The organism is Cupriavidus sp. USMAA2-4 (assembly GCF_001854305.1).
GTDB lineage: Bacteria > Pseudomonadota > Gammaproteobacteria > Burkholderiales > Burkholderiaceae > Cupriavidus > Cupriavidus malaysiensis.
In genome coordinates this window covers 1,185,456-1,410,906 of record NZ_CP017749.1, presented here as the reverse complement: position 1 = coordinate 1,410,906, position 225,451 = coordinate 1,185,456, and the positions used below count along the sequence as shown (strand labels likewise).

Here is a 225,451-nt window from a genome sequence, read left to right as displayed (position 1 = left end):
ACCGGCACCTTGGGATTGACCACCACCACATTGGGCACCATGGCCACGCGGGTGATCGGCGCGAAGTCCTTGACCGGGTCGTACGGCAGCTTGGCGTACAGCGACTGGTTGATCGCGTGGGTGCCGATGGTGCCCATGAACAGGGTATAGCCATCGCCCGGCGCCTTGGCAGCCAGCGCCGCGCCGATATTGCCGCCGGCGCCCGGCCGGTTGTCGATCACCACCGGCTGGCCGAGCACCTTGCTCAGTTGCAGGCCGACGATGCGGGCCAGGATGTCGGTGGTGCCGCCCGCCGAGAACGGCACGATCATGGTGATCGGCTTGGTCGGATAGCCGCCCTGCGCGAAGGCCGAGCCGGCCACGCCGGCGAATCCGGCAAAGCCGGCCGCGAGCGCCACGCCGGCAGCCAGCAGGCGGCGGCGCGCCGACGAAGTGTGAGAGGCGAAACTCATGAAAATGCTCCTGAAATATCGTTATACCGGCCCGCCCTCTCATGAAAGGCTGGCCTTCGTGGCGGCGTGGCGGTCTTCTTCAGACGGGCGCCACGCCCAGCGTGGTTCCGCCGCAGACATAGAGAACCTGTCCGGTGACGAAGCCGTTTTCTGGCGACAGGAAGAACATGGCGGCGCGCGCCACGTCTTCCGGCGTTCCCATGCGCTTGACCGCGATGCTGGCGAGAATGCGCCGGGTGCGCTCGCTGCCCTCCGGGTTGCTGCGGCGGAACAGCTCGGTGGCGATCGGGCCCGGCGCCACGGAGTTGACGGTGATGCCGTCGCCGCCGAGTTCCATGGCCAGGGTGCGCGCCATGCCGATCATGCCGGCCTTGGTGGCCGAGTAGACCACGCGCTCGGTCTTACCCAGCGCCGCGCGCGAGGCCATCTGCACGATGCGGCCGAAACCTGCCGCGCGCATGGCCGGCAGGCAGGCCTGGATCAGCAGCATGCTGGCCTGCAGGTGCAGGCCCACCACGTAGTCGAGGTCGTCCAGCGTGGCGCTGTCGATGGTGCCGGGGCGGGTCGCGCCCGCGTTGTTGACCAGGCGGGTCACGGCAAAGCGCTGCGTGACCTGCTCGCCAACCGCGCGCGTGGCCGCGGCGTCGGTCAGGTCCGCCTGGAAGAAGGTCATGTTCGGGTGCGACCAGCCGGGCTCGGCATAGTCGACATTGACCACTTGCGTCACGCCGTCGGCGAGCAGCATCTCGCAGATGGCGCGGCCGATTCCGGAACTGCCGCCGGTGACCAGCGTGGCAACGGGAAGGGACATCATGGACTCCACACCGGCGTGCGTGCCGGGCAATGCTGAAAAACGCGACCGGCCCGGCCGCATGGCTTCACGCTCCGCAGGAGGCGAAGGCGACCGGAAGGAACGCCGGCGGCCGGCGGGCGGCCGGCCGTGCTCCGATCAGGTCCTCACTGGCTAACGGCAGCCTGCAATGTGATCTGTAGACTGCCCGGACGCCGGCTGCGCGCCCGGGGCAGCCGCAGCACGCCTCAGACGCGCTCGATCACCATGGCGATGCCCTGGCCCACGCCGATGCACATGGTGCACAGCGCGAAGCGGCCACCGGTGCGGTGCAGCTGGTACATGGCGGTGGTCACCAGGCGCGCGCCGCTCATGCCGAGCGGGTGGCCCAGCGCGATCGCGCCGCCGTTGGGGTTGACGCGGGGATCGTCATCGCGCACGCCGAGTTCGCGCAGCACGGCCAGGCCCTGCGCGGCGAACGCTTCGTTCAGCTCGATCACGTCGATCTGGTCCAGCGTCATGCCGAGCTGCTTCATCAGCTTCTGCGTGGCCGGCGCCGGGCCGATGCCCATCACGCGCGGCGCCACGCCGGCGGTGGCCATGCCGACGATGCGTGCCTTCGGCGTCAGGCCATGCTGCCTGGCGGCGGCTTCGCTGGCCAGCAGCAGCGCGCAGGCGCCGTCGTTGACGCCGGAGGCGTTGCCGGCGGTCACGGTGCCGTCCGCGCGCACCACGCCCTTGAGCCTGGCCAGCGCTTCCATGCTGGTGGCGCGCGGATGCTCGTCGCGCTCGACCACGATCGGATCGCCCTTCTTCTGCGCGATCGTCACGGCGGTGATTTCCTGGGCCAGCGTGCCGTCGGCCTGCGCGCGCGAGGCCTTTTCCTGGCTGCGCAGCGCCATCAGGTCCTGGTCTTCACGGCTGATCTTGTAGTCGGTGGCGACGTTCTCGGCGGTCTCGGGCATCGAGTCCACGCCGTAGGCCGCGCGCATGGCCGGGTTGACGAAGCGCCAGCCGATGGTGGTGTCGAAGATCTGCGCATCGCGCGAGAAGGCGCTGGTGGCCTTGCCCATCACGAAGGGCGCGCGGCTCATGCTTTCCACGCCGCCGGCGATCATCAGGCCGGCCTCGCCCGCCTTGATGGCGCGCGCGGCGGTGCCGGTGGCGTCCATGCCGGAGCCGCACAGGCGGTTGATGGTGGCACCCGGCACATCCTGCGGCAGGCCGGCCAGCAGCAGCGACATGCGCGCCACGTTGCGGTTGTCCTCGCCGGCCTGGTTGGCGTTGCCGTAGATCACGTCGTCGATCGCGCGCCAGTCCAGGTTCGGGTTGCGTGCCATCAGCGCCTTCAGCGGCACCGCGCCCAGGTCATCCGCGCGCACCGCGGACAGGCTGCCGCCGTAGCGGCCGATGGGGGTGCGGATGGCGTCGCAGATAAAGGCTTCGGTCATGTCTCGTCTCTCGTTCGGTTGTCGTGTATGCCGAGGCGCCCCGCTCAGGCGGCGCCCTGCGTCAGGGGCACGCCGGTCAGGCGCTGCAGTTCTTCGAAGGACAGCCCTTCGACCAGGTCGCGCGCGACCAGTCCGTCCGGCGTCACGTCAATGGTAGCGAGGTCCGTGTAGATACGGGTGACGCAGCCGATGCCGGTCAGCGGATAGGTGCACTGCGGCACGATCTTGCTTTCGCCCTTCTTGGTCTGGTGCTCCATCATGACGAAGACCTGCTTGGCGCCGATCGCCAGGTCCATGGCGCCGCCCACGGCCGGAATCGCGCCCGGGGCGCCGGTATGCCAGTTGGCCAGGTCGCCCTTCTCGGACACCTGGAAGGCGCCCAGCACGCAGAAGTCGAGGTGGCCGCCGCGCATCATCGCGAAAGAATCCGCGTGGTGGAAATACGAGCCGCCCGGCTTGACCGTGACCGGCTGCTTGCCGGCATTGATCAGGTCGCCGTCGATCTGGTCCTCGGCCGGTGCCGGGCCCATGCCGAGCAGGCCGTTTTCGCTGTGCAGCAGGATCTCGCGGTCGGCCGGCAGGTGGTTGCCGACCAGGGTGGGCAGGCCGATGCCGAGGTTGACCACGGCACCGTCGGGAATGTCCTTGGCCACGCGTGCGGCCATCTGATCGCGGGTGAGGCGTTGCATATCGGTTCTCCTTTCGCTCTCAGACTGGTCAGGAAATGCGGGTCGGACCGCAGTCCACCTTGACGACGCGCTTGACGAACAGGCCCGGCGTGACGATGTGCTCGGGATCCAGCTCGCCGAGTTCCACCACCCTGTTGACCTGCGCGATGGCGCACTTGGCGGCCATGGCCATGACCGGGCCGAAGTTGCGCGCGGTCTTGCGGTAGACCAGGTTGCCCCAGCGGTCGGCGGCATCGGCCTTGATCAGCGCGAAGTCGGCGTGGATGGGCTTCTCGAACACATAGCCCTGGCCGTCGATGATGCGGGTTTCCTTGCCCTCGGCCAGCGGCGTGCCGTAGGCGGTCCGGGTGAAGAAGCCGCCGATGCCGGCGCCGGCGGCGCGGATGCGCTCGGCGAGGTTGCCCTGGGGCACCAGCTCGAGCTCGATCTCGCCCGCGTGGAAGAGCGCGTCGAAGACGTAGGAATCGGACTGGCGCGGGAAGGAGCAGATGATCTTGCGCACGCGCTTGGCTTTCAGCAGCGCGGCCAGGCCGGTGTCGCCGTTGCCGGCGTTGTTGTTGACGATGGTCAGGTCGCGCGCGCCCTGCGCGATCAGCGCGTCGATCAGCTCGGCGGGCATGCCGGCCAGGCCGAAACCGCCGATCAGGATGGTGGCGCCGTCGTGGATGCCGGCGACCGCCGCCTCCACCGAGTCATATATCTTGTTGATCACTTGCGTTCCTGTTTGGAAAACTCCGGACGTCCAGCCGGAACCCGCCGCAGTGCAGCGCGCAAAGAAGTCTCCGGATGTCGTGCCGGGCGATTCGTCTCACCGATGCCGCCCGAGCGGGCGTGGCGGCTGCCCTGCCAGCCAGTCTTTCCGACTTTGTTCTAATTGCGAACTTGAATTCGCTAAATGAACATGTTACGCCCGCCCGCACCAAGGGTCAAGCGCAGCAGGCGGCACCGGACAGGCCGCCCGCCCGCCCGCCCGAGCGGACACCGCAGTGTGCCCGCCCGGGCCCGCTCGTGTCCGCTCTCCGCGCGGCCTGCCGGCCGGGCGATGGCTCAAGGCAGTTGCAGAACCGCGCGGCTGCCCTGGGCTCCCGGCCGGATCTCCAGCCGCACATCGACGCGCTCGCGCAATTCGCTGACGTGCGACACCACGCCGACCAGCCGCCCCGCCTGCTGCAGGTCCAGCAGCGTGCGGATGGCGAAGTCGAGGCTCTCCGGATCGAGCGTGCCGAAACCCTCATCCACGAATAGCGTATCGAGCTGGATTCCGCCAGCGCGCGACTGCACCACGTCGGCCAGGCCCAGCGCCAGCGACAGCGAGGCCAGGAAGCCTTCCCCGCCGGACAGCGTGCTGGCCGGCCGCGGCAGGCCGGTATCGTGGTCGAAGACTTCGAGGTCCAGGCCGCCGGCCGCGCGCTTGTCGCCCTGTTCGCGCACGCGCTGCAGCTCGTAGCGGCCGCGGCTCATGCGCACCAGCCGCAGCGAAGCCGCTTCCAGCACTTCGTCCAGCAGCGTCGCCAGCACGAAGCGCTGGAAGCTCATGCGGCGCGGGTTGTTGCCGGCGGCAACTTCCGACAGGCGGCCGAGAACGGCAAAGCGCGCCTCGATGCCACCCGCCTCGGCCGTCAACTCGTGCAAGCGTTGCCGGCAAGCCTGCAGTCCCTGCTGCGCGCGCGCCAGCGCGGCCTGCTCGGCGACCAGGGCTTCGAGTTCGCGCTGCGTGCGCGCCTGCGCCTCCCGCAGCGCGGCCAGGTCGGGCGGCTGCAGCGCCGCCGCCACGGTGGCGGCGCGCGCCTGCCGGTCGGCGGCGGCGGCCAGCGCCAGGTCGAACTCGCGCAGCGCCGCCTCCAGTCTTTCCAGGGCGGCCGCCTCCATGCCCGCCGCCTCCAGGGCCGGCGCGTCGGCGAAGCCGGCCCGCGCCAGGGCCTGCGCGAAAGCCTCGCGCGCCTGTGCCACCTGGGCCGCCTGGCGCGCCGCCTCCGCTTGGGCCGCGCCGTGCGCGGCGCCCGCCGCCGCCAGGGCGCTGGTGGCCTCGCGCTCAGCGGCCTGCGCGGCCTGCAGCGCGGCCTCGGCCGCGGCAAGTCCGGCCCGCGCCGCCTGCAGGGCCTGTTCCACGGCCTCCGGCTCGCGCAATGCTTCCGGCACGTGCTCGCTGGCGGCACGCCATTCGCCCTGCCGCTGCGCCAGTTGATCGGCTGACTGGCGCAGCGCCGTGTCCGCCGCCGCCAGGCGCTCCTGCGCCGCGGCGAGCGCGGCGCGCTGCGTGGCGGCCTGCCCCTCCAGCGTGCCGGCCTGCGCGGCCGCGGCACGCGCACCGGCCAGCCCTTGCTCCAGCGCCTCGACCTGCTGCGCCAGCCGCGCGGCCGCTTCGGCGCCGGCGTCACCCGCCGCGCCCACCGCACGCTCCAGCTCGGCCAGGCGCGCCTGGGCCGCCAGCAACTCGGCCTGGGCTGCCTGCGCGGCACTGGCGGCTGCGCCGGCCTCGCCTTCCGCCTGCTCCACCCGCGCGCGTGCGGCCTCGAGCGCCGCATCCTCGATCCCGGCCTCCAGCGGCAGGGACGGTGATGGATGCTCCAGGCTGCCGCACACCGGGCAGGGATCGCCGGCGCGCAGTGACGCGGCCAGGCGCCCGGCCTGCCCGGCCAGCCACGCCGCCTCCATGGCACGCAGCGCGCTGCGTGCCTCGCGCAGCGCCGCCGCGCTGCTGCGCTCGCGCCCGGCCTGTGCGTGCTGGTGGGCCAGCGCCCGTTGGCAGGCTCGGCCGGCTTCGCCGTGCTGCGCCAGCACGGCAGTGCGCTGGCGGGCGGCTTCGAGCTTGAGCGCGGCAGCCTCGGCGCCGGCCGCGGTCGCCCGCGCCGTCTCCAGCGCCGTCTCGATCTGCCGCAACCGCGCCTCCTGCTGCTCGCGCTGGGCCTGCGCCTGTTCATGCGCCGTGGCGGCCCGCGCCTGCGCCGCCTGCGCGGCGGCCAGCGCATCGCGCACCTGGCCCAGGCGGCGCGCATGCGTCAGCGCACCCTCCAGCTGGACCACCTGCTGCTGCGCCTGCTGGCGCAGCGGATCGCGCTCCCGCTGCGCCGCCAGCGCCGCTGCCGCCGCGCGCGCCGCCTCCTGCCGCCGTGCCAGCACCAGCGCGGCGGCCTCGACCGCCTGCGCCGCGCGCTCGCCCTGTACCACGGCGTCGCGCTGGCGCTGCAGCCAGGGCAACGCCGCCTGGGCCTGGTGCGCGGCGCGCACGCGCCCCCGCTGCGCGTCGACCTCGGCGCTGCGCGCCTGCAGGGCGGCGTGGGCGGCATGGGCCTGGGCCGCCTCGGCCAGCTGCGCGGCCGCCTGCTCGCCTTGCTGCAGGCCAAGCGTCGCCAGCGACAGCGCGGTGCGTGCCGCGCCCTCGCGCTCGTGCAGGGCGGTACCCTGCACGAGCGCCTCGGCCAGCCGCGCATCGAGCGCCTCGGTGCTTTCCAGCCCATGCTGCTGCAGCAGTTCCGCGCGCCGGATCTCGATGCGCTCGGCATCGCGGCGCAGTTCGCCTGCCTGGGTCTTGAGCAGGTCCTCCACGCGCCGGTAGAGCTCCGTATGGAACAGGCGCTCGAGGATGGCCTGGCGCGACTTCGAATCCGCCGTCAGCAGTTCGCGGAAGCGGCCCTGCGGCAGCACGATGACCTGGCGGAACTGCGTGCTGTCGAAGCCCAGCAGGCCTCGCACGAACTCGTCGACACGGCCCGGCTGGCTGGCCTTGCTGACCCACTCGCCGCCCTCCAGGGCATCGAGCTGGGCGCGCGCCGCCTCCTTGACCGTGCCCTCGCCGCGCAGCTTGGGCCGCTCCTGCGCCGGCGAGCGCACGATGCGGTAGCGCTGCGCCCCCAGGGCGAATTCCAGCTCGACTTCGCTGCGCAGCCCCGCCGCGGCATTGGCGCTGCGCATGTCCTGGGCACTGCGCTCGCCGCCGGAGGTGTCGCCGTACAGCGCGAAGCAGATCGCGTCGAGCACCGTGGTCTTGCCCGCGCCGGTCGGACCGTGGATCAGGAAGAAGGCATGCTCTCCCAACTGCGTGAAATCGATCACCTCGCGCGCGGCGAAGGGGCCGAAGGCCTGCATGGCCAGCCACAGCGGCTTCATGCGCTACCCTCCGCGCCACGGACATCGCGGTCCAGGCCGCCAAGGGCCTGCTGCAGCGCCGCGCGCTGCGGCTCGTCCAGTTCGCCGTCGGTCACCTCGCGGAAGAAATCGGCAAACAGGGTGGCCGTGTCCAGCTCGCGCAGCCGCCTGCCCGCGGCACCGGCCGTACCGCTGCGCGCCAGCACCGCGCGTTCCAGCGCCAGCGTGTTCGGGTAGCCCTGGCGCAGGCGCGCCATGGGGTCGAGCAGGGCGCCGGTATCGGTCAGCACGGCATGGATGTAGTCGTCCCGCCCCGGATCGGCCGCCGCCCCGGCCACCAGCTCGGCCAGCGTGCCCTGCAGCACGCGCAGGTCGCGCCGCGGCCGCAGCGCGATCGGTTCGATGCGCACGCCGCCGCGCGCATCCAGTTCGATCAGCGATACCGACTTGGCGTGTCCGGCCTCCGACACCGAGTACTTCAGCAGCGAGCCGGCATAGTGGATGCGCTCGCCGAGGGTCTGCGGCCGATGCAGGTGGCCGAGCGCCACCAGGTCGAAACCGTCGAACACGCTGGCCGCAACCGCGCCGCTGCCACCGACCGACAGCGGCCGCTCCGACTCGCTGGCGCTGCCGCCGACCACGAAGGCATGGCCCACCACCACCGAGCGCACGCCCGCCGGATGGACGGCACGGATCGCATCGAGCTGGGTAGCCAACGCCGCTTCGTGTCCGGCCGGCTCCACGCCGTAGGCATCGCGCACCAGCGCGGGCTCGGCATAGGGCAGCGCATAGAGCCGCACCTCGCCGTCGGCATCGCGCAGGCGCACACAGAGCGGGTCCTTGCTGACCAGCCCCGCCACGTGCAGGCCCTGGTCCTGCATCAGGCGGGCGCCGAAGGCGAGCCGCTGCGCATTGTCGTGGTTGCCGGCGATCATCACCACCGGCACGCGCAGGCCGGCGACGATGCGGGCCAGCACGTCGTCGAGCAGGGCCACGGCTTCCGGCGGCGGCACCGCCCGGTCATAGACATCGCCGGCCAGCAGCACGGCATCGGGACGCTGCTCGCGCACCAGGTCGACGAACTGGTCGAGCACGTAGGCCTGGTCGTCGACCAGGCTGCGCGCGTGGAAGAGCCGGCCGAGATGCCAGTCGGCCGTGTGGAGGAAACGCAAAGTGACTCCCTGAAGCGGATGGATGCGGCGCGGCGGCGGAAACGCCGCGCCAATGCCGCATCATAGCCTCGCGCGCGCGGCCGGGCCGTGTTCAGCCTCGGTTCAGGCCCGGCCGGACATCATGCATGGCATCGGCGCCCCTCACGGGCGCCGTCCCGAAGCCACCGCCCACCTCCTGGAGAATGCCAGCATGCAACGCCGCCTGTCCGCCACCTGCCTCGCCCTCGCCACTTTCGCGGCCATCGCCGCCGCCCCCGCCCGCGCTTACTACGTCGGCCCGTCGGTCATCCCTGCCAGCACGGTCAAGGCCCTGGCCGACACCGGCCGCGACGACCAGGCCGCGCGCCTGCGCGGCCGTCTGGTCGGCAGCCTGAGCGGCAACACCTACCGCTTCCGCGACGCCAGCGGCGAGATGGTGGTCAAGATCAAGCCGGCGCTGTGGCCGGCCGGCGTCAACATCGGCGAGACCACCGAAGTCGAGCTCGTGGGCGTCTACGACAAGGAGCTGCTGCGCGAGGGCCGCTTCAAGGTCAAGCAGCTGCGCCCGCTCTGAACGCCATGCCCGCCACGCCGGCGGGCATGGCTTACGCCGGCTCGGCCTCGTTGTCGGCGATCTGGAACTTGCGCATCTTCTCCCACAGCACCTTGCGGCTGATGCCGAGGCAGGCCGCCGTGTCCTGGCGGCGCCAGCCATTGGCGTCAAGCGCGGCGATGATACGGCGCCGCTCCTCGGCATCGCCGCGCCAGTCGGCGGCGCGCTCGTTGCCCTCGAAGGCACCCGGGCGCAGCGAGCGGAACAGCGGCCGGATGCGGCCCTCGTCCCAGGCGCGGCATTGCCGCAGCACGATGCCGACGCGCTCGGCCAGGTTGCGCAGCTCGCGCACATTGCCGTTGAAGTAGGCCGTGCCCACCGCCCCGCGCAGCCAGTCCGGCGCCGGCGGCAGCGCGTCATGCTCGGCACGCCCCATCATCTGGCGCAGGAAGGACTGCAGCAGCAGCACCTTGTCGCCGGGCCCCCGTTCTTCGAGGCTGGGCACGCGCAGCTCGATCACCGACAGGCGGAAATAGAGATCCGCGCGGAAGCGCCCCTGGCCCACCGCCTCGCGCAGGTCCTTGTTGGTCGCCGCCACCAGGCGGAAGTCCAGCCGCACCGGCAGCGTCGAGCCCAGCCGCGTCACTGCCTTTTCCTCCAGCACGCGCAGCAGCTTGACCTGCTGGAACATCGGCAGGTCGCCGATCTCGTCGAGGAACAGCGTGCCGCCGTTGGCCTGCTCGAAATAGCCCTGGTGCGCATACATGGCGCCGGTGAAGGCGCCCTTGGCATGGCCGAAGAACTGCGACTCGAACAGGCCGTCGGGAATGGCGCCGCAGTTGACCGCCACGAACGGCCCCTTGCCATAGCTGCGGTTGCGCTCGTGGAACAGGCGCGCGATGCGCTCCTTGCCGGCCCCGGTATCGCCGTACAGCATCACATTGCTGGGGAAGTCGGCGAAGGTATCGACCTGCTCGAGCAGCTGGCGCATCGCCGGCGACTCGGCCACCAGGTCGGCCACCTCGGTCTCCGGCTCGCTCGCCGCCAGCAGTTGCGGCAGCAGCTTGCCGATCTGGCCGCGCAGGTCCGCGCCGGAGAAGTCGGCCGACAGGATGTGCGCATACTCGGGCGGGAAGCGCCCCGGGTCGCCCTCACGCCCGGGCGCGGCCACCCACACCACCGGCATGCCATGCGCTGCCTCCCAGTCCAGCGCGGTGAACTTGGCATTGCCGATCACCGACACGCTGATCACCGCGATAGCAGGCTTCAGCCGCGGCTCGGCCGGCGGCGCCTCCAGCGCCCCCGCGCGGATCACCTCCACGCCCAGCGGCGCCAGGAAGCGCGTGATGCGATCGGCGATCTCCTGCTTGCCTTCCCATACGTAGACTTCGAGATTCTCGTAGGCCCAGCGATCTGTTTTCATAAGCGACCCGCCATCCATGCTGTCGTTAGGCGCAACGTTGATGCCATGTTCAGTAAACCAAATCGGAGTTCTTGCAGCTGATGTCGTTCAGCCAGACGTCGGCGGTGCCGAGTTGAAGACCGAGACCGTTCAGCAGCGGGGTGAGCAGGCCGTCGAGGGGAGCGGCCAGGGGCTGCAGCAGGGGGGCCAACGCGATCGGAAGGCCTAGTATTGGAATCTTCGCTACCGATAGTGTTACGGTGGGCACGATGTTCCCCACCACATCGGTGAGAAGGCCAGCGATCACTTGCGATGTCCCAACGTGTGCCGTACCACCAGGCGCCAGGGTCACTAGCGTTTGATTGGCGGAACCAATCTTGCTAGGCGTGCCCGTTGCCGTGATCGTAACTTGCACGAGGCCACCAAGCACCGGCGCATCGACCAGGGTTGCCTGCGTGCCGCAGCCCGGCGTGCCATCCCCCTTCCCAAGACAGGCGGTCACAATACTTGTACTTACGCCCAATGTCGCGCGTCGACTGCTCAAGTCGGAAGTGCATTGCAAGCCTTGCAGCGATGCTTGAGCCGCAGCGACTTCGACATACAGTGGCACGTTGATAGTGACGCTTACCAACTGGTTCACAAGGGCCACAAGAAGACCCAGCGGTCCCAGATCGACGTTGGTGCTGCCCTGCACATTCAACGTAACTCCAACCTGTGCCGTATGCGCCGTCGTCGCCCAAGTCGGCGGAGCCCCGCTCAGTTGCAGCACCGGCCCCGCCGCCATCACAGGCGGCTGCGTCACGTAAAGCTGCGCCTGCACGCTCGCCACATTGGTCGGCAGCTTCAGACCCAACGTCGGCACCGACACCGCCGATCCGCCATTGGCCACCTGCGCCGCCAGTGTCAGCAGGCTGGACACGCTCAAGCCCACATTCGCCGCCGCCGACTGCGCCGGCGCGAGCACGCCGAGGTTCAGCAGCTGCGCCAGGCTGACCGTCGCCTGCGCCGCGTTGACACCGACCACCGGCACGCCGCCGAGCAGGGTACTGAGCAGGCTGCTCTGCCCGGCCGCCCCCAACACCAGCGCATAGAAATCGCTGATCGACAGCGAGGTGTTCAGCAGTTGCTGGATCGATCCCACCTTCGCCTGCAACTGCAGCTGCGCCAGCGAGACCTTGGCATTGACCAGCCCGTTCCAGTCCGCCACCGACAATTGCACCGTGCGTCCCAGCAGCAGCGACAACAGGCTGTTCGCCGTGCCGACATCGAGCAGGCCGCTTCCGATGGAGAACGAGGCGGTCGGCGGACTGCCGATCGCGACCGCCTGCGCGCGCAGCTGGCGCGAAGAGGAGCCCGGGATCACGAACAGCACCGGCACCGTCTGCGTGGCGGTGACGCGCACGGCGTTGGCCGTGGTGGCGCTGGTGTTGTAGCTCGCATTGAAATGGGACGCATCGCCCGCCACGCTATAGCTCGGATCCCACACCCCCAGGCAGACCTTCATGCCATCGGCCCCGCCCGCACCCGGCAAGCTGCAGTCGGTGCTGGCCGCCCCCGGATAACCGTTGCCACGCCCAATCGCCTGCGCCGAGGCGAGGGTGCTGGCCGTCTGCGCGGCCGTGGTCCCCGCCTGCTTCAACTGCTGCGCCGCGCTCAGCGCCGCCAGGTCGACCATGCTCTGCAGCTGGCGCTGGCGGTAGAAGACGTTGCCGAGGTCGATCGACACCAGCGCCGCCATGGCGATGGTGGCGATCAGCAGCACCGCCAGCACGCTGACGGCGCCGCGCTGCCCGGAACGCGGCCTGCGGATCATTGCGCCGTCGCCGGGAGCGTGCCGCTCGAATTGGCGGCCGAGCCGCGCAGGCCGCTCGACGAGGTCTGGCCGCTATAGAACTCGGGGATCTGGTAGCGGAAGCTCTGCATATAGCGCAGGTAGCCAAGCGCGGCCTGCTCGCCGCGCATGGGCAGCAGCGGGCCGGCTTCCGCGCCGCTGCGCTGGACCTCGAGCACGTAGCGCGTGTTCTCACCGATGGGGCGCAGCGCCGGGCGGCCGGTCAGTTCCGGCGGCGCGGCCTCGCCGCCGCCGGCGGGCGCCTGCGCCCAGGCCAGCGCGCCGGGCAGGCCCAGCGCCAGCAGCAGGGCGATGCGGATGCCGCGCGGGCGGCTGGCATGGCGTTGGTTGCGTGTCATCTCGCTCTCTTCCTGTTCGAATCTTGCTGTGGGGGACGCCGGCTCACTGGCCGCTGCCGCCCGGATCTGCCGGCGCGGCGGCACCGGCCGCCACCGCGGCGGGCGCCGGCTGCGCCAGCCGCGCCAGCGCCGAGGCGCCCGGCCAGACCACGGCCGCGCGCTCGCGCGTACTGCTTGCCCGCGCGATGCGTTCGGCCTCGCGCCGGATGGCGCTGCGCGATGCTTCCGGCAGCGCGGCCTTCTGCATCAGCGCGGTCGCCTGGCCTCGCTTGCCGTCCGCGATCAGCCACACCGCGGCATTGCCCACCACCTTCGGGTTGCTGCCGTCCAGCTGCAGCGCCTGCATCACCGGCACGCGCGCTTCCTGCAGCGCGCCGGTGCGCATCAGCGCGTAGCCGAGGTCGCTGGCGATGCGCGGATTGGTCGGGTCCGCCGCACTGGCCTGGCGCAGTTCCTGCACGGCCTTGCCGAAGTCGCCCTGGCGCCCGGCGATCAGGCCCAGGCCATGGTGGGCGCGCGCGGCCCCGCCCTGCCTGGCGAGCGCCTGGTAGGCCTCGGTGGCGGCCGCGTCCTGCCCGGTCTCGCGCAGGGCCTCGGCGCGCAGCGCCAGGATCTCCGGGCCTGCGCCGAAGCGCTGCTGGAAAGCATCGATATGCGCGAGCGAGGCGAAGTAGAGGTCCTGCTGCTGCATCTTCTCGATCAGCGCGAGATAAAGCGCCTTGTCGTTGTACTCGGCGCGCGCTTCCTTGTTCTGCGCCTTGATCAGCTCGGACTGCGCCTGTGCCTGCTGCTCCAGCATGGCCGCCGAGTTGCTGTTGGCGAGGGCGGAGCAGCCCGCCAGCGCCACCGGCAACAGGCCGGTCCACCAGCGCCGCTGCATACCCTGGATCCAGGTTTTCATCATCATGTTCCGCCCACCTTCGACATCATCCGTATCACGCCCAGGAAGCCGGGCCCGGCGGTCAGGATCAGCAGCACCGGCAGCAGCGTGACCACCATCACCGCGGTCATCTTCACCGTCAGCCGGCCGATCTTGTCCTTCAGGTTGGCCTTGCGCGTCTCCTGCAATCTCAGCCCGAACAAGCGCAGCGGTTCCTGCACCGCGCCGCCGAAGCGGTCGACCTGGCTGAGCAGCATGATCAGGTTGCGCAGGTCCTCGCTGTCGAACAGCCGGCCGATGCGCTGCAGGGTCTGCTCGCGCGAGCGGCCCGAGGCGAACTGCTGGTTGGCGCGGTTCAGTTCGGGCCCGAGCACGTGCAGCATGCTGCCGAACTCGCTGACGATCACCTGCAGGCTCTGGTCGATCGACAGCCCCACGCCTTGCAGCAGGCGCAGGATGTCGACCAGCACAGGCAGCTCTTCTTCGAGCTGGACCAGGCGCTGCGCGGCGCGCCGCCGCAAGGCGGCCTTGCTGCCCAGATAGAGTGCGGCAAACGCCGCGAAGGCCCAGACCACGGCTGACAGTCCATCCTGCGGCAGGCGCCAGAGGAAAGCCAGCACCGCGGCCACGGTCGGCAGCAGCAGGCGCAGCGCGCCGAACACCGCGCGCGCGCGCACGCCATAGAAGCCGCACTGTTCGAGCAGCGCCTGTTCCTCCGCGGTCACCACGGCGCGGCCCAGCGGTGATTCCAGCCAGCGCTGGTTGAAGCGTTCGAGCAGCCGGTTGCCGACTCGCGCGCCCAGCTTGGCGCTCAGCGCGGCGCCGTCCTTGCGTCCGGCATCGGCCTGGACGCCCGGGGCCGATGCCGACGCCGATGCTGCCGATGCTGCTGCGCCATGGGCTTCCGCCCGCTGGCGCGCCAGCGCCGAATCGAGCGTGCGCGCTGCGCCCCGTTGCAAGCGCCAGCGCTTCAGCAATGGCAGCGCCAGCGCAAGCACTCCGCAGGCCGCGATGACCAGGCTCAGCACGATCAGCGTGTTGGCATCCATGTGCGCTCCTAGATCGCCTTGGCGAGGCGGTACAGAATGACCGCGCCGGCCACTTCCAGCCCCGCGGCCGACAGCAGCATCGCCTTGCCGGCCGAGTCATGCCACATCATCAGGATGTAGCCGGCATTCAGCGTGAACAGCCCGCCGGCCACCACCAGCGGCAGCAGTCCGAGAATCCAGGCCGACAAGCGTGTCTCCGACGACAGTGCGCGCAGCTCGCGCTGCGCCGACTCGCGATCCCGCATGAACGCCGCGGTACGCTCCATCACGATGTCGGCGCGGCCGCCGTAGCGCACCGACAGGCGCAGCACCGAGGCCACCATCACCAGCTCGTCGAGCCGGTAGATGCGGCCGATCAGCTGCACCGCCTGCTCGAGTTCCTTGCCCGCGCGCTGCAGGTGCACCGCCTGTACCAGGCATTGGCGCAGCGGCGCCTCGGTGTTCAGGATGGCGTTCTGGAAGGCCGCCGGCACGCTGCTGCCGATGCTCATCAAGCGCACCACGCCATCCAGGAAACCGGGCAGCTGCATCAGCAGCTTCATGCGGATGCGCTGCACGCGGTTCCAGACCAGGAAGGCCGCCACGGCCACGCAGACCACCGCGGCCGCCACGCCGGCCAGCAGGCCGCCCGTGGCCATCGCCGCCACGATGGCCAGCAAGCCCGGCCCGCCCCACAACAGGTAGGTACGGCGCGTCGGCGCCAGGTCGGCACGCCGCAGCAACTCCTTCCAGTGATGGCTCAGCTTGCGGTTGCCGGCCTGCACGTCGAGTTCCACCACGCTCGCGTAGCGCGCGCGCACCTGCTCGGTCTGCGCCTGCAGGTGGGCGCTGGCCTGTTCGTGCCGCGCGCGGCCACGGCTGCCGGCCAGCAGCAGCAGGCCCAGGCCCAGCAGCAGCAGGGCCAGCGCGGCGATGAACAGGGCCGGGCTAGACATCGAAGCGGTCGTCCATCAGGAAGTTGGCCGGGCGCATGCGCGCCAGCTTGGGCGAATGCGGCAGGATGCCCAGCGACACCCAGCGCTCGTTCTCGGTGCCGTCCGGCCCGGGCGTGACCTCGTGGCGGTACAGCTCCTGCGTCGAGATGATGTTGTCGCCCAGGCCGGTCACCTCGGTGATCGACAGGATGCGCCGCTTGCCGTTGGACAGGCGGCCGATCTGCACGATGAAGTCGATGGCGTTGGCGATCTGCCGGCGCAGGCTGACCTCGCTGCCCTGGAAGCCGGCGAAGCCGGCCAGCATCTCCAGGCGGTACAGGCACTCGCGCGGGCTGCTGGCGTGGATGGTGCCCATCGAGCCATCGTGGCCGGTGCTCATGGCCTGCAGCATCTCCAGCACTTCGCCGCCGCGCACTTCGCCCACGATGATGCGGTCGGGACGCATGCGCAGGCTGTTGCGCAGCAGGTCGCGGATGGACACCACGCCGGTACCCTCGAAGCCGCCGGGGCGGCTCTCCAGCCGCACCACGTGCGGATGGTTGAGCGCCAGCTCGGCCGTGTCTTCGATGGTGATGACGCGCTCCGTGAGCGGCACGAAGGTGGCCAGCGCATTGAGCAGCGAGGTCTTGCCGGAACTGGTGCCGCCGCTGACCAGGATATTGCAGCGGGCCTTGACCGCGGCCTCCAGCAGCTCGCAGATCTCGGGGCTCATGCTGCCGAGCTGCTGCAGGTCGGCCGGCGTCAGCGGATCCTTGCGGAACTTGCGGATCGAGACCACCGGCCCCTCCAGGGCCAGCGGCGGGATCACCACGTTGATGCGGCCGCCGTCGGGCAGGCGCGCGTCGACCATCGGGTTCGACTCGTCCAGCCGGCGCCCGATCGGCGCCAGGATGCGGCGCACGATGCGCAGCAGGTGGCCCGCGTCGGCGAAGCGCACCGGGATGCGTTCGAGCACGCCGTGGCGCGACACATAGACATCCATGTGGCCGTTGATCAGGATGTCTTCCACCGCGGGATCGTTGAGCAGGTCCTCGATCGGGCCGAAGCCGGCCAGCTCCTTGGTCAAGGCCTCGGCGATCTGGCGCAGCTCGGATTCGTTGATGGGGATGCGGCGCAGCCGCGTGAAGCCCTCCAGCTCCAGGTCGACGAAGCGCTGGATGGCCGTGCGCGACCAGCGGCCGAACTCGGCGCCCAGCTCCTCGATGCGCGTCAGCAGGTGTTCGTGCGCCGCCTCCTTGATGTTGTGGAACTCCTGGGAGACGGGAAAGGGCGCTGCGGCGTTATCCGAGAATTCGATCGGTTGCGTCATTTCAGTTTCCGGTTCTTGCCACGCGCACCGCACGCAGCGCGTCTGGCAGCCTGTCCTTCAGTTTGTGCAACAGGCTGGCCTGGGACGCGCGCGGAGCGCGGAATCCGAGCTGCTCCGTCAAGCCGCCGAGAGCCAGCATGTAGGGATCCCCCGGCTTGTCATCCGCCAGCAGCGCGCCACGGTTCATCGCCAGCACCAGGGCCTCGCGCCGGTCGGGCAGTTCGACAGCGCCGGACATGCCGACCCGCTGCGCGATCTCCCCGGCCTCCAGCCCCAGGCGTGCATCGAAGCGCGATACCACCAGCTCTATGTCTTCGCGCTCTACGTCGCGTTTCTTCAGTTCCTGCACCAGCTCGGCGGCGGACACGATGGCGCCGACGCTCTGTTCGGTGACCATCATCACCGTGTCGGCCGCCTTGACGATCTGCGCCATGAAGTCGGCGTTGCTGAAGCCGCCGAGATCGATCACCTGCAGATCGAAGAAGCCGCGCAGGCGCTCCAGCAGCGCCAGCGCCTCCGAATAGGAGATGTCGCGCAGCTCGGCCAGCGTGGTCGGCAGCGGCAGCACCGAGACGCCGTTGGCATGGCGCGCCAGCGCCGTCTGCACGAAGACCTGGTCGAAGCGGCGCAGGTTGCGCACGGCCTCGACGAAGTGGAAGCCTGGGCTGATGTTCATGTAGAGCGCGCCATCGCGCGCCGGCAGCCCGAGATCCAGCAGCAGCACCTCCGCTCCGGAGCCGCGCCGCACGGCGGTGGCCAGGTTGACCGCCAGCGTGGAGGTGCCCACGCCGGCGCGCGCGCCCAGCACGGCCAGCACCTTGCCGCGCCGGGACGGCTCCGCGACCAGCGCCGGTACCTGCACCTGCAGCCGCGCGGCCAGCAGGCGCCGGATCACCTCCATCGCCTCCTGCGCCGGCGCGCCGATATCGACGAAATCCCTCATGCCGGCGCGCAGCGCGGCCAGCGGCGCCGCAGGCTCCGCGGCATTGCCCACGGCCACCAGCGGCACGGTGGGAAACAGGCGGCCGAGCTGCGCGGCCAGGCGTGCCGAGTCCGCAGCCTGCGCCGGCGAGAAATCGAGGAACACCAGCGCCGGATTCGCCGTCGTGATCTTGTCGACGAAGGACTCCTGCGCGCCGTCGTCCAGCAGCAGCGTGCCGGCACCGTGCAGCACGCCGCCCAGCCATTGCGCCAGCCCGCCCTGCGGGGAGTTCAACAGGAAATAGTCCATCTACCGTTACCGCTGTCTTCTCTGTGGTGCCGCCATTCCGTCATTCCGCACGTGTCCCCCGCCTGCTACTTCGAAAAGCCCGGCAGCGTCGGATCGGCATACTCGCCGAGCATGTACCAGCCCCAGACATTGGGATCGGCGCTGGTACGGCCATCGTTGCCCACCGCTGCCGCCGCCGCCGAGCCCTTGGCCAGCGGCTTGACCAGGCGCGGTGAGACCATGATCACCAGCTCGCGCTCGTCCTGGGTGTAGTTCAGGTTCTTGAAGAAGGCGCCGATGATGGGCAGGTCGCCGAGCACGGGCACCTTGCTGACACTGCTCACGGTGTTGCGGTTGACCAGGCCGCCGATGACGAAGCTTTCGCCGTCGCCCAGTTCGATGGTGGTATCGGCGCGGCGCGTGATGATGGCCGGCACCGAAGCGCCGTTGATCGACACGCTGCGCGTGAAGTCGAGATCGCTCGCCTCCGGCGCAACCTTGAGCGCGATGCGGTTCGCGGCCAGCACCGTCGGCGTCACGGTCAGGCCGATGCCGAAGGGCTTGAACTGGATGGTGGTGGTGCCGAGCGCCTGCGGCACCGGGATCGGGATCTCGCCGCCGGCCAGGAAGCTCGCGCTCTGGCCCGACAGCGCCACCAGGCTGGGCTCGGCCAGCACGCGCGCCAGGCCGTTGCTTTCCAGCACGCTGATATTGGCGAAGATGCCGTGCGAGACCGAGGCCGCCACCAGGTTGAAGGCGTTGCCGATCGGCAGGCCGCTGTCCACGCTGGCGGAACCGCTGCCGGAGCTGCTGGAGCCCGAACTGAAGGAACCCGCCGTGAACTTGTTCAGCGAAGACGGCGAGAAGGTGCCGAAGGAGAAGCCGCCATTGGCGCGGAAGAAGTTCAGCCCGACCTCCTTGAGCACCGACTTGCTGACCTCGACCACCTTGACGTCGACCTGCACGGTGGCGCTCAGGGGCACCACGGAGCGGTCAACGACGACGCCGCCGCCCTTGCCATCCTTGCCTTCCCTGCCGCCCTGCGTGGCGCGTGCCGCGGCCTGCGCGCGCGCAGCCACGAGCGCGTCCGGCGACTGCCCATCGATCGAGACGCCCGCCGCCGACGACGTGACCGACGGGGCGTCGGCATCGGGCGCCACCGCGGCCACCTCGACGGCGTAGCGCACCGGCGCGCCGCCGCGCGGCCAGATCATCAGGTCCGTCACGCCGGGACTGCGTGCCACCACCAGCACGCTGGCGGGGCCCGTGCCGTTCTTCAGCAGCAAGGCATCGGCCACCGGCGGATTGCCCACCGCCACGCGCTCGAGCGGCTGGCCCAGGCGCACTTCCTGCTGCGCGCCGGCCAGCAGCTTGATGGCGCGCGCGGGCAGGCGGGCTTCCTGCACGGTGGCGGCCAGCACGGGCCAGGCGCAGGCCGCCGCGGCGGCGGCGGCGATGGCGATAGAGACGGCGGCGCAGGCGGCGCCGACCGATCCGGTGTCCCGTCGTGTCTTGGGCTGGAGCATCTGTATCCCGCGCTGGGCGGCGTAACGTGAATCGTGTGGTGCGTGGATGGCGTGGCGGCCCGCGTATGTCATGGCAAGGCCGCCTTCATTCGATATCGCGCTTGCCGGCGCGGATCACCTCCACGCCCGACGGCGCGGCGGCGGAACGCGGCGGGCGCGGCACGGCGGCCGGCAGCGGGCGCGCGGCCGCATGCGGTGCGGAAGCGCCGACCAGCCCGCTCAGCGCAAGCCCGGCGGCGGCGCGGTCCGCAGGCGCGAGGCCGTCCTCGCCGGCCTTGCCCTTCGCCTTCAGCACCGGCGGCGGCTCGGCGAACAGGCCCGCATCGGGCGTGGTCTCGTCCTTCGGATTGCGCAGCGCCAGCAGCAGGCGCCCGGCCTGCTGCCCGATCGCCAGCTTGTTGACCTGCTCCACCGGCACCGCCAGCACGGCGGTCTTGGCGCCTTCCTGGCGCACCATCATCTGTTCCTGCGGCTGGGCCGTCTGCGTCACCGTGCTGGCGCCATAGGCCAGCACGCGCAGGCGCGACAGCAGCAGGCGCGCCTGGCTGCCGTCCACCTCCTGGTTGTCGCGCCGCAGCACCAGGAAGACATCGACGAAATCGCCCGGCTGGACCTGGTTGCCGACGCCGACCATCTCGTCCACGTTGATCGCCACCGCGCGCTCACCCTGCAGCACCTGCGCGGCCAGGCCGCGCAGCAGATGGGAAGCGAGCACGGGCACGTTCGCGCCCAGCGCGACCAGCGGCACCTTGCCGGCCACCTTGCCGACCTCGGCGTAGGAGTCCGCCGGCTCGATCGGCAACATCTCCACCTTGAGGGCGTCGGCCGGCACCGGCTTGCCGGCCTCGATCGCCTTGGCGGTCACCACCACCGGATGCCGTGCCGCCACCGCCTGCACCGGCGCCGCAGGCTCATGCGGCTTGCGTCCCACCTGCCAGGCCATCAGCGCGAGCAACGCGGCAAGCGCGAGCAGCACGATGGCCATGATCTTGATCTGTTTGCTGGTCATGCTGGAATCCGGTTCGGGGAGCAGGTTCGTGGCGGCAGGCCAGGCGCCGCCGCGGCAGGTGTCTTCGTCATGTGTCCGGCCATCATGTGTCTGGCGACAGTTGCACCACGGCCGTTCCGGTCAGCGCGGCCGGCACCGGCATCAGCGGAATGGTGGGCAGGATGCTGCTGGTCGGCAGGTTCAGCGTAACGTTGACGCAGACCGCGCCGGCCGGCGCCGTGCAGTTGGCGGCCTGGGCCACGTTGCTGCTCGACAGCAGCGAAGCCAGCGAGGTGGGCAGCGCGGCGACCGCGGTGGCCGAGGCGGCGCTGACCCGCAGCGCCTGCGTGGCTGCCGCCGTGTTGGCGCTGGCCCCGCTGGGGTAGCGCAGCGCGGCACGCGCGCCCTCTTCGGCCGCCAGCGTCAGCACCTGCTGCAAGGCCATCACCACGCCGTAGTAGACGATGCCGACGATGATGGTCAGCATCAATGGCAGGATGAGGGCGAATTCCAGCGCCGCCACGCCCGAGGTGCGTGCGCGCGTGATTGACGATCCCCGCAAAGGCATACGCTATCCGGTTGATGAGTCTTGCCGCGCCGAACCGGCGGCGCCGATCCTGCTGCAGATATCGGCCTGGATCGTTCAGGCTTTACCGCGTTCCGTGGTGTGTCGCTTCATCGTGCCGCGTCATCGCGCATCAGGCGCCGCGCGGTGCCGCGCCTTGCTGCAGCGCGCACCTCGCGGCATGTGCTGCAGCACGCGCTACTGCGCGCGCAGCAGCCACGCGAGCAGTCCCATGGCGAGATAGGCCGCGTAGGGAATGCCGCGCCGGGCGTCGAACGGTTGAGGAAGGCGGACCTGATGCTGCGCGTTGCCGTGCGTGCGGCTGCGCCATTGCGAAGCGCGCGCAACCACCAGCGCGACCCGGTCGGATCGCGCCAGCAGCGCATGCACCAGCGCAAGCAGGCTGCCCACGATCCAGACGGCAGGCAGGCCGGCGGCACCGCTGAACAGACCCGCCACCGCAAGGAACTTCACATCACCCGCGCCCATGCGCCCGAGGGCGTAGACCGGCAAGGTGACGACGAAGCCCAGCCCCATCCCCAGCAGGCGCGATGACAGCGCCGGCTGCGACGAAGGGCCGAACACCAGCGCCATGCAGGCGGCGGCAAGCGCCGCGGCCAGCACGGTGTTGGGAACTCTACGGTGTAAGAAGTCGGTCCAGACGATTGCCGCGCAGAACAGCACGGCAACGAACAGCATCAGGGCGACAGTGGCGTGGCCTCAGCCTGCGCTGGTGGCGCCTGATGCCCAGGCCGAAACCTTGCCGGCCAGTCCGTTGAAGAATGTCGTGAGGTTGGTGCCGAGGCCGCTGACTGCGGTGGCGATCGCGATCGCGATCAGACCGGCGATCAGACCATACTCGATGGCCGTTGCGCCGCGCTCGTCCCGAAGGAAACGCTGAATGGAATTTTTCATGAGGTCACACTCCCAAAAATAAGCACTGCATCATCCAGCGTCCGCTTATCTGTTCGCTGTCGCCTGGCTCTTATGGCCAGGCTGTCACAGCGAGCGATACCACTGGTGCCATCTTTATATGTCACGCCGCCTGCCTTATACACCCCCTAGTCGAGGGGGCGGGGAACAGCTTAGAAGAGGACACCTAGGAGGACACCCGTTTGAAATCAGAGTTTGAATGATGTGCGAACGGATCCCTGCCACAGTACCGGCCCGCGAAGACCGGCACTGCATGCATGGGAGGGAAGAAAAGGATGCGCCGCCGCGGGGTAAAGACGTCAACGCACCATGAAGTCGTCGGGGTCTACCGCATTCGGGTGATGCGGTAGCGCTCAGTGGCTGAGGCCGCCCAGCAGGCTCGACACGAGGGGCAAGCCGGTGGTGCCGGTCGTGCCCGTAGTGGCGCTGCCTGCCGCACCGGTGGCGCTGCCGAGCAGGCCGGTGACCGGCGTGAGCACGGTCTTCACCGGCAGTGCTCCGCTGCCGCCACCGGCGGCACCGGCGGCACCGCCGAGGCCGCTGGTCAGGCTCGACACGAGGTTGGTCACGGGCGCCAGCGGGTTCGAGCTGCTGGAGCTTCCGCCGAGGCCGCCCAGCAGGCTGGTGACGGGAGACAGAGGATTGCCGCCCGTGCTGCCGCCGGTGAGTCCGCCGAGCAGGCCGGTCACCGGCGCCAGCGGATTGCTGCTGGCGCCGCTGCCCGTCAGGCCGCTGAGCGGCAGCGAGCCGAGCAGGCCGCCGAGCGGATTGGTGGTGCTGCCGTCGCCATGCAGCAGGACGCCCGCGCCGGCCACGGTCCTGCCCGCTTCGGTGACGACGCCGCCCAGGCTCGACACCAGCGGCGCATTGCTGTTGGTGACCAGGCTGCCCACGCTGGCCAGGTTGTTGCCCACGGTGCCCAGCAGGCTGTTGACCGGCTGGCCGAGGCCGGTGGCGGCGCCGATGCCCTGGGTGGCATTGGTAAGCTGCGTGGTCAGCGGTACGATGGCCTTGCTGGCCGTGCTGGTGAGCTGCGCCACCGGCCCGGTGGACAGCACGCTGCCGAGCTTGCCGCCGCCATCGGCGACGACCGCCCCGACCTGGCTCACCAGGCTGCCGACCGGCGTGGTCACCGGCGCCAGCGGCGACAGCGTCTCGGTGCCCAGGCCGGTCACCACATTGCCTGCGCTCGACACCGTGTTGCCCAGCTTGGTCACGACGTTGCCGGTGCTGGCTACCGTCACGCCAAGCGGATCGCTGACCGAGCCCATCTTGCCCAGGCCATCGCGCACCCCGGCGCCGAGCGCGCCCACCGCGCCGCCGGCATTGGCCACGGTATCGCCCAGCGCATTGCGCGCGGCGGTCGGCACCACCGGCAGCGCGGTGTTCTGCAACTGCTTGCCGATATCGGTGACGGCATTGCCGGCGGCGATGACGGTATTGCCGGCGCCGCTGGACACCTGGCCGAGCGGCGTGCTCTGCGTCGTCACGTTCGGCGGATTGACGGGCGTGGTCGGCGTGGTCTGGGAATCCTGCGTCGCGCCGCTGCCGGAGCCGCCGGAAGAGCAGCCCGCCAGCATGGCGAGGGCCGCGGCACAGGCAAGTGCCAGCACGCGCTGCGCGGGTTGCGTGGAAATGGGTCGGATCGATGCGTTCATGGTTTTCTCCTTTGTCTCCCCCGCCACGTCTTTGCCAAGGGGGCGCTGTCTGATCGGTGCGGCTGGTCCGCGGGCGAGTTCGCCGCCCCCTGCGCGATCGCCCTGGTCAGGCGGGTTTCGCATCCGAATCACCCCGGGGTGCAGACTCGTCGGAGTCCACAGCCGCAAGCAGCGTGCCAACCACGCCGAGCGCATCGGCGGCGGCCCGGCCCGCTACCCGCGCGGCCTTGCGCCATGCGGCTTCCCCGACGTTAAGGGGGGTTCTCACGGGCATGCAAAGAGCGGTGCCCGACAGCTCGGCGGACGTTACGTGCTACGTAACATGTTCCCCTCGCCACGAAACACACCAGCGCATGGCGATGCGGCAGCCCCGCCATGCCGTCGCCGTGTGCAGCAGACCTGCGAGCACGCCGATGTTTCGGAGATTGGCCGCGACGTTACGTAACACGTAACGGCGGAACAACCGCTCGCGACCGTTTCAAACCACCCTCAACGATGCTTGCCTGCCAGCCGTAAACCCTTGCAGCACAAGGCATTGCGGCCAACCGCCCGGCGTCGCCGCCCGGCCCGGCCAGCCGCCGCGCACGCGCTGGCACAGCGTTTGCGCTCTACCCCGCCACACGCGCCGCAAACAGGGCGCGCACACGTCAAGAGATTCACATCCATTTCGAGGGGTAGAACATCATGCGCAAACAACACATCGTCCTGGCATCGCTGCTGACCACGCTGCTGGCACTGGGCGGCTGCGCCAGCGGCAGCGGCTCCACCTCCCTCGGCACAGACTCCGGCGGTAGTTCGAGCACGGGCAGCAACGGCACGGGCAGCAACGGTAGCGGCAGCAACGGAACGGGTGGCAGCGGCAGCAACAACGGTGGCAACAATGGCGGCAACAACGGCGGCAACAACGGCGGCTCCACCACTTCGCTGACGCCCACCAGCTCCATCGTCAACAGCACCGGCTCGGTCGTGAACGCGGCCGGCAGCACGGTCGGCCAGCTCGGCCAGGCGATCTCCGGCGCCAGCCTGCCGGTGGTGTCGTCGCAGACCCAGACGGGCCTGGGCAACGCGGTCAGCTCGCTTGGCGCCGCCGTCAACGCGCTGGGGACCGGCCTGCAGAACGGCCTGGGCAACATGCCCAACGCGGCCAACCCGCTCGGCACGACGCTGGCGAGCACCGGTAATGTGGTGAACCAGGTCGGCAACGCCGTCAGCAACGTCGGCAGCGCGGTCAGCGGCCTGGGCAGCGGCCCGCTCTCGCCGCTGGCGCCGGTGACCACGCCGGTCGGCTCGCTGGTGACGCAGCTGGGCGGCACGGTGGGCAACGTGGGCACCCAGCTCGGCACCGTGCTGTCGACCGGCCCGGTCGAACAGCTCACCAGCGGTGTCAGCAAGGCCATCGTGCCGCTGACCTCGCAACTGACCAGCACCACCCAGACGCTGGGCGCCGCGACCGGCCTCGGCCAGCCGGTCAACGGCCTGCTGGCCACGGTCGGCGGCGCGCTCGCCGTCGCCGGCACTTCGCTCAAGCAGACCAATACGCCGGTGGTATCGGGCGTGGGCGGCATCGTGACCGGCACCGGCACCACGGTCGCGTCGCTGGGCGGCGTGCTCTACAACGCCAACGGCAGCAGCTCGGGCAGCAGCCCGCTGGCACCGGTGACCAGCCTGCTGGGCGGCCTCGGCGGCCTCGGCGGCCTGGCCGGCGGCTCGGGCAGCAGCTCGGGCCCGCTGGCCCCTGTCACCGGCCTCGTCTCGGGCCTGACCGGCAGCCTCGGCAGCGCTACCGGCGGCAGCGCCGGCAGCGGCCCCCTGGCGCCGGTCACCAGCCTGGTCTCGAGCCTGACCGGCGCCCTCGGCAGCGCCACCGGCGGCAATACCGGCAGCGGCGCGCTCGCGCCGGTCACCAGCCTGGTCGGCAACGTGGTCGGCACGGTCACCGGCGCGGTCGGAGCGGTGGGGTCGGTCGGCAGCACCGCCGGCGCCGGCGGCGGTGCACTGGCGCCGGTGACCAACCTGGTCTCCAGCCTCACGAGCGGCGTCGGCGCCGCCACGTCGGGCAGCACCGGCAGCACCGGCAGCACCGGCGGTTCGTCCGGCACGTCGGGCAGCGGCGGCGCGCTGGCGCCCGTCACCAACCTGCTCGGCGGCCTGCTGGGCGGCCTGGGCGGCAGCAAGCACTAGGCGGCACGCCGGCGCCGCGGGCGCCGGCGGTCACCGGCAAGGCAATCAGGAAAGCAGTCGATCCGTAGAACAGCGCGATGGCCGCAAGGAGAAGGCGGGGACAGCGGCACCCCCGTCTTCAGCGGCACATCGCGTCATAGCCGCGACACTTTAGAAACAGGGGTATCACCATGCGAGCACGTACTCGTGTCGCCACGCTTTTGATCGGCCTCGGCGTCTGCCAGGCCTCTTATTCCGATCCGCGCAGCCCGGTCCAGGGCGACCCGACCCAGACCCTGCCGAAGATCGAGCCGAGCCGGCCCGCCGGCAGCAACGTCACGATCCAGGTGGAACGTCCCGATGCCGCGCTGCAGCACCTGCTGCAAAGCCGGCTGACGCCGCAGAAGTTCCAGATCGAAGGGGTCAAGACCATCCCCTTCGCCGAGATCGCCGCGAAGTTCGCGCCGCTGGCCGGCCACGAGATCACCGTCGCACAACTGCTGGAAGCCGCCAACGAAGTCACGCAGATGTACCAGCAGCGCGGCTACCCGCTTTCGTTCGCCTTCGTGCCGGCGCAGACTTTCGAGAACGGCAACGTCCTGGTCACGGTGGTCGAAGGCTATGTCAAGACCATCACCATCCGCGGCAAGGCCGGCGCGGCCGAGGACCGCCTGCGCGCGATCGGCGAACGGCTGATGCAGGACAAGCCGCTGCGCCGCGAGACCTTCGAACACTATGCCAACGTGCTCGGCCTGCAGCCGGGCATGCAGGTGGCGGCCACCGTGCAGCCGCCGCAGACCACCGATGGCGCCTGCGAGCTGGTGCTCGACATCAAGCGCAAGCCCGTCACCTTCGGCACCGGCATCGAGTACATGTCGCCGGGGCTGCGCGCGATCTCCACGCTCACCGCCAACAGCCTGTCGCCGCTGGGTGAACAGGTCTCGGTGTCAGCCCTGTTTCCCAAGGGCCCGAACAAGGAAGAGTACTACGCGGCCAACTACGCGCAGCCGATCGGCACCGAGGGCATGGTGGCGCGCGTGACCGCCTCGCACTACCGCGGCGTGCCCGAGAACGCGACGCTGGCGCCGCTCGGCATCGATCCGCGCTATGTCAACGACAACAAGCGCATCGGCGCCAGCCTCGCCTACCCGCTGCTGCTCAGCAACGCGCAGACACTGATCGCCACCGGCGGCATCTACGGCGTCGACCAGTTCGAACGCTATACCGGCACGGCCACCGGGCAGCAGGTGACACTGGGCACGCGCGTGCGCGTGGTCAGCGCCGAGGCCAACTACGTGCAGCGCAGCCAGGGCCAGACGCGCACCCTGATGCTGGGCCTGTACCAGGGCATCGCCGGGCTCGGCGCCTCGCGCGAGAACACTACCAACGACCTCAGCTTCTTCCGCACCCGGCTGCAGGCCTCGCAGTCGAACGACCTGCCGGCCGGCTTCGGCATGACCGTGTCGGCGGCGGGCCAGTTCAGCGCGCAGCGGCTGGCCTCGAGCGAACAGATCAGCTTCGGCGGCCGCATGTTCGGCCTGGGCTATCCGGCCGGCGAAGTGGCGGGCGACAAGGGCTGGGGCGCCTCGCTCGAATTCAATCGTCTGTTCACGCTCGACATGGCCTACCTGAAGACGGTCCAGCCCTACGTCATCGGCGACATGGCGCGCGTGCTCTCCAACAGCGTTGTGCTGACGCACCGCTCGCTGGCCTCGGTAGGACTCGGCGTGCGCTTCTCCGACCGCCGCTACTACACGCTGGACCTGTCGATCGCACAACCGGTCGGCGACAAGCCCATCAACGCGTCGCACCGCTCGCCGCGGCTGAACGCGATCTACTCCTACCAGTTCGACTGAGGCCCGCCGGGGCCGCGCGCCGGCTGCCTCGGCCGGCGGCCCCGCCTCGCGGCATGCGCATGACGTGGTGGCGGCAGGTGATGGCACAGGCCGGCGCAGGATGCCCGCACGTGCTTCCACCACCACGTCAAGTGCAGGCCTTGTCATCCATTCTCGATACATAGACGACACATCGGCCCTGGATGTATCACTTGACTTACATCCAGGCAGCAAATGATAATCCTTCTCATTCTTAATATGATTCACAAAACTAAAGAGGGAAGGATCGTGTCGACTGCAGTGGTTGTCAGCAGAAGCAAGAGGAAGCACGCCGTTCCGCGCCTGACCGGCGCCGTCGGCATGGCGGTGGCGGCAACACCGGTGGCCGCGCAGTCGGCCGGCAGCGCCACGGTGGCCGCGGCTGAACTGCCGGCGGTGACGGTCAGCGGCACGGGCGACAGCAACTTCAAGGTCGACTCCACCTCTTCGATCAAGAACCCGGACAAGTTGCTCGACACGCCGCGCTCGATCACCGTGATTCCGCAGGAAGTGATCCAGAGCACCGCCTCGGCCAGCCTCACCGACGTGCTGCGCACCGTGCCCGGCATCGCCTTCGGCGCCGGCGAGGGCGGCAACCCGGTCGGCGACCGCCCCTTCATCCGCGGCTACGACGCGCAGGCCAGCACCTTCCTCGACGGCTTCCGCGACATCGGCTCGCAATCGCGCGAGATCTTCAACGTCGAGACGGTGGAAGTGACCAAGGGTCCGGCCGGCGCCTACGACGGCCGCGGCTCCGCCGGCGGCAGCATCAACATCACCAGCAAGGCGCCGCGCCTGGAGAACTTCGCCGAGGGCAATGTCAGTCTCGGCAACGCCGACTACAAGCGCGCCACCGCCGACGGCAACTGGAAGTTCTCCGACCACGGGGCCTTCCGCCTCAACGCCATGGTGCATGACCAGGACGTGCCGGGCCGCGACGTGGCCAACCAGTCGCGCTGGGGCATCGCGCCGACCGTCGCCTTCGGCCTGGGCACCGACACGCGCCTGACGCTGGCGTACTACCACATGCAGTCCAACGACATCCCGGACACCGGGATCCCGTACAACAACCCGACCTTCAACCGGCGCAGCGACAGCATCGCCCGTACCAGCTTTGCCGGCGACGGCTCGCCGATCAGCGTGCCGCGCAACACCTACTACGGCCTGGCCAACCGCGATTTCCGCAAGGACCAGACCGACATGGGCACGATCCGCTTCGAGCACGATTTCAGCCCGGCGCTCAAGTTCCGCAACCAGACGCGCGTGGCCCGCACCCACCAGGACTTCATCTGGACCCAGCCCGACGACAGCCAGGGCAACATCTACTACGGCATGGTCTGGCGCCGCGCCAACACGCGCGTCTCCACGGTCAACACCATCGCCAACCAGACCGACCTGTCCGGCACCGTGCAGACCGGCTTCGCCAAGCACAAGTACGCCTTCGGCATCGAGTTCGCGCAGGAGAAGAGCGAGAACGACAGCTACAACGTGGCCACCGGCAGCAACCGCTGCCCCAGCGGCCCGGGCGCCGCCGGCAGCTACAACTGCACCACGCTGCTCAACCCGAATCCCTTCGATCCGTGGTCCGGCGCCATCTCGCGCGCCAACAACCCGACCAACTCGAAGACCAACACGGCGGCGGTCTACCTGTTCGACTCGGTCGAGCTGGGCAAGCACTGGCTGGTCAACGGCGGCATCCGCTACGACCGCTACGACGCCAACTTCACCTCCGCCGCGGACAGCAAGGGCGTGCGCACCGACTTCGGCCGCACCGACAATCTGTTCAACTACCAGTTGGGCATCGTCTTCAAGCCGGTCGAGACGGTCAGCCTGTACGCCTCCTTCGGCACCTCGTCGACCCCGGCAGGCTCCTTCCTGACCCAGGGCAGCGACGGCAATGCGCTGGGCCCGGACCGCAGCGGCAACATTGGCGCCATGCTGGCGCCCGAGAAGAACCGCGCCTACGAAGTGGGCGCCAAGTGGGAGCCGCTGCAGCGGCGCCTGGCCCTGACCGCCGCGCTGTTCCGCATCGACACCACCAATGCCCGCATCACCTTGCAGGACGGCACCGCGGCCATGGCCGGCGACAAGCGCGTGCAGGGCTTCGAGCTGGGCTTCTCCGGCAACGTCACCAACGACTGGGCGGTGTTCGGCGGCTACACCCACCTGAAGAGTGAACTGCGCAACGCGGGCGGCGCCGGCGCGGCATTCGGCCTCGCCAACGGCACCTCCTTCCCCAACACGCCGGACGACAGCTTCAGCCTGTGGACCACCTACCAGGTGCTGCCCAAGTTCACGCTGGGCGGCGGCGCCTACTACGTATCCAAGATCTGGGGCAACGAGTCGACCAACAAATGGGTGCCGTCGTACTGGCGCTTCGACGCCATGGCCAGCTATCGGGTCAACAAGAACCTGGCGCTGCAGCTCAACGTGCAGAACCTGACCGACAAGGTCTACTACAGCCAGGCCTACGCTAGCCACTACGCCACCATGGCGCCCGGCCGCGCCTTCATCTTCAGCGCCAACGTGCGCTTCTGAACGCCCGACCGGCCCGACCGCCTGCGGCACGCGCCGCGTGTCCGGTGCCCCGGTCCTGCCTTGCGGCGGGGCCGGGGCGCTTGCCTTCTCCGCCATGCTCGACCTGCCCTTCCGCCCCGCCACCCCCGGTGAACTCGAACAGCTCGGCCCCGCCGCCCTGCGCGACAAGCTGTGCGGTCCCGCCGCCCAGGCACTGCCCTGGCTCGGCGCCGCCGCGCTGGCCGGCCATCTCGACGCGCAGGCCCTGCTGGGCCAGTGGTTCCTCGCCGGGCGCGGACTGGCGCGCGACGAAGCGCGCGCCTTCGCCTGGTTCAAGCATGCCGCGCACGCCGGCCACGCCGGCGCCGCCAACCTGGCGGGACGCTGCTACGAGAATGGCTGGGGCACGCCGCAGGACGCGCACGCCGCTGCGCGCTGGTACCAGCTGGCGGCGGAGCGCGGTTCGGACTGGGGCATGTACAACCTGGCCACCGCGCTGACGCTGGGCCGCGGCGTCGCACCCGAGCGCGCGCAGGCGCTGGACTGGTACCGGCGCGCGGCGGCACTCGGCCATACCAAGTCGCTCAATATCATCGGCGGCTTCTACGAAGACGGCTGGGAAGTCGAGCGCGACCTGGCCCAGGCGGCCGAGCACTACCGCCGCGCCGCCGAGGGCGGCGACTTCCGCGGGCAGTTCAACCACGCGCGCCTGCTCGCGCTGCAAGGCCGCGAGGCCGAGGCCGGCAGGTGGATCCGGCGCGTGCCGGACAGCGCCACGCCCGCCTTCCTCGAGAAGACGCTGGCCTACCTGCGCGAGGCGCCACAGCCGGCGCTACGCCGCCTCTACGGCCCGCTGCACGACGCCTTGCCGCACGCCGCGCGCGGCTGAGCGCCGCGCCGCTCCCGCCGCGCTCGCTCAGTCGACGCGGAAGCCGATCTTCAGCGTCACCTGGAAGTGCGCCACCGTACCGTCGACGATGTGGCCGCGCATCTCCACCATCTCGAACCAGTCGATATGCTTGATGGTTTCGCTCGCCTTGGCGATGGCATTCTGGATGGCCTTGTCCGTGCCCTCCGGCGAGGAACCGACGATCTCCACCAGCTTGTAGGTATGGTTTGACATGGCGCCCTCGTCTTGGCTGCAATGCGGTGACGGCACACGGCCGCGCACCACAGCAATGGGGCCGCGCGCGCCGCGCCGTCTCCATCATAGGCAGCGTCGCGGACAATGCCCAGCCGCAGCGTGCCGTGCCGGCCGTGCTCAGGCCGCCGCCGGATCGCCGCGCTGGCGGAAATAGGCCTCGAAGAACTCCACGCAGACGCGGATCTTGGCCGAGGTGGTCAGCCGCGACGGATAGACCGCCCAGATATTGGCGTCCTGCCGGTAGTCCGGCAGCACCTGCACCAGCGCGCCGCTGGCCAGCTGCGGCCCGACGTCCCAGGTGGAGCGCAGCGCGATGCCGTGGCCGTCCACCGCCCAGCGCACCACGATCTCGCCGTTGTTGGACGACAACGGCCCGGTCACCTTGACGGTCTGCTCCTGCTGTCCGTCGCGCAGCTTCCAGACCCCGAAGGGGTGGTCGCGCTCCTTGATCACCAGGCAGTCGTGGCTGGCCAGTTCGGCCAGCGTGCGCGGCTGCCCGCGCCGGGCCAGGTAGGCCGGCGCCGCGCACAGCACGCGATGGTTGGAGCCCAGGCGCCGCGCGATATGGTGCGGGGCGATCTCGTCGCCCACGCGGATGTCGAGGTCGAAGCCGTCGGTGGCCACGTCGACCAGGCGGTCGAACACCTCGAAGCGCACCTGCAGCGCCGGATACTGCCGCACCAGCTGCGAGATGGCCGGTGCCACCACGTTGCGGCCGAAGCCGAAGCTGGAGCACACCCGCAGCAGGCCGCGCGGGTTGCGCCGCGTGCTCGACACTTCCTCGTAGAGGTGGTCGATATCGTCCAGGATGCGCTGCGCCAGCGCGTAGACGCGTTCGCCGTCCTCGCTGACTACCACGCGGCGCGTGGTGCGGTGGAAAAGGCGCACGGAAAGCGCCGCCTCCAGCATATGGATGCGCTTGCTGATGTAGGCCGGCGACACGCCCAGCGCCTCCGCGGCCGCGGAAAAGCTGGACCGGCGCGCCACCTCGATGAAGACACGGAGGTCTTCGTTGAGCAGTTCATTCTTCACGGATCGTGTTTTATCGCTTCACGATCCGGCTGATTATATTCCGCCGGGCCGGCTTTACCATGGCTGCCGATCCCCCTACTGCGAACCGGATTCCTCCATGACCTCATCCCCCAAGGCCCCGCTGCGCATCGCCGTCATCCCCGGAGACGGCATCGGCAAGGAAGTGATGCCGGAAGGCCTGCGCGTGCTCGAGGCCGCCGCGGCGCGCTTCTCGCTCGACCTGGAATTCGTCCACTTCGACTGGGCCCACTGCGATTACTACCTGCAGACCGGCGCGATGATGCCGGCCGACTGGCGCGCGCAGCTGGAAGGCTGCGACGCGCTGTACTTCGGCGCGGTCGGCTGGCCCGACAAGGTGCCCGACCATGTCTCGCTGTGGGGCTCGCTGCTCAAGTTCCGCCGCGAGTTCGACCAGTACGTGAACCTGCGCCCGGTGCGCCTGTTCGAAGGCGTGCCTTGCCCGCTGGCCAACCGCAAGCCCGGCGACATCGACTTCCTGGTGGTGCGCGAGAACACCGAGGGCGAATACACCTCGCTGGGCGGCCGCATGTTCGAAGGCACCGAGCGCGAGGTGGTGCTGCAGGAATCCGTGTTCAGCCGGCACGGCACCGACCGCGTGCTGCGCTACGCCTTCGAGCTGGCCCGCGCGCGCCAGCGCCGCCATTTGACCGTGGCCACCAAATCCAACGGCATCGCGGTCAGCATGCCCTACTGGGACGAACGCACCGATGCGATGGCGGTGCAGTATCCCGACGTCGCCGTCGATCGCCAGCACATCGACATCCTGACCGCGCGCTTCGTGCTGCAGCCCACGCGCTTCGACGTGGTGGTGGCCTCCAACCTGTTCGGCGACATCCTGTCCGACCTGGGCCCGGCCTGCGCCGGCACCATCGGCCTGGCGCCCTCGGCCAACCTGAACCCCGAGCGCCGCTTTCCCTCGCTGTTCGAGCCGGTGCATGGCTCCGCGCCCGACATCTACGGCAAGAACATCGCCAACCCGGTCGCCATGATCTGGTCGGGCGCGCTGATGCTCGATTTCCTCGGCGGCGCGCGCGCGGGGGACGGCGCGCCTGATGCGCGTTTCCGCCAGGCGCACGACGCCATCCTGGGCGCCATCGAGACCGTGCTGGCGCAGGGCCCGCGCACGCCCGACCTGGGCGGCGGCGCCAGCACCACCGAGGTCGGCGAAGCCATCGCCCGGCTGGTCGGCGCGGGCACCGCGGCCGACGCGCTGGCCGCCTGACCCCTCCCCCATGCGCCGCCGAGGGCGGCCACGGCGCATGGCACCTGCTTGCCCCATCAAGGCCCCCCACAGGAGACAGACATGCAAGACAGCGCATTCAAGCCGGGGCGCCGGCAACTGCTGCTCGGTGCCGCCGGCACCCTTGCCGGCATGCTCCCCGCCGCGTCCGCGCTGGCGGCCGAGAGCGACTATCCTTCGCGTCCGATCACCTTCATCTGCCCGTGGCCGGCCGGCGGCACCGCCGACGTGACCATGCGCGTGCTGATGCAGTTGGCGGGGCGCGAGCTGGGCCAGTCCATCGTGGTGGACAACCGTGCCGGCGCTTCCGGCATGATCGGCACCAAGGCACTCGCCAACGCCCGCCCGGACGGCTACACCATCGGCCAGATCCCGCTCTCGGTGACCCGCTTCTCGCAGCTCGGCGTGGTGCAGATGGACCCGCTCAAGGACCTGACCTACCTGGCGCGCGCCTCGGGCCAGACCTTCGGCATGGTGGTGCGCAGCGACGCGCGCTTCAAGACGCTGGCCGACCTCGTGGCCTACGCCCGCGCCAACCCCGGCAAGGTCAACTACGCCACCGCCGGCGTCGCCGGCCAGACCCACGTCGGCATGGAAGAGTTCGCGCTCAATGCCGGCATCAAGCTCAACCACATCCCCTACAAGGGCGGCGCGCCGGCCCTGTCCGACCTGCTCGGCGGCCAGGTCGACCTGCTGGCCGACTCCAGCTCCTGGGCGCCCTATGTGGAACAAGGCAAGCTGCGCCTGCTCGCCACCTGGGGCGCGCAGCGCCTGCCGCGCTTCGGCAGCACGCCCACGCTCAAGGAACTCGGCTACCACGTGGTGATGGATGCGCCCAACGGCATCGGCGCGCCGCGCGGACTCGACCCGAAGATCGCGCTGAAGCTGCGCGAGGCGCTGCGCCGCGCCATCCTCAGCACGGAATTCAAGGCGGCCTGCGAGAAGATCGATGCCATCGTCATGTACCAGGACGCCGACGAGTACCGCAAGTTCGTCGCCGACAACTACGAACACGAGAAGAAGCTGATCGAACGGCTCAACCTCAAGCAGATGCTGGGCTGATCACCAGCGCCACACGAAGAAAGCCCGATGACCACCGCCACCCAGGACACCACCAAGGACCTCTCGCGCGCGCTGATCCGTCTGCACGCGCGGGACAATATCGTGATCGCGCGCGCGCCGCTGGCGCTCGGCCAGAACGTCGAGGTCGACGGCCGCGTGCTGCGCCTGCGCGCCCAGGTGCCGGCGGGCCACAAGGTGGCCGCCGAAGCCATCGCCGCCGGCACGCCGGTGCGCAAGTACGACACCGTGATCGGCCTGGCCGCGCGCGCTATCGCGCCGGGCGAGCACGTCCATGCGCACAACCTGCGCTTCGTCGAGTTCGAGCGCGAGCCGGCCTTCTGCACCGACGTGCGCCCGGTCGACTACGTGCCCGAGCACGCGCGCGCCACCTTCCAGGGCATCGTGCGCGCCGATGGCCGCGTGGGCACGCGCAACTACATCGGCATCCTGTCCTCGGTGAACTGCTCGGCCACCGTGATCCGCAAGATCGCCGAGTGGTTCACGCCGGAGCGCCTGGCCGGCTTCCCCAACGTCGACGGCGTGGTGGCCTTCCAGCACAGCAGCGGCTGCGGCATGTCCTCGCCGAGCCTGCACTTCGACGTGCTGCGCCGCACGCTGGCCGGCTACGCGCGCCACCCCAACCTGGCCGGTGTGCTGGTCGTCGGGCTGGGCTGCGAGCGCAACCAGGTCGCGGACCTGGTCGATTCGCAGGCGCTGCGCGACGGCGAGGGCGGCACCCTGCTGCGCACGCTGGTGATGCAGGAGACCGGCGGCACGCGCGCCACCATCGAGGCCGGCGTGGCAGCCGTGCGCGAGATGCTGCCGCGCGCCGACGCGGCGGTACGCCAGACGGTGCCGGCCAGCCATATCAAGGTCGGCCTCGAATGCGGCGGCTCGGATGGCTTCTCCGGCATCACCGCCAATCCGGCGCTGGGCGCGGCCATGGACATCCTGGTGCGCCACGGGGGCACCGCCATCCTGTCCGAGACGCCCGAGATCTATGGCGTCGAGCATATGCTGACCCGGCGCGCGGTGACGCCCGAGGTCGGGCAGAAGCTGCTCGACCGCATCGCCTGGTGGAAGGAGTACACGCGCGGCCACAACGGCCAGTTCAACGGCGTGGTGGGCCCCGGCAACCAGCAGGGCGGCCTGGCCAACATCTTCGAGAAATCGCTCGGCTCCGCCATGAAGGGCGGCACCACGCCGCTGCAGGGAGTCTACGAGTACGCCGAGCCGATCGACCGCGCCGGCTTCGTCTTCATGGATTCGCCGGGCTACGATCCCTGCGCCGTCACCGGCCAGATCGCCAGCGGCGCCAACATGATCCTGTTCACCACCGGGCGCGGCTCCATGTTCGGTTCCAAGCCCGCGCCGACGCTGAAGCTGTCCAGCAACACGCCGATGTTCGAGCGGCTGCGCGACGACATGGACATCAACTGCGGCCGCGTGCTCGACGGCGAGCTGACGGTGCAGCAGATGGGCGAAGAGATCTTCGCCCATCTGCTGCGCGCCGCCTCCGGCGAGACCACGCGCAGCGAGGCGCTCGGCCTGGGCGACGGCGAGTTCGTGCCCTGGCACCTCGGCATCGTCAGCTGAGCGGGCCCGCGCCGCGCAGCCGCCCCCCCTGCTTGCACCACCACCGCGCGGCCCTGCCGCGCGGCACCCTTTCCCTTCTTTCCTGCCGATCGCCCTCATGTCTTCGACCCCTGCTCCCACGCTGCCCGCCACCCTGGCCCTCGCCCGCCCTGAACTGCTGGTCTCGCGCTGCCTGATCGACGGCGCCTGGTGCGACGCCGCCGACGGCCGCCGCTTCGCCGTGACCGATCCTGCCAGCGGCGCGCTGCTGGCGGAAGTGCCCGACTGCGGCGCGGCCGACGCCGCCGCCGCCGTCGACGCCGCGCAGCGCGCCTTCGCCGCGTGGCGGCGCGCCACCTCGCGCGAACGCGCCGCGCTGCTCAAGCGCTGGCACGCCGCCATCCTCGCCAACCAGGAAGACCTGGCCCGCCTGATCTCGCTGGAACAGGGCAAGCCGCTGGCGGAAAGCCGCGGCGAAGTGCTGTACGGCGCCTCGTACGTGGAGTGGTTCGCCGAAGAGGCGCAGCGCATCCATGGCGACATCCTGCCGCAGGCGCAGGCCGGCAAGCAGCTGTTCGTGCTCAAGGAGCCGGTCGGCGTGGTGGCCGCCATCACGCCGTGGAACTTCCCGCTGGCGATGCTGGCACGCAAGATCGCGCCCGCGCTGGCCGCCGGCTGCGCGGTGGTGGCCAAGCCGGCCGAAGACACGCCGCTGACGGCGCTGGCGCTGGCCCGGCTGCTGCAGGAAGCCGGCGCGCCGGCGGGCCTGGTCAACGTGCTGCCCGCTTCGCGCGCGCAGACGCCGGCGGTGGCCGATGCCTGGCTGGCCGATGCGCGCGTGCGCAAGATCTCCTTCACCGGCTCCACCGCGGTGGGCAAGCACCTGGCACGCGCCAGCGCCGATACGCTGAAGAAGGTCTCGCTGGAGCTGGGCGGCAATGCCCCCTTCATCGTCTTCGACGATGCCGACGTCGATGCCGCCGTGGCCGGCCTGATGGCGGCCAAGTTCCGCAATGCCGGCCAGACCTGCGTGTGCCCGAACCGGGTGCTGGTGCAGGACGGCATCCACGACACCTTCGTCGCCGCGCTGGTGCGCGCCGTCGCGGCGCTGCGCGTGGGACCGGCAGACGGCGGCAGCGCCGAGATCGGCCCGCTGATCAACCAGCGCGCGCTGGCCAAGGTGCAGCACCATGTCGAGGACGCCCTGGCCAAGGGCGCCCGGCTGGTCACCGGCGGCGCCCGCCACGATTGCGCCGAGGCGCCGCACGGCCACTTCTTCACGCCCACGGTGCTGGCCGGCGCCACCGCGGATATGCGCTTCAACCACGAAGAGACCTTCGGCCCGATGGTGCCGGTGTTCCGCTTCGCCACCGAGGCCGAGGCCATCGCCCTGGCCAATGCGACACCCTACGGGCTTGCCGCCTACTTCTACTCGCGCGACATCGCCCGCGTCTGGGACGTGGCCCAGGCGCTCGAGGCCGGCATGGTGGGCGTGAACGAAGGCGCGCTGTCGAGCGAGGCGGCGCCCTTCGGCGGCATCAAGGAGTCGGGCTACGGGCGCGAGGGTTCGCGCTACGGCCTGGACGACTACCTGCACACCAAGTATGTTTGCCAGGGCAACCTGGCACGGCACGCGCGCGCCTGAGGCGCGATGCGCCGTGCCGCCAGCCCGTCTCCGGAGACCATGCCACCATGACCTACGACAACGCCTTCAAGGCCGCCATCGCGGCCGGCCGCCAGCAGATCGGCCTGTGGATCTCGCTGCCCGATCCTTACAGCACCGAGCTGTGCGCCACCGCCGGCTTCGACTGGCTGCTGCTCGACGGCGAGCACGCGCCCAATGATGTGCGCAACGTGCTGGCCCAGTTGCAGGCCGCCGCGCCCTACCGGTCGCATCCCATCGTACGGCCGCCGCACGGCGACCCGGCGCTGATCAAGCAATTGCTCGACATCGGCGCGCAGACGCTGCTGGTACCGATGGTGGACACGCCCGAGCAGGCACGGAGGCTGGTCTCGGCCATGCGCTATCCGCCCGCCGGCATGCGCGGCGTGGGCAGCGGCGTGGCGCGCGTCTCGCGCTGGGACCTGCGCCGCGACTACCTCGACCGCGCCGATGCCGAGGCCTGCCTGCTGGTGCAGGCCGAGACCCGCCAGGCACTCGACAACCTGGAGGCGATCTGCGCCGTCGATGGCGTGGACGGCGTCTTCATCGGCCCGGCCGACCTGAGCGCCTCGCTCGGGCACCGCGGCAACCCGGGCCACCCCGAGGTGCAGGCCGCCATCGAGGACGCCATCCGCCGCATCGTCGCCAGCGGCAAGGCCGCCGGCACGCTGACGCCGGACCCGGTGCTGGCGCGCCGCTATCTCGCGCTGGGCTGCACCTTCGTCGCGGTCGGGCTCGACGTGCGCCTGCTCGCCAGCGCCACGCGCGCGCTCGCCCGCGACTTCCTGCCGGACGCGGCTGCGGCCGCGCCCACCGGCGCCACCCCCGCCGGCCCCTACTGAGCCGGCCCGGCCAGGCACCCACCGCAGCGCCTGGCCGCCCCCGCCCCTCCCGCCTTCCCTCCCCCCTGGCTGCGGCCGAGACGCTCCCCCTTATGCCTGCCTGACCCCGATCGCGTGGAGACCTGCCCCTGCGCGTCGCCGGCATCACCGCAAACCCCGCCGATGTGCCGGTCCCGCCATGACCGACGGCTTCCGCGCGCTTTTGCTTGACGACGTTCTCCCATCTGAATAGTATTTTTATGAACATTACGTTCATTTTTGAACATATCACATATCCGCCGTGCAACGCCAAGCGTGGCGGGCAGGCAAACGCAAGGAAGGCAGGAAGACATGGCAAGGCAACGAATCGGCATCAACGGCGCCGGCATCGGTGGACTGGCGGCGGCCATCGCACTGCGCCAGCTCGGCCACGAGGTGGTCGTGTACGAACAGGCGGTACGCTTCGCGCGCGTGGGCGCCGACATCAACCTGACGCCCAACGCGGTGCGTGCGCTCGACGGACTGGGCGTCGGCGCGGCGCTGCGCGAGACGGCGGCACGACCGAGCCATCGCATCAGCCGCACCTGGGACAGCGGCGAGGAAACCTCGCGCCTGCCGATGTCGGAGGCGGCCGAAGCCCGCTACGGCGCGCCGCAGCTCACCATGCACCGCGCCGACCTGATGCACGCGCTGGAGCAGGCGGTGCCCGCGCCATGCGTGCAGCTCGGCCGCAAGGCCACCGCCGTGGTGCCGCGCGAGCAGGGCGCCACGCTGCGCTTCGCCGATGGCAGCAGCGACGACGTCGATGTGCTGATCGGCGCGGACGGCATCCACTCGGTGGTGCGCACCGCGCTGTTCGGCCAGGAGAGCCCGGTCTTCACCGGCCAGGTCGCCTACCGTGCCGTGGTGCCTGCCGAGCGCCTGGCCGGCGTGCCCAACCTCGACGCCTTCACCAAGTGGTGGGGACCGCAGCCGACCTCGCAGATCGTCACCTTCCCGCTCAACCGCGGCCGCGACATCTTTGTCTTCGCCACCGTCGCGCAGGAAAGCTGGCGCCACGAATCGTGGACCACGCCGGGGCAGGTCGCCGACGTGCGAGCGGCCTACGCCGGCTTCCATGCGGAAGCGCGCGCGCTGCTCGACGCCTGCGACGAGGTGCTGATCTCCGCGCTGTACGTGCGCGACCCGCTGCCGCGCTGGTCAGTGGGCCGCTGCACGCTGCTGGGCGACGCCTGCCACCCGATGATGCCCTTCATGGCACAAGGGGCGGGCCAGGCGGTCGAGGACGCGGTGGTACTGGCACGCTGCCTCGACACCTGGCGCGATGACGTGCCCGCCGCGCTGCAGCGTTACCAGGCCGCGCGCCTCGAGCGCACCGCGCGCATCCAGATCGGTTCGCGCGGCAACCACTGGCTCAAGGAGGGGAGCAATGCCGACTGGGTGTACGATTACGACGCCTGGCGCGCGCCCCTGGCCTGATGACGCAAGCGCGCCGGTCCCAACGCAGAACCATGCAGACACCAGCCAAGCCGACCGGCGCACGGGCGCGCAAGCCCGCATCCGCCTCTCCCCTCCCTCATGCCGCCGAGCCGGCCGACGCCGATGGCGATGCCGAAGAGAAAACGCAACTGGTCTCGCCCGTGGTACGGGCGCTGCGCCTGCTGCGCTTCATTGCCGAAGGCGGCTCCACCGCCAACCTGAGCGAGGTCGGCCGCCGCATCGAGGTGAACCGCGTCACCGTGATGCGCCTGCTCGCCACGCTGGAGCACGAAGGCATGCTCGACGCCCTGCCGCAGGGCGGCCACCAGGCCGGGCTGGAACTGCTCAAGCTGTCGTCGCGGGTACTGGCCGGCAGCGACCTGGTGGGCTTCGCCCGCCAGGTGCTGCCGCGCCTGGCCGACAGCCTGCAGCTCTCCGCCTACCTGGTGGTGCTGGACGGCGGCCATGCACTCTACCTGCTGCGCCACATGCCGGCCGCCTCGCTGGTCAGCAACATCCAGGTCGGCAGCCGCGTGCCCGCCCACCTGACCACTCCCGGGCGCATGCTGCTGGCCGGACTCTCCGAGGACGAGCAGCGCGAGCGCCTGGGCGCCGAGCCGCTGGTCACGGCGACACCGCAAAGCCCTGCCAGCTACGCGCGGCTGGGCGAGATCCTCGCGGCCGACCACGAGCGCGGCTGCGCCTGGAGCTTTTCGGCCTACGAACCGGGCATCGATTCGTGCGCGGCCCCGGTGCGCGATGCCACCGGCAAGACCGTGGCCGCCATCAGCGTGGCCGGCCCGGCCCAGCGCTTCGAGCAGGACGGCACGCTGCGCGAGCGCGCGGAGCGGGAAGTCAAGCGGGCGGCGCGCGATGTGTCGGCCTGGCTGGGCGACCCGGGTCGGCTGCGGCGATAGCAGGGGTTTCGCTCGCGGTAGATCAACTGGATTCGCTACGCGCCAGCGCCTGCCCTCTCCCCCGGCCCCTCTCCCGCAAGCGGGAGAGGGGAGCCAAACAGCGCGGTGCGGAACCCGACGCGCTGGACGAAGCCGGCAGGATGCGCCAACACCAATCGCCAAGCACAAGGTCTTGGCTCCCTCTCCCCTCATGGGGCGAGGGCGGGGGAGAGGGGTGGTTTAGCAAGGCGCAACATCCAGCGAAGCCAACGGTGTGATCCAGCACGCGAGCGCCCAAGCGAAGCCAACGGTGTGATCCAGCACGCAAGCCCCGGATGAAACCAACGGTGTAGTCCAAGCTGCAAGCACCGGATGAAGCCACCGACGTGACCCGGCACACAAACCCAAGCCTCCCCGCCAGCGCAAGATCCCCGCCCCGCGCCCCACCTCACTCCGCCTGGATCCCGTGCTTGCGAATCAGCGCAGCCCACGCCGCCGTCTCGGCGCGGATGCGCGCGTCCAGCGCGCGCGGGGCACCGTCCGCCTCGTCGGCCGGCTCCATGCCCTGGTGCTGCAAGGCCTCGCGCACCGTGGGCAAGGCCAGCACCGCGCGCACCTCGCGGCTGAGCGCGTCGACCACCGGCGCCGGCGTTCCCGCCGGTGCCATCAATGCATACCAGGAGCTCACTTCCACGCCGGTGATGCCTTGCTCGGCCAGCGACGGGATCTGCGGTGCGGCCGGCGAGCGGCGCGCCTGGGTGACGGCCAGCGCGCGCAGCGCGCCGGACTGCAGGAAGGGCGCGAGCGTGGGCAGGGTGCCGAACAGGATCGGCACCTGGCCGCCCACCACGTCGTTGAGCGCCTGCGTGGTGCCCTTGTAGGGCACGTGCAGCAAGGTGACGCCCGCCTTCTGCGCGAACAGCACGCCCGCCAGGTGCAGGCCGCTGCCGACGCCGGGGCTGGCGAAGCCGAGCGGCGGACCGGCGCGCCGCGCCAGCTGCACCAGTTCGGCCACGCTGCGCGCCTTGACGGCGGGATGCACGGCCAGCACGTTGGGCGAGCCGGCCAGCAGCGCGACCGGGCGATAGTCGCGTGCCACCTGGTAGGGCAGCGCCGGCATCAGCGTGGGATTGATGGTCAGGTTGCCGGCCGGGACCACCGCCAGGGTGCAGCCGTCGCCGGCGGCGCGGCGCACCGCATCCATGCCGATGTTGCCGTTGGCCCCCGGCTTGTTGTCGACCAGTACCGCCATGCCATGGCGCTCCTGCATGGCGTGGCCGAGCGCGCGCGCCAGCAGGTCGGCGGGCCCGCCCGCGGGGAACGGCACCACCAGCCGCAACGGCTTGCACGCTGGCAGCGCACCGTCCGCCCGCGCCGGGCCGGCGGCCAGCGCAGCGGCCAGGGTGAGGCCATACGCGGTGCGCATGACCAGGACCGCGGCCTTCATGTCGTCGAGACCGCCGCGCGCGGCAGGTAGTGGAGCAGCCTGCGCTCGGCCCACACCACGGCCGCGTAGGCCACCACGCCGATCAAGGTCAGCGCCGCGATCGAGACGAACACGGCGGCGGTATTGCCCTGCCCTTCGCCGTCGACCAGCAGGAAGCCCAGGCCCTGGTTGCCGCCGACCAGTTCTCCCACCGTCACGCCGATCACCGCCAGCGTGGAAGCGATGCGCAGGCCGGAGAACAGCGCCGGCAGCGCCGACGGAAACTCCACCAGGCGGAAGATCTGCCAGCGCCCCGCGTTCAGCGTGCGCACCAGGTTGACCATGTCGGGATCGACTGTGCGCACCGCGGACAGCACATTGATCATCACCGGGAAAAAGACGATCAGGATGGCCACCAGGATCTTCGGGTAGATGGTATAGCCGAGCCACATCACGAAGAGCGGGGCGAAGGCTACCTTGGGTGCGATCTGCAGGGCCAGGATGTAGGGCGACAGCACCGATTCGGTGGTGGGCGACAGCCCCAGCACCACGCCGACCGCCAGGCCCAGCAGCGAGCCCAGGGCAAACCCGACGATGACTTCGAAGGCGGTGATGCCGAAATGCCGCAACAGGCTTTCCTGCTCCCACATGCGCAGCGACTCGGCCACCACGCGCGAGAACCTGGGCAGGATGAACTCCGGCATGCCGAGCCATCCCGGTCCCCACTGCCAGGCGGCGAGGAAGGCCAGCAGCAGCACGACGCTGCCGAGGCCGGCGCGCACGCGCGCGCTGCGCAGCAGCCGTGCGCGCGGCTCCGGCGGCGCAGCCGCGGACGTGGCGGAAGTGGCCGTGGTGGCGCCGTCCATCACCGGCCTCCGACGAACTGGTTGGTGTAGAGCTCGTTCACCGGCGTGGCGCGCGCCACGATGCCTTCGCTGACGTAGAACTTCTGCACCGCTTCCAGGCGCGCGCCGTCGATGATCCCCAGCGGCTTCTGTCCGGCATAGACGTTCTGGCGATACAGCGCGAAGATGCGCTCCACGGTGGCTTCCTTGCCCTTGAAGGTCGGCACCGCCTGTGCGTAGACCTGCGCCGCGGCCTTCGGGTCCTTGACGATGTCGTCCATGCCGCGCAGGGTGGCGCGCACCAGCTTGCGCACCAGTTCGGGCCTGGTGCGGATGGCCTCGTCGGACGCGAGGATGGCCTGCGCCATGCTCTTGAAGCTGTCCTGCGCGGGCAGCAGTTCGATCTTGGCGCCCGCCTCGGCGGCATTGACGACCCACTCGGGCGCGCCGGCCATGGCGCTGGCCTTCTTCGCCGCGAACAGCTGCCACACGCCGGCCGGCCCGGCCGCCTGCACCGGCACGTCCTCCTTGCCCAGGCCCGCCTTGCGCAGCGTGCCCAGCAGCGCGTAGTAGGTGGTGTCGGCATAGGCCATCACGGTGACCGTCTTGCCCTTCAGGTCCTTGACCGACCTGATGCCTTCGTCCTGGTGCACGGCGAGCTGGGTCAGCGCACCGGCGCCGAGCACCGCCACCGCCTTCACCGGCACGCCGTTGGCGCGCACGATGATCGGCGTATCGCCGATCGCGCCGCCGATGATGGCGTTGCCGGCACCGATCTGCTTGGCCACGTCGACGCCGCCCCTGGCGGCAACGAAGGTGACCTTGATGTTCTCGTCAGCGTAGTAGCCCTTCTGCTGGGCGATCATCCAGGGCGCGAAGGCGGGCAGGTTGGGCGGCGCAGGCAGCAGGTAGGTGACTTCCTCGGGCGCGGCCTGGACGCCGCCGGCGACGGTGGCGAGCAGCGCGGCGACGCAGGCGAGCGATGCGGTCAGTGGCTTGGACATGCGGGGGATCCTTGTCGTGGTGTCTGGCAGCTTGGCTTGTCGTGGGTCGTGCATCGGACGAGCGCGCGGCTAGTGCAGCGCGGCGCTCTCCCTGCCGACCTTGAGCAGTTCCATCAGGCGGCCCTGCAGCGGCCCGATCTGCGGCAGCTTGCGGCGCTCGAGCGGGTTCTCGCGCAGCGGCAGGTCGATCACGATCTCCTCGATGATGGTGCCGGGCCGTTCGCTCATCACCAGCAGCCGGTCCGACAGCGCGATCGCCTCGACCAGGTCGTGCGTGATGAACAGCGCCGTCTTGCGGCCTTGGTGCAGCATGCGCGCCAGGTCCTGCTGCAGCACCATCTTGGTCTGCGCATCGAGCGCGGAGAACGGCTCGTCGAGCAACAGCACCTGGGGGTCGACGGCCAGCGTGCGGGCCAGCGCCGCGCGCTGGCGCATGCCACCCGAAAGCTGGTACGGGTAGTGCTGCTCGAAACCCTTGAGGTGGCAACGCGCCAGCAGTTCGTCGGCCACGCGGCGGCGCTCGGCGGCCGGCACGCCGTCGATCTCCATGCCCAGCTCGACGTTGGCGCGGATCGTGCGCCATGGCATCAGCAGGTCCTTCTGCAGCATGAAGGCGACCTTCTTGACGGGTCGCGTGACACGTTCGCCACCGACATAGACCTCGCCTTCGCTGGGCAGGTAAAGCCCGGCGCCCATATTGAGCAGCGTGCTCTTGCCGCAGCCCGACGGTCCGATGATGGACACCACCTCGCCGCTGCGGATGCGGATGTCCAGGTGGCTGACGGCGCTGCGCAGCGCGCCGCTCTGGCGGTCGACGAAACGCTTGCCGACCTTGCGGAACTCGATCTCGATCATGGTTGCTGTCTTCCCTCCGCCTTCGGCGCACGCTCCTGTGCCCGGCAGTTGCCGCTTCTTGCTGCTGCCGGCCGTTTGTTTTGTTTCATATATGAAACTATGATCCACAAATGGAACGAAAACAAAATATAGCGCCTCTGAAGGAGAAGCGAGACTAGGGTTGTCCCTTAGCCAGGAAAAGAAAGAAAAGGTGGGCAAGACCCCGGCGCGCGGGCCACCGTCCGTGCCGGCGGATGAGTGCCGCCTCGCGCCGCCTCGCGCCGACAGCGGGCCGCGCCGCACGGGGCGCGGAGTTGGCGGAGCCACCTGCCCGACAATCGCGGCGATGCAGAGGCACCGCATCTTTTGCATCCATCACTCATTTCCTGCACATCCCGCACACATGCACATTGGATGCGCATGAGGCATGCCTTTGATGTGCATCGCTGCGGTCACCCTTGCCGCTGCCACCGCCGCTGGCACGCGCGATGTCAGCCGGACACCGACAGCCTTTGTGGCGGCGGCAGGGCACCAGCGCAGGCCAAGGTGGCGCGCGGACACCACGCGGAACGATGGCACCTGGCCTTACTCCAATTTGAGTCAGTAGGAACTTCAGGAGCGATCATGCAAGGCAAGCACACTTCCATGCGCAGCGTCGCTACCGGTGCCGCCCTGTCCGGCGGCCTCGCACTTTGTGCGCTGCTGCTGCCCGCCACGGGCGTCGCCGCGCCGATGGTGCCGGCCACGTCGGGCTCTATCACCTATGTCTGCGGCGGCGTCGGTGCCGACGAGCAGCAGGCGCTGCAGGCCGACGCGCCGCATTACGGCATGAGCCTGCTGTTCACGGAGGGACGCCGCGGCGAGTACCTGTCCGACGTGGCGGTGAAGGTCCGCCGCAACGGCAAGGACGTGGCAGAGTTCCAGGCGGAAGGGCCGCGCTGCCTGATGAAGGGGCCGCAGGGCAGCTACCAGGTCAGCGCCGTCTACGACGGTGTGGAAAAGCACACCGTGCTGGCCCCGGGCGTAAGCCGGCAGCTCAACTGGTAAGCAGCCGGCATGCGCATCGGGTAACCAACCGGTAACGCTGGTAGCGCTTTGCGCCAGGCAGCGACGCCGGCAGCACGGCCGGCGCCGTGCCCGGCACGAAGCGGGCAGCGGTGGCACACTTGCGCCCTGAACCAAACTCCATGGAGCGAGCCACCATGCCCCAAAGCCGCTGGATCCGCATCGAAGCCGACACGGGCAGCTTCGACGCCTACCTGAGCCTGCCGCCCGCAGCCAAGCTGGACGGTGCGCCCGGCATCGTCCTGCTGCAGGAAATCTTCGGTGTCAACGAACACATCCGCGCGGTGGCCGACCAGTATGCCGCCGACGGCTATGTGGTGCTGGCGCCTGACGTGTTCTGGCGCCTCGCGCCGCGCGTCGAACTGGGCTACGCCGGCGCCGACATGGAGCGCGCGCTGTCGCTGCGCAAGCAGGTCGACGTCGGCCTCGCGCTGCAGGACATCGGCGCGACCGTGCGCGCGCTGCGCCAGCACAGCGGCGGCGGCAAGGTCGCCGCGCTGGGCTACTGCTTCGGCGGCCTGCTGTCCTACCTGTCCGCGGCGCGCGGCCTGGTCGATGCGGCCGTGCCCTTCTACGGCGGCGGCATCCAGAACAACCTGCAGGAGGCCGCGGCCATCGAGGTCCCGGTGCAGTTCCACTACGGCGCGCTCGATGCCCACATCCCGCCCGAAGCGGTACGGCAGGTGCGCGAGGCGGTGGCGGGCAAGCGCGCCGAGGTCTTCGTCTACGAGCAGGCGGACCACGGCTTCAACTGCTGGGCACGCGCCTCCTACCACCAGCATTCGGCGGCCCTGTCGCACGGCCGGGCGCTGACCTTCCTCGCCGACGCGCTCTGACGCGTCGCGGGTGCCGCCGGCGCGTACCGGCGGTGCCTTGCCTTCCTCACCGGACGCCCTTATGCTGGGCGCCAAACCCGCTTTCAGGCTTGCTGGCACCCAGGTACCCATGACAGGGTGAGGAGGGCTTGGCCTTCGTCGTCCCGCCATGGGACCTCACGATAACGACGGAGACCACCATGCAGTCAGAGCAGCAGCGCGCCCGGCGCAACACCATCCCCGATGCCATCGCGCGCGCCGTACGGCGCGACCCCGAGCGCATCGCCATCCGTTTCCAGGAGCGCAGCTGGTCCTTCCGCGCGCTCGAGCAGGCGAGCGCGCGCGTGGCGGGTGCCCTCGCCGCCTGGGGGCTGCAGCCGGGCGATCGCGTGGCCGCCTTCGGCAAGAACTCGGATGCCTACCTGCTGCTGTGGCTGGGCTGCCTGCGCGCCGGCCTGGTCCACGTGCCGGTCAACTACGCGATGACGCGCAAGGAGGCCGAATACATCATCGGCCAGTCGGGCGCCAGCGCGGTGTTCGCCGATCCGGCGCTGGCCGAGCGCGTCGACGGCCTGCCGTGCCGGCTGCATGGCACGCTGCACGGCGGTACGGCGCACGATGTACTGCAGGCCGCCGCCCAGGGTCCGCTGGCGGAGCTCTCCCCCGCGCTCGACGACGAGATGCCGGCGCAGATCCTGTACACCTCCGGCACCACCTCGGCGCCCAAGGGCGCGGTGATGACACATCGCGCGCTGCTGGCCGAATACGCCAGCGCCATCGCCTGCTGCGATATCCGCGCCGAGGATCGCGCGCTGGCCGCGCTGCCGCTCTACCATTCGGCGCAGATGCATGTGTTCCTGATGCCGCTGCTGCTGATGGGCGGCACCTCGCTGATCGCCGAGAGCCCGGAGGCAGGCTTCTGCCTGCGCACGATCGAAGCGGAAGGACTCAACAGCTTCTTCGCGCCGCCCACGGTCTGGATCGCGCTGCTGCGCCACCCCGGCTTCGACCCGGCGCGCCTCGGCACGCTGGCCAAGGCCTACTACGGAGCCTCGATCATGCCGGTGCCGGTGCTGCTGGAACTGCAGCAGCGCCTGCCCGCGCTCGGCTTCTACAACTGCTACGGGCAAAGCGAGATCGGTCCGCTCGCCACCGTGCTGGGCCCGCGCGAACATCGCGACCGCCCGGCCTCGGCGGGAAGGCCGGTGCTCAATGTGGAGACGCGCATCGTCGACGAGACCCTGCGCGACGTGGCGCCGGGCGAGATGGGCGAGATCGTGCATCGCTCGCCGCAACTGCTCACCGGCTACTGGGACAAGCCGGAGCAGACTGCCGAAGCCTTTACCGGCGGCTGGTTCCATTCGGGCGACCTGGGCTATATGGACGAGGCCGGCTACCTCTATGTGGTCGACCGCATCAAGGACGTGATCAACTCCGGCGGCGTGCTGGTGTCCAGCCGCGAGGTCGAGGAGTGCCTGTACACGCATGCGTCGGTCGGAGAGGTGGCGGTGATCGCGCTGTCGCACCCCAGGTGGGTCGAGGCGGTGGTGGCGTGCGTGGTGCGCAAGCCGGGCGGCGGCGTCAGCGAGGACGCGCTGCTGGAACACGCCCGCGCCAGCCTGGCCGCCTACAAGGTTCCCAAGCGCATCGTCTTCGTCGACGACCTGCCGCGCAATACGGCCGGCAAGCTGCTCAAGCGCCAGTTGCGCGACGACTACGCCGCCTTGTTCGACGACTGAGCGTGCAGCAGCCAGGCGGCGTGCGCCGGGTCCGGACACGCGCGCCATGCGCGCGTCCGGCAGGGATCGCCCGGATCAATACGGGACGGCGACGCCGTTCTCGATCCTGACGCGGTCACCGTTGCGCAGGCGGTAGGCATCGGACTGGGTCAGCGTCAGGTAGGCGTTGTCGCTGGTGCGCACGCGCACGCGGAACGCCTGCGGCGCGGTACTGGCGCGCTTCTCGACTTCGTTGCCGGCCAGCGCGCCGACCACCGCGCCGCCGATGGTCGCCACGGTGTTGCCGCGGCCGCCGCCGACCTGGTGACCGAGCAGGCCGCCGACCAGGCCGCCCACCACGGCACCCGCACCACTGGTGCCGGCCGGCTGCGGCGGCAGTTGCTCGATGGATTCGACCCAGCCGTAGCGCACGCCGTAAGCCACCGGTGCCGCCGGTGCTCCCTGCGCATAGCCCGGCGCGCCGTAGGACCCTTGCTGGCCAGACTGGCCATAGGCGGGCGGCTGGCCGGCCGCCCCGGGATAGGTGGCCGGGGGATAAGCGGCCGGAGGATAGGCCGGAGCCGGCTCGGCCGGCGCATAGGCAGGCGCCGGCGCCTGCGGGCCGGGGTAGGCCGGCGGCGCATAGGCGCCGGCCTGCGCCCCGTCGGCAGAGGCATAGCCGTCCTGGCTCACATAGGTGCCACCGGCGGTGCTGCCGCCATAGCCATTGGCGTACGCCGTGGCGCCTGCACTGCCATAGGGGGCGTACCCGCCGTAGCCTCCCGGGCCGCCGTAGCCATACGGCGCGGCACAGGCGCCAAGCCCCAGCGCGGCAAGCGCTGCAAGGGTGACGGACAGCAGGGAACGGACAGGCACGGACATGGGAATGCGACTCCAGCGCAAGGTGGTGGGAATGCGCGCGAGTCTAGGGCCGCGGCCGCTGCACGGGTGTCACGGAGAACACGGATTCGTAACGCGCTGTAACCAAACGCCATGGGGCCGCAGCAGCGGCCGGCCTCAGCCCCGTTCGGCGCCGTCGTCGTTGAACGCGGTGATACGCGCCACGCGGAAGGTACCCTGCAGCGACTCGAGTTCGACCCGGTGGAGCATGGCCAGCCGCGCCAGCGAGCGCTCTCCGGCAGGCAACAGGTGTACCTCGACGATGCGGCGGTCGCCGGCATTGACCTGGCGCCGCACCAGCCCGGCTTCCTCGCAGCGGTTGACCAGGGCCACCACGCCATGCGGCTTGGCCTGCAGGCGCTCCGCCAGCTCACCGATCGAGGCCCAGTCCTTGCCAGGACAGCCGCGCACATGGAGCAGCAGCAGGTACTGCTGCACCGTCAGCCCCTCCTCGCGCGCGGCATCCTCCGAAAAGCGGAGGAAACGCCGCAGCTGGTAGCGGAAATCGGACAGGGCTTCGAAATCCCGCTTGTCGAGCGGGATCGGGGCTGCGGTGGTTCGGCGCGTCATCTGGGCTGGGAGAAAGACGGGCGGCACCGATGCGGCGGCCTGCGTCGTTGCCCGGCATTATAGGGAGAGGCACGCCACACCCCGCGCGGAATGCCGTCGGGGGCGAGGGCTGTGGCAGAATCTGTGCGGTTGCAGACCCTTTGCGGCTCCTTATCCACGCCCACGGAACTCCCCCGATGTTCACGGAAATTGCACTCTTCCTGCTCGATACCGTCTTCTCCCTGTTCGGCATGGCGCTGCTGCTGCGGCTGTGGATGCAGTTGACACGGCTGCCCACCCGCAATCCCGTGTCGCAGGGCGTGTTCCAGGTGACCGACTGGCTGGTGCGTCCCTTGCGCCGCATCATTCCCGGCCTGGGCGGCTTCGACTGGGCCACGCTGGTCGGTGCCTGGCTGGCGGCGGTGGTCTACCTGACGCTGGCGCTGATGGTGTCGGGCGGCAATCCGCTCGACTTCCTGCCGTTCTCGCTGCTGATGGCGATTCCGAGCGTGCTGAAGTGGGGCGTCAGCCTGGTGATGTGGGTGACCTTGCTGATGGCCCTGCTGTCCTGGGTCAACCCGCACTCCCCGATCACCCCCATCATCCACCACCTGACGGCCCCGCTGCTGCGGCCGATCCAGCGCGTGGTGCCGCGCCTGGGCGGCTTCGACATCTCGCCGCTGGTACTGTTCGTGATCGCGCAGATCCTGCTGATGATGATCGCGCGCCTGGGCGCCGGCCTGACCGGCACGCGCTTCCTGCTGTAAAGGCTGGGCCTGGCGGCCCAGGCCGCCGGGGCAAGCATTGTCCACGAGCCTGGACAGTGTGTTGAGAATTGATGCTTTTTCTCGAATTCTGCAGCGACTACAGTACGGTCAACGTGGCCCGAACCACGCACACTGCCAAGACAAGAGAAGAAAACATCATGAAGACTCCCTCCCAAACCCGCAGCCTCGTCCTCTCCCTGCTCTGCGCCGTCGGCCTCTCGCTGGGTGCCGCCGCCGGCGCGCACGCAGCGGCACTGGATTCCGACCTGACCCGCCTGGACGGCGGCGTCGGCCACGCGGGTGCGCGCGATCCGTACTCGGAAGGCGCACGCGCCGGCAATCGCGACCCGTACTCGGATGGCGCACGCATCGGCGCCCGTGACCCGTATGCGGAAGGCGCGAACCTGGGCCGCCGCGACCCGTACTCGGAAGGCGCCAACCTCGGCCGCCGCGACAGCTTCAGCGAAGGCGCCTGAGACATCGGGCACGTCCGGCACGTCGGGCACGCCTGACGGCGCCGCGCCCTTGCCGGGACCGCTGCCGCCGGTACCGGTGGCGCAGGGACTCCCCGCCCTGCGCTGCCTCAGCAGATCGCGATGCCGGCCTGCTCGTGGGCAGCCAGCATCGACTCCACCTCTTCCATGAAGGCCCGCACCTTGCGCGGCTGCAGGCGCCGGTCCGGCAACAGGGCGAAGACCCGCAAGGGCGGCGGCGTGAATTCCGGCAAGACGCGCACCAGCCTGCCCTGGGCCACCTCGGCCTCGCAGTAGTGCAGCGCCAGCCGCACGATGCCCAGCCCGGCGAGCGCCCCTTGCAGGCGCAGTTCCGCGTTGAACGTCTGCATGCGCGGGTGGATCGGCACCGATACGCGCTCGCCGGCGTAGGTGAACTCCCAGACCGTATCGCCCGGCGTGGTCAGCACCGGCAGGTTGGCCAGCTGCTCGGGCACGGCCGCCTGCGGCAGCGTGGCGGCCAGCGCGGGCGCGGCGAACAGGCCGCGCTCGACATGGTAGATGCGGCGCGCGACCGTGCCGGAGTCCGGCAGATCGGCATCGACCGCGACGAAGGCGATATCGAAGCCGTCACGGATCGGATCGACCAGGCCTTGTGCCGTTTCCACCGACACGTCCAGCTCCGGGTACGCGGCCAGGGTACGGCAGATCACGCCCCCGAGCTGCTGGGCGCCGAACTCGTAGGGGGTGGCAATGCGCAGCACGCCCTGCACGCGCTCCTCGCGCGCCAGGGTTTCCTGCCGGATCTCGCGCAGCCGCGCGAACAAGGGCGCCACATCCCGGTAGACGGCGCTGCCCGCGTCCGTCAGGCGCATGCGGCGCGTGGTGCGCTCCAGCAGCTTGGCACCGATGGCGTCCTCGAGCCGGGCCACCGCCGCCGAAACGCGGGACTTCGGGCACTCGAGCTGCTCGGCGGCAGCGGTGAAGGTGCCGTACTCCACTACGCTGCAGAATGCCTCCCAATCGTTCCACTGAATCGTTTCGTTCGCTGACGACACTTTCCTCTGCGGCACAGTCGGTGCGCCGCGCCTCCTAATCGGCCGAATTCGCGCGACATTATGCGGCACGCGGCGGACAGCGTCTGCACAAGCCGGCGGGCGCGGCACCGAAAACCGGCCTGCCGGCGCCGGCTTGCGCACTCCGGCGCCATACAGCGCGCCGCCGCGGCTGCCGCCAGCGGTAGGATGCGGCGGGTGCGCCACTGGCGCCGAACGCGCATTTCCTCTACCCTTTCGGCCTTTCCGTGCTATTCGGCGCCAAGCCGATTCCACCGATGGCCACCCCAGCCACCTCCCATCCGACGGCCGAAGCCGGCGCCGGTCCGGCGGCCGAGAAGCCGAGCGACAGCTACGTGCAGTCCTTCGCGCGCGGCCTGTCCGTGATTCGCGCCTTCAACGCCGAGCACCCGGCCCAGACCCTGACCGAGATCGCGCAGGCCAGCGGGCTGACGCGGGCCGGCGCGCGCCGCATCCTGCTGACGCTGGTCGGTCTCGGCTACGTGCAGGCGGACGGCCGGCTGTTCCGCCTGACCCCCAAGATCCTGGACCTGGGCTTCGCCTACCTGACCTCGATGCCGTTCTGGAACCTGGCCGAGCCGATCATGGAGACGCTGTCGCAGCAGGTGCACGAGAGCTGTTCCATCTCGGTGCTGGACGGCACGGAGATCGTCTACGTGCTGCGGGTGCCGGCGCGCAAGATCATGACCATCAACCTGTCGATCGGCAGCCGCCTGCCCGCCTACTGCTCGTCGATGGGGCGCGTGCTGCTGGCCGGCCTGCCGGAAGCCGAACTGGACCGCGTGCTGCGGGCCTCGGATCTGCGCGCGCGCACGCGCAACACCGTCACCGATATCGACGCGCTCAAGCAGGTGATCGCCGATATCCGCGCGCGCGGCTGGGCGGAGAACGACCAGGAACTGGAGGAAGGGCTGGTGTCGCTGGCGGCGCCCATCCGCAACCGTGCGGGACAGGTGCTCGCCGCCATCAATATCAGCGGCCAGGCCAACCGCACCAGCGCCGCCGAAATGATCCAGAACTTCCTGCCGCCGCTGCTGGCGGCCTCGGAGAAGATCTCCAACCTGGTCGGCCTGCGCACCTGAGGCGCTGGCGGGGGCGTCGCGCGGGGGCCAGCCCCGCGCCGCTCAGGCCGGAGGCAGCGCGATGCTGCCGAACTCGGCCGAACGCGTGCCCGGCAGCGGTTGGTTGCCGGCGCCGTGGTAGGCGAAGGCCACCGACAGCTTGACCGCTTCCGAGGCATTGCGCCCGGCACTGTGGAACAGGCGGCTGTCGAAGAACAGCACGTCGCCACGATGCAGCGACAAGGGCACCACGCCCTGCAGCAGCGCCTGGCTGGCCGGATGCGCCTCCACCAGGAATTCCAGCGCGTCGAGCTGTCCGGGTTCGAGCGCCGCCCGGTGCGAGCCGGGAATCACGCGCAGCACGCCGTTACGCTCGTCCTCGTCGCCCAACGCCAGCCACACCGTCACCAACTCGGGGCTGGTAAACGACCAGTAGCGCGTATCGCGGTGCCAGCCGGTCTGGCTGCCGAAATGCGGGTGCTTGGTCATCACGCAATTGTGGTGCGCCAGCGTCAGCCGGGCCGGTTCGCCCAGCAGGCCTTCGACCACCCGCACCAGCGCCGGATCGCCGGCCCAGCGGCGGAACACCTCGTCCCGGCCATAAGCCTGGCGCAGCCGCCGCACGGTGCCGCCGCCGGCGGCATCGCGGCTGGCCGGCGCGCCGGGATAGCCCAGCTCGGCTTCGTACTCCACCGGCGGCACAGCGCCGGCCAGATGCGCGCGGGCCACCTGCTCCAGCGCCGCGCAGACGGCCTCGGGCGCGAAGCTGCGCAAGACCAGGTAGCCATCCTGGTGGAAATCCACGGCCAGTTTGTCCAGTTCGGCCGGGGACGGGGAAATCCCGCCGGCCGCCGCTGGCGCCGTCGGGTGGGGTTGCTGCGGGGAAGTCATCGCGTGTGACCGGTTGATCGGCAATAGCTTCGATGATGCCAGAAGCGGGGCGCCCCGGTGTACCCGCCCGGAGGGTGCGGCAGCGGACAGTCCGCGCGGTGGCGCGCACCGCTACAATGGCGCGTCAGCCCCACCCGGAGACGGCCACCGTGACCGCCCGCCCGAGAATCACCGACGCCCTCGGCGAAGCGCAGACCCAGCTGGGCCGCATCGTGCTGGGCAAGCCGCGCCAGGTGCGGCTGGCGCTGGCCTGCATGCTGGCGCGCGGCCACCTGCTGCTGGAGGACCTGCCGGGCGTGGGCAAGACCACCCTGGCCCATGCGCTGGCGCGTACGCTGGGGCTGCAGTACCGGCGCGTGCAGTTCACCAGCGACCTGCTGCCGGCCGACCTGATCGGCGTCTCAGTGTTCCTGCGCGATGCCGGCGAATTCCGCTTCCATCCCGGGCCGGTGTTCGCCCAGGTGGTGCTGGCCGACGAGATCAACCGGGCCCCCCCGAAGACCCAGAGCGCGCTGCTGGAAGCCATGGCGGAAGGACAGGTGACCCATGACGGCACCACGCATGCGCTGCCCTCCCCTTTCTTCGTGATCGCCACGCAGAACCCGCTGGAGCAGCTCGGCACCCACGCCCTGCCCGAATCGCAGCTCGACCGTTTCACCATGCGGCTGTCGCTCGGCTATCCGGACCCCGCCTTCGAACGCGTGCTCTACCTGGGGGGCGCCGACGAAGCGGCGGCGCCGGCCATCCTGGACGCCACCCAGGTGCGCGGCCTGCAGGCCGCGGCGGCGCAGGTCTACGCCAGCCCGGCGCTGGTCGACTATGTGCTGGCGCTGGTGCAGGCCACGCGCGGCCGGCGCGAGTTCGCCGCGGGCCTGTCGCCGCGCGCCGGCCTGGCGCTGCTGGCGTGCGCGCGCGCCTGGGCACTGCTCGACCATCGCGAGCTGGTACTGCCCGAGGATGTGCAGGCCGTGTTCACCGCGGTGGCCGGCCACCGCTTGCTGCCCGGCGCGGCACGCAGCGGGCAGGACGACGTGGCGCGGCTGCTGGCCGAGGTCGCCATCCCCTGACACCATGGCGCGCACCCGCGCAGATGCCGCCACGGCGCCGCGCGCCCGGCCCACCGGGCCCGCACCGGCGGCGCTGCGCCGCTGGACCGCCATGCGGCTGCGGCGCCGGCGCGCGCCGCTGGACGGCGTCGTCACACTCGACCGCCGCCATCTCTACATCCTGCCCACGCGCAGCGGCGCCGGCTTCGCGGTGCTGCTGGCGGCCATGCTGCTGACCGCGCTGAACTACAACATCAGCCTGGGCTTCGCCCTGACCTTCGTGCTGGGCGGCATCGCCATGGGCAGCATGTGGCAGGCCTACCGCAACCTGCTCGACCTCGCGGTCGGGGCCGTAGCCGCCGAGCCTGCCTTTGCCGGCGACGCCGCCACCTTCCGCGTCCGGCTGCGCAATGCCGGGACCATGCCCCGCTACAGCGTGGCGCTGCAGGCAGCTCGCGGTCCCGTGCTCGCGGACGGCGGCGAGTTCCTGGCAGCAGAGGCCGATGCCGTGCTGGCGCTGCGCCTCGACGCGCCGCAGCGGGGCTGGCTGGCCTTGCCGCGCCTGACTGTATCCAGCCGCTTCCCGCTGGCGCTGTTCCGCGTCTGGAGCCACGCCGACCTGCCGCTCGCGGCCCTGGTCTACCCCGCGCCGGAAACCGGCGCGCCGCCCCCGCCCTGGACCGCGCCGGACACCGGGGACGAGTCTGCGGCGCGCAGCGGCGACGACGGCATCGACCAGTTGCGCCGCTACCGCAATGGCGACCCCCTGCACCGTATCGCGTGGAAGCACAGCGCCCGCACCGGCAGCTGGCTGACACGCACCGGCGGCAATGAGGACCGGCCGGCCTGCTGGCTGGCGTGGCAAGACATGCCGGCTTCGCTCGACGAGGAGGCACGCTTGTCGCGGCTGTGTGCCTGGGTGCTGGCGGCGGACGAGTCCGTGCGCTTCGGCCTGCGCCTGCCGGGCGTGGAGATCCCGCCCGGCAGCGGCGCCGCGCAGCGACGCGCCTGCCTGGAGGCGCTTGCGCTCTGGCCGGATGGGCGAGGCGCAGGGGGCGCGGCGGCGGCGGAAGCCGTCCCATGAAGACTGCCGCGCACCCGCTCGGGCACGATGAGCAGGGCCTGCTGCTGGGCCAGCTCGCCCTGGTGCTGGCGCCGCAGGCCCGTACCCTCCCGCTCGCGGTCAGCCTGCTGCTGATGCTGCTGATGTTGTGGCGCTGGCTGCTCTGGCAGCAGCGCGCCCCGCTGCCATCGCGGCTGGCGCTCGGCACGGTGGCCGGCCTGGTGGTGCTGACCGGCGCGGCCCTGGCCTGGCAGGACGGCGGCAGCGTCGGCCGCGAGCTGGCGGTCGCGCTGCTCGGCGCCTTTGTCGTGCTCAAGTTGCTGGAGTGCCGCGCGCTCGCCGATGCCACCTTCGTGACCCAGCTCTGCTTCTACCTGCTGCTGAGCCTGTACCTGTTCGAGCAGCCCTTCTGGCTGGCCGTGTATGGCACCGGGGTGGCGGCCTGGATGTTGCGCAACTGGCTGTGGCTGCAGCATCCGGAAGCCCGCGCGCGACTGGCCCCCTGGCCGATGCTGGCGCGCATGGCGCTGCTCGGCCTGCCCTGGGCACTGCTGCTGTTCCTGTTGTTTCCGCGCCTGGAGCAGCCTCTATGGCGGCTGCCGCAAGCCGCGCGGACGGCCACCACCGGATTGAGCGACACCATGCGGCCGGGCAGCGTGGGCGAACTGATCCGCTCGGCGGAACCGGCCTTCCATGCGACCCTCCGTGGCGCGCCGCTGCCCAATGCCGCCCTCTACTGGCGCGCCATGGTGCTGTGGCACTACGACGGCACGGCCTGGCTGCCCGATGCCGCGCGGCGCCGCACGCTCCAGCCGCCTCCGCCGCTGTCCGCCGCCGCGGCGGGTGACGCCGTCGATTACGACATCGCGCTCGAGCCCAGCGGGCAGCGCTGGCTGCTGCTGCTCGACCGCGGCCGGTCGCTCGAACAGGCGGGCTCGGCCGCGGTCACCGTCGACGGCGAATTCCTCGCCGGCGCTCCGGCCGACCACCGTCTGCAATACCGTGCGCGCTCGGCACCGCCGCCGGCCGCCGAGATACTGGACGAGCGCACCGCGCGGCTGGCGCTGGAGCTGCCGCCCGGCAATGCGCGCAGCCGCGCCCTGGCGCGGCAATGGCAGACAGACCTTGCCGCCCCCTGGCAGCGCGTGCAGGCGGCACTGCAGCTGTTCGCCGGCGCGCCCTTCCGCTACACCCTGTCGCCGCCCCCGCTCGGACAACAGCAGGTGGACAGCTTCCTGTTCGGCACGCGCAGCGGCTTCTGCGAGCACTACGCCGGCAGCTTCGTCTTCCTGATGCGCGCCGCCGGAGTGCCGGCGCGCGTGGTGACCGGCTACCAGGGCGGCGAATACAACCCGATCGGCGGCCACTACCTCGTGCGGCAGTCCGATGCCCACGCCTGGGCCGAGGTCTGGCTGGCCGGGCGTGGCTGGGTCCGGGTCGATCCGACCGCGGCCGTCGCGCCGGACCGCATCGACCTGGGCGCAGCGGATGTCCTGGGCGACGGAGCCGCCGGCCTGGGGGGGTGGCAGCGCGGCCCGGCCTGGCTGCGGCGCCTGCACTGGGGCCTGGACGGCATGGTCTACGCCTGGCAGCGCTGGGTACTGCAGTACGATCGCCGGCAGCAGGCCCGCCTGCTCGGACATCTCGAGCGGCTCGGCATCGGCGCCAGCCTGACGCAACTGCTGCTGGCCGGCATGGCCGTGCTGGCGCTGCTGCTGCCTCTGCCCTGGTGGCTGCGGCGCCGCGGCACCGATCCGGTCACGGCCCTGTACGCACGTTTCTGTGCCAGGCTGGGGCGCCTCGGCTGCGTGCGCCGCACCGGCGAAGGGCCGCGCGACTTCGCCACGCGCGCCGCGGCGCTGCTGCCGGCCGTGGCGCCGCACGCACAGGCCTTCATCGACGCCTACATCGCGCTGCGCTACGGTACCGCTACCGCGCAGCAGCGCGCCGCCGCACTCGCCATCATGCGCCGCACCCTCGGCAAGCTGGCGCGGCTGCGGCGCCGCTGAGGCGGCCGGCCTGGCGGACAAGGGACCCAGGTACACCGCCCTCGGCCGCGTCATTCGTTGCGAATGATATAATTTCATTCGTAACTAACACACCGAATGGCACGGCAGCCTCCCACGCCTTGTCCGCCCTCCATGTCATCTTTCGAAGCGCGTATCGACCGCATCTGCACCACCTACGCCGATGCCCCGCGCGAGCTGATCCTCGCCTCGCGCCTGCTGCTGCGAACCAGCCGCCTGCTGCGCGCGCATATCGAGCGCGCGCTGGCCCCGTTCGGGCTCGACCTGTCGCAGTATCTGGTCATCAGCATGCTGGCCGCCGATGCCGGCGAGCCCACCATGCCCTCCGAACTCGGCGTCGCCATCGACGCCACCCGCACGCAGATGACGCGGCTGGTGGACGGGCTGGAAACGCGCGGGCTGGTCCAGCGCCACGCGTCCACGCAGGACCGGCGCAGCCTCGACCTGGTGCTGACGCCCGCCGGGCGCCGGCTGCTGGAACAGGCGATGCCCGCCGTGCACGCGGCCTATGGCGAAGCGTGGGAACCCCTCGGAAGCGGCGGCCTGGACAAGGCCACGCGCGCACTGGCCCGCCTGCACGCCAACCTGGAGGCCCTCGAGCCATGAGAGCGAATCCGGCCTTGCAGCCGCTGCGCATCGGCTGGCGCTGGCTGCGGCTGCTGAGCCACCGGCAGCGCCAGACCCTGGTGATGATGCTGCTGGCCCTGGCCACCGCCGTCGAGTTTCTCGAGAACATCATGTTCGTGTTCGCCTCGAGCCACATCGTGGGCGGCGTCGACGCCGATCCGCGCGGCTTCGCCCTGGTGCAGGGCGGCTACGCCGTGGGCGGCATGCTGATGATCCTCAAGCAGCAATGGCTGGCGCGGCGCTTCGGCTATCGCTACTACATGACCGGTGCGCTGCTGCTGTTCATCGCCGGCACGCTGGCCGCCGCCACCAGCCACAACCTCGCCCAGCTCGTCGCCGCGCGCTTCGTGCAGGGCGTGGGCGGCGGCTCGCTCTTCACCAGTTGCCGCATCCTGATCGTGGCGATGTTCGGCGCCGCGGACCGGCCGCGCGCCACGCGCATCTTCATGATCGGCATCTTTGGCGCCTCGGCGCTGGCACCCGCGCTGGCCGCGGAGCTGATCGACCGCGGCGTGTGGCAGGACGTGTTCTACGGCGTGCTGCCGTTCGCGGTGCTGGCGGCGATCGGCGCCTGGCTGCTGCTGCCGGACGCCGAGCAGCGTGCGCCGGACGAAGGCCCGGCGCTGGGGCCGCTGTTGCTGTTCGGTACCGCGGTGGTGGCGCTGCAGGCCGCCATGACCGAGGCGCGCTTCGATATCTTCTCGCACCCGCTGCGCCTGCTGCTGGTGTGCCTGCTCGGGCTGGCGCTGCTGGCCTCCTTCCTGTGGCAGCAATGGCACCATGCGGCACCGGTGCTGCGCCTGCGCCCGTTGCGCAACCCGGTCTACCTGACCGGCCTGGCGCTGTACTTCCTCTACTACGTGGTCAGCAACCTGAGCGCCTATCTCTTCCCCGTCTATGCGGAGCAGGCCCTGAAGATCCCGCTGGCCACCACGGGCTGGCTCAACAGCTTCGCCGCGCTGGTGAGCTTTGGCGGCATCCTGGTCTACCTGCGCGTGGCGCCGCGCCTGCCGGACAAGAAGCCGCTGATCGTCTGCGGGCTGCTGGTGATGGCCGGCGCCGCCTGGTGGTTCTCGGTGATGCCGCCCGACGCGGGGCCATCGGCCCTGGCCTGGGGCCTGGTCGGCAAGGGACTGTTCGGCGTGATGGTGGTGATCCCGGTCGCCGGGCTGACCTTCCGCTCACTGGCTGACGACGACTTCGCGCACGGCTATCGCAGCAAGAACCTGATCCGGCAGATCGCCGGCACCTTTGCCTCTGCACTCGGGGCGGTGTTGCTGCAGAACCGGCAGTTCGCCGTCCATACCAGCCTGACCGATGCACTGGGGCAGCGTCCGGAGCAGGTATCGCAATGGCTTGCCCAGGTCCAGGAAACACTGGTGGCGCGAGGCATGGATGCCGCACACGGCCATCAAGGCGCGGTGGCACAACTGGGATTGCTGGTCGAGCAGCAGGCAAGGCTGATCGCCTGCGAGGATCTGTACCGACTGGTGGTCGTACTGGCACTGGCCACTGCGGCCTTCGTGCTGATACAGCGCCGGCTCAACTGAGACGGCCGGGTGGCCGTGAGGCGCGGCTGGGTGAAGCGCGGCTGGGAGTGGATGGCGCAAGCCACCCTGGGAAAAGCGTGTTCCCGGGGCTCAGAACAGGGGAAGCTGGCGCATGCCGAAACCGACGGTCTCTTCGACGCGCATGCGGGCGTGGGCGAGCGAGCCTTCTGCGCCGGAATAGTTGCCGGCGGCCCAATGGTAGACCACGGGCAGATCGCCGCGCTCGGACAGCCGGACCTCGCCCAGCTTGTCGCCGCGCTCATTGCGGTAGTAGTGCGATCGGTATCCGCGCTCCCAGTGAGGCGGGGTAGCGGCCTTCTTGCGGCGGCGGGGCGCCGACGGCGTGGAGTGAGGCGCGCGGCGCGCTCTCTCTGTACCCGCACCGGCCGGGGCCCGGGTGAAATCCAACTGCATAGACTTCCTTGTTCAATCGCTCCGGCTTGCGTCGGAAATACCGGTCGCGGGGACGGAGCATGATTTGATGCGTCGCAGGCGTGATGATACCTGTAAAGGCGCCCGTTGAAAGCCCTTTGTGAGCCGGAATGCCGCGATCTGCAAGGCTTCGCGGGAGGTATACCCGCTTCGTATACCCCGCGTATACGGTGCCGTTTACGCGGGGTATACCTGCCGCCGACCCGCCCCGGTAAACGAAATCGGCGGCGCGCCGGTCCACCCGGTGCGCCGCCGTCGCTCAGCGGATCGTGGCGGGATCAGCCAAGGTCGAGCGGAATGAAGATGCGTGCATCGTCCCGCTGCACCAGCAGTGCCACCTGCTTGCCGGACTTGGCCACCAGCGAGCGCAGCTGGTCGGCGGAGGTGATGGGCGTACCGTTGAGCGACAGGATCACGTCACCGGGCTGGATGCCGACGCGCGCAGCCGGGCCGCTGACGTCCTCGACCACCAGGCCTGCATCGATGCCGCTGTCGCGCTTCTCCTCGGCCGTCAGCTGGCGTACCGCCAGCCCGAGCCGGCCGCCGGCATCGCTGTTGCCGCCTTTTTGCGCCACGTTCTGTTCGCGTGCCGCGCCCACCTTGACCGTGAGCATCATCGGCTGGCCCTTGCGGATGATCTTCACGGTGCTGTCGGTGCCCGGCTTGATGTCGGCCACGCGTTCCGGCAGGTCGCCCGAATGGTCGATGACGTCATTGTTGAACTGCACGATCACATCGCCGGCCTTCAGTCCCGCCTTGGAGGCCGGGCTGTCCGGTTCGACCGACGTCACCAGCGCGCCCGACGGCTTCGGCAGGCCGAAGGAATTGGCCAGCGCCTGGTTGACCTCCTGGACCGCAAGGCCCAGGCGGCCGCGGGTCACCTTGCCATGCTCGACCAGCTGCTGCTCGACCTTGGTCGCCACGTTGATCGGGATGGCGAAGGACAGGCCCTGGTAACCGCCGGTCTGGCTGTAGATCTGCGAATTGATACCGATCACCTCGCCACGCTGGTTGAACAGCGGGCCGCCCGAGTTGCCGGGATTGACCGCGACATCGGTCTGGATGAAGGGCACGTAGGTGTCGTCGGGCAGCGAGCGCGACTTGGCGCTGACGATGCCGGCGGTCGCCGTGTTCTCGAAACCATAGGGCGAGCCGATCGCGAGCACCGGTTCGCCGACGCGTACCACGGAAGCATCGCCGAGCTTGACGGTCGGCAGGTCCTTGGCATCGATACGGATGACCGCGATGTCGGACTGCGCGTCGGAACCCAGGACCTTGGCCTTGAACTCGCGCCGGTCGGTCAGCTTGACCGTCACTTCCTGTGCATTGTCGACCACGTGAGCGTTGGTCAGGATCAGTCCGTCATGGCTGATGATGAAGCCCGAGCCGAGGCCTCGCACCAGTTGCGGCTGGTTGTTCTGCGGCATCTGGAACTGCGGGCCGAAGCGCTTGAAGAACTGGAACAGCGGATCTTCCGGATCCATGCCTTGCGTCTGGGCCGAGGTCCGCTGCGCGCGCGCGGTCACACTGATATTGACCACGGCCGGGCCGTACTGCTGCACGATGCCGGAAAAGTCGGTCGGTGTCGCCACGGCGACGGATTGCGCGGCAGCGATGGCAGGCGTGGTGGCCGCGTAGCTGGGCGTGATGACTTCCTTCTGCAGGTAGGCATAACCACCGCCGATGGCGGCCAGCGCGGCGATGCCGAGAGCCGAGCGAGCAAGAGTCTGGCGAATCATGGAGTGTCCCTTTCTTTGAAGTTCCAGCGCCTTGGCCTTCCCTGGCGCGACGGAACCATGCTATCCAACGATCCTTAACGCAGACTTAAGCGGGCGCACGCATCCTGGCCCTGGTCCCGCTGGCTGGCCTCCGGCTTTGTCAGCACATGCTCACTCTCGCGCAATCTCAAGTTCGGTGGAATATGATGACCCAACCGACCAGCAGATCCTCCGGTGGGTGGCCCTCGTTGTCCGCCATCTCTCCGCCATTTTTTCCGCCACGGGTCTGCGCAGGCACTAAGCTGGAAGGCCGCTCGCCGGATTCCCGAGTCGAGCCGGGCTCAGGTAAGCCTTCACTTCCACTTTCCCACGAAAACATGATGGGAGCCGATATGACACTCGAAAAAGTGCTGTACACAGCCCACGCAACCGCCACCGGCGGCCGCGATGGGCGCGCTGTGACCTCGGATGGCCAACTCGACATCAAACTCGCCGTTCCCAAGGAAATGGGCGGGGCCGGCAATGGCTTGAATCCCGAGCAGCTGTTCGCCGCAGGCTATTCGGCCTGCTTCATCGGAGCGATGCGTTACGTTGCCGGCCAGCAGAAGGCCGCCTTGCCGGCCGATACTTCGATCGAAGGTGCCGTCAGCATCGGACCGGCCGGACAGGGCTTCGGCCTGCAGGTGGAGTTGAAGATCTCGATTCCCGGCTATGACAAGGCACAGGCCCAGAAGCTGGTCGAACAGGCCCATCAGGTCTGCCCGTACTCCAATGCGACGCGGGGCAATATCGATGTGGTGCTGACGGTGGTGTGAGCAGTTGCGTGAGGGGCCGGCCTGTCCGGCGGCCTCAGCCGGCGCCGGGCGCGGCTTGCGTCGATGCCAGAGTGGCGCAATAAGCACGCTTCTGCTCGGGACTGAGGCGCTTGACCGCTGCCTCGGCGCGCGAGGCTTCCGAGCGGTTGGGAAAGGGGTGACTGCCGAGGACGCGGATCGGCTTGCGCGAACGCGTGTACTTCGCCCCGGTACCCGCCAGGTGCTGGGCGAAGCGCCGTGCTACATCGGTGGTAATACCGGTGTAGATGGCATTGCCCTCGCATTCGAGCAGGTAGAGGTACCAGGTGGCCGGATTCGGCATGAGGTGAGTGGTGCGATAGAGACGTTCGGCGCGAATCGCCGCCGACCCGGCGCGGCTGCACGTGGGTAACGCAGCACGATTATCGCCTTGGATTGCGCCGCGATGTGCGAAAGACAGGTACGACGGCGCGCCGCAAAGACAAAACCCCTCGCAGCGTTTGCTGTCGAGGGGTTTTGCGGGAGGGAGAGCCTGGCGATGACCTACTTTCACACGGGTAGTCCGCACTATCATCGGCGCAAAGTCGTTTCACGGTCCTGTTCGGGATGGGAAGGGGTGGTTCCGACTCGCTATGGTCACCAGGCATAAGGGGTTGCTGCGCCGGGGTTGAGCCGTCGCAGCGAATAGGGATGTAGTCTTGGTTGTGAGGTATCGGCACCATCTGGGCACACGCGATACGTCAGCCAGTGAAACACACTGGTTATAGGATCAAGCCTTACGGGCAATTAGTACTGGTTAGCTTAACGCATTACTGCGCTTCCACACCCAGCCTATCAACGTCCTGGTCTCGAACGACCCTTCAAGGAGGTCAAGCCTCCAGGGAATCCTCATCTTCAGGCGAGTTTCCCGCTTAGATGCTTTCAGCGGTTATCTCTTCCGTACATAGCTACCCTGCGATGCCTCTGGCGAGACAACAGGTACACCAGCGGTACGTCCACTCCGGTCCTCTCGTACTAGGAGCAGCCCCCGTCAAGATTCCAACGCCCACGGCAGATAGGGACCAAACTGTCTCACGACGTTTTAAACCCAGCTCACGTACCTCTTTAAATGGCGAACAGCCATACCCTTGGGACCGGCTACAGCCCCAGGATGAGATGAGCCGACATCGAGGTGCCAAACACCGCCGTCGATATGAACTCTTGGGCGGTATCAGCCTGTTATCCCCAGAGTACCTTTTATCCGTTGAGCGATGGCCCTTCCATACAGAACCACCGGATCACTATGTCCTGCTTTCGCACCTGCTCGACTTGTCGGTCTCGCAGTTAAGCACGCTTTTGCCATTGCACTTTAGGTACGATGTCCGACCGTACCAAGCGTACCTTCGAACTCCTCCGTTACACTTTGGGAGGAGACCGCCCCAGTCAAACTGCCTACCATGCACTGTCCCCGACCCGGATTCACGGGCCAAGGTTAGAACCTCAAACAAACCAGGGTGGTATTTCAAGGACGGCTCCACCGGAACTAGCGTCCCGGTTTCAAAGCCTCCCACCTATCCTACACAGATCGGTTCAAAGTCCAATGCAAAGCTACAGTAAAGGTTCATGGGGTCTTTCCGTCTAGCCGCGGGGAGATTGCATCATCACAAACACTTCAACTTCGCTGAGTCTCGGGAGGAGACAGTGTGGCCATCGTTACGCCATTCGTGCAGGTCGGAACTTACCCGACAAGGAATTTCGCTACCTTAGGACCGTTATAGTTACGGCCGCCGTTTACCGGGACTTCAATCAAGAGCTTGCACCCCATCATTTAATCTTCCGGCACCGGGCAGGCGTCACACCCTATACGTCCACTTTCGTGTTTGCAGAGTGCTGTGTTTTTATTAAACAGTCGCAGCCACCAGTTTATTGCAACCCCTTCACCCTTCTGGCGCAGGCCAGTCAAGCTACCAGGGCGTACCTTATCCCGAAGTTACGGTACCAATTTGCCGAGTTCCTTCTCCCGAGTTCTCTCAAGCGCCTTAGAATACTCATCTCGCCCACCTGTGTCGGTTTGCGGTACGGTCTCGTATGACTGAAGCTTAGAGGCTTTTCTTGGAACCACTTCCGATTGCTTCGCGACGCATGGTCGCTCGCCCCACAGCCTTGAATCCCGCGCCCGGATTTGCCTAAGCGCCTTCTCCACTGCAGGGACCGGGACTTCCAACACCCGGACAACCTTCCGCGATCCGTCCCCCCATCGCATCATACGACGGTGCAGGAATATTAACCTGCTTCCCATCAGCTACGCATCTCTGCCTCGCCTTAGGGGCCGACTCACCCTACGCCGATGAACGTTGCGTAGGAAACCTTGGGCTTACGGCGAGGGGGCCTTTCACCCCCTTTATCGCTACTCATGTCAGCATTCGCACTTCTGATACCTCCAGCATCCTTTACAAGACACCTTCACAGGCTTACAGAACGCTCTCCTACCACGCACTTGCGTGCGTCCGCAGCTTCGGTGACTGGCTTAGCCCCGTTACATCTTCCGCGCAGGACGACTCGATCAGTGAGCTATTACGCTTTCTTTAAAGGGTGGCTGCTTCTAAGCCAACCTCCTGACTGTTTTAGCCTTCCCACTTCGTTTCCCACTTAGCCAATCTTTGGGACCTTAGCTGGCGGTCTGGGTTGTTTCCCTCTTGACACCGGACGTTAGCACCCGATGTCTGTCTCCCGTGATTGCACTCTTCGGTATTCGGAGTTTGCTATGGCGGGGTAATCAGCAATAGACCCCCCAACCATGACAGTGCTCTACCCCCGAAGGTGAGACACGAGGCACTACCTAAATAGTTTTCGGAGAGAACCAGCTATTTCCAGATTTGTTTAGCCTTTCACCCCTATCCACAGCTCATCCCCTAGTTTTTCAACACTAGTGGGTTCGGTCCTCCAGTACGTGTTACCGCACCTTCAACCTGGCCATGGATAGATCATCTGGTTTCGGGTCTACACCCAGCGACTGAACGCCCTGTTCGGACTCGCTTTCGCTACGCCTGCCCTAATCGGTTAAGCTTGCCACTGAATGTAAGTCGCTGACCCATTATACAAAAGGTACGCCGTCACCCGTTTCCAGGCTCCGACTGTTTGTATGCATGCGGTTTCAGGATCTATTTCACTCCCCTCCCGGGGTTCTTTTCGCCTTTCCCTCACGGTACTGGTTCACTATCGGTCGATCACGAGTATTTAGCCTTGGAGGATGGTCCCCCCATCTTCAGACAGGATTTCACGTGTCCCGCCCTACTTGTCGTACACCTAGTTCCACAACGCTGTTTTCGCATACAGGGCTATCACCTGCTATGGCCGGGCTTTCCATCCCGTTCTGCTAACAATGCTGCTAAAGAGTACAAGGCTGTTCCCATTTCGTTCGCCACTACTCTGGGAATCTCGGTTGATTTCTGTTCCTGCAGCTACTTAGATGTTTCAGTTCGCCGCGTTCGCTTCCCTTGCCTATGTATTCAGCAAGGGATGACCCATACGGGCCGGGTTTCCCCATTCGGACATCTCCGGATCAAAGCTCGTTTGCCAGCTCCCCGAAGCTTTTCGCAGGCTACCGCGTCCTTCATCGCCTGTGATCGCCAAGGCATCCACCACATGCACTTGTTCGCTTGACCCTATAACGAGTGTGTCTCAAGCTCGCGCTTGAAACGCTCATTACAGGTTGAGTTCTCGCATTTGTGCCGTATTCCAAGTCATCTTTCGATCACTTAAATACTTTGGTTGATACAATCACAACCCGGTATCGTGTTGGTTACTTCAGCCTCTCATCAAGGCTTCACGACACCTTTACTACATCCCATATTGTTAAAGAACAGCCGATGCTTTCACATCGCTTGGCCAACGCCAAATGCAAGCGCTCAACGCTAAGCGCTTGCATTTGGCTTGTCCAACCCAAGGTCGATGGTGGAGGATGACGGGATCGAACCGACGACCCCCTGCTTGCAAAGCAGGTGCTCTCCCAGCTGAGCTAATCCCCCTCGGATAACTTGGTGGGTCTGGTAGGACTTGAACCTACGACCCCCGCCTTATCAAGACGGTGCTCTAACCACCTGAGCTACAGACCCTTGGCTGTAACAGCAAACAGACCGATAAGTGTGAACGCTTCACTTGGGAAGCACGCTCTGGAAAGGAGGTGATCCAGCCGCACCTTCCGGTACGGCTACCTTGTTACGACTTCACCCCAGTCATGAACCCTGCCGTGGTAATCGCCCTCCTTGCGGTTAGGCTAACTACTTCTGGCAAAACCCACTCCCATGGTGTGACGGGCGGTGTGTACAAGACCCGGGAACGTATTCACCGCGGCATGCTGATCCGCGATTACTAGCGATTCCAGCTTCACGTAGTCGAGTTGCAGACTACGATCCGGACTACGATGCGTTTTCTGGGATTAGCTCCCCCTCGCGGGTTGGCAACCCTCTGTACGCACCATTGTATGACGTGTGAAGCCCTACCCATAAGGGCCATGAGGACTTGACGTCATCCCCACCTTCCTCCGGTTTGTCACCGGCAGTCTCTCTAGAGTGCCCTTTCGTAGCAACTAGAGACAAGGGTTGCGCTCGTTGCGGGACTTAACCCAACATCTCACGACACGAGCTGACGACAGCCATGCAGCACCTGTGTCCACTTTCCCTTTCGGGCACCTAATGCATCTCTGCTTCGTTAGTGGCATGTCAAGGGTAGGTAAGGTTTTTCGCGTTGCATCGAATTAATCCACATCATCCACCGCTTGTGCGGGTCCCCGTCAATTCCTTTGAGTTTTAATCTTGCGACCGTACTCCCCAGGCGGTCAACTTCACGCGTTAGCTTCGTTACTGAAGAAATGAATCCCCAACAACTAGTTGACATCGTTTAGGGCGTGGACTACCAGGGTATCTAATCCTGTTTGCTCCCCACGCTTTCGTGCATGAGCGTCAGTCACGTCCCAGGGGGCTGCCTTCGCCATCGGTATTCCTCCACATCTCTACGCATTTCACTGCTACACGTGGAATTCTACCCCCCTCTGACGCACTCTAGCCTTGCAGTCACAAGCGCCATTCCCAGGTTGAGCCCGGGGATTTCACGCCTGTCTTACAAAACCGCCTGCGCACGCTTTACGCCCAGTAATTCCGATTAACGCTCGCACCCTACGTATTACCGCGGCTGCTGGCACGTAGTTAGCCGGTGCTTATTCTTCCGGTACCGTCATCCCTCCGGGGTATTAGCCCAAAGGATTTCTTTCCGGACAAAAGTGCTTTACAACCCGAAGGCCTTCTTCACACACGCGGCATTGCTGGATCAGGGTTGCCCCCATTGTCCAAAATTCCCCACTGCTGCCTCCCGTAGGAGTCTGGGCCGTGTCTCAGTCCCAGTGTGGCTGATCGTCCTCTCAGACCAGCTACTGATCGTCGCCTTGGTGAGCCTTTACCTCACCAACTAGCTAATCAGACATCGGCCGCTCCTATTGCGCGAGGCCTTACGGTCCCCCGCTTTCACCCTCAGGTCGTATGCGGTATTAGCTAATCTTTCGACTAGTTATCCCCCACAACAGGGCACGTTCCGATGTATTACTCACCCGTTCGCCACTCGCCGCCAGACCGAAGTCCGCGCTGCCGTTCGACTTGCATGTGTAAGGCATGCCGCCAGCGTTCAATCTGAGCCAGGATCAAACTCTTCAGTTCAATCTCTGTGTGGTTCCGCGCAGTTGCCTGCGCAAACCTCGCTCTTTCGAGCGGTCGCTCACTCTCAGAAAACTGACTGGCTCCGTCCGAAGACGAAACCAAACATGTTTACTGTGCGAGCACTGATAACTTGTAAGCTAGAAGACCGAGGTCTTCCGCTTCCCGCATCAAGCGCCCACACTTATCGGCTGTTTGTTTGTTAAAGAACTCACGCGATTCGCTTTGCTTACCGCGTCGCTGCGTTGTCAGCAGCAGAGAAACGAGATTATGAACAACTTTCTGCGTTTCGTCAACAGGTTCGAAGCATCTTTTTCGCTCCGGTCAGTCGCGCTTCGCAGCACCACCCACCATCCTGCCAATCCCGCAACCCGCGTCGCTGCTAGCTTTGCCGCTGCGCTTCGTGTTGCGAGGGGGCGAATAGTAGGCCAGTCCGGCCGCCTTGGCAAGCCTTTTTGACAAGAAGAAGAAAAAGCCGAAAAAACACAGCATAGGTGGCGCAAGCGCCACCTATGCTGCCCGACGGGCCAGGGGGCCGTCCCGCCAGTCCTCTCCACTCTCTATATATAGAATCGACATATCCCAGATGGCCGGGATGACGGGGCGGCCACGCCACCTCGTCCAGTCTCTCCCCCTCACCACACTGTACAAGGACACCCCATGACGATTCACGCAAGCTGGAAAGCCGACCAGGGCTCGAGTGCCTGCGCACTGGACAATGGCACCGCCCATTGGGCAGCCGACCTCGATACCTCGGCCGGCGGCGACCCGAGCCTGCCCAATCCGCACGATCTGCTGGATTCGGCACTGGCCGCCTGCACCACGCTGACGATCCAGCTTTATGCCAAGCGCAAGGCCTACCCGATCCGATCGGTCGCCGTCTCGGTCGCTCACGTAGAAGAAGCCGGCAAGTACCAGCTCAAGCGGACCATCAAGATCGAGGGCGAACTGGAACAGCCGGTGCTCGACGATCTCCTGCGCGTGGCCAATCGCTGCCCGGTCCACAAGAGCCTGTCGGCCCAGATCAGTATCGAGACCTCGCTGGCCTGAGCGACGCGCCGCCTCGCTTGCCGGCAAGGCCCAGGCGCAGGCGGGCGCACCCCGGCATGTTCGAGACGTCCTTGCCGACATCTCTTCTGCCATCAAACCCTCGGGCGGAAAGAGCTGGCATGACGCACTGCAGTATGCCAGGCCGCGGAGCGTGAACCGGGTGGGCTTCGGCGCGGACAGAAGCACAATGTTCGATATGTCCTGGTCTTGGTTCGCTCCGTCCCTTCCCGACGGCCCGCAGCCGCGGCTATCGTTACCTCCACACATAACATCCGCCCCTGGAGACAACGATGCGCACCCAAGTCGCCATCATCGGCGCGGGCCCCGCAGGCCTGCTGCTCGGACAATTGCTGGCCCGCGCCGGCATCGACGCCGTCATCCTCGAACAGCGCAGTCCCGACTATGTGCTCGGCCGGATCCGAGCGGGCATCCTGGAGAGTGTCACGGTCGATGCCCTCGAGCGCGCCGGCGTCGCAGCACGGCTGCACCGGGAAGGACTGGTCCACCATGGCATCGAGCTGGCATTCGACGGTACGCGCCACCGCATCGACCTGCACGCGCTGATCGGCCGTTCGGTCACGGTCTACGGGCAGACCGAGGTCACCCACGACCTGATGGACGCCCGCGCCGCCGCAGGCGCGCTCACCATCTATGAAGCGGAGCAGGTCAGTCTGCACGACTTCGACGCGGACACGCCGCGCGTGCGCTACACGAAGGACGGCCGACAGCATGAACTGCAGTGCGATTTCATCGCCGGCTGCGACGGCTTCCACGGCGTCAGCCGGCAGAGCGTCCCCGAGCGCTCGCGCCAGATCTTCGAACGCGTCTATCCGTTCGGCTGGCTCGGCGTGCTGAGCGAGACGCCGCCGGTTGCCGACGAACTGATCTACGCCAGCCACGAGCGCGGCTTCGCGCTATGCAGCATGCGCTCGCTGACGCGCAGCCGCTACTACATCCAGGTACCCGCAGACGAGCAGGCGAAGGACTGGAGCGATGCACGCTTCTGGGACGAACTGCGCCGCCGCCTCGATCCGGCCGCCGCCGAGGCATTGGTCACCGGCCCCAGCATCGAAAAGAGCATCGCGCCACTGCGCAGCTTCGTCTGCGAGCCCATACGCTTCGGCCGGCTGTTCCTCGCCGGGGATGCCGCGCACATCGTGCCACCCACCGGCGCCAAAGGCCTGAACCTGGCGGCGAGCGACGTGCTCTACCTGGCCGACGGACTGATCCAGTACTACCAGGAGCGCGACGGCGGCGGCCTCGACGGCTACTCGCACAAATGCCTGGCACGCATCTGGAAGGCGGAGCGCTTCTCCTGGTGGATGACCTCCCTGCTGCACCGCTTTCCCGATGCGGACGCCTTCGCCAGGCGCTTGCAGCAGGCCGAACTGGACTATGTGGTCGGCTCGGCTGCGGCCTCGGCCGCGCTGGCCGAGAACTACGTGGGCCTGCCGTACTGAGTACCGAGCCACTGCCGGCGTGAAGCCGGCGGTGGCCGGCAAGCTTGCCGCCTCAAATGATAATGGTTATCATTTGAATCTCAGGTCATTCGACACCGCCTGAGTCAGCAAATGGGTTGCCGGACACCTCGTGTCCGGCGTTTTTTCCCACGTCCGCCAATACCTCGGCACGCGCCCCGCGGCGCCATGCCCGCACCCAGGTCATGCCTCGCCGCCCGGACTGTTCCCGCATTGCCCTGCCCGGCATGCGCGGCAGACCCAGGGCGGACGCACCCGACTCTGTTCGCTGCACCACCAAGCACGCGCCCCCGGCTGCCGCAAACAGCACAGCGGTTTTTGCCGCCGCCCGGCCCCGCTCGTACGATCAAGGGACAAAGACAAGAGCTTTGTTGCTAGGCATTTCGACGGGTAGGGATGCGGAGGGGGTCTCCATCTTGGCAAGTTATTTCGAAGAGTATTGCGCCCGCATCCTGCGCGGCGGGGCGGTGGGCGTGATCGCGTCGCCGGTCCTGGTCCAGCACGATGCCATCCATAGCGCGAGCTATGTGCCGTTCGAGCACCGGAATCCCGGCGCCAGGCTGGCGCTGGTCAGCCTGACGCCAGGCCACACGCACGTCAGGCTCGCGGCGGAGCTGACCGCGCGCCTGCTGGCGACACAGCGGCCCGGACGCGCGATCCAGCGCGAGAACAAGCGGGAAGTGGAATTGGGTGGAGCGCTGATCCGCCCCAACCTGATCCGCATGCTTGACCATTTCCAACTACCCAGGCTGCTCGGGATAGCGGCGGCGGCCTCGCTGTGGGGCGAGGCCTTCGACCTCCTGCAGCCGCTCGCGCTGCTGCCCCATGCCACGACCCGGCGCGGACAGGTCTTCGACGGCGCGCTGGCGGCCCTGCTCGACGTGCCCATGCTGCGCGCCATCTATGACGAACATTTCCTCGGCCTGTTGCCGCGCCTGCCGGTAGACATGCTCTATCTCGGCCTGGGCCGCACGGCCTGGGCCGGCCTGCTGCACGCTGCGGCGCTGGGCCTGCTGCCCCGGCGCCAGCTGCTGGGCATGCTGCCGGTGCCAGCCAGGGCCGGCAATATGGTGCGTTACTTCCTGCGCGAGATCCACGCCCACGAATTGTCCGGCAACGATCCGGTACGCCACCGCCTGCCCTGGCTGGACGCGGCCCGGGCGGAACTGGAGGCTGCCATCAGCGCACGCCTGGCCGGGCAAGCGGCGCCACGCGGAACCCTGGCCACCGCCGGCTAGCCCGCTCCCCGTATGTCCAGCCACATGCTCGCCTCCACCTGCCCCCCGGGAAGTAGGGTGAAAAGCACTGCGCAATCGCCCGTTATCGCTCATGAGGGATTCGACCCCCCTCAAGTTCCCGATTTCGCGGCCCCCGTGGCCGCGATTTTTTTGCCTGGCCCGGGCCGTCGCTGCCGGCCTCCCGCCGGCGCCGCACCCTACAATCGTGGTTGACTTCACCACACGACCGGCCCCATGCCCATCGACCGGCACGCCGCCACCAGCCGCCCCGTCCTCCATCGCCCGTGGCGCCCAGCGGCCCGCCTGCGGCTCCGGTTCGGTTTCGCCTGGCGCTGCGCGCTGCTGATGCCCGCGCTGGCGCTGGCGCAACCGGCGCACGACACCACCCCGGCCGCGACGGCAGCGGCATCGGTCCAGCCGGGCGCAGCCGCTTCGGCGGTGCCAGCCCCGCGGGGACCGGCCGGCGGCGCCTTCTCCTCCGCCCATCCGGCCGGCCCCCTGCCACCCGGCTGGCATAACCTGCCGGTCGTCAAGGGCAAGCGCCTGACCCATTACACGCTGGTGGACGATGGCGGCAACACCGTGATCCAGGCCGATGCCGACGGCTCCGCCTCGGCGCTGCTGCGCCACGGCGACATCGACCTGGCGCAGACGCCCGCCGTCAGCTGGCGCTGGAAGGTCGCCGCGCCGATCACCGGTGCCGACAACCACGTGTCCGCACAGGAAGACGCGCCCGCGCGCCTGGTGTTCTTCTTCGACGGCGACCGCAGCAAGCTGACCTTTGGCCAGCGGGTACAGATGCACCTCGCCCAGGGCCTGGCCGGCATGGAACTGCCCTACGCCACCTTGATGTACATCTGGTCGGAATCCGCACCGCCGGGCGCCGTGATCGCCAATCCCCTCACCTCACGGGTGCAGATGATCGTGGTCAGCGGCGGCAGCGCCGAGGCCGGCCGCTGGCTGCAGTTCCAGCGCGACATCGTGCGCGACTACGAGCAGGTCTTCCATGAGAAACCGGGCAAGCTGATCGCCTACGGCCTGTTGACCGACACCGACAATACCGGCACCACGGCACGCGCCTGGTACGGTGACCTGCATTTCCAGCCCGAGCATTGAGCCCCCGTGGCGCGCCCGCCCGGAAGCAGCCCGCCCACCTCCGCGCTGCTTAGCGGGGCGGCGGCCGCTGCGCCAGCGCGGCGCGCAGCCGCTCGCCGACGCGTGCGGCAAGCGCGCCGCCCGCACTCGCCCCGCCCGCCTCGATCGCCTGCCGCACGCTGACCACGGCGGCCGGGTCGTAATGGCGGCCGCTGCCAAGCCGCGCCTCGAATCCGTTGGCGCGCCGGTGGATCTCGTCCAGGTCGGCATCGACCACCAGCACCGCATGGGCCAGCACCACATGCCCCGGGGTGGCTCCGGCCTGCGCCGCCGGCACGCGGCGCCAGTATTGCGCCGTGCCCGCGATCTTGCGCGCGGCACCGGCCGGCCCCCAGGCGAGATTGAAGCGGCCGTCGCAGAACGACCCGTCGACCGCCTGCCAGTGCGTCGCCACGCCGAGCGCGTCCAGGGCCGCCCGCAGCACGTCGCACAGATGCAGGTAGACCGCCTCGGCCAGGTCGCCCGGAGCGCCGCCCACGCGGTAGGCCAAGGTCAGGTTCAGGATGCCCGGTCCCTGCGGCACCAGCCCGCCGCCGGACTGGCGCAGCCACACCGGACAGCCGCGCGCGGCGAAGTCCGTCCGCGCCGCCTCGAAGGCAGCGAAGCGCAGGTAGCTGCGCGGCACCACCAGCGAGGCGGGCGCCTGCCACAGCTGCGCCAGCGGCGCGCCCTCCTCCGCCCTGGCGAGCAACGCCAGCTCGGCGTGCAGCGGGTCGTCCGCGGAGACTTCCGGCTCGACGAGTTCGAATGGCATCGTTGTGGTGATCGGAAAGGGAAGGACGGGCCGCGACCGGCGGCAGGCGACCGCGTGCCATTGGACCGCATGCCATTGTCCATCGCAGCGGACCGTGGCGCCAGCCGCCGCCCGGACCGCGACGCCGCTGTGCGACGGGCCCGGGAGCAGCGTGCGGCGGCGCGCCGCAGCACGCCGTGTCAGCCTGCCACGTGCTGCCTGAGCAAGGCGTTGACTTCGGCCGCCTTCTCCATCTGGCTCATATGGCCGGCGTCGGCAAACACCTTCACCGTGGCACCGGCCGGCGCATTGCCGGCGTGCTCGGCGGGGATGATGCGATCCTGCGCGCCCCAGATCACCAGCACGCGCGCCGGCCCTGCCCCGGCCAGGCGCAGGCCGGGACGCTCCTGCTGTCGCCCGCCGGCGAACAGGCCGGCGTCCAGGGCCGCCAGCGCCTCGCCCACACCGTCCAGGCGCTTGTAGCGGAGCAGGTCATCCAGCATCTGCCGGCTGACCAGTGCCGGATCGGCGAAGAGCTGCTCCACCACCGGCTTCAGTTCGCGCCGCGACTGTGCCGCGACGAAGCCGGCCGTATAGCCCTGGTTGACCTCCTCGCCCAGGCCCGCGGGCGATATCAGCGCCAGCGACAGCACCCGCCCCGGCGCATCGAGCGCGAGCTGTGCCGCGACCCCGCCGCCCATCGAGTGGCCGACCACATGCGCGGCCTCGAGTCCGGCCGCATCCATGAAGCGCGCCACGAAGGCCGCCAGTGCGGCCAGCGTGGTGCCGGGCAGCCGTGGCGTGGACTGTCCGTGCGCGGGGAGGTCGAGCGCATAGACGGCGTGGCCCTCGGCCAGGGCATCGAGATTGAACAGCCAGTTGTCGAGGTCGCCGCCGAAGCCGTGCAGGAACAGCACCGGCGCACCGCCCACGCCCTTCTTCGCATAGCGCACGCGGATGCCGTCGACGTCCGCATACTGGTAGGCGGAAGCGGCTTCGTCCGCTTCGTCCTCGTCGGTCGACGGCGTCTCGTAGCCCGCCACGTAAGCGTCGATCTCGGCGTCGCTGACCTCGGGCGACGCCAGCACGCCGAGCAGCGCCTTGACCGGCAGCACGTCACCCACGGCGGCCACCTTGCGCCGCAGGATGCCGGCGTCGGACGCCTCCACCGCATTGGCGATCTTGTCGGTCTCGACGTCGAGAATCGGCATGCCGACCGCAATCGCATCGCCTTCGGCGACCAGCCAGTCGTTGATCGTCCCTTCCTTCATCGACAGGCCCCATTTGGGCATCACGATGGGCGTGATGCCCTTGTCTTGCGTGGTCGCGCCCATCAGTGTTTCCCTCCCTTCATGGTCTTGCGCGCGGCATCGGCGATCTGCGCCGCGCTGGGGATGTAGAGATCCTCCAGCACGGGCGAGAACGGCACCGGCGTATGCGGCGGGCATACCATCTCGATACCGGCCTTGAGCGCGCCGAACGCCTGCGAGGCGACCTGCGCGGCGATGTCGGTGGCGATGTTGCAGCGCGGGCTGGCCTCGTCGACCACCACCAGGCGGCCGGTATTCTCCACTGTCTCCAGCACCGTATCGAGATCCAGCGGCGACAGCGTGCGCAGGTCCACCACTTCGGCCTCGATGCCTTCCTTGGCCAGCGTCGCGGCCGCTTCCAGCGCGCGGTGCACCATCAGGCCATAGGTGACGATGGACACGTCCTTGCCGTCGCGCACCACATTGGCTTCGCCGAAGGGAATCGCATAGGAGTTCTCCGGTACTTCGCCCTCCAGGCCATAGAGGTTCTTGTGCTCGCAGAAGATGACCGGATCGTTGTCGCGGATCGCCTGGATCAGCAGGCCCTTGGTGTCGTAGGGCGTGGACGGGCACACCACCTTGAGCCCGGGCACGTGGGTGAAGATCGGCGTCAGCATCTGGCTGTGCTGCGCGGCCGCACGGAAGCCCGCGCCCACCATGGCGCGGATCACCACCGGCGTCTCGGCCTTGCCGCCGAACATGTAGCGGAACTTGGCCGCCTGATTGAAGATCTGGTCGAAGCACACGCCCATGAAGTCGATGAACATCAGTTCGGCGATGGGGCGCATGCCGCAGGCGGCGGCGCCGATGGCGGCGCCGACGTAGGCGGACTCCGACAGCGGCGTGTCGAGCAGCCGGTCGCCATGCTTGGCGTACAAGCCCTTGGTGACGCCGAGGACCCCGCCCCAGGCGTCCTTCTCGCCGTCCGCGCCGGCGCCGCCGACGATATCCTCGCCGAGCATGATCACGCTCGGGTCACGGGTCATTTCCTGGTCGATCGCTTCGTTGATCGCCAGCTTCATGCTGAGTCTGCGCGACATGTCTTGTCTCCTGTCGATGCTGGTGGTGTTTTCTCGGCGCTTGCCGCTGCGTATCGAACGTATCGAACGTATCGAATCCGCCGGTGGCGCGATATCGGTCTGCCCGCGCTCAGTAGCGCACGTAGACGTCGGTGAGCAGGTCTGCCGGACCGGGCTGCGGCGCGGCCTTCGCCTCCTGCACCGCGTGCTCGATCAGCGCGGCCACCTCGCGGTCGATCGCTTCGAGTTCCGCGGCGGACAGCGCCTCCGCCTGCGTGACCGTGCGTGCGAAGCGCTTCAGGCAGTCCTTGTTGGCGCGGATGTCGTCCAGCTCGCCGGCGGCACGGTAGGTCTGCGCATCGCCCTCGAAGTGGCCGTAGAAGCGAACCATCTTGCACTCGAGCAACGAAGGGCCGCCGCCTTCGCGCGCGCGCCGGATCACCTCGCCGGCCGCTTCGTGCACAGCGAAGAAATCGGTGCCGTCCACGGTCACGCCGGGTACGCCGAAGCCGGCGGCGCGGTCCACGTAGCTGTCGACCGCGGTGCCGTACTCGCGCGCGGTCGACTCGGCGTAGCCGTTGTTCTCGATGACGAAGATCACCGGCAGGTTCCACACCGCGGCCAGGTTGAGGCTTTCGAGGAAAGTGCCCTGGTTGGAGGCGCCATCGCCGACGAAGGTCACGCCGACCTCGCCCTTGCCGCGGAACTTCGCTGCCAGCGCGGCACCGCAGATCAGCGGCGCGCCCGCGCCCAGGATGCCGTTGGCGCCCATCATGCCCTTGGACAGGTCGGCGATATGCATGGAGCCGCCCTTGCCATTGCAGGATCCGCCCTTGCGTCCGTAGATCTCCTTCATCATCGCCACCGGGTCCACGCCCTTGGCGATGCAGTGGCCGTGCCCGCGATGGGTACTGGCGATGCGGTCGCCGTCATGCAGGTGGTGCAGGATGCCGACGCCCGCGGCTTCCTCGCCGGCATACAGGTGGACGAAGCCGGGAATGTCGCCGCGCGAGAAATCCACGTGCAGGCGTTCCTCGAACTCGCGGATCGTGCGCATCCTGCGGTAGACGTCCAGCAGCATCTGCTTGTCGAGCGGTAGCGGCGCCGCCGCGCCGCGCGAAGAGGAAGTGGCCATCGCTGTCTCCTTTGTCATGGCTTTGGGGGGGAAAACTGGGTCATGCCTGCACGGTGCCGCGCATCAGTCCGGCATCGGCCGCATACCGCATGCAGGCCGACACGTCGAGGCTGCGGAAGGCCTGCTCGTGCAGCGTGATGGTGACCTCGTCGTGCGCGCCGAAGGCGAGCTCGCGTTCGCCGTCCAGCGCCACGATGCCGCTGCGCTGTCGCACCGGGGCCGGATGGCCGTGCTCCAGCCGGCGCCAGCCCGCCACCGGCACCGGGCACAGCAGGCCGGGCGCGATCGGCGCCTGCAGCACGAAGGCGCAATCGTCGTGCGTGCCGAGCTCGATCGCCAACCCGCCCGCCTCGCGGCGGCCGATGGGCTGCAGCAGGCCGGCGATGGACGACAGGCCGATCGCCTCCGGATCGGCATAGGCGGCATAGATCGCGGCCAGCGTGTCGGGCTTCCACAAGGCGCGCGCGCCGATGAAGTGTTCATGCGAGATGACCGCGTCGACCAGCGCGATATCGCGCCGCAGGCCGCCGTCCCCGTCGCGAATGGCGATGTCGAGCCGCTTGTTCCACAGCAGCGCCCGCGCGGCGGGCACGCGCCCGCTGGCGAACAGGCCGGCGGCGAGGCCGGTCACGGTCGGCTCGCGCATCTCGGGAAAGGCGTTATTGGTGCCGGTCGACAGGCCGGCGATCGGCACCGCGCCGCATTCGCGCACCACGGCGCGATGGGTGCCGTCGCCGCCCAGCACGATGATGGCCGCCACGCCGGCCTCGGCCATGCGGCGCGCGGCCAGCAGCGTGTCGTCGACGCTGGCCGTGACCGGCATGTCGAGGTAGTCGACGGCCGGCAGCGCGGCATCGGGGCCATGCCGGCGCGACAGATGGCGCGCCAGCATCACGCGCAACCCTTCGCGGTCCGGCATCATCAGGACGCGGCCGACGCCGCAGGCCGCCAGCGCGGCCAGCAGGCGCAGCACGATATTGACGCGGTCAGCCAGTTGCAGGCTGTTGGCGTTGGCGATCACGCGGCGGATGTCGCGCGCCGACACCGGGTTGGCGATGATGCCCACCAGCGGCGCTGCGGCGCGGGTCGGCTGGCCCATGCCTGTCTCCTGTGTTTTTGGATGTCTGCACAGGTATCTGCAACGGGCGTGCCAGCCTTCGGGCGGGCGGCCGCGGCAGCGGCGGAAACGCCACCGCCGCCCGCACAGGCGCGCCGCGGCTGGGCCCGGCCCGCGCGCACGGGCGGCACCGTCCCTCGCTACGCGGCGGCTTGCTGCAATGCGGGCGTGACAGGTGTCACGGGGCGGGTGTCACATCACGTGAACAGGTGACACGTGCGGTGACGCGCGCGCCGGAACGCGCGGCGCCCCGCCGCCGGCGGAGACGCCCACCGCGTGCCGAAGGTGAACGCAGAGGGTGAGCGGAGAGAGTGTGAGCGGAGACGGATGGGCGGAGACACGCGTACCGGGACGCGCAATGGCGGGGGAGAGGAGCAATGCAGGGCAGCGAGCGCCGGCGCGGCCGGCCCTTGCCTACCCTGCCGCGTCGCGATGGTTCGGCGACTGGATGCCGAGGCGCGCCATGCGCCGGTAGAGCGTCATACGGCTGACACCGATCTGGCGCGCCACCGCGCTCAGGTTCCAGTTGGCCGCGCGCAGGTACTGCATCAGCAGCAGGCCGTCCGCTGACAGGGTCGTCTGCGCCGTCTGTGGCAAGGGCATGGAACCCTCCTGCGCGCGCGCTACCGCGGCCGCGCCAGCGTTACCGTGCAAGGCCTCCGGCAGGTCCGCCGATTCGATGCAGGCACCCGCGCAGACCGCGCGCGCATACTCCAGCGCATTGCGCAGTTCGCGCAGGTTGCCCGGCCAGCGGTGCCGGTGCAGGCACGCCCGCGCCTCGGCCGACAGCAGCACCGGCCCGGCGGCGGCGGCCGGCTCGCCTTCGGCCAGCAGCTTGTCGACCAGCCAGTCGAGGTCGGCGCGCGCGCGCAGCGGCGGCAAAGTGAAGCGGGCGCCGTTGAGGCGGTAGTAGAGGTCCTCGCGGAAGCGTCCCTGCCGCACGAGCGCCTCCAGGTCCTGGTGGGTGGCGCAGACCACGCGCAGGCGCACCGGCACCGGCCGGGCCGCACCGACCGGCATCACCTCTCCCTCGGCCAGCACGCGCAGCAGGCGCGACTGCAAGCCGAGCGGCATGTCCCCGATCTCGTCGAGGAACAGCGTACCGCCATCGGCTTCCTGGATCAGGCCGCGCTTGCCGCGCGCGCCGGCGCCGGAGAAGCTGTTGGGCAGGTGGCCGAACAGCTCGCTTTCGATCAGCGTCTCGGGAATCGCCGCGCAATTGACGGCGACGAAAGGCCCGGCACGCCGCGCACTGGCGGCGTGCAGCGCCTTGGCGAAGTACTCCTTGCCGCTGCCGGTCTCGCCGTGGACCAGCAAGTGGATGGGCGAATCCACCAGCCTGGCCGCGCGTTCCAGTTGCTGCTGCAGCGCCGCATCGCCCCCGCACAGCGCGGCCAGCGGCGCCGGCAGCGCGACGCGGCGCGGCGCCTCGGCCGCCACCGCGGGCCGCGCCGGCGGCGTCGCGCTCAGGTAGAGCAGGCCGCCGCTGCGCGCCAGCGCCAGCACGCGCTGCTCGCTGGGCGTGGAGTGCACGAAGCGCCCGAGTTCGTCCAGGCGCGCCTCGAACACCTCGTCGAAGGCCAGCCCGAGCAGCGGACGCGCCGGGCCAGCCGGCCCCCACTCCGCCTCGAGCATGCGCTGGGCCCGCCGGTTGTGGCCGACGATGCGCCCCGCCGCATCGAGCGCGATCAGGTATTCGGGATTGACATCGAGGAACTCGGGCGCGGCGTTCAGCCGAAGGATCCAGTCGCGCCGGTGCACGCGCAGGAAGTTGGCGTTCTCGATATGGGCCGCGTAGATCTTCACCAGCTGCAGCGCCAGCGCCTGGCTGGCCTTGGCCGATGGCGAGACCAGCGCGGAAATGTCGAGCACGGCGTTGAGGCTGCCGCGCGTGTCGAACAGCGGTGCGGCGGTGCAGGTCAGCGGAATATGGGTGGCGTCGAAGTGATCGGCCTGGTGGACGGTCAGCGCCTCGCCGGTCGCCAGCGCGGTGCCCACCGCGCAGGTGCCGGCACCGCGCTCGCTCCACTCGGCGCCGAGATAGAGTCCGGCGCGGCGCAGCGGCGCGTCGGCGCCGGCGTCGCCGAGGTAATCAACGGTGACGCCCTGCGCGTCGGTCAGCAGCACCACGTAGCCCATGCCGGCCACCTGGCCGTAGAGCGTCTGCAGACCGTGGCGCGCGATCCGCACGAAGTCGTCCAGGCGCTGCTGGTGCTCGCGCAGCCGCGCCTGCGGCAGGATGCGTGCCTCCTGCATGCGTGACGGATCGAGCCCGTACTGGTGCACGCAGCGGCGCCAGGAATTGTGGATGACAGCATCGTCCGCGGCCTCGGGCCGCAGCGCCAGGCCGCGTGCCGTCGCCTGGACTACCGTCTCGATGTGCTCGCGCTGGCGCAGGTCCATCGTCGTCTCCTAGTCGTCCGGTGCCCCGGCGGCCACCGCGCGCTGGCGGGCGGCCGTCGGGCGACCGGCGGGCGGGCGCATGGATGCGCTTTCTCTGCCTGTGGAATGGAACGCCTGAATTCGGACTTCTACTGTATCCGAGAGGCTCCGGCTTGAGCAAACACGGCGACCGGGCCGGCTCCGGGGGCACGGCGGGGGCCGGGTGGCCTGCCGGGGGCGCCGGTGCTGGTGGCGCCACTTGGCGCGGGCCGGAAGCGGAGCGGGTTCCTTGACGATGTTGCGCCGCGGCAGCTGATGCTGACAGCCGCCGATGGCAGGCGGGCACGCGGCGCGGACGCGCCGGCGCGTCCCAGGCTCAGCGCGCCAGTTCGCCGAGCGCCTGCGCCGCCAGTTCGAAGGAGCGGCGCCGTGCGCCGTGATCGAAGACCTGGGCCGTCAGCATCAGCTCGTCCGGACGCAGGTCCTCGATGAAGCGTTGCAGGCCGTCCCGCACGCCCGCCGCGTCGCCCACCACCGAACAGGCCAGCGAGCGGCGGATGTGGTCGGCCTCGCTCTCCGTCCACAGCGACGCGATGTCATCGACCGGCGCGCGCAGGCGGCCGGGCGTGCCGCGCACCAGTGCCAGGAACTGCTGCTGCAGCGAGCTGAACAGCCGCCTGGCCTCGGCGTCGGAGTCGGCGGCGAACACGTTCAGGCCGAGCATCACATAGGGCTGCGCCAGCTCCGCCGAAGGCCGGAAGGTGCGGCGGTACAGATCGACCGCCTGGCGCATGAACCCCGGCGCGAAGTGCGAAGCGAAGGCGAAGGGCAGGCCCAGCGCCGCCGCCAGCTGCGCGCTGAACAGGCTCGATCCCAGCAGCCACACCGGCACCTTGAGGCCCGCGCCGGGCACCGCGCGCACGCGCTGCCCCGGCCGGGGCTCGTCGAAATAGGCCAGCAGTTCCTCGACATCCTGCGGGAAGCTATCCGCCGAATCCTGGCCGAGATGGCGCCGCAGGGCGCGCGCCGTGGCCTGGTCGGTGCCCGGCGCGCGGCCCAGGCCCAGTTCGATGCGGCCGGGGTACAGCGAGGCCAGTGTGCCGAACTGCTCCGCCACCACCAGCGGCGCATGGTTGGGCAGCATCACGCCGCCCGATCCCACCAGGATGGTGGACGTGCCGCCGGCCACGTAGCCCATCAGCACGGCGGTGGCCGCGCTGGCGATGCCCGGCATGTTGTGGTGCTCGGCCAGCCAGAAGCGGCGATAGCCCAGCGCTTCGGCATGGCGTGCCAGGTCGAGCGAATTGCGCATGGCCTGGCCAGGATCGGACCCTTCGGCGACCGGCGCCAGGTCCAGCAGGGAGTAGGGGATCATCGGCGTTGCCTGGTTCCGGCGGCCGCGGCAACGGGAACGCAGCCGCGCGGCCGGAACGCTGTCCTGATTTATAGAGCGATCGCTATAGTAATCAGCGCTGGCGGCGCTGGCAACGGAAAAATATAATGACCACTATGGAAAAGCGTGTATCGCCCGGCCGCGGCCGCCCCCGCCAGTTCGACCGCGACGCGGCCCTCGGCACCGCCATGGCGCTGTTCTGGCGCCATGGCTATGACGCCACCTCGATCGCGGCCCTCACCGACGCCATGTCGATCACGGCGCCCAGCCTGTATGCCGCCTTCGGCAGCAAGGAACAGCTCTTCTACGAGGCCGTCGACCGTTATGCGCAGACACACGGCATGGAGTTGTACGCGCCGCTGGCCCGCCCCGGCGCCGCGCGCGATGCCATCCACGCGCTGCTGCGCGGCGCGGCGGCGCAGTTCAGTACGCGGGGCCACCCGTCCGGCTGCTTCCTGCTGTCCGGGGCCAGCCACTCGGTCGACTGCGCGTATATCGACGACACCCTGAAGGCGCGCCGCCGCGAGCGGCAAGCGGCGCTGCAGGCGCGCATCCAGCAGGGCATCGACGGCGGCGAACTGCCGGCGCAGGCCGACGCGGCCGCCCTGGCGCGCTTCTTCAACACCGTGCTGCAGGGCATGTCGATGCAGGCGCGCGACGGTGCCACGCGCGCGGCGCTGGAGTCCGTGGCCGAAACGGCCATGCTGGCGTGGCCGCAGAAACGGGTACGCCGCTGAACCGGCGAGGCAGTGGGCGGCACTGACCGCCGCCTTGGCCGCGCCGGCAGCGGCTCCGCATATCCATCGGCGGAATGCTTCGTTGGCGCCGGTGCCGGCCGGGCTTATGGTGGGAGTCCCGCGGCGGCCGCCGCGCCGACGGCAGGCGGTCGACCCGCCTGCCGTCGCACCGGCCGGCGCACCCATCGCCCTTCCCCGGAGCCAACGATGACCCAGACCGTGCTGGAAACCCAGGATCAAGATACCCAGGCAGCCGCCGGGTCAGCGGCAGGTGCCGTGACCGTGCGGCCGCTGTCCGCCCATATCGGCGCGCTGATCGGCGGCGTCGACCTGCGCGCGCCGCTGCACCCGGCCGAGATCGGCGCGATCCGCGCCGCGCTGCTGAAATGGAAGGTGGTGTTCTTCCGCGACCAGCACCTCAGCCATGCGCAGCACATCGCCTTCGCCCGCCAGTTCGGCGAACTGACGGTGGGGCATCCGGTGTTCGGCCACGTCGACGGGCATCCCGAGCTGTACTCGGTCAGCAAGCACCGCAAGGCCAACCGCTTCGAGGGCCGGGCGCTGCTGCGTCCCTGGAGCGGCTGGCACACCGACGTCACCGCGGCGGTGAACCCGCCCGCGGCTTCCATCCTGCGCGGCGTGGTGATCCCGCCCTACGGCGGCGACACCCAGTGGACCAATCTCGCGGCCGCCTACCAGGCGCTGTCCGCGCCGCTGCGCGCCATCGTCGACGGCCTGCGCGGCGTGCACCGCTTCACCGCGCCCGTCGGCGCCAGCGCCACCGCCGCCTTCGACCAGGCCGTCAAGGCGCACACCCTGGTCAGCGAGCATCCGCTGGTGCGCGTGCATCCCGAGACCGGCGAGCGCGTGCTCTACATCAGCCCGTCCTTCCTGCAGCACCTGAGCGGCTTCCACCCGCGCGAGAGCCAGCAACTGCTGGAACTGCTGTGGGAACATGCGGTCCGTCCGGAATTCACCGTGCGCTTCCAGTGGGAGCCCGGCAGCCTCGCCTTCTGGGACAACCGCGCCACCGCGCACCTGGCGCCCGCCGACATCTTCGACCTCGACTTCGACCGCCAGCTCTATCGCACCACGCTGGTCGGCGACGTGCCGGTCGGCGTGGACGGCAGGCCCTCGGTGGCGCTGGAAGGCGACCCGGTGCTGGCGGCACACGGTGCCGCCGCGTAGTCGGCCTGCGCGGTACGCTGCCAGCGGGGGGCAGCCCTGCGAGGTGACGCCGGTCGTTGACTCGGATCGTTGACTCCCAGCGTTGATCGCCGGCAGCCTGCCTCAGCCCCAGCGCAGGCCCAGCAGCAGCACGACCGCCAGCGCCAGCAGCAGCGACAAGCCCTGCCAGAAGCGCACCGGATTGCGCTCGATCAGCGCCGGCGCGTCGCGCAACCGCTGCTGCCGGGGAGAAGCGCGCAGGTCTTCGAGAAACTCCGACAAGGCCTCATGACGCTTGTGCGGCAGGGGATGCAGGGCCTTGCGCAGCGCCTGGTCGATCCACGGCGGCAGGTCGGGCCGCCGCTCGCGCACGCTGACATAGCGCAGGCCGCGCAGTTCGCCGGCCTGGCGCAGGCGGGTCACCTGCAGGCCGTACGGCAGCTGCCCGGCCAGCATCTGGTAGGTCACCACCGCCAGCGCAAACAGGTCCGAGGCCGTCGTGCCGGGCTGGCCCAGGAAGTACTCGGGCGCGACATACTGCAGCGCGCCGAGCGGCGCGCGCGCATGCGGGTCGACCATGCCTTCTTCCAGGCCGGCCACGTGCACCGCGGCGAAGTCGATGATGCGGGCCGTGCCGGTGCGGTCGATCATCACGTTGTCCGGGCGCAGGTCCTGGTGCAGCATCTCACGCCGGTGGAAAGCCTGCAGGCCGCGCGCGACCTGCTCGACCAGCTGGCGCACGTCCGCCAGCGCGGGGCGCGGATGGTCGCGCATCCATTGCGCCAGGGTCTGCCCGTCGATGAACTCCATGGCGGTATAGAGGTAGCGGCGCGCGCGCGTCACGGCATGCGGCCTGAGCACGTGCGCATTGTCGATGCGCCGGGCCACCCACTCCTCGAGCAGGAAGCGGTCGAGATAAGCCGGATCTTCACGCAGGTCGACCGAGGGCGTCTTCAGCGCAATGCACGCGCCATCCTCCAGGTCGCGCGCCAGGTGCACGTGGCAGCGCGCGCTGGCGTACAGCTCGCGCTCGATGCGATAGCCTTCGAATTCCATGCGCGGCTGCAGCGGCGGCGGCAGCGCCAGTTCCGCGCGCTGCCGCCACAGACCCGCGGCGTCGCTGTCGGGCAACGCCTCCACTCGCACCAGTTGCACCGTGGCATTGTCCTGGCTGCCGCGCGCCAGCGCGATGGCGACCAGCTTCGCGGCGGCGGCATCGAGGTCGCCCGGGTGCTCGGCCAGCGCCTGCCGCGCATCCGCGTGGTCGAGGTATTCATAGGCACCGTCGCTGGCCAGCAGGTAAACCTCGCCCGCCTCGGCGGGCCAGCAGCGATAGTCCGCCTCGACCGTCGGCCCCACACCGAGCGCGCGCCCCAGGTAGGACTCGCGCGAGGACAGGCGCACGCGGTGATCGTCGCTGAGCTGCTCCCAGGCCTGTGCATGCAGGCGGTAGACGCGCGCGTCGCCCACGTGCAGCAGATGGACGTCGCGGCCCTTGAAGATCAGCGCGCTGAAGGTGCAGACGTAGCCACGCTCTTTGTCGAAGCGCGCATCGCCGCGCTGGTTCTGCGCGTGCAGCCAGGAATTGGTCGCGGCGAGCACGCACTGCGCCGCGCGGCGCACGCTCCAGGCCTCGCTCGTGCCATAGTAGTCTTCGAGAAAGCCGCGCACCGCCGCGGCGCTCGCCACCTGGCTGACGGCGCTGCTGCCGATGCCGTCGGCCAGCGCCACGGCGATGCCCTTGGCGCTGCGCTGCGGCTCGGCGGGCAGCGCGGCGCCGTGGAAATCCTGGTTGACGCGCTTGCACCCGGCTTGCGAATGCTGGCCGACCGCCACGCGCAGCGCGTCCATCGCACGGCCTCAGACGGCGGCGCGCTTGGCCGGGGCAGCCGGAACGCGCTTGGGCGCGGTCTTGTAGTGCGTGCTGTACAGCGTCGCGCCGACGAAGGTCAGGCCGCCGACGACATTGCCCACCACGGTGGGAATCTCGTTCCACAGCAGATAGTCCATCAGGGTGAAATGGCCACCCAGCATCAGGCCCGAGGGAAACAGGAACATGTTGACCACCGAGTGCTCGAAGCCCATGTAGAAGAACACCAGGATGGGCATCCACATGGCGATGACCTTGCCCGACACCGAGGTCGACATCATCGCAGCGACCACGCCGGTCGACACCATCCAGTTGCACATCACGCCGCGGATGAACAGCGTCAGCATGCCGGCCGCGCCGTGGGCCGCGTAGCCCAGCGTGCGGCTCTCGCCGATGCTGCCGATCTTCTGGCCGATCAGGTTGGGCGCTTCGGAAAAGCCATAGGTGAAGATGATGGCCATGAAGACCGCCACGGTCAGCGCGCCGGCAAAGTTGCCGGCGAAGACCAGGGTCCAGTTGCGCATGACGCCGCCCCAGGTGGCGCCCGGGCGCTGGTCGAGCACGGCCAGCGGCGCCAGGGTGAAGACGCCGGTCAGCAGGTCGAAGCCCAGCAGGTAGAGCATGCAGAAGCCCACCGGGAACAGCAGCGAGCCGACCAGCGGATTGCCCGTGTTGACGGTGACGCTGACCGCGAAGGCCGCGGACAGCGCGAGGATGGCGCCGGCCATATAGGCGCGGATCAAGGTATCCCGGGTCGACATGAGCAACTTGGACTCACCGGCATCGACCATCTTGGAGACGAACTCGGCAGGGGCTAGGTAGGCCATCGGAATTTCCTCTGAGCGGTAGGACAAAGAAAAAAAAGCGTCCGCGTCCACGCACCGGCCGCAGCCGATGCGTGGACGGGACGCCGTTATCCACGTATTCCTGTCGCCCGCGCCGCACGATTCGCGATGCCTCGCCTCGCCGCGCACGGGGGCAACCTCACCAAGCCATCATTAGCCTGATGCCCTGCCCTTACGCACGTTCCGTGCCCGACCCGCAGGGCCGGCGCCGCCCGCCCCATCGCGCCGCACGGGCGCAGGCGTGCCGCCGCCGCACACATACGGTGCAGGGGCACGGTAAGCGCACACCGGCACGCTCAACTCCGGTGCGGCGGCCGGGCGCGCCCGCTTGCCGGCGCTGCCAGTTCCGGCATGGCAAGCGTCGCCTCGGCGACATCGACCAGCCTGCGGTTATGGTCCATCGACGCCTTCTGCAAGGCGCGGAAGGCATCCTCCTCGCTCATGCCCAGGCGCGACATCAGCGCGCGCTTGGCACGCTCGATGACCTTGCGCTCGTGCAAGGCGCGCCGCGCCGTATCCAGTTCCACCTCGACACGCGCCAGCCGCGAGGACTGCGCCTGCAGCAGGGTCTTGAGCGCCGCCACCGTGGGCTGGTCGGCGCCGCCCGGCACCGCCGAGGCAGGTCCATCCGCCACGCCCGGCAGCACCGGCACCGCCTCGACCTGCGCGGCTTCTTCGAAGAAACAGGCCACGGCGTGGGTATGGGGCGGCGGGTTGTCGCGCAATTGGCGCAGCAAGCCCTCGGAATCCTGCAGCTCTTGCTCCGATGCCTGGATCTGCGCCTCGCAGGCCTGGCGCAGCGCTTGCGCCAGGCCGACCTCCACCTGCCACAGGCCGGCGATGCGCTCGCTGCTCGCCTCGAACCAGTTCTCGCTGAGCTGGCCGTCGAGCGCGGCTCCCGGCTTTGCCGTGCACAGCGCGCGGCGCAGGCGTTCCAGCGCCGCCACGTGCGGCTGCAGTTGATGCCGCTGCCACCAGGCGAGCTGGCTCGGCTCGGCGAAATCCTCGAACACCTGCAGGCTGCGTTCCTGCGCGTCGATCAAATGGAGGATGCGCTGCTGCGGATCGGCGCTGCACTGTCCCGATGCGAACAGCTGGGCCCCGACCGCGCGCTCCTGCCCCGCCAGTTCCTTGCCCTGCACCACGTGCACCAGCGCGACCAGCAGGCGCGAGATACCCGGCTGCAGGGCCACGTCGGCCAGGTGGAAGATCAGCTCGACCATGCCCGCGATCACGCGGCTGAATGCCGCCACCGCGTCATGCGCCGAGATGCCGCGCTGGCCGATGCGCTGGCGCAGCCCGGCCAGCGTGTCCAGGTCGAGCAGCACCCAGGCGATCAACGACAGCATGCGCGCAGAGCTGCCCTGGGCGGGATCGAGCTGTTCCATGAAGCGCTGGCGCAGCGTCGCCTCGAGCGGCTCGGCCTGAGCCGTCGCGTCTTGCCGTTCCTGGCCGAAGCGCATGCCGCCGGAAGCCACATAGAGGCTGCTGGCGCCACGCTCGCGCTGCAACGCGTCGATCAGGCGGCCGATCAGGTCCACCAGCTCGATGCGCGCAGCCATCCGCTGCAGGCCCTCGATCTCGAGTTGCTTGGCGCGCAGGACGAATTGGAAGACGGGCAATGGCATCGGCGAAAGCGGGTGTCGCGTTGCGGGAAGCAGGTTGGCGCACCTGCCCTGCCTGCCACATCGGCAGGCAGGCGTACGCCGACTCGACTGGCATCAAGCAAGCTCCATGCCCATGGCCGGCACGCGACGCTCCGGACGACGACGGCCATCTGTGCCGAGTGCGGCACCGGCGCGCCCGGCCTCCCGCCCGCGACCGGAAGCCATGCGGGCCATGCCGCAGAGAAGCCGCGACGGCACGCATGGCATCGGTATACTGGCGGCCTCGATCCGTACAGCAACGCGGCGTCACGCCGCTGACATATGAGCACCCCGACCGCAAGAAAGAGCGCGGCAGCCGGAACCCGGGCCCGGCAGGCACAGGACACCCGTGCCAAGATCCTCAAGGCAGCCATCAAGGTCTTCGCCCAGCGCGGCTACGAAGGCGGCCGCGTGGAACGCATCTCGTCGCTGGCCAAGACCTACGACCGGATGATCTATTACTACTTCGGCAGCAAGGAGAAACTCTTCGTCGAAGTGCTCGAGACCATCTATGCCCAGCTCAACGAAGCCGAGCAGAAGCTGGAACTCGATACCGAGGACCCGGTGCGGGCACTGTCCCAGCTGATCGACTTCGTCTGGCACTACTACCTCGAGCATCCTGAATTCGTCGCCATCCTGTCCAGCGAGAACATGAGCCAGGGCAAGCATGCGAAGAAGTCGGAACGGCTGCGCGACATCTCGCGCTATGCGCTGTCGGTGCTGGACGGCATCCTCGCGCGTGGCAAGGCCGCTGGCACCTTCCGTGCAGATTCACAGGCGCGCGACATCTACCTGGTGATCGCCTCGCTCGGCTACTTCTACAACTCGAACCACCACACGCTGAGCGCCTTCCTTGGCGAGGCGATGATGAGCCAGCCGGCGCTCGCCCATTGGCGCGAGGTGATCCAGGCGACCGTGATGCGCACGGTGTGCGTGGTGGCGCCGGACAGCAGCGCGCCGGCGGCACCCGGCGGCGCGAAGGCCGCCCGCGCCCGCAGCGCGCGCAAGGCTTAGGCCTGCGGCCATCGCTACAGCGCGAACAGGGTCCGCGCCACCGCGTCGCCGTGCGGGCCGCCACCGAATACGCGCGCGCCGATGGCCAGGCCCAGCGCACGGTAACTCTCCCACTGCGCCTCGTCGAAGAACTGGTCGGCGGTCGGCTCCTGCGGGAAGGCCGGGCGGGTGGCGGCATACTCGGCGACATCGAGCGGCGCGCAGGCCGTCAGGCGCGGCTTGAGCAGCACGATGCGGCACACGGGCTGGCGCGGCTGCGCATCGGCGGCACGGAAGACCTGCAGCAGCAGCGCGCATTTGCCGGCGCCGGCCGGCCCCGGCTCCGGCTGCGCGGCTGCGCGGAAATCCTCCGGCACGCCGAACACCTGCCCCAGCACGGGATCCGCCGCGGCGCCGGCGTCGACGGCGATCTCCAGGCCGTGGTCGATGCGCGCCAGCCGCACCAGGTTGGCCAGGTCGCCGAAGCGGTAGTCCGGATCGCAGCCGCAATCGCACAGCACGATCAGGCTGACGGTGCGCTCGGGACGCAGCAGTTCGTAGACGGCGGTGTTCTCGAAGTGGCCGCCATCCGACAGGTACTGCCAGCCGCGCTGCGTGCCGTGGAAGCGCGCGGCCAGTTCGCAGCCGAGGTAGTACTGCGTGCGGAACAAGGCGATCAGGCGCCCCAGCCAGGGATGCGTGGCGCGGTCGGCCTGGCGCCGCACCGCGTGCGCGCCATGCCCGGCATCGAGCGGGTAGGAGGGCCACCACACGCCCAGGCGCAGGTTGGCCAGCCCGAGCAGCAGCGACGTCCCCAGCGTGGTGGCGCGGCCCAGCCCGGTCGAGATCGCCGCGCCGGAGATGGCCACCCAGTCGCCCACCCCCTGTGCCTGCGTCAGCTCGCTCGCCAAGGCCTTGCCGCTGGCGGGATGATAGGGCTGCCCGTCGACCGTGAAGCGCACATAGTTGTCCGTCGGCAGAAAGGCCGAGCCGTGCGGCACGCTGCCGGCGCCGGGCGCCACGCAAAGGGGCTTGCCCTTGCGATCGCGCTGCACCAATTGCTCGGCCGGGTCGACGGTGAGGTTGAGCGTCACATTGATCAGGTGCAGCGGCGCCAGCACCTTGGGGTCATAGTAGGCATTGAGGCTGATGCCATCGCCCGCCACCGGCTCCGCCACGCTCAGCGCGCTGCGCCGGAGCGGCGCCAGCATCTCGGCGGCGCCGAAGCGCTGGCCGTTCGAAGCGCCCAGGTAGGCGCGCGTGAGCCGCGCCGCATAGAAGGGCTGCAGCGTCGACAGGTTGAGGAAGCCGGCGAAGCGGCCGGCCAGCAGCGCGAGGCCGAGCGCGGCCGCCAGCAGCAGCGCCAGCACCGGCGTGGTCCAGGCGTTGCCGAACACCAGCCAGTCGAACGGCTCGCGGCCGTTCCAGCGCACCCACAGCACCAGCCACGACCACAACAGGAAGACGAGCAGGGCCAGCACCGCCGCCGCCGCGCCAGCCAGCAGCGAGACCGGCAGCCGGCCGCGCCAGCCCGCCTGCGCCGCGCCGCCGGCGCGGCTGCGTTCGTCCAGCTGCGTGCTGCCGTAGCGCACCAGCCAGACCAGGGCCGCCAGCAGTCCGCCGGGCAGCAGCGTCCCCCAGCGCTGTGTCGCCATATAGCCGTAGAGGAAGGTGGTGCGCGCCAAGGTGTCGGCCAACCCCAGCGCGGCCAGCCAGAGCGTGAGCGCGAGGCCGAAGCGCAGTGCGCGGGTGGCGCGCACGCGGTAGGCGCTGACCGTGGCCGGCTGCAGCAGCATGGCGGCGCACCAGGCCAGGCCCAGCAGGAGCCAGGCGCCGAGGAAGAGGAACAGGCACGCCAGCGACCAGCCCAGCGACATGGCCGGCGGCTGCAACCGGAACCACACTGCGGCCAGCAGGAAGCCCGCCGCGGCGAGCGCTGCCAGCACCGTGGCGGCATTGAGCAGGCGCGCGCGCTGCGGCTCGGCCTGCGACGGATAGACGAACCAGTAGGCCAGCCCGGGTGGCAGCACCAGCAGCAGCAGGCTCGCCGGCGGCAGCCACATCAGTTCGCTCCACCACAGCGGCAGGCCACCCTGGTTGAAGGCCTGGCGGGCGTCGTGCAGCAGATCCATCTGGTAATTGCCGAGCGCGAGCCAGCTGCCGCCCAGCAGTTGGCGGCCGAGCGCCAGCGCGGCCAGCAGTACCACCAGCGCGCTGCCCAGCACGCAGTGCATGGCAAACCAGTTGCGCACCACGGTGGCCGCCGCGTAGAAGGCATCGCCGGCCCCGGTCGGGGTCAGGTAGCGTCCGTTCTCGCGCAGCCAGGCCACGGCGTCGCGCGTCGGCTCCTCGCCGTGGCTGGTATGGATGCGCCCGGGCGGCTCGTTCTGCAGCGTGCGGTAGGCGTCGGCGGCCGCCTGGACCGGGTTGCTGCCGCGGCGCAGGCGGCCGGGCAAGAACAGGCTGGCGAAGAAGGCACCCAGGTAGCCGCCGCCGCTGACGGTGGAGAGGTAGTCGAACTGCGCCAGCAGGTTCGGCGGCAGCGGCGGGGCCGTGGTGGCGGTGGCGGGATTGGCCGGGGCCGTACCCGGCTCGGGTTCGGCCTGGGCCGCCACCGGCGGTGGCGGCGCCTTGGCCAGGGCCTGCAGTACACCCAGGCAGAAGGTGGCGCTGCGGATGCCGCCACCCGACAGCGCCAGCGCCCAGTTGCGCGCCGCGTCGCGCTGACGCGGGGGAATGCCGAGCAGCTTGCGCCGGCGCGCGATGCGGGCCGCCTCGTCACTGCCTGGGTGGGCGTCGTCTCGCATCCGATCCTCCGTCTCGAAGGGTTCAGCCCGGCGAAGTGTTCAGCCCAGTATAGGTAGCCGGAGCGTCGTGCAAAGCACTGCTTGCAAGGTCCCCAGGTTTACCCGGGTGCGGAGGCGGCCAGCCGGCGTGGCGAACCGGTGGCGCTCAGGACTTGCCGGACGCGGGCGACGATAGCTCGTCCCGGGCGGCCGGCGGCTCGATGCCCACCTCGCCCTGCAGGCGCTTCCATTCGTCGAAGCCGCCGGCCAGCGCCCAGGTGCTGGCATAGCCCGCCGCGATCAGCCGTTCCGCCAGGATGGCGGCCGACACCTCGTTCGGGCAGGCGCAGTAGGTCACGATCTCGGCCGTGGCGGGATGGGACGCCAGCATCTGCAGGGCGCTATCCAGGTCGACCACCTGCGCGCCCGGGATGCGCTCGATCTCCGCTGGCGCTGAGCGCACGTCCAGCACCAGCGGCAGCACGCCGTTGCGGCGGCGCCTCTCCAGTTCGTCCACGGTCATGCGCGGGATGCGCCGGGTGCGGCGCAGCAGATGCACGCGCCGCCACCAGCGCCAGGCGAGGAAGAGCGCGAAGAGCGCCAGCGCGGCCAGCACCGCGAGGTGGCCGTAGGTGCTGAAGGCATGCAGGATGGCATCGACGAAGTCGCTGAAGACCACGCCGACCAGCAGCGCGCCGCCGGCCCAGACCAGCGAGCCGAGAGCGTCGTAGAAAAGGAAAAGCGGATAGGGCGTGCCGGTCATGCCGGCCATGGCCGTGGACAGCGCGCCGGCGCCGGGCAGCAGCTTGGCGAACAGCAGCGAGCGCGGCCCCAGCTTGAGATAGACCGACTGGGTCTGGCGGATACAGCTGTCGGGCGAGATCGACACGCGGCAGACGGTACGCAGCATCGGTTGCCCGAGGCGCTGGCCAGCCAGGTACCAGGCCGTGTCGGCGATCAGGCAGGCCGCGATCACCGCCGCCAGCACGGCGCCGATGGACGGGCCGCCGTCCTGCATGCCGAGCGCGCCGGCCACGAACAGCATCGGATAGGCGGGCACCGGCAGGCCGGCCTGCTCGGCCAGCACGTTGAGGAATACCAGCATCAGCCCATGGCTTTCCAGCAAGCCCTGCAAATCACCCACGACACTCTCCCGCGCAGCACGCCCCGGCCGCGCCGGGAACGAGGCCTCAGTGTGCCAGCGGCGCGTGGCGCTTGCACGCTTGCGCCTTGCACGAGGAGATCAAATTCCCTGAATGTGTCTCCGCTGCCGCCCGCACCGCCGCGCCGGCATCAGGCGGTGATCTTGCAGCGCCGCGCGAAGTCGACCAGCTCGACCAGGGAGGTGGCCTGCAGCTTGACCATGATGCGCGCCTTGTGGCTGCTGACCGTCTTGTTGCTGATGAAGAGTGCCTCGCCGATGGACTTGTTGGTCAGGCCCTTGGCCAGCATCTGCAGGATCACCACTTCCTTGTCGGACAGGCGGCGCAGGCGCTCGTCGTCCGGCGTGGCGCCGCGCACCGCGGCGCCGGTGCGGCTCAGGTCGGGGAAGACCATGTATCCGGCCATCACGGCCTCGACGCAACGGACGATCTCCTTGATGTCCTGCGTCTTGCTGACGAAGCCTTGCGCCCCCGCCTGCATGGCCCGCGTGGCGAAAGCCGACTGGTCCTGGCCGGACACCACCAGCACGCGGATTTCCGGCTGCATGACCTTGAGGCGGGGCACCACGTCCAGCCCGTTGATCTTGGGGATGTCCAGGTCCAGCACCACCAGGTCCGGCGCATACTGGCGCACCGCCTCCACGGTCGCCTGGCCGTTGTCGGCCTCCAGGATGTTGCCGACGCCCAGTATCTGCTCCAATTGCGCCTTCATCACCATCCGCAGGGCGGGATGGTCGTCCACGATCAGGATCGTCGTCATAGAATCGTCACCTTTGAAATGCCCGAAAGGTCGAGCGGGTCGGTCGGAAATACCTGCATTGGTATGCAAGGCCCGAGTTTAAAAAGGCGCTATTGCACGATCTACGAGACCTTTCTTCTTCTCTAGTCAGATTTTTCTTCCGCTCGTTCGAATGACGAACCACGAGATGGGCCGGTCATGGCGACGGGGGAGGAAGCGCACCAAGGACCACAGCCCCGATGACACCGAAACCACCCGTGCCCGTCATCCCGGAACTGATCGCACGCTTCGCGCTGCAGCCGCACCCCGAGGGCGGCTATTACCGCGAGACCCACCGCGATCCGCGCCGCGTGCGGCGCGAGGGCGCCGTGGAGGAAGGCCTGCGCCACGCCTCGACCGCCATCTACTACCTGTTGTGCGGCACGGCCCACTCGGCCTGGCACCGCATCCGTTCCGACGAGGTCTGGCATTTCTACGCCGGCGGCCCGCTCGACGTGCATGTGCTCGACCCGGACGGTGGCGTGCACACCCTGCACCTGGGCAACGCTCTGGCACATCCCGGCACGGTGTTCCAGGCAGTGGTGCCGGCGTGCAGCTGGTTCGCCGCCGAGCGCGCCGATGCCGGCGCCGATCCGGACGGCTTCGCGCTGGCCGGATGCACGGTGGCGCCCGGCTTCGAGTTCGCCGAGTTCGAGCTGGCCGACATGCCGGCGTTGCTGGCCGCCTACCCGGACCATGCCGCCCTGCTGGCCCGGCTGGCGCCGCGTGCGCCGGCGGACCGCTGATCGGCCGCTTGCTGATCGACCGCCGATGACGCGCTGATGCCGCGGCACGGCACGGCGGCGGAGAGCCGCCTCAGCCGGCCGCGGTACCGCCGCGCAGCGGGGCCGGCCGGCGCAGGCGGGCGGCGATCGCGACGCCCAGCAGCAACACCCCCGCCATGCCCCAGAAGGCCCGCTCGATGCCATGCGCCTGCGCCTGGCGCAGCGCCTCGCCATCCAGCCCCGCGCTGCCGGCATTCGCCACCGCCACCAGCACGGCCAGTGCCAGGGCCCCGCCGACCTGCTGGCTCATCGAGGCCATGCCGGAGGCCACGCCCTGTTCGTGTACGGCGACGCCGCTGCCGGCCGTCACCCACATCGCGGTCCAGGTCATCCCCTGGCCCACGCTCAGCAGCATGATCGGCGCCAGCAGGCGCCAGTAGCCGGCACCGCCCGGCAGCGCCAGGCACAGCCAGGCCGTGCCGGCCGCGCCGGCCAGCAAGCCGGCGAGCAGGGTGGCGCGTTCGCCCGCGCGCAGCAGCATGCGCTCGGCGCAATGGATGCCGGCCGTGCACAGCACCGTCGGCGGCAGGAAGGCCAGGCCGGCCTGCAGCACGCTGTAGCGATAGACCTCCTGGTAGTACAGCGCGAGGAAGTAGTACTGCGCACCGAAGCTCGCCATGAAGACGCAGGTCAGCAGCATGGCCAGGCGCAGCTTGCGGTGGCCGAACATGCGCAGCGGCACCAGGGGATCGGGGCTGTGCCGCTCGATGGCGACGAAGGCTGCCAGCAGGGCGCAGGCCAGCACGATGCTGCCGATGATGCCCGGCGCATCCCAGCCCGTTTCGGGGCCCTGCACCAGGGCCAGGACCAGCAGGGTGCCGCCGGCGGTCACGGTGAGCCCACCGGCCACGTCGAAGCGGCGCCCGCGCAGCGGCGGGCCGTCGGCCGGCAGGCAGCGCAGCGCGGCCAGCGCGCAGCCGCCGGCCAACGGCACGTTGACCAGGAAGATGGCCTGCCAGCCCAGCCACTCGGTCAGCACGCCGCCCAGCAGCGAGCCGAGCGCCAGCCCGACCGCCGAGGCCGCGCTCCAGACCGCGAATGCGCGCGTGCGGGCGGGCCCTTCGGCGAAGCAGGCATGGATCAGCGCCAGCGTGGCGGGAAACAGCATGGCACCGCCGATGCCCTGCAGCGCGCGCGCGGCGATCAGCAGGGCCTGGTCGGTGGCCACGCCCCCGGCCAGTGATGCCAGCGCGTAAAGCGCCTGGCCCAGCACATAGATGCGGCGCCGCCCGAGCAGGTCGGTGGCGCGCCCGCCCAGCAGCAGGAAGCCGCCGAAGGCAACCGTGTAGGCGCTCACCACCCACTGCAGCTGCTGTGCCGAGAAGCGCAGGGCGCCGCCGATTTCGGGCAGGGCAACGAAGACGATGGTGGCATCCAGCGCAATGATGAGCTGGGCCATGGCAAGCACGGTCAGCGCGCCCGCCGGCAGGCTGGCGGCGGCCGGCGCAGGTCGGGTAGCCGGGACGGTCATGGTGGGTCGATCCGAAAAAGTGACGGATGCAGAGTCTGTCCCATGCCTCTAGAATGATAAATACGTTATCTTTGCTTTCACCTATGCTTTGATGCATGAATCCGTGCATCGAACCAGGGGTCGGCATGCCGCCCGCGCCTGGGCGGCTCCGGCGCCTTCCGCGATGACCCAGACATGGACCTGAATGCCGTCAAGATGCTGATCCGCGTGGCCGAGGCCAGGAGCTTCACGCTGGCGGCGGCATCGCTGCAGATGACCCAGCCCGGCCTGTCACGCGCCATCAGCCGCCTCGAGGCCGAGCTGGGGGTGCGCCTGCTGCACCGGACCACGCGCAGCGTCGGCCTGACGCCCGACGGCCAGTTCTTCTACGAACGCTGCGCGCCGCTGCTGGCGGAACTCGAGCAGGCGGAAAAGCTGCTGGTGGACCGCCGTTGCGCCCCGTCCGGGCCGTTCAAGCTCAGCATGCCGGCCGGCCTCGGCCGCGTCGTGCTGCTGCCGCTGATCGCCCGGCTGGCCGAACAGCACCCTGCGCTGCGCATCGAGTCGGTGATGACCGACCGCATGGTCGACCTCAGCGAGGAGGGCTTCGATGCGGCGGTGCGCATGGGCCCCGTTCCCGAGGGCCGCATCGTGGTGCGCACGCTCGGCATGGCGCGCCGCGTCACCGTGGCGGCGCCGTCCTACCTCGCCGCGCACGGTACGCCGGCGCAACCCGAAGACCTGGCGCGGCACAACTGCCTGACGGTGCGCTGCGCGCGCACCGGCCGGCTGGAGGACTGGCTGTTCGCGCGCGCCGACGGGGCCTTCAGCGTGCCGGTCGAAGGCAAGCTCACCTTCGATGCGCCCGATGCACTGGTCGATGCAGCAGTGCTCGGCCATGGCGTGGTGCAGGTGCTGGCCTTCATGGCGCGCGACGCCATTGCCGCGGGACGGCTGGTGCCCGTGCTCGAAGCCTTCGAAGGTCCGGGCCGGCAGGTCTCGCTGGTCTATCCGCCTTCGCGCCAGTGTTCCCTGAAGATCGGCGCACTGGTGGAGGCGCTGGCGCAGGCCGAGTGGTAGACCGGCGCGCCCCGGCGTGCAAGGGCAGGCGGCATGACATGCGGCGATCATGGGAATGTGCCCAGCCTTGCACCGGAAAACTCCGAAAGTGCTACGCTATCTCAGCAGTCCGAGCCGCTACCCCAGGAGCCAAACGTGCCTCGCAAAACACCGATCGAACGCTACCGCAACATCGGCATCAGCGCCCATATCGATGCCGGCAAGACCACCACGACCGAACGCATCCTGTTCTACACCGGCGTGAACCACAAGATCGGTGAAGTGCACGACGGCGCGGCCACGATGGACTGGATGGAGCAGGAGCAGGAGCGCGGGATCACCATCACCTCGGCCGCCACCACGGCATTCTGGCGTGGCATGGCGGGCAACTATCCCGAGCATCGCATCAACATCATCGACACCCCGGGCCACGTCGACTTCACCATCGAGGTCGAGCGCTCGATGCGCGTGCTCGACGGCGCCTGCATGGTCTACGACGCCGTCGGCGGCGTGCAGCCGCAGTCCGAGACCGTCTGGCGCCAGGCCAACAAGTACAAGGTGCCGCGCCTGGCCTTCGTCAACAAGATGGATCGCGTCGGCGCGGACTTCTTCCGCGTGCACGGCCAGATCGTCGAGCGCCTGAAGGGCAATGTGGTACCGATTCAGGTGCCGATCGGCGCCGAGGACCAGTTCCGCGGCGTGATCGACCTGGTCAAGATGAAGGGCATCGTCTGGGATGACGAAAGCCAGGGCGTGCGCTTCGAGTACGTCGAGATCCCGCCCGAGCTGCTGGAGACCGCGCAGCATTGGCGCGAGAAGATGATCGAGGCCGCCGCCGAGGCCAGCGAGGAACTGCTCGAGCAGTACCTGTCCGGCGAGTCCCTGAGCGAAGCGCAGATCAAGGCCGGCCTGCGCAAGCGCACCGTCGCCAACGAGATCGTGCCCATGCTGTGCGGCAGCGCGTTCAAGAACAAGGGCGTGCAGAGCATGCTCGACGCGGTGATCGATTACCTGCCGTCGCCGGTGGACGTGCCCGCCATCCTCGGGCACACCGAGGACGACCGGGAGGCGGAGCGCCATCCGAGCGACGACGAGCCGTTCTCCGCGCTCGCCTTCAAGATCATGACCGATCCCTTCGTCGGCCAGTTGATCTTCTTCCGCGTCTACTCGGGCGTGGTCAACTCGGGCGATACCGTCTACAACCCGGGCAAGGGCAAGCGCGAGCGCATCGGGCGCATCCTGCAGATGCACGCCAACGTGCGCAACGAGATCAAGGAAGTACGCGCGGGCGACATCGCCGCGGCGGTGGGCCTGAAGGAGGCCACCACCGGCGACACGCTGTGCGACCCGCACAAGATCATCATCCTCGAGCGCATGAGCTTCCCCGATCCGGTGATCTCGCAGGCGGTCGAGCCGAAGACCAAGGCCGACCAGGAGAAGATGGGGCTGGCGCTGAACCGCCTGGCGCAGGAAGACCCGTCCTTCCGCGTCAAGACCGACGAGGAATCGGGGCAGACCATCATCTCCGGCATGGGCGAACTGCACCTGGAGATCATCGTCGACCGCATGCGGCGCGAGTTCGGCGTGGAGGCCTCGGTCGGCAAGCCGCAGGTGGCCTACCGCGAGACCATCAAGCAAGCGGTCAAGGACGTCGAAGGCAAGTTCGTCAAGCAGTCAGGCGGGCGCGGCCAGTATGGCCATGTGGTGATCGACGTGGCGCCGCAACCGCACGGCAAAGGCTATGAGTTCGTCGATGCCATCAAGGGCGGCGTGGTGCCGCGCGAGTTCATCCCGGCGGTGGACAAGGGCATCCAGGACACGCTCAATTCCGGCGTGCTGGCGGGCTACCCGGTGGTGGACGTCAAGGTGACGCTGGTGTTCGGCTCCTACCACGACGTCGACTCCAACGAGAACGCCTTCCGCACGGCAGGCTCGATGGCTTTCAAGGAAGGCATGCGCCGCGCCCGGCCGATCCTGCTCGAACCGATGATGGCGGTGGAAGTGGAGACGCCCGAGGAATTCACCGGCAATGTGATGGGCGACCTCACCTCGCGGCGCGGCATGGTGCTGGGCATGGAAGATATCGCCGGTGGCGGCGGCAAGATCGTGCGCGCCGAAGTGCCGCTGGCGACCATGTTCGGCTACTCCACCTCGCTGCGCTCGCTGACGCAGGGCCGCGCCACCTACACGATGGAGTTCAAGCACTACGCGGAAGCGCCGGCCAGCGTGGCCGAAGCGGTCATCAACGCGAAAAAGGCGGCCTAGGCTTCCGGCTTCGCCTGCCGGCTGCTTCGGTCGCCTTGGGTGCATCCTGGCGGCTCCTTCCAGCACGATCGGATCCGCGCGGCGCCGGTTCGCTTCCCTCTTCCGCCTGCGGGAGAGGGGCCGGGGGTGAGGGCAGGCGCTGGCGCGACGGCACCGTGCCGCTCGCCAACCCTCCTCACTCGCGCGGACACCGCAGCAATGCGCGCTCCGTGCCCGTGCTGCCCGCCATCGCCGTGAGCTGCGGCGCAAGCGAGCGCAGCAGGTGCACGGCGAGGGCGCTGGTGAAGTTGTAGTGCGATGCGTCCTGTCCCTTGACGAACAGCGTGACGGTGCCGAAGTAGCGCTCGCCGAGCACGAAGACGAAGGTCGCCGACCGGCTCACCGCATACGAGGCCACCACCCGCCCGCCAGGGCCGCCGACCTGGTAGCGCTGGTCGCCGGTGCCGGTCTTGCCGCCCACCGCCAGCTGCGCGGACGGCGGCTGGCCGGCCACGGTGAAGGCATCCCGGATGGAGCTGGCGGTGCCGCCCTGCACCACCTCGGTCATCGAGCGGCGCACCAGCGCTGCCACCTCGGGCGGCAGCAGGCGTTGAGGTGTGGGCGCCTGCAGCGCGAACTGCGTGGCGTAGGGAGTCCCCTCGGCAAAATCCAGCCGAGTCAGCGCCGCGGTGCGCACCGCCAGCCCGCCGCCGAGCAGGATGCCGGCCAGTTCCGCCAGCGCGGCCGGGCGGTCGCCCGAGGCGCCGATGGCGGTGGCATAGGACGGCGTCAGCGCATCGAAGGGATAGCCCAGGCGGTGCCAGCGCTGCGCGATGCGCACGAAGGCATCCTGTTCCAGCAGCGTGCGGATGCGATTGTCCTGGCCGAACTTGCTGTGCGTGCGGAACAGCCAGCGGTAGACCTCCTGGCGCTGCGCGCGGCTGTCGCGTAATACCTGTTCCAGCGTGGCGTCCGGATGCCCGGCCAGGTACTCGACCAGCCACAGTTCCAGAGGATGGATGCGCGACAGGTAGCCGCGGTCATTGAGGTTGAACTTGTCGTGGCCGTATTTCTGGTACAGCTTGTCGATGTCTTCATCGGAAAGCTTCAGCGCCGGCAGGCGCGCGCGCAGGACGCGGGCAAAACCGGCCTCGTCGAGCGACGGCTCGACGCTGAGCAGGGCTACGGCCAGGTGCACCGCACCGAGATGCGATGGCGGCGTGCGCACGCGATCCAGCAGCGCGCTGATGCGGTGCGGCTGGTCCAGGTGACGGTAGCGCCGGTAGAAGCCCGCCATATAGGCACTGCCTTCGATATCGGCGAAGCGCTCGAGGTAGCCGCGCCGCTCCGGCGCGGCACGGTCTTCCATCAGGCGGTCGACATCGGGATGGGCCTGCGCCACTTCGTAGCGCACGATATCGCGCATCAGGCGGATGAAGACGAGGTTGACCGAATGCTGGAAACCCTGGCGCACGGTCATGATGCGCTCGCCTTCCCAGCGCTCGAAATTGGAGAAGCTCTGCATGCCGCCGCCGGTAAAGAACGCCTCACCCGGATTGCCCGAATACTTGCGCTCGAGCGCGGCTTCCAGCATCGGTTCGAGCGCGCGCTCATCGACCTCGCGCGTCTTCAGCATGTAGTCGACCGCCCAGCGGCTCAGCACGTCGTTGCGCGCCAGCCTGGCCGCCTGCAGTTCGGCGCGGCTCATGTCGGCATAGCGCGCCTGCAGTTCGGTGACGATCTCCAGGTAGGTGACCAGCGTGCGCAGCTTGGCGGTGGAGCCGAGGTTGAGCCGCGCACCGCTGTTGAGGTCGAACGGCTGGTCGACGTTGTCGGCCTGCACGCGCAGCAGGCTGGCGTTGCCAACCCGCTCGTACAGCGTGAAGCTCGCCACCAGCTTGCCCGGATCGTCGCCGGGACGCAGCATGTTGTAGCCGTACAGCCCCATCTCGCGCGCGCCGGCGGGATCGTGCAGGCGCTGCAGCACCGCGCTGATGTCGCGCTGCGCCTCGCGGTTGACGCTGCTGGTGGCGCGCAGGTCGAGCCGGTCGAGTTCATAGCGGCTCGGTATCCCGGTCAGGTGCGAGAGGTCGGCGCGCAACTGGTTCTCCGCCTTGCGTGTGACATAGGGCGGCTGCGGCGGCCGCGGCGGCGGTGCCGCCTTGTCCAGGGGCTGGGCCAGCGCGGCGTCGCGCAGCGCGGGCGTGATGCTGCCGTTGGCGGCCAGCAGGCGCAGATAGCTGCCGGTCAGCGCATCCAGGTTGGTGTCGTCGCGGCGCAGATGGAAGGTGGGACGGCGCTGCGCGATGATCAGCGACAGCGCGCGCTTGAACACCTGCGCCTCGCGCGGCGTGGGATGGACCGGGTCCATGCCGGTCAGCAGGCGGTTCGCCTCGGCGAAATCCTCGCCGTACCAGACCCACAGGCCGTCACCGATGCCGTTGACCTCGCCGAAGCCGGCCCGCGCCGCCAGCGGCACCGTGTTCAGGTAGTCCACCACCACGCGCTCGCGCGCGGCCTGCGTGTCGGGGCCTTCCAGGTAGGCGCGCAGCGAGGCGGACGCCATCTGCCGGAACTTCTCCCTGACAGAGACCGTGCGGCCCTCTGGCGAGTGCCGGTATTTCTCGATCTGCGTAGCCAGCGTGCTGCCGCCGGGCGAGTCATGGTGGCGCAGTGCCAGGCGCAGGCCCTGGTCGGCGATCGCATGCGAGAAGCGTACCCAGTCCAGCGCCGGATTGCGCTCCGGGAATTCGGGATTGAGCAGGCCCTGGTTCTCGACGAACAGCAGGGCGTTGACCATCACCGTCGGCACGGCTGCGAAGCCGGCGTACTGGCGTTGCGGATAGTGCTGTGCGGCCAAGGTCAGGCCGTTGCAGTCCAGCAGGGACAGCCCGGCCTGGTCCTTCTCGGGGTAGGGCGCGAACAGGCCGTAGTCGATGGCCCGCAGCATGTCGTCCGACATGCGCGCCTGCGCCACCGGCGCGTAGCCACGGGCCGCCAGGCGCTTGCTGATGCCGGGCAGCAGCGCGTAGCCCAGGCGGGTGTCATAAGGCGAGGGGTCGGGAAAGCGGATGCTGTCACTGGCCCCCGGCTGCACCTCGAAGCGGATGTCGCGCCCCAGGCGGGACAGGTAGCGGGCCTGCAGGCGCGAGGTGCGCAATTCGTCGGCGATGCCGTGGCCGATGACGTAGACGCCACCCAGGGTGGTGGCCAGCACCACCAGGCGCAGCCAGCCTCGCCGTGGCGGGCGGCGAGCGGCCTCGCGCTTCGCGCTGCGCGCGGAGGCGGAAGACCGGTTCAGGACCCTTGGCAGCACGGCGATAATCCAGCGGCAGCGTTGCGACGGACATCGATGATGCTACTAGTATCGTCGCTGGCGCGAGGAATGCGCGTGCTTTCGCGCACGGAAGCACACCGAAGCGCGCGGCCGCGCAACAGGTGGAGGCCGTGCCACCCGGGGTGCCGGGGGCGGCACCGGGGTGGTCGACCCGGCGCCGCACGGACTGCGCGGACTAGTTCGCGGCCACCGGCACGGGGCGGCCGGTAAAGGGATAGCTGGGGTCGCTGTAGCCGGGCGTGGAGGCATGGCCGGGACGCACCAGCGCATCGACCATCGCCTCTTCCTGCGGCGATAGCGCCACGCCCAGCGCACCGAAGTAGTCCTCGAACTGGGCCAGCGTGCGCGGCCCGGCAATGACTGCGCTGACCAGCGGATTGGCCAGCACCCAGGCCGTGGCGAACTGCCCCAGCGTCAGTCCGCGTGCCTCGGCATGCGCCTTGAGCTGCTGGGCGATGAGGAGCGACTCCTGGCGGAACTCGGTCTCCATGATGCGACGGTCGGCACGCCCTGCGCGGGTGCCTTCCGGCGGCTGCTGGCCCGGCAGGTACTTGCCGGTCAGCACGCCGCGCGCGATCGGGCTGTAGGGCACCACGCCCAGGCCGTAGTGGCCGCAGGCCGGCAGGATCTCCACCTCCGGCATGCGGTTGAGCAGGTTGTAGTAGGGCTGGCAGCAGACCGGGCGCGGCACGCCGAGCTGCTCGCACAGGCGCGCCACCTCGGCGATGCGCCAGCCGCGGAAGTTGGACAAGGCCCAGTAGCGGATCTTGCCGGCGCGCACCAGGTCGCCCATGGCACGCACCGCTTCCTCGAGGTTCTCGCCCTCGTAGTCGCGGTGCAGGTAGAGGATGTCGAGGTAATCGGTGGCGAGGCGGCGCAGGCTGTCCTCTACCGCACGCAGGATCCAGCTGCGCGAATAGTGCGAAAGATTGGGGCCGGCGCCCATGGCGTTGCCCAGCTTGCTGGCCAGCACCCAGCGCTCGCGGTCGCCGGTGAGCAGGCGGCCCACCATCTGTTCCGAGGCGCCGCGGCTGTACACGTCGGCGGTGTCGATGAAGTTGACACCATGTTCGCGCGCGCTGGCCACGATGCGCGAGGCTTCGCTCTCGTCGGTCTGGTCGGCGAACATCATGGTGCCGAGGCACAGGGCCGACACCTTCAGGTTGCTGGCGCCCAGGCGCCGGTATGGCATGTTCGATTCGGGCATGGCAGGTTCGTGCTGGAGAGGGGTTCGGGAATGCGCGGCGTGCACGACAGGCAGACGGCCGCCGCGACTGGCATTGTGCCGCGAGCCGGGCGCGCCTGCAGGAGGCGCGGGCGGGGCGATCCGCCGCGCCGCCGCCACGGCGGCATTGCCGGCGCCGCAGGAGCGGGCTATCTTGGGAAGCACGCCCGCGCTGCGTGCCGACCATCTCCCGAGCCGAGGTCTTCCATGTCTGCTGCCGACCGTCCCGTCGCCGCTCCCGCCCCCCTTGGCCAGGCAGTTCGCCAGTCCCGCCCGCTGCACGCGGCCGCCCTCGCCTGGCTGGCCCGCCTCGCCTGGCTGGCCGGACTGGCCTGCGCCAGTGCCGGCGCGGCGCGCGCGCAGGTACCCGAGCAGGTGGTGGACATCCTCACCCGCCCCGGCGTGACCCAGCGCTTCCTCTACCTCGCACCGGCGGCGCCGAAGGCGGCCGTGGTGCTCTACGCGGGCGGCCACGGCGGCCTGCGCATCTTCCCCAACGGCTCGATGGGCTGGGGCGCCGGCAACTTCGTGGTGCGTACGCGCCAGGACTTCGCCGCGGCCGGCCTGGCGGTGGCGGTGGTCGACGCCCCCAGCGACCGGCTGTCCCCGCCCTACCTGAACGGCTTCCGGCAGGGTGCGGAACACGCGGCCGACGCGCGCGCGGTGATCGCCTGGGTGCGCGAGCATGCCAAGGTGCCGGTATGGCTGGTCGGCACCAGCCGCGGCACGCAGTCGGTGGCGGCGATCGCCATCCGCCTGGCGGACGGCGGCGGCCCCGACGGCATCGTGCTGACCTCGACCATCCTGCGCGAGGAGCGCGGGCGCGCGGTGCCGCAGATGGAACTGGCCAGGCTGGCGCTACCGGTGCTGGTGGTGCACCACAAGGACGACGGCTGCAAGCTGTGCCCGGTGGCCGATACCGGCATGCTGATGGACCGGCTCACGGCCGCGCCGCGCAAGGAGCTGGTGGTGGTCAGCGGCGGCAGCAACCAGGGCGATCCGTGCGAGGCCATGGCCTATCACGGCTACAACGGGATCGAACCGCAGGTGGTGCAGTCGATCGCGACGTGGATCACCGCGGCGCGCTGAGCGCCGGCACGCGCGGCCGCGGGCGCTAGTCCGCTGCGTCAGAGAAAGCACCGCCGCTCGGGAGCGCATGCTCTGGTGCAGTGGACTTGGCCGCCCCAGCCGTCGGTGGACAGCAGCGCGTCGAGCGGGCGGCCGTGCCGCCAGTCCTCCAGTTCCAGCATCGGCGCCGGGTAGAAGGCATGGACCGGGCCCAGGCACAGGATGGCGATGGGCTGGCTGCCGGACGGCATGCCCAGCAGCGCGGCCAGGGCCTGCGGCTCGAACATCGAGACCCAGCCCATGCCGAGGTTCTCCACGCGGGCCGCCAGCCACAGGTTCTGGATGGCGCAGGCGGCCGAGCACAGCGCCATTTCGCGCGGCATGGTGCGCCGCCCGAACACGGTACCGTCGTCGGGCGCCAGCGCCGCCACCAGCAGCTCGGCGCAGTCCCTCACACCCTCCACCTTGAGCTTCAGGAAAGCCTCGCCGCGCGCGCCGAGCGCCTGGGCCGTGCGCTGGCGCTCCTGCTCCACCAGGCCGGCGATGCGCTCGCGCAGGCCGGCGTCGACGATGCGCACGAAGCGCCAGGGCTGCATCAGGCCGACCGACGGCGCGCGGTGGGCGGCCTCCAGCAGCCGGCGCAGCACCGCCTCGTCGACGCGGGCGCCGGCGATGAAATGGCGCATGTCGCGCCGCGCCGCCGCCAGCCGGTAGAAGGCCGCCTGTTCGTCGGGCGTGAAGTCCGGCTCGGCCGGTCGCGGGTCGCTGGCGGGGGTGGTCATGGGATCGGGACGAGGGCGAGGGCGAAGGAACGGGAAGGGAAACGGGTCGATGGCCGGCAAAAACAAAACGCCGCCGGCAAGCCTGCCGGCGGCGTCGGCCCGGCCTCCCTGCGGACGCCGGGCAAGCGCGCGGGAACGGGCATGCCGCCCGGCCCGCCGCCCATGCTTCAGTCTTCCAGCTGCGGCAGCCCGGCGTCGCCGCCGGTCAGCAGGCCACCCTTGGTGTAGTTGACCAGTTTCTCGCGCGTGTCGACGATGTCCAGCGTGCGCATGGTCAGCTGGCCGATACGGTCCTGCGGCGAGAACATCGACTCGCCCTTTTCCATGGTCAGCCGCTCCGGCTTGTAGGTCAGGTTCGGCGAGGTGGTGTTCAGCAGCGAGTAATCATTGCCGCGGCGCAGCTCGATGGTCACTTCGCCGGTGATGGCGCTGGCCACCCAGCGCTGCGCGGCCTCGCGCAGCATGATGGCCTGCGGGTCGAACCAGCGGCCCTGGTACAGCAGGCGGCCCAGGCGGCGGCCGTTGTCGCGGTACTGCTCGATGGTGTCCTCGTTGTGGATGCCGGTCACCAGGCGCTCGTAGGCGATGAACAGCAGCGCCAGGCCCGGGGCCTCGTAGATGCCGCGGCTCTTGGCCTCGATGATGCGGTTCTCGATCTGGTCGCTCATGCCCAGGCCGTGGCGGCCGCCGATGCGGTTGGCCTCGGCCAGCAGCTCGACGGCATTGGCGAAGGTCTGGCCGTTCAGCGCGACCGGCTGGCCGGCCTCGAAGCGCACCGTGACTTCCTCTGCCTTGATGGCGCAGTCATCGCGCCAGAACGGCACGCCCATGATGGGCTCGACGATCTTGATGCCGGCGTTCAGGTGCTCGAGATCCTTGGCCTCGTGCGTGGCGCCCAGCATGTTCGAGTCGGTCGAGTAGGCCTTCTCCACCGACATCTTGTAGTCGAAGCCGTTGGCGATCAGGAACTCGCTCATTTCCTTGCGGCCGCCCAGCTCGTCGATGAAGGTCTGGTCCAGCCACGGCTTGTAGATCTGCAGGCCAGGGTTGGTCAGGAGGCCGTAGCGGTAGAAGCGCTCGATGTCATTGCCCTTGAACGTGCTGCCATCGCCCCAGATATTGACGCCATCCTCCTTCATCGCGGCCACCAGCATGGTGCCGGTGACGGCGCGGCCGATCGGCGTGGTGTTGAAGTAGGTGACGCCGGCGGTGGAGATGTGGAAGGCGCCGCACTGCAGTGCGGCGATGCCCTCGGCCACCAGTTGCTGGCGGCAATCGATCAGGCGCGCATCCTCGGCACCATACGCCTTGGCGCGGCGCGGGATGTCCGAGTAGTCCGGCTCGTCGGGCTGGCCCAGGTTGGCCGTGTAGGCATAGGGAATCGCGCCCTTTTGGCGCATCCACAGGAGCGCTGCGCTGGTGTCGAGGCCGCCCGAGAAGGCGATACCGACGCGCTGGCCGGTCGGAATGTGCTGCAGAATGGTAGTCATCGCCAATGATGGTGTGAGTTTGTCGGCTCTTGCGGCGCGTTTCCCGCCGCCGTGCGGCGCAGACGCCGGCTTTCCGGCCCCGGGCGGGACCAGGCAACGCGAGCAGCCGGTTTCGGATGCCAATCCGCAATTGTGACACGGACGCGGCGGAGCGCCAAACAGGGGCGGCCGGCTGCGTGGCTCGCGCCGCCGGCCATGCGCCTTCCCCGCGCCGGCTCCTTCCCCCGGGCCAGGTCGCCACACGCCCGCCACGCGCCCACCACAGGGCGTTCGAATCGCGCGAACGCCCGCTTCAAAACTCTCGACTGGCCCGCCGCCGAGGGCGCTCCCTATACTCCGCCGCACGGTTCATCGACACGGAGCCGACATGCCGGTGATGGCGGTGGAAAGCTCGCACGCGGTCAACCCCGACGTCTACCAGAAGACCCCTACGACCCGGTCAAGGACTTCGCGCCGATCAGCAATCTGGCCGACGTGCCCAGCGTGCTGGTGGTCAACCCCGCCTTCGCCGCCAAGGACCTGCATGCCTTCATCGCCCTGCTGGTTCGGCCTGGGCGTGCCGGCCGGCGTGCCGGGGCCCATCCTCGACCAGCTCAACCAGGCGGTGCGCCAGGTGCTGGCCGGGCCGGACGTGGTGGCCGCCATCGAGAAGCAGGGCGCGCTGCCCAGCCCGACCTCGCGCGCGGAGTTCGCCGAGCTGGTGCACACGGAGAATGCGCGCTGGCGCAAGATCGTCGAGGATATCCACTTCGCCAAGCTGCAATGACGCAGCGCCATCGCCAACCGGCATCCGCTGCCCGCCCGGCCGGGGTCGGGCAGTATCCAAGGAGACCCGCATGACCGCCACCCCCGCAGCGACTTCATCGACCGCACCCGATCCGCAGGACCTGCCGGAACAGGAAGTCGCCCGCCACGCCAGCGTGGCGATCGACACGCAAGGCGTCGCCACCCTGACCATCTGCGGCGCCGGCTCGCTCAACATCCTCGGCACACCCGTGATCCGCGCCCTGACCGCGGCGGTCACGGCCCTGGCCGCCGATCCCGATATCCGCGTGCTGGTCCTGCGCGGCAGCGGCGACAAGGGCCTGGTCGGCGGCGCCGACATCAAGGAGATGGCGGCGCTCGACCGCGCCAGCGCCGAGCGCTTCATCAGCAGCCTGCGCGGCCTATGCGATGCCATGCGTCACTTCCCCGCGCCGGTCATCGCGCGCATGCCGGGCTGGTGCCTGGGCGGCGGCCTGGAACTGGCGCTCGCCTGCGACCTGCGCATCGCTGCCGACGACGTGCGGCTCGGCATGCCGGAAGTGAAGGTGGGCATTCCGTCGGTGATCCATGCCGCGCTGATGCCGCGCCTGATCGGCAACGCGCGCGCGGCCTGGATGCTGCTGACCGGCGAGCCTTGCGACGCCGCCGAGGCCTTGTCCTGGGGACTGGTGCACAAGGTCGTGCCGCTGGCCGGGCTGGATGAGGCGGTGGCGCAGCTGGCCACGCTGCTGGCGGGCTTCGGCCCGACCGCGCTGCGCCAGCAGAAGCGGCTGCTGCGCGAATGGGAAGACGCCCCGGTCGACACCTCGATCGCGCGCAGCGTGGCCGAGTTCGGCAGCGCCTTCGACACCGGCGAGCCCCAGCAGCATATGCAGGGCTTCCTGCAGCGCAAGCGCTGACGCCCGCACCGGCGGCATGACGCCCGCTTGGCCGCTGCCGGCCTCAGGCGGGCGTGGACGCAGCCGGCGCGTCGCGCGTAGCCGCCACGCGCGGATCGTCCAGCAGGAACTGCGCAAAGGCCGCGGTGAAAGCCGGCAGCCTGCCGTCGGCCCGCACGATCAGGCTCAGTTCGCGCCGGGCCCATGGCTCGGCCAGCGGCACGGCGCCCACGCGCGCCTGCGCCAGCGCCTCGGCGGCGACGCTGCGCGGCACCAGGGCCAGGCCGACGCCGGCTTCCACCAGCGCCAGCACCGCCTCGAAACCATGCGCGTGCAACCGCACGTTGGGACTGCGCCCTTCGCGCTGGGCCATCTCGCGCAAGAACAGGTAGTTGCTGCTGGCGCGGCTCATGCAGACGAAATCGAACTCAAGCGCCGCGCCGAAGCGGATGCCGGCGGCCAGCCCCGGCAGGCGCAGCAGCGGATGGCCCGGCGGCACCGCCAGGATCAGTTCGTCCACCGTATAGCGCGACGCGCGCACCCCCGGCGTGTCGACGGCGGCGGCAAGGATGCCGATGTCGGCTTCCTGCGCTGCGACAGCAGCCAGGATCGCCTCGCTGGCCCGCTCTTCCAGGTCGATGTTGACCTCGGGATGCGCGCTCAGGAAGCGGCTCACGCTGGGGATGATGAAACCGTTGAGCGAGCTGCTGTTGGCCAGCAGCTTGATATGCCCGCGCAGGCCGGACGAGAAGCGGCCCACTTCGCCATGCATGCGCTCGACGCCGAGCAGCAGCTCGCGCACGTGCACCAGCAGCGTTTCGCCGGCAGGCGTCAGCTCCATGCCGCGCGCGCTGCGCACGAACAGCGGCGTGCCCAGCGCGTGCTCCAGGTTCTTCAAGCGATAGCTCGCGGCCGATGCCGTGATATGCACGGCCGCGGCGCCGTTCGACAGGCTCTGTGCCTGCGCGATCGCCTGGAACAGGCGCAGGTCCGTCAGTTCGTAGCGCACATTGTCTCCTTCCTGCTGCAGGCCGGTGCCTCGGCGATGTGATGGCAGCGCCAGCGCGGCACGCCAGTCTAGTGGAAGCGCCCCGGCCTGCCCAGCTGCGCAAGTTGTAACCGCATGCGCGCCAATGTGGACAATCGCCACATCAACGCCTATCTTTGTGTACGCCGTACACAAAACCGCACCGATGGCCATCACCGGTAACGGTGCGCTCCAGGAGATCCCCATGCAAGTCCAGCCTTACCTGTTCTTCGAGGGCCGCTGCGAAGAGGCGGTCGCGTTCTACCAGCGCGCCATCGGCGCCGAACTGATCACCATGATGCGCTACCAGGACAATCCTGAGCCGCAGGCCGGCAACGGCTGCATGCAGGCGCCCCCCGCAGGCGACAAGGTGATGCATATGGCCATGCGTATCGGCGCCACCACGGTGATGGGCTCGGATGGCCGCTGCGAGGGCAAGCCCGCGTTCCAGGGCTTCGCACTGTCGCTCAATACGCCGGACGAAGCCGCCGCGCGCAAGCTGTTCGATGCGCTCGGCGACGGCGGCCAGGTGCTGATGCCACTGGGGCGTACCTTCTTCTCGCCGGCCTTCGGCATGGTGGCGGACCGCTTCGGCGTATCGTGGATGGTGCTGGTCGCGCCGGACACGCCCTGAGCGTGGCCGGCGCCCGCGCACCTGCTCCGCCGGGTGACGCGGAGCGCGCACGCGTCCGTTGTTCTACAATGCCCGCCCGCACGGCGACGTGAGTTGGAGAACGGAGAACGCGTGATGGAATCCCGCCTTACCGAACTGGAGATCAAGCTGGCCTTCCAGGAGGACCTGCTGGAAGCGCTGAACGCGACCGTGGCGCGGCAGCAGCAGGAGATCGCATCGCTGCAGGAGCAGTTCCGCGCCCTTTACCAGCAGGTGCGCCAAGGCGGCGGCGCCGACCATGCCGGCCCGCAGCACGAGATCCCGCCGCACTACTGAACCGAGGCCCGCCGCGCCGGCGGCCGGGACGACGGGCCGCGCGGCACGGAACGCGCGCGCCGCGCCGCGGTCAGACGGGGTATCGCGAAACCCTTTGGCGAAACCCTTTGCCGCCCCGCCACCGCCCGTGATGTTCACCCCCTTGGAAACGCCGCAGCGGCCCATGCGCCGCCTCGCCCTGCGCGCCCTCGCCGCCGCCACGGCCGCTGCCGCCTGCGCCACGGCGCCGGCGGCCCTGGCCGGCTACAACATCTGGACCGGCGAGTACACCTTCACGCGCGAGGAACTGCAGCGGGCGCTGGCACAGCGCTTCCCCGCCACGCTGCGCTATGGCGAACTGCTCAGCGTGCAGCTCAGCCATCCGCGCCTGACACTGGACGCCGGCGCCAACCGTGTCACCACGCTGGTGGACGCGCGGCTCACCAACACCGTGCTGGGCGGGCCACCGGTGGACGGCTCGCTCGCGCTCACCAGCGGCATCCGCTACGATCCCGCGCGGCGGGCGGTGCTGCTCGACCAGCCGACGCTGCAGCAGGTACAGGTCGCCGGGCTGCCGCCGCAGTATCGCGAACCGCTGAACGCCATCGGCGCGGCCGCGGCCAGCCAGCTGCTGCAGGACTATCCGCTCTACACCTTCACGCCGGAGCAGCTCCACGTCGGCGGGCAGGAGGTCGAACCGGGCGCGATCACGGTCTCCGACGACGGCATCCGCGTGCAGATCAAGCCGCGCTGAGCGACTGCAACCCGCGCAACGACACAGCGGGCACAGGGCCCGCTCAGGCCGTGGCGGCGAGCGCTGCCACCAGCGCGGTCAGTGCCGGGCCGCAGGGCTCGGCCACCTTGAGCGAAAGCATGGCGTCGGCGCGCGTCCTGCCCAGGTTCAACGCCGCCACGGGCTTGCCCATGCGCTCGGCCCAGACACAGAAGCGATAGCCCGAATAGACCATCAGCGAAGAGCCGACCACCAGCACCGCGTCGGCCGCCTCCAGCGCCTGCGTGGCGGCCTGGACGCGCTCGCGCGGCACCGAATCGCCGAAGAAGACCACGTCGGGCTTGAGCACGCCGGCACAGCGGCGGCAGGCCGGCACGCGGAACCGTCCGAAATGCTCGGACTCGAGATGGGCGTCGCCGTCGGCCGCGGCCTCGGCCTGCAGGCCAAGCCAGTCCGGATTGTGCGTCTCCAGCTCCCGCTGGATGCCCGCGCGCTCGTGCCGCTCGCCGCAGGCCAGGCAGGAGGCGCTGGCAATGGTGCCGTGCAGTTCGATCACGCCGGCACTGCCCGCGCGCTGGTGCAGCCCGTCGACATTCTGCGTGACAAGCCCGGCCACCCTGCCCTGCGCCTGCAGCGCGGCGAGCGCGTGATGCGCCGCATTGGGCTGCGCGCCGGCGGCGATCGGCCAGCCGACCATGCTGCGCGCCCAATAGCGCTGGCGCGCCGCATGCGAGCCGAGGAAATCCTGCAGCAGCACCGGCGGCGTGCGCTGCCAGGCGCCCTGCTCGTCGCGGTAGCCGGGAATGCCGGAATCGGTGCTGATACCGGCCCCCGTCAGCACGAACAGCCGGGGGTGGCGCAGCAGGAAATCGCGCAGCGCGGTCATCGGCGCAGGCCTTTGGGATGGGTCAGGCGGCCGGGTGCGCGGCGTGCTCGGGATGGCGTGCTTCCCAGGCGCGAAGTTCGGCGCGGTAGCGCTCCATTTCGTCGGCGTAGAAATCGAACACGCAGGGATCGCAGCCGCTCTGGCAGCATTCGTTGTCGCCCGGGCGCTCGGGCGGCACGGGACGGGGATCGCGATCGGCAGGATGGTCTGGCACGGTAGGGACTCGCCGCGCGGCGATTCGGCCGGCCAGCGGCGCTGGGGACAATGGAGACCGGACCAGTATACCGCCCTGCGCCTGCGGCGGCAGGCAATGGCAGGCGGCGACCGGCGGCTTGGGCGCCCGCGCCGCCGGTCAGTGCTCCATCAGTGCTCCAACAGGCGCTCACCGACCGGGATGACGACCGGCTCGCCGCCCATGCGCGCCACGTCCTCCATACTCAGCCAGCGCTGCACCAGGTCCGCCAGGCGGCAGCCGATGCGCTCCAGCTCGCCGGGCGTAGCGAGATAGAGCGCATCGATGACATCCTGGTCGAACTGCAGCGCCGCCGCGCAGGTGCGCTGGCCGTCGCGCGCGGACGAGAGGGCCAACCAACTCACGCGCACCTGGCTGCCGCCCTCCCCCGTGTACTGGGCCGAGATCGGGAAAAAGCGGCTGGTGTGCGTCCGCGTCCAATCGACTAGTCTACCCATGGCGCGCCTCCCCTCGTCATGCCGGATTCGGCAGGTCAAAGCCGCAGGCGGCATCGCTGCCGCCCGCACCGATCGGTATTCGACTGCGCCGCGGCCGGCGCCGCAGCGCGGCCGGGCATCGCCTGGCGCCACCGGAAAGCCGCGGCCCCGGTGGCTCGGACTCAGCGGCTGAGGATGTGGAACAGCCACTCCTGCGCGCGGGGCGGTACGCCGAGCGCACCGGCATCCAGCACCTCACCGTCGCTGGACAGGCACCCGCCCCACAGAGCATCCACGGCCGCCTGCGCGTCCGGGTAACGCCCCATCACACCGTTTCCCAGCATCAACATCCAGTCGCGCTCGCGCGGAATCAGCGAGAACTGCCCCGCGGCCGTCTGGCAGAAAAAATAACCGTACACGAGAACTCCGGGCTCGCAGCACCCGGGCCGGCACGAGGACCGGGCAGACCGCCCGCGCCAACCGCTCCGGCCGCGATTGGCGGCCGTCATCTCCACAATGCAGCCAGTATGCAGCGGCCCTCATCCAACCGGGATTGAGCACTGCTTGCATTCTAGTCGGCGGTGCGCCGGGCGGCTGGACGGCGCGAGCGCCCCGATCCCAGCCGGCATCACATTCAGTCCCTCCCAAAGTTGTATTTAATGTCTTGTATGCGACATCTATGCTGCAAAAGCCGTCGGGCTCCCCATCCCGGCGGCCCCCCTTACACTCGCCGTCCTCGCTGACGGCGGTTTTTTTTGGAGGGCCGCGGACGTGCTGGCCGCCCGACAGCGGCCAATCCTCGTGCGCCAGGTCATTCCGGGACGGCGAAAGGCTGGCCGAGCCGGACCAGCCGGTTTACCATTGCGCGATTATCGAACAGCGCATGACAGGACATGGAATCTTCCCGCCGCCTGGGCATCGGCCAAGCCTTGGCCGACACCGTCCGCGCCGCCAAACCCGCGAGCGACCAGCTCGCGGGCTTTGCCGGCGACCCCAACTTCATGCTCTCGCTTGCCCGCGGCCTGACCGTGCTGGAGGCCTTCTCCGAGCGCAAGCGCCCACTGACCATCTCGCAGGTGGCCCAGCGCACCCAGCTGTCGCGCGCCTCGGTGCGGCGCTGCCTCTATACCCTGGAGCAGCTTGGCTATGTCAGCCAGCAGGATGGCCAGTTCGCGCTGCGCCCGCGCGTGCTGCACCTGGGCCACGCCTATTTTTCGTCCACCTCGCTGGTCTCGCTGGCACAGCCGATCCTGGACGGACTCAGCACAGCCATCCGTGAAACCTGCGCGCTGGCCATCCTCGACGACACGGACATCCTTTACCTGGTGCGCTCCGAAGTACAGCGCGTGCTCACTTTCTCGCTCGGCATGGGCAGCCGCCTGCCGGCCTACTGCACCTCGATCGGCCGGCTGCTGCTGGCGCACCAGCCCCCGGCGGCGCTCGAGGCCTTCTTCGCCCGGGCCGAACTGCGTCCCCGCACCATGCAGACCAAGGTGGCGCGGGCCGACCTGGAGGCGAGCTTCGTCCACGCGCGCGAGCAGGACTTCGTGCTGATCGACGAGGAGCTGGAACCCGGCCTGCGCGCCATCGCGGTGCCGGTGCGCTCGGTCTCGGGCACCGTGCTGGCGGGCATCAGCGTCAGCGTGCGCGCCGAGCAGGTGACGGAAGCGGAGATGGTGGGACGCCTGCTGCCGCCGATGCGCGAGGCGGCCGCGGCGATCGGCAAGCTGATCGCCGCCTGAACGGCGCAAGGTCGCCGCTCCCCGAAGGAGAGCGGCGCGAGCCTGGGCGGGCTCAGCCGCGGTGCGCCAGTTCGAGCTGGAACACGAGACGCTGCAGGAAGTTCTCGAGACGGCCGTCGAGCGAGGAGAAAGCGCAGCCGAAGTGATAGATGCCGCCGTTCTGGCTGGATACGGCCCAATGGCCGACGACCTGCAGGTTGACGGTCAGCTTGCCGAGTTCGCGGAAATCGAGCACGCACTTCTCCAGCACCGCGCCCGATGGCAGTTGCTCCACGCCCAGTGCCTTGGAACGCAGGCCGACGCCGGACAGCGACAGGTCGGCGATGTCCAGCTTCATCACCTGGCCCTTCGGTGTCCGCAATTCGCAGCTATAGCCCTTGGTGACCAGCGTGCGCGCGCGGAAATGGCGGCGGCGCTGGAAGTGGTAGAGCTTCTCGGGAAAGCTGGCGACGAAGGCCGGCCCGCCCTGGAAATCGGTGGCCGCCGGCTTGCCGATCACGAAGTTCACCGGCACGCCGCGCAGCGAGGCGGAAAACGCATTCTCGCTCGACTCCAGCAGGGCCTCGCACTCGGTCTCCGAGCGGGACCAGTCGAAGACGAAGCTGCGCGCGGCGGGATCGACGTGCAACACCGTCGTCACCAGGTCATGGCCGCTGCGTGCGTGCACATTGACGATGCACTTCTGCCAGGCGAGATCCCGCAGCACGGTGCCGATCTGGGAGGGATGCGTGAGCCGGTAGCGCTCGTCAGACATCGGGCTCGATTCATCCGAGGCCTGTTCGAGTTCGGCCTGGGACGGCTCGGAGGAATCTTCAAAGTTCATGACTTCACGCAAACACTAGGAATTCGACGGCGCACGGACCTGGGGACGCGGCGCCGGAGGGGTCGCAGCCGGGCGAAGGAGATGGGCGCCCGCATGTTAAGCGTGCTTCCCGTCCCCGCGCAAGGCCTCACTAGGCCTTCGGCCGCCCGGAGCAAAACTTGAGCAAAGAGGTGCCGGAGTCACGCCGCGACCGGCATCGGCTATTCGGCCAGCCCCGCCGCGGCCGGCTGGCAGGCATGGGCCTGCGCCCGCAGCCAGTCGAGCACGGCAGCACGGCGGGGATCCCCGTCGATCGGGCGCGGCGACAGCAGGCAGTAGGCCGAGCCGTCGCGAACGAAGCCGAAGGGGGCCGCCAGGCGGCGGTCGGCCAGCTCGTCGGCCGCCATCAGGCGCGAGGCCAGCGCGCAGCCCAGACCCGCGGCGGCGGCCTGCAGGCTCAGGTAGAAGTGTTCGTACCAGGCCTCTGCACCTGGGCGCAGCGTTGCCCCCGAGGCCCGCTGCCAGGCCGCCCACGCATCCGGCCGCGTGCGCGTGTGCAGGCGCGGCGGCGGCGCCCCCTCGCCTGCCAAGCCGGCGGCCAGGTCCGGCCGGCAAACGGGCCCCACCCACTCGGGCACCACCTCCGCCACGTGCAGGCGGGCGTCGAAGGGGAAATCATTGCGCCGCAACGCCAGGTCGGCGCCGCTGCGGGAGAAATCGATCGGCCCGCCGGCAGCCAGCAGATGCACCTCGATGTCCGGGTGGCTGGCCGCCAGCAGCGGCAGACGCGGGATCAGCCAGCGCATGGCGATGGTCGGCTCGCAGGACAACACCAGGGCACGCGCACGGCTGCCGGCGCGGATGCGTTCGGCCGCCGCCGCCAGCAGTTCGAGCGACTGGCTGGCCGCGGCCTGGAGCGTGCGTCCGGCGTCGGTCAGGTGCACAGCCCGGTTGCGGCGCTCGAACAAGGGCGTGCCCAGCACTTCCTCGAGCTGGCGGATCTGCCGGCTGACCGCCCCGTGGGTCAGGTGCAGTTCCTCGGCGGCGCGCACGAAACTGCCATGCCGCGCCGCCGCCTCGAAGAAGCGGATGGCTCCCAGCCAATGCATCGACCTGCCCTCTTTCATGTCAGTTTTCCTCACGTATCTGGCGCAGGATAACTCGCTTTTTCTTCGGCCGGAGTGTCGACAGAATATCGACAGATGGCCAGACATCGGGTGTCCGGCCGGCAACGAAACAGGATAGGGAAACTAGCAGAATGAGCTCAACGACCGAGGTACTCGCCGTCGCCGCCATCACCGTGCTGGCGGTCGTCAGCCCAGGGCCGGACTTCGCCATGGTGGTCCGCAACAGTTACCGGCACGGCCGCCGCGCGGGCCTGCTGGGCGCGCTGGGCATCGCGCTCGGGGTGCAGGTCCACGTCTTCTACACCATGTTCGGCGTGACCCTGCTGATGCAGCACGCGCACGGCCTGCTGTACGTGGTGAAGCTGCTCGGCGCGGCCTACCTGGTGTGGATAGGCATCCAGACCTGGCGCCGGCCGCCGCCCGCCGGGCCGGTACGGCAGGAGCCGGAAGCCCTGCCCGCGCGCGCGGCACTGCGCATGGGGTTCCTGACCAATGCGCTCAATCCCAAGACCACGCTGTTCGTGGTCAGCACCTACACCCAGGTGGTGGACGCGCAGACCCCCTTGCCGGCGCAGTTCGGCTATGGCTTGTTCATGTCGGCCGCCCACCTGGCGTGGTTCAGCCTGGTGGCCTGCTGCTTCGCCGCGCCGGCACTGCGCGTGGCCTTGCTCCGCCATGCCCGCCTGCTCGACCGCTGCATCGGCTCAGCCCTGGTCAGCCTGGGGCTGGCGCTCGGGTTCAGCAAGCTGGCCTGAAGGCGCCAGCGGGAAGGCCCGCAAGACATGGTGGCGCGCGCCGCCCGGAGACAGTTCGCTCGCATAGAGCAGGAAGCGGCCGACCTCGACGGCCGGCCAGGCAGCCCCGCGCCGCGCGGCCAGCCACGCCTGCAGCAGCGGTTCCGGCGCGCCGGGCCGGCAGCGGGCGACGGTCAGGTGCGGCAGGAAGCGCTCGCGCGGCAAGGACAGCCCCGCCTCGCGCAGCGCGGAGCGCACCGCCTCGTGCAGCGCCCGCAGCGGCGCCGGATCCGCCACACCGATCCAGAGCACACTGCCCTGGCGGCCGCGGAAGCGGCCGCCATCGCGCGGCACCAGCGTGAAGGCGGGCGACGTCACACCGGCCAGCGCGTGCTCCACCTGCGCGACCGCCGGCGCCGCACAAGCACCGAGAAAGCACAAGGTCAGATGGACCTGCGCCACCGGCGCCGGGCGGACGGCGGCGTCGCGCGGCAGCGTCGCCAGCAGCGCTGCCGCCAGTGTCGGCGGCACGTCGACGGCGACGAACAGGCGCACCGTGGCGGCGCCCGGCTCGCCGCGGCCGGCCGCGTCCGGGGCCGTCGCCCCTGCCGGCGCAGGCTGCCCCGCCCGCACCATCTCAGGCCACCTCAGGCGGCGGCCAGCGCGGCCGCATGCAGCAACGGCGACCGCGCCGCCGCGGCATCGGCTTCCAGCCGCAGCAGGAAGCGCTTGCGCTCCACGCCGCCCGCATAGCCGGTCAGGCTGCCGTCGGCGCCAAGCACGCGATGGCAGGGCACCAGCACCGAGAGCGGATTGCGCCCGACCGCGCCCCCGACCGCGCGCGCATGCCCCGCGGCCAGCCCCAGCTCCCGCGCGATCTCGCCATAGGTGCGCGTGCTGCCCGGCGCGATCGCCAGCAGGGCCTGCCACACGCGGCGCTGGAACGGGCTCCCGACCAGCCCCAGCGGCACGGTGAAGCGCGGCGCGCCGGCGCGGAAATAGTCGGCCAGCTCGTCCGCCGCCTGCTCGAACAGGCGGGCCGATGCGGCCGGCGGCGCGGCCGTCGGCACCACGCCGGCCGGGTGGTACTTCTGGCCGGAGAAGTAGGCGCCGGTCAGCCGTGCGCCGTCGGCGCGCAGCAGGATGTCGCCCAGCGGGCTGGCGATGAGACGATGGCTGATCATGGCTTGCTCTCCTCATAGCGGCGCCACAGGTGGACGGCGGCATAGGCGCGCCAGGGCGCCCACCGGGCGGCGTGCGCCTGGACGGCGCGCACGCCATCGGCCTCCAGCACCTTGCGCAGCGCGTAGTCGGTGGCGGGAAAGGCATCGGGCCAGCCGAGCGCGCGCATGGCGACATACTGCGCGGTCCAGTCGCCGACGCCCGGCAGCGCGCACAAGCGGGCCACGGTCTGCTCCGGCTCGGCCGGCGGCTCCAGCAGCAGCCGGCCCTGCGCCACCTCGGCGGCGATGGCCTGGATGGCGCGCGCCTTGGCCGGCGGCACGCCGCAGGCGGCCAGCGCCCCCGCCGGCAGCGCGGCCAGGGTGGCGGCATCCGGGAAGCAGCGCTGCAGCGGCCCATGGGTTTGGGGCAGCAGCGGGCCGTGTGCCGCCGCCAGGCGCGCCAGCATGACGCGGGCCTGCTTGACCGAGACCACCTGCCCGGCCACCGCCCGCACCGCGATCTCGAAGCCGTCGACCGCGCCGGGCAGGCGCATGCCGGGCAGGTCGTCGGCCAGCACGCCCAGGTGGCGGTCGACCACGTCCGGCCGGCAGCCCAGGTCGCACAGCCGGCGGACCTTGCCCAGCGCCTGCGGGATCGCATGCGCCAGCGAACCGGACAGCGTCACGCGCAGGACCGAGCGCGCCGGCACGTGCTCGACACGCAACCAGCCGAGGTGGGTGCGGCGGCCGCTCGACACCGCCAGGGTACGCGCGTAGGCGCCGCCGTCGACGGCCTCGACACCCTCCACCACGCGCGCGGCGAGAAACCCGAGCAGGGCCTCCCAGGCCAGCGGCGGCCGGTAGCCGAGATCGAACACGAACTGGTCCGCCGGCGCGTCGGCGGCGCGCTTGCGCATGGCCAGGGGCGTCAGGCCATAGCGGGCCTTCAGCACATCGTTGAAACGGCGCACGCTGCCGAAGCCGGCGGCCAGCGCCACCTCGGTCACCGGCATCACGGTGTCGGTCAGCAATCGCTTGGCCAGCAGCAGGCGCTGAGTCTGCGCGTATTCCAGTACCGAGACGCCGAACTGGGCCTCGAACAGGCGGCGCAGGTGGCGCTCGCTGACACCGACACGCTGCGCCAGCCCGGCCACCCCGCTCTCGGCCATCTGGCCCTCTTCGATCAGGGTGGCCGCAGCCTGTGCCAGGCGCCCCGAGATATCGGCCAGGCCGTGCCCCGGCGCCAGCTCGGGCCGGCAGCGCAGGCAGGGGCGGAAGCCATGCTTCTCGGCGGCCGCGGCGCTTTCATAGAAGCTGCAGTTCTGCGGCTTGGGCGTGCGCACCGCGCAGATGGGCCGGCAATACACCCCGGTCGACGAGACGCCGACGAAGAAGCGCCCGTCGAAGCGGCGGTCGCGCGAGGCAATGGCCTTGTAGCAGGTGTCGGGATCGAGTTCCATGGCCTCATCCTACCCTCCCGCGCGGCGGAAACTGGCTGGATTCGGACCTGCGCCTTGCATTCCCGACCAATGGGGGAGGTGTCACATCGACGATGCCCGCCACCGCTAGAATGGGGCGGCGGATGGCGCCCCGGCGCCGTTCTTCACACGACTCCGAGGAGGATGGAACACGGCCGGTCTCCGGCACGGCGGGCGCCGTGCGGCGGCCGGCAGGCTGCAGTCCTTGCCGGCACCCCGGCATTGCCTGTATATTCGTACAGTATAAGTCGATACAAGAGGTGTGGATGTCGATCGTGCGAGCTGGCAGCAAGGCGGAAGCGCTCCGGCTTCTCGCCACCGAAGGCGTGCTGGCGCTTGAGCTGGACTATGAAACCGGATGGCAGGATGCCGTCGAACTCGGCAGGCTCGGGGACAAGCGCGGCATCAAGGTGCAGTACCGCGGGCACGAGAGCATCGCCGTTCGTTCCCGTGAAGCCCTGGTCGAAGGGCTGGCGCGGCCCAAGTCGACCTTCCGGCAGCGCAATCTCTATTGCCAGTTCGACCTGGGCACGCTGGCCGACCGCGAGCTGCTCGAGCTCGAAGCCAAGGCGAGCCGCCTCGGCGACTACATCCTGGCCGGCCACCTGCTGCGCGACGTGGACGCCGTCTGGCCGGAGTGATGCGGCGGGCGCCGCGATGCCGCCATAGCTTCGGCCCCGGCTGAGGCCGGTGACCCAATGCGGTGATCCAAGGGAAGGTTCTGAAGATCTGACAGCGCCGCGACATGCGGCTGCGCTGGCGAGACGGCCGGCTCCGCCGGTGCTCAGGCGGTGCTCAGGCGGTCCGGCGCGCAGCCACCGCATCCCGCGATTCCATTCTTTCCACATGGCGGCCGGCCTGCCGGCAAACCCCGGCTGCGGCCCGCAGCGGATCAATGCGGCCAGGCAGCGGCACCCACGCCGCCGCCCACAGGCATGCGCGTGACAGGCATGGCAGGCGCGGCAGGCCGTCTCCGGCCGACGCGCCGGGTCCTGCGCGAAATCAGTGCCAGACGCGCGCGGCGTTGGCCCAGCGTGCCGCGGCCGAGCGGACCGCCGCGGCCATGCCTGCATCGTCGCCGGGCGGTGGCGCGGCCACCGCCGGCGTGGTTCCGGCCGCGCGCACCTGTGCCAGCATCGCGGCCATCCCCCCGTCGCACGCCACGGCCGCAGCCGCCTCGCGGGCGACACCTCCCTGCCAAGGCACCGCCGAGACATAGGTCTGGCATGCGCCCCAAGGGCTGCGCGCCAGTTCCGCCAGGCGCTCGGCACCGTCCAGCACGATCAGCCGGTCGCCGGCCTCCGGCTCCAGTTCCAGCACATAGAGGTGGTCGGCTTCGCAGCGCATGCGACCGCCGGCCACTGCCACCACCACCGCGCCGGGCAAGGCGATACGGCTGTCGCGCACGTAGCCGCGCAGCATCTCGCGGTGGGCACGGGCCCTCGGGTCGACGACCGCGCGGGCCGGCAGGTGCGGCTCGCACAGGGCCTGCAGCATGGCCGGCGTGGCGATCAGCGTATACGCCGGCACCGCGCCGCGATAGGTGGCGACGACCGCGCGCAAGGTGGTGCGCTGCGCCGCACCGGCGGGTTTGACGGTGCCCACGGCGCCTCAGTCGCGCAACAGCTGCTTGGCGATGATCAACTGCTGGATCTGCGTGGTGCCCTCGTAGAGGCGCAGCAGGCGCACGTCGCGGTAGAAGCGTTCGGCCTTGTACTCGGCGATATAACCGGCGCCGCCATGGATCTGCACCACGCGATCGGCCACGCGGCCCACCATCTCGGTACAGAACATCTTGGTGCAGGAGGCCAGCATGCTGACTTCGGGATCGCTCTTGCCGGGCGTCTTGGCGTCGTAGCGCTGGGCGCAGTCGCGCACCATCGACAGGCCGGCGTAGAGCTCGGCCTGGCTGTCGGCGAGCATGGCCTGGATCAGCTGGAAGTCGGCGATCGGCTGGCCGAACTGCTTGCGGTCCTTGGCATAGGCCACGGCATCGGTGATCAGCCGGTGCGCCATGCCGCAGGCCAGCGCCGAGATGTGCAGGCGGCCGCGGTCGAGCACCTTCATCGCGGTCTTGAACCCCACGCCCGGCACGCCGCCGATGATGTTGGCGGCGGGCACGCGCACGTTGTCCAGCACCACGTCGCAGGTCTTGGTGCCGCGCTGGCCCATCTTCTTGTCAGGCTTGCCGAGCGAGATACCCGGGGTGTCGGCCGGCACGATGAAGGCCGAGATGCCCGAGGCACCGCTGCCGCCGGTACGCGCCATCAGCGTGAAGGCGCCGGCGCGCGGCGCGTTGGTGATGAAGCGCTTGGTGCCGTTGATGACATAGTGGTCGCCATCCAGCTCGGCCTTGGTCTGCAGCGAAGCGGCGTCGGAACCGGCGTTGGGCTCGGTCAGCGCGAAGGAGATGATCAGTTCGCCGCTGGCGATGCGCGGCAGGTAGTCCTCCTTCTGCGCTTCGGTGCCATCCATCAGGATGCCCTGCGAACCGATGCCGACATTGGTGCCGAACACCGAGCGGAAGGCGAAGGCGGTGTGGCCCAGGTCGTAGACCACATCGCACTCCTGCGACATCGACAGGCCGATGCCACCGTAATTCTCGGGAATGGAGATGCCGAACAGGCCCATCTCCTTCATGTCGGCCACGATCTCGGCCGGCACGTCGTCCGTTTCTTCGAGGATGTCCTCGGCCGGCTTCAGGCGCTCGTCGATGAAACGCTGCACCGAGGCGCGCAGCAGCGAGAAGGATTCGGCATCCAGGGCCATGGCGATTCTCCGGTCAATCCATTACGACAAAGTAGCCCATCATGGTACGCCGACCACGCGCTTTGACAATCCACCATCGATTGGACAGAATGGATAATATTATTTGACAAAGCGGCGGCGTCCTCGCCGCCGCCGCTGCTCCCTCCCCCTCCTTACCTCCGATGGACCTCAACGCCCTGCGCCTGTTCGTCGACATCGTCGACGCCGGCAATCTCAGCGCGGCCGCGCGCAAGCTCAAGATGACGCGCGCCAACGTCAGCTACCACCTGCGCGCCCTGGAGGAAGAACTGGGCGTGCAGCTGCTGCGGCGGACCACGCGCCACGTCGAGCCGACGCCGGTGGGCGCCGGGCTGTACGAGCACGGCCGCAACATCCTCGGCGAAGTCGCTGCCGCCACCGCGCTGATCAGCAACCTGGGCAAGAGCCTGCAGGGCCATGTACGGCTCTCGGTGCCGACCGGCCTGGGACACTCGCTGCTGTCGCCGCTGCTGGTCCGCTTCAAGCAGCGCTACCCCGACATCGTGCTCGACGTGGTGTTCGACAACCGCATCCACAACCTCGTGTCGGAGGACGTGGAAGTGGCCTTGCGCATCATCTCGACCCCACCGGATTCGGTGGTGGCCACCGAGATCGGCGCGGTCGACTGGGTGGTGTGCGCTTCGCCCGGCTATGCCGACGCCCATCCGGCCCCGCACGTGCTGGCAGACCTGCAGGCCCATGCCATCGTGTGCGCCTCGCCGGTCGGGCAGAAGCTCAAGGCATTCGGCGTGCGCGGCGACGGCGGCGCCGCGGCGCGCGAGCAGGTGGCGCTGGAGCCCACCCTCAGCTCGGAGAACTTCGCCTTCCTCAAGGAGGCGGTGGTGGCGGGCCTGGGCATCGGCATCTTCCCCCTCTACGCGATCGGCGCGGAACTGGCCGACGGCACGCTGCGCCCGCTGCTGCCGGGCTACCGCGTCAGCGTGTTCGGCAGCCGGCTGTACATGCTGACCATGCCCAACCGCTACCAGACGCTGGCCACGCGCTACCTGATGAACTTCCTGAAGAGCGAGCTGCAGGCCGTCTGGCCGCACCCGGGCACCGCCACGTCCTCCGCCGGCTGAGCAAGCCCGCGGTGGGGGGCGCCGATGCCGCGCGCCCGGTCCCGTCCCCATCCCGCCCCCATCCCGTCCCCGTCCCGCGGGCGCCTCGCGGGCATGCTCGCAGGCACTATAGTAGGGAAGCACAAGGACGATCCCTCGCCCTGCGCCATGCGGCCGCCGCCGGCGCGCGACGGCCGCCAGGAGACACATCATGGCACTGGCTGGCACCCTGGCGCACTGCCTGACCGACAGGCACAGCCCCTACGACCTGCTCCACCATCCCTACACGCTCAGCAGCATGGCCACTGCCGAAGCGGCGCACGTTCCCGGAGACCGCCTGGCCAAGACCCTGCTGCTGGAAGACAGCCAGGGCTATGTGGCCGCGGTGATACCCGCCAGCCACCACCTGCAGATCGCCGCCCTGTGCGAGCAGACCGGCCGCGACCTGGTCCTGGCGCACGAAGACGAGATCCGCGAGGTGTTCAAGGACTGCGAACTCGGCGCGATCCCGCCGGTGGCGATGGCCTATGGCATGCGCACCTATATGGACGACACGCTGCTCAAGCATCCCGACGTGTACTTCGAGTCGGGCAACCACCAGGACCTGGTGCACATGAGCATGGATGCCTTCCTCGACCTGATGGGCGAGGCCGAGATCGGGCATTTCGCGCGCCGCATGATGTAGGCGCCACCACGCCCCTGCGCCAGCCACACGGGGCCCCGGGCCGCCACGAACCGCCATGGCGGCCGATGGGCCGGCGCGCGCCGCCGGCCTCTACTGCAGGCTGACGCCTGACTGCTTGACCAGCCTCTCCGTGCGCGGCACCTCCGCGTCGATCATGGCGCGGAAGTCCGCCACGCTGCCACCGCGCGGCTCGGCACCGGTCGAGGCCAGCTTGTCGCGGAAACCCGGCTCCTTGAGCAGGCGGTTGACGGCCGCATTGAGCTTGCCGACCACCGCCGCCGGCGTGCCCTTGGGCGCGACGATGCCGTACCACGGCGCGATATCGAAGCCGGGATAGCCCTGCTCGGCAATGGTCGGCACGTCCGGCGCCATCGGCGAGCGCTCGCGCCGCGTCACACCGAGCGCACGCAGCTTGCCGGCCTTCACGTAAGGCAACCCGGTCATGATGGTGTCGAAGTACAGCGACACCTGGCCTGACAGCAGTGCGGGCAAGGCCTCGGCCGCGCCCTTGTAGGGCACGTGCACGATGTCGATGCCGGCCTCGGCCTTGAGCATCTCGCCGGCGATATGCGAGGTCGTGCCGGTGCCGAAGGATGCATAGGTCAGCTTGCCGGGATTGGCCTTCGCGTAGGCGATCATTTCCGGCAAGGTGCGGAAGGGCAGCGCGGGGCTGGCCAGCAGGATATTGGGCGTGTCGGCCACCACCGCGACCTTCTCGAAGGCGTCCGGGTCGTAGCTCAGCTTCTTGTAGAGGAAGCGGTTCGTCACCATCGAGGCCGGTCCCGACATCAGCAGCGTGTAACCGTCGGATGGCGCGCGCGCCGCCAGGTCGCTGCCGATCATGGCGGCGGCACCCGGCCGGTTCTCCACCACGAAGGGCTGCTGGAAGATCTGGCCGAGACCGGTGCCGAGATAGCGGCTGATCAGGTCGGTGGCACCTCCTGCCTGGAACGGCACGATGATGCGCACCGGCTGGCTCGGCCATTCCTTGGCCACCTGCGCGGACGCGGGCGGCACCGCGCCGGACGCGGCGATCATCAGCGCGGCAACGCCGGCGCGGCACAGGCCGCGCGGCAGGGCACGGGCGGATGCGAGACATGCAAACATGGAAACCTCCCTCTGGCGTGGGGCCGGCACCATGCCCGCCCGCGGATGGGGTCGCCCGCCGCGGCACGCCGGGCGCTGCGCCCGGACGGTGCGCCGCGGCGGCGCTGCGGCATGCGCCGCAAGCAACGTGCCATCCCCGCCACGCGGCGACGCCGTCCGCACGCGCCGTTCCGGCGGTCCACGGACCCGGGGCCGGGCCCGCGGGGTGTCATCGACGCGCCATCTCTGGCAGTGACGGGGAAGTACGCCGCGGCAGCGTCAGGCTCAAGCCCGCGGCCATGATCAGGCCGATGCCCGCCAGGGCCACGCCGTCGGGCCAGCGACCGAACCACAGTGCGCTGTAGAGCAGCGCCAGCAGCAGATGGAAATAGTTCAGCGGCGCCAGCGTCGAAGCCGGCGCACGTTGCAGCGCGAAGATCAGCAGCACCTGCGCGGCGGCGCTCATCAGGCCCATGGCCAGCATCGCGCACCAGTCGGCCAGGCCCGGCCAGGCCGCCGGCGGAAAGAAGGGTGCCGGCACGCCGGTGGCGAGCAGGCAGATCACCGCGGCAAAGCCGTACTGCACACCGGCGTCGACGCGGCCCGCCATGCGCCGCGTCAGCAGTTGCAGCAGCGCATAGGCCAGCGCCGCGGCCAGCATCAGCGCGGTACCGAGCGCCGGCAGCCGGCCACCCGGGCGCACGATCAGCAGCATGCCGGCGAAGCCCGCCACCACCGCCAGCCACTGGCGCGCGCCGACGCGCTCGCCCAGCACCCAGGGCGACAGCGCCACCACCAGCAGCGGCGCCATGAAGTAGATGGCCGTGGCCTCGGCCAGCGGCATCCACAGCAACGCGGTCATGAAGCAGGTGCCCACCACTGCCAGCATCAGGCCGCGCACCACCAGCAGCGCGCGGTGCGGCGTGTCCCACCAGCGCGCGCGGCCGCGCACCGCCAGCATGCCGAGCGCCACGGCGAAGGTGGCCGCATAGCGCACCGCATTGAGGAAGGGCGCGGGATAACGTCCGACCAGGTGCTTGGCGGTGGCATCGACGGTGGCGAACAATGCGACCACGCACAGGAAGATCCAGGCGCCGGTGCGCCATTCGGCCGGCGCACCGCGCGCCGCGCCGCTCATGACCCGGCCTGCGCCAGCATCGCGCCCAGCAGCACGTCGGCGCCGGCCGCCAGGTGCTCGGGCCGGGCATCTTCCACTTCGTTGTGGCTGATACCGTCCTTGCACGGCACGAAGATCATGGCCGTCGGCGCCACGCCGGCGATGTAGACGGCGTCGTGGCCCGCGCCGGTGACGATGTCCTGGTGCGCGTAGCCGCGCGCGGCGGCCTGCGCGCGCACCTGCGCCACCAGTTCCGGCGCGAACGGCGTGGGCGCGAAATACTGCACGTCTTGCACCGTCACGTCGAGCGCGGTGCCGGTGGTGTCGCCGGCGGCGAGCGCCTCGCAGGCGGCACGGAAACGCGCGTCCATCTGCGCGAGCTGCGCGGCATCCTCATGGCGCAGGTCCACGGTGAAGCGGACCTGCCCGGGAATCACGTTGCGCGAAGCCGGATGCACGTTGACCACGCCGACCGTGCCGCGCCCGTGCGGGGCGAAGTCGCGCCCGATGCGCACCACTTCCTGCATCAGGAAGGTGGCGCCGAACAGCGCATCGCGCCGCATCGGCATCGGCGTCGGGCCGGCGTGCGCCTCCATGCCCGTGACCGTCACGTCGTACCAGCGCAGGCCCAGCGAGCCGGTCACCACGCCGATCACGTTGCCTTGCTCCTCCAGGATGGGCCCCTGCTCGATATGCGCTTCGAAATAGGCGCCGAGCGCCCGGCCGCCCACTTCGGCCGCGCCGGCGTAGCCGATCGCGCGCAGCTCGTCGCCGACGCGCTTGCCTTCGGCGTCGGTGGCTTCCAGCGCGGTCTGCAGCGGGAAGACGCCGGCGAACACGCCCGAGCCCATCATCACCGGCACGAAGCGCGTGCCCTCTTCATTGGTCCAGATCGCCAGCTCGAGCGGGGCCTCGGTCTCGATGCCGTGGTCGTTGAGTGTACGCATCACCTCCAGGCCCGCCAGCACGCCGAAGCAGCCGTCGAACTTGCCGCCGGTCGGCTGGGTGTCGATATGGCTGCCGGTCATCACCGGTGCCAGCGCGGCATTGCGCCCGGCGCGGCGGCCGAAGATATTGCCCACCTGGTCGACCGTGACCGTCAGGCCCGCCTCGCGCATCCAGCCGCACACGAGGTCGCGCCCCTGCCCGTCGAGCGCGGTCAGCGCCAGGCGCGCATTGCCGCCCTTGGGCGTGGCGCCGATCCTTGCCAGGTCCATCAGCGACTGCCACAGCCGCTGTCCGTTGATCTGCAGATTCGTCATGAAGGGGCTCCAAATCGGGCGCCGGGCCGGCGCCCCTGCTGTGGTTCTGTGCCGGGCCGGAGCGCTCCGCGCCCCCGGCCCGCTGCTTCAGGCCGCCACCGGCATGAAGCCGGACAGGAAGGCATCGAGCGCCAGGCCGATGGCGTCGACCTCGTAGCCGCCCTCCTGCACCACCACGGTGGGCACGCCGAGCGCATTGATGCGCGCACCGATGCCGCGGTAGGCGTCCATGCCGAGGCGCAGCACGCTGATCGGGTCGTGCATATAGGTGTCGAAGCCCAGCGCCAGCACCAGGGCCTGCGGGCGGTAGTCGCGCAGGGCGTCGAGCGCGCTGTCCAGCGCGGCCAGGAAGCCGGCGTCCTCGGTGCCGTGGGCCAGCGGGAAATTGAGGTTGTAGCCGTAGCCGGCGCCGTAGCCGCGCTCGTGGGCGTAACCGCTGTAGAACGGGTAGTAGCCGGACGGGTCGGCATGCAGCGAGATCGTCATCACATCGGCGCGCTGGTAGAAGATCTGCTGGGTGCCGTCGCCGTGGTGGGCGTCCACGTCCAGCACCGCCACCTTGCCGAAGCGCTTGAGCAGCGTCTCGGCGGCGATGGCGGAGTTGTTGACATAGCAGAAGCCGGCGGCGCGGTCGCTGTGGGCGTGGTGGCCCGACGGGCGGCACAGCGCGTAGGCCAGGCCACAGCGGTGCTGCGGCTCGCACACATGCTGCGCCGCCGCCACCGCGCTATGCGCCGAGCGCAGGATGGCGCGCCAGCTGTCCGGGCCGAGCGGGCAGCTCAGGTCGCCGAGATAGTAGCCGGCGCGCGCGATCACCGAATCCGCCGGGCATGGCGGGCGGCGTCCCTGCTCGATGCGGCCGTTGTGGTAGGGCGAAAGGTTGGGCAGCACTTCGATGCCCGGAGTGAAGCCGGGCTTGGCCAGGCCCTGCCAATCGGCATAGGCCTGCTCCAGGAAGTCGAGGTAGGCCGGGCTGTGCACGGCTTCCAGCGGCGCGCGACCGTAGTCCGGCGGCGCCGCCAGCGCGATGCCGCGGCCGGCCAGCGCGCCTTGCAGCGCGGCGGCGCGCGCGGGCACGTCGGTCGGCTCGCAGAGCCGTCCCGCGCGCATGAACTGGCGCGGCTGGTGCAACAACTGGTCATCCGAGAAGAAAGCGCGCATCTTGTGGTGTTCTCTTGGTAAGCGCGCGGGCCGGCGGCGGCCCGCGCCATGGCAGGTGCCCGCCCGGCACCGCACGGTGCCGGGCGGTGCGCCTCAGGGCACGGCGGCCGGCGCCCGTTGCGCCAGCGCCGCCGCACGGATGCCGGACAAGGTCTGTCCGGGAGCGATGCCATCCGCTTCGTAGCGCATCTCGATCAGCGCCGGCAGGCTGTGCTCCTGCGCGAAGGCAAGCGCGCGCTCCAGCGCCGGGCCGAACTCGGCGTCGCTCTGCACCACCTCGCCGTGGCCCCGGTAGGCGCGCACCAGCGCGGCGAAATCGGGGTTGTCGAACTCCAGCGCGATGGTGCGGCCCGGGAACTCGCGTTCCTGGTGGGCGCGGATGGTGCCCCACATGCCGTTGTTGAAGACCAGCAGCACGATGCCGAGCCGGTACTGCATCGCCACGCCCAGCTCCTGCAGGTTCATCTGGAAGCAGCCATCGCCGGCGTAGCACACCACGGTGCGCTGCGGGTATTCCAGCTTGGCCGAGATCGCGGCCGGCAGCCCGTAGCCCATCGAGCCCACCGTCGGCGCCAGGCTGGTGCCGGGCCCCTGGAAGCGGTAGTAGGTGTGCGGGAACAGCGCATAGTTGCCGGCGCCAACCGTGAGGCAGGCATCGCGCGGCAGGCGCTCGCGCACCACGCAGGCCGCCCGGTCGAGGTTGAGCGGCCCCGGCGCCGGCCGGGCCTGCTGGTGGGCCAGGAATCCGGCATGGGCGGCGCGCGCCAGGCCGCGCCAGGCGGGTTCGGCGGCCGGGCGCAGGGCCGCCGCCGCGGCGGCGAAGGACACCACGTCGGCGGCGATCGGCAGCTCGGCGCGGAAGACGCGCCCCAGCTCGCCGGCATCCGGATAGACGTGGACCAGGGTCTGCCGCGGCAACGGACTCTGCACCAGCGTGTAGCCCTCGGTGGTCGCCTCGCCCATGCGTGTGCCGACCGCGATCAGCAGGTCGGCGTCGCGGATGCGCGCGCGCAGCGCATCGTCCATGCCCCAGCCGACATGGCCGGCATAGTTGGCATGGTGATTGTCGAAGCACTCCAGCCGGCGCCAGGCCACGCCCACCGGCAGGTCGAAGCGCTCGGCGAAGGTCTCCAGGTCGCGCAGCGCCGCTGCCGTCCAGCCCGAGCCGCCGACCAGCAGGAAGGGCCGGCGCGCGCCGGCCAGCAGGGTCTGCAGCGCATCGAGCGCAGCCGGTGCCGGCGCGCTGCGCGCGCGCTGGTAGCGCGGCATGTCGGGCACGCTGGCCTTGCCCCACAGCGTGTCCTCCGGCAACGCCAGCACCACCGGGCCGGGACGCCCGCTGGTGGCCACCGCGAAGGCGCGCGCGATGAACTCGGGGATGCGCTCGGTACGGTCGATCTGCGCCACCCACTTGGCCATCAGGCCGAACATGCGGCGGTAGTCGATCTCCTGGAAGGCCTCGCGCTCGGCAAAGTCGTTGCCCACCTGGCCGACGAACAGGATCATCGGCGTCGAGTCCTGGTAGGCCGTATGCACGGCGATGCTGGCATTGGTGGCGCCGGGCCCGCGCGTGACGAAGCAGATGCCGGGCTCGCCGGTCAGCTTGCCATAGGCCTCCGCCATGTAGCCGGCGCCGCTCTCCTGGCGGCAGACGATGGGCTGGATCGCATCCTGGTGGTCGTGCAGCGCATCGATGCAGGGCAGGTAGCTCTCCCCCGGCACCAGGAACACGCGCTTGACGCCCTGGATGCGCAGCTGCTCGACCAGGATCTGCCCGCCATTGCGCTCGCGCAGCGGCGCCGTGCCCGCTGCGGTCGCCACGGTCGCTGCGGTCGCTGCGCCCTCGCTCATGATGCCGCCCCATCGGCGGGCGGGCGCTTGATCTCGATCTCGACGAAGACGCACTCGCCCTCGTGCGCATTGATCACGTTGTGCTCGACCCCTGCCGGACGGTAATAGGCCTGCCCCGCCACCAGCTGGCTGGTGACTTCGCCGGCCGGCGTCTGCAGGCGCAGCGGGCCGCTCGTCATCGGCACCACCACATAGTCGTAGCCGTGGCGGTGATGGCCGGTCTCGGCCCCCGGCGCAAAGCGCCATTCGGTCACCGTCACGCGTTCGTTGTCGACCTGCACGGTCGGCACTGCCTGGGCTCTCGTCATCTGCTTGCTCCGGTGCGGTTGGCGTCAGCGCGTCAGCACGTCGGCCAGGATATCCAGTCCTTCCTCCATCACTCCGTCGGGAATGGTGAGCGGGAACAGGAAGCGGATCACATTGCCGTACACGCCGCACGACAGCAGCAGCAGGCCGCGCTCCAGCGCGCGGTTCTGCACCTCGCGCGTGAAGGCCGCGTCCGGGCTGCCGTCGGCCTGGCGGAACTCGACCGCCACCATGGCGCCGAGGCCGCGCACTTCGGCGATCTGCGGCACGCGCGGCTGCAGGGCCTGCAGCCGCGCCACCAGCCGCTCGCCCAGCAGCGCGCCGCGTGCCGGCAGCTGTTCGGCTTCCAGCACGTCCAGCACGGCCAGCGCCGAGGCCACCGCCAGCGGGTTGCCCGCATAAGTGCCGCCCAGGCCGCCGGGCGCCGGCGCGTCCATCACCTCGGCGCGGCCGCACACGGCCGACAGCGGCATGCCGCCGGCCAGGCTCTTGGCCATGGTGGTGAGGTCCGGCACCACGCCGTAGTGCTCCATGGCGAACAGCTTGCCGGTGCGGCCGAAACCGGTCTGCACCTCGTCGGCGACCAGCAGGATGCCGTGCTCGTCGCAGAGGGCGCGCAGCGCTTCGACGAAGGCGGGCGGGGCCACGTTGAAGCCGCCCTCGCCCTGCACCGGCTCGAAGATGATGGCCGCCACGCGGCGCGGATCGACGTCGGCCTTGAACAGGTGCTGCAGGCTCTTGAGCGAGTCCTCCACCGTGACGCCATGCAGTTCGCAGGGATAGGGCGCGTGATAGACCTCGCCCGGGAAGGGGCCGAAGCCCACCTTGTAGGGCACCACCTTGCCGGTCAGCGCCATGCCCATCATGGTGCGGCCGTGGAAGCCGCCCGAAAAGGCGATCACGCCGGGCCGGCCGGTGGCCGCGCGGGCGATCTTGATGGCGTTCTCCACGGCCTCCGCGCCGGTGGTGAAGAAGGCCGTCTTCTTGGCGAAGCGGCCGGGCGCGCGCGCATTGATCTTCTCGGCCAGCTCCACGTAGCTGGCGTAGGGCACGATCTGGTAGGCGGTATGGGTGAAGCGCGCGAGCTGGCGCTCGATGGCCTGCACCAGGCGCGGGTGGCGGTGGCCCGTGTTCAGCACGGCGATACCGGCGGCGAAGTCGATGTAGCGCTTGCCTTCGACGTCCCAGATCTCGGCATTGTCGGCCCGCTCGGCGTAGAAATTGCACATCACGCCGACGCCGCGCGGGGTGGCGGCGTCCTTGCGGCGGACCAGTTCGGCATTCTTCATCTGTGAGGCTCCCATGGGTCGGGTTCGGCTGGATTAGCGGAATGGTGGATTGGCGGTGGGGGCATGCCGTCGCCTAGGCGGCGGCGCGGATCGCCGACGGGTCCCACTCCTTGCCGGGAATGGCGCCGATCAGGCGTTGCGTGTACGGGTGCTGCGGGGCATCGAAGATCTGGTCCGGCGGGCCGGACTCGACCACCTTGCCCTTGTGCATCACGATGACCTGGTGGCAGATCTGCGCCGCCACGCGCAGGTCATGGGTGATGAAGATCAGGGCGATGTCCAGTTTGCGCTGCAGCGTATCGAGCAGGGCCAGCACCTGCGCCTGCACCGAGACGTCGAGCGCCGAGACCGATTCGTCGGCCACCAGCAGCTTGGGCTCCAGCGCCAGCGCCCGCGCGATGCCGATGCGCTGGCGCTGCCCGCCCGAGAACTGGTTGGGGTAGCGGTCGAAGGCGCTCGCCTCCAGGCCGACCAGCTCCAGCAGCTCGCGCGTGCGCGCCTCGGCCTGCGCCGGCGGCACGCCGTTGGCGACCGGGCCGTCGCTGATGATGCGGCCCACCGTATGGCGCGGGTTGAGCGAGGCGAAAGGATCCTGGAAGATCATCTGCACGTCGCGCCGCAGCGGGCGGAACTGGCGCTCGGACAGGCGGGCGATATCCTGCCCGTCGAAATGCAGCTCGCCGCCGTCGATATCGGTCAGGCGCAGCAGGCATTTGCCGATGGTCGACTTGCCCGAACCGGACTCGCCGACGATGCCGAGCGTCTCGCCGCGCCGCACCGAGAAGCTGACGCCATCGACCGCGTGCACCACGCGCTTGCGCGCGAACAGCCCGCCGCCGGAAACATAGGTCTTGCGCAGGCCGCGCACGTCGAGCACCACCTCCTCCTTGCGCCGCGCCTCGGCACCGTCGCCGGCGCGGCCGTGCGGCACCGCCGCGATCAGGCGCCGCGTATAGGGGTGCTGCGGATGGTTCAGCACCTGGGCCGCGGGCCCGGCCTCGACCAGCACGCCCTTCTCCATCACCGCGACGCGGTCGGCGATCTCGGCCACCACGCCGAAGTCGTGGGTGACGAACATCACGCCCATGCCCTTCTCGGCCTGGATGCGCTGGATCAGCGCCAGGATCTGCGCCTGCGTGGTGACATCGAGCGCGGTGGTGGGTTCGTCGGCGATCAGCAGCTTGGGCTCCAGCGCCAGCGCCATGGCGATCACCACGCGCTGGCGCTGGCCGCCCGACAGGCGGAAGGGGTAGCTGTGCACCAGCGCGGCCGGATCGGGCAGGCCGACGAACTCCAGCAGTTCCAGCACGCGGCGCTGGCAGGCTTCGCCCGGATAGGCATGGTGCACGCGCATCACCTCGGCGATCTGCTCGCCGATGGTCATCACCGGATTGAGCGCCGACAGCGGTTCCTGGAACACCATGGCCATGTCCTTGCCGCGCATGCCCAGCAGCGTGGCCTCGTCCTGCGCCAGCAGGTCGCGCCCCTCGAACAGGATGCGGCCGCGCTCCGGCTTCAGGTAGGACGGCAGCAGTCCCATGATGGCGTTGGCGCTCATCGACTTGCCGGAGCCCGACTCGCCGACGATGCAGAGGATCTCGCCCGCGTGCAGGTCGTAGGACACGTCGCGCACCGCGTAGGGCCGGTCGCCGCCCGCGGGCAGGGCGATGGACAGGTCGCGGATCGACAGCAGCGGCGCCGCGCCGTCGCGCGTGGCCGGGTTGGCGCCTGGATTGGCTTGCATCAGATGCATGGCGTGGGTCTCCTACTCGCCGCGGCGGCGCAGCTGGGGGTTCATGGCGTCGTTCAGGCCCTCGCCGATCAGGTTGATCGACAGCACCGTCAGCAGGATGGCCACGCCGGGCCACACGCTCATCCACCAGGCCTCGCGGATCATGGTGCGCGCCGCGCCGATCATGAAGCCCCAGCTCATCATGTTGCGGTCGCCCAGGCCCAGGAAGGCCAGCGCCGACTCGGTCAGGATGGCGGTGGCCACCATGAAGGAAGCCGAGACGATGATGGGCGACATGGCATTGGGCAGGATCTGCGTGAAGATGATGCGCAGCGGCTTCTGCCCGATCACCACCGCGGCCTGCACGAACTCGCGCTGCTTCAGCGTGAGGAATTCGCCGCGCACCAGGCGCGCCACCGGCGGCCACGACACCACCGAGATGGCGCCGACGATGGAGTAGATGGTCGGGTTGAAGATGGCCACGATCACCACCGCCATGGCGAGCTGGGGGATGGTCTGGAAGAACTCCGTGAAGCGCATCAGCACATCGTCGACGCGGCCGCCGCAGTAGCCGGCCACCGAGCCGATCAGGATGCCGAACACCAGCGCCACGCCGGTGGAGATCACGCCCACCAGCAGCGAGACGCGCGCGCCGTAGACCAGCCCGGCGGTGATGTCGCGGCCCAGCATGTCGGTGCCGAACGGATAGGCCCCATCGGTGAAGGGCCGCGTCAGCGGCTCGGCCACCATCAGCCAGGGCGAGTCCTCGTAGACCAGCGGCGCCAGCACCGCCAGCGCGATCACCGCCAGCAGCACGAGCAGGCCCGCCACCGCGCCGTAGTTGCGGCTGTAGCGAAGCAGGAAGGATTTCATGCCGCGGCTCCCTTGGCGCCCACGGCGATGCGCGGGTCGATGAATCGGTAGAGGATGTCGGTCAGCAGGTTGAAGAACACCACCAGCGCCGAGGTGACGAAGAAGATGCCGAGCAGCAGCTGGTAGTCGCGCTGCAGCAAGGCGTCGAACATCAGCCGGCCGATGCCGGGCCAGGAGAACACGGTTTCGGTCAGCACCGCGCCGCCGGCCATCTGGCCGAGCTGGATGCCGGCGAAGGTCACCACCGGCAGCAGCGCGTTGCGCAGCACGTGCACGCGCACCACGCGACCGGCCGGCACGCCCTTGGCGCGCGCGGTCTTGACGAAGTCCATGCCCATCACCTCCAGCATCGAGGCGCGCGTCAGGCGCACGTACACGGCCATGAAGAAGCAGCCCAGCGAGATGGTCGGCAGCACCATGTGCAGGGCCACGTCCTTGGCGCGCGCCAGCCCGGTGTAGCCCGCGCCCACGCTTTCCATGCCGAAGGCCGGCAGCCAGCCGAGCACCACCGAGAACAGGATGATGGCCATCAGCGACAGCCAGAACAGCGGCGTCGCGTACAGCAGCAGCGCGCCGGACATGACCGCGCTGTCGACCCAGCGCCGTCGGTTCTCGTAGCGGGTGCGCGCCGCCACCACGCCCAGCAGCACGCCCATCACGATGGAGAAGAGGAAGGCCCCGCTCATCAGCAGGAAGGTGGCGGGCAGCCGGTCCAGGATCAGGTCGAGCACCGGCAGGTGATTGCGGTAGGAGTAGCCGAGATCGAGCGTGGCCACGCCCTTCAGGTAGATGCCGAGCTGGGTCAGCACCGGCTTGTCCAGGCCGAACTGCTCGCGCAGCTGCCCGACGAAGGCGGCGTCGCCCGCGCCCGCTTCACCGGCCAGCACGGTGGCGGGATCGCCCGGCGCCATGCGGATCAGGAAGAAGTTGATGATCACCACGCCGAGCACGACCACGATGGCCTTGGCAAGACGGGCGGAAAGGAAGGAGAGGAAGTTCACGGCTCACTCCACGCGGCAAGGTCTGGCCCGTGCCCGCCGCGCCCCGGCAAGAGGCGGGGCGACGGCGGACACCTGCCGTTCGCGCCGGGCGCGGCCGCAGCCGGCCCGGCGAGGAGGCGGGTCAGGCGCGCAGCGGTGACCGCGCGCGCGCCCCGCGCTCAGTTCTTCTCGATCGAGACGTTGTCGAAGGACTCGTTCAGGCCGATCGCGGTCGTCACCAGGTTCTTCACGTTCTTGCGGTAGAGCGTGGGGAACTCGATCTCGAACAGGTTGCCGGCGGCGACGTCGGTGGTCAGGATCTGCTGCACCTGGCTGTACATCTTCTGCCGCTCGGCCGGGTCCATGGTGGCGCCCGCCTTGGCCCACAGTTCGTCTGCCTGCGGGTTGCTGTAGCCCTGCACGTTGGCGAACGGCGTGCCCTTGACGATATTGCGCGTCACGTAGAGGCGCTCCACGCCCAGCGCCGGGTCGCCGTACTGGTAGGTGTAGGTGGCGGTCAGGTCGAAGTCCCAGTTGCTGACGCGGCTGGACCAGGTGCCGGCGTCGGCCGATTCGATGCTGACCTTGAAGCCGAGCTGCTCGAGCATCTGCTTCATGTACTCATCGAGACGGTCCCAGTTGGCACCGTAGGACGACGACAGGATCTTGACCGGGTACTGGCCTACGTTGACGCCCGACTCCTTGATCAGCTCGCGCGCCTTCTTCAGGTTGAAGTCGTAGGCCGGCATGTTCTTGTCGAAGAACAGCGTGGTCGACGAGAACGGGCTCACCGCCGGCTTGCCCATGCCGAAGAAGATGTTGTCGACGATCATCTTGCGGTTGAGCGCATGCATCACCGCCTGGCGCACCTTGACGTTGTTGAAGGGCGGCTTGCGCGTGTTCATCAGCAGGTTGGACATCGGCGCGAACATCTCCCAGCCCTTGGTGGTGTAGTCCACGTTGGGCAGGGCGCGCAGCCGCTTGACGTCGACGTTGTCGACGTCGCCGCCGCGCAGCACCTGCACGTCGCCCTTCTCGAAGGCGACCGCACGCGAGGCGGAGTCCGGGATCACGTAGAACACCAGCTCGTCGAGGTAGGGCTTGCCCTTCTTCCAGTAGTTGGGGTTCTTCACCAGCTTGATGTAGGCGCCCTTCTTCCACTCCTTGAACATGAAGGGACCGGTGCCGACCGGCTTCTGGTTGGCCGGGTTGTTGCGGTAGTCGGTGCCCTCGTAGATGTGCTTGGGCATGATCGGCATGGTGCCGGCCTCGAACATCGAGATGAAGGGCGGGAACGGCTCCTTGAGCTTGATCTCGACGGTGGTGTCGTTGACCGCGCGGATCGACTCCATGTACTTGTTGATGATGGCGCGCGCGCGCAGCTGCACCTCGCGCAGCATCTTGTCGACCGAGAACACCACGTCGGCCGAGGTGAAGGGCTTGCCGTCGTGCCACTTCACGCCGCTCTGCAGCTCGAAGGTGTAGGTCAGGCCGTCGGGCGAGATCTTCCAGGACTTGGCCAGCTCGGGGCGCGGCTTCAGGTCGGGGCCGTAGGTCAGCAGGCTCTGGTAGATCTTGCCGGCCACGTACTGCGTCGGCGCCTGCGAGTTCATCGCGCTGATCAGCGTGGGTGGCTCGGGCTGCACGATGCCGGACAGCGTGCCGCCGGCGGTCTGGGCGGAGGCGTTGCCGGCCGGCAGCGCCAGCGCGGCGAAGCCGATGCCGGCCAGCGCCAGCGCCATCGAGGCCAGGCGCGCGCCCAGCCGCTGCTTCAGCAGTGGTGAATGGAATGTCATCGTTCAGTTCCCTCTGAGTGGGTGCGTGGAAGTCGTCGGAGTCGTCGGAATCCTGGTAAGGCCGCGGCGGGACATGCCCGCCCGGCCCCGCGTGACGGCAAGGCTCGCCATCGGGCGCCTCAGGAGCGCCTCAGGGGCGCCTCAGGGGCGCCTCAGCCGGCCACGCCGGCGGGCTCGACGCCGCACCAGTCGTGGATGAACTGCGCCAGCGTGGTGGTCACGCGCACCATGCTGTCGATGGAGACGGATTCGTCGATGCCGTGGATGTTGCGTGCCTCCGGGCCGTAGCAGGTCACGGGCGTCTCCAGCATCAGCTTGAAGTGGCGCGCATCGGTGGTGGCCGTGGTGGCCTGGCGCCGCACCGGCTCGCCGTGGACCTTGCGGTGGGCCTCGCCCAGCGCGGCCATGCTGGGCGTGTCGAGATCGAACTCGCAGCCCGGCGCGTGGAAGCCCTCATAGCGGATGGCAAGGTCGAGGTTGCTGTCCAGGCGCGCCAGCGTGGCGCGGATGCAGGCCTCGACCCGCGCCTTGGCATCGTTCACGTCCATGTCCGGATAGAAGCCGATGCGCACGCCCAGCGAGCAGGTGCACGGCACCGAGGAATTCCACTCGCCGCCATGGATCTGGCCGAGGTTGAAGTTGATCGGGTGGGCATGCTCGCGATAGGCGGCGGGACGGTTCTGCGGCAGGTTCCACTCGGCTTCCAGCTCGCGCAGGCCGGCCATCACGGCGATGCCGGCCTCGACCGGATTGACGCCCGACGTCATGTAGGCCGCGTGCGCCGGGCGCCCGGTCAGCTCGACGAACATCCAGAACACGCCCATCTGCGCGCTCATCAGGCACTCGCCCAGCGGCTCGGGGATCACCACCGTGTCGAAGGACGCCAGCTTGCCCGCGCCCACCGCGCTGCGCAGCGCCGCCACCGTGGCCAGCGCGCCATTGCCGGTGTTCTCTTCCTCCAGCACCGCGTTGAAGCCGACCGCGCCCGCCGGGCGCGCGCCCAGCGCGTCCAGCGCCTTGAAGGCGGCCAGCGCGCACACGATGCCGGCCTTCATGTCGCCGGCACCGCGGCCGTACAGCCAGCCGTCCTCGACGAAAGGCGCGTAGGGCGACTGGCGCCACATCGCGTCCGGACCGGTCGGGACCACGTCGAGGTGGCCGTTGAACAGCACCGAGCGGCCGCCCGGCACGGGCGGGCGGTAGGCCGCCAGCAGGTTGTAGCGGCCGCCGTCGGGACAGCAGGGCGGCGAGAACAGCGGCAGGTGCTTGAGCGAATCGGAGTTCAGGTAGATGCGCTCCGGCTCCAGCCCCAGGTCCTGCAAGGCGCGCTCCATCACGGCCACCGCCGGCTGCTCCTGCCCCGAGGGACTGGGCGCCGCCACCAGCTGCGACAGGGTCTCGATCATGTACGGCGTGAGCGCCCGCACGGCGGCCGCGATGGCTTCGGTGGGCAGCGTCACGGCACTCGCGGGCGCGTGGCTGGCAGCGTCTTGCATGGGGGACTCCACTGGCTGTCCGGGCCAGGCCCGGGAAGATCAGAGGGACCGTCGCAACGCGACGGCAAGGAACAAGTCGCTGGAAAATTAACGCAAGGTTGGTACCATAGGTAGGTCCATATTTCCGATTTCATCAGGTGCCACTTTGAAGGAAACGATTCTGTCGGAACTGCTGCTGCAGCGTCTGGAACGGCCGGCGGGCGGCGCCGTGGATAAAAACGGGGCGCATATGAACCGCCAGCTCTACGACATCATCCGGCAGGAGATCCTTGCCGGAACGCTGGTGGCGGGCAGCAAGCTGCCCGCTTCGCGCATGCTGGCGAAGGAAGTCGGGGTCTCGCGCAACACCGTGCTCTATGCCTATGAGCAACTGCTCGCCGAGGGCTATGTCACGGCCTCGACGGGAAGTGGCACCTTCGTGTCGCATAGTTTTCCAGACCACAGTGCACTGCACCACGGTAAGGCGCAAAGTGGCACCACGCCAGTGCCCGCAGTGCAGCAAAATCCAAACCGATTCACCCTTTCCCGGCGCGGCCAGCATCTCGTGTCCCACGCCAGTGCATCCGATCGCCAATGGGGTGCCTTCGTCGCCGGCGTGCCCGATGTCTCGCTGTTCCCGCACGCGGTCTGGGCGCGGCTGCTCAACAAGGTCTGGCGCGCGCCGCGCCCCGAGCTGCTGACGTATGCGCACAACGGTGGCTACCTGCCGCTCAAGCGCGTGCTGGCCGAACACCTGCGCCTGGTGCGCTCGGTACGCTGCGAGCCCGACCAGATCATCCTCACCACGGGTATCCACCAGGCCATCGACCTGATCGGGCGGCTGCTGGCCGACCCGGGCGACAAGGCGTGGATGGAGGACCCCGGCTACTGGGGCACGCGCAGCCTGCTCACCAACGCCGGCATCGAAACGCTGCCGGTACCGGTCGACCAGGAAGGCATCGCGCCCGATGCCGCCATGCTGCAGGACCCGCCGCGCTTCATCTTCGTCACGCCCTCGCACCAGTACCCGCTCGGCATGGTGATGAGCCTGCCGCGGCGGCGCATGCTGCTGGAGTACGCGCGCCAGCGCGGCGCCTGGCTGGTGGAGGACGACTACGACAGCGAGTTCCGCTTCGAGGGACGGCCGCTGGCCTCGCTGCAGGGCCTGGACGAGCACGACCGCGTGATCTACATGGGCACCTTCTCCAAGACGCTGTTCCCGGGCCTGCGCATGGGCTTCATGGTGCTGCCCAAGCCGCTCGCCCCGCACTTCGCCACCGCCCAGTCCGAGCTCTTCCGCGAAGGCCAGCTGGTGCAGCAGGCGGTGCTGGCCGAATTCATCGAGGAAGGACACTACGCGACCCACATCCGCCGCATGCGCCAGCGCTATGCCCAGCGCCAGGGCCTGTTGCGCGAGGCCATCGCCACCCGCTTCGGCGCCGACTGGCCGACCTCCACGCACGAGGCCGGCCTGCACATGGTGATGCACCTGCCGGCGGGCACCGACGACCTCGGCATCAGCATGGCGGCCCGCACCCAGGGGCTGTCCGCGCGCCCGCTGTCGCGCTACTACAGCGATACCTCGACACCGCAGCAGGGCCTGCTGCTGGGCTACGCCTGCGTGCCCGAGGAAACCATCGGCCCCGCCTTCCACAAGCTCGCCGAGGTGATCGAACCCGCGCTGGAACACCTGGCGCGCACGCAGCGGCCGCGCCCGGTGCTGGGCGCCGCCACCATCAACCGGGAGGCCTGGAGCGGGGCCTGAGGGCGGCCCCAGGCCGGCACCCCGAGGTGGCGCCATGCGGCCGGCGCCGATTGGCTCTTAACCGGACCACCGCGGCGGCCTAGCATCTGCGACCGTCCTGCGCGCCATGGAGCCATCCCGGGCGCGCGGCCACCTCCGCTGCCACCTCGACCATGCCCGCCATGCCCAGCACTCTCATGTCCTCCGACCGCGCCTCGCTGCTGCAGGCCTTGCGGGACCGCCTCGACCCCGCCGGCCTGCAGGCCGGTGCCGACATCGAGATGCGTTTCCGCAAGGACTGGTACGCCCCGCTCGATCCACAGCCGCCACTCGCGGTGGCGCGGCCGCGCGACACCGGCGAAGTGGCGGCCGTGCTGGCCGCCTGCCATCGCTACGGCCAGCCGGTGGTGCCGCAGGGTGGCCTGACCGGGCTGGCGGCCGGCGCCACGCCGCGCGGCGGCGAACTGGTGCTATCGCTCGAACGCCTGCGCGGCGTGGAGGCAATCGATCCCCAGGCCGGCACCATGACCGTGCGCGCCGGCACCACGCTGCAGGCCGCGCAGGAGGCCGCGCGCGAGGCCGGCTGGCTGCTCGCGCTGGACCTGGGCGCGCGCGGCAGCTGCCAGATCGGCGGCAACCTCGCCACCAATGCCGGCGGCAACCGCGTGATCCGCTACGGCATGGCGCGCGAGCAGGTGCTCGGGCTCGAGGCGGTGCTGGCCGACGGCACCGTGCTCAGCGCCCTCAACAAGATGCAGAAGAACAACGCCGGCTACGACCTGCGCCAGCTCTTCGTCGGCAGCGAAGGTACGCTCGGCGTCATCACGCGCGCGGTGCTGCGGCTGGCGCCGCTGCCGGCCTGCACGCAGACGGCGCTGTGCGCGCTGGCACGCTACGAGGATGTGGTCGCGCTGCTGCGCCTGGCGCAGCGGCGGTTGTCGGGACGGCTGTCCGCCTTCGAAGTCATGTGGGCGGACTACTACGGCATCGTCACCGGCCGCGTGCCCGGCATGCGCGCCCCGCTGCCGGCCGGCCACCCCTTCTACGTGCTGCTCGACCTGCAGGGCGACGATGCCGCCCAGGACGGCGCCGCCTTCGAAGCCCTGCTCGAAGCCGCGCTGGAAGCCGGCCTGATCGCCGACGCCGCGCTGGCCACCAGCCAGAAGGAGGCCGATGCCTTGTGGGCGCTGCGCGACGCCGTAGCCGAGTTCCCGCAGCGCTGGGCTCCCAACGCCGCCTTCGACGTCAGCCTGCCGATCGGGTCCATCGGCACCTTCGCCGACAGCCTGCGCGCCCGCGTGCTGGCTGCCTGGCCGCGGGCCGAACTGGTCAACTTCGGCCACGTCGGCGACAGCAACCTGCATGTCAGCGTGCACCTGCCCGGCGCCACCGCGGCAAGCTTTCCCGAGGCGGAGATCGAGGCCCTGGTCTATGGCGTGGTCGGCGAATTCGCCGGCAGCATCTCGGCCGAGCACGGCATCGGCCTGCACAAGAAGCCCTACCTGCACCACTCGCGCACGCCGGCCGAGCTGGCCCTGATGCGCACGCTCAAGCAGGCGCTGGACCCGCGCGGCATCCTCAATCCGGGACGGGTGTTCGACATGGCCTGAGGACGCCGGCCGGCCCCTGCCGCCCGGGGCCCGCGCGCGGGTCAGCGCGGGTCAGCGCGGGTCAGCGCGGGTCAGCGCGGGTCAGCGCGGGTCAGCGCGATACGGGTACGGTCGGAACCAGCGCGCCCGGCCCGCTATCGTCCTTCAGGTCCACCCCCGAGCGCCCCAGCGCCAGCGCGCCCCGCAGCAGGAAGGCCAGCCGCGCCGCCGCCTCGGCGTAGGACAGCCCCTGCGGGCGCACGTTGGAGATGCAGTTGCGCTCGGCATCGGTGCGGCCGACGCGCGGACCATGGGTCAGGTAGATGCCGAGGCTGTCCGGCGAACTGAGGCCGGGACGCTCGCCGATCAGCATCACGACCTGAAGCGTACCCATTTCTGCGCCGATCTCATCGCCCAGCGCCACGCGTGCCTGCTCGGCCACCACCACCGGCCCGAAGCGCCAGCCGGGCAGCAGCGGCCGCACGGCCTGCAGCAGGGGCAGCGCATGGCGCTCGGCGGCGACGGCGGACAGGCCGTCGGCGATCACGAAGACCACGTCGGGCCCCGGCACGGCGCGTGCCGCCGCCAGCCGGGCGCGGCTGGCCGGGTCGAGGCGGCGGCCCAGGTCGGGGCGGCGCAGGTACTGCTGGCGGTCGGCCGCGGCGCTGTGCGCGTCGAGGCGGGCGAAGCCGGCGGCCTCCAGCGCCTGCCCGATGGCCGCGCGCGCCAGCGGCGCGTGCACCGCGTCGCGCGCCTGCGCATGCGCCAGCCCGAAGGCCAGCACGGTGTCCGTGGTCTGGCTGTGGCCGGCGCGGCCGAGCGCGATGCGGGCCGGCGTGAAGGCGCGCAGGCGCTGCCAGGCTTCGTCCGGCGCGGCCCCGGACCCGGCGGCGCCCGGCTCCGGGGCGGACGCAGAAATGGGTACGCTTGCGCCGGCAGGCGGGATATCGGACGGGGAAGACGTGGTCACGGTGGGCTCCTCTCGGGGCTTGTCATGGCGCATCGGGGCGCATCGGGGCAGCTTCGCAGCGCCTTTCACAGCTCATGCGCCAGCCGCAGCAACGGCTGGCGGCTGCCCGGCGGCAGCAGGCGGCCGCTGCCATCGGCCAGGCCCATGCGCTGCAGCCAGGCCTCGAACTCGGGCGCCGGCCGCAGGCCCAGCGTCTCGCGCAGGTAGAGGGCGTCGTGGAAGGACGTGCTCTGGTAGTTGAGCATGATGTCGTCGGCGCCCGGCACGCCCATGATGAAGTGGATGCCGGCCACGCCGAACAGCGTCAGCAGCGTGTCGACGTCGTCCTGGTCGGCCTCGGCATGGTTGGTATAGCAGACGTCGCAGCCCATCGGCAGGCCCAGCAGCTTGCCGCAGAAGTGATCCTCCAGCCCGGCGCGGATGATCTGCTTGCCGTCATACAGGTACTCCGGCCCGATGAAGCCGACCACGGTGTTGACCAGCAGCGGCGAGAACGCGCGCGCCACCGCATAGGCGCGCGCCTCCATGGTCTGCTGGTCGACGCCGTGGTGCGCATTGGCCGACAGCGCGCTGCCCTGCCCGGTCTCGAAGTACATCAGGTTGTCGCCCACCGTGCCGCGCCCCAGCGCGCGCGCCGCCGCGCGCGCCTCGGCCAGCAGCGCGAGGTCGATGCCGAAGGCGGCATTGGCGCGCTGGCTGCCGGCCACCGACTGGAACACCAGGTCCACCGGCGCGCCCTGCTCGATGGCGCGCAGCGTGTGGGTGACGTGGGTCAGCACGCAGGACTGGGTGGGAATGTCGAAGCGCTGGCGCAGCGCGTCGACCAGGCGCAGCAGGGCCACGATGGCGGGCAGGCTGTCGGTGGCCGGGTTGATGCCGATGGTGGCGTCGCCGCAGCCATACAGCAGGCCGTCGACGATGGCGGCGGCGATGCCCTTCGGATCGTCGGTCGGGTGGTTGGGCTGCAGGCGCACCGACAGCCGGCCGGGCAGGCCGATGGTATTGCGGAAGCGGGTCACCACGCGGCACTTGCGCGCCACCGAGACCAGGTCCTGGTTGCGCATCAGCTTGCTGGCCGCCGCCGCCATCTCCGGCGTGATGGCCGGCGCCACGCGCGCCAGCACGGCGGCGTCGGTCTCGTGCCGCAGCAGCCAGTTGCGGAAGTCTCCCACCGTCAGCGAGGCGATTTCGCGGAATGCCGCGCGGTCGTGGCTGTCCATGATCAGGCGGGTGACTTCGTCGTCCTCGTAGGGCACCACGGCCTCGGCCAGGAAATGCGCGAGCGGCAGGTCGGCCAGCGCCAGGCGCGCGGCCATGCGCTCGGCCTCGCTGGCGGCGGCCACGCCGGCCAGGCTGTCGCCGGAGCGCGCCGGACCGGCCTTGGCCAGCAGGGTCTTGAGGTCGGCGAAGACGTGGCGCTCGAGGCCCACGGTGCGGGTGAAGGCCATGGCGCTCAGCCTCCGCGCGGCGCGGCCATCGCGCCGGGCCGGACGGCGTCGCAGGACAGGGCGGGGGCAGGCAGTGTCTGGGCTGGCACATCGGCTCCTGCAGTGGACTAGCCACATCATCGCGCAAACCCGACCCGCGGCGCCAGCCGGGCGGCCTTGCCTTCGGCTCCGGCGCCACCGACAATCGTTGCAGAGAGACGGTGCCGGCACATCGGTACCCCATCCCCATTTGGAGAACGCATGACGGAACCCGATCCCACCCCATCGCCGCGCACCCCGCTGCCGGCCTGGGCCCATGTCGGCACGGTCGCCTACGCGCTCAGCGCGCTGGCGCTCTGGATGGTGCTGCAGGCCAACCTGGTGGCGGCGCTGCTGTCGGGACTTCTGCTGTATTCGCTGGTCGACGTGCTGGCGCCGAAACTGACCCGCCTGCACCAGAAGCACGACGCGCTCGCCGTCGCCATCCTCAGCACCCTGCTGCTGCTGGCGCTGGGGCTGGCGGGCTGGGCGCTGGCCCGCTTCATCGGCGGCGAGGGCAGGACCCTGGACGGACTGCTCGACCACGTGGCCGACATCATCGACCGCTCGCGCGGGCAGTTGCCGCCCTGGATCAGCGATGCCCTGCCGCGCGGCGTGGAAGAGCTGGCCAACACGCTGATCCACTGGCTGCGCGAGCACGCGCAGATGGCGCAGAAGCTGGGGGCCGAGGTGCTGCGCACGCTGGTGCACATCCTGGTGGGCTGCGTGATCGGCGCCATGGTCGCGCTCTACCGCGCCATCTCCAAGCCCAACCGGCGCCCGCTGGCGGCCGCGCTGGTGGAGCGGGCGCGCATGCTGCAGCGCGCCTTCGCCCAGTTCATCTTCGCGCAGGTGCAGATCTCCCTGATCAACACGGTGATGACGGCGGCCTACGTGCTGCTGGTGCTGCCGCTGTTCGGCGTGCACCTGCCGCTGGGCAAGACGCTGGTGGTCATCACCTTCGTGGTCGGCCTGCTGCCGGTGCTGGGCAACCTGATCTCCAATACCGCGATCGTGGTTTCCTCGCTGTCGGTATCCCTGCCGATCGCCGTGCTGTCCCTGTTCTACCTGGTGGTGATCCACAAGCTGGAGTACTTCCTCAACGCCCGCATCATCGGTGCGCGCATCCAGGCCGCGGCGTGGGAACTGCTGACCGTGATGCTGCTGATGGAAACCCTGTACGGCATCCCGGGCGTGATCGCCGGCCCGATCTTCTACGCCTACCTGAAGCGCGAACTGGCCGCCGTCGAGCTGGTCTGAGGCGGCATCGGCCGCCGGGCCCGCGGCGCATACGCCGCGCGGCGCCAGCGGTTGGACCAATTCCGCTCGCATCGCCCCCGGCGAAATGGCCGGCGGGCCTCAGCCGCCGTCCCGCTCGACGTGGCTGCGCACGAAATCGATATGGGTCTGCATGGCCGTGCGCGCCTCTTCGGGGCGGCGCGCGCAGATCGCCTCGCACAGCGTGCGGTGCTGCAGCAGCAGTTGCCCGGAGGCGGTGGCGTCCTGCTCGCGCAGGCCGGTGCCATTGATGGTGATGTGTTCGCGCAGCATGCCGATCACGCTGGTATGCAGGTGCAGGAACATGGTGTTGTGCGAGGCCTGGGCGATGGCGTCGTGCAGGCGCGCGTCGGCATCGGCCTCGGCGGCCTTGTCGTCCTCGGCGCGGGTGCGCTCCAGTTCCCGCAGCAGCGCGCGGATGCGCGCGATGTCGCCGGCGTCGGCGCGCAGCGCGGCGAAATAGGCGGTGGCGCCTTCGAGCACGCGGCGGAACTCCAGGATGTCGTCGCGCAGCGCGGGGTGGTCCGCCACCAGTTGGCCCCACGGCGAGGCGATGCCGGCGCGCAGCTGGTCGGTGACGTAGACGCCGGCGCCGCGCCGGCTCTGCAGCAGGCCGCGCGCGGCCAGCCGCTGGATCGCTTCGCGCACGGTGTTGCGCGCCACCGCGTACTGCTCGGCGAGCTGGCGCTCGGCGGGCAGCCGCGTGCCCGGCGCCCAGGTGCCGTCCAGCAGAGCGGTCTCCATGCGGCGCATGACCGCCTCGACCCGCCCGCGCGCGCCGCCGGCCGGGCTCATCCCCGCCATGGTCCGTTCCCCGCTCCCTGCATCGCTTCCCCCTGGTCCCCTGCGCCTGCGCTGCCTCTGGTCCAACCAATTTGAACTGGCGCGCGGAAGCGTGAATTATGCGCCCAAACACGCCGCGCAGCAGTCCGCCGCGCCGGCGTGCCGGCGTCCCCCACCCTCAGACAAAGGCGCAGCCCAAGCCTTGCGGAGCGAGACATGATTCATCGGCAATATCCCGCCGCCCCGGCGCAGGTCTACCTGTTCGCCACCTGCCTGGTCGACTTGTTCGTGCCGCAGGCCGGGCTCGATGCGGTCCGGCTGCTCGAGCGCGAGGGCCTGACCGTCCACTATCCGCGCCAGCAGAGCTGCTGCGGCCAGCCCGCCTACAGCAGCGGCAATCCCGAGGAGGCCCGCGCCGTGGCGCGCGCCCAGCTCGACCTGTTCGCCGAACCCTGGCCCATCGTGGTGCCCTCCGGCTCCTGCGCCGGCATGATGCGCCACCACTGGCCGCGGCTGTTCGAAGACGACCCGGTGCTCGGTCCCAAGGCGCGCGCGCTCGCCGAGCGCGTGTTCGAACTCACCGAATTCCTGCTGCATGTGCTGAAGCTCGACCTGGCGGCACGCGCGCCGGCCGGCCAGCCGCACGAGCGGGTGGTGCTGCACACCTCCTGCGGAGCCCGTCGAGAAATGGGTACGCGCGAGCACGGCGTGGCCATGGTCGACGCGCTGCCGGGCGTGACCCGCGTCGAGCACGCCCGCGAAAGCGAGTGCTGCGGCTTCGGCGGCACCTTCTCGCTCAAGCACCCCGATATCTCCGGCGCCATGGTCCAGGACAAGATCGCCTCAGCCTGCGCCACCGGCTGCGAACGGCTGGTCTCGGCCGACTGCGGCTGCCTGCTCAATATCGGCCATGCCGCCGTTCACCAGGGCGCGCCGCTGCCGGTGGAGCACCTGGCCAGCTTCCTGTGGCGCCGCACCGGCGGGGAGGGGCAGGCATGAGCGCCCCCGCTCCCACCCGCAACGGCCAGCCCGGCCAGGGCGCGCGCGAGCGCATGCTCGGCCGCCTGCGCGCGGCCCGCGCCGAGGCCCAGGCCGGCGTGGCGCCAGCTACGGCAGATGCGGCAGATGCGGCAGGCGCACAGGCACTGAGCCGGCGCATCGACGCCCACTACGCCGCGCGCCGGCCCGCGTTGGCACCATCCACTGCCGCGCTGGCCGACACCCTGCAGCGCGCGCTGGAAGCCTCGCATGCCGAGGTCTGGCGCAGCGACGCCGTCTCCTGGCCCGGGCAGCTGGCGGCCCGGCTGGCCGAGGCCGGCGTGCGCCGCCTGCTGCTCGACCCGGCCGGCAGCGAAGGCGCCGCCCTGGCGCGCGCGCTGCCGCCCTCGGTGCAGGCCCGCGCCTACAAGCAGCCGCTCGAAGCCTGGAAGGCCGAGCTGTTCGACACCATCGACGCCGGCTTCACCGTCGCGCGCTCCGCCCTCGCCGCCACCGGCACGCTGGTGCTGGCGCCCGACGCCGGCAGTCCGCGCACGGTCTCGCTGGTACCGCCGCTGCACGTGGCCCTGGTCCATGCCCGCACCCTGCATGCCGACCTGCACGCGGCCGTGCAGGCCGAGCGCTGGGCCGACGGCATGCCGACCAACCTGGTGATGGTGTCGGGTCCATCCAAGACCTCCGACATCCAGCAGACCCTGGCCTACGGCGCGCACGGCCCGCGCCGGCTGTGGGTGTGGATCGTCGACGAGGCCCCCGCGCCGGCCACGCCGCAAGGAGAGCCGCAATGAACGCCCGCCCCATGCAATTCGTGCCCGCCGCCGACTTCAAGGCGCGCGCCCGCGCCGCGCTGGAGGACGACAAGCTGCGCGCCAGCTTCCGCGGCGCCATGGACTTCCTGCAAGGCAAGCGCGCCGTGCAGTTCCCCGACGGCGAGGAACTGGAGCAGCTGCGCGACCTCGGCGAAGCCGTGCGCCAGCACGCGCTGGCGCGGCTGCCCGAGCTGCTGGTGCAACTCGAGGCGAAGCTGGCCGCCGCCGGCGTGCAGGTCCACTGGGCCGAGACCGCCGACGAGGCCAACGCCATCATCCACGGCATCGCCCAGGCGCGCGGCGCGCGCCGTGTGATCAAGGGCAAGTCGATGGCGAGCGAGGAAATGGAGCTGAACCATTACCTGGCCGAGCGCGGCGTGGACTGCATCGAGTCCGACATGGGCGAGTACATCGTCCAGCTCGCCGGCGAGAAGCCCTCGCACATCGTCATGCCGGCCATCCACAAGACGCGCGGCGATATCGCCGAACTGTTCGCGCAGCACATTCCCGGCACGCCCTACACCGAGGATGTCGACGAGCTGATCCAGACGGGCCGGCGCGCGCTGCGCCAGGCCTTCGTCGAGGCCGACATCGGGCTGTCGGGGGTCAACTTCGCCGCCGCCGATACCGGCACGTTGTGGCTGGTGGAGAACGAAGGCAACGGCCGCCTGTCCACCACCGTGCCCGACGTGCACATCGCCATCATGGGCATGGAAAAGGTGGTGGCCAGGCTGGAGCACATCGTGCCGCTGTCGAGCCTGCTCACGCGCTCGGCCACCGGCCAGGCCATCACCACCTACTTCAACCTGATCTCCGGCCCGCGCCGCGCCGGCGAGCTGGACGGCCCGCGCGAACTGCACCTGGTGCTGCTCGACAACGGCCGCAGCCAGGCCTACGCCGACGCGCAGCTGCGCGCCACGCTGCAATGCATCCGCTGCGGCGCCTGCATGAACCACTGCCCGGTCTACACGCGCATCGGCGGCCATGCCTACGGCACCACCTACCCGGGCCCGATCGGCAAGATCATCTCGCCCCACCTGCTCGGACTGGAGGCCACCGCCGACCTGCCCACCGCATCGAGCCTGTGCGGCGCCTGCGGCGAGGTGTGCCCGGTGCGTATCCCGATCCCGCAACTGCTGGTACGGCTGCGCACCGAGGCCAACCGCGACCCGCACGAGCAGGTGGCACACCCGCTGCGCGGCCAGGGCGCGAAGTACCGCCGCGGCGAACACCTGATCTGGCGCTTCTGGAGCGGCGCCTTCGCCCATCCGTCGCGCTACCGCCTGTTCCGCTGGGCCGCCACGCGGCTGCGCGCGCTAGCGCCCGCGCAGCAGATGGGCTGGACGCGGCATCGCGCGCCGCTGGTGCCGGCCGAGCGCAGCCTGGCCGACCTGCTGCGCGAGCGCGGGCAGGCGGAGTAGGGCTGAAGCCGCGCGCGTAGCCAATGGCCTGCTCCCCTCTCGCACGCCGGTGGGAGAGGGGCCGTGGGAGAGGGCGGGCGCTCGCGCGAAGTGAGTGCCGTCGTTCTGGCGCCTGCCTGCCCTCTCCCCCAACCCCTCTCCCGCAAGCGGGAGAGGGGAGCAAACAAGCGGGCACGCGATGCGACGCGCAAGGACAGGACCGACACGAGATCGGCACGAGACGCCTGCAAAGCGATTGCTCCAGACAAGACAACGGCAGCCAAAGCCACCGCCCCCCAAAAACAACCACCACCAATCCAACGCCATCCCTCAGGAGACTACTGTGCAACCCTGGACCCAGCTCTACACGCCGCTCGGCAGCCTCTGGCTGTCGGCGCTGGCGGCCGCCGTTCCCATCCTGTTCTTCTTTCTCGCACTGACCGTGCTGCGCCTGAAGGGCCATGTGGCGGCGGCCATCACGCTGCTGCTGGCGCTCGCCGTGGCGGTGTTCGCCTACGGCATGCCGGCGAAGCAGGCGCTGGCGGCGGCCGGCTTCGGCTTCGCCTACGGCCTGTGGCCGATCGCCTGGATCATCGTGACGGCGGTGTTCCTCTACAAGATCGTGGTCAAGACCGGGCAGTTCGACGTGATCCGCGCCTCGGTGCTGGCCATCACCGACGACCAGCGGTTGCAGATGCTGCTGATCGGCTTCGCCTTCGGCGCCTTTCTCGAAGGCGCGGCGGGCTTCGGCGCGCCGGTGGCAATCACCGCCGCGCTGCTGGTGGGCCTGGGCTTCAACCCGTTGTACGCCGCCGGCCTGTGCCTGATCGCCAATACCGCGCCGGTGGCCTTCGGCGCCATGGGCATCCCCATCATCGTCGCCGGCCAGGTGACCGGCATCGATGCCATGCACATCGGCGCCATGGCCGGCCGCCAGCTGCCGCTGCTGTCGCTGGCGGTGCCGTTCTGGCTGGTGTTCATGATGGACGGCGCCAAGGGCGTGAAGGAAACCTGGCCGGCGGCGCTGGTCACCGGCGGCAGCTTCGCCGTGACGCAGTACTTCACCTCCAACCATATCGGGCCGGAACTGCCGGACATCACCTCGGCACTGGTCAGCCTGGTGTCGCTGGCGGCCTTTCTCAAGGTGTGGCAACCGCGCAGCGCGCGGCAGGCAGCCGGCGGCACCGTCGGCGTCGGCGGCGGTGCCGCGGCGCTGGCGGGCTTCGGTGGCGGCCTGGGCGGCAAGGCGGCGCGACCGCGCACGCCTTCGCCCTATAGCGCCGGCCAGACGCTGCGCGCGTGGTCGCCCTTCCTGATCCTGACCGCCGTGGTCACGGTGTGGAGCCTGGCGCCGTTCAAGGCCCTGTTCGCCGCCAACGGCGCGCTGGCCGGCACGGTGCTGAAGTTCAAGATCGCCGGGCTGGACCAGATGGTGCTGAAGGCGGCGCCGATCGTCGCCTCGCCCAAGCCCTACGAAGCCGTGCTGAAGCTCGACCTGCTGTCGGCGGTGGGCACCGCCATCCTGCTGACGGCGCTGGTATCGGCCGTCCTGCTGCGCATGAAGCCCGGCGCGCTGCTGGCCACCTTCGGCGAGACCCTGCTGGAACTGCGCCGCCCCATCCTGTCGATCGGCCTGGTGCTGGCCTTCGCCTTCGTCGCCAACTACTCGGGCATGTCATCCACGCTGGCCCTGCTGCTGGCCGGCACCGGCGCGGCCTTCCCCTTCTTCTCGCCCTTCCTGGGCTGGCTGGGCGTGTTCCTGACCGGATCGGACACCTCGTCCAACGCGCTGTTCTGCTCGCTGCAGAGCACCACCGCCCACCAGATCGGCGTGCACGACACGCTGCTGGTGGCCGCCAACACCACCGGCGGCGTGACCGGCAAGATGATCTCGCCGCAATCGATCGCCGTGGCCTGCGCGGCCACCGGGCTGGTCGGCAAGGAGTCGGAGCTGTTCCGCTTCACGGTCAAGCAAAGCCTGCTGTTCGCGGTGATCGTGGGCCTCATCACGATGGTGCAGGCCTACTGGCTGACGGGGATGATTCCGGGCTAGGGAATCCGGAGTTCGAAGCGGCATGGCCCGGCGCGGCCGCGCTCGCGCCGCGCCGGTCCGCTCCGCTCTCCCGCTTGCGGGAGAGGGGCCGGGGGTGAGGGCAGGCGCTGGCTGACCGTGGCGGGTGGGATGACACCATCGGCTTCGTTTCCGTGCTCGCGTGCTGGATCACACCGTTGGCTTCGCTGGGCGTGGCGCCTTGCTAAACCACCCCTCTCCCCCGCCCTCTCCCCATGCGGGGCGAGGGAGCCAAGACACCATGCTTGGCCCACGGCGTTGGCGTGTCTGGTGGCTGCGTCCAGCGCGACCGCATCCCATCCCGCCTATTCCTCCCGCGGCAGGAACGTCTCGCCCGGTGTCAGCGGCACATGCCGGTACGTGGCCGGCGTGCGGCTCAGCTTGACCGGCGCGCCCAGGCCCGTATAGCCGCCTTCCATCTCCACCACCATGCCGCGGTGCGCGGTGTGCGGATGCTTCAGCGCATCCGGCACCGACAGCACCGGCGCGCACGGCACGCCTGCGGCCACCAGCGTGTCGGCCAGGGCCTTGCCGTCCCGGCCGGCCATGCGCTGCTCCAGCTCCACCTTCAGCGCGGCGCGGTTGACCGAGCGCGCGCCGGCGGTGGCGTAGCGTTCGTCGTCGGCCAGTGCCGGCACGCCCAGGTGCTCGCACAGGATGCGGAACTGGCGGTCGTTGCCTACCGCCAGGAAGATCGGGTCGGTAGCGGTGGCGACCGTGTCGTAGGGATAGATGTTCGGATGCGCATTGCCGGTGCGGCCCGGCGTCTTGCCGTTCATGAACCAGTTGGCGGCATGCGGGTGCAGCAGCGACAGGCCAGAGTCGTACAGCGCCGCCTCGACGAACTGGCCGCGGCCGCTGCGCCCGCGCTCCTGCAGCGCCAGCAGCACGCCCAGCGCGGCGTTCAGGCCGGTGACCATGTCGACCACCGGCAGGCCCGCGCGCAGCGGCTCGCCATCGGCCTCGCCGTTGATGCTCATGATGCCGGTCATGGCCTGGATGGCGGCATCGTAGCCGGGCAGGCCGCCGAGCGGGCCGTCCGCGCCGAAGCCGGAGACGCGGCAGTGCACCAGTTGCGGGAAGCGCCGCGACAGCGTGTCATAGCCCAGGCCCCATTTCTCCATGGTGCCGGTCTTGAAGTTCTCGATCAGCACGTCGGCGTCGGCCAGCAGCGCGAGCAGCGCCTCGCGCCCCGCGGGCTGGGTCAGGTCCAGCGTCATCACGCGCTTGTTGCGGTTGAGGCCGAAGTAGTAAGACGCCACGCCATCCTTGAACGGGGGGCCCCAGGTACGGGTGTCGTCGCCCTGCGGCGGTTCGATCTTGAGCACGTCGGCGCCGTGGTCGCCCAGGATCTGCCCGCAGTACGGGCCGCCCAGGATGCGCGACAGGTCGACCACGCGGATGCCGGCAAGCGCGCCGGGCATGGCGGCGGAAGCAGCGGGTGCAGCATTCATGTTGTGAGTTCCTCGATGCGGCGGATGGGTTGGCGGGTCGACCGGGCGCTGCCGTCAGGCGGCGCGCTCGACCAGCTTGAAGGTGCCGGTGGCCAGCGCCAGCAGCTCGCCGGCCTCGTCGCGGACCTCGCCGCGCACGAAGCTGAGCGCGCGGCCGCGCCGTTCGCAGAAGCCGAGTCCGATGACATCGCCGCGGCCCGGCGCGATGAAATGCACGGTCAGGTCGACGGTGACCACGCCGTAGCGGGCCGGATCGTGCGAGCGTGCCGCGCACGACAGCGCGCAGTCGAGCAGGGTGGCGATGGCGCCGCCATGCACGTCGCCGCGGCTGTTGGTGTAGTCGGTGTTGTGTTGCATGCGCACGCGGGCCTGATCGTTGCCGATCGCCTCGCCGCGCAGGCCGAAGGCCCTGGCCATCGGCATCGGCAGGCCGAACAGCACACCGGGGGCTTCGCCGGCGAATGCGTTGGCAGGGAGTTCGGAAGGTTGTTGCATGGGTTTTCCAGAGCGGTGACTATCGAAGCCGCCATGATACGGCGGCGGCACCGCTCGCGCAGCGCGCCGCCCGCGCCCGGCCAGCCTGCCCGCTCCCGTTCAGTCGAGCTGCGCGCCCGACTTCTTCACCACGTCGCGCCACTTGACCACCTCGGACTTGATGAAGCCCTCCAGCTGCTGCGGCGCCGTGGATCCGGCGAACTCCAGCCCCTGCGCCTGCAGGGTCTTGCGCACGGACGGCTGCTGCAGCGCGTCGGCGAAGGCATGGTTGAGCTTGGCGATCACGTCCGCCGGCGTGCCGGCCGGCGCCACCACGCCGAAGAAGACCGAGACGTCGAAGCCGGGCACGCCCTGCTCGGCCACGGTGGGCAGGTCGGGGAGTGCCTGCGAGCGTGTGCGCGTGGTCACGCCCAGCGCGCGCAGCTTGCCGCTCTTGATGAAGGGCAGCGCCGTCAGCACGTCGGTGAAGGCCATGCTGACCTGGCCGCCCAGCAGGTCGTTGAGCGCCGGGCCGGTGCCCTTGTAGGGGATGTGCTGGAAGTCCGTGCCGGCGAGGTTGTTGAACATCACGCCAGCCAGGTGCGACGAGGCACCGTTGCCCGACGAGGCGTAGCTGAGCTTGCCCGGGTGCGCCTTGCCGTAGGCGACCAGTTCCTGCACGTTCCTGGCGGGGACGCCGGGGTTGACCACCAGCACATTGGGCAGGTGGCCGATCTGGATCACCGGCGCGAAGCTCTTGACCGGATCGTAGTTGATCTTGCGGTACAGGCTGACGTTGATGGCCAGCGGCGCCGAGGTGCCGAACATCAGCGTGTAGCCGTCGGGTTCGGCGCGCGCCACCGCCTCGGCGCCGATGTTGCCGCCGGCGCCCGCGCGGTTCTCGACCACCACGGGCTGGCCGAGGCTGCTCTTGAGCGCGGCCGCCAGCGTGCGCGCCATGGCGTCGGTGGGGCCGCCCGGCGGGTAGGTCACCACCAGCATCAGGGGCTTGCTGGGGAAGTCCTTCTGGGCGAAGGCGGGGGCGGCGGCGAGGCAGAGCGCGCAGCCGGCGAACGCGGCGAAGCGCCGCCACAGGGGCGTGTTGGACGTGGTCATGCTTGTCTCCAGGGTCTGTCTTATGTGGGCCCGGCGGGTATGCCGGGACCGGCGCCGCCGCCGCGCTGCGGCGGTGGCGCCGGCGCGCCATGGCACGCGGGCCTGGCACGCGGCCGGTCCAGGGCCGGCGATGAACCAGCGATGGATCGGCGAGGAAGCGGCTAGAAGAGGTTGACGGCGTCGACCGCGCCCGCTGCGCGCAGCGGGCCGTCCTCGGGTGCGTCGACGGTCTCGGCCAGCCATTCCGGCTCGGCCGCGCCGGCCAGCGGATCCTGCGGCAGCACGCGATGCACCAGCACCAGCTGGGCCAGCCGCATGCGGCGCACCGAGCCGATGCGGCCGGCCTCCCACGCCATGGCGACGGCGGCGGTGACGTGGTACAGGGCGGAGGCGGCCTGGCGCGCCAGCACGTCGCCGTCGGCGCCAGCCTCGGCCGCCTGTTGCGCCAGCCCGGCGGCGCGCGCCACCGCGGCGGCGAAGGCGAGACGCGCCTCAGGATGCAGCGGGGTGTCGGCCAGCAGGCCGGCCAGGTGCGCCTGCAGCACCGGCAGCGCGCCTTCGCGTCGGATGGCGCGCAGCACGTCCAGCGCGACGATATTGCTGGTGCCCTCCCAGATCGAGCCGAGGTGGGCGTCGCGCACCAGGCGCGGGTCGCTCCATTCCTCGATATAGCCGCAGCCGCCGCGCACTTCCATGGCGTCGCCGGTGACCTTGCGCGCGTCGCGGCAGGCGCGGAACTTGATCAGCGGCGTCAGGATGCGCATCAGCGGGTAGGCGTCGGCTTCGCCGGCATCGGCGCGGCGCAGCGCCTCGGCGGTCTGGAACACCATGGTGCGCGCCTGCTCGGTGGGCAGGGTCAGCTTGAGCAACTGGCGGCGCATCAGCGGCATGCCGTCGAGCCGCTTGCCGAAGGCCTGGCGCTCGCGCGCGATGAACCGGGCCTCGGTCAGCGCGCGCCGCATCAGGCCGGCCGCGCGCACGCCGTTGGACAGGCGCGAGTTGTTGATCATGTCGGCCATCTGCACGAAGCCGCGGCCGAGTTCGCCGACCAGGTAGGCATGCGCGCCTTCGAGGCGGATCTCGCCGCTGGCCATCGAGCGGGTGCCCAGCTTGTCCTTCAGGCGGATGATGCGGAAGTGGTTGGCGCTGCCGTCGGACAGCGTGCGCGGCAGCAGGAACAGCGACACGCCCTTGATACCCGGCGCGGCGTTGCCCGCCTCGTCCTCGACGCGCGCCAGCACCATGGCCAGGCCGGCGTCCGGGTTCGAGCAGAACCACTTGTCGCCGGACAGGCGCCAGCCGCCCTCGGCCTGCGCGTCGCACACGGCGCGCGTGGCGGTGGCCGCCACGTCGGAGCCGGCGCCCTGCTCGGTCATGAACATGGCGCCCTGGTACAGGTCCTCGAAGACCTGGGTGGTCAGGTTCGGCAGGTAGCGCTCGACCAGGGCCGGATCGCCGAACTTGCGCAGCGTGCGCGTCAGCGAGTCGGTCATCGACAGCGGGCAGCACAGGCCGAACTCGGCCTGCACGAACAGGTAGGTCAGCGCGTACTTGGCCGCGGGCGGCATCGGCGCATCCCAGCCCAGCACGCCGGCGCGGTGCGACAGCGCGGCCAGGCCGAATTCGGCGAAAGCCACACGTTCCATCTGCACATAGGCGGGGTGCTTGTCGACCCGCTGCGCGTCGACGCCGCTGCGGGTGCGGTGCGACAGCGTGGGCGGATTGTGGTCGGCGGTGCGGGCCAGTTCGTCGAGCACGCCGCCGGCCAGGGCGCCCATGCGGTCGAGATGGGGCAGCAGGTGCGAGACCAGCGCCTGCGGCAGGTAGAGCGGCAGCAGCGCGCGCAGGTCCGGGTCGTCGGTGAACAGGTTGCTGCCGTGGCGGTCGGGCACGGGGTGCGCGGCGGCGGCCTGGGCAACGGGCACCGGGGAGGCAGAATCGGGGGCCGCAGAAACGGGTACGCCCTGGCGGGCGGCGCTGGTCGGCATGAGGGGTCTCCTGGTCTTTGGCCCCGCTGCCGGCACGCGCGCCGGCAGGAAGTGCCGGGAAAGCATCCCGGTCGGGCCGGTGGGGCGCCAGGCGCGGGGACTGGCTGAACCCCATTATTCAAACCCCGCCGATTCGTGTCTAATTCTAAAATTGGCTCGATCAATATGTTTTCTGTATTGCCATGGAATTCCGCCACCTGCGCTACTTCCTCGTGCTGGCCGAGGAGCTGCACTTCGGCCGCGCCGCGCGCCGGCTCGCCATCTCGCAGCCGCCGCTGTCGCTCAACATCCAGCAGCTGGAGGCTTCGGTCGGCGCGCGCCTGTTCGAGCGCGACAGCCGCGGCGTGCGCCTGACGGCGGCCGGGCGCGCCTTCCGCGAGTCGGCCACGGCCTTGCTGGCCCAGGCCGAGGAGGCGCGCCTGCTGGCGCGCCAGATCGAAGCCGGCGCGGTGGGGCGGCTGCGCGTGGGCTTCGTCGGCTCGATGCTGTACCGTGGCCTGCCCGAGCACCTGCGGGCGTTCCAGGCCCGCTATCCGGGCATCGAGGTGGCCCTGACCGAGCTGAATTCGCAGGAGCAGATCGATGCCCTGCTGCACGGCCAGCTCGACGCCGGCTTCGTGCATACGCGCCACCTGCCCGACGAACTCGGCGCGATCCTGGCGCACAGCGAATCCTTCGTCTGCTGCATGCCGCAGGACCACGCGCTGGCAACGCGCCCGGCGGTGGCGCTGGCAGAGTTGCGCGGCGAACCCTTCGTGCTGTTCTCGCGCAAGGCATCGCCCGACTACTACAACCGCATCTTCGAGATGTGCGCCGCGCAGGGCTTCTACCCGCAGATCCGCCACGAGGTGCGCCACTGGCTGTCGGTGGTCTCGCTGGTGTCGCAGGGCATGGGCGTGGCGGTGGTGCCGGCGGCGCTGCAGCGCTCCGGCATGGCGGGCGCGGCATTCCGCCCGCTGGCCGAGTCCACCGTGCCGTCGGAAGTCTACTGCGCCTGGAAGCTGACGCCCGATCACCCGGCGCGCGAGCGCTTCGTCGAGATGGTGGGGCAGGGGCAGGGGCTGCCGGACGGACCGGGCGATGGCGTGGGCGTATCCGGCCTGCCATGAGAAAAAGGCCACCGGCCGCGCGGGGCCGGTGGCCTTGAAGTACGCGTGGAACGGGGTGTTCAGCGTGCCTGCAGCTTACCCCCGGCGCAATGCGCGACCAATAACGCAATTGCGTTAATTGTGCGGCTTGCGGCCACTTCCACCCGCCGCTGCGGGCGGCGGCGCACGCCCGCGACGGCGCCGGCGGCGCGGCGGGTCCAGAATGCGATACAATGAAAACGATTTTCATTCACGTATCCTGGACGCGGTTTCCCTGCTTGCGCGGGCGCCCCCGATGGCGAAGCCGGTCCCTGCACTGGAAGCATCATGCGGTTGCCTGAACTGCCGCGGCGCACCGTCGCCGTCGTGACCTCAGTGGAAGACGCCATGCCGAACGATCCGGTCTCGCGCCGCCTGCGCGAGCTGGGCTTCGTACCGGGAGAAACGGTGCAGATCGTGGCCCATGGCCCTTTCGGCAAGGACCCCCTGGTGGCCCAGGTCGGCTTCACCCGCTTCGCGCTGCGCCGCGCCGAGGCCGAGCGCATCGCGATCGAAGTGGCCAGCGCCTCCGTCTCCCGCCTCGAACCGGCCGCCCAGGACGCGAATGCCTCGACGGCACGCCGTTCGGTCGCCTGAGCCTCCCCAGCCCAATATGCCTGTCGCTTCGACCCATCCGGCCCTGCGCATCGCGCTCGTCGGCAATCCCAATTGCGGCAAGACCGCGCTGTTCAACCGCCTGACCGGCAGCCGCCAGAAGGTGGCCAACTATGCCGGCGTCACGGTCGAGCGCAAGGAAGGCCATTTCATCTCGCCGGCCGGCCGCCAGGTGCGCATCCTCGACCTGCCCGGCGCGTACAGCCTGCACGCCGCCAGCCTCGACGAGGCCATCACGCGCGATATCTGCCTGGGCCACCGCGCCGACGAGCCGCGCCCCGACCTGCTGGTCTCGGTGGTGGACGCCACCAACCTGCGCCTGCACCTGCGCTTCGTGCTCGAGCTGCGCCGCCTCGGCCTGCCCATGGTGGTGGTGCTCAATATGAGCGACGCCGCCGCACGGCGCGGCATCCGCATCGACGTGGCCAAGCTGTCGGCCGCGCTGGGCGTGCCGGTGGTGGAGACGGTGGCGGTCAAGCGCAACGGCGCCGCGGCGCTGCTGCAGGTGCTCGACCAGACCCTGCCGGCGGTGCCGGCGGTGCCGGCCGAGGAAGGCGACGTCCACCGCGAGGTCAAGCGCCTGCTGGACGCGGCCATTTCCATGCCCGCGCGCACGGCGGCGCTCGATGACCGCCTCGACCGCATCGTGCTGCATCCGGTGTTCGGCCTGCTGATCCTGGCGGTACTGCTGTTCCTGATGTTCCAGGCCGTGTTCTCCTGGGCCACGCCGCTGATGGACGGCATCGAGGGCGGCGTGCACGCCTTCGGCGAGCTGATCGGCACCTACCTTCCCGACGGCATGCTCAAGAGCCTGCTGACCGACGGCCTGATCGCCGGCGCCGGCAGCGTGGTGGTGTTCCTGCCGCAGATCCTGATCCTGTTCCTCTTCATCCTGACCCTGGAGGAATCGGGCTACCTGCCGCGCGCGGCCTTCCTGCTAGACCGCCTGATGATGAACGCGGGACTGTCCGGACGCTCCTTCATCCCGCTGCTGTCGAGCTTCGCCTGCGCGATCCCCGGCATCATGGCCACGCGTACCATCCAGGACCCGCGCGACCGGCTCACCACCATCCTGGTGGCGCCGCTGATGACCTGCTCGGCCCGCCTGCCCGTCTACACGCTGCTGATCGGCGCCTTCATTCCGCAACGCACGGTGCTGGGACTGTTCAACCTGCAGGGCCTGGTGCTGTTCGGCCTGTACCTGACGGGCATCCTCAGCGCGCTGGTGGTGGCCTACGTGCTCAAGTACTTCCGCCGCGACCGCACCGATCATCCGCTGATGATGGAGCTGCCCTCCTACCGCATTCCCAACCTGCGCGACCTCGCGCTCGGCCTGTGGGAGCGCGCCCGCATCTTCCTGTCGCGCGTGGGCAAGGTGATCCTGGCGCTGACCGTGCTGCTGTGGTTCCTCGGCAGCTTTCCCGCGCCGCCGGCGGGCGCCACCGGCCCCGCCATCGACTACAGCTTCGCCGGCATGATCGGCCAGGCGCTGGAGAAGGTGTTCGCCCCGATCGGCTTCAACTGGCAGATCTGCGTGGCGCTGGTACCCGGCCTGGCCGCACGCGAAGTCGCCGTGGGCGCGCTGGCCACGGTCTACGCACTGTCCGGCGGCGGCGGCGACGACGCCATGGCCGCGCAGCTCGCCCCGGTCATCGCCGCGCAGTGGTCGCTGGCCACCGCACTGGCGCTGCTGGCCTGGTACGTGTTCGCGCCGCAATGCATCTCGACCATGGCGGTGATCCGCCGCGAGACCAATTCGTGGAAGGTGATGGCCCTCTCGGTGGCCTACCAGGCAGGCCTGGCCTACCTGGCCGCCTTCCTGACCTACCGTATCGCGCTGCTGTTCAGTTGAGCGGCCCGCTCGATTCCAGGAACCCGGGAGCCCAAGCCATGAGCCTCTACCACGCCTTCGAAAGCCTGCTGGTGCCGCTGATCGTGCTGGCCTGCGCGCTGTCGGTGGCGGCCCGCTATGCGCCGCGCACGCGCGAGCGCTTCAAGGCCGCACTGGCAGCCGGCCTGGGCGGCCCGGCCGCCACCGGCTGGCGCGCACGTCTGGTCGCATGGCTGGCCCCGCAGGCGGCCGCCGGCTGCGCCAGCGGCTGCGACAGCGGCGGCTGCAATACCTGCGCCTCGAGCACGCCGCCGGCCGAGCAGCCGGTGCGGCTGGTACGCAAGCCCTGAGCCACGCCGGCGGCGGCTGCCGCCGCGCCCGCACTGCTCACCTGTCCCCCGGCGCCGGGCCCTCCTCGCCGACCCTCCCCGCCCCTCCCCGGTCCCACCCGCTCCCCTCACACGATCCCGGCCACGGACGCACCCGCGCCCCGGGACACGCACGCCCATCCGCCGCGCAGCCACAGGCCTTTCCTGCCTCCGCCCGGGCACGCAGAAACGGGTACGCTTTCGCTCCCGGAGCGGCGCCGCGACAGCCGAGCCGCCACGTCAGCGCCGGGGTGAGCCACCGCCGGAGGTACTCTTTCGGCGCGCTTCCGGCCCGTCATTCCGGCCTCGCTCCAGCAGCATCCGCCCCCCGGACCGGCCGGAGCCGGCGCACGCAGAAACGGGTACGCCCACCACATTGCCATCATGCCCACGCTGGCATCAATGCCCTCGGCGGATACCGCTGGGCTGGGCCGTGCGCAGCCTTCGGGCCGCACCGGCGCCCCGTTTTCGGGGCCTGCCACCCCCTCGGGTGATGCACGCAGAAATGGGTACGCCCGCCATGTCGCGCCCATCCCAGCCCAGCGACGACGAGGCTCCCGTGGCAGCATCGCCGTGCCGCCTGCGCGAGCCCGCGCCGAGGCGAGCGGGCGTGGCCGCAGCGATCAAGGGAATCGGGAATGGGATGGAACGGACGCAGCGAACGGGACGCGGAACACGGGGGCACGAGGGCACGACGTGGCCGCAGTGGGCAGGACAGGAAAACGCCGTGGAAAAAGAATGCCGGTGCGTCCCGCCCCCACGGGACGCGCCGGCAAAGACGTCCTTGCGGACGCCCACGACATGCTCCTTGGCCCGCCGCCGCGCGCCTGGCACGCGGCGATCAGACCGTGCGCATAGCGTAAGGGCGGGCGCCGCGCGGCGCCACGAATCATTCCGCATGTGGATAGACAGCGCGTGAGGGATGTGCGCGGGATGCGTGCGCGAGGCATGCGCGGCGCATGAGCGATGCCGCTGCGCGCTCGCGTGGCGGGCTGTGGCAGCGGCGAGACACCGCGGCCGACTTATTGCGTTGCGTCAAAGCCCCGGAAAGTGGCCTCGGTCACACTGGTCTCGTCAAACGGCCGACCTGACCGGCCTCGCAGATTGAGCAACCAGAGCAAGAAGACCATGAGCCAAGCCAGACCTCTCCTCCCCACCCGCGCCGCCTGCCTCGCCATCGCCGCGCTGTCCCTGTTCGCCGCCGTGCCGGCCTCCGCCGCCGATGTGGAGCCGCAAGGCAACTGGATGGTGCGCCTGCGCGGCACCTACCTGAACATGGACAATACGTCCGCCCCGATCGGCGGCGTCGGCCCCAGCGACCTCGTGACGGTCAACAACAAGTGGATCCCCGAACTGGACGTGACGTACTTCATCACGCCGCACATCGCCACCGAGCTGGTGCTGACCGTGCCGCAGAAGCAGGACGTCTACCTGGGTGGCACCAAGATCGGCTCGTTCAAGCACCTGCCGCCTTCCCTCATGCTGCAATACCACCTGCAGCCCGAAGGCACCTTCCGCCCCTACGTGGGCGTGGGCGTGAACGTGACGCGCATCTGGGGTGCCGATATCGCCGGCGGCCTGGCGCTCGACCAGTGGAGCGTGGGGCCCGCGCTGCAGATCGGCATGGACTACAGGCTGACCAAGCACTGGTTCCTGAACGCGGACATCAAGAAGACCTGGATCTCCAGCGACATCAAGTCCAACGGCACCAAGATCTCGTCGGTCAGCCTCGACCCGTGGCTGTTCAGCATGGGTGTGGGCTACCGCTTCTGAAGGCGGCGGGCCCGGCCCGCCTCCCTCTTCCTACCCGGCGCGGCGGCAGGGGCTCCCTGCCGCCGCGCCGGCGTTCATGCCGACCTTCGTGCGGCGTCCGCACGAAGGCCGCCTCAGCGGAAGGCCGGTTCGTCGAAGCTGCGCAGCTTGCGCGAATGCAGCTGCTCGACGCCGTTCTCGCGCAGGATGCGGATCGCCTCCAGGCCGATGGTCATGTGCTGGCTGACGCGCTGGCGGTAGAACGCGTTGGCCATGCCACGCAGCTTCAGCTCGCCGTGCAGCGGCTTGTCCGATACGCACAGCAGCGTGCCATAGGGCACGCGCAGGCGGAAGCCGTTGGCTGCCACGGTGGCGCTTTCCATGTCGATGGCGATCGCGCGCGACTGGTTGAAGCGCGCGTACAGCGCCTTCGATTTCAGCTCCCAGTTACGATCGTCGGTGGACACCACCGTGCCGGTGCGCATGCGCGTCTTCATCTCGGTCCCCGACAGGCCGGTCACGCGTGCCACCGCCTCCTGCAGCGCCACCTGGATCTCGGCGATCGGCGGCACCGGCACCCACGGCGGCAGGTCCTGGTCGAGCACGTGGTCGTCACGCACATAGGCGTGCGCCAGCACGTAGTCGCCGAGCTGCTGCGAGCGGCGCAGGCCGCCGCAGTGGCCGACCATCAGCCAGCAGTGCGGACGCAGCACGGCCAGGTGGTCGGTCATGGTCTTGGCGTTCGACGGGCCGACGCCGATGTTGACCAGCGTCACGCCCAGCTTGTCGCCGCGCACCAGGTGGTAGGCCGGCATCTGCGGCAAGGCGCGCGGCCGCGCGGCGTCGTCCGGCACCGCGCCGCCGCGCTCCTGCACCACGTCGCCCGGCTCGACGAAGCGCACGTAGCCGTTGCCGTCGTCGTGCTCCGCCGCCATGTGCGAGCGGCCCAGCTCGATGAACTCGTCGACGTAGCGCTGGTAGTTGGTGAACAGCACGAAGCGCTGGAAGTGCTCGGGTGCGGTGCCGGTGTAGTGGTACAGCCGCTGCAGCGCGAGATCGACGCGCTCGGCCGGGAACATCGACAGCGGATCGGCCTCGCCCGGCACCGATTCGTAGGTGCCGTTGGCGATGGCATCGTCGATGCGGCTCAGTTCGGGCAGCACGAACGATGCCGCCAGTTCGCGCGCCTGCGTGTGGTTGATGTCGGTGGTGGACGCCTCGATGACGAAGGGCAGCGGGATCGGGCGCCGGCTGGTGCCGACCACCACCGGCACGCGGTGATAGCGCATCAGGCGCTCGATCTGGTCGCGGAAATAGTCGGCGAACAGGTCCGGGCGCGTCAGCGTGGTGCCATAGACCCCCGGATAGGCCACCGTGCCCCAGGATGGCCGGCTGTCGGTCACCATGGTTTCCAGGTTGACCGAGATGCCCAGGTAGGGATAGCAGGCATGGGCCGCCGAGGGCAGGGGCCGGCCCTGCGCGAAGGCATCGAAACGTGCCTTGATGGCACTGACCGAGTGCCGGTAGATCTCGGTGATGCGCGTCAGCGCGGCGTCCGCGTCGGTGAATTCGGCCAGTTGGTCGGCGGGATGGGCGGGGGAATAGATGGCGGCGTTCATGGACCGATGATACCGTGCCGCCCGCCGGCGCGGGCATGCCGGTGGTGCGTGCGCCAGGCACCCGCCGCGGAGCCCGCCGCCGGTGGAACGCCGGCCGGCCCGGCACCGGCAAAATTGACGCTGGCGCACCCGCTCGCTAAACTCTGCGCCAATTACGCCGCCCGCCCCGCGCGGACGGCGTCCGGACTCACCGCGCCACCGACGGCATGGCGGCACGGCGGAGTGCTGTACACGTTTGGCAAGGAGAGCCGTTGATGGAAATCCGAAATCTGGTGCCCGCAGACATCGAGGCCGCCAGGCAACTCCTTGCAGAGAACGGCTGGGCCCACCGGGTCAACAATCCCGAGCGCTTCGCGCAGCTGGTGACGAACTCGCAGCGCGTCGCGGTCGCGGTCGATGGCGGCCGCATCGTCGGCTTCGCGCGGGCGCTGTGCGACGGCATCTCGGACGGCTACCTGTCCATGGTGGCGGTCGCCCCGAGCCACCGCCGCCAGGGCGTCGGCCGGGCGCTGATGCGCCACGTCATGGGCGACGATCCCGACATCACCTGGGTGCTGCGCGCGGCGCGCTCGTCCGAAGCGGCCTTCTTCGGCCAGCTCGGCTTCACCCCGTCGATGGTCGCCATGGAACGCCGCCGTTCCTGAACGCGGCGCGGCCACCGATGAGCGCTTCCACCACCTGGTTCCACTGGGCCCTGCTGTCGGCGGCCTTCGCCGCGCTCACCGCGATCTTCGCCAAGATCGGCCTGGAAGGCGTCAATTCCGACCTTGCCACGCTGATCCGCACCGGGGTGATCATCGTCGTGCTGAGCCTGTTCGTGTTCTACACCGGCAAGTGGAGCAATCCGCTCGCGCTCTCGCCCAGGACCTGGACCTTCCTGGTGCTGTCCGGGCTGGCCACGGGCGCTTCCTGGGTCTGCTACTTCCGCGCGCTCAAGATTGGCGATGCCTCCAAGGTGGCGCCGGTGGACAAGCTCAGCCTGCTGCTGGTGGCCGTGTTCGCCGTGATCTTCCTCGGCGAGCGGCCCAGCCTGCGCGAGTGGGCCGGCATCCTGCTGGTCGGCGCTGGCGTGCTGGTGCTGGGTTTCAAACGCTGACCGGGGCGGAGCCCGGGTCCGGCGCAGATCCGCCCACCGTGCGCACATCGTGCGCAGATCCCGCGCACGCCCTGCGCAGGTTCTAGACTGGAGGCTGGAGCTTCCGTCGAGGAGAGCGCAGCCATGAAAGACGGTCATCCCCTGCTGCTGCGTGCCGACCAGGTCCAGGCCGGCCTGCACACCTTCCGCCACCCCTGGAACCCCAACTCCGAGATCACCGGCGCCAGGCTCGGCCGCATGCTCGGCCTGCGCCGCACCGGCGTCAACTTCACCACGGTGCCGCCGGGCAAGGAATCCTTCGTGTATCACGCGCATCACCTCGAAGAAGAGTGGATCTACATCCTCTCGGGACGCGGCGTCGCGGAAATCGACGGCGAGGTGTTCGAGGTCGGCGCGGGCGACTTCATGGCCTTCCCGGCCACGGGCGTGGCCCACCACCTGGTCAATGCCGGCGACCAGGACCTGGTCTACCTGTGCGGCGGTGAGCACCGCGAGGCCGAGATCGTGGATTTCCCGCGCCTGGGCAAGCGTTCGGTGCGCACGGGCGACACGGTGGAGGTCTTCGATCGCCCCGGCACCCCGCCGCCGGGGTCGCCCGCCTCCGACGCGGGTACGGCACGCTGACGCCGCCCCGCCGCGAGAGGCGCCAGCAGCACTCAGGAGCCGACGGCCGCGAGGAACTGCAGCACCGGCGCCAGGCCGTCGAGGGCCGGCGCCCGGGCGCGCGCCTGCGCCGCCCCGCACCAGGGATAGGGCAGCCGGGCCAGCCAGCCGTCGAGCACGTCGTGCGCGGCCTCGGGCGCCAGGATCTCCATCGCCTCGATGACGATCTCCAGCGACTGCACGCGGCGAGGCTCGCCCATGGCGAAGCGCCAGTCGTAGCTGCCGCAGCCCACGCGCACGCCGCCGCTGTCCTTGTCGCTCATGCCGACCAGCCAGGCGCAGGTGAACGCATCCGCGTCGGGCGCCGGCGGCGTGCCCAGGCAGAAGGTGTAGACATTGTCGTAGCGCTGGCCGAAGCGGCGCACCAGCACGTCGCTGATCTGCGCCAGGCCTTCGGTGGCCGCGGGGAAGGCGATGGCCTCGGTCTTCACCGTCATGCGCAGTTGTGCGTCCGCGGCGAAGGCGGCAGCCATGCGATGCGGGCGGTTCTCGTCCTTGGCGCGGATATAGGTTTCGATCAGCGCCTGCGCGCTGCTGGCGGGATGGGACATGGCAAGCGGGAAAAGGTGGGAGACCGCCGCATCTTAGCCGCGCGCCGACCCGCGCGGCGGCGAACCCCTGCCGCCGGCAGGGGCTCCGGGCGCCGCCCGGCGCCGCCGCGTCATTCCGGCTGGATGTTGGCCGCCTTGATGATGCGGCCCCACTTGGCCGACTCCTGCGCCTGGAACTTCGCCAGCTCCGCCGGACTGCCGGTGAACACCTCGGTGCCGGTGGTCTGGTAGAAGGTGGCGGCGGTCTCGCTGTGCGCGGCCTTCACCAGCAGCGCATTGAGCCGGCCCACCACGGCCGGCGGCGTGCCGGCCGGGGCATAGGCGGCGAACCAGTAGCTCATCTCATAGCCCTTGACGCCGGCCTCGTCGATGGTGGGTACGTCCGGCGCCAGCGGCGAGCGCGCCTTGCCCGACACGCCCAGCGCGCGCAGCTTGCCGCTCTTGACCTGCGGCAGGCCGGTCGCGGTGTCGGTGATCATCATCTGGATCTGGTTGCCGAGCAGGTCGGTGACGGCAAGCGGATTGCTCTTGTAGGGCACGTGCAGCAGTTCCACATGCGCCATCTGCTGGAACAGCTCGCCGGCGATGCGCGAGGACGAGCTGCCGCTGCCGAAGCTGAGCTTGCCCGGCTGCTTCTTCGCCAGCGCGATGAACTCGCCCACCGTCTTCACCGGCAGCTGCGGATTGACCACCATGATCTGGCCGCCGCGGCCGAGCGCGCTCAGCGGCGCGAAATCCTTGACCGGGTCGTAGGGCAGCTTCTTGTACAGGTGCTCGTTGGCGGCGTGCGTGGTGTTGGTCGTGATCAGCACCGTGTAGCCGTCCGGGCTGGCCTTGGCCACGTCGCCGGCCGCGATGAAGCCGTTGGCGCCCGGCTTGTCGTCCACCACCACGCTCACCTTGGCCTCCACGCTCATGGCCTGGCCGATGGCGCGGGCGAGCTGGTCGGTGGCGCTGCCGGCGGCGAACGGCACCACGAAGCGGATCGGCTTGTCGGGGAACTCGGCGTGCGCGCCGGCGGGCAGGGCAAGGGCGGCGAAGGCGGCGGCGGCGAGCGCCGCGGCGCGCGCGGAGCGGGAAATGGCTGGCATGGGGTTGTCTCCTGTGTTTTGCTGAGGGTCTTGCAGGGGGCCGCGCGCGCGGCAGAGGTCAGGCGGCGCGCAGGCGCGGCGGCAACGGGATCTCCAGTTGCAGCAGCAGGAAGGCCAGGGCCTTGCCGTGCGTATCGAGGTTGAGCGCGTCGTTGACGCCGCCGTCGAGCACACCGTCGATGACGAAGTTCATCGCCTGCAGCGAGGGCACCAGGTAACGGCGCACGGCGCTCGGCCGGCGGTGCTCGAACAGGGTGGCGACGGCCTGCTCGGTGACGTGCTCGGCGAGGTGGGCGAAATCCTCCGCCTCGTAGGCGATCACGCTGATGTTGCAGCGATTGCCCTTGTCGCCGGTGCGGCCGTGGGCAAGGCGGTGGAGCGCGACGGTCTCGGTCATGATGCGATCAGGGTATGGCTGGGGGACACGGCGCCGCGCGGCACCAGGCATGAGGTGGCGTTCAGGCGCGGGCGCAGCGCCGTGCGCACGCCGCCGCCGCCGGCGGGACCGCAGGTGTAGAGCGCGTTCACCTCGCGCAGCAGCGCCTGCGCCACCTCGCGCTCGTCGTGCGCCAGCGCGGCACGCAGGCGCACGTCGGCGGCCGCGTCCTCGCCCGGCCGCGGCTGCCCGAGCAAGGCGCCGGCATCGTCGGCGAACACGCTGAGCACGCCGATCAGGTCGAAGCGGATCGGCACCGCGTGGCCGAGCCCCTCCATGCGCCGCCGCACGATCTGCGCCGCCAGACGCGCGCGCGCGGCCGCATTGGGACCGGCGTACGAGATCTCGCCTTCGGCGATCCAGCCCCCTTCGTAGAACAGGTTGGCCTTGAGCTGCTCGGGACGCGGGTGGCCGCGCACCTGCCGCACCGCCACGCGGTCCGGGCCGGCCTGTGCGAGCGTGACCGCGCTGATGTCTGCCACCACGTCCGGCGTCAGGTAGGCGGCGGGGTCGTGCACTTCGTACAGCAGTTGCTCCTTCACCGTGCGCAGGTCTACGCAGCCGCCGGTGCCGGCGGCCTTGAAGATCTCGATGCCGCCGTCCGCGCCGAGCTGCGCGATCGGGTAGCCGAGCGCGTGCACGTCGGGCACGTCCTTGAAACCGGGATCGGCAAAGTAGCCACCGGTCACCTGCGCCCCGCATTCGAGCAGGTGGCCGGCGATGGTCGCGCATGCCAGGCGGTCCCAGTCCTGCCAGGACCAGCCGAAGTGCGCCATGGCCGGCCCTACCGCCAATGCCGGGTCGGCCACGCGGCCGCACACCACCACGTCGGCCCCGGCGCGCAGGGCGTCGGCGATGCCTTGGGCGCCGATATAGGCATTGGCGCAGACCAGGCGCGCCGCGTCGAAGTCCGCGCCGACGATGCCTTGCAGCAGCGTGCGGCCGGCAGGATGCGAGAGGTCGTCGCCCTCGACCACCGCCACGCGCGGCGCCGGCAGGCCGAGGCTGGCGGCAAGCGCCAGCACGCGCCGCGCCGCCGCACGCGGATTGGCCGCGCCGAAATTGCCGACGATGGGAATGCGGTGCGCCAGGCAAGGCTCCAGCACGGGGCTCAGCAGGGCGTCGAGCAGCGGCTCGTAGCCGCCTGCCGGGTCCTGGCGGCGCGCGAGCTGGGCCAGCGCCAAGGTGCGCTCGGCCAGCGTCTCGAAGATCAGCACGCCCGGCTGGCCGGACGCGATCAGCGTGCGGACCACCGGCAGGGCGGCATCGGTACGGTCGCCGGAGAAACCGGCGCCCGAGCCGATCAACAATGATGCGGTCATGGAACGGACCATCCTGGATCGCGGCGGGACGATTCCCGCCGGCCAGGCCATTCTAGGTTGGACGCAGTTATCTCAGAAATGGATAGTTTGGATTAATCTATCGAAATCCTGGATGAACAGAACGGGTCCGCCGCATGAACCTGTCGGTCAAGCACCTGCGCGCCTTCGTGGCGCTCGCCGAGCAACGCAACTTCACCCGCGCGGCACAGGCCTGCCACCTGTCGCAGTCGGCCTTCAGCACCTTGATCCACACGCTCGAAGAGCAGGCCGGCAGCCGCCTGTTCGAGCGCACCACGCGCCATGTCGAGCTCAGCGCGGACGGACGGCGCTTCGAGGAAGTGGCGCGGCGCCTGCTGGCCGACTTCGAGGCGGCGCTGGCCGACCTGCGCGACCACGCGCTGCGGCGCAAGGGGCGCGTCTCCATCGCCGCCCTGCCGTCGCTGGCGGCGGGCGACCTGCCACCGCTGCTGGCGGCCTTCCGCGCGCGCTATCCGGGCATCGAGATCGCACTGTTCGACCTGCTGGCCGACGGCTGCATCGACCTCGTGCGGCGCGCCCGCGCCGACTTCGCGCTGGCGCCGGCGCCGGCCCAGGCCGCCGACCTGCGCGTCGAGCCGCTGCTGCGCGAGCGCTTCCACCTGGTCTGCCCGGCCGGCCACGCACTGGCCGCGCGGCGCAGCGTCACGCCGCAGGCATTGGCCGGCCATCCCTTCATCCATCTTTCGCGCACCAGCAGCGTGCGCCAGCACCTGGACGCCGCGCTGCACCCGGAGCGCCTGGAAGGCGTGATGGAGGTGGAACAGCTCGCCACGGTCGCGGGGCTGGTGGCGGCCGGCCTCGGCATCACCGCGGTGCCGACGCTGGCACTGTTCCAGTTCCGCCGCGAGGGCCTCGTGGTGCGGCCGCTGCAGATCCCCGGACTGTCGCGCGATATCTGCCTGATACGCCTGAAGGAGCGTGGCGACACCGCCGCGGCGGCGGCCTTGATCGAGGACCTGCGCGCGCACTACGGCGACGGCCGGGCCGGCGCCGGGACGGGTCCGGGTCCGCGCCTGAAACCGCGTCAGCCGCGTCAGCCGCGTTAGAGTTAGAAGTGGCCGAGGTAGCCGCCGTCGACGGCCAGCACGTGGCCGGTGACATAGGAGGCGGCCGGCGAGGCCAGGAACACCACCGCGCCGGCCACTTCGTCCGGCCTGCCCCAGCGGCCCAGCGAGGTGCGGTCGCGCAGCCACTGCGCCACGGTGGCATCGGCCACCATCGGCTGGTTGGGTTCGGTGGCGAAATAACCCGGCGCGACGGCATTGACGGTGATGCCCTCGCGGCCGAGTTCGGCGGCCATGGCACGGGTGAGCGCATCGAGCCCGCCCTTGGTGGCCGGATAGAGCACGTCGCCATAGCGCGCTACCTGGCCGGCGATCGAGCTGACGTTGACGATGCGCCCGTAGCCACCCGCGCGCATGCGCTGCGCGGCGTGGCGGCACAGCGCATACGGCGCCACCAGGTTGGTCTCCAGCATGCTGCGCAGCTCGGCCGCGCCGAGCTCTGCCATGGTACTGCGCTGGCGCGCGCCGGCATTGTTGACCAGGATGTCGAGACGGCCGTGCGCGGCATCGATGTGCGCGAAGGCGGCCTCCACGGCGGCATCGTCGGTGATGTCCAGCGGCAGTCCTTCGGCGCTGCCGCCTAGCGCGCGCAAGCGGTCGACGGCGGCGGCAACGCGCGGCGCCGAGCGCGCCACCACCAGCACGTGGGCGCCCGCCGCGGCCAGGCCCGCGGCAATGGCCTCGCCCAGGCCCTGCGCACCGCCGGTGACGAGAGCCACGCGGCCGTGCAGCGCGAATGGCGCGCCGGCCGCAGGAGATGAAGCGGCGGAAGTTGCGGACGAGGCTGACGAAGTTGACGAAGCGGATGCCGCGGAGGCTGCGGGCATGTCGGGTGCGGTAGTCATGCGCAGACTATACCGCAGCCGGCAACGACGCGGCCGGCCCGCAGGCCGGCCGCGTCAGCATGCCCGGCATGCCGGGCCGGAACGGTTCAGGGGAAGGCCGGTATGGCCGGATCCAGGCCGGCGAAGCGGGCTTCCGGATGGGTCCGCTGCAGCAGCTGTTCGATCTCGTCTACGCGGCCGCGCGGCACGTCCACCATCAGCAGGATCTTGCCGGCCTCGATGTCGGTCGTGAACGAGCGCAGACGGCTGTTGGGCACCGAACTGCCGATCATGCTGGACGCCCAGGCTCCGATGATCGCGCCCAGGACCGCCAGCACCCCCACCAGGCCCCACTGCGGCGAATCGCTGACGATCGGGAACATCGCCACCACCACCCCGGCCACGATGCCCACGCCGCCGCCCACCATCAGGCCCATCTCGGCCGCGTGGACGATGTCGGAAGTCTGGAACAGATTGGCCTCGTGCAGGCCCGTCATGTCCGTGTCCTCGCGCGCCACGAAATGGATGCGGCTGTGCTCGATGCGGGCCAGCAGCAGGTCGTCCATTGCGCGACGCGCGCAAGCCGTGTCCGGCAACAACCAGAAGATACGTTTGCGCATGGTCGTCTCCTCCTTTGAGGACGTTGCCTCCTCTGCACCCCGCCGGCTTGCGCCGCTCGGGAAGAGTGGCTGACTTCTTTGTACGCCAGCGGCATGGCCGGCGCAAGGCGGCATCCGGGGAAAGGCTCGCACGCTTCACCCGGTGCGGCACGCGCCATCAGAAAGTGATCGGTAGCCGGACCGTGACCTGCAGGTCCGGCGTGTCGCGCGTCAGGCCCGCGCCCACCGACACGTTCAGCGTATAGCGCTTGCTGAACCGGTACGAGTAACCCACCAGCAAGGTGCCCAGGGTGACGCGCACCGACCCCGGCACCGTCGCACCGTTCTGCTTGGTCGGCCAGATGATGCTCTGGTCATAGCCGATGCTGAACGATGCCTTCTCGTTGAGCGACAGGCCGACGCCGAAGCTGAACTCGAAGATGTCGCCTGCACGGATATCGCCGAGGAACTCCTGCTGCCCGCCCAGCACGGTGCGGCTCACATTGCTGCGCGTGAAATTGTGCAGATAGCTGAAGGTGCCGAAGAACACGGCAGGGTCGCTCGGGAACAGCCAGGTGATGCCGGGCTGGATCGCCTGGAAGCCGGTGCCGGTCGGCATCGACAGCGGCAGCCCCGTGCCCGTCGTATTGGCCACGCAGCGCGTCACGCAATCGGTGGTGACCTCGAAGGGGTCCCGCCCCGTGCGCGACTTGTAGCGCAGCCAGCCGATGAAGTAGGGCAGGCGCTCGGTGCCCTGGTTGAGCTGGTAGCGGATGGTCGCTTCGACGTCGCCGAGGCCCGAGCCCGAGGCACCGAAGGCGTTGTCATTGGCCGAGCCCGTGAAGATCTCGCGGCTGATCGTGTCGGTGGTCGCATGCACATAGGGCACCTTGGCCTCGATCTCGAGCCGGTTGGTCAGTCCGTAGCGGAAAGCCAGCGCCGACACATAGGTCGAAGTCTTGACCTGGCGCACGTCGATCAGGCCGATCAGGATGGCGGGAATGATGGTGTAGCCGATCAGCGCCACGCGATCGCTTGAGGAATAGCCATATTGGAACGAGGGCTCGATCACCAGCTTCTTCGCTGGCGTCAGCACGCCGGGCTGGTCGAAGATCGGCGCCACCTCCGGCGGCCGCGCGTCGCGCTGCGGCGCCACGCCGACGGGCTCCGGATCGCCGGCCAGCGGCATGCCGTCGCCCTGCGCGCTGCCGGGCTGTGCGCCCTGCACGACATTGGGTGGCAAATTGGGTACGGACTGCGTCGCACTGGTCGCCGCCGCGCCGGCGGTGGCCGCGGTCGCGGCATCGCTCGGCGTCACCGGCGTGCCGCTGCCGGCACGCTGGCCGCCGCGCTTGCGCGCGAGCACATCGAGCCCGAGCACGCCGCGCAATTCCCGGATGGTCGCTTCCTGCTGCGCCATCGACTGTTTCATCGCATCGAGCGCCGCGGCCTGCTCGGCCACCTCGCGCTTGAGCGCCTCCAGCTTCGTGGCCGATGTGTCGACGTCTTCCACTGCAGGCTGCGTCTGCGCATGCGCCAGCGAGCCAAGCAGCAAGGTCGAACATCCGGCCAGGCCGATCCCCCGTAACGACCAAGTCTTCATCACGTCTCTCCTCCCCAGGACGGCGGACTGATTGCGCAGGCGTCCGCTACCTGCTCGCCTGTTCGGGCTTCACTGCATCAAACCATCACCGTGATACCGCCGATTGGATCAGCGTACTGTTCAGTAACGCACCAGCCTGCATCGCACGGAAGGCGCCCAGGGTATTGACGGCGGCATTGATGCTGGTCAGGCTCGCAATGGCCTGGTTGTTCAGTGAATTCTGGATCACCGTGGCAGCCAGCGAGGCGGGAATGGCTCCGGGCGCGATGCTGTTGCCGCCGCCGTTCTGTACCAGCGTCAGCAGGCCGTTGGTGGCTACGGTGGTGGTGCCATTGCTGGACACGGTGGTCGGCAGGCCGGCACCTCCGACCAGTGCCGCCGCCGCGGCCGCGCCGGACGTACCCGGCACGCTTGCGCTGCCACCGTTGCCACCGTTGCCACCGTTGCCACCGTTGCCACCGTTGGCGCCATTACCGCCGCGACCATTGCTGCCCGCCGCGGCTGCGGCATTGTTGGCATTCGCCACCACGGCGCTGACATTGCCGAGCAGAGAGGCCAGCTTATTGGCCTGCGCCGCCGTGATCTGGCTGATGTCGGGAATGTTCAGGCTGGTCGACACCACGAGCTGGCCGTTGATGAGCACGGCGCGGTCGATGCCGAACGACACCTGCAAGCCCGCGCCGACATCGAAGCCGCCACGCAGCGCTTCCAGACGCTCGGCCGCGACCGGTTCCCAGGCCGCCATGCCGTCTCGAGCGCGCGACAGCGCACTGCCCTGCCCGGACCTGGCCGACGCGCCAGCCATCGCATCGCCAGCGCCGTCTTCACGCTGCAGCGGATTGATCGCTTGCGCGGCGCCGCACCAGGCCAGTCCGAGGCCCAGCAGCGCCGCAGCGGCCCGCGCACCGGCGCCGGAGCGCGGGCGGGGCAGTGGGGTTCGCAACATGATCTCGATTCCTAGAAATCCCCAGGGCCATGCTTCGGCATGACCGTGAAGAACAGGCTGTCGCGGTTCACCCCCATCTCCAGCGGCCCGCTCGGTGCGACCCGCCAGTCGGCGGCCAGGTTGAAGCGCGCCGCCTCCTCGTGGTTGTGGATCACGAACAGCAACTGGCTGTCCCAGATCGCGTTGAAGTGTTCGCGCGAGATCGCGCGCGTGCCGGTGGCGGGATCGCCGATCAGCACACGGGAGCCGCGCACGCCCTTGACGACAACGAAGTGGTGGTAGCCGTTCTCGATCACCAGCACGATGGCCGGTATCTGCGTTTCCTCGAGCTTTGACAGGGGCAGCTCGTAGCCGTCCGCCATGAAGCCGCGCGATTCGAGGAAGCGCTTCATGTCGAGCAGCGAGAATCCTTCGCGGCGGATCTTCGCTTGATCGCCGCTCTGGTACATTTCCTGGAACACCGTCTCCTCGTTGATCTTGTAGCCGTACTGGTAAGTGAGGAGGGTGGCCACTGCGGCCGAGCCGCAACTGAAGTCATACTGCTGCTGGATGGTCGTCTTGAAACGCGCCTGCTTGAGGCTGACCACCCGGACCTGGTAATTCTCGCCCTGGCTGCCCTGCACGTTGGCGATATCCGCATATGCCACGCCGGCCGGCAGCAGCGCCAGCGAGAGCTGCGCGGCGATCAGCAGAGAGCGTGCCAGTCTCATGGCTTGAACTGGATATTGAGGATCGTCGCGTTCTGGATCAGCACGTTCGCCCCGGTGTTCTGGACCACGGTCGACAGGCCGCTCGCATTGGCGAACGAACCTTCGTTGATGGCGTTCGATCCCGTCATCACCCGGTTGGCGGTATTGTTCGCCACCGTACCCGCCACATCCATATCGCTGATCGTCAGCGCACCGCCGCGCAGATCGCCGAGCCGATCGCTGGCCACGGGCTTGCCGAACGGGTCGGCACTCGCCGCCGCGCCGCCCTCGGCCGATCCCGCCGCGGGTGCCTGCAAGGCCGCCGCCTGGCCCTGCGCCGCGTCCATCGCGGCGGGTCCGGCCAAGGCGAACGCCGCGGGCCAGCTCAAGGCAACCCCGCTCAGCGTCGCAAGGGCGATTCGGAACATGCGCATGATGTTCTCTCCTTCCGCCACCACCGCCCGCCGGCACGCGCGCCGCACCGCGCCCTGGTAATGGCATTTGACCGCGGCGGCACAGGCCGCGGCACGCGCCGCTTTCCCGCGCGTACCGCGGCCTGTGCATCGCACTGCATGACATCGGGCATGGGCAGGATCCCGCCATCCTCCGGGATCCCGCCTTGTCTCACCTGCCGCTTAGTGACCCACGGTCAGGTTCGACTGCACCGTGACAGCCTGTTGCGCCAGCGAGGCCAGGCCGCTGTTCTGGCTGACCACCATGATGCCGGCCGCCGCATTGCCGACCGCGGACATGGTGCTGGACATGTTGAAGGTACCGGCGTTGACGGAGTTCGAGCCGCCCGCGCCGCCGGCGCCTGCCACACCGCCATTGCCTACGCCACCGGTACCGCCCGCGCCGGAGCCGCCACTGCCGCCATTGCCGCCATTGCCGGCCGTCGCGCTGCCGTTGCTGGCCATGGTGGACGAACTGCCGTTGCTGGCCGAGCCGCCCGCGCCGCCGTTGCCGCCGACACTGGCTTGATCGCCACCAGCGCCGCCGGTGCCGCTGCCGGCACCGCCAGTGGCCACGGACATACCGCCGGAGCCATTGCCGCCAGTGCCACCAGTACCACCAGCGTTGCCGCCGCTGGCCATCGACGAACCGCCGGTGGCGCCACCGCCTGCGCCGCCGCCTGCGGCCGAGTTGCCGCCTGCGGTGCTGACCGCGCCGCCGCCGCCGTTACCGGCGTTGCCAGCGGTCGCGCCAGAGTTGGCTGAACCGCCCGTGCCGCTGCTGCTGGAGTGATGGTTCGCACCACCGAGCAGGCCGCCGAGGGCAACACCACCGTTAGCGCCGCTATCGCCACCTGCGCCAGCGCTTACGCCAAGCGAACCGCCGCCCCTGCTGCCCGCACCGCCACCGGCGCCACCGCTGCCGGATCCAGTCGCGGCCTGCGGATCGCCACCGGTGCCGCTGCCACTCCCGCCTCTGCCGCCAACGCCGACGCTGGCACTGAGCGCGTCACCGCCGGAGCCGCGGCCGGAACCGCCGTCGCCGCCACTGCCGGACGCCGCGCCACCGGCACCACCATTGCCGGCACTTGCGCCGCCGTTGGTCGAATTGCCGGCTTGTGCGCCATGATTGGTCGACGTTCCGCCAGCACCGCCCACCGCACCGACTGCGCCGTTGCCGGTGCCGCCCATGCCGCCGTTGCCGGTGCCGCCCATGCCGCCGCGCGCGCCGTTGGCGTTGCCGTTGTTCTGCGCCCAGTTACCGATGTTGCTGATCGACAGGCCGCTGACCGAGCCCTGCAGCTTGCTGATCGCCACCGCCTTGCTGGTATTGAATGCGTTGCTGAAGCTGGCAACGGCCGTGCTCCCGTTGTTGGCGCCGGCGTTGCCATAGGCATCGCTGAAGGTGTTCCAGCCCTTCGTCTTGGTGGTGGTGGTGGTGGTGGTCTTGGTCCGGTTGGCCGTCACGTTGATGGCGGCCGAGTTGTGCTGGCTGTTGTCCTGCGATGCGCTGGAATTTTCATTCGCCAACGCGCCGGCACCGGACTGTGCCGACGTTGCGGTTGCGGTCTCCCTGTTGTTGCTGCCTGCCGTATTGGTGGCCGTTGGGTTCGCCATAGCCTGGCCGCCCGCGCCCAACGCGAGCGCGATGGCTGACGCTAGTAGAGTCTTGTTCATGAAGTGCTCCCAGGAACGTCTTTAGACTTCCACATCACCGGTTGACGCCGTTTTCGGGGATTGGCGGCAACCGGTCCTGGTCCGCGCATTGCCGGACCGGCCACACACTCCGCATATTCGATGCCAGCTCTCGCCGCCCGTGCGCGATACCGGCGCAAACCCAACAGATACAAGAGCTTGCGCCGGGGCAGAATGGCAGGGCGCGGACCCGGCCAAGGTGGCCGGGTCCCGCGGCCGGGAAAATGCTGGCCCCGTGTCACATCAGCGTGACAGATGGGAATTTCGGGCCATGGTTTTCCCGCCAGGCGGTTGAGGAAAATCCCTTCACTTTCAGCGCATTAGCAGAAGCGGACGAGCGCCCGCCTAGGCTCATGGCGGCTGTTTCGCGGCTGCAACACGGTTGAGAGACCCTGGCGCGGGTATGGCGGAGACACGGGCGCGCACCGCGGTAGATGTTGTTTTTCGGTCGCATCCCGCCTCGCCGACAGCAGGATACGCGCTAGCATAGGCGCCCGAGTGCGGCCTTCGTGCAACGGCGCCCGGCTCCATGTATGATGCAACGTACATTACACCATTCCGTCCCTGCCAGCGTCTGCAAGGTAAGCCATGAGTGAAGCCGTCGTCCCCCTGTATCACCAGATTTACGTGGTACTCCGCCAACAGATCGTGGAGGGCCGCTTCGGCCAGGGCCCGCTGCCCGGCGAAATCGACCTGGCCAAGCAGTTCCAGGCATCGCGCGTCACCATGCGCCGTGTGTTCGACCGGCTGGTCCAGGAAGGCCTGGTGCGGCGCCACCGCGGCCTGGGCACCTTCGTCAACCCGCAACCGCCCAAGCCCGCGGTGACGGCCGAGGAGCGCACCAGCAGCCTGCTCGACAACATCATCGACATGGGCGAGAAGACCTCGGTCAAGGTGATCTCGATCGACGAGGTGCATGCCACGCCCGAGGTCGCCGAGGCGCTCGAACTCCAGCCCGGCGACCCGGTGCTGAAGGTGGTGCGCGTGCGCCACTACCGCAACCGCCCCCTGTCGCACATCACCGCCTACCTGCCGGCGGCGCTGGGGCGGCCGCTGACCCGCAAGGACCTGGAGACCACGCCGATGCTGCGCCTGCTCGAAGCCGGCGGCGTGGAACTGGGGCGGGCCACCCAGGTGCTGAGCGCGCGCCTGGCCGACGTGGTGGTCGCGCCGCTGCTGGACGTGCCCGTCGGCGGCGCGCTGCTGGCGGTGCGCCGCGTGGTCAAGGACAGCCAGGGACGTCCCGTGCAGTTCCTGCTGGGCCAGTACCGCCCCGACCGCTACGAATACCGCATGGAGCTGTCGCCGGCCGGCGGCGACAGCGCCAATGTCTGGGTCGAAAGCGAGATGCGCGCGGGCCTGAACGACTGAGGACCGCCGGGAACGGCCCGGCCCGGCCCTGCCCTGCCCTGCCGGTCGGCGGATGGGCGATACTGCACGGTTCCAACCATCCCGGAACAAGGAGCCATCCGCATGCCGATCCGCAGCCAGCGTGATTCACGCCGCTTCCGTCCGATGTTCTTGCTGCCGGCGGCACGCCGCCGGCGCGCCGTCTCCGCAGCCCTCGGCGCGCTCGCCGCGCTCGCCGGCCTGGCCCTCGCGGCCCCGGCCGCGCGCGCCGAGATCGCCGGTGGCAAGCCGATCCGCATCCTGGTGGGCGCGCCGGCCGGCGGCACCACCGACCTGATGGCGCGCACCATCGGCCTGGAGATCTCGCGCGAGCTCGGCCAGCCGGTGGTGGTGGAGAACCGTCCCGGCGCCGGCGGCAATATCGCCGCCGACCAGGTCGCCAAGAGCACGCCCGACGGCACCACGCTGCTGATGAGTTTCACCAGCCATACCATCAACGCCTCGCTGTACAAGAAGCTGCCCTTCGATCCGGTGCAGGACTTCACCCCCATCTCGCTGGTGGCCACCGTGCCCAGCGTGCTGGTGGCCACGCCCGGCCTGCCGGCCAGCAATGTGGCCGAGCTGATCCGGCTGGCGCGCGCCCATCCCGGCAAGTACAACTTTGCCATCGGCTCGGTCGGCTCCTCGCTGCACATGGCCGGCGACATGTTCAAGATGATGACGGGCACCTACATCGTCAACATCCCCTACAAGGGCACCGCGCCGGCGATCACCGACCTGCTGGCCGGCCAGGTCGACCTGATGTTCGCCAGCACGGTCAACGTGATGCCGCACGTCAAGGCGGGCAAGCTCAAGGTGCTCGGCGTGACCAGTCCCGGCCCGCTGCCGCAGTTCCCCGGCGCGGAGCCGATCGGCAACACGGTCAAGGGCTTCGAGTCGAATGCCTGGTTCGGCCTGTTCGGCCCGGCCGGGCTGCCGCGCGAGGTGACGCAGGCCCTCAACCAGGCAGTGCGGCACGGGCTGGATTCGCCGGCCGTGCGCAAGCGCCTGGAGAACGACGGCGCGCAGCCGGTGGGCAGCACGCCCGAGGCCTTCGCCGGCTTCGTGCGCGAGGACATCAAGCGCTGGGCCAAGGTGGTGCGCTACTCGGGCGCGAGCCCTGATTGAGACGGAACCCGAAGGAACGAATGAAGGCATGACGGTCCCCGCCACCCTCGCCCAGAAACTGGTGGCACGCGCTGCCGGCCGCACCCACGTCGAGCCCGGCAGCATCGTGATGTGCCGGGTCGACCTGGCCATGTCGCATGACTCGAGCGGCCCGCGCCGCGTGGCGCCGCTGCTGCGCGAGCTGGGCGCGCAGGTGTGGGACCCGCAGCGCTACGTGGTGGTGACCGACCACTACCTGCCCGCCGTCGACCCCGAGGCGCAGGCCATCGTGCGCTTCACGCGCGACTGGGTGCGCGAACAGCGCCTGCCCCACTTCATCGACGGCGAGGGCATCTGCCACCTGGTGCTGCCCGAGCACGGCCACGTGCTGCCGGGCCGCTTCATCGTCGGCGGCGACAGCCACAGTCCTACCGGCGGCGCCTTCGGTGCCTACATGTTCGGCATCGGCGCCACCGAAATGGCGAGCGTGCTGGCCACCGGCGAGATCTGGCTGCGCGTGCCGCACACCATCCGCGTGCACTGGAGCGGGCGCCTCGGCGACGGCGTCTGCGCCAAGGACATGATGCTGTTCCTATGCGCGCGCTTCGGCCTCGGCGGCGGCCGCTACGAAGCCGTCGAGTATGCCGGTCCGGCAGTGGCGGCGCTGCCGATGCAGGAACGCATGACGCTGGCCAATATGAGCGCCGAGCTCGGCGCGCAGACCGGCCTGGTGGCCCCCGACCGCACCACGCTGGACTGGCTCGCCGCCGCCGGCGTCGATGCCGGCGCGCTGGCCGGCATCGACCTGGCGCACTGGCGCAGCGATGACGAGGCCCCGTTGCTGGCCAGCCATGTCTTCGACGCCGCGGCACTGGCGCCCCACGTGGCCGCCCCCCACTCGCCGGCCAACAGCGTGCCGGTGGCACAGGCCGAGGGCGAAGCGCTGCAGATCGCCTACCTGGGCGCCTGTACCGGCGCCAAGCTGGAAGACCTGCGCATGGCGGCGCGCGTGCTGCGCGGGCGCCGCGTGGCCGCCGGCATCAGCCTGCAGGTGGCGCCGGCATCGCTGCGCGACCAGCGCCAGGCCGAGGCCGAGGGCACGCTGGGCGTGCTGCTGGATGCCGGCGCGACCCTGCTGGGCAACAGTTGCAATGCCTGCGCCGGCTACGGGCCCTCGCGCTTCCCCGCCGGCAGCCGCGCCATCGCGTCGACGGCGCGCAATTTCGCCGGCCGCATGGGCGGCGCCGGCAGCGCGGTCTGGCTGGGCTCGCCGATGACCGTGGCGGCCAGTGCCGTCACCGGCCGTATCACCGATCCCCGCTCCCTGCTCGCATGACCACCGCCCTCCCCGAACCCCAGCCTGGCGGCCGCATCTGGCGCTTCGGCGACAACGTCGACACCGACGCGATGGCACCCGGTGCCTACATGAAGGCCGGCATCGAAGAGCTCTCGCGCCATTGCCTGGCAGGCCCGCGCCCCGGCTTCGCCGCCGCCGTGCGGCGGGGCGACCTGCTGGTGGCGGGATGCAACTTCGGCCTCGGCTCCTCGCGCGAGCAGGCACCGCAGGCGCTCAAGCACCTGGGCGTGGCCGCGGTGATCGCCCCCTCGTTCGCCGGCCTGTTCTACCGCAACGCCATCAACCTGGGCCTGCCGGTGCTGGTCTGCCACGACACCTCGCCCCTGCGCGACGGCGCGATGGCCCGGCTCGACCTCGACAGCGCCACCCTGGCCCTGGAGGACGGACGGCGCCTGGCTTGCGAGCCGATCCCCGCCTTCCTGCTCGACCTGCTGCGCGCCGGTGGCCTGATGCCACACCTCAAGGCCCGGCTGGCCGGCGCGGGCTGAGCCGCGCCGTCCGCGGCTCCCGACTCCCTATGGCGCGGCGCCACCGGCGGCGGCGCGCAGCAGGCGCAGCACCTCCTCGTCGCCGGTCTGCGTGAAATCCAGGTAGAAGGCGCCGACCGCGCCGAACACCGCCGGCGTATTGAGGCAGACCACCTGGTCGGCCGCCGCGCGCAGGGCCGCCAGCCCGTCCAGTGCCCCCACCGGCACCGCCGCCACCACGCGCGCGGCGCCGGCCGCGCGCACCGCTTCGAGCGCGGCGCGCATGGTGGCGCCGGTGGCCACGCCGTCGTCGACCACGATCACGGTGCGGCCCTGCAGCGGCGGCAGCGGTGCGCCGCCGCGGTAGCGCCGTTGCCGCAGCCGGATCTCATCGAGCTGCCGCCCGCGCTCGGCATCGAAGGCGCCGCTGTCGATGGCCCGGCGCGCCCACGGGTCGTCGTTGGCCACGGTGTGCGGCGCGGCGGCCGGCGGAACCCCTTCCACCACCGCGCCCAGCGCCAGCTCGGGATAGCCTGGCGCGCCGATCTTGCGCACCAGCAGGACGTCCAGCGGCGCCGCCAGCGCGCGCGCGACCTCGAAGGCCACCGGGACACCGCCGCGCGGCAACGCCAGCACCAGGGGAGGCGTGCCGCCCGCCGGCGCCGCCAGGCCGAGTTCGGCCAGCCGCCGCGCCAGGTAGGCGCCGGCCTCGCGACGGTCGGCAAAGCAGGGCGGCACGGGCATCGGCACACTCCGGCATGGCTGCGTGGCGCAATCCGCCGCCGCGGCTGCGGCACGGGCGCCCGCGCTAACCACTATAGTGCGCGGCAGCAGCGCCGGCGGCACTTCGCAGGCTCAGCGAGCGCCGCGGGCTCTGCGGACTCAGTAGGTCTTGTACGGCAGGAACTTGCCCGACATCTCGATGCGCACGCGGTCGCCGGCGGGATCGGCCTCGCGCCGCAGGTCCATGCGGAAATCGATGGCGCTCATGATGCCGTCGCCGAACTCTTCGTGGATCAACTCCTTGAAGGTGGTGCCGTAGACGCTGACCAGTTCATAGAAACGGTAGATCAGCGGGTCGGTGGGCACCGCGCCCGGCAGCGACCCCTTGCAGGGCACCCGCATCAGCCACGGCAGCGCCTCCTCGGGCAGGCCGAACAACGACACCACCGCGCGCCACTGCCCCGACACCCCCGGGCGTACCCGTTTCTGCGTACCTGCTGCGTGCGCAAAACGGTGACTTCCGGCCCGCGCCCTGCGGGCACGGACGGCCAACCGTTGCGGCAATCATTTCCGATGTAACGCCGGATTAAGACGCGGCGCCGCGCGCGAGACCCCGCCGGCCCCCAACCGGCCCCCTGTGCCACCCGCCAGCCCAGCGCCCGCAAGGCCCCGCGGGCGTTGCCGGGGAGCGCAGCAGGGCCGCACAGCCCCGGCGGCATGGCCGGCGCGGCTTACAAGTGCTAACGCCGGCACCGCGCGTGCCCCGCTAGATTGGAGCCATGTTCAACGCGAGCCTTTCTCGGAGCCAAGACATGAAACGCGCCCTCGCCCTCGTCGTGCTGCTGACCGGCGCAGCCGCCATGCTTTCCGCCTGCATCGTGGTACCGCCGCGCGGCGGCCCGCCGCCTTACCACTACTACCGCTACTGATGCGGCAAGCGGAAGGACATAGGGAAGCAGAGCCTGCCGCCATGGCGCGGCAGCGATGACAAAGCCGATCCGGAGAAAATGATGAAGCGTCAACTCATGCTCGCCGCCGCCGTACTGGCCGCCGGCAATCTGTCCGGCCTGGTCGCCCCCGCCCAGGCGCAACCCGTGGGCGGCCCCCCGCCCTATGCTCGGCGCGACGGCCCGCCGCCGCCGCGCTATGAACACCGCCCGCCGGCCCGGCCGGGCCAGGTCTGGGTGCCGGGTCACTGGCGCGCCGACGGTCCGCGCTACACCTGGGCCGGCGGTTACTGGGCGCACGGCCGCCCCGGCTACCGTTATGTGCCAGAACAATGGGTCAGGGGACCGCACGGCTGGGTCCTGCGCCCCGGCCGCTGGACCCGCTGAGCGCCCGGCGCCTGCCCCGCCCCGGGCAGGCGGGTCGGCGCCGCCAGCCGTCCGCCCCGCCTTCCACCTCTTGGCGCCCTTTTCCACCCCTGCAGACTCCTTCCAAGCCTCTCCCCCACAAGGCGGAGGGGGCATCGTCCTTTTGCATGAGGCCCGCCCTCCCCGCCCTCCTCACCGGGCCCTGACGGTCCAGTCCGGGCCACACGCGCCCCACCCGGCCGGTTCGTTTCAGAAATGCAGCAGGATTGCCGCCACCGATAATCCTGGCTCCCCCATGCGGGTCATTAATCACGGCATCTCCAGCAGAATTCCCGATAATCAGTTTCATGGCTGAAACATAATCCTGGCCAATCTGTTGCAGCGATGAAACGGATTTCCAGGCACCACGGATGGCGCATAGCCGACACCGCAAACCCGCGACAGCAAAGGCTTTTCGCCACATCAGGAATATTTTTCTGCGACCCCCGAATGAGGGATTTAGGCTCGCTTGCATTCATTTCAATCAGCCCATAAGATGGTTTTACGCTGATTTATCAGCTAGGTTTTCCGGGTAAGGGTCGGGTCAGGCCTCCAGGCAGAGCGACAGCCTCCAACCATAGTGGGCGGTACGCGGTCATGGACGCAACGGGGTTGCCGCAGTCGTGGCGCGCAGGTCTGCCACGTCATCCAATATTCCGTCAAGCAAGGCACCAAACGCCTCCAACCGGTTGAACGGGGAGCAACAACAAAATGAACGCTTTGCTGATCGAGGAGCATCCCTTGCTCCGCCTCGGGCTCTACCAGATGCTCGGGAGCATCCAGTGCTGCGACCAGGCCTTCGCACTCTCGCCTGCGGAAATGGCCCCGTACGAAAGCTATCGCGGCAATATCGACCTGATGATCTTCGGCATGACCGGCGACACCGCGCACGGCTGGCGGCAACTCGACCAGGCGCGCGAACTGTTCGCACCGGTGCGCATCCTGGTGCTGGCCGACGCGCTGCCGCTGCATGCCCCGTCTGCCGAGAGCGCGGCCGGCATCTGCGGCTGCCTGCCCAAGACCGCCTCGCTGGCGGTGCTGGAGGCTGCCATCCGCCTGGCGGTGTCCGGCAGCCAGGCCCTGGTGATGGCGAGCGAGAGCGCCAGCCCGCCAGCCGCCTCGCGGCTCGGGCTGCCAGCCACGCCGTCGCTCGCCTCTTCCGTGCCCCTGCCGCTGCCGGCGGCCACCGGCGGCGACCCGCGCTTGTCGTCGGCACGCACCGGCCACCACGCCGTGCTGCCGGTGCACGCCGCGCCGGCGGCGTCGATGGACGACGAGCCGAGCTATGACGAAGCGGAGATGCTCAAGATCACGCCGCGCCAGTACGAGGTGCTGGTGCTGCTCGCGCGCGGCTACCCGATCAAGACCGTCAGCCGCATGCTCAATATCTCGGTGGCCACCGTGAAGAGCCACGCCTGCACGCTCTACCAGCGGCTCAAGGTACGCAACAAGGGCGAGGCCGTGTACGCCGCCCTGCAGCGCGGCGCCACGCTCGACTGGGTCAATGGCGATGAGCACGCGGCACGCCTGGCGCCGGGCCGACGCGAAGAGGCCGCGCGCCACGGCGCCGACGCCGCCGTCGTCTAGTCCGCCGGCGCAAACGGACCGGGCGTACCCGTTTCTGCGTAGGCATTCCAGCCGGCCCATGCGCGCCTGCGAGGCCGGCTTCCCCCCTCTCCGCCACTGTGGGCTAGCCAACAGAGACGCGCTCCGCGCCGGCCTACAGTCGGTTCACACACGCGCGGTACGCCACCGACATGCACACGCCTGCGGGCCACTCGGGGAGCGACGGAAAACATGGGTGCCAACGACCTCCACAACGACCTCCAACCCCTTGCCGGGATCAGCGACGCCGACACGCGCCAGCCATCACGCCCCAGGCGCGCGCTGATCACGGGCATCACGGGCCAGGACGGCTCCTACCTGTGCGAACTGCTGCTGGCCAAGGGCTACGAGGTGCATGGCATCAAGCGGCGCAGCTCGCAGTTCAACACCGAACGCATCGACCACCTCTACCAGGATCCGCAGGAACCCGAGCGCCGCCTGATCCTCCACCACGGCGACATGACCGACACCGCCAGCCTGCTGCGCGTGGTCCAGCTGGCCCAGCCAGACGAGGTCTACAACCTCGCCGCGCAGAGCCACGTCCATGTTTCGTTCGAAGAGCCGGAGTACACGGCCAACACCGATGCGCTGGGTACGCTGCGCATGCTCGAAACGCTGCGCATCCTCGGCATGGAGCGCCATGCGCGCTTCTACCAGGCATCGACGTCGGAACTCTACGGCCTGGTACGGGAGACGCCGCAAAGGGAAAGCACGCCCTTCTATCCGCGCAGCCCCTACGCCACGGCCAAGCTCTACGCCTACTGGATCACCGTCAACTATCGCGAGGCCTACGCCATGTATGCCTGCAACGGCATCCTGTTCAACCACGAGAGCCCCGTGCGCGGCGAGACCTTCGTCACCCGCAAGATCACGCGGGCCCTGGCGCGCATCGCGCTGGGGCTGCAGGACACGCTCTTCCTGGGCAACCTGTCGGCGCTGCGCGACTGGGGCCATGCGCGCGACTACGTCGAGATGCAGTGGCTGATGCTGCAGCAGCCGCAGCCCGAGGACTTCGTCATCGCCACCGGGCAGCAGCACAGCGTGCGCGAATTCGTCACGCAGGCTGCGCGCGTCCTCGGCATTGCCGTGGCCTTCCACGGCAACGGCAGCGACGAGGTCGGCATCGTGGAGGCCATCGACGTGCGCGACGGCCGCACGCGTCCCGCGTGCAAGGTGGGGGACGTGATCGTACGCGTCGACCCGCGCTACTTCCGCCCCACCGAGGTGGAAACGCTGCTGGGCGACGCCAGCCGCGCGCGCGAGCGGCTCGGCTGGACCCCGCGCGTCGGTTTCGCGGAGCTGGTGCGCGAGATGACCGAGGCGGACTATGCCGCCGCGCGGCGCGACGCACTGGTACGCATGGCAGGCTTCCGCGCCTACGATCATCATGAGTAGCCGCTCGCTGCGCGTCTTCGTCGCCGGCCACCGGGGCATGGTCGGATCGGCCATCGTGCGCGCCCTGCAGGCCGAGGGCGATGTGGAGTGCGTCACCCGCCCGCATGCCGGCCTCGACCTCTGCGACCAGCAGGCCGTGCGCGACTTCTTCGCGCGCGAACGCATCGATCAGGTCTACGTGGCAGCCGCCCGCGTCGGTGGCATCCATGCCAACCAGAGCTTCCCGGCGGAGTTCCTTTACCAGAACCTGATGATCGCCGCCAACGTCATCCACCAGGCCCGCGCCGCGGGCGTCGCGCGGCTGCTGTTCCTGGGCTCGAGCTGCATCTACCCGAAGTTCGCCAGCCAGCCGATCACCGAAGGCGCACTGATGACCGGCGCGCTGGAGCCCACCAACGCGCCCTACGCGCTGGCGAAGATCGCCGGGGTGATGCTGTGCGACAGCTACAACCGGCAGTACGGCACCGACTTCCGCTGCCTGATGCCGACCAACCTGTACGGTCCCGGCGACAACTACCACCCGACGCACAGCCACGTGATCCCGGCGCTGCTGCGGCGCTTCCACGAAGCGCGGCAACACGGCGCGGAACGCGTCGCGATCTGGGGAAGCGGGCAGCCCCGGCGCGAGTTCCTGCACGTGGATGACCTGGCACGTGCCTGCCTGCTCACGATGCGCGCGCCGGTCTCGGCCTATCGCGACTGCACCGGACCGGATGGAACCCACCTGAACGTCGGCAGCGGCGACGACATCAGCATCCGCGACCTGGCCGGCATGATCGCCGCGGTGGTCGGCTGCCGCGCCGCGATCGACTTCGACGCATCGATGCCGGACGGCACGCCGCGCAAGCTGCTCGACAGCGGCGCCATCCGCCGCCTCGGCTGGCAAGCGCGCATCGGACTGGAAGCGGGCCTGCGCAGCACCTATGCCGAGGCGGTACGCTCGGCTGCCCTGGCCTCCTGCCCGGCCGAGGCGGCGCCGGATGCGGCATGCGGCGCCGCCGGCCATGCGGCCGCCCCGCACGCCAATGTGTGAGGACGCACAGATGGATCGACCCGGTTCGTGGAATGCTGCTCCCATCGAACCAGGGCGAGCCGCCCGCCACAGCCCGGCCTCGCAGGAGCCCGGCCGCCAGGCGCGGCAGGCGGACGCGTACCGGCCGCACGCCGGGCGCGGCCGGACCCAGGGGCCAGCCACCCCGGCGCACCGGCGGCGCCGCCCGCGCGGCGGCGTTCCGGCGGAAGGCGCGACGGATGGCAAGTGGACGACGCGATGCTGCAACAGACCTCCATCCGAAAGCGCTCCGCGGATTCGGAACACCCCATCGCCTACCTGATCCTCGGCGGCATCGCCTCGATCAAGCTCAACCTGCTGGGCGAGATCTACATGGGTGAGTTCATCGCGGCCGTCTATACGATCTACCTGCTCTGCTCGCTGCAGGTCGAGCGCAGGTTCGCCGGCATCCTGGGGCTCACGCTGCTGTGGTCGATCGCGCAGATCTTCTCCGACCTCGAGAACGGCACCGATGTCTCCACCTCCATGAAGGGCGTGCTGGCGCCCCTGGTGTTCTTCGCGACCATCTACGCGGTCGGCAACGGCTTCGACAGCCGGCACGAGAAGTCACTGTGGTTCTTCGTCGCCGGCACCACCCTCTACCGGCTCTACGACACCACCTTCAACCCGATCGACGTGGCGATCGAGAATCCGTGGAAGTGGGGCTACGCGATACCGGTGCTGAGCCTGCTGCTGGCGTACCTGTCGCTGAGGCGCGCCAGCAATATGAAGGTGCTCGTCTGCCTGCTGATGTTCAGCGCCGTCTCCATCGTGTTCGACTTCCGCAGCAATGCCGCGCTGCCGCTGTTCGGCGCCATGGCCTACCTGTACCGCGATTCGCGACCCGCCGCCTACCTCGCGCGCGCGGCGCGCGCCAGCGGCGGCATGATCGTCATCGCGCTCACGCTCGCGATGGGGATCTACCTGCTCAACGAGGTCTTCTCCTTCCTCTTCGCTCACTCCGCCGATTTCGGCTTCCTGTCGCAGGATGCCGCGCACAAGTACACCGTGCAGGCCACCAGCGATCTCGGCATCCTGCTGGGCGGCAGGCCGGAGCTGCTGGTCTCGCTGCGCGCCTTCGCCGACGCGCCGCTGCTCGGCCACGGCTCGTGGGCGCTCGACACGGGCGGCTACGTGGATGAGCTGAACCTGCTGTCGCACCAGCTCGGCATGTCGTTGACCGACAAGTTCCCGGAGCTCGATTCCACCTTGATCCCGACGCACTCGTTCATCATGAGCGCGATGGTCTGGGCCGGCATCACCGGCGGGATCTTCTGGGCGGGGCTGCTGGGCTCCTGCCTGCGCACCTTCCTGCTCCACCTGCGGCGCTTGCCGGTCTACTTCTGCGTCGGCATGCCGCAGCTGCTCTGGGATGCCTTCTTCTCCCCCTTCGGTGCCGACAACCGCTGGCTGGCGGCGCTCTACATCGGCCTGCTGTTCGCCTGGACCTGGCCCCGGCCGCGCGGCCGGCACGCCGCGCAGCCACGCACGCCGAAGCGCCGGCCGGCTCTTTCCCGTAGACCCGCCCAGGAATGACGACGTGCTCAAGATCAGCGTGGTGACCATTTCCTACAACCAGGGAGACTACCTGAAGCGTTGTCTCGACTCGGTGCTGTCGCAGGACTATCCCGACCTGCAGTACATCGTCGTCGACCCGGGCAGCAGCGATGCCAGCAGGACGCTGATCGATGCCTGCGGCGACCGCGTCGAACGCATCTATGAGCCGGACCGCGGCCCTGCCGACGGGCTCAACCGCGGCTTCGCGCGCGCCACCGGCGACATCTTCCACTTCCTCAACGCGGACGACGCGCTGCTGCCCGGTTCGCTCGCGTACGTGGCGTCTGTGTTCGAGGCGAATCCGCGTGTCGACGTGCTGTGCGGCAGCGGCATGAAGGTGGACGGCGACGGCCGCACGCTGCGGGAAATCCGCGCCTCGCCGCTCTCGCTGCTGCGCCTGGCCTACGGGGCCGTCAACTTCTTCCAGCAAGGCATGTTCTTCCGCGCCGGCAGCTTCCGCCAGGTGAACGGCTTCAACGTGGACAACCGGACCTGCTGGGACGGCGAGCTGATCCTCGACATGGCCCTGCAAGGCGCGCATTTCCGCAGCACCCGCAGGCCGCTGGCCCTGTTCCGCATCCACGATGCCTCCATCTCGGGGACCGGACGCCTGGTCGAGTCCTACCGCCAGGATGGCGAGCGCCTGTTCCGCAAAGCGATGCACAGGGAGCGCCGCCTGTACGACTGCATCCCCGCCGGCGTGTTCCTGCTGGAAAAGCACCTGCTCACCCGACTGCCGTCCCGTTGGAGATGACCCCGACATGCCGACCCGTCTTGCCATCCTCTGGCCACAAGGCTCCGGATACCTGAACGCTGCGATCAACACCGCCTGTGACCACGGTGCCGCCGTCCTGCTGTCCTGCTTCACGCCGCATCCGGCCTCGCCCTACCAGGCGCTGGCGCGCGGGCGGCGGGAAAGCGTGCGGCTGCTGGAATGGACGCGCGGACAGATCGACGACGCCAGTCTGCTCGACGAGGTGTCGCGCTTCGCGCCGGACGTGATGATCGTATCCGGCTGGAACTTCCGCTCCTACCTGAAGATCTGCACGGCGATGCGGGGCCGCACGGTCCGCGTGCTCGCCATGGACAACCCGTGGGAAGCACGCCTCAAGCAGATCGGCGGCTGCCTGCTGTCCCGCTTCCTGATCGCGCCCTACTTCGACCGCGCCTTCGTGCCCGGCGAGCGGCAGTACCAGTTCGCGCGCAGGCTGGGCTTCGACGACGGCGAGATCATCGACGGCTTGTTCACCTGCGACAAGCGCTTCTACGAGACCGGCGCGGCGCGCGATCCGCTCGACGGCGAAGGCTTCGTCTTCGTCGGCCGCCTGTCCCCCGAGAAAGGGCTCGCTACCCTGATGGCGGCCTATCAGGCCTATCGCGCGAACCAGGAAGCGCCCTGGAACCTGCACGTCTACGGCGCGGGCAGCCTGGGCGAGGCCGAACGCCTGCCGGGCGTGGTGCGGCACGGCTTCGTCCAGCCGGAGGACCTGCCCGCGGCGCTGGCGCGCCACCGGGTCCTGCTCATGCCGAGCGATCGGGATCCGTGGTGCGTGGCGATCCAGGAAGGCGCCGCCCTGGCCTTGCCTATCGTCTGCACGACCCGCTGCGGCGCCTCGGTCCATCTCGTCAAGAACGGCTTCAACGGCTACAAGTTCCCGCAGGGCAGCGTCGACGAGCTGCTCGCCGCCATGACGGCGGTCGCCACGCAGCACGACGAGGCGCTGCTACGGATGTCGCGCGGCAGCCTGTCCCTGGCGATGCAGTTCCACCCGTCGCTGTGGTTCGACAACCTGATGCGCTCGCTTGCGCCCACCCGGGGCCGTGGCGTCCGTCCGGCCGCGCCGCCCGGAGCGGAGCAAGGCGCCTGGAAGGATGCGCCGGCATCCTGACAGGGATGCCGGCCGGCGGCGCGCCCGCCTCGTGCCCCTGCGCGCCTCGCGTATCCCGTGCGTCCTGCCCCGCCCGCGCTAGGCGGAGCGCGGCGCCGCCATGCCTTCGCGCGAGAATCCCCGCAGGCGCGGCAGCAGGGCCACCAGCAGCAGCACCTCGGTTCCCAGCACGCCGAGCGCGGCGCCGGCAGTTCCCAGCAGCGGTCCCGCCATCAGCGCGATGGCGAGCCCGCTGGCATTGGCCGCCAGGTAGACCACCGCGTAGCGCACGTGATTATTGGTCGAGGTGAACATCAACGAACCCGTGTACCAGAGCGAGTTGACCACGGCAGCGGCCAGCAGCAGGCCGAAGTCCGGCTCCACCGGCTGCAGCTTGCCATGCGTCCAGTAGCGGCAGATCACGTCCGCGGCGAGATACAGGGCCAGGCTCGAGGTCGCCGCGAGCAGGAAGCAGCCCGCGGTGGCGCGCCGGTACAGCGAACGCAGCGCGTGCGCCTTGCCCTCGCCGTAGAGGCGGCCGATCTCCGGTGCCAGGGCGAGATTGACCAGTTGGGAGAGCTGGTAGGGCACGCGCGCCAGGGTGCGCATGGCGCTGAAGTGCGCCACCGCGACCGGGCCGAACAGCGTGCCGGTCAGCAGCACGATGCCCTGCAGGTTCAGCGCGCCGCCCAGCGAGAACGCCAGCAAGGCGATCGCCGGCACCAGCATCTCGCGCAGCTCCCGCCACGACGCCAGCGCGAACCCCGCCACGGACCAGGCGGCGAACGTGCGCGAGCGCAGGTAGAGCACCAGCACGAGCAGCACGCGCACCGCGGCGATCACGCCGAGCAGCACGGCGAAACCCGCCTTGAACACGAGCGCCCCGATCACCACCAGGGCGAACTCCAGCAGGCGGGCCACATTCATCCACAGGGTGGACTCGGCATAGCGCCGCTCGCTCTGGAACACGCCGCACAGCAGCACCGCCAGCATCTGCAGGCTCGACTGCAGCGCGATCATCACCAGGGCGGGCGCGACTTCGGCACGCGCCAGCCCGAACCAGCCTGCCACCGGCGCGCCGAGCAGCAGGCCGATCGGCACGGCGGCGGCGGTCAACACGGTGCCGACGACGACGAGCAGCAGCAGGGCCGACTGGAAACTGACGGCCGCCGACCTGGCATTGTCCGCGGCAATGCACATGATCATGCGGTTCAGTGCCACGCCGGTGAAGCCCAGGTCGGCCAGCGACAGATAGGCGGCGATGGTCGCCATCATGATCCAGGCGCCGAAGCGTTCCGGCCCCCACGCCATCAGCAGCAGGGGAACAGTCAGCAACTGGGTCGCCACCGTCGACGCCTGGGCGAAGACGTTGGCGCCGATGCTGCGGGCGATTCGATTCATGGCTCCCCCGTGATCCCCCGGCCGTGGCCGCCGCGCGCTTGCCGGCAGCACGGCACGGACCACGCCACTTTGCGGCTGCCGCCCGGGCCCCTCGGTTCGCTAGCGCACATCGGCGCGGCGCCGGTTCCGGCGCAGGCGCGGCACCACGCCAGTCTGCGTGCGTGCGTTAGCCAACGGTGGCGGGCGGCGCGCGGCCGTAAGGTGGCATGAGCCGCGCCTTGCCACCGCGCGCCTCATCGACGACACGGCCCGGCCGTCAGCCAACCCCACGTCCATCGCCGTCATGAAACTGCTCATCTACTGCCTGAACTACGCCCCGGAACTGACCGGCATCGGCAAGTACGCCGCCGAGCAGGCCGAGTGGCTGGCCATGCACGGACACGATGTCAGGGTCATCACCTCGCACCCCTACTATCCCGCATGGCGCGTGGCAGACGACCACTGCGGCTGGCGCTACCAGCGCGAGCAGCGGGCTGGCGTGACGGTGTTCCGCGCACCGCTCTGGGTACCGCACACGCCATCCAGCATCAAGCGGCTTCTCCACCTGGCCAGCTTCGCGCTGTGCAGCCTGCCCCTGCTCGCGGCGCAATGGCGCTGGCGTCCCGAGGTGATCTTCCTGGTAGAGCCGCCGCTCGCCTGCAGCCCGGCCGCGCTAGCCTTCGCGCGCCTGCGCCATTGCAAGGCCTGGCTCCATATCCAGGACTACGAGGTCGAGGCCGCCTTCGCCCTGGGACTGCTCAAGCATCCCTGGCTCGAACTGGCGGCGAGCGCGCTGGAACGCCACGCGCTGATGCACTTCGACCGCATCTCGACGATCTCCTCGTCCATGCTGTCACTGGCCCGCCGCAAGGCCGTGCCGGATGAACGGCTGGTCTACCTGCCCAACTGGGCCGATCTTGCCATCGCCCCTTCGGCCAGCAGCGTCGCCCTGCGCAGCGCGCTCGGCATCCCCGCGCATGCCGTGGCCGCGCTCTACTCGGGCAATATGGGCAACAAGCAGGGCCTGGAGATCCTCGCGGAGGCCGCGCGCCTGCTCGCCGGCGAGACCGGGATCCACTTCATCTTCTGCGGCGCGGGGCCGGGCAGGGCGCTGCTCGAGCAGCGCTGCCAGGACCTGCCCCAGGTGCATTTCCTGGCGCTGCAGCCCGCCGAGCAGTTCCCGGCACTGCTCGGTGCCGCCGATATCCACCTGCTGCCGCAGCGCGCCGACGCCGCGGACCTGGTCCTGCCCTCGAAGCTGGCCGGCATGCTGGCGAGCGGACGGCCCGTGATCGCCACGGCGGAGGCCGGCACCGAACTGGCCAGCCTGGTCTCGCAATTCGGCATCGTCACGCCTCCCGGCGACGCACAGGCCATGGTCAGGGCGCTCCAGGCCCTGGCCGAGCGGCCGGCCCGGCGCGGCTTGTTCGGCGCCGCCGGCAAAGCGTGGGCCGCCTCCCATCTCGACCGGCACGCCGTGCTGGCGCGGCTGGAAAGCGAACTCCGCCGGCTGACCGAGGACGGCGGCGCCGGCACGCGCGGCACCACGCTCGAGGGGCTGGGCGAGAAGTAGGCCGGCGAGAAGCAGGCCGGCGAGAAGCAGGCCGGCGCCGGCACCGGGCCCAATGTGGGCCTCCACACCGAGCCGCGCGGCGCGCCGGCGCAGGATGGCAAGGCAAGGGGCAGCACGCCCGGCATCATCCTCGAGACTACAGCGGGGCCGTCATATGATCATCGAACGCCGGGACCGGGTCGCCGGTCCGTCATTCCCCCTCGGCAACCGCGCCGTGCGCCAGCTCTGGAACTGTGCCTGGCTGCTGCTGTTCCGTCCCAGCCCGCGCCCGCTGCACCGCTGGCGCGCCGGCCTGCTGCGGCTGTTCGGCGCGCAGCTCGGGCGCCAGGTGCACGTCTATCCCTCGGCCAAGGTGTGGGCTCCGTGGAACCTGCGCATGGGCGATCATGCCGCGGTCGCCGACGGCGCCACCCTGTACAACATCAGCCCCATCACCATCCACGAATTCGGCATCGTGTCCCAGGGCGCCCATCTCTGCACCGGCTCGCACGACTACAACAATCCGACGTTCCAGCTGATCGCCGCGCCGATCGTGGTCCAGCGGCACGCATGGATCTGCGCGGAGGCCTTCCTGTCTCCCGGCGTGACGGTACCCGAAGGCGCCGTGGTCGCGCCCCGCGCGGTGGTGACGAAGTCGCTGCCCTACGCCTGGACGGTATATGGGGGCGTTCCGGCCAGGCCGATCGGGCAACGGCGGCGGCAGGCCTGACCAAGCCGACAGATCGGTCGGGCCCGGGACGTGGCTCGGCGGCCACCGGCGGACCGTCATGCGGCGTAGACGCTCCCTTTGCCCCCCGCCATTGCCGGCTTGCCACTACCGGCTGTACTGCATGAGCCGCTCTTCCCGCGCGGCCACTGTTTCCGCTTCGATCAGTTCGCGCAGCCGGGCCGCGGCCCGGGCACTGTGAAAGGACTCGTCGAAGGCGCGGCGCGCGTTGGCGCCCATCGCGCGCCGCCGTGCCGCGTCCAGGCCCAGCCAGCGCTGCAGGACGTCGATGGTCCCGGCCAGCGAGTCCGGTGCAACCAGGCCGGCTCCGCTCCGTTCTGTCTCGCGCCAGATATTCACCTTGTCCGAGATCAGCACCGGCAGGCCGCAACCGAGCGCCTCGGCCACCGCGACGCCGAAATTCTCCTGGTGCGACGGCAGGCAGAACGCATCGGCCGCGTAGAAGGCTCCCCACTTGGCATCGCCCTGCAGCATGCCGGTCCAGGTGATCCTTGCGCCGACCCCGCACAGCCCGGCAATCCGTTCGAGCCGCGCGCGCATCTCGGCGTCGCAGGGACCCGCCATGACCAGGTGCAGCGCGGCGTCGCTGCCCGCCACGGCACCGAAGGCCTGCACCAGCAGGTCGCACCCCTTCTTCTCATGGATCCTGCCGAGGAAGAGCAGCAGCCGGCGCCCGCGCAGTTCGGGATGTCCGGCGAGGAAGCCCGCGCGCAGGCGCTCGCCGTCCTGCGGCGGCAGCGCGGTCCCGTACGAGGTCACCAGTTCCCGGCATTGATAGAAGGGGAAGGACTGGCGCGCGCGCACCCGCTCTTCCTCGGCGGTGAACAGCACGGCGCGGGCATCGCGCAGGATGTGCCGCTCGCACAGCGTCCAGTACAGCAGCTTCTTGGCATGCTTGAGCGGATAGCGCTGCCTGAACCAGGGATCGAGCATGCCGTGCGTGAAGACGAAGTACGGTACGTTCCCGCCGCGCAGCGCGAGCCAGACCGCCAGTCCGTGGAATTGCCAGATGCCGTTGACGATGACGGCGTCGTAGCCGGCGCTGTAGCGCGCCAGCCAGCCGAACAGGCGCCGATTGAAGGCATAGCGCAGTTGCGATGGCCCGAGTGCGACCAGGCCCGGCCTGCCCGCCGCCAGGTAACCGGCATCGGGCGGGTCGCAGCAACAGATGTCGGACTGCACGCCCTGCAGCGTCAGCGATTGCCGCAACTGCCGCAGCCCTTCCGGCGGGCCTCCGGAGGCGGGGTCGATCGACGATATGACATGGAGGATCTTCATGTTCGCTGGCTCGCTCGGATGGGGTCGACCGGCCGGTGCGCCGGCCAGGCTGCTCCAGACTATGGCCGGCCCGCTGCCCCCTTCGGTGCGCAGGCACACGCAAGGCGCCCGGCACCCTGCGCCGGCGCAGGCGCAGGCGCCGCGCGGTACGGTGCGGCTCCGCGCGCACGAAACTGTGCGAAAGCGCACCGAAACGGCGCCAACGGCCGCCTACTCTGCTCCCATAGGCCAGCGTGGTCGCCCAGCCCATGCTGCCGTTGCCTCAGCAGGGAGGTACCGTCATGCATCCAAGCCGCTCGCTCTCCAGCACAGATGCCGCCGGCACGGCGCGGGCCATGGCGCGCGCGCGCTGCCTCGCGCTCGGCGCCTGCGTCCTGCTGGGCGCCTGCGCGGCGTCTCCGGGCATGCACTTCAGCGCCGGCGCGCCGGTGAGCGCCATGGGACCGGACGCGATTCCCGAGGTCACCCCGATCACGCTGGAGCTGGTGCGCGAACTGCGCAACAAGGCCCCCGTCGCCAACCAGGACGTCGAAGCCTTGTTCGGCCAGCCCCAGCCGTACCGGATCGGCACCGGCGACATCATCTCCGTGGTGGTCTGGGATCATCCGGAACTGGTCTTCCCGACGCAGACCTACAGCATCGGCGCGGCCTTCGAGATCCCCACCTCGACCGGCGGCTCGAACATGCCGGGGTACGTGGTCAGTCCCCAGGGCGATATCCAGTTTCCGTACGCCGGGGTCATGCGGGTCGCCGGCAAGACCGCCAACGAAGTGCGCGCACAGATGGCGCGCGTGCTGTCGCGCGTCGTCAGGGATCCGCAGATGACGGTGCGCGTGCTGGGCTTCCGCAGCCAGCGCGTCTACGTCGACGGCGAAGTGAAGACGCCGGGCATGCTGGCGATCGACGATGCGCCGATGACCCTGGTGGAGGCCCTGAACCGCGCCGGCGGCGTGCTCAACCAGACCGGCGACAACAGCCGCATCCGCGTCACGCGCGGCGACCGCAGCTGGTACGTCAACATCCCGGCCCTGCTGGCCAAGGGCGTCGATCCGGCGCGCATCCTGCTGAAGTCCGGCGACATCGTCCGCGTCGAGCAGCGCGAAGACAGCAAGATCTTCGTCACCGGCGAGGTGGTGCGCCCGACCTCGCTGCTGATGCGCAACGGCCGCATGACGCTGAACGAGGCCCTGGGCGATGCCGGCGGTGTCAATCCGGCCACCGCCAACGCTGAAGAGATCTTCGTCATCCGCAAGGGACTGAGCGACGCCCCCAAGGTCTATCACCTGGACGGCACGTCGCCCGCCGCGCTGGCCATCGCCGAAGGCTTCGAGCTGCAGCCCAAGGACGTGGTCTACGTGGACGCGCGCGGCGTGGTCCGCTGGAGCCGCGTGATGAGCCTGCTGGTGCAGCCGGTGGTGGGCACCTCCAGCTTCATCAAGCCTTGAAGGAACGGTAGATGATCCGATCCATCCTGGTGGTCTGCCTCGGCAACCGCTGCCGAAGCCCGATGGCGGCAGCGCTGCTGCGGCGCAGCCTGCCCGCGTGCCAGGTCATCTCCGCGGGCATCGCGCCGGCGGTGGGCGCCCTGGTCGATCCCCGCGCCGGCCGGCTGCTGGCGCTCGAAGGCATCGCCATGGACGAGCATCGGGCGCAGCGCTTGAACGCGGCCATGGTCGACTTCGCCGACCTGATCCTGGTGATGGAGGCGCAGCAGATGGAAATGGTCGAACAGAGCTTTCCTGCCGCGCACGGCAGGACGTTCCGCCTGTGCGAGTCGCTGGACCTCGATGTTCCCGACCCCTACGGCGGCACGCACGGCCTGTTCCTCCTCGCCTTCAGCCTGATCCGTCAGGGCGTCGATTCGTGGGCGGGCAAGATCGCCGGGGATGCGTCTCCGGCTGGCTTCCGGGAGACATCATGAGCACAGAGAATGCGACGGGCCGGGACTACGAGCCGACCGGCCAGGACAGCAGGCCGATCGACCTCACCGAGTGCCTCGATGTGCTGGTCCGCTACCGCTGGACCTTCCTGCTGATGGTCGGCGTCATCGCCTGCTCCGGACTGGCGTACGCCTTCCTGGCCAAGCCCGTGTACCGCACCGATATCCTGATCCAGGTGGAGGAAGGCGCCACGCCCAGCAGCACCGCCAAGCTGGTCGCCAGCGTCTCCCCCGCGCTCGATGTCAAGCCGGCGGCGGCCGCGGAAATCGAGCTGCTGCGCTCGCGCATGGTGGTCGGCAAGGCGGTCGACTCCCTGCACCTGAACATCGAGGCGGCGCCGCGCTACTTCCCCTTGCTCGGGACCGCGATCGCGCGCTACAACCCGGTGCTCTCCGAGCCGGGCCTGCTCGGCTGGGGCGGCTTTGCGTGGGGTGCCGAAGCGATCTCCGTCGCCAGGCTCGACGTGCCGGTCCGGGTGGAGGGGCGACCCATCATGGTGACCGCCCTGGCCTCGGACCAATTCCGTGCCGAATTGCACAGCGAGGGCGTGACGGCCACCGGCACCGTGGGAACGCCGCTCGTCATCCCGACGCCGGGCGGCCCGGTGACGATCCTGATCAGCCAGCTGGACGGACGCCCGGGCGCGAAATTCGTGGTGCGCCACATTGCCCGCAGCGTGGCCATCGACAACCTGCAGAACCAGCTCGTGATCCTCGAGCGCGGCAAGCAGAGCGGCGTGATCGGCATCTCGCTGGAGGGAAGCTCCGCCGAGCGCACCGCGGCCATCCTGAACGCGATCGGCACCGAATATGTCGACCAGAACGTGCGGCGCAAGGCCGCCGAGGCAGAGAAATCGCTCGAGTTCCTCGAGACCCAGCTGCCGCTGCTCAAGCAGCAGGTGGAGAACGCCGAAAGCCGCTACAACGCCATGCGCAACAAGCGCGGCACGATCGACCTGAGCGAGGAATCCAAGCTGGTGCTGACGCAATCGGTGCAGATCCAGACGCGCCTGCAGGAGTTGCGCCAGAAGCGCCAGGAACTGATCGCCCGCTTCACGCCGAACCACCCCATCATCGCCATCCTGGACGGCCAGATCGCCAGCCTGAGCTCCCAGCTCAATGGCGTGACCGGCAAGATCGAGAAGCTGCCCGAGGTCGAGCAGGACGTGCTGCGCCTGATGCGTGACGTCAAGGTCAGCACCGACCTGTACCAGTCCCTGCTCAACGACGTGCAGCAGCTGCGGCTGGTGCGGGCCAGCAAGATCGGCACTTCGCGCCTGGTGGACATGGCCGACGTCCCGCTCTATCCGGTGCGGCCGAAGCGCCTGATGATCGGCGGTGCCGCCATCGTGCTCGGCCTGGTCGCCGGCGTCCTGGCGGTGGTCCTGCGCCGCACGCTCGACGGCGGCATCACCGACGCGGACGAGATCGAGCGGCTCACCGGCATGACGGTCTACTGCACGATCCCGTTCTCTCCCCAGCAGGGCAGGCGGCAGGGCGACGCGCCGTCGCGCGGCCTGCTGGCGCGCGACAGCCCGGACGACCCCGCCCTGGAAAGCCTGCGCGGCTTCCGCACGGCCCTGCAGTTCGCCCTGCTGAACAGCCGCAACCGCGTGGTGCTGGTCACCGGCCCGGCCCCCGACGTCGGCAAGTCCTTCGTGTGCTCGAACTTCGCCGCCGTGATGGCCAGCAGCGGACGCCGGGTGGTCCTGGTCGACGCCGACCTGCGTCGCGGCGGGCTCAACCACCGCTTCAGCACGCATCGCAGCCCCGGACTCAGCGAGTACCTGGCCGGGACCGCGCTGGATGCCGTGCTGCAGCGCGACGTGCTGCCGGGCGTCGACTTCATCGCGACCGGCGCCCAGCCGCCCCAGGCCGCGGACCTCCTGCAGAGCCCGAACATGGACCGCCTGTTCGACCTGCTGCAGGCAAGCTATGACATCGTCCTGCTCGACACGCCGCCTGTCCTCGCCGCCGCCGATGCCGGCATCCTGGCCGCACGGGCGGGCGCCGTCTTCCTCGTCGCGCGCGCGGACAAGACCACGCCCGACGAGCTGATCGCTTCGCAGCGGGCCATCCAGCAGGCGGGCGGAGAAGTGAAGGGCGTGCTGTTCAACGGCCTCAATGTCGATGGCCGCTGGTACCGGGCCCATTACCGCTTCGGCAAGTACCGCTACCTGAACCAGTACGGAGGCACCGGCAGCAGGCAGGCCTGAGGCCGCGGCAATCCGGCGCCGCCGGCATGCGGCGCCGTCCGAGGCGAGACAAGGCGCGGCCACGCATGCGCGGCGGACCGCGCTCAGGTGTCATCCGGTGTCAGCCGCCCTGGCTGCCCTGACTGCCCTGACTGCCCTGACTGCCCTGACTGCCTTGCTTGCCTTGGCTGCGTTGACTGTCCTGGCTGCCGTCGGCGCGATCGAGTTCTCGTACCTTCAGCACGATCATGTATTCGTAGTAGGCCCGCAGCAGCGCGTACGTCAGGCCGGCCGAGCCGTCGAGGAAGCCGCGCCGCAAGCCATAGAGAAGCAGGAACATCAGCAGCGGGCGCATCGGCAGCCGGTAGTAGAGTTCCTTCTGGTGATAGCGGCGCCGGCCGGGGTCCTTTTCGAGCAGGGCGCTGCGCACGCTGAACGACGTGCCTTGCTGCCGGTTCTGCACGATCTGGCGGGCTTCCAGCGAGCTGTATTGATTGTGCCTGTCGAACCAGTGCGACATCCCCTTGCTGAACGGGAAGTGGTCCATGTGCGCGGCCAGGTCGCGCACCTCGCCGTCGACAATGGTGACCGGGTTGATCAGCCGCTCGTAGTGAACGCTGGCCGGCTTGAACAGGCGGATGTAGAACGACGTCGGCGTGACGTGGCGCAGCCAGCGCCCCTGCAGGTGGTCGCGGCGGGAGACGCGGAAGGCCACCGCATCGCCCGGGTCCGTCACGGCCAGCTGCATGGCGTGGGCGAGCTGGGGCGTCACGCGCTCATCGGCATCCGTGTAGTAGACCCACTCGTGGCGGAAAGGGATATTGCGCAGCCCCCAGTTCTGGTGCGCGGACCAGTTGTCAAACGGACGCTGCACTACCTTGGCACCGTGCGCGCGGGCGATCTCCACGGTCCGGTCGGTGCTCATCGAGTCGTAGACATGGATATCGTCCGACCAGGCCACGGACTGCAGGCAGCCTGGCAGGTCCTGCTGCTCGTTCTTGGTCAGGATCAGGACCGAGATGCCGCTCATGGCCGACGCCCGCCCCTCAACCTTTCCTGGCGACGAAGTGGAACCAGTAGACCTGGCTGAGATCCTCCTGCCCGCGCAGCGCATGGCCGTCCAGGTTGCCGAAGATGGCCTCGGTACGCAGGCCGAGTTCGAGCAGGGCGCGCTGCTGCGCGGCCAGCTCGATGTAGTGGATGACGATGCCGAACTTGTGGGCAGCGCATACGCGCAGCGCATAGCCATCGAACTCGCGGTTCAGCCGCGAGTGGCGCAGGTAGTTGATGGTGGCCAGCGGCAGGTTGACGACGATGCGCGCCGTGTCGAAGCCCAGCCGCAGGGGATTGGGCGACCAGCGCGGCAGGCGCAGGAAGCGCGTCAGGTTCTCGCGGTAACTCGGGCCGCGCAGGTTGTGCGTGGAGAACAGCAGCAGGCCGCCCGGACGCAGCACGCGGGCGAACTCGCGCAGGATCGCCGCGCGTCCGGCGGGATCCACCGCGTCGATGCCGTTGAAGCTGAACATGACCAGGCCGAAATGATCGTCGGGAAAGGCCGACAGGTCGCGCGCGTCCATCTGGCGCACGGCCACGCCGGGATGGTTGCGCCGGCAGATCTCGACCATCTCCGGCGTGTAGTCGATCGCCACGTAGTCCTGGCTGAGCGCGCGCAGCATCGGCACCGTACGTCCGCCGCCGACACCGACGTCGAGCAGCGGCGCGCCGCGCGCGGCATCGGCCACCAGCGCCAGCGCCGCCGCCTCGCCCGGATCGGTGACATCGGCCGCCACGGCGAACCAGTGGCGCGCGCCCCAACTGGTCCATGCCTTCCTGTTGATGCGGTCCTGCACGGTGTCGGCAATCATGTCGCCCTCCTCGCGGCGCGCGGCCTCTGCGCCCTTCCTCATGGTGCCGGCGTGGCGCGCGGGATTCGGTGCGACAGCGTACGCTGCGCCCGCCCGCCGGGTCCGCGCGCGGCGCGCCGGGGCGGCGTGCGGGCGTTCCATGATTCCGCGATTCCGCGGACTATGACTGCGCCCGCGCCGCCAAGGGCGGCGTGGCGGTGCCTTCCGCCGGGCGGCCGGGGTCGGCCTGGCGCGCCAGCAGCGCCTCGACGTGCCGCACCACGTGGTCGCCGAAGTTGTCCTGGCTTTCGCGCAGGAACAGCGCATGATCCAGGCAATCGAGGCGCTGCACGGCGACGTGGGACAGTCCCTGCAGCGCTTCCAGGTTGCGGCCCAGGCATTGCGCGGTCTCTTCGAGGCCGATGTCGGTGGCACCGTACAGGAACTCCGTGCGCACGCCGCGCCGGTCCAGCTTGCGCACCGCGGCCCAGGCGAATTCGCGCGCCGTGCGTGCCTCGCCATCGTCCTCCCCGGCCGCCTTGCGCGATGCTCCGCCGCGCAACGCCGCCTGCACGCGCTCCAGGCGGTAGGCGACCAGCGCGCGTACCCGGCGCGCGCAGCCCATCAGCAAGGGCAGCAGGCGGATATCGCCGCGCAGCAGCCGCAGCCAGTTGCCGGGCCGGCGCGCGGCATACCACAGCAGGCTCAGCGGCTGTTCGGCCTGGCCGAGCGTGGCCACGTCCTGCTCGCCCCAGGTGTACTTCAGCAGGTTGGCCAGCACGAGCCCGCAGACCTTGTCGCTGGCCAGCCCGGCATGCAGGCTGAGAAAGGCGCCGGAGCAGACACCGGCCAGCACGATGTGCTCGAAGCCCTGCCCGTGCATCCACTCCACCGCTGCGGCAAGCTGCTCGCGCGGTGCGACCGCGTAGATCTCCGGAATGCTCATGCGCCGCCGCGCCTGCGGGCTGTCGCCCAGCGCGGCCAGGTCGAGCCGCAGCGCCGCCACGCCGCTGCGCGCGAGGCGGCGCGACAGCGAGACGAAGAGCCGGCCGTCGCCGACGTGATGGTTGCCGCCGGTATTGGGAAAGATCACCCCGAGCGGAGCGCGGCGGGCTCCGGCCGGCATGCACAGGATGCCGAACTGCCGGCCCGCGTCCAGCCACACGGCGCGCTCGCGCACGCCCTCCACGGCGAACTCCGTGTCGTCGGCCCGATCAGGCCCCGGCGCGTCGGCGATCGCCTGGCCGGCGGCAGCTTCGGCGGCCGTGGCCGCAGCTTGCCGGATCCACGCCGCCACCCGCCGCCACGCCTGTTCCGGCACCGCGGCATTCTCGGTCGACTGCATCAGCGCGGCATACTCGGCGAACCCCTCCTCCTCCACTTCGGCGCCGGCCGCGCGGTAGTGCGCACACAAGGCCTGCACCGTCGAGGCGGCACCCGGCCATGGGTCCAGCACCAGCACGCGCGGTGCCGGACAGCCGGCGCGGCGGTCCAGGCGCAGCCCTTCCAGCGCGCGCACCGTGTCGGCGCCCAGGCGATACGCCAGTACCTCGAGCGTGCCTTCCCGCGGGGCGCGCGAGGCCAGGTCCGGCGCCATGCTGTTGAGCCAGTTGACGTGCAGGGCGCGCATCTCGCGCAGGAAGGCGCGACCGCTGACGACCGGCGCCAGCAGCACCAGTGCGGCCGGCGCCTCGTTGCGCCCGGCCAGCGCCTCGGCCGCCAGCGCGGCCAGGCTGCCGCCCAGGCGCAGGCCGCACAGCACCACCTGCCGCACGCCTGCGCGCGCGCGCAACTGCGCGGCCGCGGCCACGATATTGCCGATCCAGCAGGCCAGGCGCTCGGGCGCCTCGTCGCTGCCCGCCGCATCGCCGGTGCCGTGGTAGTCGAAGCGCAGCACCGGCACGCCAGCGGCGGCAAGATCGTCGGCCAGGTGGCGCAAGGCCCGGTGCGACCACATGCCCTCATGGCCGGGCGGCGCGCACAGCACGACGCCGGTGTCGCCGGCCGCGCCATGCAGCCATCCGGTGCAGCCCTCGAAGACGATGTGCTTCATGCCGGCTCCTTGGCGGACGGTGCGCGCTGGCGGGCCGCACACCGGCGGGACGTGCCCGCAGAAATGGGTACGCCGACCCGCCGCCGCGGGCCGCGCGCTCAGGGCTTGCGCTCGATCGCCCGGGTCTGCGTCAGGCGCTGCTGCATGGCAGGGGGCAGGGGCAGGCTCAGGTAGGGATTCATGGCGTCGAAGTCGGTGCGGTTGCTGCGCCGGGGCGTGACGCCGTTGAGGATGCCGCCACCGAGGCGCGCATCGGCTCGCGCGAGCCGCTTCAGGGTCTCCTGCACCTGCTCGGGGGGCGTCACATCGGCGCGCACCACCAGCAACGTCGAGCCGGCGAGGTTGGCGACCAGCGTGGCATCGGCCACCGCCATCACCGGGGGCGTGTCCACCAGCACCAGGTCGAAGCAGGCGCTGGCCGCGCGCAGGCAATCGCCCAGCAGCGGCAGCATCAGCAGCTCGGAGGGATTGAGCGGTATTGCGCCGGCGGTCAGCAGCGACAGGTTGCCGACCGCGGTCGGGCGCACCGCGTGCATGAACGGCGTGTGCCCCGCCAGCACTTCGGCCAGGCCGGTTTCGGCGGGCTGGTCGAACCAGCGCGCCACCTTGCCCCGGCGCAGGTCGGCATCGATCAGCAGCACGCGCTGGCCGGCCTCGGCGAACAGCACGGCCAGGTTGACCGCGGCAAAGGTCTTGCCGGCGCCGGACGCCGGACTGGTCACGGCCACCACCTTGTCGGGCGCGCCACGCACAGCGAAGTGCAAGGCGGCGCGTACATTGCGCAGCCCCTCCACCGCCAGCGAGTGCGGCGCGCAGCGGGCCAGCAGGAAGCGGTCATGCAAGCCGAGCCGCCACGGCTCGTCGCCGGCGAGGGACATGCTGCCGTCCTCTTCCAGTCCGGCGAGAGGCTCGTCCTCGCCGACGCCGTCGCGCGTGCGCGCCAGCGCCACGGCATCGCCCAGGCGTGCCAGCGCATGCGCATCGGGCCTGCCCAGCACCGCCACGCCGGCCAGGCTGGCCTTGGCTTCGACCTGGCGTTCGAGCTCGACCTGCTCACGGCTGAACACCACCTCGCCCAGGATCGGCACGCCGAACTCGTCCTCGACCTCGCCCGCATCGGCCACCGCCGGCTTCCAGCGCCGCCGCGCACTCACGCCGATCATCCCCAGGCCCAGGCCCAGCAGGCCGCCGCCGGCGGTCAGCGGCCACGGCCCGATGCCGACCGGCGTCATCGAAGCCACCGCGCTGTCGACCAGGCGCATCGCGCTGGTGCTGTCCGACTCCCGCAGCGACAGCTGCTGGACCTTGTTGCGCAGCTGCATATAGGTTTCCTCGGCCACCTTGACGTCCCGCGTCAGGCCGACCGCCTCCCGCTCCGACAACGATACGTTCTTCAGGCGCGCATCCATGTCGCGGCGTTCCTGGGCCAGCTGCTGGATCTGGCTGTCCACCGTACGCACTTCGTTGGAGTCGGTGGTGAAGCGCTGCAGCAACTGGGTGCGCTGCAGCCGCAGTGCAGCGATCTGGCGCTGGTAATCCATGCTGCCGTTGAGGAAGGACTGTGCCTCCGCGGTCGGCTGCAAGGTGCCGGAGCGCGACCGGTAGTCCGTCAGTGCCTCCTCGGCGCGGTCGAGCTCGGCCTTGGCGAGGGGCAATTCCCTGCTGAGGAAGGCCAGCGTGCTGGCCACGTCGTCGCGGCGCAGCGTGGCCTGGCCGAGGATGTAGGAGTTCGCCACGCCGTTGACGAGGGCCTCGGCATTGCGGCGGTCGGCGCTTTCCCAGGCGATGCGCACCGTGCGGGCGGCGCCGGCCGACGCTTCCACCTGCAGTTCGCGGGCGATGCGGTCGACCACGCCCTGCAGGTCCTGCCGCACCAGCGTGAAGCGGGTGCCGGGTGCCGCGTCGATGGCGCCCACCAGCATCTCCACGCCGTTGCCGGCGGCAGGTTTGCCGACCTGCCCGTTCAGCAGTTCGTGGCCATCGGCCGATACCCGGTACTCGCCGGCCGCCAGCACCTCCAGCAGCATCGGCACATTGAGCAGCCGCTCCGGCACCGCCAGGCTGTCCACTGCGATGCGCTCGCCGCCCCAGGCATAGCCCAGGCTCTCCGGCCACGGGCCGAACCTGTGGCCCGGCTCGGCCAGCCGCGCGGCGAGTCCGCCCAGCAAGGGCGCGCGCTGGGGCAGGGCGACGATGTCCAGCCGCAGCCGCTCCACCACCGGCCCGACCACGGTACGGCTCCTGAGCATGTCGGGCTCGAACGGCGCAGGGCCGGCGCCCTGGCCGGCATCCGCCGCTTCCATCTGCACCAGTGCCTGCGCGCGGTATTGCGACGGCATCGAGAAGGCCACCAGCGCGGCCGCCAGCATGCCGCACACGCCGGCCGCCGCGATGGTGCCGGCATGATCGACCAGGAGGCGCGCCGGATGCGACTGCGCGCCGCCCGCCTTGTCCGAGGCCGGCCCCACGCCGGCATGCGATAGTCTGCTCACGGCAAATCCCCAGTCCTGCTGTACTCCGCGCCGGACGCCCCCCGGGGCGCCGGCCTCCTTCCCGCACGCGCGATGCCGTCGCGCTCAACGTCGTCCGTAGTTGTCGTCGAAGCGCACGATGTCATCCTCCCCGAGGTAAGAGCCGGACTGCACCTCGATGATCTCCAGCGGCGTCCGGCCCGGGTTCTCGAGCCGGTGCAGCGTGCCGATCGGGATATAGGTCGACTGGTTCTCCGACAGGATGCTGACGGTGTCGCCGCAGGTCACGCGCGCGGTGCCGCGCACCACGACCCAGTGCTCGGCGCGGTGGTAATGCATCTGCAGCGACAGGCTCGCGCCCGGATCCACCACGATGCGCTTGACCTGGAAGCGCTCGCCCCGATCGATCGCGTCGAAGCAGCCCCACGGCCGGCGCACCTTGCGATGGTTGACCACTTCGCTGCCGTGCTCGGCGCGCAGCCGCTGCACCACGTTCTTGACGTCCTGCACACGCGACTTGGCGACCACCAGCACCGCGTCGGCGGTCTCCACCACCACCACGTCCTGCACGCCCACGCAGGCGATCAGGCGGCCCTCGGAATGGGCCAGGCAGGCGCTGGCGCCGTCGAAGACCACGCGCCCGCGCCCGACGTTGCCGGCCGCATCCTTGGCGGCGATGTCCCAGATCGCGGCCCATGAGCCCACGTCCGACCAGCCGGCCTCGAGCGGCACCAGCATCGCGTGCAGGTCATGCTGGCCGTGCAGCTTCTCCATCACCGCATAGTCGATCGAATCGGACGGGCAGGCGCTGAAGGCTTCGGCGCCGAGGCGCACGGTATCGCCCTGGCTCGCGCCGGCGCCGTAGGCGGCCTGGCAGCAGCGCAGGATCTCCGGCTGCAGTTCGCGCATCGCCTTGAGCCAGACCGAGGCCAGCACCACGAAGATGCCGCTGTTCCACCAGTAGCCGCCGGCCTCGACGTAGTGCTTGGCCAGCTCCAGGTGGGGCTTCTCGACGAAGCGCTCGAGGCGGTAGGCACCCATGCGTTCACGCCTGGCGGTGCGGATGTAGCCATAGCCGGTCTCGGCAGCGAGCGGGCGCACGCCCAGTGTGACGATGGCACCCCAGTCGGCATGCCGCACGGCCAGCGCGACGGCGCGGCGGAAGGCCTCGGTGTCGGCCACCGCGTGGTCGGCCGGGGCCGCCACCAGCACGGCATCGCCCCCTTCGCCACCCTCGGCGACGGCATGCAGCGCCGCCATGGTCAGCGCGGGCGCGGTATTGCGCCCGCAGGGCTCGGCCAGGATGCTGGCACCCGTGCCGGCATGCGCCAGCATCTGCGCGATCATGAAGCGGTGTTCTTCGCCGCACACCACGATGGCGCGCGACTCGGCGCCGGCCGCGCGCCCCGCCAGTTCCGCGATGCCCTGCAGGCGCCGCGCGGTGGCTTCCAGCAGCGTGTCCTCGGCCACCAGGTTGAGCAGTTGCTTGGGGTACTGCTCACGCGACAGCGGCCACAAGCGCGTGCCCGAGCCGCCGGCCAGGATCACCGGGCGCACCGGTGGCAGCCGGGCGGTCTCGGCCGCGCCTGCTTGCGCCTGGCCTGCGGCGTTGTCTCCGATCCTTGCCTTCATCATGCCTCCTCGGCCGTGCCCGGCAGCGCGCGATCACTCGCAGAATTGGGTACGCTTGCCGGCGGCGGCGCGAGGGAAGCAGTGGGCAGGAAGCGGGCGGGAGCGGCGGCAGGGCCGTCCGGCGCGGGCGCGGCGCGTTCGGCGGATGAAAGGCAGTGTAGAAAGTGGCGTCGCCGGAATCTGTTCGCTTCCGCACACGCTGCCGGCCGCCGCGCGCGGCCGGCAACGCCGGCATCCAGGCGTGCGCCAGTGTTCGACAGCGCACCGAAGGACGCCGCGCCGCGGGCTGCAATGGAGGCTGCCGCGCGCCCGCCCGGAGCGGGTGCAGGCGGAGCCGAACTGTGCGGAGGCGCGAGATGGAGCGGAACGCGGTGATCGAGCAAGGCGGGGGCGCCGGCTGCCTGGAGCCTGCGCGCGCGGAGAGTCCGCAGGACGCGCAGGCCACCGGCAGCCTGCACGGCGCCGACGCGGTCTGGCAGGAGACCAACTGCTACATGGACCTGTGGATCGAGCTGCTGCAGGGCTGGCGGCTGGAGCCGCGGGCGGCCCTGCCCTTCACCGTGACCCAGGACTTCGAAGGCGACCATTTCACCTTCTTCAAGTATCCGCCGATGGACCTGGAGCGGCTGTACGGCACCGTGGTGCAGGAGATGGCGGTCTATGACACGCTGGAGGCCCACGTCGCCGCACAGGTGGGCCGCGGGCATGTGGTGCTGGTGGAATTCGACAGCTTCTACCTGCCCGACACGCGCGCCACGTCCTACCGGAGCGCCCACGTCAAGACCACGGCGGCGGTCGACGCCATCGATACCGGCGCGCAATGGCTCGACTACTACCACAGCCTGGGCCACTACCGTGCCGAGGGCGACGACTACCAGGGGCTGCTGCGCCTGACGCCCGCGCTGAGCGGCAACGGCGACGTGCTCTTTCCCTATGCCGAATGCGTCAAGCGCGTGCGTCCGGCGCTGCGCGGCCAGGCGCTCGCCGACGGCGCGCTCGACCTGCTGCGGCTGCATCTGGCGCGACGGCCGGCGGACAATCCGCTGAGCCGCTGGCGCCAGGTCTTCGACGGCCAGGTGGCGTCCGTTCTCGAGCGCGGCGACGCTTACTTCCATCACTACGGCTTCAACCTGCCGCGCCAGCTCGGCGCCAACTTCGAGATGCTGCATCACTTCCTGGCATGGCTGGCGGCGCAGGGCCACGCCGTGCCCGCGCCGGTGGCCGAGGCCGCGCGCACCATCGCCGAGGAGTGCAAGGTGCTGCAGTTCCGCCTGGCGCGCGCCGTGGCGCGCCGCCGCCACGACGGCTGCCACGAATGCCTGGACGCGCTGGAGGGCGCCTACGCGCAGGTGATGGATGGCCTGGTGCGGCACTTCGGCACGCCTGCGCCGGACTGAGATGGCGGTACGCTCCGGGCGCTCCGGGCGCTTCAAGCGTTTCCCAGCGCCGGCAGCAGGCGGTCGTACTCGCGCTTGACCAGCTTGTAGCATTCACAGGCATGGCGCTCCAGGCCGCAACGGTCGAGCACGGTGATGTGGCCGCGGCTGTGGTGGATCAGGCCGAGGTCTTCGAGCTTGCCGGCGGCTTCCGTCACCCCCTCGCGGCGCACGCCCAGCATGTTGGCGATGACCTGCTGGGTGATGACGAGCTCATTGGAGTCCATGCGATCGAGCGCGAGCAGCAGCCAGCGGCACAGCTGCTTGTTCAGCGAGTGGTGCCGGTTGCAGGCCGCCGTCTGCGCGATCTGCGTCAGCACCGCCTGCACGTAAAGCAGGGTCACGCGCTGCAGCACGTGCAGGCGCTCCATCTCGCCGCGCAGCACGCGCGCCGGCAGGCGGTAGGCGAAACCGGGACTGCGCACCTCGACGCGGCACGGCATGGTGTCGCCCCCGGTCACCACCGGGATGCCGACCAGCCCCTCGTTGCCCACCGCGGCGAACTCGACGGTGGCACCGTCCTCCAGCAGCGACAGCAGCGACACCACACCGGTGGTCGGAAAGTAGACATGGACGATGCGCTGGCCGGCGCCGGTCAGCAACTCGCCGCCGCGCAGCCGCACCAGTTCCAGGTACGGAGCGAGCGCCTCCCATTCCGCGCGCGGAATCGCGCCGAGCAGGTGATTGACGTGCAGGTCAGAACGATGCGTGATCATGATGATGCCCCCTTGCCTGCAGGCGCCGCCGCATGTCCCGGGCAGCGCCGTGGCGGCCCTTGTTTCCGTTCCGGCACCGCCCGCTGCGGCGGCGCCGTTGACTGTATTAAGGGGCAAGCCAAGGGCCGGCGTTAGTAGGCATAAGGCCTATACCGCCTCCTCCATCGGTAGGTCTGAGGCCCGGCGCGACCCTGTGCGCGATGCGGCCCCGGGCGGGGTTGCGGGCGCCGCTTGCGGCGCTGGTCCATTGCGCCCGGGCAAGCGCACCCGGACGGCGGTGCCTCCATGTCGCACGGTTAGGCGCAAAACGCAGCCATAGCGCGGCGATGGCGGCCTTTGCAACGACGCGATGCGCCCGCATGGCATGGCAGGCATCGACCGGTTTCAGGGTTTCAGTGGACTAGGCATCGTAGCGGGCTGGGCGGCCTCCATCGTTGAGGGCACGCACCTCGCCCGAAGGCATGAGGCGCACCGCCGCGCCGGCCGGGCCATCATACAAAAGGCGGAGGCGGCGCGACTGTCCCGGGCCGAGGTGGAACCAATCCTGCTCGGCGCGCCAGGCGTGGTCCTCGACATGGACCCAGCGCGCGAAGCGGCGCGTGGCCACGGTCAGCCACCACTGCCCGTCTTCGCAGGCCAGTTCGGCGCGCAGCTCGGCCGGCAGCAGCGCATCGGCGCGCCGCTCCGGCAGGTAGACCGACTGGCTGAGCGGCGCAGCCGCCCCGGCCGCTCCGGCGGCCCCGGCATTCCCGTCCGGCGCCGGCTCGTACAGCGCCGCCAGCACGACGTCGTGCGCGGGCGGGCCGAAGCGGTAGGCATAGGTCATGTCGAAGAAGCGGTCGAGCAGCGCGGCGGCCTCCAGCCGGCACACCGCGCGCGGCGCCAGTTCCAGCTCGCGCCGCGCCTCGACGGCCACGGTCTCGCCCTGGCGCAGGCAACGCAGCTCCAGGCGCACCCGCCGCGCCCGTGGCCCTTCGTTGATCAGGTGTACATGCAGCCCGTTGAGCCCTTCATCGCTCAGCAGCACCTGCAAGGGCTGCCACACGTCGCGCAACGCATGCCAGGCCGACTTGGGGCGCACGCACGCATCGACGATGCCCCAGCCGGCGCCGGGCAGCAGGTCCTGCAGCTGCCAGACCAGGCCACCCGCGCAGGTGGAGCCGGCGCGGCGCCACTCGGCGAACACGCTGCTCATCAATTCCGCCACCACCGCGCGTGACAGCATCAGGTAGCGCTGCGGCCGCTCGTAGCGCAGCCGCGGCGGATCCACTTCGTACAGCTCGCGCAGATAGTAGTCGCGCACGTCCTCGAAGTCCCACGCCGCGCCGGCGTCACGCGGCACGCGCGCCTTCCAGCGCGGATCGTGCAGCGGCTGGGTCAGGCCGTGTTCGGCCAGGGTGCGCGCGCACGGCACGTTGGCGAAGGCCAGGCATTCCGAGGCGAAGCGCACATTGGCCAGGCGTGCGTCGGCCAGCGGCCGTTCATAGGCCCCCACGCCGTAGTAGTGGCTGACGCCGGTGTCGGGCTGGAAGGGCCAGGCGCCGCCGCTCGGCGAATTGGGTACGTAGACGGCGTCGGGACGGTGTTCCGACACCAGGCGCGGGATCAGCGCGTCGAACAGGGGCTGGCGCCAGTCGGCGCGCGCGGTCCCCAGCATCGCCGCCTGCTGCTCGGCCTCGCTGCCGCCGCACAGCACGGCGACGCTCGGATGCGCGCCAGTCGACACCAGCCATTGGCCGACTTCGCGCGCGGCCGCCTCCATGAATTCGGGCTCGTCGCCGTAGTCGAAATTGGCGAACATGAAGTCCTGCCACACCATCAGCCCGGCCTCGTCGCAATGGCGGTAGAAGGCTTCGCCGGGATAGCAGGTGACGCCGCTCACACGCACCATGTTCATGCCGGCCGCGCGCGCCAGCGCCAGCCAGGGCCCGACCGCCTCGGCCGTGTCGGCCAGGCCGGGCAGGTCGTGGCTGGACACGCAGGCCCCGCGGCAGAACACGCGTTCGCCGTTCACGCGCAGGGCGAAAGCGCCCTGCGCGGCGTCGCCGTCGAGCGCCACGGTGCGCAGGCCCACCTGCCCGCAGTCCAGCTCGCCACCCGGCAGCCGTGCCGTGACGCGGTACAGGTGGGGCTCGCCATGCGTGTGCGGCCACCACAGCCGAGGCCGCGCCAGCAGCAGTTCGCCGGCCAGGGTATGCGCGTCGAGGCGGTGCAGGGGACCATCGGCACCGCCGCTGCCGTCGGCGCCGCAGCGCACGGCGAAGTGGCCGGCCAGCGGCGCCGGGCCCGGAAAACGCAGCAGCAGGCGGACGCTGCCGTCGCCGCCGGCATCCAGCCTGGTGCGCAATTCGGCACGCACGCCGGACCAGGAACCGCAGGCGGCCGGGTCGAGCAGTTCGACGCCGCGCCAAGGCCCCACCGCGTGCACCGGCGGGCACCAGCCCGGCATATGGCCGAGGAGGGTGGTACGCACGGCGCGCAGCGACGGCGGCGTGATCATGCGCGGCTTCCAGCGCGCGCGGCCGCGTTGCGTGCGCAGCCAGGGATACAGCGCACGGAAGCACAGGTGCAGCGTATTGTCGCCGGCCAGATCCACCTCGGCCTGGTGGGCGATGAACATGTGCCGAGCGGTCAGCACGAGGCGGCCGTTGAGCCATACCTCGGCCAGCGTGGCCAGGCCGTTGAAGCGCAGCAGGCGCCGGCCGTGGCCGGCGAAGCGGATGCGGTACCAGTGATCGTGCTGGTGCAGCGGCGGCGGCGCGCCATCGTCCCAGCGCCCGGCCGCGCGCATGGCCGTGGCCACGGTGCCGGGCACCGGCGCCGGCAGCCAGACAGCCTGTGCATCGAGCGCCTCGGGCGAGGCCGCCGCGCCGGCGAGGGTCTGCAGCCAGCCCCACTCGCCGCGCAAGGTGGCGTCGGCCAGGGCGATGCCGGCGGGAACGTCCGGCGCGTCCTGGAGCGGGCCCGGTGCCGGGTCGCGTGCGCTCATCCGGCCCCCACGCCGAAATGCGCGGCCAGCGCCGGCACGCTGGCCTGGTAGGACAGCTCGAGCTGCTCCAGGCAATCGTGGCAGGGGTCGGGCTTGTGGCTGATGACGGCGCGCATCAGGCGGAACTGCATCACCATGGCCTCCGACGCCACCGTGTAGCAGGCCTCCGCCAGCCCGGCGGGCAGCGGCTGGCCCTGCCCGGCCAGCCAGCGCAGGTAGCATCCGAGCAGCTCGAAGTTGGCGCCCAGCTGGCGCAGCACACTCGCCGCATAGCTCTGGAAGTTCGGCTCGCCGTGTGCCATCAGCTGCTCCAGGTGGGCCGGGAAGGCGCGTCGGAACGTGGCGATGGGGTTCTGTTGCGGCCGGTGCGCCAGGTGCTGGCGCAGCAGGTCGAGCGAGACGCGCAGGATGGCAGCACCGTCCTGCGGCGCAAAGCGCCGCCGCACCACCTCGGCGTGCGGCTGGGCGGTCGCGTCGGGGTCGCGCAGGCCGCCGCGGCGGCGGAAGATGTTGGCATAGTCGGGACCGCTGGCGGTATGGTAGCCATCCGCGTGGTAGTAGCCGACCGCGGCCGCCTCGGGCACCAGCACGTCGACCGCGATGCTCGACAGGCCGTGCTGGCGCCGGTAGGCGCCCGGCTGCGGCAGGTGGTAGCTGTCGACTTCGAGCAGCACCACGTTGCCGCGGCAGGTCTGCGCGACCACATGGGACTCGAGATCACCGTAGACGGACAGCTCGTGCATGGTGATGCCGTACAGCCGCTCGAGGTCGCTGGCGGGGAAACTCGACAGCGTGAACTGGTCCCCTTCGAAATCCTGCGCTACCGTGAAGGGCAAGGCGGCAATGGGCTCCAGTTCCCAACCGTGCAACAGTTCGACCCACAGGTCGACGTGCCGGTTGGCGTGGGACCACACCGGGTTGCCGTCGTGCAGCGACGCGCCTGCGCCTGCCTTGCCTTTCGCGCCGCCGTACATCAGGCACTCCCGAGCGTGGCGCGCACGCCTGACGGCCAGCGCGCGGGGTCGAGGCCATGGTGGCGCAGCAGGGCCAGCACCAGCCGCTCGATGCCGAAGCCCACGCAGCCGGTGTGGGCCACGCCGCCATCGGCCTGGCGGATATCCCACAGCGCGCCGAAATGGTCCATGTGGTAATTGAAACTCATGCACGCCGTCGGCGGCGCGCCGTCGTTGACCGGGATCAGCAGCTCGAATTTCAGCTTCTGCTCGCGCTGGCTGTCGGCGACGATCTTGCCTCCGCGGCCGAAGAAGGGGTCGTTGGCGACGTCGACCTCGAGCGGCAGCTGCAGCGCGCGGGCCAGCTGCTGGCCGCGCTCCATCCAGAGCTGGCGGAAGGCCACGATGCGCTCGGGAGAACCGAGGCAGACGTACTCGCGCTGGCGGAACAGTTGCATGCGGGTCGGCTCGAGCGAGGGCTCGTGCCGGAAGCAGTAGGACAGCACGTCGACCACCTTGCCCGCCTCCGGCAGCGGGCCGCGCCGCGCCATCACCGGATAGATCGGATAGCAGGCCGCCGGGGTCAGCACCACGCCGCTGGGCTGCTGCTGGTCGGTCCAGTCCTCGCCGTCCTGCAGCCGCGCCAGCAGGCGGCGGTGGCCGCGCTCGTCGCCGCAGAAGCTGTGGATGGTGCCGGCGAGCTGCGGGAAGCTCTGCAGGTACTCGCTGGTCTCGAAATCGCGCTGGCCCATGGCCGGCGGAAAGCGCAGCACCTCCGCCAGCTGGTCGGCGCCGAGTGCGGTGATGGCCCCGTTGAGCCCGTCGCCGACCGCTTCGAAGACGGCGCTGCGCCCGTACAGGCCCTGCACGCCGGTCGGCACCAGCAGGCCTGCGCCGACCAGCGCGTCGAGGAAGGCGGGCGCGTACGCCGAGCCGCCGGCGGGGGCTTCGCCACGCGAGAGGTTGGCATCCATGTCGGCTCCTTCAGGGACGATCGGAACGGTCCGCCAGCAGCAGGCCGGCGGTATTGCTCAGGATGCGGTCGTTGTTGATCATCAACGGCGCCGACCACAGGTCGCGCAGGTGGCGCCCGAGGCTGAATGGCGTGCCGTGCTTGTAGCCTGCCATGCCGCACACCAGCATGGCCTGCTGCACCACCTGCAGCGCCATGGTCGACACCGCGGTCTTCAGGCCGTTCATCTCCGCGGCCAGCGCGAACGCACCCTGGGTGGACTGGCCGCTGCGCCGCTGGCGCTGGTGCGCCAGTGCCATCTCCAGGCGGCCTTCCATCATCTGCAGCAGGCTGACCGCCTCGGCCACGCGCGCGGCCGAGGGCGGCAGCGCGCCGGGACGCGCGCGCGCCTGGCCCTGGAAGAAGCCCTTGGCGCGCTGCAGCGCATCGCCGGCAATGCCGATCCACATCGCGCTCCACAGCATGTGCGAAACCGGCGTCATGGTCAGGTCGGCGATCTCGCCGAAGGGCACCGGCAGGATCTGTTCGACGTGTCCGGCCGCTTCCACGCGGAAGCCGTTGCTGCAGGTACCGCGCATGCCCAGCGTATCCCACGCGTTCAGGCTCTGCAGCGTGTAATCCGGCTTGAGCGCGCACACCAGCACCTGGTCCGAGGGGGCGGCGTCGGCGTGACGCCGCGCCGTGACCAGGATGCCGTCGGCATGGGCGCCGTAGGAGATCGTGGTGGCCATCTTGAGCAGGCGGAAGCGCTCGTTCTCGGCGTTGACCGCGCAGCCGCTGTTGCGCAGCGCGCCGCCGATCGCTTCCTCGGAAGTCGCCGAGGCCAGCAGCAGCTGCTCGCCCGCCAGCCGCGCCAGCAGCGCCTCGTGCCAGGGGCTGCCGGCGCCGTGCTCGAGGATGCAGGCCACCTGGATCTGGTGCATGGCGTAGATCATGCCGGTGGACGAACAGGCCGCGCCGAGGATGCGGCAGATGGCAGCAATCGTCTCCAGCGAAGCCCCGGGGCCGCCGAAGGCGGGCGGCACCATCGCGCCCAGCAGGCCATGCGTGCGCAGCACGGCAAAGGCATCGTGCGGGAAGGAGGCATCGCGATCGACCTGCTCGACGTGCCTGGCGGCTTCGGCCGCCGCGGCATGTGCCGCGCTGAGCAGGGCGGAGGCCGGCGCGGACTCGCCGCCGACCTGCGCCAGTTCGTCCTTGGCAATGGGTGCGTTCATGCTGCCTCCTGCTCTTGCTTGAGCTGCTCGACGGCCGCGGCCAGCGAATCGATGCTGCGGAACAGCTGCCGGGTCAGCATGCGGTCGGGGATCTCGATATCGAACGCGTTCTCGATGGCGAGCATGACGTGGACCGTGGCAAGCGAGGAGAGACCGGCCTCGTAGAGGTCCGACTTGTCCTCGAGGGAGTCGAGCGGCACGTCCAGTCGGGCCACTTCGCCTAGGATGCTGCGGATCGTTGCCTTCATTGCTGACCTCCTGGTGGAATCCCGTGTCTTATTGAACCTACCGGAGCCGCACCCATCGGTGTGCTGCCGCACCAAGGCGGCACGCCAGGGCCGGCCGCCGCTCAGAACACCTCCGAGCCCGTCCAGCCGTGCAGCGCGGTGCGCAGGATGATGAGCAGGTCCAGCCGGAACGACCAGTGCTGGATGTAGTAGATGTCGAACTCGATGCGCCGCCGCATCTTCTCCACCGTATCGGTCTGCCCGCGCAGGCCGTTGATCTGCGCCCAGCCGGTGATGCCGGGCTTGACGCGGTGGCGCAGCATGTAGCGGTCGATCAGCTCCTTGTACAGCTCGTTGTGCTCGATCGCATGGGGACGGGGACCGACCACCGACATGTCGCCGCGCAGCACGTTGAAGAACTGCGGCAGCTCGTCCAGGCTGGTCCGGCGCAGCATCCTGCCGATGCGCGTCACGCGCGCGTCGCCCGGCACCGCCTGCGTGACGCCGTGGTCGGCATGCAGGCGCATGGTGCGGAACTTGTAGACCTCGAAGGCGCGCCCGTCCATGCCCAGGCGCGTCTGGCAGAACAGCACCGGACCTGGCGACGTCAACTTGACCAGCAAGGCGATCAGCAGCAGCAGCGGCGACAGCCCGAGCAGTGCCGCGGCGGCGAAGACGCGGTCGAAGCCGCTCTTCAACGTGCCGGTGATGCCCGACACCGGCGGACTGTTCAGGTCGATGACCGGCAGCCCGAGGAACTCGCTGAAGCGATGGCCGAGCAGTTCGACCGACATGATGTCCGGCACCCAGCGGATGTCGACCAGGTCGTTGCGGAAATGCCGCACCACGTCGTAGAGGTCGCGGCAGGCCGCCATCGGCAGCGTCAGCCAGATCTCCCTGACGCCCTGGGCGCGCACGAAGGCGCATACGTCCTCCAGGGTATGCAAGGCTGCGACGCCGCCCGGCACCGGCCCCTGGCCCTCGTGGTAGATGCCGACCACGCGATAGCCGGTATCCCTGGCCAGCAGCACGCGCTGGAACAGCTCGTGGCCGAGCGGGCCATAGCCGATGATCACCACCCGCTTGGCGTTGATGCCGAGCTCGCGCACGCTGGCCAGCATGCGGAAGGCGATCACGCGCGTCAGCACCAGCACCCACGCCACGCTGGCGAACCAGCCGAGCGACCACAAGCGCGAGACCAGGCCGATCTGGTGCATCAGGAAGGCTGCCACCAGGCCTGCGACATAGACCAGGCTCCAGGCCGCGAGCACCCGCAGAGCGAGCACCGCCTGGCTGCGGCCGCGCCAGGAGTCATACAGGCCGAAGGCGGGAAACACCAGCAGCGTGCCGACGGCGCACAACAGCGTCAGGAAACCGTGTACCGGCGAGGCGCCGCGCAAGCCGTCAGGGAAGTACAGCGCGCCGAGCAGGATGCCGCACGTGGCCACCCAGACGCCGTCGCCGATGCGGTACAGGTAGTCCAAGGCCGTGCGGCGCTCCGCGGCAGGCGAGGTGATGGTCGCCATGATTCCATCTCCATCCCGACAGTCAGGTCCGATGGCGTCATGCTCCGGTCACGGTTGACCGGTGTCTGTGGGGCCGCGCACACAAGGCGCGCGCTCGGAAGGCGCGCGCCGGGCATGGCGAGCGCGGCGGCTTGGCGTCGGCTCAGGCGGGTGCCGCCGGCAGGGGCAGGACATCCGCCGCGAAGGCGCGCCACTCGCCGCGATGGAAGGGGCGGTCGCGGCCGGACAGGTAGACTGCGACGCTCTCCACCCAGCGGTGCGTCGCGCCGCCGAGGCCTGGCACCGGCAAGGTGTGCAATGCGGTGAAGGCCGCCAGTGCGGCGGCCAGCGGCACCACGCTGCGAGGCAGGGCGGCACGGCCGGGCCAGGCGAGGAAGACCAGACTGGCGCCGAGCCCCAGCGCCAGCCCGCCCAACACCTCGGACACGCTGTGCGCGTGCACGGCCAGGCGCGAGACGCCGATCAGCAGCGCCAGCGCAATGCCGAGCACGGTGCCGGCATGCGCCAGGCGCGGACTGGACGAAGGCGTACACAAGTAGAACAGGACCGGCAGGGTGGCAGCGGACATCACGCTGTGGCCGGAGAAGCCGGTGAAGTCGAGCGACTCGATCCCCACGCCCCAGCCCATGAAGGCCAGTTTCGACGCCAGCGTCAGGCCCGCGGCCAGGCCGATCGCCAGCAGCCAGCGCACGGCGCTGCCCGGTGCGCGGCGATAGCAGAGCCAGAGCGCGATCAGCAGCGCGCTCGGCAGCAGGTAGGTACTCTCGCCGAAGCGGGTGACAAGGTGCCAGAAGTGCATGAAGGCGAAAAGCAGGACGCGTGAAACGAAGGCAGCGGAGCGCGTGGTGGAAGCGTGGCGCGTATGGCAATCGAAGCGGGGCCCAACATAGCACGGGAAGCGGGCCGTGCTCCGTGCGCCGGCGCCCCCTTGTGCGGGGACGCGAACGCATGACCCAGCCAGAAGAATGAGAGGCGCCGTGCCGGCGGCGGGGCAGGCTCCTCCTGACATCCGCGCCTGAACCGCCATGCTGCTTCTGGTTGATACAGGCGCCGGCGGCGATTCGCTATGTTCGATGAAGCGGCGGGCGTGCAGTATGCCCGCCGCTTTCCAGAGCCCGCATGGTCCCCCGGTCGGCGGGCTTCTTTTTTGCCGGCGCGCCGAAGCGTGCGCAGCCGGGCGGCGCGCATCCGGCGCCGGGCAGAGGCGGACTCGCCGCAGCGGCCGCGCTGGGGACGGAAACAAAAGAAATGGGCCACGGCGTACCGGCTTGTCGCTGCCGGCTCCGCCGCGGCCACCGAGGTCCGGCGCAGCCTGGCACTGCCGCCGAAGTGCGCATGTGCGCATCGCCCTTGGCGATTGCGCTCCCGGATCGCTCCGGGTCCCCCGAACACGCGCTATCTATCGCCCCTCCAGATTCCTGCCGGTGACGTCCCGGATACCGCCTGAAGTCCAGGCTGCCGCACCCGCCGTCACCCGTCGTTGATGCTGCAATACGCGTGCAAAGCCAGCATCTGCGCACGGATCGAGTCGACCCGGAGCAAGGCTTCGCGCTCCCCCGCTTCGCGCGCTGCCAGGACGGCGGCCGACTCCGAAGCGAAGGACCTGCCGTGCAGTTCCCCGCGATACAGCAAGGGCTCATCACGCGCGGTGGCGAGCCGGACTTCGTAGCAACACGCCCATTTGCCGCGGCCCTCGCGCATGGCGAAGCCGCGCACCACGAGCACATCGAGACTGCCGTTCATGTGACCCCCTGCCACAACCCGGGCGCGCCTGCTTGTCGGGCGCTGCCTCATTGACAACCTGGAATACAGCATAGCCGCCGATGCTCCGGTCCGCCTCATCCGAGGGGTGGAGCGCCCCTCCCACAAACGGAGGAGATCGTGCCAGCGCAGGCATGCGGCGGCATGGTGCCGGCAGCGCCCGCGCCCCGCAGCGCACGGGGAAAGCACTGCCCGCCGGCCCGCACCAGATCGCTCGCCCGGCAGACGCGTTCGATCGGGGCCGGCCCGACGATGCAGCCGCCAGCGCCCAGTGCCAGCGCCAGGCGCATCAGCGCCACGTCCGGCGCCGGCAGCAGCACCAGCCAGCGCGCCGGTGCCACGCGGGCCTGCAGGGCGCGCAGCAGCACCGCCGGATCGGCGCGCGCATCACTGCAGTCCAGCAAGGCAAAGTCCACCTTGACCTCGGGATGCCTTGCCGCGGCGGCGCCCAGCAGCCATTCGGGCTCCTGCCGCGCGACCGGGGCGATCGGGGCGACCGGCCCGGCGGGCGCCACGGCGCGCAGCCGCCGCATCAGCGTCTGGCACAGCAGGCGATTGTGGGCGAGCAGCAGGATCGTCATTGACGTGTTCTCTCGACAGGGGCCGCACCAGGGGCCGCGCCTGGTGGACGGCACGGACGGCGGTGTCGCGCCCCGCCGGCGCAGCGGGGCGATCTGTCCGAAGACTAGCAAGCGGCAGCCGCCGACGCTTCGTGCGTTTGGCCGAGAGGACTCCGACAAATGGATGAGGCAGGAACTGGCCCGGCGCGCGCTGCCCGCCTCTGCGCGAGGCGGCGGCCGGGCCCTGCCGCCGCGGCTCAGGCCGCTTCGCGCACGCAGGACTGCGGCAGCAGCGATAGCTGCGGGCCCGGCCAGTTCAGCGTGGCGCCCCGCTGCAGGGCCACGTAGACAGCCTCACCCTTGTTACGCACCTGCAGGCGCTGGTAGAGCGTGCAGGCATGCGTCTTGGCAGTCGCCACCGAGATGTTCAGGACACGGCTGACGGTCTTGATCGGGTAGCCGCGCGCGAGCAGCACGAGGACTTCGTACTGCCGCTCGGTGATATTCAGCAGGTGCGAGCCCGACAGCGGCGTTTCGGTCTCCGTCTCGCCGCTGCCGGATGCCGATGGGCCAGCCGGCGCAGGGTGGCGGGCGGGCTCGGCGGCCGGGGCGGCCGGGGCGGTGACATGCCCCGGGAAACATTCGCCTCCCGCCAGCACGAGGTGGATCGCGGCGTCGAGGAGATCGGCGCTGCTGTGCTTGCTCAAGATGCCGCGCACGCCCTCGGGCAGTTCGCCCAGGTCCAGCCCGTCGACCGATTCGGCCAGCAGCAGCATGCGCTTCGGCTGCAAGCGCGCGACGGCCTCGAGCAGCATGGTGCCTGCGCTGGCCGACCCGGCCGGCAGGCCGAGCAGCAGCAGGTCCGCACCGCACGCATCGGCGGGGAGGGGAAGCTGCTGGTCGGGATCGATGTCGAGGATGACGTCATGCAACCGCGATTGCGCCAGCAGATGGCGCAGACCCAGGCGCAAGAGTGGATGAGGCTCGATCAACAGGATGGAAGCCATGGCCGCTCTCTTTCTTATTTGGCACGCCGGCATCGCATTGCGATATCGGGCGCGACTGGAGACGCGCCGCTATGCTGCGACTGCGCATCCCAACGGCCGGTTGCGATCCGGGATGGCGGCCCCGCCTGCGTGGTGCGGCCGTGCTGCCTCCCTCCGGGACGACTTCCGGCCCCCCCGGTGCGCCTCGACGGCGCTTTCGAACTGTTTAAATCAGATTTAAGGAAATCTAATTCTTGAGGTCAGGATAGGCATTGACCCCATCGAGTTCAAGGATTCCCGGCGGCAGAATGTTGCAGGACTGTATCCGAATGGGGCCCGGGTGCTGTCGGAATCGCCATAAAAGTGCATCATGACAGACCCAGGCAGGAACGATGCGGCAGATAAATGCGTGGAAACCTCCGGCGCCGGCGTGGCGCAAGCAGGCCTGGATCAGGCCTATGCCCGCCCATCCAGGCTTCCATGCGGATCGAAAATAATTTACATTGCACTTCAAGTGACGAAATCGACCGGATCGAAGTTGATCCTGGAAAAAAAGGTTTTGCGTCAATCACTTAGCAAAGAACCCGCCCATGTCCACCAGCCACGATGCCGCCGCCACCAAGCTCACACGCACCGAATTCGCCGTCGTGCGGGCCTATGCGCAGGGTATGCGCCCGGTGGACATCGCCAACCGCTACCTGCTCGATCCGGATGACGATGGCGAACTGACCGAACACCAGGCCATCCAGCGCATCCTCGGCCTGCGCGACCGCCTGATCCAGTTTGCATTGCAGCATGAGCGCCAGGATATCGCCGAGATGTTCGACGCGCTCAAGGGGCGATCGAACACCGGGATGGGGCGGCGGGTGGATGCCCTGTCGCAGCTGGAACGGCTCGGTCAGGGCACGCCGCGGATGGAGCATGCGGTGAGCTTGTGGTTCGGGCCCAGCCTGGCGCGGCGCCTGCACGCCGCGGGAATCGGCAGGATCGCCGACCTGGTGGCACTGGCTAACCGGCGTGGCGCGGGATGGTGGCGAGCAGTCCCGCGGATCGGCGCGCTATCCGGCGAGGTGGTCACGCGATGGCTGCTGGCACAGAAAGCCTATCTCCGCTCCGCCGGAGGAAAAGTGTCGCTTGCTCCACATATT

The 225,451-nt window shown here is 70.0% G+C and carries 193 protein-coding genes, 2 tRNA genes, 3 rRNA genes and 2 pseudogenes (2 of these 200 only partly in view); 79 read left to right on the top strand and 121 right to left on the bottom strand.

Translation table 11 applies throughout. The features are described from left to right. From BKK79_RS26315 to BKK79_RS26285, 7 genes are all read right to left on the bottom strand, one after another. A protein-coding gene (locus BKK79_RS26315) for a Bug family tripartite tricarboxylate transporter substrate binding protein (RefSeq protein WP_071017332.1) crosses the window boundary here: on the bottom strand, positions 1-452 show its beginning. Its footprint begins 565 nt before the window's first position; the window shows 452 of its 1,017 coding nt (coding positions 1-452); its start codon is at positions 450-452; its stop codon lies off the left edge, out of view. Between the two features lie 79 nt (positions 453-531). Next, positions 532-1,263, bottom strand: coding sequence for an SDR family NAD(P)-dependent oxidoreductase (locus BKK79_RS26310; RefSeq protein WP_071017334.1), 732 nt, complete (start codon positions 1,261-1,263; stop codon positions 532-534). 227 nt (positions 1,264-1,490) lie between these two features. Continuing rightward, positions 1,491-2,693, bottom strand: coding sequence for a 3-oxoadipyl-CoA thiolase (pcaF, locus tag BKK79_RS26305; protein WP_071017336.1), 1,203 nt, complete (start codon positions 2,691-2,693; stop codon positions 1,491-1,493). A 44-nt stretch (positions 2,694-2,737) separates the two neighbouring features. Then, on the bottom strand, positions 2,738-3,382 hold the full coding sequence (locus tag BKK79_RS26300; RefSeq protein ID WP_071017338.1) for a 3-oxoacid CoA-transferase subunit B: 645 nt from the start codon (positions 3,380-3,382) through the stop codon (positions 2,738-2,740). A gap of 28 nt (positions 3,383-3,410) precedes the next feature. Then, entirely contained in the window at positions 3,411-4,094 is a 684-nt protein-coding gene (locus BKK79_RS26295) for a 3-oxoacid CoA-transferase subunit A (protein ID WP_071017339.1), read from the bottom strand. A gap of 335 nt (positions 4,095-4,429) precedes the next feature. Further along, the gene (locus BKK79_RS26290) at positions 4,430-7,489 is read right to left on the bottom strand and encodes an AAA family ATPase (RefSeq protein ID WP_071039244.1); all 3,060 of its coding nucleotides are present in this window, start codon (positions 7,487-7,489) and stop codon (positions 4,430-4,432) included. Next, on the bottom strand, positions 7,486-8,640 hold the full coding sequence (locus BKK79_RS26285; protein ID WP_071039243.1) for an exonuclease SbcCD subunit D: 1,155 nt from the start codon (positions 8,638-8,640) through the stop codon (positions 7,486-7,488). The genes BKK79_RS26290 and BKK79_RS26285 overlap by 4 nt, the downstream gene beginning before the upstream one ends. 190 nt (positions 8,641-8,830) lie before the next feature. Between BKK79_RS26285 and BKK79_RS26280 the strand changes: the two genes are divergently transcribed. After that, entirely contained in the window at positions 8,831-9,193 is a 363-nt protein-coding gene (locus BKK79_RS26280; protein ID WP_071039242.1) for a YgiW/YdeI family stress tolerance OB fold protein, read from the top strand. A 31-nt stretch (positions 9,194-9,224) separates the two neighbouring features. Here BKK79_RS26280 and BKK79_RS26275 read toward each other — a convergent pair whose 3' ends face one another. The 14 genes from BKK79_RS26275 to BKK79_RS26210 form a co-directional block, all read right to left on the bottom strand. Further along, positions 9,225-10,595 (bottom strand): sigma 54-interacting transcriptional regulator, encoded by a 1,371-nt coding sequence (locus BKK79_RS26275; RefSeq protein WP_071039241.1) that lies wholly within the window; start codon positions 10,593-10,595, stop codon positions 9,225-9,227. Positions 10,596-10,644: 49 nt separating this feature from the next. After that, positions 10,645-12,387, bottom strand: a complete 1,743-nt coding sequence (locus tag BKK79_RS26270) for a TadG family pilus assembly protein (RefSeq protein WP_071039240.1) — start codon at positions 12,385-12,387, stop codon at positions 10,645-10,647. After that, positions 12,384-12,764 (bottom strand): DUF3613 domain-containing protein, encoded by a 381-nt coding sequence (locus BKK79_RS26265; RefSeq protein WP_071017350.1) that lies wholly within the window; start codon positions 12,762-12,764, stop codon positions 12,384-12,386. Before BKK79_RS26265 ends, BKK79_RS26270 begins: the two co-directional genes overlap by 4 nt. A gap of 43 nt (positions 12,765-12,807) precedes the next feature. Continuing rightward, positions 12,808-13,665: a tetratricopeptide repeat protein gene (locus BKK79_RS26260; protein WP_197524061.1), complete on the bottom strand. Its 858-nt coding sequence runs from the start codon at positions 13,663-13,665 to the stop codon at positions 12,808-12,810. A 2-nt stretch (positions 13,666-13,667) separates the two neighbouring features. Beyond that, complete coding sequence (locus BKK79_RS26255; protein WP_071017354.1) at positions 13,668-14,693, bottom strand: type II secretion system F family protein; 1,026 nt, start codon at positions 14,691-14,693, stop codon at positions 13,668-13,670. An 8-nt stretch (positions 14,694-14,701) separates the two neighbouring features. Continuing rightward, positions 14,702-15,628, bottom strand: a complete 927-nt coding sequence (locus BKK79_RS26250) for a type II secretion system F family protein (RefSeq protein ID WP_071017356.1) — start codon at positions 15,626-15,628, stop codon at positions 14,702-14,704. Then, positions 15,621-16,937, bottom strand: coding sequence for a CpaF family protein (locus tag BKK79_RS26245; protein ID WP_071017358.1), 1,317 nt, complete (start codon positions 16,935-16,937; stop codon positions 15,621-15,623). Before BKK79_RS26245 ends, BKK79_RS26250 begins: the two co-directional genes overlap by 8 nt. Before the next feature lies 1 nt (position 16,938). Further along, positions 16,939-18,168, bottom strand: coding sequence for a pilus assembly protein (locus BKK79_RS26240; RefSeq protein ID WP_071017360.1), 1,230 nt, complete (start codon positions 18,166-18,168; stop codon positions 16,939-16,941). A 65-nt stretch (positions 18,169-18,233) separates the two neighbouring features. Continuing rightward, positions 18,234-19,673, bottom strand: a complete 1,440-nt coding sequence (locus BKK79_RS26235) for a pilus assembly protein N-terminal domain-containing protein (protein ID WP_084085184.1) — start codon at positions 19,671-19,673, stop codon at positions 18,234-18,236. Between the two features lie 85 nt (positions 19,674-19,758). After that, complete coding sequence (gene cpaB, locus BKK79_RS26230; RefSeq protein WP_071039239.1) at positions 19,759-20,682, bottom strand: Flp pilus assembly protein CpaB; 924 nt, start codon at positions 20,680-20,682, stop codon at positions 19,759-19,761. 82 nt (positions 20,683-20,764) lie between these two features. Then, positions 20,765-21,229, bottom strand: coding sequence for a TadE/TadG family type IV pilus assembly protein (locus BKK79_RS26225; protein ID WP_071039238.1), 465 nt, complete (start codon positions 21,227-21,229; stop codon positions 20,765-20,767). Between the two features lie 195 nt (positions 21,230-21,424). Further along, on the bottom strand, positions 21,425-21,925 hold the full coding sequence (locus BKK79_RS26220) for an A24 family peptidase (protein WP_071017364.1): 501 nt from the start codon (positions 21,923-21,925) through the stop codon (positions 21,425-21,427). A gap of 21 nt (positions 21,926-21,946) precedes the next feature. After that, positions 21,947-22,141 (bottom strand): Flp family type IVb pilin, encoded by a 195-nt coding sequence (locus tag BKK79_RS26215; RefSeq protein WP_071017366.1) that lies wholly within the window; start codon positions 22,139-22,141, stop codon positions 21,947-21,949. A gap of 371 nt (positions 22,142-22,512) precedes the next feature. Then, entirely contained in the window at positions 22,513-23,817 is a 1,305-nt protein-coding gene (locus BKK79_RS26210) for a collagen-like triple helix repeat-containing protein (protein WP_071039237.1), read from the bottom strand. 684 nt (positions 23,818-24,501) lie between these two features. Between BKK79_RS26210 and BKK79_RS26205 the strand changes: the two genes are divergently transcribed. The 4 genes from BKK79_RS26205 (at position 24,502) to BKK79_RS26190 (ending at position 31,257) form a co-directional block, all read left to right on the top strand. Then, positions 24,502-25,998, top strand: a complete 1,497-nt coding sequence (locus BKK79_RS26205; RefSeq protein ID WP_071039236.1) for a collagen-like triple helix repeat-containing protein — start codon at positions 24,502-24,504, stop codon at positions 25,996-25,998. A 170-nt stretch (positions 25,999-26,168) separates the two neighbouring features. After that, positions 26,169-27,833, top strand: a complete 1,665-nt coding sequence (locus BKK79_RS26200) for a ShlB/FhaC/HecB family hemolysin secretion/activation protein (RefSeq protein ID WP_071017372.1) — start codon at positions 26,169-26,171, stop codon at positions 27,831-27,833. A gap of 339 nt (positions 27,834-28,172) precedes the next feature. Further along, positions 28,173-30,389, top strand: a complete 2,217-nt coding sequence (locus BKK79_RS26195; RefSeq protein WP_084085182.1) for a TonB-dependent siderophore receptor — start codon at positions 28,173-28,175, stop codon at positions 30,387-30,389. 94 nt (positions 30,390-30,483) lie between these two features. Next, positions 30,484-31,257, top strand: coding sequence for a tetratricopeptide repeat protein (locus tag BKK79_RS26190; RefSeq protein WP_084085180.1), 774 nt, complete (start codon positions 30,484-30,486; stop codon positions 31,255-31,257). A gap of 27 nt (positions 31,258-31,284) precedes the next feature. Here BKK79_RS26190 and BKK79_RS26185 read toward each other — a convergent pair whose 3' ends face one another. Together BKK79_RS26185 and BKK79_RS26180 are read right to left on the bottom strand one after the other, a co-directional pair. Further along, positions 31,285-31,491 carry a dodecin gene (locus tag BKK79_RS26185; protein ID WP_071017376.1) on the bottom strand — a complete coding sequence of 69 codons (207 nt, stop codon included), beginning with the start codon at positions 31,489-31,491 and terminating at the stop codon, positions 31,285-31,287. Positions 31,492-31,629: 138 nt separating this feature from the next. Beyond that, complete coding sequence (locus tag BKK79_RS26180; RefSeq protein ID WP_071039234.1) at positions 31,630-32,544, bottom strand: LysR substrate-binding domain-containing protein; 915 nt, start codon at positions 32,542-32,544, stop codon at positions 31,630-31,632. 97 nt (positions 32,545-32,641) lie between these two features. Between BKK79_RS26180 and BKK79_RS26175 the strand changes: the two genes are divergently transcribed. From BKK79_RS26175 to BKK79_RS26145, 7 genes are all read left to right on the top strand, one after another. Further along, positions 32,642-33,787 carry a tartrate dehydrogenase gene (locus tag BKK79_RS26175; protein WP_071039233.1) on the top strand — a complete coding sequence of 382 codons (1,146 nt, stop codon included), beginning with the start codon at positions 32,642-32,644 and terminating at the stop codon, positions 33,785-33,787. Positions 33,788-33,868: 81 nt separating this feature from the next. After that, positions 33,869-34,867 (top strand): Bug family tripartite tricarboxylate transporter substrate binding protein, encoded by a 999-nt coding sequence (locus BKK79_RS26170; RefSeq protein ID WP_071039232.1) that lies wholly within the window; start codon positions 33,869-33,871, stop codon positions 34,865-34,867. Between the two features lie 27 nt (positions 34,868-34,894). Beyond that, positions 34,895-36,463 (top strand): UxaA family hydrolase, encoded by a 1,569-nt coding sequence (locus tag BKK79_RS26165; protein ID WP_071039231.1) that lies wholly within the window; start codon positions 34,895-34,897, stop codon positions 36,461-36,463. A gap of 97 nt (positions 36,464-36,560) precedes the next feature. Next, positions 36,561-38,087 carry an NAD-dependent succinate-semialdehyde dehydrogenase gene (locus BKK79_RS26160; RefSeq protein WP_071039230.1) on the top strand — a complete coding sequence of 509 codons (1,527 nt, stop codon included), beginning with the start codon at positions 36,561-36,563 and terminating at the stop codon, positions 38,085-38,087. A gap of 47 nt (positions 38,088-38,134) precedes the next feature. Beyond that, on the top strand, positions 38,135-38,947 hold the full coding sequence (gene hpaI / locus BKK79_RS26155; RefSeq protein ID WP_071017385.1) for a 4-hydroxy-2-oxoheptanedioate aldolase: 813 nt from the start codon (positions 38,135-38,137) through the stop codon (positions 38,945-38,947). A gap of 330 nt (positions 38,948-39,277) precedes the next feature. Beyond that, positions 39,278-40,405, top strand: coding sequence for an FAD-dependent monooxygenase (locus tag BKK79_RS26150; protein WP_071039229.1), 1,128 nt, complete (start codon positions 39,278-39,280; stop codon positions 40,403-40,405). A 32-nt stretch (positions 40,406-40,437) separates the two neighbouring features. After that, a complete protein-coding gene (locus BKK79_RS26145) occupies positions 40,438-41,322 on the top strand; it encodes an IclR family transcriptional regulator (RefSeq protein ID WP_083384314.1) in 885 nt (294 codons plus the stop codon). A gap of 427 nt (positions 41,323-41,749) precedes the next feature. On the opposite strand, the gene BKK79_RS26140 is transcribed toward BKK79_RS26145, so the two are convergent. The 4 genes from BKK79_RS26140 to BKK79_RS26125 all read right to left on the bottom strand — a co-directional run bounded on the left by BKK79_RS26140 (position 41,750) and on the right by BKK79_RS26125 (position 45,431). Continuing rightward, positions 41,750-42,748 carry a tripartite tricarboxylate transporter substrate binding protein gene (locus tag BKK79_RS26140; RefSeq protein WP_071039228.1) on the bottom strand — a complete coding sequence of 333 codons (999 nt, stop codon included), beginning with the start codon at positions 42,746-42,748 and terminating at the stop codon, positions 41,750-41,752. Then, positions 42,745-43,593: an ABC transporter permease gene (locus BKK79_RS26135; protein ID WP_157128519.1), complete on the bottom strand. Its 849-nt coding sequence runs from the start codon at positions 43,591-43,593 to the stop codon at positions 42,745-42,747. Before BKK79_RS26135 ends, BKK79_RS26140 begins: the two co-directional genes overlap by 4 nt. Next, entirely contained in the window at positions 43,593-44,576 is a 984-nt protein-coding gene (locus BKK79_RS26130) for an ABC transporter substrate-binding protein (RefSeq protein ID WP_071039227.1), read from the bottom strand. The genes BKK79_RS26135 and BKK79_RS26130 overlap by 1 nt, the downstream gene beginning before the upstream one ends. 69 nt (positions 44,577-44,645) lie before the next feature. Continuing rightward, positions 44,646-45,431, bottom strand: a complete 786-nt coding sequence (locus BKK79_RS26125; protein WP_071017392.1) for an ABC transporter ATP-binding protein — start codon at positions 45,429-45,431, stop codon at positions 44,646-44,648. A gap of 603 nt (positions 45,432-46,034) precedes the next feature. Here BKK79_RS26125 and BKK79_RS26120 point away from each other — a divergent pair. The 3 genes from BKK79_RS26120 (at position 46,035) to BKK79_RS26110 (ending at position 49,029) form a co-directional block, all read left to right on the top strand. Beyond that, a complete protein-coding gene (locus BKK79_RS26120) occupies positions 46,035-46,457 on the top strand; it encodes a hypothetical protein (RefSeq protein WP_071017394.1) in 423 nt (140 codons plus the stop codon). 155 nt (positions 46,458-46,612) lie between these two features. Next, a complete protein-coding gene (locus tag BKK79_RS26115; RefSeq protein ID WP_071017396.1) occupies positions 46,613-47,311 on the top strand; it encodes a dienelactone hydrolase family protein in 699 nt (232 codons plus the stop codon). Positions 47,312-47,490: 179 nt separating this feature from the next. Further along, positions 47,491-49,029, top strand: a complete 1,539-nt coding sequence (locus BKK79_RS26110) for an acyl-CoA synthetase (protein WP_071039226.1) — start codon at positions 47,491-47,493, stop codon at positions 49,027-49,029. Between the two features lie 75 nt (positions 49,030-49,104). Here the strand turns inward: BKK79_RS26110 and BKK79_RS26105 are convergent, their stop codons facing one another. Further along, entirely contained in the window at positions 49,105-49,890 is a 786-nt protein-coding gene (locus tag BKK79_RS26105) for a glycine zipper 2TM domain-containing protein (protein WP_071039225.1), read from the bottom strand. A gap of 135 nt (positions 49,891-50,025) precedes the next feature. Next, a complete protein-coding gene (locus tag BKK79_RS26100; RefSeq protein WP_071017401.1) occupies positions 50,026-50,478 on the bottom strand; it encodes a MarR family winged helix-turn-helix transcriptional regulator in 453 nt (150 codons plus the stop codon). Positions 50,479-50,654: 176 nt separating this feature from the next. On the opposite strand from BKK79_RS26100, the gene BKK79_RS26095 reads away from it, so the two are divergent. Beyond that, positions 50,655-51,224: a YggT family protein gene (locus BKK79_RS26095; RefSeq protein WP_071017403.1), complete on the top strand. Its 570-nt coding sequence runs from the start codon at positions 50,655-50,657 to the stop codon at positions 51,222-51,224. Between the two features lie 158 nt (positions 51,225-51,382). After that, entirely contained in the window at positions 51,383-51,700 is a 318-nt protein-coding gene (locus tag BKK79_RS26090) for a hypothetical protein (RefSeq protein ID WP_071017405.1), read from the top strand. A 107-nt stretch (positions 51,701-51,807) separates the two neighbouring features. Here the strand turns inward: BKK79_RS26090 and BKK79_RS26085 are convergent, their stop codons facing one another. After that, positions 51,808-52,734 carry a LysR family transcriptional regulator gene (locus BKK79_RS26085; protein ID WP_071039224.1) on the bottom strand — a complete coding sequence of 309 codons (927 nt, stop codon included), beginning with the start codon at positions 52,732-52,734 and terminating at the stop codon, positions 51,808-51,810. 275 nt (positions 52,735-53,009) lie between these two features. Between BKK79_RS26085 and BKK79_RS26080 the strand changes: the two genes are divergently transcribed. Continuing rightward, complete coding sequence (locus BKK79_RS26080) at positions 53,010-53,834, top strand: IclR family transcriptional regulator (RefSeq protein WP_071017409.1); 825 nt, start codon at positions 53,010-53,012, stop codon at positions 53,832-53,834. A 42-nt stretch (positions 53,835-53,876) separates the two neighbouring features. On the opposite strand, the gene BKK79_RS26075 is transcribed toward BKK79_RS26080, so the two are convergent. Next, positions 53,877-54,704: a phytanoyl-CoA dioxygenase family protein gene (locus BKK79_RS26075; RefSeq protein WP_071039223.1), complete on the bottom strand. Its 828-nt coding sequence runs from the start codon at positions 54,702-54,704 to the stop codon at positions 53,877-53,879. Positions 54,705-54,853: 149 nt separating this feature from the next. Here BKK79_RS26075 and BKK79_RS26070 point away from each other — a divergent pair, with 149 nt between their 5' ends. The 5 genes from BKK79_RS26070 (at position 54,854) to BKK79_RS26050 (ending at position 61,017) form a co-directional block, all read left to right on the top strand. After that, positions 54,854-55,771 (top strand): AAA family ATPase, encoded by a 918-nt coding sequence (locus BKK79_RS26070; protein WP_071017413.1) that lies wholly within the window; start codon positions 54,854-54,856, stop codon positions 55,769-55,771. Positions 55,772-55,775: 4 nt separating this feature from the next. Next, the gene (locus BKK79_RS26065) at positions 55,776-56,834 is read left to right on the top strand and encodes a DUF58 domain-containing protein (protein WP_071039222.1); all 1,059 of its coding nucleotides are present in this window, start codon (positions 55,776-55,778) and stop codon (positions 56,832-56,834) included. Continuing rightward, positions 56,831-58,822: a transglutaminase TgpA family protein gene (locus BKK79_RS26060; protein ID WP_071039221.1), complete on the top strand. Its 1,992-nt coding sequence runs from the start codon at positions 56,831-56,833 to the stop codon at positions 58,820-58,822. Before BKK79_RS26065 ends, BKK79_RS26060 begins: the two co-directional genes overlap by 4 nt. Positions 58,823-58,954: 132 nt before the next feature. After that, positions 58,955-59,446 (top strand): MarR family winged helix-turn-helix transcriptional regulator, encoded by a 492-nt coding sequence (locus tag BKK79_RS26055; protein ID WP_071017417.1) that lies wholly within the window; start codon positions 58,955-58,957, stop codon positions 59,444-59,446. Continuing rightward, positions 59,443-61,017, top strand: coding sequence for an MFS transporter (locus BKK79_RS26050; protein WP_197524031.1), 1,575 nt, complete (start codon positions 59,443-59,445; stop codon positions 61,015-61,017). Before BKK79_RS26055 ends, BKK79_RS26050 begins: the two co-directional genes overlap by 4 nt. 90 nt (positions 61,018-61,107) lie before the next feature. Here BKK79_RS26050 and BKK79_RS26045 read toward each other — a convergent pair whose 3' ends face one another. Next, the gene (locus BKK79_RS26045) at positions 61,108-61,431 is read right to left on the bottom strand and encodes a hypothetical protein (RefSeq protein WP_071017420.1); all 324 of its coding nucleotides are present in this window, start codon (positions 61,429-61,431) and stop codon (positions 61,108-61,110) included. A gap of 296 nt (positions 61,432-61,727) precedes the next feature. After that, on the bottom strand, positions 61,728-63,188 hold the full coding sequence (locus BKK79_RS26040; protein WP_071039220.1) for a DegQ family serine endoprotease: 1,461 nt from the start codon (positions 63,186-63,188) through the stop codon (positions 61,728-61,730). 371 nt (positions 63,189-63,559) lie between these two features. Between BKK79_RS26040 and BKK79_RS26035 the strand changes: the two genes are divergently transcribed. Then, a complete protein-coding gene (locus tag BKK79_RS26035) occupies positions 63,560-63,982 on the top strand; it encodes an organic hydroperoxide resistance protein (protein ID WP_071021943.1) in 423 nt (140 codons plus the stop codon). Between the two features lie 34 nt (positions 63,983-64,016). On the opposite strand, the gene BKK79_RS26030 is transcribed toward BKK79_RS26035, so the two are convergent. From BKK79_RS26030 to BKK79_RS26005, 6 genes are all read right to left on the bottom strand, one after another. Beyond that, on the bottom strand, positions 64,017-64,304 hold the full coding sequence (locus BKK79_RS26030; protein ID WP_071017424.1) for a GIY-YIG nuclease family protein: 288 nt from the start codon (positions 64,302-64,304) through the stop codon (positions 64,017-64,019). Positions 64,305-64,491: 187 nt separating this feature from the next. After that, positions 64,492-64,605, bottom strand: a 5S ribosomal RNA gene (gene rrf / locus BKK79_RS26025). 121 nt (positions 64,606-64,726) lie between these two features. Beyond that, positions 64,727-67,605, bottom strand: a 23S ribosomal RNA gene (locus tag BKK79_RS26020). A 287-nt stretch (positions 67,606-67,892) separates the two neighbouring features. Then, positions 67,893-67,968 (bottom strand) — tRNA-Ala (locus tag BKK79_RS26015). A gap of 10 nt (positions 67,969-67,978) precedes the next feature. Continuing rightward, positions 67,979-68,055 (bottom strand) — tRNA-Ile (locus tag BKK79_RS26010). Positions 68,056-68,116: 61 nt separating this feature from the next. Beyond that, a 16S ribosomal RNA gene (locus tag BKK79_RS26005) occupies positions 68,117-69,648 on the bottom strand. The 16S, 23S and 5S rRNA genes sit together here with 2 tRNA genes alongside, the layout of an rRNA operon. Positions 69,649-70,305: 657 nt before the next feature. Between BKK79_RS26005 and BKK79_RS26000 the strand changes: the two genes are divergently transcribed. The 4 genes from BKK79_RS26000 (at position 70,306) to BKK79_RS25985 (ending at position 74,527) form a co-directional block, all read left to right on the top strand. Next, positions 70,306-70,695: an OsmC family protein gene (locus BKK79_RS26000; RefSeq protein ID WP_071017426.1), complete on the top strand. Its 390-nt coding sequence runs from the start codon at positions 70,306-70,308 to the stop codon at positions 70,693-70,695. A gap of 290 nt (positions 70,696-70,985) precedes the next feature. After that, complete coding sequence (gene pobA, locus BKK79_RS25995) at positions 70,986-72,155, top strand: 4-hydroxybenzoate 3-monooxygenase (RefSeq protein ID WP_071017427.1); 1,170 nt, start codon at positions 70,986-70,988, stop codon at positions 72,153-72,155. Positions 72,156-72,589: 434 nt separating this feature from the next. Beyond that, entirely contained in the window at positions 72,590-73,411 is an 822-nt protein-coding gene (locus BKK79_RS25990; RefSeq protein WP_071017429.1) for a hypothetical protein, read from the top strand. A 234-nt stretch (positions 73,412-73,645) separates the two neighbouring features. Then, positions 73,646-74,527 carry a DUF3047 domain-containing protein gene (locus BKK79_RS25985; RefSeq protein WP_232346449.1) on the top strand — a complete coding sequence of 294 codons (882 nt, stop codon included), beginning with the start codon at positions 73,646-73,648 and terminating at the stop codon, positions 74,525-74,527. 49 nt (positions 74,528-74,576) lie between these two features. Here the strand turns inward: BKK79_RS25985 and BKK79_RS25980 are convergent, their stop codons facing one another. The 7 genes from BKK79_RS25980 to BKK79_RS25950 all read right to left on the bottom strand — a co-directional run bounded on the left by BKK79_RS25980 (position 74,577) and on the right by BKK79_RS25950 (position 83,637). Further along, positions 74,577-75,320, bottom strand: a complete 744-nt coding sequence (locus BKK79_RS25980) for a lipoyl protein ligase domain-containing protein (protein WP_071039219.1) — start codon at positions 75,318-75,320, stop codon at positions 74,577-74,579. 179 nt (positions 75,321-75,499) lie between these two features. After that, positions 75,500-76,633 (bottom strand): acetoin dehydrogenase dihydrolipoyllysine-residue acetyltransferase subunit, encoded by a 1,134-nt coding sequence (locus BKK79_RS25975; RefSeq protein WP_071039218.1) that lies wholly within the window; start codon positions 76,631-76,633, stop codon positions 75,500-75,502. Continuing rightward, positions 76,633-77,649, bottom strand: a complete 1,017-nt coding sequence (locus BKK79_RS25970; RefSeq protein ID WP_071017434.1) for an alpha-ketoacid dehydrogenase subunit beta — start codon at positions 77,647-77,649, stop codon at positions 76,633-76,635. Before BKK79_RS25970 ends, BKK79_RS25975 begins: the two co-directional genes overlap by 1 nt. Positions 77,650-77,758: 109 nt before the next feature. Further along, on the bottom strand, positions 77,759-78,763 hold the full coding sequence (locus BKK79_RS25965; RefSeq protein ID WP_071017436.1) for a thiamine pyrophosphate-dependent dehydrogenase E1 component subunit alpha: 1,005 nt from the start codon (positions 78,761-78,763) through the stop codon (positions 77,759-77,761). Positions 78,764-78,803: 40 nt separating this feature from the next. Beyond that, the gene (locus tag BKK79_RS25960) at positions 78,804-79,862 is read right to left on the bottom strand and encodes an ATP-NAD kinase family protein (RefSeq protein WP_071017439.1); all 1,059 of its coding nucleotides are present in this window, start codon (positions 79,860-79,862) and stop codon (positions 78,804-78,806) included. Between the two features lie 432 nt (positions 79,863-80,294). Continuing rightward, positions 80,295-82,283: a sigma-54-dependent Fis family transcriptional regulator gene (locus tag BKK79_RS25955; RefSeq protein ID WP_071039217.1), complete on the bottom strand. Its 1,989-nt coding sequence runs from the start codon at positions 82,281-82,283 to the stop codon at positions 80,295-80,297. A 355-nt stretch (positions 82,284-82,638) separates the two neighbouring features. After that, positions 82,639-83,637, bottom strand: a complete 999-nt coding sequence (locus BKK79_RS25950) for an LLM class flavin-dependent oxidoreductase (protein WP_071039216.1) — start codon at positions 83,635-83,637, stop codon at positions 82,639-82,641. Positions 83,638-83,762: 125 nt separating this feature from the next. On the opposite strand from BKK79_RS25950, the gene BKK79_RS25945 reads away from it, so the two are divergent. Beyond that, positions 83,763-84,392, top strand: coding sequence for a TetR/AcrR family transcriptional regulator (locus BKK79_RS25945; RefSeq protein WP_071017444.1), 630 nt, complete (start codon positions 83,763-83,765; stop codon positions 84,390-84,392). A 207-nt stretch (positions 84,393-84,599) separates the two neighbouring features. Beyond that, positions 84,600-85,580: a TauD/TfdA dioxygenase family protein gene (locus BKK79_RS25940; RefSeq protein ID WP_071017445.1), complete on the top strand. Its 981-nt coding sequence runs from the start codon at positions 84,600-84,602 to the stop codon at positions 85,578-85,580. Positions 85,581-85,682: 102 nt separating this feature from the next. Here BKK79_RS25940 and BKK79_RS25935 read toward each other — a convergent pair whose 3' ends face one another. From BKK79_RS25935 to BKK79_RS25925, 3 genes are all read right to left on the bottom strand, one after another. Further along, positions 85,683-87,410 carry a bifunctional protein-serine/threonine kinase/phosphatase gene (locus tag BKK79_RS25935; protein WP_071039215.1) on the bottom strand — a complete coding sequence of 576 codons (1,728 nt, stop codon included), beginning with the start codon at positions 87,408-87,410 and terminating at the stop codon, positions 85,683-85,685. A gap of 9 nt (positions 87,411-87,419) precedes the next feature. After that, positions 87,420-88,256: a formate/nitrite transporter family protein gene (locus BKK79_RS25930; RefSeq protein ID WP_071039214.1), complete on the bottom strand. Its 837-nt coding sequence runs from the start codon at positions 88,254-88,256 to the stop codon at positions 87,420-87,422. Between the two features lie 314 nt (positions 88,257-88,570). Then, positions 88,571-89,902, bottom strand: coding sequence for a nitrate- and nitrite sensing domain-containing protein (locus BKK79_RS25925; protein ID WP_071017451.1), 1,332 nt, complete (start codon positions 89,900-89,902; stop codon positions 88,571-88,573). A gap of 300 nt (positions 89,903-90,202) precedes the next feature. Here BKK79_RS25925 and BKK79_RS25920 point away from each other — a divergent pair, with 300 nt between their 5' ends. Next, entirely contained in the window at positions 90,203-90,934 is a 732-nt protein-coding gene (locus BKK79_RS25920; protein WP_071017453.1) for a TetR/AcrR family transcriptional regulator, read from the top strand. 14 nt (positions 90,935-90,948) lie between these two features. Here the strand turns inward: BKK79_RS25920 and BKK79_RS25915 are convergent, their stop codons facing one another. The 3 genes from BKK79_RS25915 to BKK79_RS25905 form a co-directional block, all read right to left on the bottom strand. Further along, a complete protein-coding gene (locus tag BKK79_RS25915; protein ID WP_071039213.1) occupies positions 90,949-93,720 on the bottom strand; it encodes a hypothetical protein in 2,772 nt (923 codons plus the stop codon). 145 nt (positions 93,721-93,865) lie between these two features. Beyond that, positions 93,866-94,843, bottom strand: a complete 978-nt coding sequence (locus BKK79_RS25910) for a DedA family protein/thiosulfate sulfurtransferase GlpE (protein WP_071039212.1) — start codon at positions 94,841-94,843, stop codon at positions 93,866-93,868. A gap of 149 nt (positions 94,844-94,992) precedes the next feature. Then, on the bottom strand, positions 94,993-95,622 hold the full coding sequence (locus BKK79_RS25905; RefSeq protein ID WP_071017458.1) for a response regulator transcription factor: 630 nt from the start codon (positions 95,620-95,622) through the stop codon (positions 94,993-94,995). 218 nt (positions 95,623-95,840) lie between these two features. Between BKK79_RS25905 and BKK79_RS25900 the strand changes: the two genes are divergently transcribed. Then, the gene (locus BKK79_RS25900; RefSeq protein WP_071039211.1) at positions 95,841-96,386 is read left to right on the top strand and encodes a cupin domain-containing protein; all 546 of its coding nucleotides are present in this window, start codon (positions 95,841-95,843) and stop codon (positions 96,384-96,386) included. A 70-nt stretch (positions 96,387-96,456) separates the two neighbouring features. Here BKK79_RS25900 and BKK79_RS25895 read toward each other — a convergent pair whose 3' ends face one another. After that, a complete protein-coding gene (locus BKK79_RS25895; RefSeq protein ID WP_071017462.1) occupies positions 96,457-97,896 on the bottom strand; it encodes an MFS transporter in 1,440 nt (479 codons plus the stop codon). A 174-nt stretch (positions 97,897-98,070) separates the two neighbouring features. Here BKK79_RS25895 and BKK79_RS25890 point away from each other — a divergent pair, with 174 nt between their 5' ends. Both BKK79_RS25890 and fusA read left to right on the top strand, forming a co-directional pair. Then, the gene (locus BKK79_RS25890) at positions 98,071-98,955 is read left to right on the top strand and encodes a LysR family transcriptional regulator (RefSeq protein WP_071017464.1); all 885 of its coding nucleotides are present in this window, start codon (positions 98,071-98,073) and stop codon (positions 98,953-98,955) included. 135 nt (positions 98,956-99,090) lie between these two features. After that, entirely contained in the window at positions 99,091-101,199 is a 2,109-nt protein-coding gene (fusA, locus tag BKK79_RS25885) for an elongation factor G (RefSeq protein ID WP_071017466.1), read from the top strand. Between the two features lie 175 nt (positions 101,200-101,374). On the opposite strand, the gene BKK79_RS25880 is transcribed toward fusA, so the two are convergent. Both BKK79_RS25880 and BKK79_RS25875 read right to left on the bottom strand, forming a co-directional pair. Further along, on the bottom strand, positions 101,375-104,395 hold the full coding sequence (locus BKK79_RS25880) for a transglycosylase domain-containing protein (RefSeq protein WP_071040373.1): 3,021 nt from the start codon (positions 104,393-104,395) through the stop codon (positions 101,375-101,377). Positions 104,396-104,690: 295 nt separating this feature from the next. Then, on the bottom strand, positions 104,691-105,722 hold the full coding sequence (locus BKK79_RS25875; RefSeq protein WP_071039210.1) for an aldo/keto reductase: 1,032 nt from the start codon (positions 105,720-105,722) through the stop codon (positions 104,691-104,693). A gap of 225 nt (positions 105,723-105,947) precedes the next feature. Between BKK79_RS25875 and BKK79_RS25870 the strand changes: the two genes are divergently transcribed. Next, positions 105,948-106,829, top strand: coding sequence for an alpha/beta hydrolase (locus BKK79_RS25870; RefSeq protein WP_198173399.1), 882 nt, complete (start codon positions 105,948-105,950; stop codon positions 106,827-106,829). A 38-nt stretch (positions 106,830-106,867) separates the two neighbouring features. Here the strand turns inward: BKK79_RS25870 and bluB are convergent, their stop codons facing one another. After that, the gene (gene bluB / locus BKK79_RS25865; protein ID WP_071039209.1) at positions 106,868-107,590 is read right to left on the bottom strand and encodes a 5,6-dimethylbenzimidazole synthase; all 723 of its coding nucleotides are present in this window, start codon (positions 107,588-107,590) and stop codon (positions 106,868-106,870) included. A 167-nt stretch (positions 107,591-107,757) separates the two neighbouring features. After that, positions 107,758-109,080, bottom strand: a complete 1,323-nt coding sequence (gene argG / locus BKK79_RS25860) for an argininosuccinate synthase (RefSeq protein WP_071017472.1) — start codon at positions 109,078-109,080, stop codon at positions 107,758-107,760. A 373-nt stretch (positions 109,081-109,453) separates the two neighbouring features. On the opposite strand from argG, the pseudogene BKK79_RS39310 reads away from it, so the two are divergent. Together BKK79_RS39310 and BKK79_RS25850 are read left to right on the top strand one after the other, a co-directional pair. Next, positions 109,454-109,846 (top strand): annotated as a pseudogene (locus tag BKK79_RS39310) (tripartite tricarboxylate transporter substrate-binding protein); the annotation flags it as partial. 70 nt (positions 109,847-109,916) lie between these two features. Next, the gene (locus tag BKK79_RS25850) at positions 109,917-110,744 is read left to right on the top strand and encodes an enoyl-CoA hydratase (RefSeq protein WP_084085178.1); all 828 of its coding nucleotides are present in this window, start codon (positions 109,917-109,919) and stop codon (positions 110,742-110,744) included. Positions 110,745-110,787: 43 nt separating this feature from the next. Here BKK79_RS25850 and BKK79_RS25845 read toward each other — a convergent pair whose 3' ends face one another. Next, on the bottom strand, positions 110,788-111,732 hold the full coding sequence (locus BKK79_RS25845) for a LysR family transcriptional regulator (RefSeq protein WP_071039207.1): 945 nt from the start codon (positions 111,730-111,732) through the stop codon (positions 110,788-110,790). 223 nt (positions 111,733-111,955) lie between these two features. On the opposite strand from BKK79_RS25845, the gene BKK79_RS25840 reads away from it, so the two are divergent. The 3 genes from BKK79_RS25840 to BKK79_RS25830 all read left to right on the top strand — a co-directional run bounded on the left by BKK79_RS25840 (position 111,956) and on the right by BKK79_RS25830 (position 113,432). Beyond that, positions 111,956-112,384: a VOC family protein gene (locus tag BKK79_RS25840; RefSeq protein ID WP_071017478.1), complete on the top strand. Its 429-nt coding sequence runs from the start codon at positions 111,956-111,958 to the stop codon at positions 112,382-112,384. 114 nt (positions 112,385-112,498) lie between these two features. Continuing rightward, positions 112,499-112,699 carry a SlyX family protein gene (locus BKK79_RS25835; RefSeq protein WP_071017480.1) on the top strand — a complete coding sequence of 67 codons (201 nt, stop codon included), beginning with the start codon at positions 112,499-112,501 and terminating at the stop codon, positions 112,697-112,699. Between the two features lie 163 nt (positions 112,700-112,862). After that, complete coding sequence (locus tag BKK79_RS25830; protein WP_071017482.1) at positions 112,863-113,432, top strand: DUF1439 domain-containing protein; 570 nt, start codon at positions 112,863-112,865, stop codon at positions 113,430-113,432. Positions 113,433-113,475: 43 nt separating this feature from the next. On the opposite strand, the gene BKK79_RS25825 is transcribed toward BKK79_RS25830, so the two are convergent. The 4 genes from BKK79_RS25825 to BKK79_RS25810 form a co-directional block, all read right to left on the bottom strand. Beyond that, positions 113,476-114,351, bottom strand: a complete 876-nt coding sequence (locus BKK79_RS25825) for an NAD-dependent protein deacetylase (RefSeq protein ID WP_442873320.1) — start codon at positions 114,349-114,351, stop codon at positions 113,476-113,478. Further along, positions 114,320-114,511, bottom strand: coding sequence for an oxidoreductase-like domain-containing protein (locus BKK79_RS41665; protein ID WP_232346447.1), 192 nt, complete (start codon positions 114,509-114,511; stop codon positions 114,320-114,322). Before BKK79_RS41665 ends, BKK79_RS25825 begins: the two co-directional genes overlap by 32 nt. 149 nt (positions 114,512-114,660) lie before the next feature. Continuing rightward, positions 114,661-114,987, bottom strand: a complete 327-nt coding sequence (locus tag BKK79_RS25815) for a hypothetical protein (RefSeq protein WP_071017487.1) — start codon at positions 114,985-114,987, stop codon at positions 114,661-114,663. Positions 114,988-115,148: 161 nt separating this feature from the next. Beyond that, complete coding sequence (locus BKK79_RS25810; RefSeq protein ID WP_071017488.1) at positions 115,149-115,385, bottom strand: hypothetical protein; 237 nt, start codon at positions 115,383-115,385, stop codon at positions 115,149-115,151. Positions 115,386-115,859: 474 nt separating this feature from the next. Between BKK79_RS25810 and BKK79_RS25805 the strand changes: the two genes are divergently transcribed. Next, positions 115,860-116,708: an IclR family transcriptional regulator domain-containing protein gene (locus BKK79_RS25805; protein WP_071017490.1), complete on the top strand. Its 849-nt coding sequence runs from the start codon at positions 115,860-115,862 to the stop codon at positions 116,706-116,708. A 52-nt stretch (positions 116,709-116,760) separates the two neighbouring features. Here BKK79_RS25805 and BKK79_RS25800 read toward each other — a convergent pair whose 3' ends face one another. Together BKK79_RS25800 and BKK79_RS25795 are read right to left on the bottom strand one after the other, a co-directional pair. After that, entirely contained in the window at positions 116,761-117,531 is a 771-nt protein-coding gene (locus BKK79_RS25800) for a flagellar brake protein (protein ID WP_071039206.1), read from the bottom strand. Positions 117,532-117,731: 200 nt separating this feature from the next. Continuing rightward, complete coding sequence (locus tag BKK79_RS25795) at positions 117,732-118,619, bottom strand: LysR family transcriptional regulator (protein WP_071040370.1); 888 nt, start codon at positions 118,617-118,619, stop codon at positions 117,732-117,734. 149 nt (positions 118,620-118,768) lie between these two features. On the opposite strand from BKK79_RS25795, the gene BKK79_RS25790 reads away from it, so the two are divergent. Next, the gene (locus tag BKK79_RS25790; RefSeq protein WP_071017495.1) at positions 118,769-119,392 is read left to right on the top strand and encodes a LysE family translocator; all 624 of its coding nucleotides are present in this window, start codon (positions 118,769-118,771) and stop codon (positions 119,390-119,392) included. On the opposite strand, the gene thpR is transcribed toward BKK79_RS25790, so the two are convergent. From thpR to BKK79_RS25775, 3 genes are read right to left on the bottom strand one after another with little or no spacing between them, the layout of a single operon-like run. Further along, entirely contained in the window at positions 119,342-120,007 is a 666-nt protein-coding gene (thpR, locus tag BKK79_RS25785; RefSeq protein WP_084085174.1) for an RNA 2',3'-cyclic phosphodiesterase, read from the bottom strand. The two genes, BKK79_RS25790 and thpR, sit on opposite strands and share 51 nt — an antisense overlap. An 11-nt stretch (positions 120,008-120,018) precedes the next feature. Further along, positions 120,019-120,555 carry a methylated-DNA--[protein]-cysteine S-methyltransferase gene (locus BKK79_RS25780; RefSeq protein WP_071017497.1) on the bottom strand — a complete coding sequence of 179 codons (537 nt, stop codon included), beginning with the start codon at positions 120,553-120,555 and terminating at the stop codon, positions 120,019-120,021. Then, complete coding sequence (locus BKK79_RS25775; protein ID WP_071039205.1) at positions 120,552-121,994, bottom strand: DNA-3-methyladenine glycosylase 2 family protein; 1,443 nt, start codon at positions 121,992-121,994, stop codon at positions 120,552-120,554. The genes BKK79_RS25780 and BKK79_RS25775 overlap by 4 nt, the downstream gene beginning before the upstream one ends. Positions 121,995-122,278: 284 nt before the next feature. Between BKK79_RS25775 and BKK79_RS25770 the strand changes: the two genes are divergently transcribed. Beyond that, complete coding sequence (locus BKK79_RS25770; RefSeq protein WP_071039204.1) at positions 122,279-122,653, top strand: PHA-granule associated protein 4; 375 nt, start codon at positions 122,279-122,281, stop codon at positions 122,651-122,653. Positions 122,654-123,014: 361 nt separating this feature from the next. Here BKK79_RS25770 and BKK79_RS40560 read toward each other — a convergent pair whose 3' ends face one another. Continuing rightward, on the bottom strand, positions 123,015-123,617 hold the full coding sequence (locus BKK79_RS40560; protein WP_071039203.1) for a hypothetical protein: 603 nt from the start codon (positions 123,615-123,617) through the stop codon (positions 123,015-123,017). 6 nt (positions 123,618-123,623) lie between these two features. Beyond that, positions 123,624-124,781: an acyl-CoA dehydrogenase family protein gene (locus tag BKK79_RS25760; RefSeq protein WP_071017503.1), complete on the bottom strand. Its 1,158-nt coding sequence runs from the start codon at positions 124,779-124,781 to the stop codon at positions 123,624-123,626. A gap of 161 nt (positions 124,782-124,942) precedes the next feature. On the opposite strand from BKK79_RS25760, the gene BKK79_RS25755 reads away from it, so the two are divergent. Beyond that, positions 124,943-125,881 (top strand): LysR family transcriptional regulator, encoded by a 939-nt coding sequence (locus BKK79_RS25755; protein WP_071039202.1) that lies wholly within the window; start codon positions 124,943-124,945, stop codon positions 125,879-125,881. Between the two features lie 190 nt (positions 125,882-126,071). Continuing rightward, positions 126,072-126,545, top strand: a complete 474-nt coding sequence (locus BKK79_RS25750) for an aminoacyl-tRNA deacylase (RefSeq protein WP_071017507.1) — start codon at positions 126,072-126,074, stop codon at positions 126,543-126,545. A 90-nt stretch (positions 126,546-126,635) separates the two neighbouring features. Here the strand turns inward: BKK79_RS25750 and BKK79_RS25745 are convergent, their stop codons facing one another. The 12 genes from BKK79_RS25745 to BKK79_RS25690 all read right to left on the bottom strand — a co-directional run bounded on the left by BKK79_RS25745 (position 126,636) and on the right by BKK79_RS25690 (position 141,494). Next, entirely contained in the window at positions 126,636-127,583 is a 948-nt protein-coding gene (locus BKK79_RS25745) for a Bug family tripartite tricarboxylate transporter substrate binding protein (protein ID WP_071040368.1), read from the bottom strand. A gap of 277 nt (positions 127,584-127,860) precedes the next feature. Further along, positions 127,861-128,769 (bottom strand): DMT family transporter, encoded by a 909-nt coding sequence (locus tag BKK79_RS25740; RefSeq protein ID WP_071017509.1) that lies wholly within the window; start codon positions 128,767-128,769, stop codon positions 127,861-127,863. Continuing rightward, complete coding sequence (locus BKK79_RS25735) at positions 128,766-130,010, bottom strand: Zn-dependent hydrolase (protein ID WP_071017511.1); 1,245 nt, start codon at positions 130,008-130,010, stop codon at positions 128,766-128,768. Before BKK79_RS25735 ends, BKK79_RS25740 begins: the two co-directional genes overlap by 4 nt. Before the next feature lie 87 nt (positions 130,011-130,097). Next, positions 130,098-131,171, bottom strand: coding sequence for a histone deacetylase family protein (locus BKK79_RS25730; protein ID WP_071017514.1), 1,074 nt, complete (start codon positions 131,169-131,171; stop codon positions 130,098-130,100). Between the two features lie 93 nt (positions 131,172-131,264). Continuing rightward, positions 131,265-133,022 (bottom strand): thiamine pyrophosphate-binding protein, encoded by a 1,758-nt coding sequence (locus BKK79_RS25725; RefSeq protein ID WP_071039201.1) that lies wholly within the window; start codon positions 133,020-133,022, stop codon positions 131,265-131,267. Continuing rightward, positions 133,019-133,330: a cupin domain-containing protein gene (locus BKK79_RS25720; RefSeq protein ID WP_071017518.1), complete on the bottom strand. Its 312-nt coding sequence runs from the start codon at positions 133,328-133,330 to the stop codon at positions 133,019-133,021. Before BKK79_RS25720 ends, BKK79_RS25725 begins: the two co-directional genes overlap by 4 nt. 24 nt (positions 133,331-133,354) lie before the next feature. Continuing rightward, positions 133,355-134,617, bottom strand: coding sequence for a 4-aminobutyrate--2-oxoglutarate transaminase (gene gabT / locus BKK79_RS25715; protein WP_071017520.1), 1,263 nt, complete (start codon positions 134,615-134,617; stop codon positions 133,355-133,357). A gap of 73 nt (positions 134,618-134,690) precedes the next feature. Next, entirely contained in the window at positions 134,691-136,361 is a 1,671-nt protein-coding gene (locus BKK79_RS25710; RefSeq protein WP_071040367.1) for an ABC transporter ATP-binding protein, read from the bottom strand. 21 nt (positions 136,362-136,382) lie between these two features. Continuing rightward, positions 136,383-137,222, bottom strand: a complete 840-nt coding sequence (locus BKK79_RS25705; RefSeq protein ID WP_071017522.1) for an ABC transporter permease — start codon at positions 137,220-137,222, stop codon at positions 136,383-136,385. Continuing rightward, positions 137,219-138,223, bottom strand: a complete 1,005-nt coding sequence (locus BKK79_RS25700) for an ABC transporter permease (protein ID WP_071039200.1) — start codon at positions 138,221-138,223, stop codon at positions 137,219-137,221. Before BKK79_RS25700 ends, BKK79_RS25705 begins: the two co-directional genes overlap by 4 nt. Before the next feature lie 158 nt (positions 138,224-138,381). Next, complete coding sequence (locus tag BKK79_RS25695; protein ID WP_071040366.1) at positions 138,382-139,944, bottom strand: ABC transporter substrate-binding protein; 1,563 nt, start codon at positions 139,942-139,944, stop codon at positions 138,382-138,384. 206 nt (positions 139,945-140,150) lie between these two features. Further along, positions 140,151-141,494, bottom strand: coding sequence for an ArgE/DapE family deacylase (locus BKK79_RS25690; RefSeq protein WP_071039199.1), 1,344 nt, complete (start codon positions 141,492-141,494; stop codon positions 140,151-140,153). A gap of 145 nt (positions 141,495-141,639) precedes the next feature. Between BKK79_RS25690 and pdxR the strand changes: the two genes are divergently transcribed. Beyond that, on the top strand, positions 141,640-143,238 hold the full coding sequence (gene pdxR / locus BKK79_RS25685; protein WP_198173398.1) for a MocR-like pyridoxine biosynthesis transcription factor PdxR: 1,599 nt from the start codon (positions 141,640-141,642) through the stop codon (positions 143,236-143,238). Between the two features lie 161 nt (positions 143,239-143,399). Beyond that, positions 143,400-144,827, top strand: a complete 1,428-nt coding sequence (locus BKK79_RS25680; RefSeq protein WP_232346446.1) for an FAD-binding oxidoreductase — start codon at positions 143,400-143,402, stop codon at positions 144,825-144,827. A 91-nt stretch (positions 144,828-144,918) separates the two neighbouring features. Here the strand turns inward: BKK79_RS25680 and eutC are convergent, their stop codons facing one another. Together eutC and BKK79_RS25670 are read right to left on the bottom strand one after the other, a co-directional pair. Continuing rightward, positions 144,919-145,725, bottom strand: a complete 807-nt coding sequence (gene eutC, locus BKK79_RS25675) for an ethanolamine ammonia-lyase subunit EutC (protein WP_442873319.1) — start codon at positions 145,723-145,725, stop codon at positions 144,919-144,921. Between the two features lie 116 nt (positions 145,726-145,841). Then, entirely contained in the window at positions 145,842-147,224 is a 1,383-nt protein-coding gene (locus BKK79_RS25670; protein WP_071039197.1) for an ethanolamine ammonia-lyase subunit EutB, read from the bottom strand. Positions 147,225-147,464: 240 nt separating this feature from the next. Between BKK79_RS25670 and BKK79_RS25665 the strand changes: the two genes are divergently transcribed. After that, positions 147,465-148,502, top strand: coding sequence for an AI-2E family transporter (locus BKK79_RS25665; protein WP_071017533.1), 1,038 nt, complete (start codon positions 147,465-147,467; stop codon positions 148,500-148,502). A 99-nt stretch (positions 148,503-148,601) separates the two neighbouring features. Here the strand turns inward: BKK79_RS25665 and BKK79_RS25660 are convergent, their stop codons facing one another. Then, on the bottom strand, positions 148,602-149,324 hold the full coding sequence (locus BKK79_RS25660; RefSeq protein ID WP_232346445.1) for a FadR/GntR family transcriptional regulator: 723 nt from the start codon (positions 149,322-149,324) through the stop codon (positions 148,602-148,604). A gap of 195 nt (positions 149,325-149,519) precedes the next feature. On the opposite strand from BKK79_RS25660, the gene BKK79_RS25655 reads away from it, so the two are divergent. The 4 genes from BKK79_RS25655 (at position 149,520) to BKK79_RS25640 (ending at position 154,564) form a co-directional block, all read left to right on the top strand. After that, complete coding sequence (locus BKK79_RS25655; protein WP_071017535.1) at positions 149,520-150,302, top strand: (Fe-S)-binding protein; 783 nt, start codon at positions 149,520-149,522, stop codon at positions 150,300-150,302. After that, positions 150,299-151,090 carry a LutC/YkgG family protein gene (locus tag BKK79_RS25650; protein ID WP_071039196.1) on the top strand — a complete coding sequence of 264 codons (792 nt, stop codon included), beginning with the start codon at positions 150,299-150,301 and terminating at the stop codon, positions 151,088-151,090. Before BKK79_RS25655 ends, BKK79_RS25650 begins: the two co-directional genes overlap by 4 nt. After that, entirely contained in the window at positions 151,087-152,532 is a 1,446-nt protein-coding gene (locus BKK79_RS25645) for a LutB/LldF family L-lactate oxidation iron-sulfur protein (RefSeq protein ID WP_071017538.1), read from the top strand. The genes BKK79_RS25650 and BKK79_RS25645 overlap by 4 nt, the downstream gene beginning before the upstream one ends. A gap of 322 nt (positions 152,533-152,854) precedes the next feature. Beyond that, a complete protein-coding gene (locus BKK79_RS25640; RefSeq protein WP_071039195.1) occupies positions 152,855-154,564 on the top strand; it encodes a lactate permease LctP family transporter in 1,710 nt (569 codons plus the stop codon). A 323-nt stretch (positions 154,565-154,887) separates the two neighbouring features. On the opposite strand, the gene BKK79_RS25635 is transcribed toward BKK79_RS25640, so the two are convergent. From BKK79_RS25635 to BKK79_RS25620, 4 genes are all read right to left on the bottom strand, one after another. Further along, positions 154,888-156,036, bottom strand: coding sequence for a CaiB/BaiF CoA transferase family protein (locus BKK79_RS25635; RefSeq protein WP_083384324.1), 1,149 nt, complete (start codon positions 156,034-156,036; stop codon positions 154,888-154,890). Positions 156,037-156,090: 54 nt separating this feature from the next. Then, positions 156,091-156,531: a PaaI family thioesterase gene (locus BKK79_RS25630; protein WP_071017542.1), complete on the bottom strand. Its 441-nt coding sequence runs from the start codon at positions 156,529-156,531 to the stop codon at positions 156,091-156,093. 99 nt (positions 156,532-156,630) lie between these two features. Further along, positions 156,631-157,626: a Bug family tripartite tricarboxylate transporter substrate binding protein gene (locus BKK79_RS25625; protein WP_071017543.1), complete on the bottom strand. Its 996-nt coding sequence runs from the start codon at positions 157,624-157,626 to the stop codon at positions 156,631-156,633. Between the two features lie 161 nt (positions 157,627-157,787). Then, complete coding sequence (locus tag BKK79_RS25620) at positions 157,788-159,614, bottom strand: acyl-CoA dehydrogenase family protein (protein ID WP_071039194.1); 1,827 nt, start codon at positions 159,612-159,614, stop codon at positions 157,788-157,790. Positions 159,615-159,796: 182 nt separating this feature from the next. Between BKK79_RS25620 and BKK79_RS25615 the strand changes: the two genes are divergently transcribed. Next, on the top strand, positions 159,797-160,723 hold the full coding sequence (locus BKK79_RS25615; RefSeq protein WP_084085164.1) for a LysR substrate-binding domain-containing protein: 927 nt from the start codon (positions 159,797-159,799) through the stop codon (positions 160,721-160,723). Between the two features lie 59 nt (positions 160,724-160,782). Here BKK79_RS25615 and BKK79_RS41220 read toward each other — a convergent pair whose 3' ends face one another. After that, complete coding sequence (locus BKK79_RS41220) at positions 160,783-160,956, bottom strand: hypothetical protein (protein ID WP_198173397.1); 174 nt, start codon at positions 160,954-160,956, stop codon at positions 160,783-160,785. Positions 160,957-161,029: 73 nt separating this feature from the next. Here BKK79_RS41220 and BKK79_RS25610 point away from each other — a divergent pair, with 73 nt between their 5' ends. The 4 genes from BKK79_RS25610 (at position 161,030) to BKK79_RS25595 (ending at position 165,328) form a co-directional block, all read left to right on the top strand. Next, positions 161,030-161,338: a FeoA family protein gene (locus BKK79_RS25610; protein WP_071017547.1), complete on the top strand. Its 309-nt coding sequence runs from the start codon at positions 161,030-161,032 to the stop codon at positions 161,336-161,338. Positions 161,339-161,354: 16 nt separating this feature from the next. Next, positions 161,355-163,208, top strand: coding sequence for a ferrous iron transport protein B (feoB, locus tag BKK79_RS25605; protein WP_071039193.1), 1,854 nt, complete (start codon positions 161,355-161,357; stop codon positions 163,206-163,208). Positions 163,209-163,246: 38 nt separating this feature from the next. Beyond that, a complete protein-coding gene (locus tag BKK79_RS25600; RefSeq protein ID WP_071017551.1) occupies positions 163,247-163,537 on the top strand; it encodes a DUF6587 family protein in 291 nt (96 codons plus the stop codon). Between the two features lie 1,146 nt (positions 163,538-164,683). Beyond that, the gene (locus BKK79_RS25595; protein ID WP_071017553.1) at positions 164,684-165,328 is read left to right on the top strand and encodes an OmpW/AlkL family protein; all 645 of its coding nucleotides are present in this window, start codon (positions 164,684-164,686) and stop codon (positions 165,326-165,328) included. 113 nt (positions 165,329-165,441) lie between these two features. Here the strand turns inward: BKK79_RS25595 and BKK79_RS25590 are convergent, their stop codons facing one another. Further along, positions 165,442-166,926 carry an AMP nucleosidase gene (locus BKK79_RS25590; protein WP_071017555.1) on the bottom strand — a complete coding sequence of 495 codons (1,485 nt, stop codon included), beginning with the start codon at positions 166,924-166,926 and terminating at the stop codon, positions 165,442-165,444. 254 nt (positions 166,927-167,180) lie between these two features. Here BKK79_RS25590 and BKK79_RS25585 point away from each other — a divergent pair, with 254 nt between their 5' ends. The 3 genes from BKK79_RS25585 to BKK79_RS25575 all read left to right on the top strand — a co-directional run bounded on the left by BKK79_RS25585 (position 167,181) and on the right by BKK79_RS25575 (position 168,646). After that, positions 167,181-167,570: a GNAT family N-acetyltransferase gene (locus tag BKK79_RS25585; protein WP_071039192.1), complete on the top strand. Its 390-nt coding sequence runs from the start codon at positions 167,181-167,183 to the stop codon at positions 167,568-167,570. A gap of 17 nt (positions 167,571-167,587) precedes the next feature. Next, the gene (locus BKK79_RS25580; protein WP_071017558.1) at positions 167,588-168,022 is read left to right on the top strand and encodes an EamA family transporter; all 435 of its coding nucleotides are present in this window, start codon (positions 167,588-167,590) and stop codon (positions 168,020-168,022) included. A gap of 123 nt (positions 168,023-168,145) precedes the next feature. Next, positions 168,146-168,646, top strand: a complete 501-nt coding sequence (locus BKK79_RS25575; protein ID WP_071017560.1) for a cupin domain-containing protein — start codon at positions 168,146-168,148, stop codon at positions 168,644-168,646. 32 nt (positions 168,647-168,678) lie between these two features. On the opposite strand, the gene BKK79_RS25570 is transcribed toward BKK79_RS25575, so the two are convergent. From BKK79_RS25570 to BKK79_RS25555, 4 genes are all read right to left on the bottom strand, one after another. Beyond that, positions 168,679-169,236 carry a hypothetical protein gene (locus BKK79_RS25570; protein ID WP_071017562.1) on the bottom strand — a complete coding sequence of 186 codons (558 nt, stop codon included), beginning with the start codon at positions 169,234-169,236 and terminating at the stop codon, positions 168,679-168,681. Positions 169,237-169,346: 110 nt separating this feature from the next. Beyond that, complete coding sequence (locus tag BKK79_RS25565; protein WP_071017564.1) at positions 169,347-170,327, bottom strand: Bug family tripartite tricarboxylate transporter substrate binding protein; 981 nt, start codon at positions 170,325-170,327, stop codon at positions 169,347-169,349. Between the two features lie 58 nt (positions 170,328-170,385). Then, on the bottom strand, positions 170,386-170,724 hold the full coding sequence (locus BKK79_RS25560; RefSeq protein WP_071017565.1) for an AtuA-related protein: 339 nt from the start codon (positions 170,722-170,724) through the stop codon (positions 170,386-170,388). Then, complete coding sequence (locus BKK79_RS25555; RefSeq protein ID WP_071039191.1) at positions 170,721-172,085, bottom strand: acyclic terpene utilization AtuA family protein; 1,365 nt, start codon at positions 172,083-172,085, stop codon at positions 170,721-170,723. The genes BKK79_RS25560 and BKK79_RS25555 overlap by 4 nt, the downstream gene beginning before the upstream one ends. Before the next feature lie 134 nt (positions 172,086-172,219). Here BKK79_RS25555 and BKK79_RS25550 point away from each other — a divergent pair, with 134 nt between their 5' ends. Beyond that, positions 172,220-173,170 carry a LysR family transcriptional regulator gene (locus tag BKK79_RS25550; protein ID WP_071017569.1) on the top strand — a complete coding sequence of 317 codons (951 nt, stop codon included), beginning with the start codon at positions 172,220-172,222 and terminating at the stop codon, positions 173,168-173,170. Between the two features lie 2 nt (positions 173,171-173,172). Here the strand turns inward: BKK79_RS25550 and BKK79_RS25545 are convergent, their stop codons facing one another. From BKK79_RS25545 to BKK79_RS25515, 7 genes are all read right to left on the bottom strand, one after another. Beyond that, entirely contained in the window at positions 173,173-174,015 is an 843-nt protein-coding gene (locus BKK79_RS25545) for an SDR family oxidoreductase (RefSeq protein WP_083384326.1), read from the bottom strand. 104 nt (positions 174,016-174,119) lie between these two features. Further along, positions 174,120-174,632 carry a DUF1269 domain-containing protein gene (locus tag BKK79_RS25540; RefSeq protein ID WP_071017571.1) on the bottom strand — a complete coding sequence of 171 codons (513 nt, stop codon included), beginning with the start codon at positions 174,630-174,632 and terminating at the stop codon, positions 174,120-174,122. A gap of 157 nt (positions 174,633-174,789) precedes the next feature. Continuing rightward, complete coding sequence (locus BKK79_RS25535) at positions 174,790-176,214, bottom strand: acetate kinase (RefSeq protein WP_071039190.1); 1,425 nt, start codon at positions 176,212-176,214, stop codon at positions 174,790-174,792. Positions 176,215-176,299: 85 nt separating this feature from the next. Beyond that, the gene (locus tag BKK79_RS25530; protein ID WP_071039189.1) at positions 176,300-177,160 is read right to left on the bottom strand and encodes a hypothetical protein; all 861 of its coding nucleotides are present in this window, start codon (positions 177,158-177,160) and stop codon (positions 176,300-176,302) included. Between the two features lie 11 nt (positions 177,161-177,171). Next, positions 177,172-177,870, bottom strand: a complete 699-nt coding sequence (locus BKK79_RS25525; protein ID WP_071017577.1) for a C39 family peptidase — start codon at positions 177,868-177,870, stop codon at positions 177,172-177,174. Continuing rightward, a complete protein-coding gene (locus tag BKK79_RS25520; protein WP_071017579.1) occupies positions 177,867-178,283 on the bottom strand; it encodes a hypothetical protein in 417 nt (138 codons plus the stop codon). The genes BKK79_RS25525 and BKK79_RS25520 overlap by 4 nt, the downstream gene beginning before the upstream one ends. A 201-nt stretch (positions 178,284-178,484) precedes the next feature. Next, entirely contained in the window at positions 178,485-179,978 is a 1,494-nt protein-coding gene (locus BKK79_RS25515) for a hypothetical protein (RefSeq protein ID WP_071039188.1), read from the bottom strand. 606 nt (positions 179,979-180,584) lie between these two features. Here BKK79_RS25515 and BKK79_RS25510 point away from each other — a divergent pair. From BKK79_RS25510 to BKK79_RS25495, 4 genes are all read left to right on the top strand, one after another. Next, positions 180,585-181,367 carry a GntR family transcriptional regulator gene (locus BKK79_RS25510; RefSeq protein WP_071017582.1) on the top strand — a complete coding sequence of 261 codons (783 nt, stop codon included), beginning with the start codon at positions 180,585-180,587 and terminating at the stop codon, positions 181,365-181,367. 144 nt (positions 181,368-181,511) lie between these two features. Continuing rightward, on the top strand, positions 181,512-182,513 hold the full coding sequence (locus BKK79_RS25505; RefSeq protein ID WP_156811533.1) for a tripartite tricarboxylate transporter substrate binding protein: 1,002 nt from the start codon (positions 181,512-181,514) through the stop codon (positions 182,511-182,513). A 28-nt stretch (positions 182,514-182,541) separates the two neighbouring features. Continuing rightward, a complete protein-coding gene (locus tag BKK79_RS25500; protein ID WP_071039187.1) occupies positions 182,542-183,828 on the top strand; it encodes a 3-isopropylmalate dehydratase large subunit in 1,287 nt (428 codons plus the stop codon). Continuing rightward, positions 183,825-184,337 (top strand): LeuD/DmdB family oxidoreductase small subunit, encoded by a 513-nt coding sequence (locus tag BKK79_RS25495; RefSeq protein ID WP_071017588.1) that lies wholly within the window; start codon positions 183,825-183,827, stop codon positions 184,335-184,337. Before BKK79_RS25500 ends, BKK79_RS25495 begins: the two co-directional genes overlap by 4 nt. 27 nt (positions 184,338-184,364) lie before the next feature. Here the strand turns inward: BKK79_RS25495 and BKK79_RS25490 are convergent, their stop codons facing one another. Together BKK79_RS25490 and cynS are read right to left on the bottom strand one after the other, a co-directional pair. After that, positions 184,365-185,060 carry a phosphoribosyltransferase gene (locus BKK79_RS25490; protein ID WP_071017589.1) on the bottom strand — a complete coding sequence of 232 codons (696 nt, stop codon included), beginning with the start codon at positions 185,058-185,060 and terminating at the stop codon, positions 184,365-184,367. 138 nt (positions 185,061-185,198) lie between these two features. After that, positions 185,199-185,483, bottom strand: a pseudogene (gene cynS, locus BKK79_RS41660) (cyanase); the annotation flags it as partial. 566 nt (positions 185,484-186,049) lie between these two features. On the opposite strand from cynS, the gene BKK79_RS25480 reads away from it, so the two are divergent. The 7 genes from BKK79_RS25480 to BKK79_RS25450 all read left to right on the top strand — a co-directional run bounded on the left by BKK79_RS25480 (position 186,050) and on the right by BKK79_RS25450 (position 193,888). Next, on the top strand, positions 186,050-186,373 hold the full coding sequence (locus BKK79_RS25480; protein WP_071017591.1) for a YXWGXW repeat-containing protein: 324 nt from the start codon (positions 186,050-186,052) through the stop codon (positions 186,371-186,373). Positions 186,374-187,102: 729 nt separating this feature from the next. Then, positions 187,103-187,978 (top strand): response regulator transcription factor, encoded by an 876-nt coding sequence (locus BKK79_RS25475; protein WP_071017593.1) that lies wholly within the window; start codon positions 187,103-187,105, stop codon positions 187,976-187,978. Between the two features lie 210 nt (positions 187,979-188,188). Next, positions 188,189-189,391: a GDP-mannose 4,6-dehydratase gene (gene gmd / locus BKK79_RS25470; protein WP_083384328.1), complete on the top strand. Its 1,203-nt coding sequence runs from the start codon at positions 188,189-188,191 to the stop codon at positions 189,389-189,391. Then, entirely contained in the window at positions 189,384-190,424 is a 1,041-nt protein-coding gene (locus BKK79_RS25465) for a GDP-L-fucose synthase family protein (RefSeq protein ID WP_071040363.1), read from the top strand. The genes gmd and BKK79_RS25465 overlap by 8 nt, the downstream gene beginning before the upstream one ends. Before the next feature lie 237 nt (positions 190,425-190,661). Further along, positions 190,662-191,978: a hypothetical protein gene (locus tag BKK79_RS41215; protein WP_071039186.1), complete on the top strand. Its 1,317-nt coding sequence runs from the start codon at positions 190,662-190,664 to the stop codon at positions 191,976-191,978. A 4-nt stretch (positions 191,979-191,982) separates the two neighbouring features. Then, a complete protein-coding gene (locus BKK79_RS25455; protein ID WP_071039185.1) occupies positions 191,983-192,753 on the top strand; it encodes a glycosyltransferase family 2 protein in 771 nt (256 codons plus the stop codon). Between the two features lie 7 nt (positions 192,754-192,760). Then, complete coding sequence (locus BKK79_RS25450) at positions 192,761-193,888, top strand: glycosyltransferase family 4 protein (RefSeq protein ID WP_071039184.1); 1,128 nt, start codon at positions 192,761-192,763, stop codon at positions 193,886-193,888. A 78-nt stretch (positions 193,889-193,966) separates the two neighbouring features. On the opposite strand, the gene BKK79_RS25445 is transcribed toward BKK79_RS25450, so the two are convergent. After that, positions 193,967-195,268 carry a lipopolysaccharide biosynthesis protein gene (locus BKK79_RS25445; RefSeq protein ID WP_071039183.1) on the bottom strand — a complete coding sequence of 434 codons (1,302 nt, stop codon included), beginning with the start codon at positions 195,266-195,268 and terminating at the stop codon, positions 193,967-193,969. 283 nt (positions 195,269-195,551) lie between these two features. Between BKK79_RS25445 and BKK79_RS25440 the strand changes: the two genes are divergently transcribed. Both BKK79_RS25440 and BKK79_RS25435 read left to right on the top strand, forming a co-directional pair. Continuing rightward, on the top strand, positions 195,552-196,820 hold the full coding sequence (locus tag BKK79_RS25440) for a glycosyltransferase WbuB (protein WP_071039182.1): 1,269 nt from the start codon (positions 195,552-195,554) through the stop codon (positions 196,818-196,820). Positions 196,821-196,974: 154 nt separating this feature from the next. Next, positions 196,975-197,529, top strand: a complete 555-nt coding sequence (locus tag BKK79_RS25435; RefSeq protein ID WP_071017605.1) for a putative colanic acid biosynthesis acetyltransferase — start codon at positions 196,975-196,977, stop codon at positions 197,527-197,529. Positions 197,530-197,634: 105 nt separating this feature from the next. Here BKK79_RS25435 and BKK79_RS25430 read toward each other — a convergent pair whose 3' ends face one another. After that, on the bottom strand, positions 197,635-198,825 hold the full coding sequence (locus BKK79_RS25430) for a glycosyltransferase (RefSeq protein WP_071039181.1): 1,191 nt from the start codon (positions 198,823-198,825) through the stop codon (positions 197,635-197,637). 335 nt (positions 198,826-199,160) lie between these two features. Here BKK79_RS25430 and BKK79_RS25425 point away from each other — a divergent pair, with 335 nt between their 5' ends. Genes BKK79_RS25425 through BKK79_RS25415 form a run of 3 tightly spaced genes read left to right on the top strand, consistent with a single transcriptional unit; the run spans position 199,161 to position 202,980 of the window. Then, on the top strand, positions 199,161-200,270 hold the full coding sequence (locus BKK79_RS25425; RefSeq protein ID WP_071040362.1) for a polysaccharide biosynthesis/export family protein: 1,110 nt from the start codon (positions 199,161-199,163) through the stop codon (positions 200,268-200,270). Between the two features lie 11 nt (positions 200,271-200,281). Continuing rightward, the gene (locus BKK79_RS25420; RefSeq protein WP_071017609.1) at positions 200,282-200,746 is read left to right on the top strand and encodes a low molecular weight protein-tyrosine-phosphatase; all 465 of its coding nucleotides are present in this window, start codon (positions 200,282-200,284) and stop codon (positions 200,744-200,746) included. Next, positions 200,743-202,980 carry a polysaccharide biosynthesis tyrosine autokinase gene (locus tag BKK79_RS25415; protein WP_071039180.1) on the top strand — a complete coding sequence of 746 codons (2,238 nt, stop codon included), beginning with the start codon at positions 200,743-200,745 and terminating at the stop codon, positions 202,978-202,980. The genes BKK79_RS25420 and BKK79_RS25415 overlap by 4 nt, the downstream gene beginning before the upstream one ends. Before the next feature lie 100 nt (positions 202,981-203,080). Here BKK79_RS25415 and BKK79_RS25410 read toward each other — a convergent pair whose 3' ends face one another. The 5 genes from BKK79_RS25410 to BKK79_RS25390 form a co-directional block, all read right to left on the bottom strand. Beyond that, positions 203,081-203,989, bottom strand: a complete 909-nt coding sequence (locus tag BKK79_RS25410; protein ID WP_071039179.1) for a glycosyltransferase family 2 protein — start codon at positions 203,987-203,989, stop codon at positions 203,081-203,083. 16 nt (positions 203,990-204,005) lie between these two features. After that, the gene (locus tag BKK79_RS25405) at positions 204,006-204,824 is read right to left on the bottom strand and encodes a class I SAM-dependent methyltransferase (RefSeq protein WP_071040361.1); all 819 of its coding nucleotides are present in this window, start codon (positions 204,822-204,824) and stop codon (positions 204,006-204,008) included. A gap of 160 nt (positions 204,825-204,984) precedes the next feature. Beyond that, a complete protein-coding gene (locus BKK79_RS25400) occupies positions 204,985-206,856 on the bottom strand; it encodes a serine aminopeptidase domain-containing protein (RefSeq protein WP_071017617.1) in 1,872 nt (623 codons plus the stop codon). Between the two features lie 98 nt (positions 206,857-206,954). Then, on the bottom strand, positions 206,955-209,348 hold the full coding sequence (locus BKK79_RS25395; protein ID WP_071039178.1) for a polysaccharide biosynthesis tyrosine autokinase: 2,394 nt from the start codon (positions 209,346-209,348) through the stop codon (positions 206,955-206,957). 84 nt (positions 209,349-209,432) lie between these two features. Beyond that, positions 209,433-210,959: a mannose-1-phosphate guanylyltransferase/mannose-6-phosphate isomerase gene (locus tag BKK79_RS25390; protein WP_157128628.1), complete on the bottom strand. Its 1,527-nt coding sequence runs from the start codon at positions 210,957-210,959 to the stop codon at positions 209,433-209,435. A 356-nt stretch (positions 210,960-211,315) separates the two neighbouring features. Between BKK79_RS25390 and BKK79_RS25385 the strand changes: the two genes are divergently transcribed. Next, on the top strand, positions 211,316-212,356 hold the full coding sequence (locus tag BKK79_RS25385; RefSeq protein ID WP_071039176.1) for a DUF1839 family protein: 1,041 nt from the start codon (positions 211,316-211,318) through the stop codon (positions 212,354-212,356). Positions 212,357-212,388: 32 nt separating this feature from the next. Here the strand turns inward: BKK79_RS25385 and BKK79_RS25380 are convergent, their stop codons facing one another. From BKK79_RS25380 to BKK79_RS25330, 11 genes are all read right to left on the bottom strand, one after another. After that, positions 212,389-213,111 (bottom strand): Crp/Fnr family transcriptional regulator, encoded by a 723-nt coding sequence (locus BKK79_RS25380; RefSeq protein ID WP_071039175.1) that lies wholly within the window; start codon positions 213,109-213,111, stop codon positions 212,389-212,391. 400 nt (positions 213,112-213,511) lie between these two features. After that, a complete protein-coding gene (locus BKK79_RS25375) occupies positions 213,512-216,100 on the bottom strand; it encodes a glycoside hydrolase family 2 protein (protein WP_071039174.1) in 2,589 nt (862 codons plus the stop codon). After that, positions 216,097-217,074 carry a DUF1839 family protein gene (locus BKK79_RS25370; protein ID WP_071017628.1) on the bottom strand — a complete coding sequence of 326 codons (978 nt, stop codon included), beginning with the start codon at positions 217,072-217,074 and terminating at the stop codon, positions 216,097-216,099. The genes BKK79_RS25375 and BKK79_RS25370 overlap by 4 nt, the downstream gene beginning before the upstream one ends. Continuing rightward, on the bottom strand, positions 217,074-218,027 hold the full coding sequence (locus BKK79_RS25365) for an amino acid--[acyl-carrier-protein] ligase (RefSeq protein WP_071039173.1): 954 nt from the start codon (positions 218,025-218,027) through the stop codon (positions 217,074-217,076). The genes BKK79_RS25370 and BKK79_RS25365 overlap by 1 nt, the downstream gene beginning before the upstream one ends. A 10-nt stretch (positions 218,028-218,037) precedes the next feature. Next, on the bottom strand, positions 218,038-219,243 hold the full coding sequence (locus tag BKK79_RS25360) for an acyl-CoA dehydrogenase family protein (RefSeq protein WP_071017632.1): 1,206 nt from the start codon (positions 219,241-219,243) through the stop codon (positions 218,038-218,040). After that, entirely contained in the window at positions 219,240-219,491 is a 252-nt protein-coding gene (locus tag BKK79_RS25355; RefSeq protein WP_071017634.1) for an acyl carrier protein, read from the bottom strand. Before BKK79_RS25355 ends, BKK79_RS25360 begins: the two co-directional genes overlap by 4 nt. A 101-nt stretch (positions 219,492-219,592) precedes the next feature. Beyond that, on the bottom strand, positions 219,593-220,996 hold the full coding sequence (locus BKK79_RS25350) for an undecaprenyl-phosphate glucose phosphotransferase (RefSeq protein ID WP_071039172.1): 1,404 nt from the start codon (positions 220,994-220,996) through the stop codon (positions 219,593-219,595). A gap of 142 nt (positions 220,997-221,138) precedes the next feature. After that, on the bottom strand, positions 221,139-221,795 hold the full coding sequence (locus tag BKK79_RS25345) for a phosphatase PAP2 family protein (protein ID WP_071017638.1): 657 nt from the start codon (positions 221,793-221,795) through the stop codon (positions 221,139-221,141). Positions 221,796-222,466: 671 nt separating this feature from the next. Next, on the bottom strand, positions 222,467-222,739 hold the full coding sequence (locus BKK79_RS25340; protein ID WP_071017640.1) for a hypothetical protein: 273 nt from the start codon (positions 222,737-222,739) through the stop codon (positions 222,467-222,469). 95 nt (positions 222,740-222,834) lie between these two features. After that, positions 222,835-223,338 carry a response regulator transcription factor gene (locus BKK79_RS25335; protein ID WP_071039171.1) on the bottom strand — a complete coding sequence of 168 codons (504 nt, stop codon included), beginning with the start codon at positions 223,336-223,338 and terminating at the stop codon, positions 222,835-222,837. Positions 223,339-223,574: 236 nt separating this feature from the next. After that, entirely contained in the window at positions 223,575-224,324 is a 750-nt protein-coding gene (locus BKK79_RS25330; protein ID WP_071017644.1) for a helix-turn-helix transcriptional regulator, read from the bottom strand. 569 nt (positions 224,325-224,893) lie between these two features. Here BKK79_RS25330 and BKK79_RS25325 point away from each other — a divergent pair. Further along, positions 224,894-225,451, top strand: the 5' end (the start) of a protein-coding gene (locus BKK79_RS25325) for a phage integrase family protein (RefSeq protein ID WP_071039170.1). 1,035 nt of this gene lie beyond the right edge of the window; only the first 558 of its 1,593 coding nucleotides appear in the window; it begins with the start codon at positions 224,894-224,896; its stop codon lies off the right edge, out of view.

What these genes read in the sequence shown, in the direction of transcription:
- BKK79_RS26310 (WP_071017334.1), bottom strand. Translation starts at nt 1,263, where the DNA reads ATGTCCCTTCCCGTTGCCACGCTGGTCACCGGCGGCAGTTCCGGAATC.
- pcaF (WP_071017336.1), bottom strand. Translation starts at nt 2,693, where the DNA reads ATGACCGAAGCCTTTATCTGCGACGCCATCCGCACCCCCATCGGCCGC.
- BKK79_RS26300 (WP_071017338.1), bottom strand. Translation starts at nt 3,382, where the DNA reads ATGCAACGCCTCACCCGCGATCAGATGGCCGCACGCGTGGCCAAGGAC.
- BKK79_RS26290 (WP_071039244.1), bottom strand. Translation starts at nt 7,489, where the DNA reads ATGAAGCCGCTGTGGCTGGCCATGCAGGCCTTCGGCCCCTTCGCCGCG.
- BKK79_RS26280 (WP_071039242.1), top strand. Translation starts at nt 8,831, where the DNA reads ATGCAACGCCGCCTGTCCGCCACCTGCCTCGCCCTCGCCACTTTCGCG.
- BKK79_RS26275 (WP_071039241.1), bottom strand. Translation starts at nt 10,595, where the DNA reads ATGAAAACAGATCGCTGGGCCTACGAGAATCTCGAAGTCTACGTATGG.
- BKK79_RS26270 (WP_071039240.1), bottom strand. Translation starts at nt 12,387, where the DNA reads ATGATCCGCAGGCCGCGTTCCGGGCAGCGCGGCGCCGTCAGCGTGCTG.
- BKK79_RS26265 (WP_071017350.1), bottom strand. Translation starts at nt 12,764, where the DNA reads ATGACACGCAACCAACGCCATGCCAGCCGCCCGCGCGGCATCCGCATC.
- BKK79_RS26260 (WP_197524061.1), bottom strand. Translation starts at nt 13,665, where the DNA reads ATGAAAACCTGGATCCAGGGTATGCAGCGGCGCTGGTGGACCGGCCTG.
- BKK79_RS26255 (WP_071017354.1), bottom strand. Translation starts at nt 14,693, where the DNA reads ATGGATGCCAACACGCTGATCGTGCTGAGCCTGGTCATCGCGGCCTGC.
- BKK79_RS26250 (WP_071017356.1), bottom strand. Translation starts at nt 15,628, where the DNA reads ATGTCTAGCCCGGCCCTGTTCATCGCCGCGCTGGCCCTGCTGCTGCTG.
- BKK79_RS26245 (WP_071017358.1), bottom strand. Translation starts at nt 16,937, where the DNA reads ATGACGCAACCGATCGAATTCTCGGATAACGCCGCAGCGCCCTTTCCC.
- BKK79_RS26240 (WP_071017360.1), bottom strand. Translation starts at nt 18,168, where the DNA reads ATGGACTATTTCCTGTTGAACTCCCCGCAGGGCGGGCTGGCGCAATGG.
- BKK79_RS26235 (WP_084085184.1), bottom strand. Translation starts at nt 19,673, where the DNA reads ATGCTCCAGCCCAAGACACGACGGGACACCGGATCGGTCGGCGCCGCC.
- cpaB (WP_071039239.1), bottom strand. Translation starts at nt 20,682, where the DNA reads ATGACCAGCAAACAGATCAAGATCATGGCCATCGTGCTGCTCGCGCTT.
- BKK79_RS26225 (WP_071039238.1), bottom strand. Translation starts at nt 21,229, where the DNA reads ATGCCTTTGCGGGGATCGTCAATCACGCGCGCACGCACCTCGGGCGTG.
- BKK79_RS26220 (WP_071017364.1), bottom strand. Translation starts at nt 21,925, where the DNA reads ATGCTGTTCGTTGCCGTGCTGTTCTGCGCGGCAATCGTCTGGACCGAC.
- BKK79_RS26215 (WP_071017366.1), bottom strand. Translation starts at nt 22,141, where the DNA reads ATGAAAAATTCCATTCAGCGTTTCCTTCGGGACGAGCGCGGCGCAACG.
- BKK79_RS26210 (WP_071039237.1), bottom strand. Translation starts at nt 23,817, where the DNA reads ATGAACGCATCGATCCGACCCATTTCCACGCAACCCGCGCAGCGCGTG.
- BKK79_RS26205 (WP_071039236.1), top strand. Translation starts at nt 24,502, where the DNA reads ATGCGCAAACAACACATCGTCCTGGCATCGCTGCTGACCACGCTGCTG.
- BKK79_RS26200 (WP_071017372.1), top strand. Translation starts at nt 26,169, where the DNA reads ATGCGAGCACGTACTCGTGTCGCCACGCTTTTGATCGGCCTCGGCGTC.
- BKK79_RS26195 (WP_084085182.1), top strand. Translation starts at nt 28,173, where the DNA reads ATGGCGGTGGCGGCAACACCGGTGGCCGCGCAGTCGGCCGGCAGCGCC.
- BKK79_RS26190 (WP_084085180.1), top strand. Translation starts at nt 30,484, where the DNA reads ATGCTCGACCTGCCCTTCCGCCCCGCCACCCCCGGTGAACTCGAACAG.
- BKK79_RS26185 (WP_071017376.1), bottom strand. Translation starts at nt 31,491, where the DNA reads ATGTCAAACCATACCTACAAGCTGGTGGAGATCGTCGGTTCCTCGCCG.
- BKK79_RS26175 (WP_071039233.1), top strand. Translation starts at nt 32,642, where the DNA reads ATGACCTCATCCCCCAAGGCCCCGCTGCGCATCGCCGTCATCCCCGGA.
- BKK79_RS26170 (WP_071039232.1), top strand. Translation starts at nt 33,869, where the DNA reads ATGCAAGACAGCGCATTCAAGCCGGGGCGCCGGCAACTGCTGCTCGGT.
- BKK79_RS26165 (WP_071039231.1), top strand. Translation starts at nt 34,895, where the DNA reads ATGACCACCGCCACCCAGGACACCACCAAGGACCTCTCGCGCGCGCTG.
- BKK79_RS26160 (WP_071039230.1), top strand. Translation starts at nt 36,561, where the DNA reads ATGTCTTCGACCCCTGCTCCCACGCTGCCCGCCACCCTGGCCCTCGCC.
- hpaI (WP_071017385.1), top strand. Translation starts at nt 38,135, where the DNA reads ATGACCTACGACAACGCCTTCAAGGCCGCCATCGCGGCCGGCCGCCAG.
- BKK79_RS26150 (WP_071039229.1), top strand. Translation starts at nt 39,278, where the DNA reads ATGGCAAGGCAACGAATCGGCATCAACGGCGCCGGCATCGGTGGACTG.
- BKK79_RS26145 (WP_083384314.1), top strand. Translation starts at nt 40,438, where the DNA reads ATGCAGACACCAGCCAAGCCGACCGGCGCACGGGCGCGCAAGCCCGCA.
- BKK79_RS26140 (WP_071039228.1), bottom strand. Translation starts at nt 42,748, where the DNA reads ATGAAGGCCGCGGTCCTGGTCATGCGCACCGCGTATGGCCTCACCCTG.
- BKK79_RS26135 (WP_157128519.1), bottom strand. Translation starts at nt 43,593, where the DNA reads ATGGACGGCGCCACCACGGCCACTTCCGCCACGTCCGCGGCTGCGCCG.
- BKK79_RS26130 (WP_071039227.1), bottom strand. Translation starts at nt 44,576, where the DNA reads ATGTCCAAGCCACTGACCGCATCGCTCGCCTGCGTCGCCGCGCTGCTC.
- BKK79_RS26125 (WP_071017392.1), bottom strand. Translation starts at nt 45,431, where the DNA reads ATGATCGAGATCGAGTTCCGCAAGGTCGGCAAGCGTTTCGTCGACCGC.
- BKK79_RS26120 (WP_071017394.1), top strand. Translation starts at nt 46,035, where the DNA reads ATGCAAGGCAAGCACACTTCCATGCGCAGCGTCGCTACCGGTGCCGCC.
- BKK79_RS26115 (WP_071017396.1), top strand. Translation starts at nt 46,613, where the DNA reads ATGCCCCAAAGCCGCTGGATCCGCATCGAAGCCGACACGGGCAGCTTC.
- BKK79_RS26110 (WP_071039226.1), top strand. Translation starts at nt 47,491, where the DNA reads ATGCAGTCAGAGCAGCAGCGCGCCCGGCGCAACACCATCCCCGATGCC.
- BKK79_RS26105 (WP_071039225.1), bottom strand. Translation starts at nt 49,890, where the DNA reads ATGTCCGTGCCTGTCCGTTCCCTGCTGTCCGTCACCCTTGCAGCGCTT.
- BKK79_RS26100 (WP_071017401.1), bottom strand. Translation starts at nt 50,478, where the DNA reads ATGACGCGCCGAACCACCGCAGCCCCGATCCCGCTCGACAAGCGGGAT.
- BKK79_RS26095 (WP_071017403.1), top strand. Translation starts at nt 50,655, where the DNA reads ATGTTCACGGAAATTGCACTCTTCCTGCTCGATACCGTCTTCTCCCTG.
- BKK79_RS26090 (WP_071017405.1), top strand. Translation starts at nt 51,383, where the DNA reads ATGAAGACTCCCTCCCAAACCCGCAGCCTCGTCCTCTCCCTGCTCTGC.
- BKK79_RS26080 (WP_071017409.1), top strand. Translation starts at nt 53,010, where the DNA reads ATGGCCACCCCAGCCACCTCCCATCCGACGGCCGAAGCCGGCGCCGGT.
- BKK79_RS26075 (WP_071039223.1), bottom strand. Translation starts at nt 54,704, where the DNA reads ATGACTTCCCCGCAGCAACCCCACCCGACGGCGCCAGCGGCGGCCGGC.
- BKK79_RS26065 (WP_071039222.1), top strand. Translation starts at nt 55,776, where the DNA reads ATGGCGCGCACCCGCGCAGATGCCGCCACGGCGCCGCGCGCCCGGCCC.
- BKK79_RS26060 (WP_071039221.1), top strand. Translation starts at nt 56,831, where the DNA reads ATGAAGACTGCCGCGCACCCGCTCGGGCACGATGAGCAGGGCCTGCTG.
- BKK79_RS26055 (WP_071017417.1), top strand. Translation starts at nt 58,955, where the DNA reads ATGTCATCTTTCGAAGCGCGTATCGACCGCATCTGCACCACCTACGCC.
- BKK79_RS26050 (WP_197524031.1), top strand. Translation starts at nt 59,443, where the DNA reads ATGAGAGCGAATCCGGCCTTGCAGCCGCTGCGCATCGGCTGGCGCTGG.
- BKK79_RS26045 (WP_071017420.1), bottom strand. Translation starts at nt 61,431, where the DNA reads ATGCAGTTGGATTTCACCCGGGCCCCGGCCGGTGCGGGTACAGAGAGA.
- BKK79_RS26040 (WP_071039220.1), bottom strand. Translation starts at nt 63,188, where the DNA reads ATGATTCGCCAGACTCTTGCTCGCTCGGCTCTCGGCATCGCCGCGCTG.
- BKK79_RS26035 (WP_071021943.1), top strand. Translation starts at nt 63,560, where the DNA reads ATGACACTCGAAAAAGTGCTGTACACAGCCCACGCAACCGCCACCGGC.
- BKK79_RS26030 (WP_071017424.1), bottom strand. Translation starts at nt 64,304, where the DNA reads ATGCCGAATCCGGCCACCTGGTACCTCTACCTGCTCGAATGCGAGGGC.
- BKK79_RS26000 (WP_071017426.1), top strand. Translation starts at nt 70,306, where the DNA reads ATGACGATTCACGCAAGCTGGAAAGCCGACCAGGGCTCGAGTGCCTGC.
- pobA (WP_071017427.1), top strand. Translation starts at nt 70,986, where the DNA reads ATGCGCACCCAAGTCGCCATCATCGGCGCGGGCCCCGCAGGCCTGCTG.
- BKK79_RS25985 (WP_232346449.1), top strand. Translation starts at nt 73,646, where the DNA reads ATGCCCATCGACCGGCACGCCGCCACCAGCCGCCCCGTCCTCCATCGC.
- BKK79_RS25980 (WP_071039219.1), bottom strand. Translation starts at nt 75,320, where the DNA reads ATGCCATTCGAACTCGTCGAGCCGGAAGTCTCCGCGGACGACCCGCTG.
- BKK79_RS25975 (WP_071039218.1), bottom strand. Translation starts at nt 76,633, where the DNA reads ATGGGCGCGACCACGCAAGACAAGGGCATCACGCCCATCGTGATGCCC.
- BKK79_RS25970 (WP_071017434.1), bottom strand. Translation starts at nt 77,649, where the DNA reads ATGTCGCGCAGACTCAGCATGAAGCTGGCGATCAACGAAGCGATCGAC.
- BKK79_RS25965 (WP_071017436.1), bottom strand. Translation starts at nt 78,763, where the DNA reads ATGGCCACTTCCTCTTCGCGCGGCGCGGCGGCGCCGCTACCGCTCGAC.
- BKK79_RS25960 (WP_071017439.1), bottom strand. Translation starts at nt 79,862, where the DNA reads ATGGGCCAGCCGACCCGCGCCGCAGCGCCGCTGGTGGGCATCATCGCC.
- BKK79_RS25955 (WP_071039217.1), bottom strand. Translation starts at nt 82,283, where the DNA reads ATGGACCTGCGCCAGCGCGAGCACATCGAGACGGTAGTCCAGGCGACG.
- BKK79_RS25950 (WP_071039216.1), bottom strand. Translation starts at nt 83,637, where the DNA reads ATGATCCCCTACTCCCTGCTGGACCTGGCGCCGGTCGCCGAAGGGTCC.
- BKK79_RS25945 (WP_071017444.1), top strand. Translation starts at nt 83,763, where the DNA reads ATGACCACTATGGAAAAGCGTGTATCGCCCGGCCGCGGCCGCCCCCGC.
- BKK79_RS25940 (WP_071017445.1), top strand. Translation starts at nt 84,600, where the DNA reads ATGACCCAGACCGTGCTGGAAACCCAGGATCAAGATACCCAGGCAGCC.
- BKK79_RS25935 (WP_071039215.1), bottom strand. Translation starts at nt 87,410, where the DNA reads ATGGACGCGCTGCGCGTGGCGGTCGGCCAGCATTCGCAAGCCGGGTGC.
- BKK79_RS25930 (WP_071039214.1), bottom strand. Translation starts at nt 88,256, where the DNA reads ATGGCCTACCTAGCCCCTGCCGAGTTCGTCTCCAAGATGGTCGATGCC.
- BKK79_RS25925 (WP_071017451.1), bottom strand. Translation starts at nt 89,902, where the DNA reads ATGCCATTGCCCGTCTTCCAATTCGTCCTGCGCGCCAAGCAACTCGAG.
- BKK79_RS25920 (WP_071017453.1), top strand. Translation starts at nt 90,203, where the DNA reads ATGAGCACCCCGACCGCAAGAAAGAGCGCGGCAGCCGGAACCCGGGCC.
- BKK79_RS25915 (WP_071039213.1), bottom strand. Translation starts at nt 93,720, where the DNA reads ATGCGAGACGACGCCCACCCAGGCAGTGACGAGGCGGCCCGCATCGCG.
- BKK79_RS25905 (WP_071017458.1), bottom strand. Translation starts at nt 95,622, where the DNA reads ATGACGACGATCCTGATCGTGGACGACCATCCCGCCCTGCGGATGGTG.
- BKK79_RS25900 (WP_071039211.1), top strand. Translation starts at nt 95,841, where the DNA reads ATGACACCGAAACCACCCGTGCCCGTCATCCCGGAACTGATCGCACGC.
- BKK79_RS25895 (WP_071017462.1), bottom strand. Translation starts at nt 97,896, where the DNA reads ATGACCGTCCCGGCTACCCGACCTGCGCCGGCCGCCGCCAGCCTGCCG.
- BKK79_RS25890 (WP_071017464.1), top strand. Translation starts at nt 98,071, where the DNA reads ATGGACCTGAATGCCGTCAAGATGCTGATCCGCGTGGCCGAGGCCAGG.
- BKK79_RS25875 (WP_071039210.1), bottom strand. Translation starts at nt 105,722, where the DNA reads ATGCCCGAATCGAACATGCCATACCGGCGCCTGGGCGCCAGCAACCTG.
- BKK79_RS25870 (WP_198173399.1), top strand. Translation starts at nt 105,948, where the DNA reads ATGTCTGCTGCCGACCGTCCCGTCGCCGCTCCCGCCCCCCTTGGCCAG.
- bluB (WP_071039209.1), bottom strand. Translation starts at nt 107,590, where the DNA reads ATGACCACCCCCGCCAGCGACCCGCGACCGGCCGAGCCGGACTTCACG.
- argG (WP_071017472.1), bottom strand. Translation starts at nt 109,080, where the DNA reads ATGACTACCATTCTGCAGCACATTCCGACCGGCCAGCGCGTCGGTATC.
- BKK79_RS25850 (WP_084085178.1), top strand. Translation starts at nt 109,917, where the DNA reads ATGACCGCCACCCCCGCAGCGACTTCATCGACCGCACCCGATCCGCAG.
- BKK79_RS25840 (WP_071017478.1), top strand. Translation starts at nt 111,956, where the DNA reads ATGCAAGTCCAGCCTTACCTGTTCTTCGAGGGCCGCTGCGAAGAGGCG.
- BKK79_RS25835 (WP_071017480.1), top strand. Translation starts at nt 112,499, where the DNA reads ATGGAATCCCGCCTTACCGAACTGGAGATCAAGCTGGCCTTCCAGGAG.
- BKK79_RS25830 (WP_071017482.1), top strand. Translation starts at nt 112,863, where the DNA reads ATGCGCCGCCTCGCCCTGCGCGCCCTCGCCGCCGCCACGGCCGCTGCC.
- BKK79_RS25815 (WP_071017487.1), bottom strand. Translation starts at nt 114,987, where the DNA reads ATGGGTAGACTAGTCGATTGGACGCGGACGCACACCAGCCGCTTTTTC.
- BKK79_RS25805 (WP_071017490.1), top strand. Translation starts at nt 115,860, where the DNA reads ATGGAATCTTCCCGCCGCCTGGGCATCGGCCAAGCCTTGGCCGACACC.
- BKK79_RS25800 (WP_071039206.1), bottom strand. Translation starts at nt 117,531, where the DNA reads ATGAACTTTGAAGATTCCTCCGAGCCGTCCCAGGCCGAACTCGAACAG.
- BKK79_RS25795 (WP_071040370.1), bottom strand. Translation starts at nt 118,619, where the DNA reads ATGCATTGGCTGGGAGCCATCCGCTTCTTCGAGGCGGCGGCGCGGCAT.
- BKK79_RS25790 (WP_071017495.1), top strand. Translation starts at nt 118,769, where the DNA reads ATGAGCTCAACGACCGAGGTACTCGCCGTCGCCGCCATCACCGTGCTG.
- thpR (WP_084085174.1), bottom strand. Translation starts at nt 120,007, where the DNA reads ATGGTGCGGGCGGGGCAGCCTGCGCCGGCAGGGGCGACGGCCCCGGAC.
- BKK79_RS25780 (WP_071017497.1), bottom strand. Translation starts at nt 120,555, where the DNA reads ATGATCAGCCATCGTCTCATCGCCAGCCCGCTGGGCGACATCCTGCTG.
- BKK79_RS25775 (WP_071039205.1), bottom strand. Translation starts at nt 121,994, where the DNA reads ATGGAACTCGATCCCGACACCTGCTACAAGGCCATTGCCTCGCGCGAC.
- BKK79_RS25770 (WP_071039204.1), top strand. Translation starts at nt 122,279, where the DNA reads ATGTCGATCGTGCGAGCTGGCAGCAAGGCGGAAGCGCTCCGGCTTCTC.
- BKK79_RS25760 (WP_071017503.1), bottom strand. Translation starts at nt 124,781, where the DNA reads ATGGCCCTGGATGCCGAATCCTTCTCGCTGCTGCGCGCCTCGGTGCAG.
- BKK79_RS25755 (WP_071039202.1), top strand. Translation starts at nt 124,943, where the DNA reads ATGGACCTCAACGCCCTGCGCCTGTTCGTCGACATCGTCGACGCCGGC.
- BKK79_RS25750 (WP_071017507.1), top strand. Translation starts at nt 126,072, where the DNA reads ATGGCACTGGCTGGCACCCTGGCGCACTGCCTGACCGACAGGCACAGC.
- BKK79_RS25745 (WP_071040368.1), bottom strand. Translation starts at nt 127,583, where the DNA reads ATGATCGCCGCGTCCGGCGCGGTGCCGCCCGCGTCCGCGCAGGTGGCC.
- BKK79_RS25740 (WP_071017509.1), bottom strand. Translation starts at nt 128,769, where the DNA reads ATGAGCGGCGCGGCGCGCGGTGCGCCGGCCGAATGGCGCACCGGCGCC.
- BKK79_RS25735 (WP_071017511.1), bottom strand. Translation starts at nt 130,010, where the DNA reads ATGACGAATCTGCAGATCAACGGACAGCGGCTGTGGCAGTCGCTGATG.
- BKK79_RS25730 (WP_071017514.1), bottom strand. Translation starts at nt 131,171, where the DNA reads ATGCGCGCTTTCTTCTCGGATGACCAGTTGTTGCACCAGCCGCGCCAG.
- BKK79_RS25725 (WP_071039201.1), bottom strand. Translation starts at nt 133,022, where the DNA reads ATGAGCGAGGGCGCAGCGACCGCAGCGACCGTGGCGACCGCAGCGGGC.
- BKK79_RS25720 (WP_071017518.1), bottom strand. Translation starts at nt 133,330, where the DNA reads ATGACGAGAGCCCAGGCAGTGCCGACCGTGCAGGTCGACAACGAACGC.
- gabT (WP_071017520.1), bottom strand. Translation starts at nt 134,617, where the DNA reads ATGAAGAATGCCGAACTGGTCCGCCGCAAGGACGCCGCCACCCCGCGC.
- BKK79_RS25710 (WP_071040367.1), bottom strand. Translation starts at nt 136,361, where the DNA reads ATGCAAGCCAATCCAGGCGCCAACCCGGCCACGCGCGACGGCGCGGCG.
- BKK79_RS25705 (WP_071017522.1), bottom strand. Translation starts at nt 137,222, where the DNA reads ATGAAATCCTTCCTGCTTCGCTACAGCCGCAACTACGGCGCGGTGGCG.
- BKK79_RS25695 (WP_071040366.1), bottom strand. Translation starts at nt 139,944, where the DNA reads ATGGCGCTGGCGCTGGCCGGCATCGGCTTCGCCGCGCTGGCGCTGCCG.
- BKK79_RS25690 (WP_071039199.1), bottom strand. Translation starts at nt 141,494, where the DNA reads ATGCAAGACGCTGCCAGCCACGCGCCCGCGAGTGCCGTGACGCTGCCC.
- BKK79_RS25680 (WP_232346446.1), top strand. Translation starts at nt 143,400, where the DNA reads ATGCCCAGCACTCTCATGTCCTCCGACCGCGCCTCGCTGCTGCAGGCC.
- BKK79_RS25670 (WP_071039197.1), bottom strand. Translation starts at nt 147,224, where the DNA reads ATGGCCTTCACCCGCACCGTGGGCCTCGAGCGCCACGTCTTCGCCGAC.
- BKK79_RS25665 (WP_071017533.1), top strand. Translation starts at nt 147,465, where the DNA reads ATGACGGAACCCGATCCCACCCCATCGCCGCGCACCCCGCTGCCGGCC.
- BKK79_RS25660 (WP_232346445.1), bottom strand. Translation starts at nt 149,324, where the DNA reads ATGGCGGGGATGAGCCCGGCCGGCGGCGCGCGCGGGCGGGTCGAGGCG.
- BKK79_RS25655 (WP_071017535.1), top strand. Translation starts at nt 149,520, where the DNA reads ATGATTCATCGGCAATATCCCGCCGCCCCGGCGCAGGTCTACCTGTTC.
- BKK79_RS25650 (WP_071039196.1), top strand. Translation starts at nt 150,299, where the DNA reads ATGAGCGCCCCCGCTCCCACCCGCAACGGCCAGCCCGGCCAGGGCGCG.
- BKK79_RS25645 (WP_071017538.1), top strand. Translation starts at nt 151,087, where the DNA reads ATGAACGCCCGCCCCATGCAATTCGTGCCCGCCGCCGACTTCAAGGCG.
- BKK79_RS25635 (WP_083384324.1), bottom strand. Translation starts at nt 156,036, where the DNA reads ATGAATGCTGCACCCGCTGCTTCCGCCGCCATGCCCGGCGCGCTTGCC.
- BKK79_RS25630 (WP_071017542.1), bottom strand. Translation starts at nt 156,531, where the DNA reads ATGCAACAACCTTCCGAACTCCCTGCCAACGCATTCGCCGGCGAAGCC.
- BKK79_RS25625 (WP_071017543.1), bottom strand. Translation starts at nt 157,626, where the DNA reads ATGACCACGTCCAACACGCCCCTGTGGCGGCGCTTCGCCGCGTTCGCC.
- BKK79_RS25620 (WP_071039194.1), bottom strand. Translation starts at nt 159,614, where the DNA reads ATGCCGACCAGCGCCGCCCGCCAGGGCGTACCCGTTTCTGCGGCCCCC.
- BKK79_RS25615 (WP_084085164.1), top strand. Translation starts at nt 159,797, where the DNA reads ATGGAATTCCGCCACCTGCGCTACTTCCTCGTGCTGGCCGAGGAGCTG.
- BKK79_RS25610 (WP_071017547.1), top strand. Translation starts at nt 161,030, where the DNA reads ATGCGGTTGCCTGAACTGCCGCGGCGCACCGTCGCCGTCGTGACCTCA.
- feoB (WP_071039193.1), top strand. Translation starts at nt 161,355, where the DNA reads ATGCCTGTCGCTTCGACCCATCCGGCCCTGCGCATCGCGCTCGTCGGC.
- BKK79_RS25600 (WP_071017551.1), top strand. Translation starts at nt 163,247, where the DNA reads ATGAGCCTCTACCACGCCTTCGAAAGCCTGCTGGTGCCGCTGATCGTG.
- BKK79_RS25595 (WP_071017553.1), top strand. Translation starts at nt 164,684, where the DNA reads ATGAGCCAAGCCAGACCTCTCCTCCCCACCCGCGCCGCCTGCCTCGCC.
- BKK79_RS25590 (WP_071017555.1), bottom strand. Translation starts at nt 166,926, where the DNA reads ATGAACGCCGCCATCTATTCCCCCGCCCATCCCGCCGACCAACTGGCC.
- BKK79_RS25585 (WP_071039192.1), top strand. Translation starts at nt 167,181, where the DNA reads ATGGAAATCCGAAATCTGGTGCCCGCAGACATCGAGGCCGCCAGGCAA.
- BKK79_RS25580 (WP_071017558.1), top strand. Translation starts at nt 167,588, where the DNA reads ATGAGCGCTTCCACCACCTGGTTCCACTGGGCCCTGCTGTCGGCGGCC.
- BKK79_RS25575 (WP_071017560.1), top strand. Translation starts at nt 168,146, where the DNA reads ATGAAAGACGGTCATCCCCTGCTGCTGCGTGCCGACCAGGTCCAGGCC.
- BKK79_RS25570 (WP_071017562.1), bottom strand. Translation starts at nt 169,236, where the DNA reads ATGTCCCATCCCGCCAGCAGCGCGCAGGCGCTGATCGAAACCTATATC.
- BKK79_RS25565 (WP_071017564.1), bottom strand. Translation starts at nt 170,327, where the DNA reads ATGCCAGCCATTTCCCGCTCCGCGCGCGCCGCGGCGCTCGCCGCCGCC.
- BKK79_RS25560 (WP_071017565.1), bottom strand. Translation starts at nt 170,724, where the DNA reads ATGACCGAGACCGTCGCGCTCCACCGCCTTGCCCACGGCCGCACCGGC.
- BKK79_RS25555 (WP_071039191.1), bottom strand. Translation starts at nt 172,085, where the DNA reads ATGACCGCATCATTGTTGATCGGCTCGGGCGCCGGTTTCTCCGGCGAC.
- BKK79_RS25550 (WP_071017569.1), top strand. Translation starts at nt 172,220, where the DNA reads ATGAACCTGTCGGTCAAGCACCTGCGCGCCTTCGTGGCGCTCGCCGAG.
- BKK79_RS25545 (WP_083384326.1), bottom strand. Translation starts at nt 174,015, where the DNA reads ATGCCCGCAGCCTCCGCGGCATCCGCTTCGTCAACTTCGTCAGCCTCG.
- BKK79_RS25540 (WP_071017571.1), bottom strand. Translation starts at nt 174,632, where the DNA reads ATGCGCAAACGTATCTTCTGGTTGTTGCCGGACACGGCTTGCGCGCGT.
- BKK79_RS25535 (WP_071039190.1), bottom strand. Translation starts at nt 176,214, where the DNA reads ATGAAGACTTGGTCGTTACGGGGGATCGGCCTGGCCGGATGTTCGACC.
- BKK79_RS25530 (WP_071039189.1), bottom strand. Translation starts at nt 177,160, where the DNA reads ATGTTGCGAACCCCACTGCCCCGCCCGCGCTCCGGCGCCGGTGCGCGG.
- BKK79_RS25525 (WP_071017577.1), bottom strand. Translation starts at nt 177,870, where the DNA reads ATGAGACTGGCACGCTCTCTGCTGATCGCCGCGCAGCTCTCGCTGGCG.
- BKK79_RS25520 (WP_071017579.1), bottom strand. Translation starts at nt 178,283, where the DNA reads ATGCGCATGTTCCGAATCGCCCTTGCGACGCTGAGCGGGGTTGCCTTG.
- BKK79_RS25515 (WP_071039188.1), bottom strand. Translation starts at nt 179,978, where the DNA reads ATGAACAAGACTCTACTAGCGTCAGCCATCGCGCTCGCGTTGGGCGCG.
- BKK79_RS25510 (WP_071017582.1), top strand. Translation starts at nt 180,585, where the DNA reads ATGAGTGAAGCCGTCGTCCCCCTGTATCACCAGATTTACGTGGTACTC.
- BKK79_RS25505 (WP_156811533.1), top strand. Translation starts at nt 181,512, where the DNA reads ATGTTCTTGCTGCCGGCGGCACGCCGCCGGCGCGCCGTCTCCGCAGCC.
- BKK79_RS25500 (WP_071039187.1), top strand. Translation starts at nt 182,542, where the DNA reads ATGACGGTCCCCGCCACCCTCGCCCAGAAACTGGTGGCACGCGCTGCC.
- BKK79_RS25495 (WP_071017588.1), top strand. Translation starts at nt 183,825, where the DNA reads ATGACCACCGCCCTCCCCGAACCCCAGCCTGGCGGCCGCATCTGGCGC.
- BKK79_RS25490 (WP_071017589.1), bottom strand. Translation starts at nt 185,060, where the DNA reads ATGCCCGTGCCGCCCTGCTTTGCCGACCGTCGCGAGGCCGGCGCCTAC.
- BKK79_RS25480 (WP_071017591.1), top strand. Translation starts at nt 186,050, where the DNA reads ATGAAGCGTCAACTCATGCTCGCCGCCGCCGTACTGGCCGCCGGCAAT.
- BKK79_RS25475 (WP_071017593.1), top strand. Translation starts at nt 187,103, where the DNA reads ATGAACGCTTTGCTGATCGAGGAGCATCCCTTGCTCCGCCTCGGGCTC.
- gmd (WP_083384328.1), top strand. Translation starts at nt 188,189, where the DNA reads ATGGGTGCCAACGACCTCCACAACGACCTCCAACCCCTTGCCGGGATC.
- BKK79_RS25465 (WP_071040363.1), top strand. Translation starts at nt 189,384, where the DNA reads ATGAGTAGCCGCTCGCTGCGCGTCTTCGTCGCCGGCCACCGGGGCATG.
- BKK79_RS41215 (WP_071039186.1), top strand. Translation starts at nt 190,662, where the DNA reads ATGCTGCAACAGACCTCCATCCGAAAGCGCTCCGCGGATTCGGAACAC.
- BKK79_RS25450 (WP_071039184.1), top strand. Translation starts at nt 192,761, where the DNA reads ATGCCGACCCGTCTTGCCATCCTCTGGCCACAAGGCTCCGGATACCTG.
- BKK79_RS25445 (WP_071039183.1), bottom strand. Translation starts at nt 195,268, where the DNA reads ATGAATCGAATCGCCCGCAGCATCGGCGCCAACGTCTTCGCCCAGGCG.
- BKK79_RS25440 (WP_071039182.1), top strand. Translation starts at nt 195,552, where the DNA reads ATGAAACTGCTCATCTACTGCCTGAACTACGCCCCGGAACTGACCGGC.
- BKK79_RS25435 (WP_071017605.1), top strand. Translation starts at nt 196,975, where the DNA reads ATGATCATCGAACGCCGGGACCGGGTCGCCGGTCCGTCATTCCCCCTC.
- BKK79_RS25430 (WP_071039181.1), bottom strand. Translation starts at nt 198,825, where the DNA reads ATGAAGATCCTCCATGTCATATCGTCGATCGACCCCGCCTCCGGAGGC.
- BKK79_RS25425 (WP_071040362.1), top strand. Translation starts at nt 199,161, where the DNA reads ATGGCGCGCGCGCGCTGCCTCGCGCTCGGCGCCTGCGTCCTGCTGGGC.
- BKK79_RS25420 (WP_071017609.1), top strand. Translation starts at nt 200,282, where the DNA reads ATGATCCGATCCATCCTGGTGGTCTGCCTCGGCAACCGCTGCCGAAGC.
- BKK79_RS25415 (WP_071039180.1), top strand. Translation starts at nt 200,743, where the DNA reads ATGAGCACAGAGAATGCGACGGGCCGGGACTACGAGCCGACCGGCCAG.
- BKK79_RS25410 (WP_071039179.1), bottom strand. Translation starts at nt 203,989, where the DNA reads ATGAGCGGCATCTCGGTCCTGATCCTGACCAAGAACGAGCAGCAGGAC.
- BKK79_RS25405 (WP_071040361.1), bottom strand. Translation starts at nt 204,824, where the DNA reads ATGATTGCCGACACCGTGCAGGACCGCATCAACAGGAAGGCATGGACC.
- BKK79_RS25400 (WP_071017617.1), bottom strand. Translation starts at nt 206,856, where the DNA reads ATGAAGCACATCGTCTTCGAGGGCTGCACCGGATGGCTGCATGGCGCG.
- BKK79_RS25390 (WP_157128628.1), bottom strand. Translation starts at nt 210,959, where the DNA reads ATGAAGGCAAGGATCGGAGACAACGCCGCAGGCCAGGCGCAAGCAGGC.
- BKK79_RS25385 (WP_071039176.1), top strand. Translation starts at nt 211,316, where the DNA reads ATGGAGCGGAACGCGGTGATCGAGCAAGGCGGGGGCGCCGGCTGCCTG.
- BKK79_RS25380 (WP_071039175.1), bottom strand. Translation starts at nt 213,111, where the DNA reads ATGATCACGCATCGTTCTGACCTGCACGTCAATCACCTGCTCGGCGCG.
- BKK79_RS25375 (WP_071039174.1), bottom strand. Translation starts at nt 216,100, where the DNA reads ATGAGCGCACGCGACCCGGCACCGGGCCCGCTCCAGGACGCGCCGGAC.
- BKK79_RS25370 (WP_071017628.1), bottom strand. Translation starts at nt 217,074, where the DNA reads ATGTACGGCGGCGCGAAAGGCAAGGCAGGCGCAGGCGCGTCGCTGCAC.
- BKK79_RS25365 (WP_071039173.1), bottom strand. Translation starts at nt 218,027, where the DNA reads ATGGATGCCAACCTCTCGCGTGGCGAAGCCCCCGCCGGCGGCTCGGCG.
- BKK79_RS25360 (WP_071017632.1), bottom strand. Translation starts at nt 219,243, where the DNA reads ATGAACGCACCCATTGCCAAGGACGAACTGGCGCAGGTCGGCGGCGAG.
- BKK79_RS25355 (WP_071017634.1), bottom strand. Translation starts at nt 219,491, where the DNA reads ATGAAGGCAACGATCCGCAGCATCCTAGGCGAAGTGGCCCGACTGGAC.
- BKK79_RS25350 (WP_071039172.1), bottom strand. Translation starts at nt 220,996, where the DNA reads ATGGCGACCATCACCTCGCCTGCCGCGGAGCGCCGCACGGCCTTGGAC.
- BKK79_RS25345 (WP_071017638.1), bottom strand. Translation starts at nt 221,795, where the DNA reads ATGCACTTCTGGCACCTTGTCACCCGCTTCGGCGAGAGTACCTACCTG.
- BKK79_RS25340 (WP_071017640.1), bottom strand. Translation starts at nt 222,739, where the DNA reads ATGAACGGCAGTCTCGATGTGCTCGTGGTGCGCGGCTTCGCCATGCGC.
- BKK79_RS25335 (WP_071039171.1), bottom strand. Translation starts at nt 223,338, where the DNA reads ATGACGATCCTGCTGCTCGCCCACAATCGCCTGCTGTGCCAGACGCTG.
- BKK79_RS25330 (WP_071017644.1), bottom strand. Translation starts at nt 224,324, where the DNA reads ATGGCTTCCATCCTGTTGATCGAGCCTCATCCACTCTTGCGCCTGGGT.